Source organism: Moraxella cuniculi DSM 21768 (assembly GCF_900156515.1).
In the GTDB taxonomy this organism is placed as follows: domain Bacteria; phylum Pseudomonadota; class Gammaproteobacteria; order Pseudomonadales; family Moraxellaceae; genus Moraxella; species Moraxella cuniculi.
In genome coordinates, this window is sequence record NZ_FTNU01000002.1 from 1 (window position 1) to 230686 (window position 230686).

210 protein-coding genes, 3 tRNA genes, 1 CRISPR repeat array, 1 riboswitch and 1 other annotated feature (1 of these 216 cut by a window edge) are annotated in these 230686 nt (G+C 45.2%); of the genes, 109 read left to right on the plus strand and 104 right to left on the minus strand.

Annotated elements, in window-relative coordinates:
* A partial coding sequence (locus tag BW928_RS11415; protein WP_144295799.1) for a KilA-N domain-containing protein occupies positions 1–449 on the minus strand: 449 nt, incomplete at its 3' end.
* 413 nt (positions 450–862) lie between these two features.
* Between BW928_RS11415 and BW928_RS01595 the strand changes: the two genes are divergently transcribed.
* Entirely contained in the window at positions 863–1054 is a 192-nt protein-coding gene (locus BW928_RS01595) for a type II toxin-antitoxin system HicA family toxin (protein WP_200800822.1), read from the plus strand.
* Positions 1055–1086: 32 nt separating this feature from the next.
* On the plus strand, positions 1087–1494 hold the full coding sequence (locus tag BW928_RS01600; protein WP_076554503.1) for a type II toxin-antitoxin system HicB family antitoxin: 408 nt from the start codon (positions 1087–1089) through the stop codon (positions 1492–1494).
* Between the two features lie 305 nt (positions 1495–1799).
* On the opposite strand, the gene BW928_RS01605 is transcribed toward BW928_RS01600, so the two are convergent.
* The 8 genes from BW928_RS01605 to BW928_RS01640 form a co-directional block, all read right to left on the minus strand.
* A complete protein-coding gene (locus BW928_RS01605; protein WP_078310184.1) occupies positions 1800–3512 on the minus strand; it encodes a terminase large subunit in 1713 nt (570 codons plus the stop codon).
* A gap of 1 nt (position 3513) precedes the next feature.
* Entirely contained in the window at positions 3514–4005 is a 492-nt protein-coding gene (locus tag BW928_RS01610) for a DUF3310 domain-containing protein (RefSeq protein ID WP_076554505.1), read from the minus strand.
* Positions 3977–4165 carry a hypothetical protein gene (locus BW928_RS01615; protein ID WP_076554506.1) on the minus strand — a complete coding sequence of 63 codons (189 nt, stop codon included), beginning with the start codon at positions 4163–4165 and terminating at the stop codon, positions 3977–3979. Before BW928_RS01615 ends, BW928_RS01610 begins: the two co-directional genes overlap by 29 nt.
* A 25-nt stretch (positions 4166–4190) precedes the next feature.
* Positions 4191–4643, minus strand: a complete 453-nt coding sequence (locus BW928_RS01620; protein WP_076554507.1) for a hypothetical protein — start codon at positions 4641–4643, stop codon at positions 4191–4193.
* 101 nt (positions 4644–4744) lie between these two features.
* Positions 4745–5050 (minus strand): HNH endonuclease, encoded by a 306-nt coding sequence (locus BW928_RS01625; RefSeq protein WP_076554508.1) that lies wholly within the window; start codon positions 5048–5050, stop codon positions 4745–4747.
* Between the two features lie 141 nt (positions 5051–5191).
* Positions 5192–5605: a hypothetical protein gene (locus BW928_RS01630; RefSeq protein ID WP_076554509.1), complete on the minus strand. Its 414-nt coding sequence runs from the start codon at positions 5603–5605 to the stop codon at positions 5192–5194.
* Positions 5606–5930: 325 nt separating this feature from the next.
* Positions 5931–8546: a DUF5906 domain-containing protein gene (locus tag BW928_RS01635; protein WP_076554510.1), complete on the minus strand. Its 2616-nt coding sequence runs from the start codon at positions 8544–8546 to the stop codon at positions 5931–5933.
* Positions 8547–8657: 111 nt separating this feature from the next.
* Positions 8658–8885, minus strand: a complete 228-nt coding sequence (locus tag BW928_RS01640) for a transcriptional regulator (RefSeq protein WP_076554511.1) — start codon at positions 8883–8885, stop codon at positions 8658–8660.
* Between the two features lie 154 nt (positions 8886–9039).
* Here BW928_RS01640 and BW928_RS01645 point away from each other — a divergent pair, with 154 nt between their 5' ends.
* From BW928_RS01645 to BW928_RS01685, 11 genes are all read left to right on the plus strand, one after another.
* Positions 9040–9732 carry an XRE family transcriptional regulator gene (locus tag BW928_RS01645; RefSeq protein WP_076554512.1) on the plus strand — a complete coding sequence of 231 codons (693 nt, stop codon included), beginning with the start codon at positions 9040–9042 and terminating at the stop codon, positions 9730–9732.
* A 262-nt stretch (positions 9733–9994) separates the two neighbouring features.
* Complete coding sequence (locus BW928_RS01650) at positions 9995–10312, plus strand: hypothetical protein (RefSeq protein WP_076554513.1); 318 nt, start codon at positions 9995–9997, stop codon at positions 10310–10312.
* A gap of 9 nt (positions 10313–10321) precedes the next feature.
* Positions 10322–10492, plus strand: a complete 171-nt coding sequence (locus tag BW928_RS11580) for a hypothetical protein (protein WP_158078438.1) — start codon at positions 10322–10324, stop codon at positions 10490–10492.
* 1 nt (position 10493) lies between these two features.
* Positions 10494–10853 (plus strand): hypothetical protein, encoded by a 360-nt coding sequence (locus BW928_RS01655; protein WP_076554514.1) that lies wholly within the window; start codon positions 10494–10496, stop codon positions 10851–10853.
* On the plus strand, positions 10840–11343 hold the full coding sequence (locus tag BW928_RS01660) for a hypothetical protein (RefSeq protein WP_076554515.1): 504 nt from the start codon (positions 10840–10842) through the stop codon (positions 11341–11343). Before BW928_RS01655 ends, BW928_RS01660 begins: the two co-directional genes overlap by 14 nt.
* 8 nt (positions 11344–11351) lie before the next feature.
* Positions 11352–11828 carry a single-stranded DNA-binding protein gene (gene ssb, locus BW928_RS01665; protein ID WP_076554516.1) on the plus strand — a complete coding sequence of 159 codons (477 nt, stop codon included), beginning with the start codon at positions 11352–11354 and terminating at the stop codon, positions 11826–11828.
* Positions 11829–11956: 128 nt separating this feature from the next.
* Positions 11957–12079 carry a hypothetical protein gene (locus BW928_RS12055; protein WP_259741464.1) on the plus strand — a complete coding sequence of 41 codons (123 nt, stop codon included), beginning with the start codon at positions 11957–11959 and terminating at the stop codon, positions 12077–12079.
* Positions 12058–12408: a YfdP family phage-associated protein gene (locus tag BW928_RS01670; protein ID WP_076554517.1), complete on the plus strand. Its 351-nt coding sequence runs from the start codon at positions 12058–12060 to the stop codon at positions 12406–12408. The genes BW928_RS12055 and BW928_RS01670 overlap by 22 nt, the downstream gene beginning before the upstream one ends.
* A 10-nt stretch (positions 12409–12418) precedes the next feature.
* Positions 12419–13255, plus strand: a complete 837-nt coding sequence (locus BW928_RS01675; protein ID WP_076554518.1) for a DUF2303 family protein — start codon at positions 12419–12421, stop codon at positions 13253–13255.
* Between the two features lie 67 nt (positions 13256–13322).
* Complete coding sequence (locus BW928_RS01680; protein WP_076554519.1) at positions 13323–13856, plus strand: hypothetical protein; 534 nt, start codon at positions 13323–13325, stop codon at positions 13854–13856.
* The gene (locus BW928_RS01685) at positions 13837–14025 is read left to right on the plus strand and encodes a helix-turn-helix transcriptional regulator (RefSeq protein WP_076554520.1); all 189 of its coding nucleotides are present in this window, start codon (positions 13837–13839) and stop codon (positions 14023–14025) included. Before BW928_RS01680 ends, BW928_RS01685 begins: the two co-directional genes overlap by 20 nt.
* A gap of 9 nt (positions 14026–14034) precedes the next feature.
* On the opposite strand, the gene BW928_RS01690 is transcribed toward BW928_RS01685, so the two are convergent.
* From BW928_RS01690 to rsmH, 10 genes are all read right to left on the minus strand, one after another.
* Positions 14035–15246: a tyrosine-type recombinase/integrase gene (locus BW928_RS01690; RefSeq protein WP_076554521.1), complete on the minus strand. Its 1212-nt coding sequence runs from the start codon at positions 15244–15246 to the stop codon at positions 14035–14037.
* A gap of 171 nt (positions 15247–15417) precedes the next feature.
* Positions 15418–15502 (minus strand) — tRNA-Leu (locus tag BW928_RS01695).
* 50 nt (positions 15503–15552) lie between these two features.
* Positions 15553–15849 carry a preprotein translocase subunit SecG gene (gene secG, locus BW928_RS01700; protein WP_076554522.1) on the minus strand — a complete coding sequence of 99 codons (297 nt, stop codon included), beginning with the start codon at positions 15847–15849 and terminating at the stop codon, positions 15553–15555.
* A gap of 45 nt (positions 15850–15894) precedes the next feature.
* A complete protein-coding gene (gene tpiA, locus BW928_RS01705) occupies positions 15895–16635 on the minus strand; it encodes a triose-phosphate isomerase (RefSeq protein ID WP_076554523.1) in 741 nt (246 codons plus the stop codon).
* Between the two features lie 197 nt (positions 16636–16832).
* Positions 16833–17930: a phospho-N-acetylmuramoyl-pentapeptide-transferase gene (gene mraY, locus BW928_RS01710; protein WP_076554524.1), complete on the minus strand. Its 1098-nt coding sequence runs from the start codon at positions 17928–17930 to the stop codon at positions 16833–16835.
* 31 nt (positions 17931–17961) lie between these two features.
* Entirely contained in the window at positions 17962–19437 is a 1476-nt protein-coding gene (locus tag BW928_RS01715; RefSeq protein WP_076554525.1) for a UDP-N-acetylmuramoyl-tripeptide--D-alanyl-D-alanine ligase, read from the minus strand.
* 173 nt (positions 19438–19610) lie between these two features.
* The gene (locus BW928_RS01720) at positions 19611–21182 is read right to left on the minus strand and encodes a UDP-N-acetylmuramoyl-L-alanyl-D-glutamate--2,6-diaminopimelate ligase (RefSeq protein ID WP_076554526.1); all 1572 of its coding nucleotides are present in this window, start codon (positions 21180–21182) and stop codon (positions 19611–19613) included.
* 15 nt (positions 21183–21197) lie between these two features.
* Positions 21198–23159: a peptidoglycan D,D-transpeptidase FtsI family protein gene (locus BW928_RS01725; RefSeq protein WP_076554527.1), complete on the minus strand. Its 1962-nt coding sequence runs from the start codon at positions 23157–23159 to the stop codon at positions 21198–21200.
* 2 nt (positions 23160–23161) lie between these two features.
* Positions 23162–23506, minus strand: coding sequence for a cell division protein FtsL (gene ftsL, locus BW928_RS01730; RefSeq protein WP_076554528.1), 345 nt, complete (start codon positions 23504–23506; stop codon positions 23162–23164).
* Positions 23507–23527: 21 nt separating this feature from the next.
* Positions 23528–24529, minus strand: coding sequence for a 16S rRNA (cytosine(1402)-N(4))-methyltransferase RsmH (gene rsmH / locus BW928_RS01735; protein ID WP_076554529.1), 1002 nt, complete (start codon positions 24527–24529; stop codon positions 23528–23530).
* Between the two features lie 308 nt (positions 24530–24837).
* Here rsmH and gltX point away from each other — a divergent pair, with 308 nt between their 5' ends.
* The 4 genes from gltX (at position 24838) to BW928_RS01755 (ending at position 27456) form a co-directional block, all read left to right on the plus strand.
* Positions 24838–26346 (plus strand): glutamate--tRNA ligase, encoded by a 1509-nt coding sequence (gene gltX, locus BW928_RS01740; RefSeq protein WP_076554530.1) that lies wholly within the window; start codon positions 24838–24840, stop codon positions 26344–26346.
* Between the two features lie 123 nt (positions 26347–26469).
* Positions 26470–26545, plus strand: a tRNA-Ala gene (locus BW928_RS01745).
* A gap of 76 nt (positions 26546–26621) precedes the next feature.
* Positions 26622–26697: transfer RNA gene (locus tag BW928_RS01750), tRNA-Glu, on the plus strand.
* A gap of 78 nt (positions 26698–26775) precedes the next feature.
* Positions 26776–27456, plus strand: coding sequence for a metal-dependent hydrolase (locus BW928_RS01755; RefSeq protein WP_076554531.1), 681 nt, complete (start codon positions 26776–26778; stop codon positions 27454–27456).
* A gap of 26 nt (positions 27457–27482) precedes the next feature.
* Here the strand turns inward: BW928_RS01755 and BW928_RS01760 are convergent, their stop codons facing one another.
* The 6 genes from BW928_RS01760 to BW928_RS01785 all read right to left on the minus strand — a co-directional run bounded on the left by BW928_RS01760 (position 27483) and on the right by BW928_RS01785 (position 37663).
* Positions 27483–27929 (minus strand): hypothetical protein, encoded by a 447-nt coding sequence (locus BW928_RS01760; protein WP_076554532.1) that lies wholly within the window; start codon positions 27927–27929, stop codon positions 27483–27485.
* A 3-nt stretch (positions 27930–27932) separates the two neighbouring features.
* A complete protein-coding gene (locus BW928_RS01765; protein ID WP_076554533.1) occupies positions 27933–28799 on the minus strand; it encodes a DUF3025 domain-containing protein in 867 nt (288 codons plus the stop codon).
* 95 nt (positions 28800–28894) lie between these two features.
* Positions 28895–31411, minus strand: coding sequence for a TonB-dependent receptor plug domain-containing protein (locus BW928_RS01770; RefSeq protein ID WP_076554534.1), 2517 nt, complete (start codon positions 31409–31411; stop codon positions 28895–28897).
* 179 nt (positions 31412–31590) lie between these two features.
* Entirely contained in the window at positions 31591–32724 is a 1134-nt protein-coding gene (locus BW928_RS01775) for a cytochrome-c peroxidase (protein ID WP_158078439.1), read from the minus strand.
* A 189-nt stretch (positions 32725–32913) separates the two neighbouring features.
* The gene (locus BW928_RS01780; protein WP_076554535.1) at positions 32914–35148 is read right to left on the minus strand and encodes a FepA family TonB-dependent siderophore receptor; all 2235 of its coding nucleotides are present in this window, start codon (positions 35146–35148) and stop codon (positions 32914–32916) included.
* Between the two features lie 232 nt (positions 35149–35380).
* Positions 35381–37663, minus strand: coding sequence for a FepA family TonB-dependent siderophore receptor (locus BW928_RS01785; protein ID WP_076554536.1), 2283 nt, complete (start codon positions 37661–37663; stop codon positions 35381–35383).
* A gap of 227 nt (positions 37664–37890) precedes the next feature.
* Here BW928_RS01785 and asd point away from each other — a divergent pair, with 227 nt between their 5' ends.
* Positions 37891–38724 (plus strand): archaetidylserine decarboxylase, encoded by an 834-nt coding sequence (gene asd, locus BW928_RS01790; protein WP_076554537.1) that lies wholly within the window; start codon positions 37891–37893, stop codon positions 38722–38724.
* Between the two features lie 121 nt (positions 38725–38845).
* Here asd and BW928_RS01795 read toward each other — a convergent pair whose 3' ends face one another.
* A complete protein-coding gene (locus tag BW928_RS01795) occupies positions 38846–41803 on the minus strand; it encodes a hybrid sensor histidine kinase/response regulator (RefSeq protein ID WP_076554538.1) in 2958 nt (985 codons plus the stop codon).
* Positions 41804–42101: 298 nt separating this feature from the next.
* Here BW928_RS01795 and cysM point away from each other — a divergent pair, with 298 nt between their 5' ends.
* From cysM to rlmD, 3 genes are all read left to right on the plus strand, one after another.
* Complete coding sequence (gene cysM / locus BW928_RS01800; protein ID WP_076554699.1) at positions 42102–43010, plus strand: cysteine synthase CysM; 909 nt, start codon at positions 42102–42104, stop codon at positions 43008–43010.
* Positions 43011–43087: 77 nt separating this feature from the next.
* Positions 43088–43861, plus strand: a complete 774-nt coding sequence (locus BW928_RS01805) for a 3'-5' exonuclease (RefSeq protein WP_076554539.1) — start codon at positions 43088–43090, stop codon at positions 43859–43861.
* A gap of 59 nt (positions 43862–43920) precedes the next feature.
* Positions 43921–45405, plus strand: a complete 1485-nt coding sequence (gene rlmD, locus BW928_RS01810) for a 23S rRNA (uracil(1939)-C(5))-methyltransferase RlmD (protein WP_076554540.1) — start codon at positions 43921–43923, stop codon at positions 45403–45405.
* A 95-nt stretch (positions 45406–45500) separates the two neighbouring features.
* Here rlmD and BW928_RS01815 read toward each other — a convergent pair whose 3' ends face one another.
* Positions 45501–47180 carry a DEAD/DEAH box helicase gene (locus BW928_RS01815; RefSeq protein ID WP_076554700.1) on the minus strand — a complete coding sequence of 560 codons (1680 nt, stop codon included), beginning with the start codon at positions 47178–47180 and terminating at the stop codon, positions 45501–45503.
* Between the two features lie 597 nt (positions 47181–47777).
* Between BW928_RS01815 and BW928_RS01820 the strand changes: the two genes are divergently transcribed.
* Positions 47778–50144: a RelA/SpoT family protein gene (locus BW928_RS01820; protein ID WP_076554701.1), complete on the plus strand. Its 2367-nt coding sequence runs from the start codon at positions 47778–47780 to the stop codon at positions 50142–50144.
* 7 nt (positions 50145–50151) lie between these two features.
* On the plus strand, positions 50152–51069 hold the full coding sequence (mutM, locus tag BW928_RS01825) for a bifunctional DNA-formamidopyrimidine glycosylase/DNA-(apurinic or apyrimidinic site) lyase (RefSeq protein WP_076554541.1): 918 nt from the start codon (positions 50152–50154) through the stop codon (positions 51067–51069).
* On the opposite strand, the gene BW928_RS01830 is transcribed toward mutM, so the two are convergent.
* From BW928_RS01830 to pheS, 5 genes are all read right to left on the minus strand, one after another.
* On the minus strand, positions 51021–51887 hold the full coding sequence (locus BW928_RS01830) for a cell division protein ZipA C-terminal FtsZ-binding domain-containing protein (protein ID WP_076554542.1): 867 nt from the start codon (positions 51885–51887) through the stop codon (positions 51021–51023). The two genes, mutM and BW928_RS01830, sit on opposite strands and share 49 nt — an antisense overlap.
* A gap of 296 nt (positions 51888–52183) precedes the next feature.
* Positions 52184–52444 (minus strand): type B 50S ribosomal protein L31, encoded by a 261-nt coding sequence (locus BW928_RS01835; RefSeq protein WP_076554543.1) that lies wholly within the window; start codon positions 52442–52444, stop codon positions 52184–52186.
* 211 nt (positions 52445–52655) lie between these two features.
* Positions 52656–52958, minus strand: a complete 303-nt coding sequence (locus tag BW928_RS01840; RefSeq protein ID WP_076554544.1) for an integration host factor subunit alpha — start codon at positions 52956–52958, stop codon at positions 52656–52658.
* Positions 52959–53120: 162 nt separating this feature from the next.
* Positions 53121–55514 carry a phenylalanine--tRNA ligase subunit beta gene (pheT, locus tag BW928_RS01845; RefSeq protein ID WP_076554545.1) on the minus strand — a complete coding sequence of 798 codons (2394 nt, stop codon included), beginning with the start codon at positions 55512–55514 and terminating at the stop codon, positions 53121–53123.
* A gap of 71 nt (positions 55515–55585) precedes the next feature.
* Positions 55586–56614 (minus strand): phenylalanine--tRNA ligase subunit alpha, encoded by a 1029-nt coding sequence (gene pheS, locus BW928_RS01850; protein ID WP_126330011.1) that lies wholly within the window; start codon positions 56612–56614, stop codon positions 55586–55588.
* 476 nt (positions 56615–57090) lie between these two features.
* Between pheS and BW928_RS01855 the strand changes: the two genes are divergently transcribed.
* On the plus strand, positions 57091–58116 hold the full coding sequence (locus BW928_RS01855) for a porin (protein ID WP_227516531.1): 1026 nt from the start codon (positions 57091–57093) through the stop codon (positions 58114–58116).
* Between the two features lie 193 nt (positions 58117–58309).
* Here the strand turns inward: BW928_RS01855 and BW928_RS01860 are convergent, their stop codons facing one another.
* The 3 genes from BW928_RS01860 to rpmI all read right to left on the minus strand — a co-directional run bounded on the left by BW928_RS01860 (position 58310) and on the right by rpmI (position 60321).
* Complete coding sequence (locus BW928_RS01860) at positions 58310–59473, minus strand: MFS transporter (protein ID WP_076554547.1); 1164 nt, start codon at positions 59471–59473, stop codon at positions 58310–58312.
* A 266-nt stretch (positions 59474–59739) separates the two neighbouring features.
* The gene (gene rplT, locus BW928_RS01865; RefSeq protein ID WP_049238130.1) at positions 59740–60096 is read right to left on the minus strand and encodes a 50S ribosomal protein L20; all 357 of its coding nucleotides are present in this window, start codon (positions 60094–60096) and stop codon (positions 59740–59742) included.
* A 30-nt stretch (positions 60097–60126) separates the two neighbouring features.
* Complete coding sequence (rpmI, locus tag BW928_RS01870; protein ID WP_036331620.1) at positions 60127–60321, minus strand: 50S ribosomal protein L35; 195 nt, start codon at positions 60319–60321, stop codon at positions 60127–60129.
* 235 nt (positions 60322–60556) lie between these two features.
* Here rpmI and tatA point away from each other — a divergent pair, with 235 nt between their 5' ends.
* The 4 genes from tatA to BW928_RS01890 are packed head-to-tail and all read left to right on the plus strand — an operon-like array spanning position 60557 to position 62362.
* Positions 60557–60781, plus strand: coding sequence for a Sec-independent protein translocase subunit TatA (gene tatA / locus BW928_RS01875; protein ID WP_076554548.1), 225 nt, complete (start codon positions 60557–60559; stop codon positions 60779–60781).
* Positions 60782–60792: 11 nt separating this feature from the next.
* On the plus strand, positions 60793–61263 hold the full coding sequence (gene tatB / locus BW928_RS01880) for a Sec-independent protein translocase protein TatB (RefSeq protein WP_076554549.1): 471 nt from the start codon (positions 60793–60795) through the stop codon (positions 61261–61263).
* The gene (gene tatC / locus BW928_RS01885; RefSeq protein WP_375537522.1) at positions 61260–62024 is read left to right on the plus strand and encodes a twin-arginine translocase subunit TatC; all 765 of its coding nucleotides are present in this window, start codon (positions 61260–61262) and stop codon (positions 62022–62024) included. Before tatB ends, tatC begins: the two co-directional genes overlap by 4 nt.
* Positions 62025–62044: 20 nt before the next feature.
* Positions 62045–62362 carry a DUF4298 domain-containing protein gene (locus BW928_RS01890; RefSeq protein WP_076554551.1) on the plus strand — a complete coding sequence of 106 codons (318 nt, stop codon included), beginning with the start codon at positions 62045–62047 and terminating at the stop codon, positions 62360–62362.
* A 66-nt stretch (positions 62363–62428) separates the two neighbouring features.
* Here BW928_RS01890 and BW928_RS01895 read toward each other — a convergent pair whose 3' ends face one another.
* The 5 genes from BW928_RS01895 to BW928_RS01915 all read right to left on the minus strand — a co-directional run bounded on the left by BW928_RS01895 (position 62429) and on the right by BW928_RS01915 (position 67372).
* Positions 62429–63190 (minus strand): ATP-binding cassette domain-containing protein, encoded by a 762-nt coding sequence (locus BW928_RS01895; RefSeq protein WP_076554552.1) that lies wholly within the window; start codon positions 63188–63190, stop codon positions 62429–62431.
* On the minus strand, positions 63187–64167 hold the full coding sequence (locus BW928_RS01900; RefSeq protein ID WP_076554553.1) for an iron chelate uptake ABC transporter family permease subunit: 981 nt from the start codon (positions 64165–64167) through the stop codon (positions 63187–63189). Before BW928_RS01900 ends, BW928_RS01895 begins: the two co-directional genes overlap by 4 nt.
* 113 nt (positions 64168–64280) lie before the next feature.
* Positions 64281–65294 carry an ABC transporter permease gene (locus tag BW928_RS01905; RefSeq protein ID WP_311195261.1) on the minus strand — a complete coding sequence of 338 codons (1014 nt, stop codon included), beginning with the start codon at positions 65292–65294 and terminating at the stop codon, positions 64281–64283.
* Between the two features lie 218 nt (positions 65295–65512).
* The gene (locus BW928_RS01910) at positions 65513–66520 is read right to left on the minus strand and encodes a siderophore ABC transporter substrate-binding protein (RefSeq protein ID WP_076554554.1); all 1008 of its coding nucleotides are present in this window, start codon (positions 66518–66520) and stop codon (positions 65513–65515) included.
* 297 nt (positions 66521–66817) lie between these two features.
* Positions 66818–67372: a DUF11 domain-containing protein gene (locus BW928_RS01915; RefSeq protein ID WP_227516528.1), complete on the minus strand. Its 555-nt coding sequence runs from the start codon at positions 67370–67372 to the stop codon at positions 66818–66820.
* A gap of 387 nt (positions 67373–67759) precedes the next feature.
* Here BW928_RS01915 and argA point away from each other — a divergent pair, with 387 nt between their 5' ends.
* The gene (argA, locus tag BW928_RS01925) at positions 67760–69082 is read left to right on the plus strand and encodes an amino-acid N-acetyltransferase (protein WP_076554556.1); all 1323 of its coding nucleotides are present in this window, start codon (positions 67760–67762) and stop codon (positions 69080–69082) included.
* A 10-nt stretch (positions 69083–69092) separates the two neighbouring features.
* On the opposite strand, the gene BW928_RS11585 is transcribed toward argA, so the two are convergent.
* The 5 genes from BW928_RS11585 to BW928_RS01950 all read right to left on the minus strand — a co-directional run bounded on the left by BW928_RS11585 (position 69093) and on the right by BW928_RS01950 (position 76930).
* On the minus strand, positions 69093–69260 hold the full coding sequence (locus BW928_RS11585; protein WP_158078440.1) for a hypothetical protein: 168 nt from the start codon (positions 69258–69260) through the stop codon (positions 69093–69095).
* A 183-nt stretch (positions 69261–69443) separates the two neighbouring features.
* Positions 69444–70826, minus strand: coding sequence for a sodium/glutamate symporter (locus tag BW928_RS12200; protein WP_227516529.1), 1383 nt, complete (start codon positions 70824–70826; stop codon positions 69444–69446).
* A gap of 288 nt (positions 70827–71114) precedes the next feature.
* Positions 71115–72308 (minus strand): MFS transporter, encoded by a 1194-nt coding sequence (locus BW928_RS01940; protein ID WP_078310206.1) that lies wholly within the window; start codon positions 72306–72308, stop codon positions 71115–71117.
* 372 nt (positions 72309–72680) lie between these two features.
* Positions 72681–76625 (minus strand): phosphoribosylformylglycinamidine synthase, encoded by a 3945-nt coding sequence (gene purL, locus BW928_RS01945; protein ID WP_076554705.1) that lies wholly within the window; start codon positions 76623–76625, stop codon positions 72681–72683.
* 101 nt (positions 76626–76726) lie between these two features.
* Entirely contained in the window at positions 76727–76930 is a 204-nt protein-coding gene (locus tag BW928_RS01950; protein ID WP_076554558.1) for a hypothetical protein, read from the minus strand.
* Between the two features lie 174 nt (positions 76931–77104).
* Here BW928_RS01950 and BW928_RS01955 point away from each other — a divergent pair, with 174 nt between their 5' ends.
* The gene (locus tag BW928_RS01955; protein ID WP_076554559.1) at positions 77105–78319 is read left to right on the plus strand and encodes a hypothetical protein; all 1215 of its coding nucleotides are present in this window, start codon (positions 77105–77107) and stop codon (positions 78317–78319) included.
* A 227-nt stretch (positions 78320–78546) separates the two neighbouring features.
* Here the strand turns inward: BW928_RS01955 and BW928_RS01960 are convergent, their stop codons facing one another.
* Entirely contained in the window at positions 78547–79773 is a 1227-nt protein-coding gene (locus tag BW928_RS01960; protein WP_076554706.1) for a multidrug effflux MFS transporter, read from the minus strand.
* An 828-nt stretch (positions 79774–80601) separates the two neighbouring features.
* On the opposite strand from BW928_RS01960, the gene BW928_RS01975 reads away from it, so the two are divergent.
* From BW928_RS01975 to BW928_RS01995, 5 genes are all read left to right on the plus strand, one after another.
* Positions 80602–82275 carry a GspE/PulE family protein gene (locus tag BW928_RS01975; protein ID WP_076554562.1) on the plus strand — a complete coding sequence of 558 codons (1674 nt, stop codon included), beginning with the start codon at positions 80602–80604 and terminating at the stop codon, positions 82273–82275.
* Positions 82276–82325: 50 nt separating this feature from the next.
* Entirely contained in the window at positions 82326–83594 is a 1269-nt protein-coding gene (locus BW928_RS01980; RefSeq protein ID WP_143821486.1) for a type II secretion system F family protein, read from the plus strand.
* Between the two features lie 18 nt (positions 83595–83612).
* Positions 83613–84479, plus strand: coding sequence for a prepilin peptidase (locus tag BW928_RS01985; protein WP_076554564.1), 867 nt, complete (start codon positions 83613–83615; stop codon positions 84477–84479).
* Positions 84480–84654: 175 nt separating this feature from the next.
* Positions 84655–85305, plus strand: a complete 651-nt coding sequence (coaE, locus tag BW928_RS01990) for a dephospho-CoA kinase (protein WP_076554565.1) — start codon at positions 84655–84657, stop codon at positions 85303–85305.
* A 241-nt stretch (positions 85306–85546) separates the two neighbouring features.
* A complete protein-coding gene (locus BW928_RS01995) occupies positions 85547–86095 on the plus strand; it encodes a DUF2059 domain-containing protein (protein WP_076554566.1) in 549 nt (182 codons plus the stop codon).
* 58 nt (positions 86096–86153) lie between these two features.
* Here BW928_RS01995 and BW928_RS02000 read toward each other — a convergent pair whose 3' ends face one another.
* Both BW928_RS02000 and BW928_RS02005 read right to left on the minus strand, forming a co-directional pair.
* Positions 86154–86510, minus strand: coding sequence for a hypothetical protein (locus BW928_RS02000; protein WP_076554567.1), 357 nt, complete (start codon positions 86508–86510; stop codon positions 86154–86156).
* 77 nt (positions 86511–86587) lie between these two features.
* Positions 86588–87043, minus strand: coding sequence for a hypothetical protein (locus BW928_RS02005; RefSeq protein ID WP_076554568.1), 456 nt, complete (start codon positions 87041–87043; stop codon positions 86588–86590).
* A 158-nt stretch (positions 87044–87201) separates the two neighbouring features.
* On the opposite strand from BW928_RS02005, the gene BW928_RS02010 reads away from it, so the two are divergent.
* Both BW928_RS02010 and BW928_RS02015 read left to right on the plus strand, forming a co-directional pair.
* Positions 87202–87405: a helix-turn-helix domain-containing protein gene (locus BW928_RS02010; RefSeq protein ID WP_076554569.1), complete on the plus strand. Its 204-nt coding sequence runs from the start codon at positions 87202–87204 to the stop codon at positions 87403–87405.
* On the plus strand, positions 87366–87578 hold the full coding sequence (locus BW928_RS02015) for a hypothetical protein (RefSeq protein ID WP_076554570.1): 213 nt from the start codon (positions 87366–87368) through the stop codon (positions 87576–87578). Before BW928_RS02010 ends, BW928_RS02015 begins: the two co-directional genes overlap by 40 nt.
* Positions 87579–87584: 6 nt before the next feature.
* On the opposite strand, the gene BW928_RS02020 is transcribed toward BW928_RS02015, so the two are convergent.
* The 3 genes from BW928_RS02020 to recG all read right to left on the minus strand — a co-directional run bounded on the left by BW928_RS02020 (position 87585) and on the right by recG (position 94036).
* On the minus strand, positions 87585–90641 hold the full coding sequence (locus BW928_RS02020; RefSeq protein ID WP_076554571.1) for an efflux RND transporter permease subunit: 3057 nt from the start codon (positions 90639–90641) through the stop codon (positions 87585–87587).
* A gap of 12 nt (positions 90642–90653) precedes the next feature.
* The gene (locus tag BW928_RS02025) at positions 90654–91820 is read right to left on the minus strand and encodes an efflux RND transporter periplasmic adaptor subunit (RefSeq protein WP_076554572.1); all 1167 of its coding nucleotides are present in this window, start codon (positions 91818–91820) and stop codon (positions 90654–90656) included.
* A 119-nt stretch (positions 91821–91939) separates the two neighbouring features.
* The gene (gene recG, locus BW928_RS02030) at positions 91940–94036 is read right to left on the minus strand and encodes an ATP-dependent DNA helicase RecG (protein WP_076554573.1); all 2097 of its coding nucleotides are present in this window, start codon (positions 94034–94036) and stop codon (positions 91940–91942) included.
* A 149-nt stretch (positions 94037–94185) separates the two neighbouring features.
* On the opposite strand from recG, the gene BW928_RS02035 reads away from it, so the two are divergent.
* The 6 genes from BW928_RS02035 to BW928_RS02065 all read left to right on the plus strand — a co-directional run bounded on the left by BW928_RS02035 (position 94186) and on the right by BW928_RS02065 (position 98171).
* Positions 94186–94524, plus strand: coding sequence for a hypothetical protein (locus tag BW928_RS02035; RefSeq protein ID WP_076554574.1), 339 nt, complete (start codon positions 94186–94188; stop codon positions 94522–94524).
* Between the two features lie 66 nt (positions 94525–94590).
* A complete protein-coding gene (locus BW928_RS02040) occupies positions 94591–95754 on the plus strand; it encodes an MFS transporter (RefSeq protein ID WP_076554575.1) in 1164 nt (387 codons plus the stop codon).
* Between the two features lie 166 nt (positions 95755–95920).
* Entirely contained in the window at positions 95921–96340 is a 420-nt protein-coding gene (locus tag BW928_RS02050; protein ID WP_143821463.1) for an ATP-grasp domain-containing protein, read from the plus strand.
* A 28-nt stretch (positions 96341–96368) separates the two neighbouring features.
* Entirely contained in the window at positions 96369–96956 is a 588-nt protein-coding gene (locus tag BW928_RS02055; protein ID WP_259741465.1) for an ATP-grasp domain-containing protein, read from the plus strand.
* A gap of 9 nt (positions 96957–96965) precedes the next feature.
* Positions 96966–97502 carry a hypothetical protein gene (locus tag BW928_RS02060; protein ID WP_076554579.1) on the plus strand — a complete coding sequence of 179 codons (537 nt, stop codon included), beginning with the start codon at positions 96966–96968 and terminating at the stop codon, positions 97500–97502.
* Between the two features lie 3 nt (positions 97503–97505).
* A complete protein-coding gene (locus BW928_RS02065) occupies positions 97506–98171 on the plus strand; it encodes an ATP-grasp domain-containing protein (RefSeq protein WP_078309996.1) in 666 nt (221 codons plus the stop codon).
* 212 nt (positions 98172–98383) lie between these two features.
* Here the strand turns inward: BW928_RS02065 and BW928_RS02070 are convergent, their stop codons facing one another.
* From BW928_RS02070 to BW928_RS02080, 3 genes are all read right to left on the minus strand, one after another.
* Positions 98384–99694: a sulfate adenylyltransferase subunit 1 gene (locus BW928_RS02070; protein ID WP_076554581.1), complete on the minus strand. Its 1311-nt coding sequence runs from the start codon at positions 99692–99694 to the stop codon at positions 98384–98386.
* Positions 99695–99907: 213 nt separating this feature from the next.
* Positions 99908–100834 (minus strand): sulfate adenylyltransferase subunit CysD, encoded by a 927-nt coding sequence (gene cysD, locus BW928_RS02075; protein ID WP_076554582.1) that lies wholly within the window; start codon positions 100832–100834, stop codon positions 99908–99910.
* 38 nt (positions 100835–100872) lie between these two features.
* Positions 100873–101637 carry a phosphoadenylyl-sulfate reductase gene (locus BW928_RS02080; protein ID WP_076554583.1) on the minus strand — a complete coding sequence of 255 codons (765 nt, stop codon included), beginning with the start codon at positions 101635–101637 and terminating at the stop codon, positions 100873–100875.
* A gap of 354 nt (positions 101638–101991) precedes the next feature.
* Here BW928_RS02080 and BW928_RS02085 point away from each other — a divergent pair, with 354 nt between their 5' ends.
* Positions 101992–103125: a patatin-like phospholipase family protein gene (locus BW928_RS02085; protein ID WP_076554584.1), complete on the plus strand. Its 1134-nt coding sequence runs from the start codon at positions 101992–101994 to the stop codon at positions 103123–103125.
* 72 nt (positions 103126–103197) lie between these two features.
* Here BW928_RS02085 and BW928_RS02090 read toward each other — a convergent pair whose 3' ends face one another.
* From BW928_RS02090 to fadB, 3 genes are all read right to left on the minus strand, one after another.
* Positions 103198–103656 carry a hypothetical protein gene (locus BW928_RS02090; RefSeq protein ID WP_076554585.1) on the minus strand — a complete coding sequence of 153 codons (459 nt, stop codon included), beginning with the start codon at positions 103654–103656 and terminating at the stop codon, positions 103198–103200.
* Positions 103657–104071: 415 nt separating this feature from the next.
* Positions 104072–105244, minus strand: a complete 1173-nt coding sequence (fadA, locus tag BW928_RS02100; RefSeq protein WP_076554587.1) for an acetyl-CoA C-acyltransferase FadA — start codon at positions 105242–105244, stop codon at positions 104072–104074.
* Positions 105245–105290: 46 nt separating this feature from the next.
* Positions 105291–107444, minus strand: coding sequence for a fatty acid oxidation complex subunit alpha FadB (gene fadB / locus BW928_RS02105; protein WP_076554588.1), 2154 nt, complete (start codon positions 107442–107444; stop codon positions 105291–105293).
* Between the two features lie 261 nt (positions 107445–107705).
* Between fadB and BW928_RS02110 the strand changes: the two genes are divergently transcribed.
* From BW928_RS02110 to BW928_RS02120, 3 genes are all read left to right on the plus strand, one after another.
* Complete coding sequence (locus tag BW928_RS02110; protein ID WP_076554589.1) at positions 107706–108794, plus strand: DnaJ domain-containing protein; 1089 nt, start codon at positions 107706–107708, stop codon at positions 108792–108794.
* A 157-nt stretch (positions 108795–108951) separates the two neighbouring features.
* A complete protein-coding gene (locus BW928_RS02115) occupies positions 108952–109497 on the plus strand; it encodes an acyl-CoA thioesterase (protein ID WP_076554590.1) in 546 nt (181 codons plus the stop codon).
* Positions 109498–109673: 176 nt separating this feature from the next.
* On the plus strand, positions 109674–110093 hold the full coding sequence (locus BW928_RS02120) for a surface-adhesin E family protein (RefSeq protein ID WP_078309995.1): 420 nt from the start codon (positions 109674–109676) through the stop codon (positions 110091–110093).
* A 54-nt stretch (positions 110094–110147) separates the two neighbouring features.
* Here BW928_RS02120 and clpX read toward each other — a convergent pair whose 3' ends face one another.
* The 3 genes from clpX to tig all read right to left on the minus strand — a co-directional run bounded on the left by clpX (position 110148) and on the right by tig (position 113627).
* Entirely contained in the window at positions 110148–111434 is a 1287-nt protein-coding gene (gene clpX / locus BW928_RS02125; protein WP_076554592.1) for an ATP-dependent protease ATP-binding subunit ClpX, read from the minus strand.
* Positions 111435–111453: 19 nt separating this feature from the next.
* Positions 111454–112101 carry an ATP-dependent Clp endopeptidase proteolytic subunit ClpP gene (gene clpP / locus BW928_RS02130; protein WP_076554707.1) on the minus strand — a complete coding sequence of 216 codons (648 nt, stop codon included), beginning with the start codon at positions 112099–112101 and terminating at the stop codon, positions 111454–111456.
* Positions 112102–112292: 191 nt separating this feature from the next.
* Positions 112293–113627 (minus strand): trigger factor, encoded by a 1335-nt coding sequence (gene tig, locus BW928_RS02135; RefSeq protein ID WP_076554593.1) that lies wholly within the window; start codon positions 113625–113627, stop codon positions 112293–112295.
* Positions 113628–113989: 362 nt separating this feature from the next.
* Here tig and BW928_RS02140 point away from each other — a divergent pair, with 362 nt between their 5' ends.
* The 5 genes from BW928_RS02140 to mpl all read left to right on the plus strand — a co-directional run bounded on the left by BW928_RS02140 (position 113990) and on the right by mpl (position 119359).
* The gene (locus BW928_RS02140) at positions 113990–115126 is read left to right on the plus strand and encodes an FAD-dependent oxidoreductase (RefSeq protein ID WP_076554594.1); all 1137 of its coding nucleotides are present in this window, start codon (positions 113990–113992) and stop codon (positions 115124–115126) included.
* A gap of 154 nt (positions 115127–115280) precedes the next feature.
* On the plus strand, positions 115281–115613 hold the full coding sequence (erpA, locus tag BW928_RS02145; protein WP_076554708.1) for an iron-sulfur cluster insertion protein ErpA: 333 nt from the start codon (positions 115281–115283) through the stop codon (positions 115611–115613).
* 222 nt (positions 115614–115835) lie between these two features.
* Positions 115836–117389: a glutamate--cysteine ligase gene (gene gshA, locus BW928_RS02150; protein WP_076554595.1), complete on the plus strand. Its 1554-nt coding sequence runs from the start codon at positions 115836–115838 to the stop codon at positions 117387–117389.
* 41 nt (positions 117390–117430) lie between these two features.
* Positions 117431–117940: a disulfide bond formation protein B gene (locus BW928_RS02155; protein ID WP_076554596.1), complete on the plus strand. Its 510-nt coding sequence runs from the start codon at positions 117431–117433 to the stop codon at positions 117938–117940.
* A 33-nt stretch (positions 117941–117973) separates the two neighbouring features.
* Positions 117974–119359: a UDP-N-acetylmuramate:L-alanyl-gamma-D-glutamyl-meso-diaminopimelate ligase gene (mpl, locus tag BW928_RS02160; RefSeq protein ID WP_076554597.1), complete on the plus strand. Its 1386-nt coding sequence runs from the start codon at positions 117974–117976 to the stop codon at positions 119357–119359.
* A 448-nt stretch (positions 119360–119807) separates the two neighbouring features.
* Here mpl and BW928_RS02170 read toward each other — a convergent pair whose 3' ends face one another.
* Entirely contained in the window at positions 119808–120281 is a 474-nt protein-coding gene (locus BW928_RS02170; protein WP_076554599.1) for an acyl-CoA thioesterase, read from the minus strand.
* Positions 120282–120401: 120 nt separating this feature from the next.
* Between BW928_RS02170 and BW928_RS11590 the strand changes: the two genes are divergently transcribed.
* A complete protein-coding gene (locus tag BW928_RS11590) occupies positions 120402–120608 on the plus strand; it encodes a hypothetical protein (RefSeq protein ID WP_076554600.1) in 207 nt (68 codons plus the stop codon).
* A gap of 15 nt (positions 120609–120623) precedes the next feature.
* On the opposite strand, the gene BW928_RS02180 is transcribed toward BW928_RS11590, so the two are convergent.
* On the minus strand, positions 120624–121721 hold the full coding sequence (locus tag BW928_RS02180; protein ID WP_143821461.1) for a porin: 1098 nt from the start codon (positions 121719–121721) through the stop codon (positions 120624–120626).
* Between the two features lie 541 nt (positions 121722–122262).
* Complete coding sequence (locus BW928_RS02185) at positions 122263–123954, minus strand: FMN-binding glutamate synthase family protein (RefSeq protein ID WP_076554602.1); 1692 nt, start codon at positions 123952–123954, stop codon at positions 122263–122265.
* A gap of 300 nt (positions 123955–124254) precedes the next feature.
* On the opposite strand from BW928_RS02185, the gene hutC reads away from it, so the two are divergent.
* The 3 genes from hutC (at position 124255) to BW928_RS02205 (ending at position 127575) form a co-directional block, all read left to right on the plus strand.
* Positions 124255–124986: a histidine utilization transcriptional repressor HutC gene (hutC, locus tag BW928_RS02195; RefSeq protein ID WP_076554604.1), complete on the plus strand. Its 732-nt coding sequence runs from the start codon at positions 124255–124257 to the stop codon at positions 124984–124986.
* An 80-nt stretch (positions 124987–125066) separates the two neighbouring features.
* On the plus strand, positions 125067–126590 hold the full coding sequence (locus tag BW928_RS02200) for a UvrD-helicase domain-containing protein (RefSeq protein ID WP_078309990.1): 1524 nt from the start codon (positions 125067–125069) through the stop codon (positions 126588–126590).
* Entirely contained in the window at positions 126583–127575 is a 993-nt protein-coding gene (locus BW928_RS02205) for a tRNA dihydrouridine synthase (RefSeq protein WP_076554605.1), read from the plus strand. Before BW928_RS02200 ends, BW928_RS02205 begins: the two co-directional genes overlap by 8 nt.
* 116 nt (positions 127576–127691) lie before the next feature.
* Here BW928_RS02205 and BW928_RS02210 read toward each other — a convergent pair whose 3' ends face one another.
* The 6 genes from BW928_RS02210 to tyrS all read right to left on the minus strand — a co-directional run bounded on the left by BW928_RS02210 (position 127692) and on the right by tyrS (position 135009).
* Complete coding sequence (locus BW928_RS02210) at positions 127692–128693, minus strand: ATP-binding cassette domain-containing protein (RefSeq protein ID WP_143821460.1); 1002 nt, start codon at positions 128691–128693, stop codon at positions 127692–127694.
* A complete protein-coding gene (locus tag BW928_RS11270) occupies positions 128645–129013 on the minus strand; it encodes a hypothetical protein (RefSeq protein ID WP_143821459.1) in 369 nt (122 codons plus the stop codon). Before BW928_RS11270 ends, BW928_RS02210 begins: the two co-directional genes overlap by 49 nt.
* A gap of 506 nt (positions 129014–129519) precedes the next feature.
* Complete coding sequence (locus BW928_RS02215) at positions 129520–131295, minus strand: ABC transporter ATP-binding protein/permease (RefSeq protein ID WP_076554606.1); 1776 nt, start codon at positions 131293–131295, stop codon at positions 129520–129522.
* A gap of 66 nt (positions 131296–131361) precedes the next feature.
* A complete protein-coding gene (locus BW928_RS02220) occupies positions 131362–133218 on the minus strand; it encodes a TonB-dependent receptor (protein ID WP_078309983.1) in 1857 nt (618 codons plus the stop codon).
* Entirely contained in the window at positions 133215–133529 is a 315-nt protein-coding gene (locus BW928_RS11275; protein ID WP_078309980.1) for a hypothetical protein, read from the minus strand. Before BW928_RS11275 ends, BW928_RS02220 begins: the two co-directional genes overlap by 4 nt.
* A 271-nt stretch (positions 133530–133800) precedes the next feature.
* Positions 133801–135009 (minus strand): tyrosine--tRNA ligase, encoded by a 1209-nt coding sequence (tyrS, locus tag BW928_RS02225; protein ID WP_076554710.1) that lies wholly within the window; start codon positions 135007–135009, stop codon positions 133801–133803.
* 238 nt (positions 135010–135247) lie between these two features.
* Positions 135248–135370: a sequence feature (His leader region), on the plus strand.
* Between the two features lie 28 nt (positions 135371–135398).
* On the opposite strand from tyrS, the gene hisG reads away from it, so the two are divergent.
* The 4 genes from hisG to hisC are packed head-to-tail and all read left to right on the plus strand — an operon-like array spanning position 135399 to position 138896.
* Complete coding sequence (gene hisG, locus BW928_RS02230) at positions 135399–136295, plus strand: ATP phosphoribosyltransferase (protein WP_076554607.1); 897 nt, start codon at positions 135399–135401, stop codon at positions 136293–136295.
* 51 nt (positions 136296–136346) lie between these two features.
* Positions 136347–137645, plus strand: a complete 1299-nt coding sequence (gene hisD, locus BW928_RS02235; RefSeq protein ID WP_076554608.1) for a histidinol dehydrogenase — start codon at positions 136347–136349, stop codon at positions 137643–137645.
* A gap of 15 nt (positions 137646–137660) precedes the next feature.
* On the plus strand, positions 137661–137819 hold the full coding sequence (locus BW928_RS11810; RefSeq protein WP_018652615.1) for a hypothetical protein: 159 nt from the start codon (positions 137661–137663) through the stop codon (positions 137817–137819).
* A 21-nt stretch (positions 137820–137840) separates the two neighbouring features.
* Positions 137841–138896, plus strand: a complete 1056-nt coding sequence (gene hisC / locus BW928_RS02240) for a histidinol-phosphate transaminase (RefSeq protein WP_076554609.1) — start codon at positions 137841–137843, stop codon at positions 138894–138896.
* Here the strand turns inward: hisC and BW928_RS02245 are convergent.
* Positions 138880–139212: a DMT family transporter gene (locus BW928_RS02245; protein WP_076554610.1), complete on the minus strand. Its 333-nt coding sequence runs from the start codon at positions 139210–139212 to the stop codon at positions 138880–138882. The genes hisC and BW928_RS02245 overlap by 17 nt on opposite strands.
* Positions 139213–139410: 198 nt before the next feature.
* On the opposite strand from BW928_RS02245, the gene hisB reads away from it, so the two are divergent.
* The 10 genes from hisB (at position 139411) to BW928_RS02295 (ending at position 147892) form a co-directional block, all read left to right on the plus strand.
* Positions 139411–140499 carry a bifunctional histidinol-phosphatase/imidazoleglycerol-phosphate dehydratase HisB gene (hisB, locus tag BW928_RS02250; protein ID WP_076554611.1) on the plus strand — a complete coding sequence of 363 codons (1089 nt, stop codon included), beginning with the start codon at positions 139411–139413 and terminating at the stop codon, positions 140497–140499.
* Between the two features lie 93 nt (positions 140500–140592).
* The gene (locus BW928_RS02255; protein ID WP_076554612.1) at positions 140593–141180 is read left to right on the plus strand and encodes a hypothetical protein; all 588 of its coding nucleotides are present in this window, start codon (positions 140593–140595) and stop codon (positions 141178–141180) included.
* Between the two features lies 1 nt (position 141181).
* Positions 141182–141775, plus strand: a complete 594-nt coding sequence (gene hisH, locus BW928_RS02260) for an imidazole glycerol phosphate synthase subunit HisH (RefSeq protein WP_076554613.1) — start codon at positions 141182–141184, stop codon at positions 141773–141775.
* A 97-nt stretch (positions 141776–141872) separates the two neighbouring features.
* Positions 141873–142721, plus strand: coding sequence for a BRO-N domain-containing protein (locus tag BW928_RS02265; protein ID WP_076554614.1), 849 nt, complete (start codon positions 141873–141875; stop codon positions 142719–142721).
* 37 nt (positions 142722–142758) lie between these two features.
* The gene (hisA, locus tag BW928_RS02270) at positions 142759–143508 is read left to right on the plus strand and encodes a 1-(5-phosphoribosyl)-5-[(5-phosphoribosylamino)methylideneamino]imidazole-4-carboxamide isomerase (protein ID WP_076554615.1); all 750 of its coding nucleotides are present in this window, start codon (positions 142759–142761) and stop codon (positions 143506–143508) included.
* A gap of 14 nt (positions 143509–143522) precedes the next feature.
* On the plus strand, positions 143523–144263 hold the full coding sequence (gene hisF, locus BW928_RS02275; RefSeq protein ID WP_259741466.1) for an imidazole glycerol phosphate synthase subunit HisF: 741 nt from the start codon (positions 143523–143525) through the stop codon (positions 144261–144263).
* Between the two features lie 75 nt (positions 144264–144338).
* The gene (locus tag BW928_RS02280; protein WP_076554711.1) at positions 144339–144722 is read left to right on the plus strand and encodes a VOC family protein; all 384 of its coding nucleotides are present in this window, start codon (positions 144339–144341) and stop codon (positions 144720–144722) included.
* Between the two features lie 18 nt (positions 144723–144740).
* Positions 144741–145343 carry a bifunctional phosphoribosyl-AMP cyclohydrolase/phosphoribosyl-ATP diphosphatase HisIE gene (gene hisIE, locus BW928_RS02285; RefSeq protein ID WP_076554617.1) on the plus strand — a complete coding sequence of 201 codons (603 nt, stop codon included), beginning with the start codon at positions 144741–144743 and terminating at the stop codon, positions 145341–145343.
* 81 nt (positions 145344–145424) lie between these two features.
* Positions 145425–146651: an anhydro-N-acetylmuramic acid kinase gene (locus BW928_RS02290; RefSeq protein ID WP_076554618.1), complete on the plus strand. Its 1227-nt coding sequence runs from the start codon at positions 145425–145427 to the stop codon at positions 146649–146651.
* A 281-nt stretch (positions 146652–146932) separates the two neighbouring features.
* Positions 146933–147892 (plus strand): LysR family transcriptional regulator, encoded by a 960-nt coding sequence (locus BW928_RS02295; protein ID WP_076554619.1) that lies wholly within the window; start codon positions 146933–146935, stop codon positions 147890–147892.
* A 148-nt stretch (positions 147893–148040) separates the two neighbouring features.
* On the opposite strand, the gene efeB is transcribed toward BW928_RS02295, so the two are convergent.
* The 6 genes from efeB to BW928_RS02315 all read right to left on the minus strand — a co-directional run bounded on the left by efeB (position 148041) and on the right by BW928_RS02315 (position 152369).
* Complete coding sequence (gene efeB / locus BW928_RS02300; protein ID WP_228144114.1) at positions 148041–149273, minus strand: iron uptake transporter deferrochelatase/peroxidase subunit; 1233 nt, start codon at positions 149271–149273, stop codon at positions 148041–148043.
* A gap of 53 nt (positions 149274–149326) precedes the next feature.
* Complete coding sequence (gene efeO, locus BW928_RS02305; RefSeq protein WP_076554620.1) at positions 149327–150193, minus strand: iron uptake system protein EfeO; 867 nt, start codon at positions 150191–150193, stop codon at positions 149327–149329.
* A gap of 219 nt (positions 150194–150412) precedes the next feature.
* Entirely contained in the window at positions 150413–150799 is a 387-nt protein-coding gene (locus BW928_RS11280) for a hypothetical protein (protein ID WP_078309975.1), read from the minus strand.
* Positions 150799–151287 carry a hypothetical protein gene (locus tag BW928_RS11285; RefSeq protein ID WP_143821457.1) on the minus strand — a complete coding sequence of 163 codons (489 nt, stop codon included), beginning with the start codon at positions 151285–151287 and terminating at the stop codon, positions 150799–150801. The genes BW928_RS11280 and BW928_RS11285 overlap by 1 nt, the downstream gene beginning before the upstream one ends.
* Positions 151288–151333: 46 nt before the next feature.
* Entirely contained in the window at positions 151334–151666 is a 333-nt protein-coding gene (locus tag BW928_RS11815; RefSeq protein ID WP_197718992.1) for a hypothetical protein, read from the minus strand.
* A 247-nt stretch (positions 151667–151913) separates the two neighbouring features.
* The gene (locus BW928_RS02315) at positions 151914–152369 is read right to left on the minus strand and encodes a type IV secretion protein Rhs (protein ID WP_200800823.1); all 456 of its coding nucleotides are present in this window, start codon (positions 152367–152369) and stop codon (positions 151914–151916) included.
* A 65-nt stretch (positions 152370–152434) separates the two neighbouring features.
* On the opposite strand from BW928_RS02315, the gene BW928_RS02320 reads away from it, so the two are divergent.
* The 4 genes from BW928_RS02320 (at position 152435) to BW928_RS02335 (ending at position 155918) form a co-directional block, all read left to right on the plus strand.
* Positions 152435–153685, plus strand: a complete 1251-nt coding sequence (locus BW928_RS02320; RefSeq protein ID WP_076554621.1) for a replication-associated recombination protein A — start codon at positions 152435–152437, stop codon at positions 153683–153685.
* Between the two features lie 83 nt (positions 153686–153768).
* On the plus strand, positions 153769–154857 hold the full coding sequence (gene ribBA / locus BW928_RS02325) for a bifunctional 3,4-dihydroxy-2-butanone-4-phosphate synthase/GTP cyclohydrolase II (RefSeq protein WP_076554622.1): 1089 nt from the start codon (positions 153769–153771) through the stop codon (positions 154855–154857).
* 145 nt (positions 154858–155002) lie between these two features.
* Positions 155003–155248: a GlsB/YeaQ/YmgE family stress response membrane protein gene (locus tag BW928_RS02330; RefSeq protein ID WP_375537523.1), complete on the plus strand. Its 246-nt coding sequence runs from the start codon at positions 155003–155005 to the stop codon at positions 155246–155248.
* Between the two features lie 178 nt (positions 155249–155426).
* Positions 155427–155918, plus strand: coding sequence for an Rrf2 family transcriptional regulator (locus BW928_RS02335; protein ID WP_076554624.1), 492 nt, complete (start codon positions 155427–155429; stop codon positions 155916–155918).
* 107 nt (positions 155919–156025) lie between these two features.
* On the opposite strand, the gene BW928_RS02340 is transcribed toward BW928_RS02335, so the two are convergent.
* The 13 genes from BW928_RS02340 to rpmH form a co-directional block, all read right to left on the minus strand.
* Positions 156026–156649, minus strand: coding sequence for an L-threonylcarbamoyladenylate synthase (locus BW928_RS02340; RefSeq protein WP_076554625.1), 624 nt, complete (start codon positions 156647–156649; stop codon positions 156026–156028).
* A complete protein-coding gene (dprA, locus tag BW928_RS02345; RefSeq protein ID WP_076554626.1) occupies positions 156636–157835 on the minus strand; it encodes a DNA-processing protein DprA in 1200 nt (399 codons plus the stop codon). The genes BW928_RS02340 and dprA overlap by 14 nt, the downstream gene beginning before the upstream one ends.
* Positions 157836–157844: 9 nt before the next feature.
* Positions 157845–159260, minus strand: coding sequence for a threonine synthase (thrC, locus tag BW928_RS02350; protein WP_076554627.1), 1416 nt, complete (start codon positions 159258–159260; stop codon positions 157845–157847).
* A gap of 75 nt (positions 159261–159335) precedes the next feature.
* Entirely contained in the window at positions 159336–160676 is a 1341-nt protein-coding gene (gene rsmB, locus BW928_RS02355) for a 16S rRNA (cytosine(967)-C(5))-methyltransferase RsmB (RefSeq protein ID WP_076554628.1), read from the minus strand.
* 8 nt (positions 160677–160684) lie between these two features.
* Positions 160685–161701, minus strand: coding sequence for a methionyl-tRNA formyltransferase (gene fmt / locus BW928_RS02360; protein WP_076554629.1), 1017 nt, complete (start codon positions 161699–161701; stop codon positions 160685–160687).
* A 103-nt stretch (positions 161702–161804) separates the two neighbouring features.
* Positions 161805–162470, minus strand: coding sequence for a riboflavin synthase (locus BW928_RS02365; RefSeq protein ID WP_076554630.1), 666 nt, complete (start codon positions 162468–162470; stop codon positions 161805–161807).
* A 291-nt stretch (positions 162471–162761) separates the two neighbouring features.
* A complete protein-coding gene (gene ribD / locus BW928_RS02370; protein WP_076554631.1) occupies positions 162762–163808 on the minus strand; it encodes a bifunctional diaminohydroxyphosphoribosylaminopyrimidine deaminase/5-amino-6-(5-phosphoribosylamino)uracil reductase RibD in 1047 nt (348 codons plus the stop codon).
* A complete protein-coding gene (nrdR, locus tag BW928_RS02375; protein ID WP_076554632.1) occupies positions 163805–164275 on the minus strand; it encodes a transcriptional regulator NrdR in 471 nt (156 codons plus the stop codon). The genes ribD and nrdR overlap by 4 nt, the downstream gene beginning before the upstream one ends.
* A 111-nt stretch (positions 164276–164386) precedes the next feature.
* Positions 164387–165790, minus strand: a complete 1404-nt coding sequence (gene mnmE, locus BW928_RS02380; RefSeq protein ID WP_143821456.1) for a tRNA uridine-5-carboxymethylaminomethyl(34) synthesis GTPase MnmE — start codon at positions 165788–165790, stop codon at positions 164387–164389.
* Positions 165791–165972: 182 nt separating this feature from the next.
* Positions 165973–167622, minus strand: coding sequence for a membrane protein insertase YidC (gene yidC / locus BW928_RS02385; protein ID WP_076554634.1), 1650 nt, complete (start codon positions 167620–167622; stop codon positions 165973–165975).
* A 162-nt stretch (positions 167623–167784) separates the two neighbouring features.
* Positions 167785–168102 carry a membrane protein insertion efficiency factor YidD gene (gene yidD / locus BW928_RS02390; protein ID WP_076554635.1) on the minus strand — a complete coding sequence of 106 codons (318 nt, stop codon included), beginning with the start codon at positions 168100–168102 and terminating at the stop codon, positions 167785–167787.
* A 20-nt stretch (positions 168103–168122) separates the two neighbouring features.
* Positions 168123–168479, minus strand: a complete 357-nt coding sequence (gene rnpA, locus BW928_RS02395; protein WP_076554636.1) for a ribonuclease P protein component — start codon at positions 168477–168479, stop codon at positions 168123–168125.
* Positions 168480–168612: 133 nt separating this feature from the next.
* Positions 168613–168747 (minus strand): 50S ribosomal protein L34, encoded by a 135-nt coding sequence (gene rpmH / locus BW928_RS02400; RefSeq protein WP_003662232.1) that lies wholly within the window; start codon positions 168745–168747, stop codon positions 168613–168615.
* A 609-nt stretch (positions 168748–169356) separates the two neighbouring features.
* Here rpmH and dnaA point away from each other — a divergent pair.
* The 9 genes from dnaA (at position 169357) to BW928_RS02445 (ending at position 180442) form a co-directional block, all read left to right on the plus strand.
* A complete protein-coding gene (gene dnaA / locus BW928_RS02405) occupies positions 169357–170718 on the plus strand; it encodes a chromosomal replication initiator protein DnaA (RefSeq protein WP_076554637.1) in 1362 nt (453 codons plus the stop codon).
* Between the two features lie 46 nt (positions 170719–170764).
* Positions 170765–171925, plus strand: a complete 1161-nt coding sequence (gene dnaN, locus BW928_RS02410; RefSeq protein ID WP_076554638.1) for a DNA polymerase III subunit beta — start codon at positions 170765–170767, stop codon at positions 171923–171925.
* 5 nt (positions 171926–171930) lie between these two features.
* Entirely contained in the window at positions 171931–173175 is a 1245-nt protein-coding gene (recF, locus tag BW928_RS02415; protein WP_076554639.1) for a DNA replication/repair protein RecF, read from the plus strand.
* A gap of 224 nt (positions 173176–173399) precedes the next feature.
* Positions 173400–175856, plus strand: coding sequence for a DNA topoisomerase (ATP-hydrolyzing) subunit B (gene gyrB, locus BW928_RS02420; protein WP_076554640.1), 2457 nt, complete (start codon positions 173400–173402; stop codon positions 175854–175856).
* A gap of 150 nt (positions 175857–176006) precedes the next feature.
* Entirely contained in the window at positions 176007–177566 is a 1560-nt protein-coding gene (gene guaA, locus BW928_RS02425; RefSeq protein ID WP_076554641.1) for a glutamine-hydrolyzing GMP synthase, read from the plus strand.
* 144 nt (positions 177567–177710) lie between these two features.
* Positions 177711–178052, plus strand: a complete 342-nt coding sequence (locus BW928_RS02430) for a hypothetical protein (protein ID WP_076554642.1) — start codon at positions 177711–177713, stop codon at positions 178050–178052.
* Positions 178053–178217: 165 nt separating this feature from the next.
* Positions 178218–178703 carry a septal ring lytic transglycosylase RlpA family protein gene (locus BW928_RS02435; RefSeq protein ID WP_076554643.1) on the plus strand — a complete coding sequence of 162 codons (486 nt, stop codon included), beginning with the start codon at positions 178218–178220 and terminating at the stop codon, positions 178701–178703.
* Between the two features lie 10 nt (positions 178704–178713).
* Positions 178714–179112, plus strand: a complete 399-nt coding sequence (locus BW928_RS02440; RefSeq protein ID WP_228144115.1) for an FKBP-type peptidyl-prolyl cis-trans isomerase — start codon at positions 178714–178716, stop codon at positions 179110–179112.
* A 154-nt stretch (positions 179113–179266) separates the two neighbouring features.
* The gene (locus BW928_RS02445) at positions 179267–180442 is read left to right on the plus strand and encodes a type III PLP-dependent enzyme (RefSeq protein ID WP_076554644.1); all 1176 of its coding nucleotides are present in this window, start codon (positions 179267–179269) and stop codon (positions 180440–180442) included.
* Positions 180443–180618: 176 nt separating this feature from the next.
* On the opposite strand, the gene BW928_RS11595 is transcribed toward BW928_RS02445, so the two are convergent.
* Positions 180619–180801: a hypothetical protein gene (locus BW928_RS11595; RefSeq protein ID WP_159434533.1), complete on the minus strand. Its 183-nt coding sequence runs from the start codon at positions 180799–180801 to the stop codon at positions 180619–180621.
* A 74-nt stretch (positions 180802–180875) separates the two neighbouring features.
* On the opposite strand from BW928_RS11595, the gene BW928_RS02450 reads away from it, so the two are divergent.
* The 4 genes from BW928_RS02450 (at position 180876) to BW928_RS02465 (ending at position 186406) form a co-directional block, all read left to right on the plus strand.
* Positions 180876–181505, plus strand: a complete 630-nt coding sequence (locus BW928_RS02450; RefSeq protein WP_076554645.1) for a DNA methyltransferase family protein — start codon at positions 180876–180878, stop codon at positions 181503–181505.
* Complete coding sequence (locus tag BW928_RS02455; RefSeq protein WP_076554646.1) at positions 181498–183030, plus strand: Eco57I restriction-modification methylase domain-containing protein; 1533 nt, start codon at positions 181498–181500, stop codon at positions 183028–183030. Before BW928_RS02450 ends, BW928_RS02455 begins: the two co-directional genes overlap by 8 nt.
* Entirely contained in the window at positions 183023–183685 is a 663-nt protein-coding gene (locus BW928_RS02460) for a hypothetical protein (RefSeq protein ID WP_076554647.1), read from the plus strand. Before BW928_RS02455 ends, BW928_RS02460 begins: the two co-directional genes overlap by 8 nt.
* A gap of 204 nt (positions 183686–183889) precedes the next feature.
* Positions 183890–186406 carry a DEAD/DEAH box helicase gene (locus BW928_RS02465; protein WP_076554648.1) on the plus strand — a complete coding sequence of 839 codons (2517 nt, stop codon included), beginning with the start codon at positions 183890–183892 and terminating at the stop codon, positions 186404–186406.
* 89 nt (positions 186407–186495) lie between these two features.
* On the opposite strand, the gene BW928_RS02470 is transcribed toward BW928_RS02465, so the two are convergent.
* Together BW928_RS02470 and BW928_RS02475 are read right to left on the minus strand one after the other, a co-directional pair.
* Entirely contained in the window at positions 186496–186846 is a 351-nt protein-coding gene (locus BW928_RS02470) for a RidA family protein (protein ID WP_076554649.1), read from the minus strand.
* A 21-nt stretch (positions 186847–186867) separates the two neighbouring features.
* Positions 186868–188121, minus strand: coding sequence for a D-amino acid dehydrogenase (locus BW928_RS02475; RefSeq protein ID WP_076554650.1), 1254 nt, complete (start codon positions 188119–188121; stop codon positions 186868–186870).
* 299 nt (positions 188122–188420) lie between these two features.
* Positions 188421–188543: riboswitch (TPP riboswitch) on the plus strand.
* 88 nt (positions 188544–188631) lie between these two features.
* On the opposite strand from BW928_RS02475, the gene thiC reads away from it, so the two are divergent.
* The 3 genes from thiC (at position 188632) to BW928_RS02490 (ending at position 192973) form a co-directional block, all read left to right on the plus strand.
* A complete protein-coding gene (thiC, locus tag BW928_RS02480; RefSeq protein WP_078309970.1) occupies positions 188632–190500 on the plus strand; it encodes a phosphomethylpyrimidine synthase ThiC in 1869 nt (622 codons plus the stop codon).
* 121 nt (positions 190501–190621) lie between these two features.
* Entirely contained in the window at positions 190622–192457 is a 1836-nt protein-coding gene (locus BW928_RS02485; protein ID WP_375537524.1) for an ABC transporter ATP-binding protein, read from the plus strand.
* A gap of 159 nt (positions 192458–192616) precedes the next feature.
* Positions 192617–192973 carry a NirD/YgiW/YdeI family stress tolerance protein gene (locus BW928_RS02490; RefSeq protein WP_076554652.1) on the plus strand — a complete coding sequence of 119 codons (357 nt, stop codon included), beginning with the start codon at positions 192617–192619 and terminating at the stop codon, positions 192971–192973.
* A 68-nt stretch (positions 192974–193041) separates the two neighbouring features.
* Here the strand turns inward: BW928_RS02490 and BW928_RS02495 are convergent, their stop codons facing one another.
* Together BW928_RS02495 and argH are read right to left on the minus strand one after the other, a co-directional pair.
* The gene (locus BW928_RS02495) at positions 193042–193767 is read right to left on the minus strand and encodes a cation diffusion facilitator family transporter (RefSeq protein ID WP_076554715.1); all 726 of its coding nucleotides are present in this window, start codon (positions 193765–193767) and stop codon (positions 193042–193044) included.
* 186 nt (positions 193768–193953) lie between these two features.
* Complete coding sequence (gene argH, locus BW928_RS02500) at positions 193954–195339, minus strand: argininosuccinate lyase (RefSeq protein ID WP_076554653.1); 1386 nt, start codon at positions 195337–195339, stop codon at positions 193954–193956.
* A 157-nt stretch (positions 195340–195496) separates the two neighbouring features.
* On the opposite strand from argH, the gene hemC reads away from it, so the two are divergent.
* The 3 genes from hemC to rlmB all read left to right on the plus strand — a co-directional run bounded on the left by hemC (position 195497) and on the right by rlmB (position 198131).
* Positions 195497–196447, plus strand: coding sequence for a hydroxymethylbilane synthase (hemC, locus tag BW928_RS02505; protein WP_076554654.1), 951 nt, complete (start codon positions 195497–195499; stop codon positions 196445–196447).
* A complete protein-coding gene (locus BW928_RS02510; protein WP_076554655.1) occupies positions 196444–197208 on the plus strand; it encodes a uroporphyrinogen-III synthase in 765 nt (254 codons plus the stop codon). Before hemC ends, BW928_RS02510 begins: the two co-directional genes overlap by 4 nt.
* Positions 197209–197279: 71 nt before the next feature.
* A complete protein-coding gene (gene rlmB / locus BW928_RS02515) occupies positions 197280–198131 on the plus strand; it encodes a 23S rRNA (guanosine(2251)-2'-O)-methyltransferase RlmB (protein ID WP_078309968.1) in 852 nt (283 codons plus the stop codon).
* Positions 198132–198184: 53 nt separating this feature from the next.
* Here rlmB and nqrM read toward each other — a convergent pair whose 3' ends face one another.
* The 6 genes from nqrM to BW928_RS02550 all read right to left on the minus strand — a co-directional run bounded on the left by nqrM (position 198185) and on the right by BW928_RS02550 (position 204346).
* Positions 198185–198439, minus strand: coding sequence for a (Na+)-NQR maturation NqrM (gene nqrM, locus BW928_RS02520; RefSeq protein WP_076554656.1), 255 nt, complete (start codon positions 198437–198439; stop codon positions 198185–198187).
* 261 nt (positions 198440–198700) lie between these two features.
* On the minus strand, positions 198701–200605 hold the full coding sequence (gene dnaK / locus BW928_RS02530) for a molecular chaperone DnaK (RefSeq protein ID WP_076554658.1): 1905 nt from the start codon (positions 200603–200605) through the stop codon (positions 198701–198703).
* Positions 200606–200798: 193 nt separating this feature from the next.
* Complete coding sequence (grpE, locus tag BW928_RS02535; RefSeq protein ID WP_076554659.1) at positions 200799–201329, minus strand: nucleotide exchange factor GrpE; 531 nt, start codon at positions 201327–201329, stop codon at positions 200799–200801.
* A gap of 189 nt (positions 201330–201518) precedes the next feature.
* On the minus strand, positions 201519–202865 hold the full coding sequence (locus BW928_RS02540) for a deoxyguanosinetriphosphate triphosphohydrolase (protein WP_200800824.1): 1347 nt from the start codon (positions 202863–202865) through the stop codon (positions 201519–201521).
* 12 nt (positions 202866–202877) lie between these two features.
* Positions 202878–203486: a class I SAM-dependent methyltransferase gene (locus BW928_RS02545; protein ID WP_076554718.1), complete on the minus strand. Its 609-nt coding sequence runs from the start codon at positions 203484–203486 to the stop codon at positions 202878–202880.
* A 41-nt stretch (positions 203487–203527) separates the two neighbouring features.
* Positions 203528–204346, minus strand: coding sequence for a glycosyltransferase family 2 protein (locus tag BW928_RS02550; RefSeq protein WP_076554719.1), 819 nt, complete (start codon positions 204344–204346; stop codon positions 203528–203530).
* Between the two features lie 148 nt (positions 204347–204494).
* Positions 204495–205602: direct repeats of the CRISPR family, unit length 28 nt; unit sequence TTTCTAAGCGACCTATGCGGTCGTGAAG.
* 284 nt (positions 205603–205886) lie between these two features.
* On the opposite strand from BW928_RS02550, the gene cas1f reads away from it, so the two are divergent.
* The 5 genes from cas1f (at position 205887) to cas6f (ending at position 212779) form a co-directional block, all read left to right on the plus strand.
* Complete coding sequence (gene cas1f, locus BW928_RS02555) at positions 205887–206843, plus strand: type I-F CRISPR-associated endonuclease Cas1f (protein ID WP_076554660.1); 957 nt, start codon at positions 205887–205889, stop codon at positions 206841–206843.
* Positions 206844–206878: 35 nt separating this feature from the next.
* Positions 206879–209944: a CRISPR-associated helicase/endonuclease Cas3 gene (locus BW928_RS02560; protein WP_076554661.1), complete on the plus strand. Its 3066-nt coding sequence runs from the start codon at positions 206879–206881 to the stop codon at positions 209942–209944.
* A 113-nt stretch (positions 209945–210057) separates the two neighbouring features.
* Positions 210058–211068 carry a type I-Fv CRISPR-associated protein Cas7fv gene (cas7fv, locus tag BW928_RS02565; protein ID WP_076554662.1) on the plus strand — a complete coding sequence of 337 codons (1011 nt, stop codon included), beginning with the start codon at positions 210058–210060 and terminating at the stop codon, positions 211066–211068.
* A 2-nt stretch (positions 211069–211070) separates the two neighbouring features.
* Positions 211071–212174 carry a type I-Fv CRISPR-associated protein Cas5fv gene (cas5fv, locus tag BW928_RS02570; RefSeq protein ID WP_076554663.1) on the plus strand — a complete coding sequence of 368 codons (1104 nt, stop codon included), beginning with the start codon at positions 211071–211073 and terminating at the stop codon, positions 212172–212174.
* An 8-nt stretch (positions 212175–212182) separates the two neighbouring features.
* Positions 212183–212779, plus strand: coding sequence for a type I-F CRISPR-associated endoribonuclease Cas6/Csy4 (cas6f, locus tag BW928_RS02575; protein WP_076554720.1), 597 nt, complete (start codon positions 212183–212185; stop codon positions 212777–212779).
* A 182-nt stretch (positions 212780–212961) separates the two neighbouring features.
* Here cas6f and ompR read toward each other — a convergent pair whose 3' ends face one another.
* On the minus strand, positions 212962–213696 hold the full coding sequence (gene ompR / locus BW928_RS02585; RefSeq protein WP_076554665.1) for an osmolarity response regulator transcription factor OmpR: 735 nt from the start codon (positions 213694–213696) through the stop codon (positions 212962–212964).
* 250 nt (positions 213697–213946) lie between these two features.
* Here ompR and BW928_RS02590 point away from each other — a divergent pair, with 250 nt between their 5' ends.
* A complete protein-coding gene (locus BW928_RS02590) occupies positions 213947–216301 on the plus strand; it encodes a Tex family protein (RefSeq protein ID WP_076554666.1) in 2355 nt (784 codons plus the stop codon).
* A 191-nt stretch (positions 216302–216492) separates the two neighbouring features.
* Here the strand turns inward: BW928_RS02590 and gltA are convergent, their stop codons facing one another.
* Entirely contained in the window at positions 216493–217776 is a 1284-nt protein-coding gene (gltA, locus tag BW928_RS02595; RefSeq protein WP_076554667.1) for a citrate synthase, read from the minus strand.
* A gap of 602 nt (positions 217777–218378) precedes the next feature.
* Here gltA and BW928_RS02600 point away from each other — a divergent pair.
* The 7 genes from BW928_RS02600 (at position 218379) to BW928_RS02630 (ending at position 224425) form a co-directional block, all read left to right on the plus strand.
* Entirely contained in the window at positions 218379–218627 is a 249-nt protein-coding gene (locus BW928_RS02600) for a hypothetical protein (protein WP_076554668.1), read from the plus strand.
* Between the two features lie 130 nt (positions 218628–218757).
* Complete coding sequence (locus BW928_RS02605) at positions 218758–219021, plus strand: hypothetical protein (RefSeq protein WP_076554669.1); 264 nt, start codon at positions 218758–218760, stop codon at positions 219019–219021.
* 578 nt (positions 219022–219599) lie between these two features.
* Entirely contained in the window at positions 219600–219989 is a 390-nt protein-coding gene (gene sdhC / locus BW928_RS02610) for a succinate dehydrogenase, cytochrome b556 subunit (protein ID WP_076554670.1), read from the plus strand.
* 17 nt (positions 219990–220006) lie between these two features.
* On the plus strand, positions 220007–220342 hold the full coding sequence (gene sdhD / locus BW928_RS02615; protein ID WP_227516533.1) for a succinate dehydrogenase, hydrophobic membrane anchor protein: 336 nt from the start codon (positions 220007–220009) through the stop codon (positions 220340–220342).
* A gap of 43 nt (positions 220343–220385) precedes the next feature.
* Positions 220386–222239, plus strand: coding sequence for a succinate dehydrogenase flavoprotein subunit (gene sdhA, locus BW928_RS02620; RefSeq protein ID WP_197719006.1), 1854 nt, complete (start codon positions 220386–220388; stop codon positions 222237–222239).
* 54 nt (positions 222240–222293) lie between these two features.
* Positions 222294–223004 carry a succinate dehydrogenase iron-sulfur subunit gene (locus tag BW928_RS02625; RefSeq protein WP_076554673.1) on the plus strand — a complete coding sequence of 237 codons (711 nt, stop codon included), beginning with the start codon at positions 222294–222296 and terminating at the stop codon, positions 223002–223004.
* Positions 223005–223303: 299 nt separating this feature from the next.
* A complete protein-coding gene (locus tag BW928_RS02630; protein WP_158078429.1) occupies positions 223304–224425 on the plus strand; it encodes an MFS transporter in 1122 nt (373 codons plus the stop codon).
* Here BW928_RS02630 and BW928_RS02635 read toward each other — a convergent pair.
* Together BW928_RS02635 and BW928_RS02640 are read right to left on the minus strand one after the other, a co-directional pair.
* Entirely contained in the window at positions 224387–225517 is a 1131-nt protein-coding gene (locus BW928_RS02635; protein ID WP_143821455.1) for an ATP-binding cassette domain-containing protein, read from the minus strand. The two genes, BW928_RS02630 and BW928_RS02635, sit on opposite strands and share 39 nt — an antisense overlap.
* Complete coding sequence (locus BW928_RS02640) at positions 225400–225741, minus strand: hypothetical protein (protein WP_076554676.1); 342 nt, start codon at positions 225739–225741, stop codon at positions 225400–225402. Before BW928_RS02640 ends, BW928_RS02635 begins: the two co-directional genes overlap by 118 nt.
* 634 nt (positions 225742–226375) lie before the next feature.
* Between BW928_RS02640 and BW928_RS02645 the strand changes: the two genes are divergently transcribed.
* From BW928_RS02645 to lpdA, 3 genes are all read left to right on the plus strand, one after another.
* Positions 226376–229231 (plus strand): 2-oxoglutarate dehydrogenase E1 component, encoded by a 2856-nt coding sequence (locus BW928_RS02645; RefSeq protein ID WP_076554677.1) that lies wholly within the window; start codon positions 226376–226378, stop codon positions 229229–229231.
* A 94-nt stretch (positions 229232–229325) separates the two neighbouring features.
* Positions 229326–230543 carry a 2-oxoglutarate dehydrogenase complex dihydrolipoyllysine-residue succinyltransferase gene (gene odhB / locus BW928_RS02650; RefSeq protein WP_076554678.1) on the plus strand — a complete coding sequence of 406 codons (1218 nt, stop codon included), beginning with the start codon at positions 229326–229328 and terminating at the stop codon, positions 230541–230543.
* Positions 230544–230631: 88 nt separating this feature from the next.
* Positions 230632–230686, plus strand: partial view of a dihydrolipoyl dehydrogenase gene (lpdA, locus tag BW928_RS02655; RefSeq protein WP_076554679.1) — the 5' end (the start) only. It continues 1394 nt past the right edge of the window; only the first 55 of its 1449 coding nucleotides appear in the window; it begins with the start codon at positions 230632–230634; the stop codon falls past the right edge of the window.

The window sequence follows — 230686 nt, forward strand, 5'->3', positions numbered from 1 at the left end:
TCTGTATTAATGGCATGATACAGATACTGATAGCTGACCGCCCCTGTGCTTGTTACCTGCTTGACCGCCGCTCGGATTTGGGCGATTTGGGTGGCAGATAGGCGGCGGTCGGCTGGGGTGGTTTTGGGTAGGCAAGGGATAGCTCCTGTGTTTAGTGCCTTAAACGCTCTAATCACCATCAGATTGAATTTTGCAGAAATCCACATTGCATAAGCATAAACCAACTCCTCACAGACATAAGTGCCACGATTATGACCACCATTGATAGTGTGGTAGGCAATGGTGTTTTCACTTTCAATTTCGGTGATAAGTTCTTTGGTTTGCTTATTTGCCATAAAGTTTGATGGCTGATGATTTTTCTCATTGCCAGAGGCTTTATGCAAATCATTAAGAGAATATAAGCCATTAAGTTGGCTGATAGCTTGAGCATTAATGGTTAATGCGTTCATGATGAACTCCTTTGTTTATTTTCTGAAATTACCCTGTAAAGGGTGCTAGGGGGTTCAGAAGCCGAACAAAGACGGCTGGGATTATTCGTGTGGCAAGCCACCTTATTTCTCCGCCCCCCTAACATAATCGGCAGTTCTCAAATTTGAGAAGTGGAATTTGAAAGGGCTATTTTGCAGTGTGAGAATTCTCACAGTGGATTTTTGCAGTCCTAGAATTCTAGGAGTGGAATTTTTGGCAAAATAAAACCACAGATTTCGCTTGTGGATAACGCTTTGTTGTTCGGTTCTGACACCTTATACACATCATACCCCAGCATTTTTACTTTGTCAAATGAAAATATTTTAAAAAGTGCTTGATAAATTATAACTCTAGGTATATAATAAACACACCAACAATCAGCAAGGGGATAAAAATGACAAGTAGTAAAGCAGTCATTAAACTCATAAAAGCAGATGGTTGGTACGAGGTAAAATCAAACAGTGGCAGTCATCGACAATTCAGACACCCCACTAAAAAGGGCAAGGTAACAGTACCCCACCCAAGAAAAGATATACCACTACCGACTGTTAAAAGCATTATGAGACAAGCAGGGCTAAGCGATTAGCCCTTCTGCCCTTGCCAAACTAGGAGAGTGTGATGTTATACCCAATCGCTGTTTTAAAATCCAATGACGACAAAGTCGCCCATGCCATTTTATTTCCTGATGTCCAAAATGGAGCAACCTGCTGTGATGAGTTGTCCGATATGCACCAAATGGCACATGAGTTTATTGATTTGCACTTTGAGGGCTTGGCAGAAGATGGTGAACCCATTCCATTGCCACAGGATTTTAATAAGCACCTTGCCAATCCTGAATACGACGGCTGCATGTGGGCATGGATTGATGTGGATTTATCCAAATATGATATGCGTACGCACAAAGTCAATATTACTTTGCCACAGTTTTTAATCACCAAAATTGACGAAAAAGTAAACGCCCATAAGTCGCTGTATAAAAGCCGTTCCAACTACCTAGCACAACTAGCCATGGCAGACTTGGCTTAAACCACACCCCAGCCATGCAAAAAGCGGTCATTTGACCGTTTTTTATTCCCAGCATTTTTACTTTGTCAAATAAAAACCCAATCGCATGATTGGGTGGTTATGAATTGAGTGCTGGGCTTTTGGTGCGAATAGTGCCTAAGGCGTTTAACAAAAAACGCCCCATCAATGAATACAGCGGTTGTCATAATGTTCCTTAAATTAAAAAGCCCTAAGGCTCGGCACTTTGAATATGTACATCAAAGGCTTACTGCTAAGGGCTAGATAGGTATAATTATACAAACCAGCATACCCTTTGTCAATCCGCTTCAAAAATAAACCGCCGCATCTGCCTTTTTTGGCGAGGCAGGATTTTGGCTCATCAGTGCCACAGCATTAAGCATCGCGATGACAGGGTCAATCTTGCCGTTGCCGCTCTCGGACTTGCTCATCGCAACCCCTGAGCCTGACAGCTTGACACGGGCGTTGCCCACGCACCACGCCATTAACGGCTGATTTGCGTGTGTCAAGTCGCCGCTTGCGATTTTACGCTCGCATACCTTTTGGTAACCGCCCAGCTTCCAGCCTTGTGATACGCCTGTAATCTGCTCCCTTGCAATGCCGATACTTTCCAACGCAATCACAATATCGTCCGCCCCAGCAGGGTCAAGCCCAATTCTATCCAGCTTACCACTGTCATGAATCTTTTTGGCAATGTCAGCAAATTCGGCAACATCATCACCGATATTTTTCACGATGACCAAATCACCATCTGCCTCAAAGTCTCGATAGCGTGGCTCGTCTTGCTTTCTACGCTCCAACGCAATCGGGTGGCACCACGCTTTGACCCACACCCACCACTGCTTGACTTCGTGGCGGACATTGTAGTCATCGGTATAAATGTATTTTGGCGTAGGCAGCCTGCCGATTACCGCACAGCCCAGCAAATCATCAAGACCACCGCCATCACCGCCCATGGTGATGACCTCGCTTTTTTCGATGAGTTCATCAAGTGTAAAACTGCCCGCTGCTTTTTCCCAAAATTCTGCCCCTGCCCAGCGGTTGGCTCGTAGGCTGATACCGATTTCGACATTCAGATGCTTGGCAAGTGCCGTTTGTAGCGTGTTTTTGTCGTGCGATTCTTTGGCTCGGCTGATGGTATCGGTCAAATACTCCAAATCCACCGATGCCCCAAGGTTGGGATTGGTGATGTACCAATTTTCAGGATTTGTATAGTCGCCATTTTCGATATAACTTTTGGGAAACTCATACAAGATGGGCAAAAATCGGCGGTCGTCAATCTCGCCATCTCGCACATCACGAGCATAGTCCAATTTTTCCTTAAACACCCCTGCTGGCGGCTCGTCCGACATCGTAGACAGATAAATCACAAAGCCCTCTGGACGGCTTGCCAATCCCCCTTTTGCCTCCTGTAACATTGAGCTTGCCCCAGAGCGTTTGCCAAATACCCACAGCTCATCAACCAGCACATAAGTCGCCTTCACCCCTGCTAGGCTATCCGATTCGGCAGCGATAACCTTTAAGGTCGCCTGTGTGGCACGGTGCGTGATGGTTTTGGTATGCTCTGAGACATTAAAAAGAGCGGACAACTCGCCGTCCACCCTTATCATGTCTTTCATTGGGTTAAATGAATTGTTGGCGACTTCTTTGGTCGGGGCGATAATCACAAGCTCGCACGACTGCCGCTCGTTTAATATGAGTGCAGTAAGCATAATGCCAGCTGCTAGCGTTGATTTTGAGTTTTTCTTGCTGATGAGCAGAAAAAATTCTTTAATCAAGCGTTTTTTGGCAGTTGCATCATACGCCCCAAAGATAACCTCCACAAAGTCAAACACCCATTGTTTGCTGACCTCGCCGATTTTTGGACAACCCAGCACATCGACGAGTCTTAGCTCTTTAAACACTCGCAAAGCAATCTCGCTTGGTGCCTTAAAAAGTGGCGAACAAGGGATAAGACTGTCGCCCTTTATGATTTTTTCCTGCCAATTGGGCAGTGCGGTTGTCCAAATTGGCTGTGTCATGCTAAGTTTCCTGTGGTTTGCTCGAGTCTGTTTTTTGGTCTGGACTGTCGTCATAGACGGGCAAATCATAGCCCAAAAAACCTATGCGATAGCCGATGATTTTTCGCTCCTTTTGTTTTGGATTGTCATCTACCAAGTCAATTTCTTTTGTCAATTCTTTAATAAAGCGGCGGGCAAAATCGCCGTTTTTGTCAGCGTCCCATCGCCCAAGATGCCAAAGCAAAGCGGCGTTGTTGGCATTTTTATGGCTTGCAACATAGCAAAGTCGTGCTTTTGCCACGCTTGGCATGGTTTCACCATTAAACATGGCTCGCTTTGCATAATATCGAGCCTTTTGCAAGTCCTGCTTTTTGTCGCCCTTTAAGCCTGCACGGTGCAGATATTTATAGCAATTGCCAAGACAAAACGGCAACAGCTCCGCTATCTCAATGCACTCAACGCCAGAGGGACAAGCGGTGTAGTGCTTAGGTTTGTTGATGATATCGTGGCTCATTGATTGTCCTTTTTTCACAGGCAATGTGGCAAAATCGTGCGATAAACGCATCATAGCTCATGGCAACTTGCTCATTGTTGATTATCAGATATACCAAGCCTTGCTTGTCGGCAGGACTGCTAAGCTCAGCTATTGTGCCGTCAGCACTTAAGTATTTCATACGCTTTTGTCATTTTTACCGCCAATTATTGTGTAACGACACTTGCAAAGAAGTCGCCCTGATGTGAGGCGGTGGCAAATCTGCCACTGGTTGATAATTGCTGGGCGGTTTGCTGGGCGTCATCTTTTTTGCCCGTCTGTGCCATTTTGTTTTCTGTATACGGCAGCAAAGCAACAGCTGCTTGCATTCGCATTTTTGGGTCTTGGGCTAGGTCGTTATACACGCTTTCTAGATATTCTTTGGGGCTTAGTTTTTTGGGTGGCTTGGCATCAGTTGCTTGGTTGGCTTGTTTTTGCTCCTGTAGCTGTTTTAGCTCAGAGATTCGGTTTTGTAACCCTTTGTTTTTATCAAGATTGCGTTTTTGTCTTTTTGCTGATTCTTGATTGCTTACATCATAGCCAGCGGCTTGCATGGCATCTAGCCAATCAGCCCCTTTTGCCATCATTTTGGCATATTCTTCTTTATCATATCTCGCCATTGTTTAATATTCCTAAAAAATAACTCCATCAGGAAAAGTCGGAAACTTTCCCCAAATCAGAAATTTTTTTATAAAAGGGACAGGGGATGGTGTCCGCAAACTCATGTGAAAATTTGTTTGACTCCCCCCGCCATGCTTTCTGCTTTGGTTTTTTGTTGGTGGCAGTCGTGGCATAAAATCTGTAGATTTTCTTGATTGTCCGAGCCGCCATTTGCCTTGTTGATGACATGATCTAGCTCAAGCCTGCCGCCAACTCTGTGGCAGATTTGGCAGGTGTATCTATCACGCAATAATATCTGCTGACGCAATCGTCGCCAAGGTCGTCCGCCACGACTTTTGCCCCAGCTGGGCTTTTGTTGGTGTGATGCGGCTGGCTTTAGTCGTGGTTTAAGTGTTGTTAATTTCATGACTATCAAACAAAAACCCCAGCGATACTGTCATCACTGGGGTGTAAATTGGTTTATTTGCCGATTATTTATACCAAACGGCTATCATAGCAAAATGATAGCAAATAGTGTGCCATCTTGTCAAGCCTTTTAATCGCCCTGCTAAAAATCTTTGCCCAGCTGTCGTCTGACTTTGGCGGCAACAACCATCGCAATGCCGATGATATTGCTGATGATATTATCAATGGCACCATGCCCACCGATGCGATAATACTGGCGGCGACTGACACCCATACATACGGCACGATCTTTGGCGGTGAATGCTGGACGGTCTGGATTCTTGGTCGGATAGCTAAGCTCAAGCAATGCGGTGGCAATGATGGCTTGGTGGTATTTGGCTGGTATGCTGGCAAGGTACTCGTCAAATTCTGTGGCAATCGCTGATAGCAGTCTTTTGTGGCTTAATTTGCATTCATAAAAATAATAGCGATAACAAGCATCAGCAAATGGGCTGACACCTGCATAGCTTTCGGCAGCGGCAACAAGGTGGGCTTTGGGTGTTCTTTGGTATGCCATGAGACTCTCCTAAATAATCTTGGGCGATTATGTAGGATTGGCAAGAGTTTTGTCAAAAATTTCAAACCTTTGCCACAACCATTGCCATTATTTCATTGTATAAGATATTGATTTTATTATACTTTAGAATAATATGGAAAGGGTGGCAAGGGTGGAAAGGGTTTATTTTATCATATAGAATAAAAAAAATTATAAAATAAAAAATAAATATATAGGCAAAAAAATTTCCAAACCCTTGCCACTATTGACAAAACCCCTGCAATGCTAGTGATTGCAAGGGTTTTGACTTGGCAAAGGTTTGGCTATTTGGCAAAGGTTTTTGGTGTTAATTGCCTCTTGGTATGTATTTTTTTATCATTTTGCGAAAATTATATATTTCATCACTCAATATTTTTTGGCGACTTTTTGCCATCTCGCCTATTTGGGGTTCTGGCAGATTAATTACAAGTACCATTGCTCGCACGACATAAGACTCGGTCTGGTTGTTAATGCCAAAAATATAATCAACAAATCGCACCAGCTCTTTGGACTCACGCCGTCCAAGATAAGTCATCAGCTTGGTTTGGGTGGTGGTTTTTTCGTTGTTATAACCACACCACGCCCGATACACATCAAAAATATCTTGGCTAGTGCAAGTCTGATACGGCACATTGGGTATCATGCCATGTTTCCACTCGTTATAAAACCTCTCCCAGCTCGCTCGAGACAAATTAATCAATTGCTCCTTGTCAGGAGTGGTTATCGCATGGGTATGTTGATTTTGCTCACCTGTGTCTTTATTTAATAAAAACGCATAAAACGCCCTTAATGCTGCAGCATCGGTATCGCCCAATGCTGCCGATACCCTGTTTTTGATATCATCAGGCAAGGGCGACTTGGGGTACATGACAAAAGCACGGCGATCCACCTCATCTGCTGAAAGTGGGTGGTCGTCATTGGACAAAAACACCGAATTAACAAAGTTATCCTGCTTCCAACCGCTAACGAACTTTTTACTAATCCACAAATCTTTGCCTGTGGTTAGCTGTTTTACCATGCCTGCTTGGCTGTAACGCTCTTTGCCTTGGAAAATCTCCTCGAAGACAGCAAACAGCTTACCTTCAACCCAGTCGTTATATTGACTGTCCAGCTGCCCTTGCCCAAGTGTCAGCAGATAATCACCATAAATACGGCTCATTACTCTGTCAAAAAATAGCGACTTGCCAGCACCTTGCACATGACCATGAAATAACAAAAAAGTATCCATCTTTGTGCCGGGGTTTTGTAAAGGAATGGCAAGCCAATTTAGCACCCAGTTGGTATAAATTTCGCTGCCATTGCACAAATGCTTGAGCAAATCAAGAAATGGTTTGGCTTGCTCTGCCAGCTCGTCAAGTGGTGCTTTAGCTGCTGTCAGTGCCATGCCCTTAAATGTGTTGATATAAGGGACGGAAAGTTTGCTTGAACGCCGCTCTGTTGGGTCAAAAAAGATATTTTCCGCCTTGACTTTTAGGCGGTCAGGCGACTTGTTCCACATATCAAAGTCATTTGGATATTCCAGCCTCAAACTCTCTACACTTTGACGAATGTTGTCTTCAATGTTGTATACATCTTTGGTGCCTGCAATATAGACATAATTTTCAAAGATATAACCAAAGGCTCGTTTGGCGTTTTCGTGTCGCTGTTTGTCAATATCTGTTTGGTTGATTTGTCGCTTTTTGGGGTGCTCAAGCCAAATTTTGGCAAGCTCTTTTCCAAAATTGCGAGAAAACGAGGTCAGCGTATAATCTGTCAAAGTTGGCTCATGATAGATTTTGTTCGTCATCGAGCCTTTGCGGTCATTGACGATTTGAGCACAATCTTTTAGCATTATTTCAATGGTGATGGCAGACTTGTCTTGCTGCTTGGCAATCGGCTTGGGGTGGTTGATGGCGTGGAGCAACTGGGCTTTGATAACCTCAATGCCAAAAGCCATGTGCAAATCGTTATAATCGGTAAGCTCACCTGTGGCAGTGCGGTCATCATCGCCAAAATCAGGACTGATGTATTCAGCCTGAGCGATTGTTGATGCCCGCCGACCTGCGTCAATGCCTGCATTTTTGCCCGTTTTTTGGGCGGTTGCCCTGTCATCATCGGCACAAAAAATCAAGCGATGCTGTGGATACAATGCACGGATAATGGACGCACATTTGACCATATTATCCGCATTGAAAGTGGCGATGACAGGGTGGTGTCGCCCTATTGCTTCATAGATGCTTGCTGCTGTGGCATAGCCTTCGCAGACAAAAATCGTATCGCTGGACAGTACATCGCCAAGCGTATAAAACGCCCCACTGACTAAGCCGTCTTTAATAAAAAGTTTCTTGCCATCTTTGTCAATTGACTGGATATTGCACAGGGTGATATTGCCTGTGTTGGTGTTATGATAATAAAGCGGTATGAGCAGATTGCCGAATTTATCCACACGCAAGCCATGGGACTGTATGCCTTTTTTGGCGAGGTAGCCGTGATGCGGATTGGCGGCAACAGCCGTCTGCCAGCGTTGTGATGCGGTATTTGCAGCCACCTTGCGAGATTCGTGCTTGGCTTGTTTGTCGGCTGATTGTCGCTTGGCTCGCTCTTTTGCCCATGCTTGTTTGTCCGCTTCACTGACTGCCTTGTCGCCATCAATACCAAGCACTTCGGCAATCAAGGCATGAGCATTGTAAGCATCATTGCCCGTATACTCACGCACAAGAGAAAAGCCGTTGCCCGCTCCGCACTGATTACAAATCCACGAACCCGTACCATCCTTATCATCACAGCGAAAGCGGTCTTTGCCACCGCAGAGCGGACAAGGCTGGTGCAGGTGTGGTGCTTTGGCAAAGGTGATACCCACCGCAGGAAAAATGCGGTCGATATAATTGCCTGCTGCTTGGGCTCGAATGTGTTCAAAATCAAGTGGTTTTCTCTTATTTGTCATGATTTACCCCTTGATTTTTTGGCGTGTATTGCGTAAAATAACATTGTGCTTTTACCTTCTACTATCAAAAGTACACTGCCCATCGGTTGCCTCCGATGGGTTTTATTTTTATCATTTGTCCAGCTCGGCAAGGCGTGGACATAAATCGACTGCACGAAACTTGCCATTGGTGATTTTTTCGATTTTTAGGGCGGTAAGCTCACTAATCCCATGCTCCAATCTTAACCACCCTGCAATCGTGCTCTGGCTAATGCCGATGGCTTTGCCGAGCTTAATCTGTGTACCAAACTCATTAATGAGTTTTTGGATAATCTCTGCTGAGTGTAACGGTTTTGCCATCAAATGGTACTCCAATAATTTTTATCGGCATTATAATGGTATTCCGATTTTAATGTCAAGTGTTAAAATTGGTCGTCCATTGAAAAAATATCGGCAAGCCGTTATAATAGAAACATACTAGAAACAAACCGTCTTTGTCAGATGGAGGTGTGCCATGGAACTCAAAGACAGACTAAAACAAGCTCGAAAGCAGGCAGGGCTTACCCAAGCAGACACCGCCAAACGCATCGGCATGGCTCAAGGCACTTACAGTGCATTAGAGCGTGGCGAAAGTAAAAGCACGGCTAAAATCGTGCAGATTGCTGAGCTTTTTGGTGTAAACCCCCAATGGCTTGCCACTGGCGAAGGCGAGCAACTAACCGCCCGAGCACGGGTTGATGAAATAATCGCTCGACTGCCGAACGGCATCACCCATGAGGAGATTGAAGAATGGCGTGATCAGGCTTGGGTGTCGTTTTATGATGTGCGATTTTGCTGTGGCGATGGTGCAGGCTATGCCGAATTTGAACCACTAAAAAAAACCTTGCCATTTGATAATACTTTTTTTCACTATCGCCGTATCAATCCAAAAAACTTCAAGATGATATATGCCGTAGGTGATTCTATGGCACCGTATATCAACCATGGCGATGCTGTTGGCATTGATATTACAGACATAGAGCCAAGAGAAGGCGAAGTGTATGCGTTGTTTTTGGACGGTGATACGATGATTAAACGCATATTCAAAGAAGGCGGTGGTGTATTGCGACTAACCAGCGACAACCCCCAGTACAAAGACAAAATCATTGACGAAAGTAACGGCGAAAGCCTTATTATCATCGGTCGTGTGCGTTATCGCAGTGGCTAAACTTTGGCAGAGGCTCGCTGTGGCACGCACTCAAAAACTTGTTTAAACAAGTCTGACTTTTTTGAGCTAATCAAATAATCAAAATCGCCCTTTATCCGATTTTACCGCCTACATGGGCGGTTTTTTCATGCCAAAAATCCTTAAAAATCAATAATTACAAAAAATAATATAATGGTTTGCCAATATTTTTAATGCTAAGGTCTTGACAATTTATAACGGTATTCCTATAATTTATCTCAAGCAAATAAATGGAATATCAATAATGACCAAAAGCCAAAATCAGTCCAACGCCATCATCATACCACGCATTTGCCGTCAATTGAGGCAAATCCGCCCCAGTACTGAGCATGGCAGACGAGCAAAGAGCAATATCATTGTTCACCTGCTTGGCTATCATCACAGTACATCGCTTGGTGATGTTGATTTGGGGTCGTTGGGTGCGGCAGTTATTGGTCTGGGCTGGCTGATTGATCATATTGTGCAGATAGACGATAGGCAAGTTTCGCCCACAGAGCGGGCAATGCTGTGCGAGATATTTGCCATGTGTCAACACCGCTACGATACCGAAAAATCACACTAGGAGTATCTGATGAATACGCAATTAATAGAAAGTCTTATGAAGCTGTCGACGACTGTTGCCATGAGTCTGCTGGTTGTCTATGGCTGTGCTTGGGCAGCTGACAAGCAAGCCGAGCTGGATTATGCCGAATGCCTATCATGGCAAAAAGACGGCTATCAAATCAACTGCACACGAGGCTAACATGACCACAAAAAATAACAAAGATATCATTGATGCCATCTTGTATCGCATGAGCAAGCTGAACAGATACAGTGATGATGACACCATTATCGAGGGCGATGAATTATTGCCGTTTGATGTGATTTATTATCGTGAAAATGAAACAGAATGGTTTGGCGTGGTACAAAGAAAAATCGGTGGTGCTGGTGGAATGACGCTTGCCAACTGCATCAATGCACAAACTGGTCTACGCCGAATGATACACGATTTGGCAATATACCAAGGCGACTGTGCCATGCGGTGCATTGACGAGACACAATCCGCCCAAGCCCATGAGCTACTCATGCAGCTGTATGCAGGAGATGATGATGTCGGACACTAAACCAATTGTCGTGCTGGTTGCTGCTGCAAGCCCAAAAGAAGCCGAAATCGTAGCAAGTCGCATCATGTGGCACTACAAGCACATTGGCATAAAAACAGCAATGATACACACAAAAACACAGGCAGACTATGTATGGCTAAAAAAACTGATGAACCGCAACTATCAGCTGATTATCATCTACAACGATTATCGCATCTGCCGTAATGCTCGGGCTGCCAAAGCCAAGGCGGTCAGCTGGGGTGATGTTGCAGTGCGATTGTCGCTGCATATTGACACAGACCCGATTGTGCACCACCAAAGACAGTATGGCGATGATAATGCTGACGAAATCATCGACAGCCTGATTGACAGCTACCGCAAAATGCAGCGGTATCACTTCGGCAGCATACGACACCGCACCATCGAAACAAACGGCGAATATGGGTTATTAAAGGCGTGTGGCATGGCGGTGGATTTGATTAAACGGCTCAAAAACAATCAATTTATCTAGGAGTTATCATGAGTGTAAATAAAGCGATTCTGGTCGGCAGACTTGGCAGTAATCCTGATGTCAAGCGGTTTGACAACGGCGATTTGATGGCGGTGATTTCTGTGGCAACTGGCGAGAAATGGACAGATAAAAAAACAGGCGACCGCCGTGAAACCACAGAATGGCATAGAGTTGTGCTAAATGGAAAATTGGCTGAGATTGCCGAAAAATGGCTGCGTAAAGGTATGCAGGTCTATCTGGAGGGCAAGATTGCAACACGCAAATGGACGGATAATCAGGGCATTGAACGCTACAGCACAGACATCAGGGCATCACAACTTGTCATGCTTGGCTCTGCCAATGACAACAGCCCCGAACAGAGCAATCAAAGCTATCATCAGCCGATGCAAGCACAGGGCAATCAGCAAGCGGTCTATCAGCCAAATGTCATGCCTAGCCCATCAACATCAATGCAGCGAGCAGTCAGCGATGATATGCCTTTTTAACATGACACCAACAGCTACCCACATTCACCGTCTGTATATCCAAAATCACCACATAGTCATGCAGTACCTAGTGGTAAAGTGGCAACAAAGCTGGGTACTATCGCACGATACAGACTGGATAATAGTCAATGAATAAAAAACTAAAACGAGCCAAAAAGCTGCACAGGCGGCGTATGAACAAAGCGGTGCAGCAAAAATTAAACCCCCTAGCCAACACAGGAGAAAAACCATGGCAAAACCAACCGAACTAAACCGCTTTATCGGCGATCTTGGCGGCGGTAGCATTGAAAATATGCTATCACAAATCATCAGCGATGTTGCCGATGGTGCAATCAGCACAGGCAAAAAAGGCGAGGCGGTATTAAAACTTGTCTTTACACCCATTGGCGATAGTCGTCAGGTGCGTGTCGAGCATAAGCTGACTTACAAAGAGCCGACACGCCGTGGCAGTCGTTCAGAAGAGCACACGACCGAAACGCCAATGTATGTCAATCTAAACGGCACCGTTACCATCAGCCGTGAGGACAATCATGTGCTTGATTTGTCCGAAAACACCAAAACCCAACCAGCTTTTGCCTAAGGAGTAAATCATGATTAAGGCTTTTGAAAATTTATCAGACGCTGGCGTAGCAGCAACACTCACCCAACCTGTAACTTACACAGTGCAGGATAATATCAATGCTGTGGCACACAATATTCATACCAAAATCACAAGCCTTGAGCCATATCAAAACGGGCTTGATAGACAAAGGGGGCATTTTTTCACTTCCCATGTCAAAGATTTTGCCGATTATGTAAAACGAGTCGGCAACTCCGAGAGTACAGAAATTTTTATCAATCCAGAGCAGATCGGTGCCAGAGCGGTGTTAAATTACAACGAGCAGGGCTTTGCGATGGGTCGCTGTGATTTTACCGCCAACATTTCGGCACAAAAAACGCCCGTGTATCAGATGCTAACTGATAACAACGGTCGCACGCATTGTCATCGTAAATTTATTGAGATGGTGGTTGATTATGCTCCAGAATTGACAGCGTACAACGCAAAAGGCGAGGAGGTGGAGATTTCTCATGCGATTAACGCCCTTAGAAATATTGACATCACCGCTTCTGTCAATGCCAATCAGCAAATCCAAGATTTAAGCGAATCACGCTCAAAACTTGAGCAAGTATCTGCCAAAACAAAAGATGAAAATATGCCCGTGCGATTTGGCTTGTTTGATGCTTGCTATGAGAGCCTGCCCCCAACAACTGTCAATCTGCGAATGTCCATCACAACAGATGGCAATAAACCGTATTTTAAAATCAGTATCGAACAGCACGCATTGCTTGAGAGAAATCGGCTAGAAGAGTTCACCAGCATAATCAAAGAAGAGCTGGGTGTGCAATTTAATGTGTCAATCGGCACATTCCAAGCCACAAATCAATAAGGTCTTTCATCAGCCATCGCCCTGCCAAATGGGTGGTGGTTGATGTCAAAAAGTTTAGGAGGATAAGATGAAAAAATTTAAAGCAGGCGATAAAGTTTATTGTCCTAGTCTGGGTAGGGAAGTTTACAAAGTTTTGGAGAACTTAAGTGGAGGGACAGACTTCCCTTTGTGCGTCCATAAGGGTGTTAAAGAGCTTACTCTCACCCTCGAAGGATTTTATTATCCAACCGACCCATTACTAACCATTCTTCACGCCACTGAAGAAAACCACGCCTTGCTTGAAAAGCTATATGGCGTGGAGTTTGAAAAGCCACCTGCTAAGCCTGAGCCTAGGGCGATTATTGCAGCATTGCTTGAGCATAATAAATATGTACCTTGCCTTGTAAGTGATAAGGATTGTGAAAAAGATATTATAAAGCGGTTTAATGCCAATAGCGATGACAAGGTTATAGATTGTATTACCCAGTTACTTGGTGATTATAATTCAGGGTATAAAGGGGTTGATTATCGTTGGAAATACGCCGTACCGTTTGATATAAAAACTGGCGAAGTGATTACACAACTACCAACAGGAGAGAAATATGGAACTGAAACGACTTAGAATTAATGATGTATGCGAAATGACAAAACTTAGCAGGACGACGATTTATGATAGAATGCGAGCTGGTCAATTCCCCCAAAGCCACAAAGATGGTCATTGTTCGCTATGGTGGTATCACGAAGTCCAAGCCTACCTTGCTGACAAACTGACACAGCAACAAAGTGCCTAATCAAAGCCCCTAATCAAGGGGCTTGTTTTTTAGCTCATCGATAAAATCTGCCCATGTTTGCAACATTTGCCGTCGCTCATCAATCCACTTTACTCGGTTATATGCCCTACCATTGCTATCACGCACTTGATGGCCAAGCTGCATCTCAATCATGCGGTAATCATATTTAAATTTCTCTTCAAGCAAGGTGCGAGCGATTGCCCGAAAACCGTGAGCTGTCTGCTCGTGCTTACCAATATCCAATCGCCGAAGTGCCCTATTAACCAGTCCTTCTGAGATTGGTCGCAAGGTTGTATTTGGCGACACAAAGACATAATCACCACGGTGATGGTCTCGAAGCTGCCTGATGATTTCTAGTGCTTGTGTGGATAGTGGTGTACTTAGTTGCACCTGCGTGCTGCTTGCGGTTTTAGATGGTGTATAATGCCAAGTGCCTGTATCAAAATCAATATCATCAAACTTTAGATTGCGAATCTCGCCTTGTCGTGCAAAGGTATACAGGCTAAACATTAAACATTTTTTGGTAACAAATGAACCATGATAGCCGTCCATTGCCTGCACCATTTCACCAAGTCTTGCTTCGTCTAAGATGGCAGGGTTGTGTTTTTTCTTTGGTGATTTAAAAACACCTGTCAAACTAACCGCTGGATTGTGCTGGGCTCGCCCTGTTGCAATGGCATAAGCCATTGTTTGATTAATTAAACTGCGTATCTTTTTTAGTTTTTCAAGATGTCCAGAACGCTCAATTGGTCGCAATACTGCCATGCAATCCATGACAGTAATTTGATCAACTGGCTTGTTGCCAATCACTGCCAGCAACTCCGCAGTATAAGTCTGCAACTTATTGATGGTTGTTGTTGCATAATCACGAGTTTTGAGCCATTCATTAAACACGGAACGAAAATCATTAGCCAAAGCAATGCGTTTGACTTCAGCCTGATGCTTGGCGTGCTGCTTGGGATCTATGTTTTGGGCAAGTAATGCATGACAATCTTGGCAAATCTTGCGTGCATCCGACAATGTGGTTGCTGGATAGTTACCAATCTTGTACATATCAGATTTTTGGGTATATGGATGCTTGTATTGCAAATACCATGTTTTGGTGCCTGATGGCAAAATGTTAAGCACAAGCCCGTTACCATCATACAAGCGGTACAGTTTTTCTCTGGGTTGGGCTTTGGCAACTTCCGTTGCCGAAAGCGGTTTGGTGGTACGAGCCATAACAGTACAGGAAATAAAAAATTAGCAGTAAATCAAATTTACTGCTAATTGTACTGTTATTTTTGGCGGATTGCAACGCATAATATCGTACATTCTCGCACAGTGTTTTTATGCTGAAGCCTTACAACTATTAGCTTCTTGTACATTATTGTATTTGGTCGTACTCGTATTTGGTGCGATCGGAGGGACTTGAACCCTCACGCCGTGAAGCACCACCCCCTCAAGATGGCGTGTCTACCAATTCCACCACGATCGCAAACTTGCTGTATTTTACCCAAAAAATCCAGCAAACGCAAGTTTTTTCGGTTAGTTATCGGCAGGAGCAGGTGTGCTGGTCGCTGCTGGCACATCTAGACGCAACTGATCTTCTGCCTGTTTTTGGGCAAAATGTGCCAATGCCAAACTGGTGATAAAAAATATCGCGGCAAGCACTGCCGTGGTGCGTGTCAGAAAATTCGCCGATCCTGCTGCACCAAATACCGTACCTGCTGCACCAGAACCAAAAGACGCTCCAGCGTCCGCTCCTTTGCCATGCTGAATCAAAATAAACCCAATCATGACAACGGCAACAATAATATGAATGGCTAAAAGTACTGTAAGCATAAATTTCTCAATCACAGTGGCACAACTGTGCCAAATTAATTAATCTTAATTGTTAGCAAATGCCGCAACAATCTGGGAAAAAGCCTCAATTTTTAGGGAAGCACCGCCCACCAACGCTCCATCAACACCAAAAGCTGTAGCAAATTCGGCAGCATTTTTCTCATTGACACTGCCGCCATACAGCACGCTTACGGTCGGCATGGCATAACGAGCCAGCACCTGCTTGATATGTCGATGCACGCCGATGACCTCGTCAATGCTCGGTGTAAGTCCCGTGCCAATCGCCCATACAGGCTCATAGGCAACGATAAGTTTGTCAGCTGGTACGGATTTTAGCACTGACAATTGCTCATCAAGCACTACCAGCGTCTGCTGTGCTTGATACTGCGACTTAGTTTCACCAACACAAAACACCACAGTCAGACCAGCATCCACCGCTTGTTGTATCTTTGCCTCAAAGAGGGCATTGTCCTCACCATAATACGCTCGACGCTCCGAGTGGCCTATGATGACAAACTTCACCCCAATATCAGCCAACTGCCCTGCCGATACATCACCAGTAAAGGCTCCCGTTGTTGCTGTCTTGGCACAGACATCTTGGGCTCCGAGCAGTATCGATGATTCTGCCAACAATTCGCCAACCGCTGACAGATGCACAAAACTTGGCACACAACCAACCTGCACTGATTTATCCATCTGCACCAAAGATGATGCCAGCTGGCACGCTTGGCTAAGCGTGGCAGGGTTTAGTTTCCAGTTGCCGATGACATATTTTTGTGCATTCATGTATTTTTCCAATGATAAATAATTGTCAGTTTGTGCCAATCCATACTGGCATATCAACCCTTAATTTACCTTAATTTGTCAAACTTGCCCAAACTGCGAAATTTGACCAAAAGGCGAGGCAAATGCTCATTATACCGCAAAATCGCCTTTATCGTCAGATTTTTTGCAAACGGTCTTTAAAATCAAAGCCGCCGCCATTAGCGTAGCTTTAAAGTCATCAATCCCAAAATCACCAAAATAATGCACACGATATAAAAGCGGGCAACAACTTTGGTTTCTTTCAATCCCATTTCCTCAAAATGATGGTGCAGTGGTGCCATCAAAAAAATGCGTTTTTTGCGTAAACGATACGAGCCAACCTGCAAGATAACCGATACCGCCTCTGCCACAAAAATACCGCCCATAATCGCAAAAGCAAGCTCCTGCCTTGTCATCACAGCAATCGTGCCAAGCATACCTCCCAGCGATAACGCACCAACATCACCCATAAAAACATCAGCAGGGGCGGCGTTATACCACAAAAACCCCAAGCCAGCACCGATGATTGAGGCACAGACAATGACAACTTCGGTATTGTAGATAATATGCGGCACATGCATATATGCAGCATAATTTGCCGAGCCCGAAATATAAGCAAACACGCCCAAACCTGCCGCGACCAGCACCACAGGCAAAATCACCAAACCGTCCAGACCGTCAGTTAAATTCACCGCATTTGACGATCCTGCCAATACAAAATAAGTAGCAATAATAAAACCCAGCCCAAGCGGTATCGCCGAGAACGGAATTACCACGCCCTTAAACAACGGAATCAGCATGTCTTGCATGGCGGCAAGTGTCGTGGCATCTTGTTGGGTTGCGATATAATACATCGACACCCCTGCAAATAACGAACCAAGCGACAGCCAAAAGTACTTTTTGCGAGCAATCAACCCTTGGGGGTTTTTGTGCTTGATTTTTAGCCAGTCGTCTGCCCAGCCGACCGCCCCAAACACCACCATCACCACCATCAAAATCCACACATAAGGATTGGATAAATCCGCCCATGCCAAAGTCGCAATGCCAATCGCTACCAAAATCAGCACGCCGCCCATCGTTGGTGTGCCTTGCTTGGCAAGGTGCGTTTTTGGCCCATCATCACGCACAGCCTGACCGTATTTGAGCGTGCGTAAATAATTGATGACAGGCTTACCTGCGATGATAACAATGCACAATGCCGTCATCACTGCCAATAACGCCCTTAGCGTAACCGAAGCGATGGCAATATCCGTTTGTTGTAACAACCAATAAAGCATGAGTTTTCCTTATTTTTAATAATTAGTACAATCAGCAAGCGGTCAAATCTGCAATCAAACTTTCCATTGCCATACCACGAGAACCCTTAAATAGCACGGTTGCCTGCCCTGCCTTGAGTAGGTTTTGTAAATCAATCAACAGGTTTGGCTTATCGGCATAGTGCTTGGCAATCATCTTGTGGCGGTTGATTGCTTGGGTGGTATGTGCCATGTGCGTACCGACTGTCAGCACATGGTCAATGGCAAGTGTGGCTATTTTTTCGCCAAGCTTTGTATGCTCATCAACACTGGCATCACCCAATTCAAAAATATCACCCATCACCAAGATTTTTATGCCCTGTTCAGCTTCCAGCACCGAAGCTGCAGTCAGCATCGAGGTTGGATTGGCATTATAGGTATCATCAAGCAAGCTATGATTACCAAACGCCACGCGTGTCAAGCGACCCTTTGGCGGTGTGGCATTCGTCAATCCTTGTACAATCGTTGGCAAATCAATCCCTAGTGCCACCGCTGCTGCCGCTGCTGCCTGTGCATTGGCAACATTATGCTCGCCAATAAATGGCAGCCGTACGGGCAAGCTTTGTAATGTGTCAATGTCAGGATTTAGCACCAAATCAAAACAACTGTGCGTTGTCAATGCCTCCACTTCATCAGCAAAAACATCGCCCATCATCTGCACCGTCTCTACGCCTTGCAAGCTAAGCATTTCATAGTCCGCTTTGGCAAGATTGGCTGTCTTTAGTGGTACCGACCGCTCGCCAAAGCTGATGGTGCGTTGGGTGAATTGCTTAGCGGCAGCTGACAGCTCTTCATAAAACTCATCAGCAAATGGCAACACCGCCACGCCCTGCTCGGTCAATGCCGAATAAATTTCAGCTTTGGCTTTGGCGATATTTTCACGACCACCAAACTCGCCCAAATGTGCCGTGCCAATATTTAGTACCATCGCCACATCAGGACGCACCAGCCCTGCGGTATAGGCAATCTCGCCCACATGATTCGCCCCCAGTTCAACGACCAAAAAGCGATGCTCATCTGTCAGCTCCAAAAGCATCATTGGCACGCCCAAATCGTTATTTAGGTTGCCTCTGGTGATGAGCGTTGGAGCAATTTGACCCAAGATTGAGCCAAGCATTTCTTTGGTGGTGGTTTTGCCGCTTGAGCCTGTCAATGCCACCACTGTCAAATCGGTGTGCTGATCGCGGCGAAATTTACCCAAATGACCCAATGCAAGCCTACTGTCAGCAACAACAAGCTGTGGTATATCGCACTCAACTTCTCGCTCAACAATGGCTGCCACTGCTCCGTTTTGCTTAGCAGTTGCAACAAAATCATGAGCATCAAATCGCTCACCACAAATCGCCAAAAACACATCGCCTGCAATAATCTGGCGTGTATCGGTGATGATACGCGTGGCACGGATATCAACAGGCGGTTGATGCCAACGACCAGCTGTCGCTTGCTGTAGATTATCCTTATGCCACACATAGGCGGTTTGTTTGCTCATTGATATACCTTAACTTTTATATTACAACAAATCTGGCTTGTAGCACAAACCGATTCTAAACATTGCACAAATCTACCAAATCATCAACACGACATTATTGGCAATATTATATCGCATCATCGGTGAATATACGCAAATTGTACCTTTGACACCATGCTCTGTTTGCTGTGCTGTTATTTTTGATATTTTGTCAAAAACTCATTTAGCACCGACAAATCATCAAAATCATGACGCACGCCATTGATTTCTTGATAAGTCTCATGCCCCTTGCCTGCAATCACCACAATATCATGCTCGCCTGCACAACGCACTGCCAGCTCTATTGCCGCCCTGCGGTCAGGCTCAACCATGATTTTATCATAATCATCAGCCTTTAGCCCTTCTTGCATTTGTGCCAAAATATCCAGCGGATCTTCCGAACGGGGATTATCTGCGGTCAAAATCACTTTGTCAGCATGAGTCAATCCTGCCTGTGTCATCGGCATACGCTTGCTGCGATCTCTATCGCCCCCACAGCCAAATACAGCGATTAGCTCACCTGTGCAATGTCGTCTTAGGCTTGATAACACCTGCACCAGAGCGTCTGGCGTATGTGCATAATCAACAATAAACGAACCCAGCTGTGATTTGGCACGCTGCATACGCCCCCTTGCTCCTTGCAAGTTTGCAACCAATGCTGGCAAATCCGTCCAATGCTCGGCAAACAATCTGTCAAATACCGCCACACTTGCCAATAAATTATCCACATTAAACAAGCCAAGCAATGGGCTGTGTAGCGAAAGCTCGCCCTGTGGTGTTATGATTTGTAATGCCACACCGTCAAGACTTGGCTCAACTGACTTGGTGTGATAATCCGTCCTTGTCTGCTGACCGTAGCCATACAGCTCATAGCCACAAGGCTTGGTATAATCAAATAATGCGTACTCGGCATCATGATTTATCACCCCAACTGACAAAGTTGGAAAATATGCCTTGTCAAACAATCTTGCTTTGGCGGCACGATACGCTTGCATATCAGCATGATAGTCCAAATGATCATGCGATAAATTGGTATAAACCGCTGCCACAATCGGCACGCCCTGCAAGCGATACTGATCCAAGCCATGAGAGCTTGCCTCTAGGGCGATAACCTGCACCCCTTGCTGTGCCATTTGATGAATAAATTCATGCACGGACAATACATCACCTGTGGTGTTGGCAGCTTGTACCAATGCACCCAGCCTGCCATTACCTGCCGTACCCATCACCGCTGCTTGTATGCCCGCCGCCTGACACAGCTGGGCGATTAATTGACTAACGGTTGTTTTGCCATTGGTGCCTGTTACCGCAATTACCATCGGCAAAGACACAGGCTGACATAGTTGCAGTCTGGCAGCAATCAAATCGCCCAGCACCGTGCGAATCTCTGGCACGCACAGCACAGGGATTGATACATCGCACAAATCCAATTGCTCGGCTGCTATCTCACTGATGACAAAACTGGCTTTATCCTTTATCGCTTGTAGATAGCGGTTGGCATTGGCAATGCTGGTTTTTTCATCAAGACTGCTGCTGGCAAGCAACACAAAGCCATCGCCTTGATTGACCTGCCGAGAATCTAGGCAAAATCGTCCAAATTGACAAGCCAAAATCGGTGCAAACACCTGCCAAAGCCATGCACTTTTTGTCTGTGCAACTGTGCTTGGGGTATTGACTGCTTGTTCAATGACCTGCTTTATGCTGACAATATTATTCTGAAAACTCATAATCATTCCTTGAAACTATGACAAAGGTGCCTGTGTTGCTTGGCGAAGCGGCTTGTCATACGGCACATTATAAAGACGCAACGCCTCTTTCATAACATTGGCAAATACAGGTGCTGCAACCTGTCCTGCATAGGACTGTCTGCGTGGATCTTCCACCAAAATTGCCACTGCAAACCTTGGGTTGGACGCAGGAGCAACACCAACAAAAATCGCACGATGCTGATCGGTGTAGTATCCGCCTTGTGGATTGGTGCGGCGACTGGTACCTGTCTTACCAGCGACACGATAACCATCGATGGCAGCAGCCTGACCTGTACCGCCTGCACCTGTTACCAGCTCCATCATACGCACAACCGCTTCTGCATGCTGGGCACCGATGACTTGGGTTGGCTCTTTGCTTGGCTGATCCTTTACCAGACGCAGCGGATACATTAGCCCACGATTGCCAAGGGCTGCATAGGCTTGGGCAAGCTGTGCCAAAGTTACCTGCTGTCCATAACCATAACTTAAGGTTGCACGGCGTGATAGCTCACGGTCTTTGGGAACGATAACCTTGCCAGCAGATTCGGCAGGAAAGTCCAATGCGGTCTTGGCACCAAAGCCAAATTTCATCTGCATATTGGCAATGGCATTGGTCGGCAAATTAAGAGCGATTTTGGTTGAGGCAACATTACTGGATTTTTGGATTAATTTATCTAGCGTAATCACGCCATAATTACCGCCATCACGAATGGTATAACCACCAACTGACACACTGCCCGGCGATGTATCAATCACCGAATTGGTATTGTATTTGCCAGATTCTAAGGCTGCTGCCACTGTAAATGGCTTCATTACCGAACCAGGTTCAAACACATCAAGCACGGGGCGGTTGCGTTCATTGGCACCATCTCGTTCGGACAGATTGTTTGAGTTAAATGACGGCCACGAACCCATTGCCAGCACTTCGCCCGTTTTAACATCAACCACCATGCCAGAGCTTGAGCGAGCCGACTGCAATCGCCCAACCTGTTCAAGCTCCTTATACAGGACATATTGCAGTCGTGAATCGATGGTCAGATTGATATCTCGCCCCTCGACAAGCGGTTCAATTTGCTCAATTTCTTGAATGACCTGACTGCCTCTGCTACGCAAAGCCAAAACCTTGCCATCTTTGCCAGCGAGCAACTCGTTGTATTTTGCCTCAATGCCAGCACGCCCAATATAGCCACTGCCATCGCTTGATTGCCCCATAAAGCCCAAAATCTGTGCATTTGGCTCGGCTTGCAAATAATAGCGTTGGAAATACTGCTCTCGCCCAACGGCAAAAAACTCCAGCTGCATGACCGATTCGGCAATTTCGGGCGACACACGATTTAACAAGACCAAACGGCGTGAGCCTGCACCTTTTGGTAGTGCTGCTTGGACTTTTTTGTCATCGCTGGCGTCCAATTTGGGGTCAATTTTTACCGCTGCTTGCAATTTTTCCAAAGGAAAGTTGGCTGCCGCTGCCAATTTGACCAAATCCATGTCTTTTAATTTTGTCAAAGTACGCTGCTTGACGGCATCTTTTTTGGTGCTGTTCATATCAGCAACCAAGCGATAGTATTCTTCGGCATACGCATAAGGATCAAAAAACACCGTATAAAGCGGAGCATTTGCCGCCAAAGGAGCACCAGCTCTGTCGGTAATCACCCCACGATAACTCGGCTCGGTACGCACTGTGGTGATGAGTTCATCGCCTTTGTCAATGTAAAACTGTGCATTAAAAATCTGCAAATAAGCCGCTCGTGCAATAAGCACAAACATCGCCAGTGCCATAATCAACCACACAAGCAAATATCTGCGTGCGTCTTGCTTGCCGCCAACCAAGCTCGCCCCAGTGCGTTTTTTTACACCAAACGACCACCATGATCTTTTTTTATTCTGCGTATCACGCTCTAAAGGTGCCGTAACACTTGCCGAGCCTAGTTTTGGTTTTTTGGTTGATTTGCTCATCTTTACTCACTTGCTTGGCTTGACGGCTTGGCATTTGGGGCAATGACACGGCGATTGTCATTATTAGGAAAAAACATTCCCAGCTCAGTTACCGCTCGCTGGGCAACTTGTGGCGTGGCACTGAAGGTTTGTTGCTCAATCATCAATCGCTGTTCTTCAATTTTTAGCTTGGTTAATTCTCGGTTGAGTTTTTGTAGCTCAATATACGCCTGATGCCTTGCTTGAGTTTGTTTGACAATCAAAATCGCCGTTGCAAAAATCAGCACAATCAAAACAGCAAGCACCAAACGCAACAGCTGACGCATATCAGGTGCAGATTCAGTTTCGTACAGATGATTTTTGTTCATAATATTGCTCATTATCGTTACTTAAAGCACCGCTGGCTCATCGCTACGCACCGCACCACGCAACCATGCACTTCTTGCTCTGGGATTTTGGTGAATCTCTGCCTGCGTTGGTGCTACTCGTTTGGGCTTGGCAAAATACTTTGGGCGAGCAGGCACAATCGGCAAATGCTGCTCTTCGTCATAATAGCCACGACTGTGCCGCTGCAAAAACTGCTTAATGCGACGATCCTCAAGCGAATGAAAACTAATCACCGCAAGCCTACCACCTGTTGCCAGCAGTTCAATGCTCTGCTCAAGCAAGGCATCAACATCGCCAAGCTCATTATTAATAAAAATCCGCATCGCCTGAAAACTTTGGGTTGCTGGGTGCTTGCCTTTTTGCCAGTTTGGGTGAGCTTGCTTGATGACCTCAGCCAGCTGCAAGGTAGAATCATAGCTGTCCATCGCCTTGATTGCCCGGGCTATCTTGCGTGAATGCCGCTCCTCACCGAACTGATACAGCACATCTGCCAGCTCGTCTGCCGACACGCGTGCAAGCCACGCTGAAACAGGCTCACCACGGGTGGTATCCATACGCATATCCACCGCCCCGTCTTTCATAAAGCTAAAGCCACGACTGCCATCGTCAAGCTGCGGACTAGACACGCCCAAATCCGCCATCAACCCATCAATCTTGCCAATGCCCAGTTTGTCCAAATCCTTGGCAACATTGGCAAAACTGTCATGCACCACCTGCACTCGCGAATCCATCGCCGCCAATTTTTGGGCAACTTCGATTGCTTCTGGGTCTTTGTCAAACACCACAAGCCTTGCTGATTCGTCCAAAAATTCAAGCAACCTGCGACTATGACCACCACGCCCAAAAGTTGCATCAACATACACACCTGACACCGATGCCAGCTCCAGTTCTGTCAGCTTTTTGACATTTAACAGCATCGCCACCGTCTCATCAAGCAAAACAGCCGTATGCACAAACTGCTTTGGCATATCGCTTGCTGTAGTGATTGAGCTGACATCGTTCATGGTTGTTCACTGTGATTTTGTGCAAATTGATTAATAAATTTTAGATAATAATTTATCAAAAATTAACTGACTTATCAGTCAAAATAATCATAAACTATTACAAAACTAAAACCTTACTATTTTAGCAGTAAATAATGAATTTGTGGGGAATTTGTCGCAATTTTTTGTGTTAGATTGTTACGAGAGTTCAACAATTGCCAAAATTTTGCCACATTTTGCACAGTTTGCACCAAACTCTACCAAAAATAGTGCCAATTTGCTATCATAGCACCTTATCTATTGTTTCAGTTGAAAGTTAAGAGCATCATATGACACGACCAGTTCGCACTCGCATCGCCCCCAGTCCGACAGGATTTCCTCATGTTGGCACCGCTTATATCGCCTTGTTTAATCTTGCTTTTGCCAAATCAATGGGCGGTGAGTTTATTTTGCGTATTGAGGACACTGACCAGACTCGCTCAACCAGTCAATCTGAACAAATGATTCTAAACGCCCTAAAATGGCTTGGGCTAAGCTGGGCTGAAGGCCCTGACATCGGTGGGCCGCACGCTCCTTATCGCCAAAGTGAACGCAGCGAAATCTACAAAAAATACGCCGAAGAACTGCTGGACAAAGGCCATGCTTTTCGCTGTTTTTGCACCCCAGAAGAGCTTGACCAAATGCGTGAGGCACAATTGGCTGCTGGCTTGCCTGTCAAATATGACGGACGCTATGCCAATCTTAGCCGTGAAGAATCCGATGCATTGGTCGCACAAGGCAAGCCTTATGTGATTCGTATGCGTGTGCCAAGCGAAGGGGTCTGCACCATTCACGATATGCTGCGTGGCGAGGTGGTGATTCCTTGGGAGCAAGTGGATATGCAAGTTCTGCTAAAGACAGATGGTATGCCTACTTATCATCTTGCCAATGTGGTTGATGACCATCTCATGCAAATCACCCATGTGCTGCGTGGCGAAGAATGGCTACCCTCTGCACCCAAGCATCAATTGCTGTACCAATACTTTGGTTGGCAAATGCCCGTCTTGTGCCATATGCCACTGCTTAGAAATCCTGACAAATCCAAACTGTCAAAACGCAAAAACCCCACCTCCATCACCTACTATCGTGATGCTGGCGTATTGCCTGAGGCACTGCTAAATTACTTGGGTCGCATGGGTTACAGCCTGCCTGACGAACAAGAAAAATTCAGCCTAGATGAGATGATTGCCAGTTTTGATATTTCACGTGTCTCGCTTGGCGGCCCTGTATTTGATATCGAAAAACTCTACTGGCTAAATGGCGAATACCTGCGTGCAATGGACACAACAACGCTCAAGCATGCACTGTTATCTTGGGCAAATGATGACGAAAAACTGACCGCCATCACCAAGGCGATTCAGCCACGCATTAATTTATTATCCGATGCAATCAATTGGGCGGGATTTTATTTTCAAAATCTACCCGATATCAGCAGCGAAGATTTTGCCCACAAAACGCTTGATAGCGAACAAATTCTTGAGATTTTGTATTTGGCAACTTGGCAACTAGAAGCCCTGCCAGCATGGACTGAGGATAATATTTATCAAATCATGAAATCCTTGGCGGCACATTTTGACATCAAACTCAAAGACTTCATGCAGCCGTTTTTTGTTGCCATTGCAGGCAGTACTGCCAGCACGCCTGTCATGAACTCAATGGCCATCATCGGTGCTGACATGACTTTGGCTCGCCTAAGACACGCCTGCGAAGTGCTGGGCGGACTTGGCAAGAAAAAACTCAAAAAACTTGAGGAAAAAAACAAAGCCCTGCCAAACTTTTTGGCGGACAGCACAGTGTAGCCTTGCCACAATCTCCAGATATCGCTTGAGCGGGCAAAAATCTTGGCGATAAAAATTGAGAAAATTTACAAAAAATGCTTGACAGCTAAAAATTATGCTGTATAATACGCAGTCATTAAGCATGGGGCTATAGCTCAGTTGGTAGAGCACTTGCATGGCATGCAAGGGGTCAGCGGTTCGACTCCGCTTAGCTCCACCAGATGCTTAGTATGAAATGTAAGCACCTAGGCAATTTCTTGCATTTCATTTGCAGCAATATTTGCAAATTTTCTTGCGTCCCATTCGTCTAGAGGCCTAGGACACCGCCCTTTCACGGCGGTAACAGGGGTTCGAATCCCCTATGGGATGCCACTTATTTTCTTAATAAAGAACAAAACGCCAGTCTGATTTGACTGGCTTTTTTGTTTGTACAAGTTTGCTTGGTGAATCATGGCCAATTTTAATACACACTTAACCGCTGGCGTGATTATTAGCAGTGCTGTTGCTGGCTTGGGGTTTTATTTTCAGCTTTATGGTCTGACAACTGCGGTGCTGTGCGTGATGGTTGGCACATTGGGCAGTCTGCTGCCTGATATCGACCTTGACAGCTCCAAGCCTGCCAAACAAGGTTTTTTTACACTATCGCTCATCAGCTCAACGCTGATTACCATCATCTATGCCAATCGCTACCAATCTGGTCAGTTGCTGCTGCATTCATTGCTCATCTGGGCGATTGGGTTTGTGATTATGCGTGGGGCGACCGAGCTGTTTAGTCGCTTAACGGTTCATCGTGGCATGGTGCATTCTGTACCCTATATGGCAGTCTTTGCACTTGGGGTGGTTTATGGTGCATTTTATGGATTAAAATTAACCGCCTTTGTCAGCTGGATATTTGGCATGATGTTGTTTATTGGAGCGATGGTGCATTTGGCACTCGATGAAATCTACAGCGTCAATGTTTATGGACTAAGGCTCAAAAAATCCGCTGGCACGGCGATGAAATTTATCGAAAAAGACAAGCTGATTTGGTATGCTGGCTTGTACAGCTTGATTGCTGTCCTATGCTACAAAGCACCGCCTTATGGCGATTTTGTGCGTGCCATCACCAAAATAGCAAGGGGTATGGTTTAGGCTGGAAGATTGGCAAAAATCAAGCTCTACCCAAACCGAAACGCCACGCCCGTTACAACAAACGCAATCGCCCACAGACAAATCAGTCCCACATGAACCATCATCAGACGCATGGTCTTGGCATCATGCACGCCCTTTTCAAATCGCACCACCACTCGCAAGCGAGCGTGCAAAGCGGTGATGATGGTCAATAGCAGCCAAAACAGCTTGGCATAAATCAGCCCACCAAGCTGCCCCAACGGTGCCAGCCACTGCGACATTGGCACCATTGCATTGAGCATATACGCCCCTGCTATCACCTGCACGGCGAGTGCCAAAAGCCCAAGCGGCTCATAGCTTTTTTCAAATTGCAAAAAAGCCGCCACATCTTGATTACGCACAAAGCGTGGCATTAATCGCACAAACAAATACAGATGCACGCCCACCCAAATGCTGGCAGCAATAATATGCACAATAAGCAATATCCGATACATAATTCACCTCTGATGTCGCCGACCCTTGCGAAAAACGAATTCGTCTTGATAAAACGCGGCATCTGCATTGTCCCAAAAGTGCGGCACGCCCAAAATCGGCAAAGGGCTAAACTGTCGTGGCGTTACACCTGCAACCAAAAATTTATCAAGGCGATCGCACAGCAGCTCATCAAGCATCAACAATTGCATGGCAAGCGGCTTGGCAAAAAAGACTTGTGGTACACGCACAATCAGCGTATGGGCACATAATGATTTGTAGGGATTGAGCATTTGCTCAAGCAAGGCATGGCCAAAAATAAACGCCCTTGCCCCAGTGTACCGCTTGGCAATATCAGGATTGTGCCAATATTGGCGATTCTTTACCAAGCAAGTCTGCCAATCAAACCCCACCAAAGCATCTGCGATTTCGCTGCCGATTTCATCATCACTGACTGCGATGATTGCCCCATTTTCGTCAAATACGGTGATGGTATCACGCACACGATTGCGGCCATTGCCACTATCCACCGCATCAAAATGGGCTATGTGTTTGGCGTTTAACAAGGCTTTTGTTTTGGGAAATTTTGCCCAGACGCAAGCACCGAACCAATCATGCAGATTGTCTCTGGTGGGAATTTTGGCATATTTGTGAATAAAAGCCTCATACGCTGTGCCATGCGGCAAATCATCTTGACTGACAAATGACAGGGGCGTGGCGGTGGCGTGGAGCTTTGGCGTGATATTATTTGCCAAAAAATAACCGTTAAGCCACTCTGCCAAAAAGGTCGGGCAGCCATCAACAAAGGCATGATGAATATCAGCATAAGGACGCAAATGCACAGGCAGGCAAGCGGTGCATGGCAATAAATAAGCAAAATCAACTGATGGCATGGTCTTATCTTGTACAAATATAAGACATTATACCACCAAGCTGATTGACCATTAAGACTTATTGGCAAAATTTAAAGCCTACAATTCACCGAAGTTTAAAATTTAAAATCCACCTGTGCCAAATACTGCCTACCCACTTCCGAACGCACATCAGCACCACTTAGATATTGGCTTTTGCGATTAAGCAAATTTTTGGCAGTCAAACCAAGTGCCAGCTGATACGCACCACCAAATTCATAGCGAGCGTTTAAATCCCAATTGACCACACCGCCCATGCGTTTTTTACTGTATTCTTGTCGCACCACCGAGCCTGCATGATCAAACTGCTTATCAGCTGGCAAGGTGGATTTGGCAAGCCCTATCTGCCCTGCACGGTAACTAAGCTGATTATTTAGGCTTAGACGGTTAAAGCGGCTGTGGATAGATAAAGTCGCTCGCCACGGCTGATTATAATTCACCGCTGGCAAATCAGTATGCTCAACAACACGCCCCTGATATAGCACATAAGGGTCGTCTCTTAAAGTAGAATCATCAAAATCATTAAAATTACGCAGAGTCTTCGTATAACTACCGCCCAAAGACAGCTCATGCTCACCGCCAAACAGCTTAAACGGCTTGGCACTTGCCAGTGTCAAACTATAAATGTCTGACTGGCTTTTACCCAAATTATCATAAGCCCAAACCAGCGGCGTGGTGCTGACACGATACTGGCGTATCTGATCTTGATAATTGCGGCGAGTGTATTGCAATTGCCAATTTGTGTTGTATGCTTTGGCCGTGATACCTGCAACATATTCATCTGTAGATGGTGATTTTAGGGCATTGCGAGCGATTCTAGCACCTGTCAAATTACCAATGGTTTGCCAATTATCATCTAAATTTGTGCGTCTTTGATCCCAAGCAAAATTCTTAATGCCGTCTTGCAACGATAAATTAAACGCATTTCGCCCATAATAGCGGTTTGCCCCCAGTGTCAGTGCCAAGTCTGAATTAGCAAAAGGCTGATAAGTCAAATGAAAACGCGGTGCAATGGTGGCTTTTTTGGTCATATTGTCATCATCGTATCTTAAGCCCAGATTGACAGTAAGCCGCTGACCAAATGTTAATTTATGCTGCGTGAACGCCGACCAGCCAAGCTGTTTGAGATTAATCGCACCTGCCTGATAATAGGTGCGGCGAGTATGGTACTGACCAACGGTTTTGTTGTTACGCTCATAAGTGCTGTCGCAATATTTATCAATGCTGCCGTCCGCACGCTGGCAGTCCGTGCCGTTCGCTCCCTTAATTTCAGGAATAAAATACCAATAATAATCGCTCGTACGCCGCCAATCTGCCTGCTGCTGATTCAGGCTGGCACCTACAGTCATTTGATGGCTAAACCTACCATTTTCATAAGGATTAAAGGCAGCTTTGAGCTGATATTGCCAGCTGTTGCCATTTTGTTCAAGCGGTGTGCCTGTTGTACCCTCATTGACCGCAGTACCCACGCCCCAATCCTTGGCGGCGGATTTTCGCCATGATATGTATTCATCAGAGCTAACTTTGCGTTGCTGTTTTTCTTGCTTGTACACCAAAGCGTGTTTTAGTTGAAAATTCGGCAAATCATGACTAAACGACAAATCCACAATGTAATTTTGCTGATCAACCGTGTGCTTGCTATCAGCAACATTTGGCTGATATCTTAGCGAGCCATTATTGGTGTATGACAGATTCAGCTTGACGCTGTTGTTGGCATTAATCTGATATTCGGCATCAAGCATGGCATTATCAGCGGTACGCTGCTGGTTATACGCTCTGGCATCGGGCAGGTTGGCTTTTAGATAAATATCTGACAGACGGCGTGATAATGATAAAGACAAACCAAGATTATTGGTTGGCTTGCCATAAACAGTGGCACTTAGCCCTTGTTTTTTAAAATCTTTTTGATAGTTGATATTGTTATTTTTGTCAAAATCCTCAAGCTCGCTGGCATTGACATAGTTGTATTTGGTCCAGTCGCTGCTGGTATAATCGTAGCTGATTTTACCGTATATTTTGCCTGTGGCGGTTTTAGGCACACAAGTTTTTGCCTTTACCACACCGCCGACAAAACCACCATATTCTGCTGATACATTGCTATCTAATACGCTAAGCTCGCATAATAACGCTGTATTGATGGTTGCTGTTTGTGCCGAACCTGGTAATTTATCCGCCGCAAAGCTGTTATCACCGCCAACAGGGTTGATTTCATTGGCAATGCTGGCGTTATTTAACAAAATCTGATTATCATACTGCAATGCACCATTAATACTAAAATCAGTGGCAAAAATCTCCCCTTGAGTGCCAGCCGCCTGATCTGCACGGTCAAACTGCACATTGGGGTGTTGTTTGAGCATCTCGGTGATGGTGCGATTGATTGCTGGGGTATTTTGTAGTTTTTCGGCATCATAATAAGTACGCCCAATATCATTTTGGCGTGGCACTGACGAAACATATACCGCTGGCAGGACAACACTTGGCATTATGCCCGTAGTTTGTGGTGCTGCTTTTTCTGCCGCTACCTCTTGAGCATTCGCCCAATTGGGCATCAAGATCATAATTGATGCACTAAGTAAGCTCAAACTGCTTTTCATTTTATTATCCCAAATTAGCATAAATAATAACAAGAAATTTATGGATAATGATTATTATTTATTTTGTAAAATATGTCAATAATTTTGACAAATATTTTTATTTGTTAATTTTTCTTATTTAAATTGCAGTTTGTATGCGTAATTTATCTACGCAAACTGATAATTTTGATTATTTGATTTTATAAAGTCAGCAAAAATGCCACCACTGCTTTGCGTTCTTGACGCGTTAGCCCAAGCGGTACAATCAAAGCATCTTTATGATTTTGGCGTGCCAAAGGCGGTGCGGATTTTGGCAACCGTTCAGGCATGGCTTGATTGTACATCTCAACCACGCCCTCCAGATTGGTAAATCTCCCATGATGAAACCATGGCTTGCTTTGTGCCAAATTACGCAAAGATGGTGTTTTAAATTTGCCAAAATCGGCACTGTTGCCAGTGATGGCATAAGCACCAAAATCAGCAAAAGCACTGCCTGCCAAAGTTTGGTTCAGATTGTGCAGTTTGCCATCGCTCATTGCTTGCCCAAAATGACAATTCATGCAGCGTGCCTTGGTGCGAAACAAATGCAAGCCAAGTAACTGCTGGTCATCAAAAGCGGACACATCGCCCAAAAGCACTGTATCAAAACTGGTCTGTGCAGGTGTTAGGCTTTGTAAATACGCCACCACTGCTTGGCTGAACTGTTCAATGGTTATCGCTTGCACCTGCTGACCAAAAACTTGACGGAATTTTGGCAAATAGCCCACTTCTTGCAACCGCCAATCAATACTGTCAAGCGATATTGCCATTTCATTGGGGTTTGTTAATGGCAATAACACCTGTTCGGATAATGACTTGGCTCTGCCGTCCCAAAAAAATTGCACCTGATTTGTCATAAGCCCCAAATGCACAAGCGACTGGCTATTGCGTTCACCTTTGCGTCCAAGCACACCAACAGACACAGTGCGAGGATCGGCAAATGCGTATTCTGGGCGATGGCAACTGCCACAGGAAATTTGACCATCTAAAGACAACGCCGTCTCAAAAAACAACCGCTCTCCCAATTTTGCCTTTGCCGACAGACTGCTTGACAAGCGATTTGGCACAGGTGCCAACTCTTGCCACACCACACCCTTATCAATTACAGGCTGTGGCCACTTGCCGACTGGTTTGGCATATTGTTCACGCAAACAAGCCATATCATAGCCTTGTTCATGCTGACAAATGGTATAATCCCACGCCCCAAAAGCACAAAGAGTCATGACGGCAAGCCAACCAAGCAGCAGCCAGCCGATCTGCCGTATCACTTTGCTCCACGCATACTGCATACACATAGATTTTAGCTTGCTATCCATTCATGACAAATCTGGATAATCGGTGATAATGTCCGTCCAATTCTACTGTTTGCCAAGTTACTACTTCGGATTATGAATCAACACCGCATTCCTTGTGGTGCAAACCTGATCACCGCCCAATGTTAATGTCAAAAAACCCAAGCTGTAACTTGGGTTTTGGGACTTGCATCAGAACTGGTATTTGATGCTGGCAAAATATGAGCGACCCGCTTCGTTGTAGGTTCTGGCACCGCTGTTGGTGCGTTTGATTTGCTTGTCCAAGACATTATTTACACCAGCTCGCACAGTGATTGCGTCATTCCATTTGTAACCAGCATTTATCCCGAGTATGCCATAACTTGGCACTTCGGTTGGACGCATTTCCTCACGCTCACGCGGTGTGGTTGGCACGGTGCGTGGTTTTTGGCGACCGTATTGTGTATAAGTCAGATTGGCATCTAGATTGTCTGTTACCAGCCAATTCAAACTAGAATTAACGGTGAATTTTGGAATCACTGACAGCGGGCTGCCAGTTTCCTTGTCCTTAGATTGCATCATATAGGTAAAGTTATTCACCCAACGCAGCTTATCTTGTGCCAATGGCAAGGTCAGATTACCCTCAACACCCTCAACAATCGCCTGCTTGCTATTCTCCCACTGCAAAATCTCAGCACCCAATGCTGTTGTGCCCAGCACTTGTGTGCCTGCAACTATCTTGTTGCGATAGTCGTTATTAAAATACGCAATAGAAGCTCTAAGTCCATCTTTGGCATATTCTAGACCAATTTCCTTGTTCCAGCTGGTTTCAGGCTTTAGATTCTCTGAGCCGAGCAAGTAGCAAGATTGGGTGCCTTGTGGCAAAATGCGACAACTTCTGCCTGCACTGTACAGCATATAATTAGGATTTGCTTGGTAGAGGTTTGGGTTTTTGTAGGTGCGAGCGATGCCGCCTTTGATTTTCAGATTATCAGTGATATTATGGGCAATATTAATACCGCCTGTAACCACCGAACCTGCATCGCTGCTGTAGTTGTACCGTACAGTTGGCACAACAAAAGTGCCTTTGGCAACAGCAATATTATCCTCAGCAAATACCGCCCAGCTGGTGCGTTTAATCTGCCCTGTACGGTCTTGGCGAATGCCGTCATAACTGTCCGCCTGACCTCGACGATTGGTAGACAGATTCTGGCTGGTAGACGCACCATCATTTAGATCGGTACGCACCACTTCAGCACCAACTGTCAGCATCTGCTCAAAGCCAAAATTCAGCGGAATATTCAGCTCAGAGGTCAGACGCGTATTCTTAAGCACGCTGTTTGTAAAGCCTTGATTGCGGCTGTCATAAGAGCCTTCGGTGCGACCTGCCAACGCCTCTTTTAGGCGACTGTTGGTGGTGCGATCATAGCTTAGCACCGTTTTGCCATCAGCCCAGCCATATTGAGCCGTGTGCGTGATTGCATAATTTTGGCGATACAGTCGAGCGGTTTCGGCACCGTTTAATGATTTGGTATAAGCTTCACCATCTGCAGTACCACCAGCATTATTAAACTGCGTATCGCCATTATAGATATTGCCCTGACGGCTAAACCCAGTATCAAAACTTAGCTTATGATTGTCATTAATCTGCCAATCCATACGAGCAGAAATGTCTTTATTGCGTACGCCCTCACGCCCTGCACTCAATGGCGGTATTGGGTCATTGTTGGTTCTTTCGGCTGGATTAATATCCATCGCATCAGCATCTGTTTTGTTCTGGCTGGCATACAGACGCATACCAAGTTTGTCCTTAATCAACGGCCCGCTCAACAACAACCCAACTCGCTGTGTCGCCCCCTCTTTGTCATCTTGGGGCTGGTTGGTATAATAATTAACACTGCCAAAAAATTCATCTGTTGTTGGCTTGGTCTTGATATTCACCACTCCGCCCATCGCACCAGAGCCATAACGAGCTGCCGCAGGGCCTCGCAATACCTCAATGGATTCAATCATTTCTGCTGGCACCCAGTTGCTATCGCCACGCGTATTGCGTTCACCCGAGCGACCATAGCGTTCGGCACCGCGTGAGGTTACAGGTCTGCCATCAACCAAGATTAGCGTATTTTCTGGGCCCATGCCACGAATGTCAATTTGGCGTTTGTTGCCACGAGCTGCACCTGCGGCATTGCCTGTCAAGTTCACCCCCGGCATGGTACGCAAAATCTCCGATACATCATTTTGCACAGGGCGTTTTTCCAGATCCGTCTGATTAATCCTTGATACACCCAAAGATTGCTTAACTTGGGCTTCGGCGGTAACGACTTGGGTTGGCAGTACAACCGTTGGCAGGGTGGTTTTGGCTGTTTCTTCTGTAGCATTTGCAAATGCTGCACCGCTCATGCAGGCAAAAATACACAATGCCAAAGATTTTGGCTGAAAGTTTGACATAAATCCTCCAGTAATCATCAATCCATAAAATTGCAACAATGCTGTAACCAGCTGATACGATATTATTATAAAAGCTGATTGTATGTTTGTAAAGTATAATTATTATCAATATGATAATAATTTTTAATATTATTAATAATCATGGTAAGGCACGCATGAGCTGTGTTGCAAAATTAACCAACCAATCAGCAAAAATAAAACCCAAGCTGTAACTTGGGTTTTAGGACTTGCATCAGAACTGGTATTTGATGCTGGCAAAATATGAGCGACCCGCTTCGTTGTAGGTCTGATTGCCGATACGCAATAGCTGCTTATCAAACAAATTCTCAACACCAACTCTGGCACTGATATTGTCATTGAAGCGATAACCTGCATTGATGCCTGCAATGCCGTACGCCTTCACTTCGGTCAAATCCAGCCCCCTATCAACCTGCATATTGCCCTCGGCGAATTGGCGTGGTTTTTGCTTGCCATAATGCGTATAGCTGGCAACAACATCAACCTTATCCGACACTTGATAATTCAAAATAGAATTCCAAGTATAGCGAGGGATAATGGACAGTGGATTGCCCGTTGTTTTGTTTTTAGAATCCATCATATAAGTTAAATTATTTGTCCAGCTTGCCTTATCAAAGCGATAAGTAACGCTGCCCTCCACGCCCTGCACCAGTGCCTTTGGTACATTTTCCCATTGCAAGAGATTGTAGGTATCTTGACCTCTGGTTACGCGACCAAGCACAGTGTTGCCACTGGCGATTTTGTTTTTATAATCGCTTCTAAACCAAGTTAAGCTGGCATTAACTTTGTTATTCTTAAATTGTACACCAAACTCACTATTGATGGCAGTTTCGGGCTTAAGATCTTCGTTCGCCATCAAATAGCAGTTGTTGATGCGTGTAGCCTGACCACTTGCCGCATAATTATAGGCATTGCCCTGATAGGTGTAGTTTACAGGACAGCCATTGCCACGCGTAAACAGCAGATAACCCGGTGCAGTTTGGTACATATTGGGTGCTTTGTAGGCTTTGGCAATGCCACCTTTGATTGTCCAGCCATCGGTCAATCTGTGCGTGATATTTATCGCTGGGCTGAAATTTGACCCTGATTTGTTGTGATTGTCATATCTAAGTGCCAAAACCAAATCGGTATCATTGCCAAGCGTGATATTATCCTCGGCATACACAGAATAAATGCGTGAGTTCATATCGGCACGATTGCTCGGTAATTGCACCAAGCCTGAACTGTCCGCCATCACGGTTGATACAGGATCATTAAAATCATCACCGACATACTCTGCACCCACCGTCAAGACATTAGGCACAGCAGCATAAAATGGCACAACCACCTCGCCTGATAAGCGTTTGGTTTTTAGTCGTGAAGTGAACTTGTCATCGCTGTTAAATGCCCCTTCACCACCGCCAGCCAAGCCTTCGCCTTGACGATAATTGCGTGTATAATCATATTGGGCGGTCAATTTGCTGCTGATATTGTTGGCATATTCACCTTCGTGAGTGATGGCATGGCTTTGGCGGTACATGGTATTGGTTTCTGCACCAACTAGGTTATTGATTCGCTTAGCCCTCTGATCAACCTCCAGCACGCCCGTGCGTCTGTTGGGAGTCATTGGGTTATTATTGGCGGCATCATAGCCGTTCGACTGGGTATCACCTGCATAAATATTACCTTGGCGACCATAAGAGCTGTCCAAAGTCAAGCTGTGGTTTGGGTTGATTTGGTATGCCAACCGCAGTCCAGCATCTTTGTTAATCACGCCCTCGCGACCAGCAGCACGCCTGCCATTAACCACAGGGTTAATATCCACATCATCAGCGTCAGTCTTGTTATAGCCTGCATAGACACGCATGCCCAGTTTATTGTCAATAATCGGTGCACTCAAAGTGGCATTGACTCGCACACTGTCGCCTTCTTTGCTGTTTTCGGGCTGGCTGGTGTATACGCTGACGCTTCCTGTTGGCGTATCAGTTACTTTTTTGGTTCTGATATTCACCACCCCGCCCATCGCACCAGAGCCATAACGAGCTGCCGCAGGGCCTCGCAATACCTCAATGGATTCAATCGCACCGCTTGGAATCCACTGCGAATCTCCACGCGTATCACGCTCGCCACCCCAGCTATAACGCACCGAATTTCTTGAGCTGACAGGCTTGCCATCGATGAGAATTAGCGTATTTTCTGGACCCATGCCACGAATGTCAATTTGGCGATTGTTGCCCCTAGCACCGCCGACACTGTTGCCTGTTAGATTGACGCCCGGCATTTTGCGGACGATTTCGGCAACATCATTTTTGACAGGCGTGCGGTCAAAATCACTGCCTGTAATGGTTGATACGCCCAAAGATTGCTTAACTTGGGCTTCGGCGGTAACGACTTGGGTTGGCAGTACAACCGTTGGTAGGGTGGTTTTGGCTGTTTCTTCTGTAGTATTTGCAAATGCTGTACCGCTCATGCAGGCAAAAATACACAATGCCAAAGATTTTGGCTGAAAGTTTGACATGATTTTCTCCATAGCAAACAAACTCTAAGCGAGTTTTGCTGATAAATACGCATACAAGTTGCCCAATTATAAAGCTCCTGTGTTATTTTGTAAAGTATAATTATTATCAAATGAGAGCCAATTTAGCAATGGATAATCTTGACAAAGCAACCAACCATTCGCTCTGCATTGGTTTGCGGTGATAATAAATTGTGCTACAATAGCCAAAAAACCAATAGGATACACTTGTGAATTTATTTGCCCTAGCCCAAACCCTGGTCCCACAGCAGGCGTTGAGTGAGCTGGCAGGATACCTTGCCGCCAGCGAAAATCGCCACATCAAACGCACCTTAATCAACAGCTTTGCCAAAGCCTATGGCATTACTTTGGACGAGTATGCACGAGAATCACTGGGTGATTATGCCAGTTTTAATGATTTTTTCACTCGGGAGCTAAAAGACAACGCGCGCCCAATTGATGGCACAAGCGGTGGCATCATCTGCCCTGCCGATGGCACAGTATCGCAAATTGGCACAATCCAGCAAAATGCCATCTTGCAAGCCAAAGGGCGTGATTATGAGGTTGGTCAATTGCTCGCTGATTATGATGACGGCAACTATTTCGCCAATGGCAGCTTTGCAACCATCTATCTTGCCCCAAGCAATTATCACCGTGTGCATATGCCATTTGCTGGCAAACTAATCGCCACTCGCTATGTGCCAGGCACGCTGTTTTCGGTCAATAATACCACTGCCAATGCCGTGCCTGACTTGTTTGCTCGCAATGAACGCTTGGTGTGCTTGTTTGATACAGAGTTTGGGCGTGCTGCGGTGGTGCTGGTCGGTGCGATGATTGTTGCAGGTATTGAGACAGTGGCAACAGGCAAAATCAAACGCACGCCATACATTCAGCACCGCACCCATGAGCTGTCGCTATCAAAAGGCGATGAGCTTGGCAGATTTTACTTGGGTTCAACCGCCATCATAGTTCTGCCCAAAGCAGCAAATACCCAATGGCAAGCCGACATTACACATGGCACAAAAGTCATGATGGGGCAACATTTAGGTCTTGTTAGCAGCTAATTATCAAGCCAAATCACCTGCCACCAGTTGCTTAACTGCGTGGCATTTTTACAGCTTGGCTTCAACAAACCGCTCCAGTTGCCCTGTGTCAATCATAATTATCCTTGTCGCCACAGCCAAATCAGCCCAAGCCTTCGCCCTGATAGTGTCCAATAACAACATCTATCTGCACCGCTTGCAACGCATCTAATGCGTCAATCAACGCACGATAAGCAGGTCGCATGGCGATAAACTGACTGGCACTGACAGCAGCGATATCGGCACGGCATTTTTGTTCAAATAATTCAGTAGCAGCACGCATTCTTGGCACGCCTGCATAGCGTGTCGCCCCAACCATACGATGAGCAATTTGTGCCAAAGTCGCACGATCACGATCTGCCCACGCTCGCTCTAATGCCTGTCTGTCGCCATCGGCACCATCAATCATCATCTCAAGTAGCTTTTTGGCAAGCTCTGGCTTGTTTGCCGAACGCTCCAACGCATCCGCCCAATCGACATCAGGCAACTGCTCGGCAGTCTCAATGCTGGCAGATTTGGTGGATACTTGCACCGCCGAAATTTCAGCAAGCATGGCAGGTTGGCTGGATAACATCGTGGGCAGTTCTGTCTCTCCACCGCTGCGATTGAGCCATTTTTGTAGGGTTTGTGCCAACTGCACCTCACCGATGGGCTTACTGATATAATCATCAAGCCCCGAGCTGACCATACGCAGCTTTTCATCTGCCAGCCCATGAGCTGTCAGGGCAACGATTGGTACAGGTTCGCTTAGATGAGCCTGTTCTATCTTGCGAATCTCAATCGTCGCCTCCAGCCCTGACATTCTTGGCATTTGTATATCCATAAACACCATATCAATCGGTGCAATCGCCCCTGTGATACTTTGGGTCATTTTTTCAATGGCATCAAAGCCACTGCTGGCAGTTACCACCTCAATCCCCAGCTCATCAAGCAGGGCATCAAGCACCAGCAAGTTGGGCAAATGATCATCAACCGCCAAAACTCGCCTGCCGACAAATTTCGCTTGGCGTGTGTTTGTCATTAGAATCTGGCTTTGGTTGGACAATAACGCATACAGCTGCCGTCTGTCCATCGGCTCGTGCAGTGCATGGGTCTGGTATCGCTCAAGCAGCTGCTCATTAATACCCACCTGATAGCCATAGCTTGCCAAGCTGCCACGATATCGCTGGCGAATCTGTCGCAAAATCGCCCCAACATCATCTTTGGCGGCATCTTGACCAAAATTATCCACAATCACCCAATCATAATTGGCATCATTTTTATCCAGTTTTTCTAATAAATCCGCCAAACCGATTGCCACCGTCAATTGAGTTTTGCTGGCAAGCAAACTCGCCTTTAATACCTGTAGTGCAGGTGCATGATTGATCCACACCAAAATCTGCTCAGGCATCTGTGCAGGTATCGGCACGCCACTGCCAGACAGGGCAACATCATGCTCAAGCACGCCACTTGGCATCTCAAACCAAAAAGTCGCCCCTGCATTGGCAATATTTTCGCTGCGATTGTCAAAAAAGCCTATCGAACCGCCCATCATGGTTGTCAGCTGTTTACAAATCACCAAACCCAGACCTGTGCCGCCATAGCGGCGTGTTACCGACAAATCACCCTGCCCAAAACTGACAAACAACTGTGCCTTGTCGCTTTCGCTAACCCCTTTGCCACTGTCCTCAATTTCGATACGCAAAAAATTTGCCTTATCCGCCAAACTGACACGCACCACCACGCCACCTGAGTCGGTGAATTTAATCGCATTGCCGACTAGGTTTGTTAAGATTTGCTTCACTCTTAAACTATCGCCAACAACTTGGGTCGGCACATCATCATAAAACAACACCGCAAGACGCAGGCGTTTTTCTAATGCCGCAGGCGAGAGCATATCCACCACATCATAGACGGTGGCATACAGATCAAAATCATGGCTGTCCAAAACCAGCTTACCTGCCTCCATCTTAGAAAAATCCAGCACATCATTGACCAGTGCCAACAGATGAGCACTGGATTTTTTGATGGTTTGCACATACAGATTTTGTTCGCCAGTCAGTTTTGCTTTGCGTGCCAACAGGTTGATAAAACCATCAATACTGTTTAGCGGCGTTCGCAATTCGTGGCTGATATTTGCCAAAAATGCTGATTTTGCTTGGCTGGTCGAGATGGCAGCATCACGAGCGTTGCGAATGGAGATATTTTGCATTTCCATCTCGTCAAACGCCTGCTGCAGATCTCGCTCAGTTTCTTCGGCGTGGTTTTTTAGTTCAGAAAAACTGCTCTCAAGTCGCTCAATGGCACACAAAAAGTCGTCTTTTAGCAAGGCAAATTCCCCATCTGCCTTTAAGGGCGGCACTTTGGAGAGATTATTCGCATTGAGTTTTTGTAGATACAGACGCATCTCATAAATCGGTGCAATCCAGCGTTTGGAGTAGATATTTAGAATCAACAGCAGCAGCAAAATTGTTGTAAGCCCCGTGATGGTCAATGCCAATGCCACACGGTATGAGCTGATGGTCAAGGGCGTGCTGTCCATGTCCACCACCAGCCAGTAGCGTTTATTCTCAAACACAAAAGATTTGCCATACGCCATGCCAACAGGGGTTGGTACGCGTGCAATTTGTCTGCTTTGTAAATCAAACTTGCCCCACGACAAATCCGCCTGTGCACCTGTGCTAAATAGCACCTGACCGATGCCGTCCATCACCGCCACACGCAGCACATGCTGACTGCCAGATTGTTGCAACTGGGCAAACCAGTTATCCGTCTGCACCTTGCCATTGGTCATCACCTCATGCGGCACGATTGGTTGCAGCAGTGCGTCGGTTGCCATCTGTGCCACCTGATTATCAAGTGCCGATTGTCGCTTGATATCCTCAAGCAATGGTCTGACTATCGCCTCATAACGCACCAATGCCGCCTGTGCCATCGTGTCTTGCTCTGACAATATCGCACGGCGTGTCTCTGTCATCACCAGATACGAGCCAACCATCGCCAGAATCACAATTGGCAAAAACACCAACAAAATCAGCTGCCCATAGGCACTTTTTACGCCAAACAATTTATCATCTTGCACGCTTTGTTCGCCCCGCCCAGTTACCCACACTCTCACACTGCCATCTGGTTTTGATGGCAGCTTGGCACACTATAACAAAAAAGCCACCATCATGCCACATTTTTGCCAGCACCCATCTTGGTGGCAAAGTCAGCCAACAGCACATTTTGCTGCCAATCGTCATTTATCAAGCAAACCTATCGCCTGCCTTGTCTTGATAAATTACCCAACCAAAACACCCAAGCAATGAACAGTGTATGAATATCTTGTGCCAATTATGCTATAATCTGCACCATGATTTTTGATTGAGAATATGGCCATGACGACCAATTTTATCCAGCAAATCACCAGCCTATCTGAATGTGTCGGCAATACGCCACTGGTTGAGCTTAAGCACTTGGGCAAAGACAGCGGTGCAACCCTGCTTGCCAAACTTGAGGGCAACAACCCAGCAGGCTCTGTCAAAGACCGCCCTGCGTTTAATATGATTTATCAAGCCGAACAGCGAGGCAAAATTAAGCCAGGCGATACGCTCATCGAGGCAACCAGTGGCAATACTGGAATCGCCCTAGCCATGGTGGCAGCGATGCGAGGCTATAAGATGACACTGCTCATGCCCGCCAACTCTACCCAAGAACGCAAAGATGCCATGACCGCTTATGGTGCGACCTTAATTGAGGTTGCAGAAGGCATGGAAGCAGCACGAGACATGGCTCTACAAATGCAAGCGGACGGCTTGGGCGTGGTGCTTGATCAGTTCAATAACCCCGATAATAAAAACGCCCACTACCTAACCACAGGCCCTGAATTGTGGCAACAAACCGCTGGCAAAATCACCCATTTTGTCAGTTCAATGGGGACAACAGGCACCATCATGGGTGTCAGCCAATACCTAAAAGAGCAAAATCCTGCCGTGCAAATCATCGGTCTACAACCTGATGAACATTCGTCAATTGCAGGGATTCGCCGCTGGCCAAGTGAATACCTGCCAAAAATTTTTGATGCCAGTTTGGTTGATGCCATCATTGATGTCAATCAGGCAGATGCCGAATACTATATGCGAAAATTGGCACGAGAAGAAGGGATTTTTTGCGGAGTCTCATCAGGCGGTGCCGCTTGGGCAGCCCATCAAATCGCCCAACAAAACCCTGACGCTGTTATTACCTTTATTGTCTGTGATCGTGGCGATCGCTATCTATCCACAGGTCTATTTGGCATCAAAGATTAGCCCAATTACTCAAAAATTAACCCATTTCATAAACCAAATTAGCCAAATTTATCCAAACCACCAAGCAAGGAGATGTCATGTTAAGCAACACGCCGATATTGGTATTTGATATTGAGACCATACCCGATGTTGCCACAGGCAAAAGACTCTACCCTGACATTGCCACGCTAAATGACGCCGATGCCCTAACCGCCCTGACTGCCCTACGCCAAGCCGAAGCAGGCACGGACTTTATGCGTCTGCCTCTGCACAAAATTGCCTGTTTGTCGTTTTTGTGGTTTGATGGTCAAAATTTTCACCTAAAATCACTCTCGCTTGAGAACTTGAGCGAAAAAGAAATCTTAAGCACTTTTTTGCGTGCGTTTGACAAAAAACCCACCTTGGTCAGCTGGAATGGCTCGGGCTTTGATATTCCTGTCATTATGTATCGTGCCATGCACCACAAAATCGCTGCTGCCTCGCTGTTTAACTCCGCCCAAAAACCAGATTATCTGTATCGCTACGGCGATATGCACATTGATCTGATGGACAAAATGTCGCTGTATAACGGCTATCAACGCCAAAGGCTCGATACCGTTGCCAGCTTGTGTGGATTTGCTGGCAAGGGCGATATTGACGGCTCGCAAGTTGTGCCAATGGTGCAGGCAGGCGAGTGGGAAAAACTGTGCAATTATTGCGAAGCTGATGTTATCAATACTTGGCTGATTTATTTGCGTTGGTTGATTTTGACAGGCAAGGCAAGTCTTGATGACTGTGAAGCATTAATGACAGATACTTATCAGTTTATCTCAACATTATACACTCATGATGGCGGCGTTCGGCATCAGCAATTCTTGGACGACAGGCAATAAAATCACAACCATGTTATAATAATCAATTAATTTTTGACCCATCTGACGACAGGCAAACTATGACCCATTCACTGATTGCAAGCCCTAGCAAAAAGGGCAGGCCAACCGCCCGTATGCGAAAACGCTTGGCAGAGGCAGCACCGATTGATTTTCATATCACCAATTTGGCACATGATGGCCGCGGTATCGCCATCTATGAAGCAGACAACCCGCAGCACAATCCCGACAAGGCAGGCAAAAAAGTCTTTATCAGCTTTGCTCTGCCAAACGAAACCGTCTGTGCCAAAGTAACCAGCAGCAAAAAAACCTTTGAGGAAGCTGATACGCTTAGCATCACCAATCCCCACCCAGAACGCCAAGAGCCGCCCTGTCCCCATTTTACCCGCTGTGGCGGCTGTAGTCTACAGCACTGGGATCCTGACGGTCAGATTCGCTTTAAGCAATCGGTACTGGCGGAGCTGCTGCTACATCAAGCAGACACCGCACCAGAGCATTGGCTGCCGCCCTTGGTGGGGGATAGACTGGGGTATCGCACCAAGGCTCGCCTAGGGGTGCGTTATGTCGCCAAAAAACAATCGGCATTGGTCGGCTTTCGTGAGCGTGCCAGTAACTTTTTGGCAGATTTGCAAGAATGTCATATTCTCGATTCGCGACTGGGTCATGAGATAACAAATCTCAAAACACTCATCACCACCTTGCAAGCCAAAGATGCCATCGCACAGCTAGAGGTTGCAATGGGTGAGACCCTAGACCATGTGCCTGACAGCACCAAATCAGTCGCTGTCATCGTCCGCCACATGGCACCGCTGTCTGATGATGATTTGGCAAAATTAAGTGAGTTTTTTGCCCAAAGACAATGGCAGTTGTTTTTGCAACCAAAAGGCTCGGATAGTGTGCATCGCATTGACACAGACCATGCTCGTGCCAGCTCATTGACCACGCCTCCAACAGGCGGACTGTTTTATCATTTGCCAGAGTTTGGGCTGACTTATGAATTCTCTCCTCTGGATTTTACCCAAGTAAATTTATCGGTAAACCGCAAAATGATTGCTTTGGCTTGTGATTTGCTGGATTTGCAAGCAGGTGAGCGAGTGCTGGACTTGTTCTGCGGCTTGGGCAATTTTAGCCTTGCACTGGCAAAAAAAGTTGGCGAAACAGGCTTTGTGGTTGGTGTTGAAGGCAGCAACGAGATGACCGAGCGTGCTGCCATGAATGCCGCTGCCAATGGCATCAGTCATGCCAAGTTTTATGCCCAAGATTTGACCCAAGATTTTAGCCATCAGCCGTGGGCAACTGGCGAAAATCAATTTGACGCACTGCTGATTGACCCACCACGATCGGGTGCATGGGAGGTCATGAGTTATTTACCAAAATTTAACGCCAAACGCATTGTCTATGTTTCGTGCAATCCTGCCACACTTGCACGAGACACTAAGGCACTCATTGATGCTGGCTATCGGCTGACGCACGCAGGTGTGATGGATATGTTCAGCCACACAGGTCATGTTGAGAGCATCGCCCGATTTGAAAAAATCACAGACTAGCCCATGCCAACCTTAAAAAACCTCATTGTTATCCCAATGAGGTTTTTAAATTACGCATTATTAATCATAATTGCTATGAGTATAGATTAGCAATACTAATCAATTTGCCCAAATTTGCGTTTGATATTTTTGGCTTGACGCTTATCAAAAAATACTTCCTCTATCACCGCAGGGCGTGCCTTGGCGGGTTGATTCATGCTGTGCTGTGGTTTTTTGCCACGCTGCCTCGTGGTGCCTGCTGCTTGATTGTCAGCATAACCAAGAGGTTTGGGTTGATAATGGGCGTTTTTTGGCTTGGCGGGGTATTTTTTGGCACCATGCCAATCACGCTGCTTATGCTCGCGATTGTCAGCATGATGGCTGCCTTTATCACGCTTTGTTTGATGATTGCGATGTTTTGATTGCTCGCTGGCAATGCCCCATGCGTCATCGTGGCGATTGTGATGCTGTACACGGCGATGTGCTCGCTCATCACGCTTGCCAACCGATGACTCATCATAGCTATGCTCATGGCGTGCTGCCCGACTGCGTTTTGGGCGAGATTTGTCCTTGTGGCGAGTACGGCGTTGTCTGGATTCTGGTCCAAAATTACGACTTGGCTCCAGCCCCTCTACCGTCGCAACCGTCATTGACCGCTTCAGATATTCATTGATGCGTTGCAGCTGACGATTGTCATCTTGACTGCACAGATTCATCGCCACGCCCGTACGCCCTGCTCGTCCACAGCGTCCGATGCGATGCACATAATCCTCAACTTGTCGTGGCAAATCATAATTAATCACATGACTGATTGCCGAAATATCAATACCTCGTGCCGCCACATCGGTCGCAACAAGCAAATCACATTTGCCCGATCTCATCTCACCAACAATGCGATTGCGTTTTGGCTGTGGCAAATCACCATGCAGATAGCGTGCCTTTAGCCCCGCCTCAACAAGCTCTGATGCCAAGCGTTCTGTTGCTGACTTGGTTGCCGCAAAAATCACCGCCTGCTTGATTTGTGGGTTGTTTAATAGCTCAAGCAAAATTTTGTTTTTGTGGTGAAAATCATCACAAAAATACACACTCTCATCAATGTGAGCTGACTCAACCTTGATGGCGATTTTTTCAGGGTTTTTGGTAAAACTTTCGGCAATTTTGCCCACCGCACCGTCCCAAGTTGCTGACGACATGATGGTTTGTCTATTGCTTGGTGTATTATTAAGAATTTCTTGAATATCATCAGCAAATCCCATATCAAGCATACGATCCGCTTCATCAAGCACCAGCATATCAAGTCCAGACAAATCCACCCGACCCTCACGCATATGGTCAAGCAGCCTGCCCGGTGTGGCAATGATAATCTGCACCCCCTTACGCAAGGCACGCAGCTGCCCACCATACGGTGCTCCGCCCACCAATGGCACGCTGTACAGATGGTGCATACCATTGCCATAGCGGCGGACGCTGTCTTGCACCTGTAGGGCAAGCTCACGAGTCGGTGTCAAAATCAGTGCATAAACCTGCTTATTTAGCTTGGGTAGGCGACTTAGCTTGTCCAAAATCGGCAGTACAAATGCCGCCGTCTTGCCAGAACCTGTCTGTGCAGACAAGAGCAAATCTCGCCCTGCTCGTGCATGGGGAATCGCCTGTGCCTGAATGGGTGTAGGGGTGGTATAGCCGCTTTTTGTCAATGCCTTTAACAGAGGCTTGTTCAGACCCAAATCAGCAAATTGCAGCACAAAATCTTCACACGCACCGTCATCGATGGCTGTGATTGTTGTCATATTTGTCATAAATCTACCCTGATACACCACCATTGATGAGTATTTTATAATTAATAAAATCTTAATAAAAACATTTTGCTGTGGTGGCATGGTTGTCGCTTGCTTGCAGCCTTGGGCAACAAGCCAAAATCATCGCGACAGTGTCAAAGCAACAACTGGCATGACCAAGATACCAGTGCCGATGCTCGTTGAAAAGATTATGCTGGCATTATCAATTGCATGATAATAAAAAGAAATCTGCCGCCCATGGCAAGATACCAAACCATGAACGCTCGGTGGCGATGTCATCAGATAGCGAATATAAATTTAAGCAGAAAATTATAACACAAACAGATGATAAAATCTTGATTTTTCTTTATTATTTATAAAAATTGGTGGCATTTGCGATTTTTTGTCGTACTGGGCAATAATTTTGCGGATAAATCTTGCTTTTGCCTTTAAAAATCACCGATAAAGTGCCATAATAAGCAACAACATAACAATACAGCTTGCCATATCGGCATAAAGCGACCGATTTTGGCAATTGCTTTGGTATGCTGGCACACCGTAGCCGACTGCCAAATGGCTACAAATTGTGCATCAACAAACAAAATACAAGGATTTGCCGTGGTACAAATTCGTGAAAGCCTGCCATTATTGGGAGGCAATAGCAGCAGCATGGACAGTGCGACCTTAGCAGCCAGCCTTGTTGCCAAACAACTGCACCCTGATTTTCAGGCACAACTTGCCAATCCCAAGCTGGTCAGCACCCTTGACCATTCCAACAGCCCAGTCGCCCCATGCAATATCAGCGTCTCAGACATTGATGTTGAGGCATGGATCGCCAATGTTGCTGCACGCATCGGCAAAGAGGATTTGCCCATTTTGCGTAAGGCGTGCCAGTTTGTCCAAATTCAGGTCAATAAGCCACACATCACTCGCTCTGGGGCGTACATCACAGGCATTGGCATGGCGGATATTTTGGCGTATTTGTTCCAAGACGAAAACGCCCTCGCCGCTGCCATGCTATATCGCACCGCACGCCGTGAGCTTGTCAGCATAGAAACCCTTAGCAAAAATTTTGGCGATGACATTGCTCATTTGGTGGCTGACACACTGGCGATGGGTAAATTATCCGAAAGTATTGAGAATAATCAACGACTTGAGGATTATTTTAATAGCAATCAACGCGATCAATTATCAAATATCTACAGCATGCTCATCAGCACCACCAATGATGTGCGTGCCGTGCTAATCAAACTTGCCGAGCGTACCTTTGCCATGCGTGAGCTGTCATTTGCACCGCCCGATCGTCAGCAACGGGTCGCTCGTGAGGTGATGACCATTTATGCACCGCTGGCACATCGGCTGTCTATCGCCCAGCTAAAATGGGAGCTGGAGGATTTGGCATTTCGCTACCTTGCCCCTGATGAATACAAAAAAATCGCTTCACTGCTTGCCGAAAAACGCAGCGAGCGAGAGGCTTATATTGAACTGGTCAAAGACAACCTAAACCAAGCTCTCATACAGGCAGGTATCCAAGGCGAGGTCTCTGGACGAGTCAAGCACATCTACTCCATCTGGCGTAAGATGAAACAAAAAAATCTGTCCTTTGATCAGCTGTATGATATCCGTGCGTTGCGTGTTTTGGTCAATAGCAATGCCGAATGCTACTACACGCTTGGCATTGTCCATGGTCTGTGGCGACACATTCCAGAGCAGTTTGATGACTATATCACCAACCCCAAGCCCAATGGCTACAAGTCATTGCACACCGCTGTCATCGCCGAGGGACGAACGCTGGAAGTACAGATACGCACCTTTGATATGCACTTTGAGGCAGAGCTTGGCAAATGCTCTCATGTTAATTATAAAGAAGGGCTAAAAGCCAAAAAAGACGACTATCTGACCCAAAAAATCAGCTCCTTGCGTCAATTGCTTGGCAATGACAAACCAGACGGCGATGAAGACAGCGACATTGAGATTGATGATGCCGAACGCATCTATGTCTTTAGCCGTGATGGTGATATTACCGAACTGCCCAAAGGAGCAACGGTGCTGGATTTTGCCTATTATGTGCATACCGAAGTTGGCAACCGTGCTCAAGGGGCTCGTGTCAATGGTCGCTATGTGCCACTGACGCACCAGCCAAAAACAGGCGATCAGATTGAAATCATCACCAAATCCAGCCGTGAGCCGAATCGAGATTGGCTCATGGCATCACTTGGCTACATTCATACCAACCGTGCCAAATCCAAACTGCGGCAATGGTTTAATAAACAAGACCGTGATAAAAATATCGACACAGGCAAGGCGTTGTTGTCAAGAGAGCTTGATCGCTTATCAATTCTGCCAAGCCAGATTGATCTGAACGACTGCCTAAGCGAGCTGAACATCAAGTCCGAAGACGACCTGTATGTGGCACTGGTGATGGGTGATGTTGGCGTGAGCCAAATCAGCAACTTACTTGCCCAAAAACTCAATCTATCCGAGCCAGCCATTGACGAAGCCGCCATTGAAATCAAAACACCTGCTCGCAGCAACCGCTACAAAATTGAGCTTGAAGGACTTGATAATGTTGAGTTGCACCTTGCCAAATGCTGCAATCCTGTTCATGGCGAGATGATTGCTGGCTTTATTACATTAACAAACGGCATCAGCATTCATAATCAAGGCTGTACTGAATATCTGCGATTGGTAGAACGGCAACCAGACCGCTCAGTGGTGGCTCGCTGGCAAGAAAGTTTTGGCCGTTATCAGCCTGTGGTGATTCATGTCGAAGCCCAAAACACAAGCGGATTATTAAGAGACTTGGTGCATGTCATTGACCGCGAGAAGGTGAATATCCATCGTGCCGAAACCATCAATAATGATGGCACAATCAGCCAAATGCGGTTTTATGTCGAGGTGGCAGGCATCGCCCATTTATCACGCCTGCTAAATAAAATAGAGCAACAACCAGCCGTGCTGTATGCACGCCGTGTAACAAATTAGGTGCATCATGCCAGAGCTGCCAGAAGTCGAAACCACCAAAACCAGCCTTATGCCACTAATCGGCAAAACCGTCAAGCAACTACAGCTGCGGCACACCAAGCTACGCTACCCGATTGCTGCTGATTTGGACGGTTTGGTGGGCTATACGCTTATCGATATCAAACGGCGTGCCAAATATCTGTTGCTTGATTTTTATCACCAAACTGACAATCTGCACAAGACGCTTTTGATTCATTTGGGAATGTCAGGCAGCTTACAACAATACATTGACGAGCCACCAAGAAAGCACGATCATCTGCTGATATGTTTTGGCAATGCTGACGATGATCAGCACGACATCTGGTTGCATTATCACGATCCCAGACGCTTTGGCATGATACTTTGGCTACAAAATGACAGTCATCTTGACACGCCTGACACCCATGAGCGTTTTTTGGCACATCTGGGCCCAGAGCCTCTTGATGCCGCTTTTGATGGTGATTATTTGACTCGCCATATCCATAATAACCCAACCGCCAAAACTGTCAATAAAGCCATCAAAGCTCTGATTATGGATCAGAGCGTTGTTGTCGGCGTGGGTAATATTTATGCTGCCGAGAGTTTGTTTTTGTCAAATATTCACCCGCTGACCCCTGCTTGCCAGCTCAGTCCTGAGCAATTGGCACGGCTGGTTGGCAACATCAAGCAAGTGCTTAGCAAAGCCATCGAACAAGGTGGCTCAAGCCTGAAAGATTTTCGCACTGGCACGGGAAAAACTGGCTATTTTCAGCAGACCTTATCAGTATATGGGCGAGCAGGTCAGCCATGCTTTGTCTGTGGCACTGTTCTTGAAAATGTCAAAATCGCCTCTCGTGCCAGTGTGTACTGTCCGCATTGTCAGCCGTATTGCTGCTCAACAATCACCGCACGCAATTTATCAAAATAAGCATCATCGATTACATTGCCTTGCTCATCAAGCATATCTGCTGACAATTCTTGGGCAATCATCTTTGCCACCGACACCATGCTATCAAAGCCGCATACAGCCTGTGGGTGCGGCAATGGCAAAAACAGCGTCAGCCCAATGAAATGATCCTCATGTAGGGTATTTAGGTCAAATGCTCGCACACCCTCATAGCCCATGCCCATCATGCTAAACCACAAATCGCCCGTGCCGTCCTCATTTTCGTAGCGATGAAATAGGTTCATCACGCCAAATTTGATGCCATAAGTCTTGGCAATGTCCAAGATGGTCTTGCCTGGCAATCCTGCAAAAGAATGCCGTGGCATGATGGCGATACTGACTGTCTCGGTGGCGTGCAGCAAAGGGTCATTGTTTTGGTCAAACTGACGGCGTTCGTCCAAATGCTTATCTAGCACTGGCGAATTTTGCTCAAAGTTAATCTGCTCAACCGCTGTAGGCTCGCCGTCATCGTCATCTTGTTGTAATGGCAACTCTTCACTGTATGGCAGCGGCTCATCTGCCACCTTGGCAGCTTTGGCATCATCAGTAGTCTGCACAATGACAGGAGCAGCACTCATTGCCGCCGCCATGCTAGACAACGCATCAACCTCTTCACTTTCTGCCGCTGGCAATGATGACAACTCCCTATCTTCTCGTGCGACAATTGGCAAGCCATGCTTGGTTTTTTGTTCCAGCTCTGGCACTGCCACCTGAGTACGGCGTAAACTACGCACCACCATCAGCACACCGATGATTATCACAACCAAGGCCAAAACCAGCCAAAAACCACTCCACTGCATAAGCCACCTCAAGTTTTTATTTTATAATAAACAAAGCAATCATCAGCCAAAATTGAGCAACTGCCCAAATGGCTCTTTTTATAACCATAGTTTATCAGACTTAATATTATTCGTCATCTATTGTCTGGCATATTGGTCAAAATTGTTACAATTTTATGAACAGTCTTATAAATATAGCCTTGCAATTCTCATCGCCTGCTGACAATGCAAAAACCAACACACCAAATCCGACTTATAAAAAATCGCCCCAATGGAGCGATTTGATGACACAATGCGTCTGATAGCCGTGCAATGGCTTATTTTTTGCCACGATTTGCAAATGCACCAAAACGCTTGTTGAAACTTGCCACACGACCTTCGTTGGCAGTTTTGCGTTGCTCACCTGTGTAGAATGGGTGAGAAGCACTAGAAATATCCAATGGGAAATATGGGTACTCTTGACCTTCATATTCACGAGTGGTCTTGGTGCTTGCTGTTGAGCGAGTCAAAAAATACACATCAGCGTTGGTATCGTGGAACAATACTTCGCGGTATTCTGGGTGAATGTCTTTACGCATAATAAACTCTTATCCAAAAAACCTAAGCACTAATAAGCACCATATCTGTCGGTCGCCAAACCAAATCACATACGGTGGAACATAGCCACGCCATCACCAACCAACTTTGGTACGCCGCACCATGCCTGTCTGTGTTATTAGCCAACTTAAGTGGGAAAATAAAACAATATTTTAGCAAAAAACCAAACGGTTTTCAAGTACTCTAAGATGGTTAATCCACCTTATTATACTGACCATCTACCCAGCCACGCAATTTTTGCCCTGCCTTAAAAGTTACCACACGGCGTGCTTGCACAGGGGCGTTTTCTCCAGTTTTGGGATTGCGGCCCGGTCTGGCTTTTTTATCTTTTAGCTCAAAATTACCAAATCCTGATAATTTAACCTCATTGCCCTCAATCAGATTTTGGCTGATTTCATCAAAAAATCCATCAACCAGCTTTCTGGCTTGCTGGCGGGTCAGCCTAAGTCTAATCGTTAATTGATTGACCATATCCGCCTTGGTCAGTGCACTCATGATTTATCCTTATTTATCAAAAGCTACCAAAAAACCTTATCGCCTTTAATGTATTATTTTAACCTTAATTAAATATTCAATGCAATACAATTTTGAAAAATAATACACGATTCTCATTATTCACTTGGCTGCCGTAGACAACATGCCTACAGCAGCACGGAATCAATCACGCAATTGGGCATGGTGCTTGTCGGCAAGCATTGCTATCACCTTATCGGTGGCTGCCTTGACTTGTTCATCTGCCAAAGTTGCCTCATTGTCCTGAAAAACCATCGCAAATGCCAATGACTTTTTGCCCGCTGGCAATCTATCGCCTGTGTAGACATCAAACAGCCACAATTCTTGCAAATATCTGCCAGCCTGCACACGAATGTCCTGCTTGAGCATCTGCCACGGTGTATCTGTATCCACCAATACCGCCAAATCACGGCGAACCGATGGGAATTTGCTCGGTGTTGCTATGCTTGTCTTGTTGCCAAACTGTGCAAGCAATGGCTCAATCTGCAACTGTGCAACCCAAATAGTCGGCAAATCAAGTACCTTGGCGATGCTTGGGTGTAGCTGACCCAGCCAGCCTACCGCCACGCCATCAATCAGCAACTGGGCGGATTGACCGGGGTGCAAAAAGCTCAACTTCGCTCGCTCATAGCTGACGCTTGCTTTGTTCAAGGCTGCTGGCAGCAGACTTTCGACATCTCGTTTTAAATCATAAAAATCCATCGCACGGTTGGCATGGTGCTGCTCATGAGCGACATCACCTGTGGCAACAAGAGCAATGCTTGGCGTTTGTTGTAGATTTTTGACATCAGCACCAACAAAGCTAAGCCCTGTTTCAAACAACCGCACACGAGATTGCTGACGGTTCAGATTATAGCCAACAATCGGCAGTAGGCTTGACAGCAAGGTGCGACGCATTACCGCCAAATCGCTGGAGATGGGATTGGCAATCGGCAATACCGCCCCTAGATTTTCGTCATCGAACAATGCCTCAACCTTCGCATCAGCAAAACTAAAGCTCACCGCCTCATAATAACCTGCATTTACCAAAGATAATTTGAGTGATTGCACAGCATCGGCAGCGATATCATCGTTCATGGATACGGCAAACTTTGGCAAGCTCGCGGGGATATTGGCATAGCCATAAATGCGAGCAATTTCCTCAATGATATCTTCGGCAATATTAATATCAAAACGATGGCTTGGTGCTTGGCACTGCAACACATCGCCCACCTGTTCGGTTGCAATTTCAAGTCTATTTAAGCCATCGACCATCTGCACAGGGTCAATATCAACGCCAAGTAGCTGGGTAACTTTAGCAATCGGTACGCTGATTTTTGGTCGCACAGGCAGATGCTCTAAAGATTCTGTGAGACTGACGGCACTTGGCTTGCCACCTGCCACCGATACAATCAAGCTACTGGCACGCTCAAGAGCCAATCTGGGCAACCAAAAATCAACGCCACGCTCAAAGCGTTGCGAAGCATCGGTATGCAAGCCAAAACGACGGGCTCGCGAAGCGATGGCAAGCTGGGCAAAATGTGCACTCTCTAGCACAATATTGGTCGTCTCATCGCTGACAGCTGATCGCAGCCCTCCCATAATCCCTGCCAAAGCAAGCACGCCAATATCATCAGCGATAACCAGCTCATCACCTGTCAAAGTAATGGTCTGTTCGTTTAATAGCTCAAGTGTCTCGCCAGCGACTGCATGGCGTACCACAATGTCGCCAACTATTTTGTCAGCATCAAAAGCGTGTAATGGCTGACCCAATTCCAACAAGACAAAATTGGTAACATCAACCAAAAAATTATGCACTCGCACGCCAGAGGCAGTCAGAGCATCAACGATAAACTGCGGTGTCTCAACGCTGCGATCAATGCCATCGATACGCTGAGCCAAATAACGAGGACAGGCTGTACTGTCAGCAACACGCACAGTCGGCACGGTGGTATCACCAGCACAGACAGCCTCGACCGATGGACGATTCAGCGGCAGCTGGTTGAGTGCTGCAACTTCTCGTGCCAGCCCTAATACGCTTAGGCAGTCGCCACGGTTTGGTGTGATGGCAATCTCAAAAATCTTGGCATCTAGGTTCAATAGCTGTCTGATATCCATGCCAATGGGTGCATCACAATCCAGCTCCATCAGCCCATCAATCTTATCTGGCAAACCAAGCTCTGAAGCACCACACAGCATGCCTTGCGATTCAACGCCACGCAGCTTGCCTTTTTTTATCTTAAAGCCCTTGCCATCATCGCTTGGTAACACCGCACCAATCGTTGCCACTGCAACTTTTAGACCAACACGCACATTTGGTGCACCACAGACGATTTGCAACAGCTCATCGCCGATATTTACTCGTGTTACTCGCAAACGGTCAGCATCTGGGTGCTGTGTACACTCAATCACCTCACCAACTACAACGCCACTAAACGGCGGTGCAATTGTCTGCATGCCGTCCAGCTCAAGCCCTGCCATTGTTAATTGTTCGCCAAGTGCGGCACTGTCAAGTTGTGGATTGACCCATTGTCTTAGCCATTGTTCACTGATTTTCATCACAATCTCTATATTATCTTAATATTTAGCCCAAAAACAACCACTGTTTCGCCATCAATTTGGCAAATTTATCAGCCAAACTGTCTTAAAAAACGCAAATCATTTTGGAAAAATAATCGCAAATCATCAATGCCATAATACAACATGGCAAATCGCTCAATCCCAAGCCCAAAGGCAAACCCCGTGTACTCATCAGGATTAATGCCACAATTTTTTAGCACTTGTGGGTGTACCATGCCACAGCCTAGCACCTCAAGCCATTTACCACTGTCGGACAAAATATCCACTTCAGCCGATGGCTCAGTAAATGGAAAAAACGAAGGGCGAAAACGCACGGTCATTTTCTTGCCAAAAAAAGCGTCCAAAAATTCATGAATCAAGCCCTTTAGCTCAGCAAAATTGCTTGATTTGCTCACCATTAATCCCTCCATCTGATGAAACATCGGCGAATGGGTCTGGTCAGAATCACAGCGATACACACGACCAGGGCAGATAATGCGAATCGGTGGCGTGCTCTGCTCCATCGTGCGAATCTGCACGCCTGAAGTGTGCGTACGCAACAAATAATGTGCATCAAAATAAAAAGTATCATGCATGGCACGCGCAGGGTGATGCTCTGGGATATTTAGTGCCTCAAAGTTATAATAATCACTCTCAACCTCAGGGCCTGTCGCCACCACAAAGCCCGCCTGCACAAAAAACTGCTTCATGCGTTCGGCAGTCTGCGTGATTGGGTGCAATCCACCCTTGTCAACCCCCCGAGCAGGCAAACTGATATCGATGGTCTCGCTGGCAAGTTTGGCATTGAGTGCCACCAAAGCCAAACTGCTTGCTTTTTGCTCAAATGCCTGCATGATATTACCACGCAGCTCATGCAAATAGCCACCGTATTGCTTTTTGGCATCGGCATCAAGCAGCCCCATCTGCTTAGATAGTGCCGTCAAGGCAGATTTTTTACCCGTTAAATTTACTCGCAACTCTTGCAGTTGCTGCTCATTTTGAGCTTGCTCAATCAGCTGAACCGCCTGCTGTTCAAATGCCACAAATTGCTGCTTATCAAGCTCGGTTAAAGCCTTGTCCAAATTTGGTATCATACTCATAAAAACTTTCATCAATTTTATCAAGTCAAAACCGTTTATTGTAAATAATTCACCCAAAAATGTAAACAACCGATTGGCAAATACCAGCAGGCTATAACAATTCACACCCGAGATGCTCACTTAAATAAATCCAGTCAAGCTATTTGACAAGCCTATCATCAGCTTGCCAAAAAATCACCATCAATCTACCAACAAAGCCTAAAAAACCAGACCATAAACCGAACTTGTAACAAATTGCAAAAAAAATGTTGCCACTTTGTATTTTTTCAATTATATTAAGAGTGTAATTTTGATTTGGCATCAAAATTACTAGATTGGGCATTATATATAGTTGTGATTTGTGCCCAATCTGATGGATTATATATTCGCCAACAGCTAAGAAATTAAGGACATATCATGAAAAAATCACCCGCACTGACCGCCATCATAAAAGCCATTAGTGTCGCCACCCCCCCATTTTACTTTTATCCTTACCGATAAATGCCACAGCTGAGCCAAAAATCTCTGGTCGGTTTTATTTGACTACTCTGCAAGAAAAGACAGACAAAAAAGAGACCAACCTAAGCACAGGTGTGATAACACAGAGTAAAGACAACCGAACCACGCTTAATTCAGCTGGCTCACGCGTTCGCTTAACTGGATCAGAAAAACTAACTGATGATGTTGATTTAGAATATCGCTTAGAATATTCTGTATATTTAGACAATGATGGTAATGGCAATAATTTTGCCTCACGCAACACCTACTTGGGGCTTAAGCATAAAAAATACGGCACAATGTTGGCTGGTCGGCTATACACACCTGATGACGACATTGACTATGTCAATTGGGGCTACCTATATGCCGCAGGCACAAGCTCACCTTTTGGCTATCATGGGCAACGCACCAACAACACCATTCAGTACACCACGCCAAAATTTAATGACGGCAAAACCCAAATCAAGCTACACTACGCCATGGATGAGGTGGTTAAAGACGACACAGACAGCAGTAATGGTGGCAAATTTACCGTCTTTGGTGCTGATGGCAAACCAAACGAAAAAAGACGCGACATGATTGTTGGTCATATGCTGCATGAATCTGAAAAGTTTGACACAGGCATTGCCTATACCAGTGCAGGTGATTTTAAGGCATTGCGTGCCATGGTGTCCGTCAAGCCAACCAAAGAGTTGACTGTCGGTCTCATCGCCCAGCAAACCGACTATAACAGCGGCAATAAAGAGCTTGGGGCATTGGTATCAGGCTATTATAAGCTCAATCCAACAACCGATGTCTATGCCCAAGCAGGTACAGCTCGCAACTATAAAGGCTATAAAGATGGCGAAAAAACCACCGCCAGCACAGGGGTCATCAAATGGCTAAAACGAGACGGAGCTCGTGTGCGAGCTTTTGGATCACTGTCATATAGTGACGAAACCAGCTTTAAATACGATGGCGATGATTTGGTGCGTGTCCAATCAGACGCTCTTGGCTTAGAAGCTGGCTTACGCTATGACTTCTAGGTTTTACTAAATCCGTAGCCACATAAATAAAACCGCAATGATGGCACATTGCGGTTTTTTAAGTGCCAAACACCACCATGTATATTATCCGCCTAAATTTACCATCAGTCTTTAAAAAATGCTGATGTGTATCGCCACAGCTGTTTGCGTTTTTCAAGTTTATATTTTAGCCAATGCTTTTTTGATATTTTCATCAATCAGCCAAGCCAACAGGCGACTTATTTGCCAAAAAATACAACAAAAACACCAGTAAAGCCACACCAGCTGAAAGATAAAACGCATCATTTAGCCTACCTGCGTCAAGTAAATAGCCTGTGATAAGATAAATGGGAATGAGCAGCAATGAATCAAACAGCGAGGTCAATGACTCAGCGGTGTTGCGAATACCATCCTCGACCTGCTCATGAAATAAAGAAAAAATAAAAATACTGCTTAGTACATGAAAAAACACATGCAAAAACATCACCGCCGTCAATATCAGCACATTGCCTGTAACAAGCGGAATGCACAATAAAATCAAGCCATTTGCCAGCATGGCAATGTATTTGTACCTTAAGGCGATGTTTTGTCTTTTTACCACATAAGAAGCTGCCATCACTGCCACTTGCAGGCTGACAAAGCCCAAGACCAACCCAAAAGCAAAGCCATCAAACAGCTTTTGCCACACAAGCATCGGCGTAACCGCCCCAACACTTATCCACACGCACGCCCAAAATATAGGGCGTGTTGCTTGGTTTTTTATCAGTATGGGTAGGTTTTTTGGGCTTAATTTTTGTTCATCTGGTTGTGCAAAATGGTCGGTATTGTGTTGATTTTTATCATTATTTTTTAGCCCAATCACCAAAGGTATGATACTGACACACGCCAAGACAAAACAAACACTGGCAAAAATCCATGGATAATCAATCACCTGCCGAAACAGCACAAAACCAACAAGTCCTCCTATAATTAACGCTACGCTTTTATAAAAACTTAACGATGATAAGGCTGTCTCGGTACTCATATCTCCTTTTAGTCTGATGGCAGCTGCATTGAGCGAACCTGATAAAAAAGCAATGCCCACAGCAGCAAGTATGGTGGCGATGATAAAATTACCATAAAAATCCATAATATAAAAAATAGCCGCTGCTGAGCGTAGCAGCGTGCCAATCAGCAAAGCCTTAAACACACCAAATTTATCACTGATAAACCCAGTCGGTACTTCTGCTACCATCACCACGACATTTAATAAAGTCGCCAAAAAAGCAATCTGCTGAAAACCCAGCCCCTTTTGTAGATAAAATAAAGTGTCAATGATAGAAAAAGCACCAAGTGCCACAGAAGACAAGCACACAAAAAGAATAAATCTATAATTCATGACAGTCCTTTGGTTTTGTTGATAAAGTCGGCGAAATAAGTAAAATGGATAGAATTCAAAACCAGCTCATCTTATAGTTAAATGCCGCAGCCTAGCAGCAAGTACGCAACTAAGATTTATTATAGCCTAAATTTTATCCATTCGGCAATTTGACCCTAGCTACTGTTTTTAGCGTATGCTGATAGATTTTGCGGTCTTTTAAGATATTTTAGACAAAACAAAACCCACCAAAATGGTGGGTTTGCTCTTAAATATACAATTTAAGATTATGCCAAAGCAGCTTTTGCCTTTTCTGCAATTGCAGTGAAAGCGGCAGCATCGTGCATCGCGATATCAGCCAAGATACGGCGGTCGATTTCAATATTTGCCTTTTTTAGGCCATTGATTAGACGGCTGTAGCTTAGACCATTTAGGCGAGCACCAGCATTGATACGAGCAATCCACAGACGGCGGAAAGAACGCTTTTTGTTGCGGCGATCACGATAAGCATATTGACCTGCTTTCATGACAGCTTGTACTGCTACACGATACACACGAGAGCGTGCACCATAGTAGCCTTTTGCACGAGCTAGAACTTTTTTATGACGGCGATTTGCTTGTACACCACGTTTTACACGAGCCATTGTTTTCTCCTAAAATATCCGAAAAATTGATTAGATGTATGGGCACATACGACGGATTGATGCCACATCAGATGCGTGAACCATAACACAACCACGCAATTGACGGATACGCTTTGGAGATTTCTTGGTCAAGATATGACGCTTGAATGCTTGCTTACGCTTGAAGCCGTTTGCGGTTTTTTTGAAACGCTTGGCCGCACCACGCTTGGTTTTTAGTTTCATAATAGCCTCTTAAGATAAGTTGATTGCTCAACGATAAACCTTTTTGCCTAGTCCCAAGAGTATACTTGGACACTGACGGAAGGTGGGAGACTTATTGTAGCAAATCAATCAAGCAAAAACAAGCCTAATTGCAACATTCCTTTCATCTTATCTTTACTTGCTCGCCTGCAAGCGGTACAATAGCATAATAAAAGCAATTTTTGAATTATTATCAACTATCAAGGACACGAGGTGCATTATGGGTTCATTATCTATCACGCATTGGCTGATTTTTTTGGCAATTGTTGTGATTGTTTTTGGCACAAGTAAGCTAAAAAGTGCTGGCAAGGATTTGGGCTCTGCGGTCAAAGGCTTTAAAGATGCCGTCAAAGATGATGACAAGCCACAACTGCCCGCTGGCGAAAAAACCATCACCGCCGAGCAGGTTGAGATTAAAATTGAAAAACCAGACCAGCATAACTAAACTGACACAACATGGCAAATCTTGGTTTTTTTGAGCTGTTGCTGTTCGGTGTGATTGCACTGATTGTACTTGGCCCTGAAAAGTTGCCCGTTGCTGCACGGACACTGGGGCGATGGTATCGCACTTTTCGCCAAGCCAGTGCACGCCTGCAACACGAAATCTCAAGCGAGCTGCAACTGCTTGAAACACAAGAAATGCTCAAAAAAGAGCTGGCACAAATCCGCCAATCTGAGGCCGACATGAAGGCACAGATGGACAAACTTCAGCAGTCAATCAACCAAAGCAACCGCCAAGCAACCAGTGCATGGCGAGAGATTGCCGACATGGCAGACGCACAATCGGCGACACTGCCGATGACCAATCGCTGGTTTTTGCTCGGTGAATACGACCGCAAACACCGCTTGCCACCTGCTCCATTTTTACCCAACCATACTGCCGACCCATTGCTAAACAAGGCTGTGGCACAGGAGCATCAATCATGAGCCACGACCCAAATACCGATGACACCCCCTTAATGTCGCATTTTGCTGAGTTGCGTACTCGCTTTATTCGTATCTTGATTGCCGTCTTGGTGGTTTTTTTGGCTCTGGTGGGGTTTAGTCGTCAGCTGTATGATTTTATCTCAAATCCACTGGTGGCACTGCTACCAAACGAAGCCAGCCTGATTGCAACCGATGTGGCATCGAGCTTTTTGGCACCCATTCGCCTAAGTTTTTTTGTTGCCTTATTTATCACCGTACCATTTATTTTGGCACAGATTTGGGGCTTTGTTTCCCCAGCCCTATATCGCCACGAAAAACGCACCGCCATACCACTTTTGCTGTCATCTATTGTGCTGTTTTATACAGGAGTGGCATTTGCGTATTTTGTTGTGCTTGTCCCTGCACTGAAATTTTTTGTTATGTTCGCTCCTGACAATGTGCTGCCAATGACTGATATTGACAGTTATCTGAACTTCGTGGTGAAATTGTTTTTGGTATTTGGGGTGATGTTTGAAATTCCTGTGCTGACGCTGGTGCTGGTGCTGGTGCGACTGGTCAGTGTACAGAGCCTTGCCAGCAAGCGGCGTTATATTATCGTTGCTTGCTTTGGTATCGCCGCCATCGTAACACCACCTGATGGGGCAAGTATGCTGATGCTGGCAATTCCCATGTGCCTATTATTTGAGCTGGGGTTGGTGCTTGCCAGATTGCTGGTGAAAGACACCCCTCAACAACTTCCCGATAACGACAAATCGGCTTAACCAAATCGACAGGAGAAACCATGAGTAACCCCGATCAACAAGCAACGCTTGATGCCGCCCAAGCACTGTATCGTGAATGGCTGGCCGCCAAATCAGCACTACAAAATACCCGTGAGCAACTTGAGCACGCCTTAGCCGTGATGGAAAAATTGCAACAAACCTACTACAGCCCTGCCTTTAATGAATTGTACGATGCCGATGAACGAGGCGAACTAAACACGACCACACAGGGCGAATACAGCGTCATGAGCCAAGATACCATCTATAATGAGTTTATCGAAAAAGACCAAGAGCTATGGCGGTTGTTAAAATTGTGCGTGCAGCATTTGGAGAACTAACCCCAGCTAAGTATGCTGACAAATCTGCCCAGCAGTGTACATATATGCTGCTGGGTGATTTTTTGCCTAAGATAGCACATCAACAATCACAGGCTTGCCCTGATGGGTCAGCACAGTTACATCAACTTGGTAGAGCGTGCGAATATTCTCGGCGGTCAGAACCTCTGCTGGCGTGCCGACATTCATCACCTGCCCTGATTTCATCATCACCACTGTATCAGCAAATTGGGCAGCTTGATTGATATCATGCAGAACGATGACAATGGTCTTGCCCTGCGTTGCCAATGCTTTGAGCTGTCGCATGAGCCTGCCTGCATGGTACATGTCTAGATTATTCAGTGGCTCATCAAGCAGCAAATAGGGTGTGTCTTGACAAACAACCATCGCAATCAGCACACGCTGCCGCTGTCCGCCAGATAAATCTGACAAAAATCTATCAGCAAACTGTGTCAGCTCAAACTGTGCCATAACTTCTTGCACTTTTTGATAATCTTGCTCACTGGGATTGCCCTGATGATAAGGATAGCGACCAAACATTAACAATTCTGCCACTCGCAATCTGCCCTGTATGTGATTTTCTTGGGTGAGTATGGCAAGCGTTTGAGCCAGTAAGCGATTGTCAGTATCTGCCACCGAACGCCCAAAAAAACGAACGCTGCCCGTCTGCAACGGTATGATGCGTGCCATCAAACCAAACAAGGTGGATTTGCCAGCACCATTTGGTCCAATCAGTGCAATCACCTGCCCTGTTTGCAAAGTCAAATTAATATCTTGCAAAATGGTCAGCGTATCATTCACTTGATAAGATATATCCGCAATCTCTATCATGCCACTCTCTTTTTATATTGATGAAACACAATCCACAAAAACACCACACCGCCAACAAACTCAATCACCACCTCAAGCACGCCTGCCATATTCAACAGCTGCTCAAACACCAACTGCCCCGCCACAAGGCACAGCATTGCCAATAATGACACCATCACCAAACGCTTGGCATGATGCATGGAGGGTGATAAGCGGTTGGTCAAGGCACACACCAACAGTCCAAAAAAGGTAACAGGGCCAACCATTGCTGTCGAAACACAAACAAGCAACGCAATGGTTGATAGCAGCACCAAACCCAAGCGATGGTAATTGATGCCCAGATTAATCGCTGGCAGTCGTCCAAGGAGCAAAATATCCAACTGATGTCTCATACGATACATCAGCACCGCACACAGCATACACAGCAGCATACCTATGACTAAGGCTTGGGTATTGATGGTGTTAAACCCAGCATAACTGACCGACTGAATGGTAACAAATTCCTCAGGGTCAATCATGCGAGCCACCAAATAAGACAGGCTACGAAACAATAGCCCAAATACCACACCGACCAGCACCAGCCGTGTCAAATCCTGTGTCTGTTGCCCAAAAAGTACGCGAAACATCACAAGCGACAGCGACAGCATAATGACAACCTCAAGGGTGAATTTGCCCATGCTGGGTATGGCAGCCAGCCCCACCGAACCCAAAAAAAACACCATCAAACTTTTGATAAGCACATACAAACTATCAAATCCAAGCAATGCAGGGGTCAAAATGGGATTGTGCGTCAAGGTCTGAAACAGCAGTGTCGATGTACCAATCGCAAACCCTACCGTCATCAATGCCAAGAGCTTCTTGCCACGCAATGATAAAACAAAATCCCAATTGCCTGAGACATTAATTGTCAAAAATAACACACACGCAACAGCAAGCAACACAGCAAATATCGTGGACGGATACTGCTTTAGGTTATACAAAAACTTCAGCGATTGCATAAATATACACTCTACAAGCGACTAGGCTACTTTGTGTCAAAAGACTAAGATGGTCAAATTGGGCAGTATCTAACGCATTGGCAAACTGGCACGCCATCAGCCATGGCGACTGGTTATTTTTGCTTATACAACAACCACAAAAATATCACCGCTCCCAGCACGCCAAATATCACCGTAACAGGAATCTCAAACGGATAACGAATCAGGCGACCAATGATATCAGATAACAGCACCGCCGAGGAGCCAAGCAAAGCCACTGCAGGCAGCGACAGCCTCAATCTGTCGCCCACCATACGGCTGACAATATTTGGCACAACAAGCCCCACAAAAGGAATCATGCCCACCGTCGCCACCACCACCGAGCTGGTCAATGCCACCATCACCACCGCAAGCCTTAGCACCATCTCACGATTAATGCCCAGATTGGTGGCAATATGATCGCCAAGCCCAATAATGGTTAGCTTATCGGCAAGCACATAAGTCAGCACCGATACAGCACCGACAAGCCATAATAACTCATAACGACCTGCCAAAATGCTAGAAAAATCACCGAACCGCCATACACCAAGCAGCTGCACCATCTCTGTTTGATACGCAATAAAAGTACTGATTGAGTCAATAATGCCACCAAACACAATGCCCACCAATGGCACCATCAGATAATCAGTCGCTGGCAGACGGCGAATCAGACGCATAAATATCGCCATGCCAACCATTGCACAGACAGTGGCAATGCCAATTTTTATGGCAACGGTTGTCGCTGGCAAAAACAGTGCGGTCAGCAACATACCCAGTGCGGCACTTTGGGTTGCTCCCACCATTGACGGCTCAACGAAACGGTTTTTTAGCACCACCTGCATCATCATGCCACTGATTGCCATGCCTGCCCCTGTCAAGATGATGGCGAGCGTTCTGGGAATGCGACTTTGGATCAGGACTTGGGCATCATCTGTCAGCGGTTCGCCAAAGCCAAACAATCCCTGCCAGCTAAAATCCGCCACACCGACAGACAAACTGACAAGCACCAATACCACCATGATAACCAGACTTGCGATATTGGTAATGATGGCTTTTTGCCAAGAATGCTGAGAAGTGGTGTTAGAGCGACTGGCAAACATACTGGACATATTTTTGTACCAATTGTTAAAATTATTAACAAAATTTATTAATCATACAGCATGAATGCCAAGCACTTTGGTGAATAACACATCACCTGCCCATCTGATGAGCAAAAGCATTTGGCGGCATTTTATCATGCCGAGCCAATCAAGCATGACATTTGGCAGCCGCAGCCACCAAATTCACACATCAAGACAATAAACAGGACGATATGTCCAAGCAAGGATTATTTCTTGGTATTAAAAGCATCACGCACAATCTGTGCATCGGTTAGCCATTGATAATAGCCACCAAATGCCAAATAGCTATCAGCACTTAGATAGACGATTTGTTTGTTTTTCCATGCTTTGGTATTTTGCATCAGTGGGTTGTTTAGCACCTCTTCGGCAGACTGCCCTTCCTCACCAATTGCTGCCCCACGATCAAGCACGAACAACCAGTCTGGATCAACTTTTTGTAGGTATTCAAAGCTGATTGGCTGACCGTGTCTGGCTTCTTCAATGTTGCTATCAGCCATCGGGATACCAAATGTGGTATGCAAAAAGCCATAGCGAGAATTCTCACCATACGCCGATAGTTTATTGCCATTAACCAAGATTGCCAGCCCATTGCCCTTGCCTGCAACCGCTGCTTTGGTTTCTTCGATTGCCTTGTCAATTTCGCTGATGGCGGTAGCAGCTTCGTTTTGTTTGTTAAACAACTTGCCAAAATCTGTCAGCTGCTGCTTGGTGGCTTCATAGACATTTTTGGTGTCGATGGTCAGATTGACCACTGGGGCAACTTTGGCAATCTCTTCGCCCTTTTCTGCCATACGAGAGCCGACAAATACCGCTTTTGGTTGCAATGCGTTCAATGCCTCAAGATTTGGCTCAAACAAAGTACCGATATCGGTAGATTCTGGCGTGTTTGGTGCTTTTAGATTATTGCCACGCAAATTCGCTGGCAAGCCCTCAACTGGCACGCCCAATGCTGCCAAGTTTTGCATTGCTGTCATATCATACACTGCCAGTGGGTGCGGATTGGCAGGCAGAGCCATCTCACCTGTTGCCGTTTTGATGGTAACTTCACCCGCCTGAGGTGCTACAGTGTCAGTGGTAGCAGTTTCGGTGGTTGTGGCGGTTTCGGCAGCTGGCGTCTCGGTGCTGGCGGTATCTTTGTTCTTGTCTGTACAAGCTGCCACGCTCAAAGCTGCCATCAATGCCACGCTCAATGGATAAAGTTTTTTGGTAATCATAAATTGCCTCTCGGTTGAATTGGTATCATTTGTGCCTAAATTGGGTCAGTTGCCCAAATTGTGATATTGTACCGTATTTATCTTATCAATTCAAACCAAATAAGAATTTATTTTATTTGTAAATGATTGGTAATCAGAAAAGTCATCAACCATCGGCATTTTGTTGATGAATAGGCAGCTGTTTTTGAAGTGCAGCAGGTTGTCTGCATATTGGCATTATTCCACCAGCCAAATAACACGCAATAAAAAAGCGGAGACAAGCTCCGCCATCAGCCCAAATGGGTGTTCTTGATAAAATCAGTTGATGGTTGCACGGTATTTGACCACGGCAGTTGCACCGATGCCAAGCTCTTCAACCGTCCAACGCAAGGCTTGATATTGATCAAACGGCACATTGCTTACAACGCCATTGACGCTGGCACGAACTGGCATAAATACAAAACGGCCGCCATCAACGCTTGCCTGCACGCCCACAGATGGCGATACATAACCTGTAAAACTTATCCCCTGTGGCAAGCTAAGTGCAACCTGCATATTACGCACACGGTCTTTGCCATTGTTGGTAAGCAAAAGTTGATATTCAACCAAATCGCCTGCTTTGATATTGCTATTGGCCGTTACAGGTTCAAGGGTTTCTTGACCATTAACCGAGCGTACCACGAACGCATTCATCACTGTATCAACATTGTTGCTGGTAACAACGGTCGGTCTGGTCGCTGGCACATTGGCAGCAGCTACTTTGCCAGTTGTGGCAACAGGGGTAGTGGTCGGTGTGGTGGTTGGTTGAGTTGTTACACATGCCGTCATTGCAAATGTTGCAGCCACAACTGCTGCCAGTGCAGAAATTTTCATAGCGGTTTCCTTATGGTTTGCGTATATTAATAAAGCATAACACAGCTTGGCAAAAGAGTGTATATGCTGACTGTTGAATTATGGTAACTGTATCGGCGATTTTTTGCAAATGCCACTTTGTAACCGCCAAAAGTTTTGGGCAGTGATTATAAAACCTCACCAAGCAGTCGCCCAGCATTTGTCAATTTGGCAACCAAACCAAATCACAAGCCAGCAAAGCATACCAAGCCTGCCAATTTAGCAGCCAAGCCACAAACATCACAAAAAAGCGTGCGACAATTGATTATTCAGCCAAGTTGCTTTATTATGGGCAGTTAATCATAAAAGCAACCTCGGTTGAGTCATCAGCTCAGCGATTTACGCCCACTTGACCACTCGGAGAAAAATATGCAACCAGCCCCCACTCAGACCCAGCTTACGCCCGTGCATTGGTTTCGTAATTCTGCCCCCTATATCAACACTCACCGTGGCAAAACTTTTGTAGTGATGTTTGGCGGTGAGGCGGTTGCACAGGATAATTTTAACAGCTTGATTCATGATTTTGCACTATTGCACAGCTTGGGAATTAAGTTGGTGCTGGTGCATGGTGCTCGCCCACAGGTTGAACAGAGCCTAAAAAATCGCGGTCTTGACTCAACCCTGCACGCCGATGTCCGCATCACGCCACACGAGGCAATGCCTGCCATACTAGAAGCTGTTGGAGCAATCCGCCTACAAATCGAAGCCCAACTGTCAATGGGGCTTGCCAATTCGCCAATGTATGGCTCACGCATTGATGCGATTTCGGGCAATTTTGTCAGTGCCAAGCCCTTTGGGGTGCGTGATGGCATTGACTATCAAATGACTGGTGAGGTGCGGTCAATTGATGTTGATGCCATTCGTCATAATCTTGATAATAATCATATCGTCATCTTGGGGCCGACAGGATTTTCGATCACAGGAGAGATTTTTAACCTGCTTGCCGAAGATGTTGCCCTGACGACTGCCACCGCACTGGGAGCGGATAAGCTGATTTTCTTGGGCGAACAGGACGGTATCATGGGTCGTGATGGACGACTGCTGCACGAGATGATTCCCAACGAAGTTGATAGACTGCTGCGAGATCGCCAAGACCAGAGCGAAATCAGCCATTTTTTACGCTGTGCTGCCAGTGCCTGCCGACAAGGCGTGCATCGTACGCATATCATTTCTTATACCAAAGACGGGGCATTAATCGAAGAGTTGTTCACGCGTGATGGTTCAGGCACGCTGGTGAGCCACGACCCTTATGAAGAGATTCGCCGTGCCACCATTCACGATGTTATTGGCTTGCTTGAGCTGCTAAAACCGCTTGAGGAACAAGGCATCTTAATCCGCCGCAGCCAAGAACGCCTAGAGCAAGAAATCGAATTTTATAGCGTCATCGAAAGAGACGGCACAATCTTGGGCTGTGCTGCCCTGTATCCACTGGATACGCAATCAGCCGAAGTGGCAAGCCTTGCCATTCACCCAGATTATCGCAAAGGCAGCCGTGGTGCAGATTTATTGGCGTTCTTAGAGCAACAGGCACGCAGCCACAGCTTGCACCACTTATACGCACTGACCACGCACACGGCTCATTGGTTTGTTGAGCAGGGCTTTGTAGAAGTGGCGGTTGATGATTTGCCAGCACCTCGCCGAGCAAATTATGACCACACACGCAACTCAAAAGTGCTAAAAAAACACCTCTAATCCCATCACCCTACGAGTGCCAAACTGGCAATCCACCCAAGCGATACTTGACTTGTGTATCAGCTTGGGCGGTGGCGTGATAATCTGCCAGCATTGCCAAAGATGACAAATCAACGCCCCGTAGCGGATAAATCCCCTGTCCTTTGACAAACCTGCCAAAATCCACAACACAAAGCACGATGATGCTGGCAATATCAAATACAAAGCTTGATTTTGTTTTTAATTTGCCAGTTTAATGGCGTGGTGTTGATTGTACTCATCACTAAGCTGTATGTTTTGGGCTTGATTGTGCATTATTTTTGGTAAATTTGGTAAAAATAAAAACGCCCAAACAGCAGTTGGGCGTTTTTGACTGGCAAAATTACTTGATGAAATTGATAAATCCTTGCAAAATCACCAAGTTCATAATATCAACAAAGAACGCACCCACCATCGGCACAATCAAAAATGCCTTGTACGATGGCATATAGCGGTCAGTGATTGCTTGCATATTGGCGATTGCTGTTGGTGTTGCACCCAGCCCAAAGCCACAATGACCCGCTGCCAAAATTGCCGCATCATAATTTTTGCCCATCACGCGGAAAGTAATAAAATACGCATAAGCAATCATCAGCAAGGTCTGAACAGCAAGAATAATCACGATCGGCCCTGCCAAATCAGCCAGCTCCCACAGTTTCAGCGACATCAATGCCATCGCCAAAAACAGCGACAACGCCGCATTGCCAAATACATCAATGGCACGATCAAACATATCAAAATTAAACACCGCGGTCAGAACATTACGAATCACCACACCACCAAACAGTGCCCAGACAAAGGTTGGCAGCTCAAACCAAGTGTCCTTGGCAACCCCAGTCATAAAGTCGGCAAATACCAAACACGCTGCAAATAATGCCAGCGTCTCAATCGCCGAAGTTGCAGTAATCAGACGCACATTGTCCGAACGCTCAAACATCGCTTCTTGCGTTGCAACTTCTGTGGTTTGGGTGGTTTGTGGAGTATTTTTGGCTTCTGCGAAAGCTTGCATCAATTTCGTAACTGTACCAATTGGATCCGAAACTGAATCGCGTGCAGTAATCAGAGGCACATTGTCCGAACGCTCAAACATCGCTTCTTGCGTTGCAACTTCTGTGGCTTGGGCGGTTTGCGGAGTATTTTTGGCTGCGGTTGGCGTAATGCCCATCTTGTTAATCAAACGCTTGGCAACTGGGCCGCCAATCAGACCACCTGCCACCAAACCGTAGGTTGCACAAGCAATTCCTAGCGTGGTTGCACCGACAAGATTATACTTATCTTCAAATGTGCCACCCCAAGCACCTGCCGTGCCATGTCCACCAGTTAAACTGATAGAGCCTGCAACCAAGCCCATCAACGGATCAAGCCCCAGTGCTGATGCCATGCCGACACCAACTAGGTTCTGCAAGAACATAAATGCCGTTACCACAAGCAAGAAAACCACCAGCGACACGCCACCTGCTTTTAGGCGAGCAAAATCTGCCGATAAGCCAATTGAGGCAAAAAACATCAGCATACAGGCAGTTTGTAATTCTTTTTGGATGGTAAAACTATAGCCAAAGAACGCATTGAGTGCAAAGACAACCGCCGCCGCAATCAAACCGCCAGCGACAGGCTCAGGAATATTAAAATCTTCCAAAAATTTAACTCGCTTCACCAAAAAGCGTCCAAGTAGCAACACAAGCGTTGCCAAAATCAGCGTATAGTAACCGTTTAATGTAAATTCCATAAATACACCTAAATAACCAAATCGTGCTACGCAGTGTGTGCGTGCATGAAAAATACTGTAATATTTACTCCTAGCGTTTAATTATAAGATAAATTTATGATATGATGAGAAAGTTTTAGTAAATATATAGCAGTAATTGTTACAAATTATTTCATAAATAATCAAAAGTTTGCTTATTTGATAAAATCATGCCGTTTTTTGACATCATGATCAAAATCATCATCGCCAATTAAGCTGTTTTATGAGCCGATATGACCAAACAAAAGCTAAATTGCAATCAGCACGGCATCACATTTTTGGTTGGGCTTCGGAAGACTGTCGCACAAAAATCATCAATAAAACGCTGGAGATGAGTGCCAAAAAAGCGGCAAAAAAATAGGTAATCATCACGCCATAGCCACCAATCAAGTAGCCACCAAGAAAACTGCCGACAATGCCTGCCATCGCCACCAAGGTCTTTCTGCTTGTTCCGATCACTCGCCATTGTGAAGCCGCAGAATATTTTTGAAAACAATCTTGCCAAAATGGAATCGAAAAAGCGTGAATAAAATTTAGAACAAATACAGAAACCAAAAAATACCAATAATTTGTCGAAAATGCCACAATCAAAAACAACAAAGCGTACAATGTGCGAAGGCGTGGTGCCATATAAACAGGCAGTGCTTGGCTTTTTGACAATCTTGCCATGAATAATGAGCCAAAAATCGCCGCCAGCATCATCATAAAAAAATAAAGAGAAACATAAACATCATCAACATTATAAATATTTTTTAAAATATATATAAAACTGCCATTGTAAATAAATAGGCTGATTGCAGATACACCATGCGCTGTGCTTAGATAAAAGATATTCTTTGCAAACAAAATCTGATAAACCGCCTTTTTGATTGCATTATCCCTTGGTTTGGCGTCATTGATGGAAATGCGGTGTATAAAAATACAAGATAAAATAAATAAACCACCGCTCATCAAAAATACCATTTTATATTCAAACAGGCTAAGCAGGGTGCCGCCAAAAAAGAAGCCCAATGCCGAACCCATGCCTGAAAATATTTTTGTTTTTGCGATGATGTTTTGCCTATTGGTATTTTCTGCTGTCTTTGCGATAAAGGAAATCAAGCTCTCTATATAGCCACTTGAACAAGTATCCAAAAATGTCGCTACAAAACTGATAAGATAAAGCCAATAAATGATATTTAAGCCACTAAAAAAGTATGATAAGCACAGCAACAAAGATAAGCAAACATTTATTGCAACAATATGATTTTTATCGCTTTTAAATAGGTTAAAATTATTGACAAAAAAACAAGAAAGCAAACTTCCGATGGCAGAAACGGTTACTTGAAATGCTGTTGATATGGCACTGTTTGTCAGATGATAAACATATAATGGCAGCACAATCAAATACATAGAAGATGCCAAACTTGAAAGCAGCATTCCGCCGCAAAGGTATCTGATATAATTCTTCAATTTCTTATCCATAAATATTAAAAAATTATAAAATTAGCAAAAAGTGTTCTTGCTTGGTGCTTAATGGCTTATTGGTCAAAATTACCAACCAAGCACACTTGTTCAAATCACCCTCACCCACATCTTATCATAATCAGTTTACAACAGCCAGCTTAAATTTATGCCATTTCATCTTTGATGGCAACGCCAAAGCCATTGAGCCTGTCATCATCTTTGACTGACTTTGTGTTATTTTAGCTGCCTGTTTGGTTTACTGTGGCTGGTGTTGTTTAAGTTTGTTTGCTTAATGATATTTTAATTACAATTTAGATTTTTATGATTTTTTGGCAAAAACAAAAAAAATCCCAAGCTGCAACTTGGGATTTTGTAATGACAGCACAAAACTTAACGCAAAAACGCTCGAGCATTGCGGAACAGACGCATCCACGCACCATCGCCTGTCCATGATTCTGGCTTCCACGAATGATTCACCGCACGCAAGGTACGCTCTGGGTGTGGCATCATCAAGGTTACACGCCCATCGTTGCTACAGATGCCCGTGATGCCCTGTGGTGAGCCGTTGGGATTTAATGGATAATGCTCGGTTGGGTTTGCCTGACTGTCCACATAACGCAGAGCAATCTGACCATGCTTAGCAAGCTGCTCGATGGACTTATTGTCCAAATCAGCATAACCCTCGCCATGAGCAACGGCAATCGGCAGAATGCTGTCTTGCATACCTTTTAAGAGTACAGATTTGGTGCGTTCAACTCGCACATTGACCGTGCGTGCCTCAAAGCGTGCTGACTTGTTGGCACGAAAGCGTGGGAAATGCTCTGCCCCTACCATCAAATCTTTTAGCTGGCTCATCATCTGGCAGCCATTACACACGCCCAAGGCAAAAGTTTCTTGGCGATGGAAAAATTGTGCAAACTGCATTCGCAACTCATCATGGAACAGCACTGAGTTCGCCCAGCCAGAGCCTGCACCCAAGACATCACCGTAACTAAAGCCACCGCACGCCACCAAACCCTCAAAATCTCGCAACTTAATGCGTCCGCTCATCAAATCGCTCATATGCACATCAATCGCCTCAAAGCCTGCATGCACAAAGCCTGCCGCCATTTCCAGATGACCATTAACCCCTTGCTCACGCAAGATGGCAACTTTTGGCTGGCTGGTGCGACTATTGACATAAGGTGCCTCAACTGCCAAATCCAAATCATAATTGGCATCAGCAATCAGACCATGATGATTGACATCGCTAATTAGGGCAAATTCTTGATCGGCACAAGCAGGATTATCACGCAAGCTGGCAATGGCATGGCTGACTTTCGTCCATTCTTGTTGCAAACTGCTGCGATCAAACGACCAAGATTGGCTTGGTGTGCGAATGTTCAGTATATCAATCGCACCGCCGCCTGCTGGGGTTTGTTTGGCTTGACCAATAAGGTTTAATAGCCCATCAACACCATGCTGTGTCGCAAGTGTGGCAAATGCTTGGGCATCTTCGGGCAATACCTGCACCACCGTACCCAGCTCTTCGGCAAACAACTGACCAAGCACATTATCATCATCTAAGGTCAAATCCACCGCCATGCGACTGGCAAACTGCATCTCGGCAACTGTCGCCACAAGTCCACCATCACCAATGTCATGATACGCTTTAATCAGCCCTGCCTGTGCTGCCGCTTGGACAAACCCAAAAAACTTCACCAACAACTCTGGGCTATCCAAATCTGGACAATCATCGCCCAACTGGCTTAAAGTCTGAGCAAGGATTGACCCACCCAAGCGGTATTTGCCCGCTGATAAATCCAAGCGATACAACGCCGAGTCTTGATTGACAAGTGCAGGTGTTAGCGTAGCGGCGACATCTTGTACTGGAGCAAAGGCGGTGATAATCAGACTCATCGGCGAGCTGACCGATTTATCCCCTGTTTCGTCTTGCCAAACTGCCTTCATCGACAAGCTGTCCTTGCCTACAGGAATGGTGATGCCCAGTGCAGGACATAGCTCTTCGCCGACAGCGTGTACCGCATCAAACAAGGCAATATCCTCCACCTGATCGCCACAGGCTGCCATCCAGTTGGCGGATAGAGTAATATCGCTGATTTTGGCAATGCGTGCTGAGGCGATATTTGTTACTGCCTCCCCAACCGCCAAGCGTGCCGATGCCGCTGGGCTGATTAATGCCACAGGCGAACGCTCGCCCATTGCCATTGCCTCACCTGTGGTGGCGTTGATGGCGGTGCTGGTAACGGCACAGTCCGCCACTGGCACTTGATAGCGGCCAACATATTGATCTTGAGTTACCATGCCAGTGATGGAACGATCGCCAATGCTGATTAAGAAAGATTTGCTGGCAACAGTTGGGTGTCTTAGTACTTGTTTGATACTGCTGGCAACATCAACCATGCTGGTGTCCAAAGGTTGTAGCTGCTTGCTTTGACGCACGGCACTGCGTTTCATCTTTGGCGTACCACCAAGCAGCACCTGCATTGGCATATCTACAGGTTGCTCAGGCAACAAACTGTCATCAACTACCAGCTGACGCACTGCGGTTGCAACGCCCAAGATGGCGTATGGACAACGCTCTCTTTGGCAGATTTCGTCAAATAACTTTTCGTTTTCAGGGCGAATTGCCAGCACATAGCGTTCCTGTGCTTCGTTTGACCAGATTGCCATCGGCGACATACCAGCCTCAAGCGATGGGACTTTGCGTAGGTTCAAATGTGCCCCCAACTCATGGTCGTCCACAAGCTCTGGCATGGCATTAGAAAGACCGCCTGCACCGACATCATGGATTGAGATGATTGGGTTGTTGTCCACGCCATCTTTTGCCATTGCCCAGCAGGTATCAATCACCTCTTGGCAACGGCGTTCCATTTCGGCATTGTCTCGCTGCACCGAGGCAAAATCCAGCCCCTCGTCCAGCTCACCACTATCAACCGAACTTGCCGCTCCACCGCCCAAGCCAATCTGCATCGCAGGACCGCCAAGTACGATGAGCAAATCACCTTCGGCAATGCTGTTTTTTTGTACCAAATTGCGTTTAATGTTGCCATAACCCCCTGCAATCATGATTGGCTTGTGATAGCCACGCATTTGGCTGCCGTCTTTATCCGCTGAAGTATCCAGCTGAAAAGTGCGGAAATAACCCCCTAAATTAGGGCGACCAAATTCATTGGCAAATGCCGCCCCGCCCAGCGGGCCATCAATCATGATATCCAATGCCGATGCCATGCGTGCAGGCTTGCCATAATCAGCAGCTGATACTTTGCCTGAGGTTTCCCAGCTTTCGGGCATGGTAGGCAGGTGCAAATGCGATACGCTAAAGCCCGTCAAGCCAGCCTTTGGCTTACCGCCACGACCTGTCGCCCCTTCATCACGAATCTCACCGCCAGCACCCGTTGCCGCCCCTGCAAATGGAGCAATTGCTGTTGGGTGGTTGTGCGTTTCTACTTTCATCAGAATGTCAATTTGTTCATTATGAAAGCCATATTCTGCCTCGCCTTGGGCATTTTTGGTGGGGTAGAAACGCTGTGCAACAAAACCCTCCATCACCGCTGCATTGTCCTTATAGGCGGACAAAATTCCTTCGGCGTGCTTTTCGTGGGTATTGCGAATCATCTTAAACAGTGATTTTGGCTGTACTTTGCCATCGATTGTCCATTCAGCATTAAAAATCTTATGACGGCAATGCTCAGAATTGGCTTGGGCAAACATCATCAGCTCAACATCGGTCGGATTGCGTCCCAAGTTGGTGAAATTTTCCACCAGATAATCAATATCTTCTGTGCTTAATGCAAATCCATACTCAATATTGGCAGCAATTAACGCCTCTTTGCCACGCCCAAGAATATCCACCACATTTAAATGTGCAGGCTCGCCATCAATGAACAGTGCCGCCACTTGTGCCAAATCATAGACCAAGCTTTGGGTCATGCGGTCGTGCAAAATCGCCTCGGCAACAGCTGGCAGACGCTTTGGCAAATTCTGCCCTGTCAGCGTGTACACAATCACTCGCTCAATGCGTCCAATCTGCACGCCACAGTTCTTAAAAATATCAGTCGCCTTGGACGACCATGGGCTAATCGTGCCAAAGCGTGGTGCAACCACCACCTGCACTTGCTCATCGCTGGCTTGGGTTAGCGTTAGCACACGACCTTGATTAAGCAAATCAATCGCTTTTTTGCGGTTGGCTTCTGACAATTCATCATCAAAAACATAAACCTGCTGACTGCTCAAACCGCTGACCTCCAGCCCTGCTTTTGTGCGTAGCTGATTGGCTAATTTTTGTGCTTGAAAGTCGGTCAAAAAACCCAAACCTGCGATGGTATTCATCATGTGTTTTGCCCTTGCTAAAGACGCCAAAAATGGCAATTGCATTAAAATAAATGATTGCCATTATAGCAGATAACGGCGTTGTAAGCCAATTTTTCCTCTGCCTAACCAAGACAGCCGCCAACAGCACGCCCAAAAACAAAAACAGCAACCAAACCCATGCCAAACAAAGATGAGCCAATACCATCAAACAAGGCAGGCAGTGGCATTTGCCAAAGCAAACAAAACCATCTTGGCTTGTTTGGCAAATTTACCAAGGGCTTGATGATGATTTGTCCAGCTGCCTGTTGGTGTTGATAATTTGGCACAAAATCAACCTACCAACCGCTCAAGCCTTGCAATCACCGCTGACGGCTTGATTTTTTTGCCAAGTTAATTAAAATAATAACTTCTCCCACAATCATGACTTAGTGTGCGTATATGGATCATCAGGCACACCATCAGCCAAACTCACAAACCACCAACAAATCATCCGCCAAGCGATGATGATCGGATTATCCAAATTCATCGCTCTGTCGATGCCAATGGTGGATTTGGTGATGCTGTCTTGGTGGGGGTCTGGTGTTGCGTTGGCGGATTATGCGATGACGACACAGCTGGTGCAGGTGTTTGTGGTGCTGTCGCTGGCGTTGTCAATCGGGGTGCCGATTTATTTTAATCAGCACAGTGATGGCGTTCTTGCCACTCGTCAAGCCATTGGCTATGCTTGCTTGATTGGTATCGCTCTGCTGGCTTTGTCATGGCTTTATTTTGTGGGGCTTGATGCCGTTCATGCCTTTAGCCCACAGCAGACGCTGGTTTATGTTTTGCTGATTGGTGGCGTGCTAAGCCTGCCCTGCTATATTGTGCTAAATCACATCTTGGACGCACTTGGCAAATCTCGGCAAGTGATTTATTTGACGGCAATCATGACCGTGCTAAATATCGCCCTAAACTACCAGCTGTTGTTCAACAGTTCATTGTCGGCACAGGCTGCCATCGCGACCGCCACAACAGCGGTGCGAATCATTGGGCTGCTGGTTCTTATGGCGTGGATTGGGCAACAGCTTGGCACACACGCCCTGCGTGCCACATTGCACCCACCAGCAATCAAAAAACTACTCGACTTCGGTCAGAGTGAGCTGCTGACAGGGCTTGTCTTTACGCTTGGCTTTGCCTTATTGTCATTTTATCTAAATGCCCGTTTTGATGCCAAATTGGTCGGTGAGTTTGGCATTTTTTTAAACATGATTAACTTAAGCTTTGTGGTCTATGTCGGCTTTGCTTCGGCATTGGTGATTTATTTATCCAAACTGCCCAATCAGCCAATCAAGCTGCACCGCACCACAAATCGCCAAATCGACTGGCTCATTATCCGATTTGTTGCAGGCAGTCTGCTTGCTGGGGCGGTGCTATCGCCCCTCTTGTGCTGGCTGTATTTTGGGCAATTTGATACCAAGCAGCTGCTCATTGTGCTGGCCGCTTTGCTGGTTGCTGCGATAGATGGCTTGGCGATTGCCACCATCGCCAAACTGCGTGTGGCAGGCGATACCAAAAAACCGCCGCTATTTCGCCTCTTGCTGGTTGTCGTTGGACTGCCGCTGGGCGGTTGGTTATTGAGCATGGCTGGGCTGTTCGGCGTTGGCATTGCCTTTATCATCGCCAATGCTTGCAGCGTCATCGCCCTGAAAGTTTATCAAAAACGACTGCTGCTTTGATATTTAAAAAAATTAAAAACTTTTCTAATTTTTAGAAAATTAACAGGCATTAGGATAAACCCAGCTGGGTGCGTTTGGTATATTTGACAAAAGTGGTAGTAGCTGCCATCTGCCGAAAATAATAATTTAGAAAAATTTAACCTTTGGCTGGCTTAATTTGTGCCATTTGGCTATATTTTGGCAACGCCATCATCAATTAAGCAATCAACAGAGCGTCAAATTTTCTGCTAATCCATCTTTGACAAATCAAGTTTTGGGTCAATGCTATGCACAAGCAGCGTGCCGATTGCCACCAAGATGGTTGTGATAATGCCCAGTTTTAGCACAGGATTGGCATCAAACAGCCCAATCAACAAACCGCCAAAAATCCCCACCGAAAACTGCAACGCACCCTGCAACGCACTCGCCATGCCTGCACGCTGCTTTTGGAATGCCAACGCAATCGCCCCTGCGTTAGGCTGTGTAAAGCCAAGCCCTGCAATGCACACAAAAATACTGCCAAATACCAAATAAAAACTGGCAGTTGCCCCAAAAGTGAGCCCAAGCAACAACAAACAACTTGCCGCCACCAGCTGAATCATCGCCCCAAAGCGAAGCAGCTGCACCAGACGAAATCGCTTGGTCAAAAACTGATTCACCTGCGTTAATGCAATAAAGCCAAAGGCATTTAGCCCAAATGCAATGGCAAACTTCTGCTCGTCTAGGGCATAATTGACCATAAACAGCTCGCTTGAGATGGACAAATAAATAAAAAACGCCCCCTGCAACAACCCTGCTGCCACCGCTGGCAACATAAAACTGCGATCTTTCATTAGGCTAATGTATTGCCCAAGCGTCTGCGTCATCGGTGTGCTGTTGCGGTATTGTGGTTGCAGCGTTTCTTTTAAGAAGCATTTGGTCAAAAGGATATTTAAAGCACCAAACGCCGCCAAAAACCAAAATATCTCATGCCACCCTGCCACACGCAAAATCAACGCCCCCAAACTCGGTGCCAATATCGGTGCAATGCCCATCACCAACACCATCAAGCTAAATGCTCTGGCAGACTGTACAGGCGAGAGCGTATCACGAATCGCTGCCCGTGTTACCACTGCAGTAACGCACGCTCCCAGTGCCTGTGCTGTGCGTGCCACAAACAGCACATACTCACTGCTTGTCGTGGCACAAATCACGGAGGCAATGATAAAAATCACCATGCCAATGTACATCGGCAGCACTCGCCCAATGCGGTCGGACAAAGGCCCATAAAACAGCTGACCTACCACCAAACCAATAAAATACGCTGGCACAGATTTGGCAATGCTTGCCACACTCACCCCAAAATCCTCTGCCATACTCGGAAAAGCTGGCAGGTACATATCAATGGACAAAGGCCCAATGGCAATCATCACACCCAGCATCATCACCCATAACACAGGAAAAGATTGCTGGCGGTTATCTGTAGTCGCTGTCATTATCGTATCATTATCATCAAAATTACAATCGCTTGGCACTGCCATCGACAAGTTGTGTAGGTTATTAATGCCGTTCATTATAGCACATTAATCCGCCCAAACTAAGTGTCTGACTGTCAGGTCAAAATTGCCTGCAAGCCTAGCCACTTGGTAAATTTCCTGTATGTGCAGCCTACCTGCTCCATGCACAGTTGCGATTTATGAAAGGCGATTTTATACCATTGATACGATTTGTGATACGATTTGGCTTGATACCAAACCAAAAAGTCATTACAATGGATTGAGATTCTTTAAATTGTGGCATAAAAATCAGCAAAATCTACCACACAAGGCTTACAAGGTCAGAAAGATACTCTGCTGTTTATTATCAGCCTTGTCAATACAGCTTGCAGGATTTGCCATTGGCAGAAAATCATTTGCACAGACAAAGTAAACAATACTGCAAATATAATTAAGATAAATTTACCAAAAACTTGCCGAAAAATTACAGCCTTAAGATTGATGATGGCGTTATGGTGAAATGATTTTTACTTATAAATAAACCTTATACTTACTCATGATAGATATTTTAAGCTTAAAATAATACAGCATTTGTGATTTTAAGGTGATTTTTGTCTGTATTGCAAACGATGATAAAATTAAGCGTGCAAAATCACAAAATTATGCCATCAACAGCTTAAAGCCAATGCTGGTGACTTTGTGGCAAGGGCAAGCAGATGGGTTTGGACTTTTATCAGCAAAAACAAAATACCTTGCCCACAACCTTATCGCAAATGATGAATTTTGCCACACAAACAAACACAAAACCACAGCCAAGGACGATTGCACATGGACAAGCCAAACCAGCAAGCTGCCACACCTGTAAATTTGCCACCTTTGGCACAGCTCATCGCCCAGTACGGATTGCTCGATGATGCCACTTTGGCACAGGCGGTCAGTGATTCTGTCGCCGCCAACATACCGCTGATTAGCCACTTGGTGTCATCGCAACTGCTCACCGCTCATGAGCTTGCCAAGCTCCAAAGCCAGCACCTAAAGCTGCCCATCTACGAGCTGACCGATGCTCAGCTTGAGCTTGTTGATGGCATTGGTGATGACAAGTTATTTGTACAGCACCACGCCCTGCCCCTGTCTTGTGAGGCAAATACGCTCAGGCTTGCTGTCAGCGATGCCACTGACCAACGCACGCTCCACGCCATTCGCTTCCACACGCGGCTCATGGTGCAACCTGTGCTGGTCGAGGAGGATAAGCTGGCTGCCTTGCTTGGCACGCATTATCTGGGCATGGAAATTGCCCTGCCTGATGATGAGCCAGACGATACGCCCCTACCGACCAACGATACGCCAACGGTGCGATTCGTCCAAAAGCTCCTTACCGATGCCATTCGTCTGCGAGCTTCTGACATTCATTTTGAACCTTATGAATCCAGCTATCGCATTCGCTTTCGTATCGATGGCGTGATGCAGGTGGTGCAAAATCCGCCAAAATCACTCGCCCCAAAAATCGCCTCCTACCTAAAAGTACTGGCACAACTGGACATTGCCGAACGGCGTCGCTCACAGGACGGTCGGCTAAAATTCCCCAGCCCTGATGGTTCGGCGGTGAATTTTCGTATCAGCACACTGCCCACACTCTATGGTGAAAAAATCGTACTGCGACTTTTGGATATGAACCATGCCCTTATTAACCTTGACAAACTGGGCATGAGCGATGTGCAGATGGCACAGTTTCGCCACGCCATCACCAAGCCACAAGGGCTGATTTTAATCACAGGGCCAACAGGCTCTGGCAAGACGGTCTCGCTGTACACCGCTCTTAATCTACTCAACAGCCCCGAGATTAATATTCTAAGCTGCGAAGACCCTGTTGAGATTTATCTGTCAGGCATTAATCAGGTCAATATCAATCCCAAAATTCAGCTTGATTTTGCCGATGTGTTGCGGGCTTTTTTACGCCAAGACCCTGATGTCATCATGGTTGGTGAGATTCGCGATGGCGAAACTGCCAAAATCGCCACAGCCGCCGCCCAGACAGGGCATTTGGTGCTATCAACACTGCACACCAACTCCGCTGCCGCTGCCATCACACGGCTATCGAGCATGGGCGTGCCGTCCTTTCATCTGGCTGGCAGTCTAAGCCTGATTATCGCCCAGCGACTTGCCAGACGCCTATGCGATGCGTGCAAACAAGCGGTGCAAATACCTCAATCGGTGCTGGTACAAGCAGGCTTTCAACCAGAGGAAATCGCCCAAGCCCAAGTGCTATACGAGCCTGCTGGCTGCCACAAATGCAAAGATGGTCATCTGGGTCGTGTGGGGATTTTTGAATTCTTGCCCATCAGCCCTGCCATCGCCTCATTGATTTTGACAAATGCCAGCGAAGAGCGTATAGAGGCTGCCAATTTTTGCCAAAATCACAGTCTAAAGCGTGCAGGCATTGCAAAAGTACTAAATGGTGAAATTAGCTTATCTGAAATGCACCGTGTGCTTGGACAAACTTGACACCAAATATATCAGCAAAAAACCTATTGTGGATAACTGGAAAAAATACTGTGAAAAATTCACATAAAATGTTTATAAATCAACAAGATAAAAACAATCAGCCTAACAAAAATTACCCTGTGGAAAACTCACAATCCACCTTTGTATACACCGCCATCACCCCACAGGGCAACAAAATCCATGGCAAGATTCGTGCCAAAAATAGCCTGCTGGCACACAGTCAGCTAAAAAAACAAGGTCTTGGCAATATCCGTCTGCACGCCCAGTCCACGCCACACTACAGGCGAGCCATCGCAACCAAGCACATACTCATCACGCTAAACACATTGGCAACCTTGTTGGACGCTGGCATTGTCCTATCAACCGCACTTGCCATCAGTGCCGAAACCTGCACAGACGCTCGCCTTGCCGCCAAATTAACCCAAATAAAAACCGATATCGAAGCAGGAGACAGCTTTGCCAAAGCCATCGCACAGCACCCAGAGTTTGGCAAGCTCACCCTAGCCTTGATTGACGCTGGCGAACAATCAGGCTCGCTGGATATTATGCTACACCGTGCCGCCAACTATGCCCAAAAACAGCACCAATTGCGAACGCAGCTGCTCCAAGCCACTCGCTATCCGCTGGCAATCATCATTACTGCCTTATTGGTCGGTGGTATCTTGTTATTAAAAGTCGTGCCGAATTTTGCTGCCAATTTTGCCGCCACAGGCGATACTCTGCCAACACTTACCCTGATGGTGCTTGGTTTGTCCCAGTGGCTTGGTCGCTATTTTTGGTGGTTAATCGGCACTGGGGCGGCCATGATGGCTTTGGGATATTGGCTATACCAGCATAAGCCTAGCTTTCGGCAAAGGATTGCCGCCCTTAGCTTACGCTTGCCCATCATTGGCAAACTTATTATCGCAGCGAATAATGCCAAATTTACCCAGACGCTTGCCACCACCTTAAGCTCTGGCGTGCCATTGACCCAAAGTATCATGCTGGCTGGCAAATCATGCGATAATCCACTTTTTGTGCAAGCAGCCGAACAAATCGCCAAAAGTGTCCAAGCAGGCACACCGCTTAGCACAGCGATGACAACGGGCAAGCTATTTTCACCGATTGGCATACAGATGATTAAGGTTGGCGAAGAGTCAGGACGGCTTGAGATTATGCTTGATACCGTAGCAGAGTTTTACCTAAAACAAATCAGCACCACCACCCAAGCCATCATCAGCATGATAGAGCCTGCCATCATCATCGTGATGGGCGTGGTGATTGGTATCTTGGTACTGGCGATGTATTTGCCGATATTTAGCATGAATATCGGTATCTGATATAGACGAGGAAAATCCATGATTGACACCACGCCTACATGGGTCTGGCTACTGACAGCGTGTGTCGGTGCAGTTGCTGGCAGTTTCATTGGTATGGTTGCCCACAGGCTGCCCATGCTGATGATGCGACAGTGGCGTGCCGATGTGGCAGAATTTTTAAGCCAAATGCCACTTGATGGCACGCTTATCACACCCATCAGCACCGCCCTGACTACAGACAATCCGCCCCCAACTGCCATACATTGTCCCCACTGTCGGGCACCGCTTGCCATTTATGATGCTATCCCCATCATCAGCTACCTATGGCTACAGGGCAAGTGTCGCCAGTGTCGCCATGCCATCTCGCCACAGTATCTGGCAATTGAGAGCATTAGCATTGTCCTGACACTCATGGTGGTTGCCGTGCTGGGTGCTGGTATCCATGCGGTGCTGGCACTGATATTTGTCTGGATAGGCATTGCCTTGTCTGCTATTGACTATCAGACCAAACTGCTGCCTGACCGCCTCGTGCTGCCACTTGGCATGATAGGTCTTGTTGCCAACAGCATGGGTCTGTTTGCCAGTGCAAGCCACGCTATTTTTGGAGCGGTGGCGGGTTTTGTGCTATTATGGCTCATCAACGCCCTGTATCGGCTCATCACCAACCAAGACGGCATGGGGCTTGGCGATGCCAAATTGCTCGCCGCCATCGGTGCATGGTTAGGGGTGTGGCAGCTGCCGATGGTGCTACTGATTGCCAGCACGCTCGGTGTGGTGGTTGGACTGCACAAGCGATGGCGACTGGGGCAGAATGCAGCTTTTGCCTTCGGGCCTTGCCTTGTTGCTGCTGCGATTGTCTCGCTGCTGTTTGGCGAGCGACTTTTGGCATGGTTGTTTTCTTATTAAATAAATGATAATCATTTCCATCGGTGAAAATTGAAAATTGAAAATTGAAAATTGAAAATTGAAAATTGAAAATTGAAAATTGAAAATTGAAAATTGAAAATTGAAAATTGAAAATTGAAAATTGAAAATTGAAAATTGAAAATTGAAAATTGCAATTAATAAAGCGAGCTTAGCGATGTTTGTATTGGGTTTGACAGGTGGTATCGGCAGTGGCAAGACGGCGGCGAGTGATTTTTTGGCGACGCTTGGGGCGGCGGTGATAGATGCCGATGTCATCGCCCATCGCCTAACTGGGGCTGGCAGTCCTCTGCTTGGCGTGCTGCAACAGGTGTTTGGGGCATGGGTGCTGGACGCACAAGGGCGGTATAATCGTGCCGCCATGCGTGCTTATGTCTTTGACAAACCAGCCGAGCTTGACAGGCTAAACGCCATCATGCACCCTGCCATCATGCACGCCATCAGCGATGAGTTGGCGGTGGCGGTGGGCGAATATGCCGTGCTGTCGGTGCCGCTATTGTTCGAGGGACGGCACAAATCCCCAAGCCTGCTTGAGCTGTGCCATCATGTGCTGGTGATTGATGTTGCCGTCAGCACCCAGCTGGCTCGTGCCGCACGCCGTGATGACAATGACACCGCCCAAATCATGAATATCATCAATCGACAAATCAGCCGTCCAGACAGGCTTGCCCTCGCCCATGCCATCGGTGCTGATGTTGTCAATAATGATGGCGATGTGCCAAGCCTTCACCAACAGCTTGCCAAACTGCATGACAAATACCAACAGCTTGCCATCAAGGCACGAACAAGCACCACCAAAACCATCTAGCAAACACAAAATCTCGCCCATGCCAGCTTAAGCGTCTGTAAATGGATTTTATCAGTGGTATGATGGTTTTGGTTAAGTATAATTTATAATTTGCACGGCTGTGGGATACGCCACCAAGTTGTCTTGGGCGTTGTCTGCCAGCACATGGCTGCTTTTTATGCTTGATAATGGCTGGTTTATTTGATAGTTATTGACAAAATCTGTACAATAAATGCCACAATCACACCCTAAGGACGGAAAAATGAAAAAATTAACACTTGCCCTATTAACCAGTACTGCCATCATGCTGACAAACCCAGCACTGGCACAGACCCCCAGCAATGAATCCATCGCTCGCCTGTTGCAAGTTACCAACTTCGCCAAAGAGACTCAAGCCAGTTTTAGAACCAGTATGGTGGAAAGTTTCACAACGACAACAATAGAACAAGCCAAACAACAAAATCCAAATTTAACTGCAGATCAAATCATAAAGATTGACGAAATTGCCCGCCCATTCGCCAATCAAATCGCCGATGAGCTGTGGGCTGACCCTGCATTTCTTAACATCATGCTTGGTGATATAAACGCTCTATATCAACAAGTCTTCAATCAACAAGAAGTTGATGCAATGATTGCGTTTTATGACTCGCCCATCGGTCAGAGTATCAATCGCAAACAAACCCAAGTCGTCCAAGATTTTTATACCAATATCCTGCCAAGAGTGGATAACTATAAAGCGGCATACGCAAAAAATAATCGTAAAAAGTTTCTCCAATTTGAAAAACAGCTACTTGAAATCCTAAGCGAATAAATCGCCAAGCTACCACATATAAACAAAAAACACCGCAATACTAGCGGTGTTGTTGTATTTAGTAAGGATTATAATAACGGCTGATACATGGGGTATTTTTACCAGTCATTGCAGCTTCACAGCCATATTCTTGACGACCATTGGCATCAAGTAGGCGTACACGGTTTTTTTCAAATTTTAGATACCAACTATAACCATCAATGGTATAGCCAATCGTGGGTTTAAACTTGCCTTTGTATAGCGTGCGTTTGGCATTGCAACCAAGCGATGAGCAGCTCCACCATTTTAGCACCGCTTGCCCATTTTTATTGATGGCAAGTGAATAATTTTCATTGTATGCTGGCACACCACCAAAATCAAAATACTTCGTACCCACAAACGGTACGCCATTATTTGCCGATGCCGACAGCGACATCACCCCCCCCCAATAGGGCGGTAAGCAGTTGTTTTTTCATCATAAACTCCTGATGATTTGGTTAAATTATCACAAAATTAGCTACAGTTTTTTTTGGCATAATTGTTGAATGAACTGCCATTCTCAATTATATCGTCAATCTTATATTTGCCATTTTCTAATTTGACGACATAAGCAACCGAATGGGAAGTGCGATACCGTGAACTATAAACAGACGCCACCACCCACCCTCTTGAATTCATGCCCACAGATACTTTGGCAGTATAATCTGGATCTTGGCTGCCATAAAATGGATCGCCACCACTACCCCAATAAAAATAACAAGGCAGATCCTCTTCAGAATTTTCGTCAAGCCCAAGATTATAATTTAAATTTGCCGTGCCGTATCTGCGTAATGTTTTCGGCCAATATTGCACTCTTTTTTCATAGTCATAAGCCTGCTTGACCACAGCGATTTTTTGGGCATTGTTTGCTTGGGCATTGGTGGTGGCAAATGCCAAGATGGCAGACAGGGCAAGGAGTGATTTTTTCATAATTAACCTTGTGTAATGTGGCTTGTACGCCGTATAAAACTTGACTTTTGGCTCATCTTTTGATGAAATGATACCACCAAGTATAGCAACAAGCACCGCCTGATAACAGCAACCATCAGGGGGATTTATTACACTTTTTGTATGGTTTTTAGTTTGTCATGGACGATTATCCAGTCCACAGCCTACATCGGCACATCTATCAGCTAAGAAAAAGCCGCCAGCTCACCCAAGAGCAGATGGCGGACAAACTGGCACTGTCGGTTAATGGCTATGCCAAGATAGAGCATGGCAAAACTCGCCTAAGTGTCGAGCGGCTGGGCAGTTGGCACGGATTTTTGAGGTCAGCATCCATGAGTTATTAAACCCACACCAAGATTACCCCCCTGAAATCTGCCAGCTACAGGCAACCATACGCCATCAAGAGCAGCTGATTGCCAAGCTCAATGAACAAATCCACGACCTGCGACTGCTCAATGAGCTGCTGCACGAGGCACTACAGCACGCCAAGCAATCACACAGCACCAAGCCACAATGACAGGCATCAGCTGGCAGATCGCTTAAGTAGCCTGCCCAAATCATCCATCAGGGCATAAAATACAGGAATCACCACAAGGCTCAATAAAGTAGAGGTAATCAGACCGCCCAGCACCGCCACCGCCATCGGACGGCTAAAGGTAGAATCCACGCCACCCAAGCCAATAATCAGCGGCAGCATACCTGCCCCCATGGCGATGGTGGTCATGATAATCGGCTGAGCCCGCTTGCGACACGCATCAATCAATGCCGCAAAGCGTGGCAGACCCTGCTTGTCTTGGGCAGTGATGGCATAATCAACCAACAAAATCGAGTTCTTGGTAGCGATACCCATCAGCAGAATAAAGCCAATCATCGCAGGCATGGACATACTGCTGCCTGTCAATAGCAAGCCGATAAATGCACCACCGATTGACAATGGCAATGCCACCAAAATGGTCAAAGGCTGCAATACACGATGAAACAACAACATCAGCACCGCAAAAATACAAAACACCCCAACCGACATCGCCAGCACAAAGCCTGTGAACAGCTCTGCCATATTTTCCGCTTGTCCTTCGTCTGTAGCACGGATACCCTGTGGCAGATTGGCAAGTGTTGGTGTTGCCTTGACCGCCTGAACCAACGCCCCCAGCTCGCCTTGTTTGGGCAGGACGGTGATTTTTATCGCACGCTCACGATTGAGACGGCTGATACTGGCATTGGTCATGCCAAAGCGAATCTGTGCGATATCTTTTAGTTGCACAGGCAAGGGCTGAGTGCTGGGCAGATATAGATTTTGCAAGTGATTTAGGCTTTGTTTGTCAGTATCGCCAAGCCGTGTTACGATGGGGATTTGGCGTGTGTCAAGGTTTAGTTTGGGCAGAGCTTGGTCATAATCACCCAAAGTGGCAATGCGTAGCGTATCGGACAGATCTTTGGTAGTTACCCCTTTATCCGCCATCGCCAGCGTATCTGGCAGGATACCAAGCTCAGGCTTGGGCAATGGGCGATCATTCATCACACCTGCCACCATCGGCAGTGTGCGAATCTGTGCCATGATCTGCTGCACCGTCTTATCCAGCAACGCCTTGTCCGTCCCCATCACCGAGAATACATAACCTGCCTCGCCACCACCTGTTGAGATGCCCACAGCAAATCTGGCAGATGGCACCTTGTCAAGTGCTTGGGTGATTTGGCTTTCGATGGCTGCCTTGCTGATACGCTGATTGCGATCAACAAGCCGCACCTGTAGACTGGCGACATTCACCGAGCCACTGCGTCTGCTGCTGGGATCGCCTGAGTTCTGTCCTGCACCGATGGTAATCAGCACGCTCTGCACCCCTGATATAGCTTGGACTTTTTGTTGTGCCATTGTGGCGATTCGTAGCGTGTCATCAATCGTGGCATCAGGGCTAAGCTCAATGCTGACCCGAGTCTGATTCATCTCATCGGCAGGGATAAATGCCGTTGGCAACAGTTTGGCAAGCCCCAATGAAATAACAAACAGCCCTGCCGCTATGCCGATTGTCAAGGCACGATGGTTCAGCGTCCATTTGACGATATTTAGATACATAACCATCAGTCTGCCATCGGCTTGCTTGGTGTGCTTGGCAGGCTTGAGCAAATATGCCGCCATCATCGGTGTCAATAAGCGTGCCACCATCAGCGAAATAAAAATCGCAATCACTGCCGTCCAGCCAAATTGACTAAAAAACTGCCCAACCACACCACTCATGAATGCTGTCGGCAAAAACACCGCAATCAGCGTAAAGGTAGTTGCCATCACCGCAAGCCCAATCTCATCTGCCGCTTGGATTGCTGCTTGCATGGGGGTTTTGCCCATCGCCAAATGCCGTACAATATTCTCAATCTCAACGATGGCATCATCGACCAGCACGCCGATTACCAAAGTCAAGGCAAGCAGCGAAATCATATTCAGACTAAATCCGAACCAATACATCACAAAAAATGTTGGAATGATGGACAAAGGCAAAGCGGTCGCCGCCACCAAAGTCGCTCGCCAATCACGCAAAAACACAAACACCACCAGCACCGCCAAAATGCAGCCCTCGATGAGCATACGCATGGTTGCCTGATAGTTTTCTTTGATGGGAGCGGCATAGTCAACGATTTTTTCGATCTGTAGCCCTGCCGTCTGTGCTTGTAGTTTTTTGATGGCTTCATCAACCGCTGCCACCACCTCCACCTCACCTGCCCCCTTTGAGCGTGTGATACTAAATGCCACCACCTGCTTATCATCTAGCTGTGCCAGCGAGCTGATATCTGCATGGGTATCGCTGATGGTAGCAAGATTGTCTAGGCGTATCGCTGTGCCTTGTGGCGTGGTGATTTGCATGGCTTTTAGCTCATCGATCCGCCCGCCTGCACCGATAATATTGATGGTTTGTTTTTGATTACCGATACTTGCCTCACCACCTGCGGTATCCTGCCATTTGGCAAAAATCTGCTGCGACAACTGCCCGATTGGCATGGTGAGAGCTGATAACATATCCAGCTTTGGCTGCACCAAAATCTGTCTTTCGACACCGCCAATTCGCTCAATCTTGCCCACGCCTGCAATATTTGATAACTGCTTGGTCAGCGTATCATCAACGAACCATGACAGCTGTGCCTGACTCATGCCTGAGGCTGCAACCGAATAAGTCGCCACGGGCATTCCTGCCGTTGAGACTTTGGAGATAATCGGTGTATCAGCCGCCGCTGGCAACTGTGCCTGCACTTCACCAACCGCCGAACGCACATCGTCCAATGCCTCATCGTTGGGCTTTTCTAGTTCAAATTCGCTAAAAATCGTAACCACGCCCGTTTGTAGCGTCGTGCGGATATTTTTGATACCCTCAATATTTGCCAATCTGTTCTCAACCTTGATGGCAATCTCGCTTTCAAGCTGCTCTACAGAAGCCCCAGTTAGCGTGATGGTCGTTACCACGCCCGGCAAATCAATGTCAGGGAATTGCTGAACTTTCATTTGCAAAAAGCCAAACACGCCAAGCAAACTAAACAGCACAAAAAACAATATCGCTGCCAGTGGATTTTTGATTGAATACGCCGAAATGTTCATCGCAGCCTCTTGTTATTTGCCTTCGCTGGTTGGCTGATTGTCAATACTGACCAGAGTTACCAAGTCATTTTCGCCCAAAAAACTCACCCCTTCTGCCACCACCAACGCATCTTGTGGCACATCGGCGATAATCTTGTCCTCTTGATAGCTGATGATGCTAATATTGTGGCGTTTGGTGCGGTATTGACCTGCTGTTTGGGTCGGCTCAAGCAGCCACAGATAATCATAGCCATCAGAACTCATCAAGGCACTTTTTGGCACGGCAGGCAAAGTTTTTTCGGCAAATATCAGCTCACCTGCTTGATACATACCTGCACTGGCACCGCTGTCTTTTGGCAAATCCACCCAAACTGCCACCTCTCGGCTGTCATTTGCCACAGGGCTGATACGCACCACCTTACCTGTGATGGTGCGATCTGCTATCTCAAGCCTTGCCAGCTGCCCAATGCGTACTCTGTTTGCCTCAATTGGCGAAAGTGCCGCCCGCCATTGCAACTGCCCCTTTTCAATGATGCTAAATAAAGACGCACCAGTTGCCAGCATGCCAATTTGGGCATTTTTGGCACTGATAATGCCAGCCACAGGAGCGACAACTTGGCTGCGTGCCTGATTGGTGCGAGCGGTGGCAAGCCGTGCATTGGCAGCACGGACATTGGCATCGCTTTGGCTGACTGCCGCACGATAGGCATCGACCTCTTGGCGACTCACCGCATCAATCGCCAACAGTGGCTCGGTGCGTGCCAAATCCGCCTGTGCCTTTTTTTGGGCAGCGACAGCAGCAGCAAGCTCCGCCTCACCAGCTGCCACCTGCTCGCTTAAGGTGCGTGTATCAAGCACCGCCAGCACCTGCCCCTGACGCACCCAATCACCAACCTCTACCAGTACCTGCTCGATGGCAACCCCTGACAGCTGTCCGCCAACTTCGGCAGTCTTGGCAGCTGCTATCAGTCCATTTGCCGACAGCGTGTCTTGGACACTGACCGTCTGTGGTCGCACGGCACGCACCGCCATGACCGATGGCTGTGTTTCTGCCGCCTGTGGCGATGGCTTGTCATCAGATTGCATGAGTGGCTTTAACAAAAATACGCCAATCACAATACCCAGCACAAACAGCACCAAGCCCTTGGCGTGGTTTCGTATCTGCGTGGCGGTCTTATAGTCTGGTGATGAATCTGTCATAAGCGATACCAAATTTATCCATGATTTTATTTGCCAGTGTAGCAGTCTGTCAGTAAAATTGCACGCACGCTTGGCAACCAAACGCCCTTAGCCCGACTGGTTGCAAAAGTGTCGATGGTCTAGACATTGACATAGTTTTGTGCCTGTGGCAACCAAGTATTCATGATGGCGGTGGCTGTTGTCATCATCTCTGCTGTGCCGATAAGCTGTGCGGCGATTTTGCCCGCTGCCTCAAGCAAGACCTCATCACGCACAATATCCGCCAAATAATAGCCCATATCACCCGTTTGTCGCTTGCCAAGCAGCTCACCTGCACCCCTTAACTGTAGGTCTTTTTGGGCAATGACAAACCCATCACTGCTGTCTCTTAGGACATTGAGCCGCTCAATGCCTGTTGGCGATAGCGGTGCTTGATAAAGCAGCACACAAAAACTTTTTGCCTCGCCTCGCCCCACGCGTCCACGCAACTGATGCAGCTGCGACAAGCCGAGTCTTTCGGCATTTTCTATCACCATCAAAGAGGCATTTGGCACATCAACCCCCACCTCAATCACTGTGGTTGCGACCAGCAAATCAATCTTGCCCGCCTTAAACTCTGCCATCACCGCCTGCTTGTCCACCGCTTTCATCTTGCCATGCACCAGACCGATACGAATATCCAACCGCTCCACCAAATCCTCATAAGTCAGCTGTGCCGACTGTGCGTCCAGTGCGGTTGATTCTTCGACCAATGGACAGACCCAGTACGCCTGCTTGCCCGCCTTGCAATTGTCAAAAATACGAGCAATCACCTCATCACGCCGCTCACGGTTGATGGTAACGGTGGTAATCGGCGTGCGGTTTGGTGGCAACTCATCAATCACGGACACATCCATATCGCCATACATACTCATCGCCAATGTGCGAGGAATCGGAGTAGCGGTCATCGTCAGCTGGTGCGGCGTGCTGCCCATCAACGATTTGTCCGTCAATCGCAATCGCTGCTCAACACCGAAGCGATGCTGCTCGTCAATGATGACCAAGCCCAATTTGGCAAAAACCACATTGTCCGAAAATAGTGCGTGCGTCCCCACCACGATTTGCACCTGATTGTCAGCGATTGCTTGCAGTGCCGTCGTGCGTTCTTTGGCGGTTTGCTTGCCAGCCAGCCAGCCAACATTGATACCAAGCGGAGCAAACCACTTCTGAAAATTCGCCAAATGCTGCTCTGCCAAAATCTCGGTCGGTGCCATCACTGCCACTTGCCAGCCGCTGTCTAGGGCGTGGCACGCCACCATCGCCGCCACCAAAGTCTTGCCAGCACCGACATCACCCTGAATCAACCGAAGCATTGGCTGTGAGCTTGTCATATCAACAACCGCCTGATGAATCACTCGCTGCTGGGCTTGGGTTAGGCTAAAGGGCAGACTGCCCGCCAGTTTTTTTGCCAACGCACTGTTTGCTTGACACTTGGGGGCTTTTTGGCGATAGACATTATTACGGCGAAACAAAAAACTTAGCTGATGTGCCACCAATTCCTCAACAATCAAGCGGCGACACGCAGGGTGTGAGCGGTCTTTTAATTGGCTTAATAACTCAGTCTGGGCAAAAATATCTGCATGGCGGTCAGGCAGGTGCAGCTGCTTTAAGGCGGATAAAAAATCACCCGATAGCCGCAGTCCCGCTGCCGACAACATCGCATCAGGCACGCTATAAATCCTATCATTTGCTACCGCCTGTAGTGCCAACCGCACCAGCTGGCGAAGTTTGTTTTGGTGCAATCCTTTGACCGTTGGATAAATCGGCAATAGTCCCGTTTGTGTCTGTTGTGTGCCTGTCAGATGATACTCTGGGTGCGACATCTGCACGCCATAGCGACTGACCTTAATCTCGCCAAAAGCGGTAATTTTCGCCCCAACCGTCATCACGCCAAGCAAGCTGGCATAAGCCTTAAAAAACCGCAAAACCAACAAGCCTGATTCATCTTCTAGCGTAACCGATAGCCCTGTGCGATTTTTTTCTACCCAAGTTACTGTGCCTGACACCATCACGCTCATGCCATGACTGACCATGCCAATCGGCACGATACGGCTGCGATCTTCATAATCTCTAGGCAGGTGCATTAACAAATCAAAGATCCGCACCACCCCAAGCTGTGCCAAGCGATTTGCCAATGCCTGACCCACACCAGCCAAAGCGGTTACAGGCAGATGAATACTCATAACAGGGTTGGTCATGGCAAGCCGTCCAAAAAAGCGTTTGTGATACTAATAAGAGCTGATAAGAATTGTAAAATAAATCCCCCAAAAAAGCAAAACTGCTTGACACCCCCCCCTGTTTAACTTGTACAATAAATCATGCACTGATAGCACACAAGGAATGTTAGATGATGTACACACCCAACCATCAAGACAGCTACAAGGTTTTGGAATTGCAATTATCCAGTGCTGATAAATCGCACTTGGAGCATCTTGTTGCCACCATTCACCAAGAATGTCCCAGCCAAATACAGAGTCGCTATTTGTCTCGTATTGGCACGCTTTCCATGCAGCTAAAATCCACGCACCTTGCACAAATATTTTATGGCAATCCAACCAAGCCCATTCATATTACCAACCTGCCACATTTTGACAATATTGAGCAAACCAAAATTTTATTATTGCTAATCGGCGAAACCATAGGCAGGTGTATAAGGTTTCAAGGCAGATTTTGCTCACTATCTTAACTCTGTTGGTTCTTGATACGCAGAACAACAACCCAATCATGGAATTAAATTAACGAGATATACATCATGTCCGCCCTAAGCTCTTTATTGGTTTATCGCTTTGCGAATTTATTTTTGGGTGAATTTATCCAAAAAATCATACCGCTGCTGATTTATATCCAAACAGACAGCCTGACATGGCTTGGGATTTCGTTTGCTAGTATTTGGCTGCCACGCGTGATTTGCCAACCTTTTTTTGGGGTGATTATTGATAAATTTGACATCAAATCCATCTTTATCAGCACCGACTTTGTCCGAGCGATGATCATACTGCCACTATTTTGGCTGGACAATCCTTATATGCTGTCTGTCATCGGAGCGGTGTTTGGCTTGCTGGCCGGGTTGTCTTATATGGGCATCGAATACGCCATCACGCACGCTTTGGATATAAATAGAACGCCCAGCACCCAAGCCAAGATCCAAAATGCCGAGCAGTTGGCGATGATCTTAGCTCCCATTGCGGCAGGGTTTGTGGCAGGCGGTGGGCAGTTGTTGGCTTTTTCGCTGGTTATTATCGGCTATATCATCATGCCACTTTGGTTTATCAAATCACTAAAAGCACACGACAAACCCATCGGCAGTTTTTTGCTCGCACGACTAAAAAGCGGCTTTGGTGAAGTGCTGTTTGGCAAGCAGCTGCTTAGCTTGGCACTGGTTACTGCACTCATTAACCTTGCTGAGGGCGTGCTGTTTGCCATCTTGCCTGCCATCATCATGGGACAGTTTAACCAAAGCAGTCAGATGGTAGGTTTTGTCATCGCCCTAGGCAGTGCTATCAGCATTGTGGTTTTGTCGATTTTGTCCTTATCGCCCAAGATTAAACCTACACTTTGTTATTATTTGGGGCTTGGGCTTATTGGCACAGGGGTGCTGCTATTTGGTCAGCCACAGAGCCTGTGGCTGTGCGTGGCAGGCTATGGGCTATTGATTGTTGGGCGGGTGATTTTTGTGGTATATATGCGAATTCACCGTGCTGCATTGATTAAGCCTGAGAATTTTAGCACCACCATGGGCGTGTTTTTGTCATTGATTTTATTGCCCATGCCCTTATCAGGGGGTATTGTGGCGTGGCTTGATGAGCCAAACAGTATCACCGTTATCAGCTATCTGCTTGCTGCGATATTTTTTGGTATTGTCGTTTTATCCGCCATGAAAAAAGGAGCAAATCATGCCGACAGCCATCATCGTTGAGAGCAATACTTCAGGTAATGCCTATCATGTCATCAAAGCCGCCCAAAAGCTCGGCGTATTTTGCCATTTTCTGACCAGGCAACGGACGCTGTAGCAAACCGCCAAATATGACCCTGTCAGCATTGCCGATAAGATAAGTATCGCTGACACCATCAATCCTGCCGATATGCTATCAGCAATCTGTGCCGACAGCGACATTACCGCCGTCATTTGGTTTGATGAGATAAGAATGCTGCCGTGCGTCATGCTGTCCACCACCTTAGGCTTGATAGATGCCGATACTGCAAACAATCTTATCACCGCCCGCTACAAAGACAAGGTCAGAAATATTGTCAATCAAGTCTCACTGCCGATTTGTCATCAGCTGGTTGATGATACCACCGATGTGCCAAAGTTTACTGATGCTGCCAAATTCCTACCTTGCGTGGTTAAGCCTGTTGATGACAGTGGCAGCTTTGGCGTGGTCAAATGCACAAACAGCACGCAAGTTATGCAAGCGATAGATTTCATCAAAAATCGCCCACAACACATCTCAGGCTATCGCCGAATGCCCCAAGCCCTAATAGCAATATATCGCAGGCGATGAATACAGTGCCGAGTTCGGCTGGTGCAGTCTGGCAGGCTGGGTACTCATAGGCTACACCAAAAAGATCAAATCACCAGAGCCTACCTTTGTGGAACTGGCACACATTTTCCCTTATTCGTTTGGTAATGGGCTTGACGACGATATTTGCCAAACTTTAATTGGCTGCCTACAAGCACTTGGGCTAAAAAATTGCGTGGCTCATGTGGAATTTAAGTTGCACCAAAGGCAGGTTTTTGTTGTTGAAATCAATCCAAGATTGGCAGGAGATATGATTGTTGATTTGGTGCGGACAGCTTGCGGCGTGGATATGGGTAAGATTGCCTACTTATCACACACTGGCACGCCCTGGGCAGCTGATTTGGCTATCAACCACACTTGCCATGCTGCCACCGCCTACCTATATAGCGAGCAGACTGGCACTGTAATGACAGTCCGTACCGATGGCAGCGAACAAGACCTGTGGCTGCGTCCACTGCCCAGATACAACACAGGCAACCTGACATCAAGCGATGACAGGCTAGGCTGCGTGATTGCCACCGCAGACACATGGCAGTCCGCCCTACAAAAAACCCAGCACATCGCCGATACCACCGTCATTAGCTTTGGTGAAATTTAAGGAGTATTTATGCACATCGTTTTGTTTGGTGCGTTCAAATCTGTCATCAATGCCGCCAACGAGCTTGGCATTAGGCTTACCATCATTGACAAGGTGCAATTGGTGGATACCAGCCTGCTACAGCCCAATCATCAGTTTGTCTTGCTTGATTATCATCAAAAAAACTTGGCAAAAAACATCATTGCCGCCATCACCCAAAGCCAAAAAGTAGACATGATATTAAGTTTCACCGAGCCTGCCTTGCTGCTTGCCAGCCAGATTGCCGAAGAGCTCGGGCATCGCTACGCCATTTTCATCCGAAGTGGTAAAAAACACCAAAGACAAACAGCGTATGCGACAAAATTGGCTGACAGCCCCCATACCATCGCCCATCAGCTTGCCTGTGATGCCAAGCAGGCAGCTGCATTTGTCAAAGAACAAAACCGAGCCGTCATCATAAAACCTGTCGATGGTGTGGGTAGTGAGTCGGTCGTATGCGTTACACCAGATAATCTAAATGCACTACATCGCCTTGATTTTACCAACCAAGAATATCTGTGCAAATAATTTATCCATGGTCAAGAATTCTCTGTGGAGTGCTTTAGTTTTGCAGGTAGGCACAAGCTACTATCTATTCACCAAAAGTTCAAAACAGGTGCAGAGTATCCCAATCCTTTTGTAGAAATTGGGCATATCGGACCTGCTGATTTGACCCCACAAACATGGCAGCTGATTGAGACTGTCGTATTTGACTGCCTAGATCGTATGGGTATTTGTGATGGTCCATCGCACACCGAAGTCATCTTAACCGACACTGGGGTGAAAATTGTTGAAACGCATACCCGAGTCGGTGGCGACAGGATTTTTCATCTGCTAAAACTAAGCACAGGCATTGATGTGTTTAAGCTGTCTTTGCAGTGGTTTTGCCAAAAGACTGGTTATATAGACTCTGTCAGCAAACAAGGCGTGGCGGCAGTTTACTTTTTTCACGCCCCCAAGGGCATCAGCCAAATCACAGGCATTGATAAACTACAGGCAAGTCGTGGCGTTATTGAAGTTAAACTACACAAAACCATCGGCGATACCGTTAATGAGCTGCTGGGTTCGTCCGACAGGCTTGGTTATTTTATTTACTACCAAGCCGATGATACACCTGTAGATTTTCATACTTTAGCCGACCTTGCCAGTCAGGTAAATATTTGCACCCAACCCTCTGCAAAACAACAGGAGGGCTAAATGAGCGTATTACAATCAGATAATATCGTTGGCAAGAGGCTTTAGGTTTTAACAACTTAGCCGTCATAAACTTGCCAAGAAAAATTTAATCACACCAAAAAGATGTGATTAAACTTTCCACTTTTGCCAAAAATAAGCTTTTAACACTAATAACAAACAAAAGACAAGCACAATAAAAAAGCAATTTTTATCAAACCGTCCAAAAAAACAGCTTAAACAACCACCATGCCTGCTGCCACGGTTTGGTGGGTCGCTTCATCAATTAAAATAAATGAGCCTGTGGCGATATTATCAGCATACGCAGTGGCTAAAATCGGCTTTTGTAGACTGATGGTTACCCTGCCGATGTCATTGACTGAAAAAGTATCCTGCGTACCGATATTAGACAGCGTATGCACATCTAAGATGTGGTGAATATGGCTTACTTTGGCAAGTAGCGTTTGTGTGGTGTGCTTAAGCAGATATTTTCGTGCCAAATTCAGCGGACGCACATCGAACCAGCATAAAGTTGCGGTGATTTGTTTGGTGGGCGTAATGGCTGAATTATCCGCCACAATGACATTGCCACGAGAGATGTCCACATCATCAGCCAAACAAATGGTCAGCTGCTCACCCACGCTGGCAACTGCCACATCGCCGCCTACCCCAATCAGCCGACTGATGGTGCTGGTCTGTTGTGAGGGCATAATACGCACAGCATCGCCTACCGCCACACTGCCTGCTTCCACACGCCCTTGATAGCCACGAAAATCATCTTGCTGGCTGCCATCGGCTCTTAGCACATATTGCACAGGCAGATAAAAGTCATCTTTATTTGTGGTTTTGGTCTGATTATTGGGCAGATCTTGTAAAATTTGTAGCAGTGGCAAGCCTTGATACCATGCCATGTTTGTACTGTGATGCACCACATTATCCCCATGCAGTGCCGAGATGGGGACAAATTGCACCTGTGTTAAACCCAGCTGTGCTGCCAAATCACGATACGCTGCGACAATGGCAATAAATTTATCTTCAGCAAAATCAAGCAAATCCATCTTGTTGATCGCCACAATGATGTGCTGACACCGCAAATGACTTAAAATCGCCGAATGTCTTTTGGTTTGCGGTAAAAGCTGAACCAAGCCTGACGAAAAATCCAGCTGTGCTGCGTCAATCAGCAGCACCGCCGCATCTGCTGTCGATGCCCCTGTTACCATGTTGCGTGTGTATTGCTCATGCCCTGGCGTGTCAGCGATGATAAATTTGCGTTTGGCGGTGGCAAAATAACGATACGCCACATCAATGGTAATGCCCTGCTCACGCTCTGCCTCCAGCCCATCGGTCAATGCCGAAAAATCCATCGCTTCGCTGGCATTTTTTAAAACCAAGCTATCTAACTGATCGCTCAATAGTGCTTTACTGTCATAAAGCAAGCGACCGATTAAGGTGCTTTTACCATCATCAACACTGCCTGCAGTGATAAATCTAAGTGGTGCATCGGTGTTTGATTGCTTTGTATTTGATGAAAGGTGCAAGTTGCTCATTTTTTTATCCTTAGTGATTTTATCAATTGTGGTTTTAGCCGTTTATCTGCATGAACAATCTGCATTAGTAGTCATACTCTAAGCTATGCTATAAACCTCATCGCTTTAACCCAGTCTACCAAATCCAAACCGCCCAACCATTGTATAAACTTAGCCAAATAATTTAAACTGCTTAATTTGCTTAAAGCAATCACAGTTGTGCTGTTTAGCTTATTAAAAATAGCCTTGTTTTTTACGCATCTCCATCGCTGAAGTGCTGGTTTTATCATCAAGACGCGTAGCACTGCGTTCTGAAACCTCTGCCAGTGCCGTCTCAGCGATAATCTGCTGTGGCGTAATCGCAACACTTGGCACAGGGCAGGTGCACGAAATATCACCCACCGTACGAAACCGCACCGAACGCACTTGGCTGGCATAGCCTGTCGGTATTGGAGTCAGTGGTGTAACAGGGATAAGCAGACCATCTTTTTCTACCACTTCTCGCTCATGAGCATAATAAATGCTGGGCAACGCCAAATTTTCACGAGCGATGTACTGCCAAATGTCCAATTCCGTCCAGTTTGAAATAGGGAAAACTCGCATACTCTCGCCCTGATGGTGCTTGGTGTTGTATAAACTCCACAGCTCAGGTCGCTGATTTTTAGGATCCCATTGCCCAAATTCATCACGAAAAGAAAAAATCCGCTCTTTGGCTCTTGCTTTTTCTTCATCACGGCGAGCTCCGCCCAATAAAGCATCAAATTGATGCTCTTCAATGGTCTCAAGTAAAGTAACCGCCTGTGCTGCATTTCTTGAGTCAGTTGGCTTTCTTAATACCACCGTGCCTTTAGCGATGGAATCTTCCACCTTGCCCACCACAAGTCTTGCGTTTAGTTTGGCAACTGTCTCATCACGAAAGGTGATCACCTCTGGATAATTATGTCCTGTGTCAATATGCACAAGTGGCAACGGCAGAGCGATTTGCCGATTGGGGATTGCAAATGCTTTTTTAACCAAAGCCAATAACACCACTGAATCTTTACCTCCTGAAAACAGCAAGGCAGGGTTGTGGCATTCGGCAATGACCTCACGAATGATATAAATAGACTCTGCTTCAAGATGGTCTAAATGCTTGTTTTGCAATACGGTTTTGTCTGTCATTTTACACCTTTATGTGCGTTGATTGATGATAATTTGCCTTAGCTATCTTGCTGTTTTATCTGATGAACTGACGATTGGTGTAATCCGCATTCTTTGCTGTCTTTAGACTCCCACCACCAGCGACCTGTGCGAATGTCATCACCTGCCTTGACAGGCAAAGTACAAGGCTGACAGCCGATGGACGGATACCCTTGTTCATATAAAGCATTATAAGGCAAGCCAAACTTCAGCACATACGCCCAAACTTGTTGCTCGCTCCAGTCGTAGATGGGATTGTATTTTGCCAGTTGGTGTAGCGTATCATGCTCAAAAAATGCCAGTGCATCACGCGTGGCTGATTGCTGTCGTCTTTGACCTGTCAGCCAAGCATCTGCCCCCAATAAAGCACGACCCAAAGGCTCGACCTTACGAATAAAGCAGCACTGCTTTCTAAGATCAACCCCATCATAAAACGCATTTTCGCCATGCGTGCTGATGTAGCTAGCAACCGCTTGGGCTTGTGGCTCATACCGCTCAAATACCAAATTAGGATAACGCTGTTTAATCTCATCAAACAGCGATACTGTCTCAGCATTTAGCCTGCCTGTATCCAGCGTAAATATCTGTGCCGATACGCCAAGTTTTGCCAGCACATCAATCATCAGCACATCTTCTGCCGCCAAGCTATTTGCAACTTTGACACACTGATGTTTATGAAAAATCTGATATAAACGAGCCTGTAGTAGCCTGATTTTTTCATCAAGCTGCTCATCAACTTGCTGATTTGGCGTGGGGATTTGCCACAGTTTTGGCTTAATAATCATAATCAGCTTCCTATACGATGGCTAAATGACGACTGAGCATTGTCAATCTTTGGGTTAAATTTGCTTTATTTTTAAATATTATCAATTGCTTAATAAAATCAAAAAGCAAAAAAATCTGTGAGTAATAAGCTATCATCGCCGCCAAAAAAGCAAAAATACCTTTTTGGATAAAGTAAAGTTCATTTTGGCATTAGATGATACTTGGCGATAAAAATCAGTACAATGAGCAAATTTGGGCTAAAATCCACCAGCCAATAACAAAACACTTACACAACACAGCACATCTGTATAAAATTTTTAGCCAAATTATGCTATAGTTTCGCCAAACGCATAACGCTTATCTTTGGAAATTGTATGAAATTACTCGCCCTTGCCCTGCCTGCTGCCTTGCTATTATCCGCCTGTAGCACCAAACAAACGCCCAGCCCACAGCCTGTACAAACCACCCCCAAACGCCCTGTGGTGGCGTTGGTGCTTGGCGGTGGTGGCACACGCGGTTTTGCTCATGTTGGCGTGATTCAAGCCTTAGAAAAAAATGGCATTCGTCCTGATATGGTCGTTGGCACCAGTGTTGGGGCGATGGTTGGGGCGTTGTACGCCAGCGGCAAAACCGCCGATGAACTAAAGCAGCTCGCCATCACGCTGAACGAAAAAGACATCATTGAACTAAGCCCGTCCAAACAAGGCTTGATTGATGGCACACGCCTACGCCGCTATGTCAATCAGCAGGTCAATCATCGCCCCATTGGCAGCTTTGCGATGCGTTATGCTGCGGTCGCTACCGAACTGCCAAGCAAGACCACTGTTGTGTTTGACACAGGCGAGGCGGGCATTGCTGTACAAGCATCAACCAGCGTACCAGAGCTGTTCATCGCACCACGCATTCCCGAAAATGGGGGCAAAAAATACATTGACGGCTCGCAATCTGCCCTTGTGCCTGCACGCGTTGCACGCAATTTGGGTGCAGATGTCGTCATTGCTGTGGATTTGATGACACCAGCCCAAACCACCACAGATGACCAAACCACCCAAAACAAGGGTGAAATCAACATCACACGCACAGACACCGCCATCAGTGCCAAATGGGGCGACAAAACCCTCGCTCTGCCGATTGATTTGACGCAGCTTGATAAAGCAACTGCCGAGCTGCCATTTGAGTTGCCACTGGGCAGTATTGTTGGCAATATCATCAAGTCCATACCAACCGACACCACCATCGCCTTGCCTGATAATCTGCCAAAAAACCTGCCGACCAGTCCAGCCGATCTTTGGCAACTGTTTGATCAAGCTGGCAAAAACTTAGCCATCAGTGCTGATGATATTGCGGCAAGCGATGTGCTGATTCGCCCTTTGGTAACCGAAGTATCGCCCTTTGATACCAGCAAGCGTCTTGAGCTTATCAATGCAGGCAAAATTGCCACAATCGCACAACTGCCAGCCATCAACACGGCGATTGACACTGCCAATAATCGCCACAGTGGCAAATAATAGCAAATAGAACAATACACAAATACCGCCTGTCTTGGCGGTATTGTTATGCGAACGCTTGCTCGGTACAAACTACTTATTGGGCGGCGTATCATCAAGCGTTTGTGCATATTTTCTAATCATCTCATGCACCTCTTGCTCGCCCTGATTATCGCCCCGTTGGCGATTGTCCTGTATGATTTGCCATGCTTGCTGCTCAGACTTTGGTTCGCCATAGTAATCAGCAGCCAGCAAAACATTATAAACCGAATAAGTATCAATGTATGATTGACAGACCTCGATGAGTCTTTCGCTTTTTTCTTGCTTGCTCATTTCAGGAAACATTGCCCCCAGCCGATACCAGCTGCTATCAAGGCAGTACAAAAGCAGCATGCCTGACCTGTCGGCATTTTTGCTAAGTGCCTCACCTGTCATAATCTGTTGCCCAAAGCGACCATCATTTGTTGCGGTATCCACCGTGCTGTCAGCATATCCCAGCAAACTTAGCGATAACAATGCCAAGCCAGCAAGCCATTTGCCAGATGCTCTCATCTTAATCTCCCTAATGATAAACCTATGGCTGATTATGCCCAATCAATCAAGCCTTGTCAATATCACCCCACTCACCCTGCAGCACAAGCCATCACGACACCGCCTATTTACTGCTGTAGCATGAATTATCAAACAAAAATGGCTTGGATTTTGCCAAAAAGGGGTTTTTATAAAAAGGTTTTTGTAGGTCTGGTGCTATTGTTGATGGGTTGTAATATTAATGGCGTATAATTTGGTACAAAAGCACCGGGGCTACTAAGGGTGTAAATACCAATGGTGCAAACAAAGGGCAGTGCAATTTTTCTATATAGTCATGGATTATATGCCAGCAGGCTGGAGCGTCCTTTATGCCAATAAGAATGAACAAAACCCAAGCTATAACTTGGGTTTTGGGTTTGTTTGACAAAAGGCGGTACTAGACTCGCTCAATGATGGTGCTGATGCCTTGACCCAAGCCAATGCACATGGTCGCCAGCCCCAATTGGGTGTCTTGTTGCTCCATGACATTTAACAAGGTTGTGGTGATTCTTGCCCCCGAACAGCCCAAAGGATGCCCCAGAGCAATCGCACCGCCATTGTGATTGACGATGTCTTGTTTATCAAGCAAATCCAAGCCTTTTAACACGGCAAGACCTTGGGCGGCAAAGGCCTCGTTCAGCTCGATGGTCTCAATATCAGACAACGCCAAGCCTGCTCGTTTGAGTGCTTTTTGAGTGGCGGGTACAGGGCCATAACCCATGATTGCCGCATCACAACCAGCGGTTGCCATCGCACGGATTTTTGCACGCGGTTTTAGCCCCAGCTCACCTGCTTTTTTGGCACTCATGACAAGCATTGCCGCCGCACCATCGGATAATGCCGAAGCGGTGGCTGCTGTTACTGTGCCATTTTTTGGGTCAAACACAGGACGCAATGCCTCAAATGCTGCCAAATTGGCATCAGGGCGAATCACCTCATCAGTGGTGCATAATTGCAAATTGCCCTGCCCATCATGCCCCTTCACGCCGACAATCTCATTGGCAAAGCGTCCTTGCACGGTCGCCTCCCATGCTTTTTTGTGCGAATTTACCCCAAATTCGTCTTGCATTTGGCGTGTGATGCCATGCAGTCTGCCCAGCATTTCGGCGGTCAGCCCCATCATGTTGGAGGCCTTAGCATAGTATTTACTGGCACGGGGATTGGGATCAACCCCATGCGTCATCGCCACATGTCCCATATGCTCAACACCACCGATGATAAACATATCACCTTGATTGGTCATGATTTGGGCAGCGGCGGTATGCAGTGCCTGCATTGATGAGCCGCACAGGCGATTGACCGTTTGAGCAGCAACAGTCTTTGGCACGCCTGCCAACAATGCCGCATAGCGTGCGATATTCCAGCCTTGTTCTAGCGTCTGATTGACACAGCCCCAGATAATATCCTCAAGCTCGCTTGCATCAATGCCATTACGCTGAATTAACGCACGAATCAACTCGGCCGACAGCTCATCAGCACGCACATTGGCAAACATACCATTTTTGCTTTTGCCCATGGCGGTACGCACGCCATCGACAATGACAACATCGGTTGGGTTTAGTGCAGTCATTATATTTTCCTTAAACTCTATTTATATTAACTTTATCCAATAACCATCAATAAAAAGTCTCGCCAGCATCACACATTTGACGCAGCTTATCTGGTGCTTGATATGCCTTGCCCAGATGAGCATAGCGATCGCACAGTGCCACATAATTTGCTACACCCAGCTGGTCAATATAACGGCACGGCCCGCCACGAAATGGTGGAAAACCCACACCCATAATCATCGCCATATCCGCCTCGGCAGCACTGGCAACGATACCGTCCTCTAGGCAGCGTACCGTCTCATTACAAAACGCCAACATCATGCGGTCGATGATTGCTTGTTCATCAAAACTTTGTGCATCTGTCTGCACTGCTTTTAATAATGCATAAGTCTCATCATCGGCAAGTTTTTTTGGCTTGCCTTTTTTGTCCGTCTCGTATTTATAAAAGCCAATGCCGTTTTTTTGCCCCAAGCGACCTTGCTCATACAAATGCTCAATGCTGCCCTTGTAGTCAGGTTTCATGCGGTCAGCAAAACCTTCCGCCATCACCTTGGCACCATGCACGCCCGTATCCAGCCCCACCACATCGATCAGGTAGGCAGGGCCCATTGGCCAACCGAATTTTTCCATCGTTTTGTCAATCTGCACAAAGTCAGCACCTTCTTTGATTAACAAATCAAACGCCCCAAAGTACGGAAACAGCACACGATTTACCAAAAACCCTGGGCAGTCATTCACCACAATCGGTGTTTTGCCCATTTTTTGAGCCAATGCCACTGTGGTAGCAACCGCCTCATCGCTGGTTTTTTCGCCACGAATCACCTCAACCAACGGCATACGATGCACAGGGTTAAAAAAGTGCATGCCCACAAAATTCTCTGGGCGTTTTAGTGATTTGGCAAGCCGTGTGATGGAGATGGTCGAGGTATTTGATGCCAAAATTGTGTCATCTTTTACCAAATCTTCAACCTCAGACAGCACGGCCTCTTTGACGGCTGGATTTTCTACCACGGCTTCGATGACAATATCAGGCGTAGCAAAATCCCCATAGTTGAGCGTTGGGCGGATTAAAGACAGCGTGCGACCCATCTTTTCGGGCGTAGATTTGCCACGCTCTACTTCTTTGGCAAGCAGTTTGCTCGCCTCACTCATGCCAAGCTCCAGCTGACTGTTTTTGATGTCTTTCATCATAATCGGCAAGCCCTTGCTGGCAGCCTGATACGCGATACCACCGCCCATGATGCCTGCACCCAGCACAGCCGCCTCGTTGATATCAAAGGCGTGCTTGCTGTAATCTTTGGCAAGTTTTTTCACCGCTTGATCGTTTAGGAACAGCCCCACCAATGCCGCCGCCTGTGGTGTCGTTGCTGCTTTGGCAAATGCTGCCGCCTCAACTTTTATTGCCTCATCAAGCGGCAGATTGACATGATTTTCGATCGCCTCTACAGCCAATGCAACCGCAGGATATTGCTTGGGATTTGCCTTGGCAAAAATCATCGCTTTGGCGGTCGTAAACGCCATCGTCTGCTCGATTTGGTTTAGCTTGACTGGCTCTAGTTTTTCTTGGCGGCGTGCCTGCCAATCAAACTGCCCATCGATACATTTTTTTAGCAAATCAACCGCCGAATCCATCACAGATTCATCAGCGACCACCGCATCCACCAAGCCGATTTTTAAGGCATCGGCAGGCTTGTACGCCTTACCTGTGGCTATCGCCTCCAGAGCATTGTCAATGCCAATCAAGCGTGGCGTGCGTACCGAGCCACCAAATCCCGGGAAAATACCCAGCTTGGTTTCGGGCAATCCAATCTGTGATGAGACCCCCGCCACACGATATTCACACACCAAAGTCATCTCACAGCCACCGCCCAGTGCCGCACCATTGACAGCGGCAACTTTTGGAAAAGGCAATCTCTCAAAGCGGTTAAACGCATCATTAATCTGCAAAAGCCATGTATACAGCTCATCGGCTGGCTTTTTAAAATATTCTACAAACTCGCCAATGTCCGCCCCTGCGATGAATACTTTTTTGGCAGAGCTCACCACCAAGCCTTTGATATTGCTTGATTTTTCTAAAATTGCCACTGCTTCAACAAACTCGTTATTGGTTTGTTTGTCAAATTTGTTCACGCTGCCTTGTTTGGCATCAAACCGAAATTCAACAATGCCTGCCGCCTGATCCAAATAATCAACTTGAATGCTGTTTCCTTGATAAATCATGGTCGCTCCTAAATTCAAAATAACCGCCAAACAAGCAGCGGATTTGTCCGATTTTGTTTAATATAGCACAGCCACAGACAGATTGCACCTGATTACACCAGACAATCATGACCGATGGGTCATTGCCCAAAAATTAACAATCATCAAGCCCTGCCAACACTTGCCACAAAATCAACAATCATCACCGACCACTCTTTACAAACATTTGGCTAATTGCTATCATTAGCAGATTTACCAAACCAAATCTCCCTGCGAGTTCCCATGACATTGCAAACTTATTATGATATTTTGGGCGTCTCTGCCAACGCCGCTCCTGAAGTTATTCATGCCGCCTATCAGACACTGGCAAGAAAATACACCCACAGCACCAGTCCTGAAGCAGGGCAGATGGCAGCACTGATCAAACAAGCCTATGATGTATTGTCAGACCCTGTTCGCCGCAGCGACTATGACGCATGGCTGCGACTCAACCAAACCAACCAGCCAGTTACCCCTGTAGCACCGATGCCAACCGCTGCATACCACCCACCAAAAAAAGGCTCGTCAGCAGCAGCGTGGATTATTGGGGGTTTGGTTGTGTTATTGGCAGTGGCTGGGCTTGCTTATTATTTGGTATCCTCCACAGGATTTTTTGGCAACAAAGACGAACCAGTTCAGCCAATCGACACATCAGCCCAAACCAACACCCTAAAGCCTGTTAGTCCCATTGACAATGGCATCACCCCCGAGCAACAAAATGCACGCAATCAAGCACACGCCGACTATCTGGCAGCGGTAAATCGCATCAATGCCGTTTGGAATAGCCTGCCCAAGAACACTCGCAACGCCCTGCGTGATGAACAGCGTGCCATCAATGCCGCTCGTGAAGCCAACTGCCAAGCTCAAGCCGTCAGCGAATACAGCTCACCCATCGAAATCGAAACCGCACGCTATCGCTGCGAAGTACCCCTGATGGACGAACGCACCAATGAACTGCGTGTCTATATTCAAAGCGAACGCAACGCACCTGTTTATGACGAGCCATCGGACTATGATGTCAGCTATGATGAACCAAGCGAATCGCATGACGACAGCTATGACGACCCTGTCAGCTATACTAAGCCTGCCGAAGCACGAGCCATGTATGATGAAGCGGTAGCGAACATCAACGCCATTTGGAATAGCCTATCTGACGAAACTCGCAACGCCTTGCGTGATGAACAGCGTGCCATCAATGCCGCTCGTGAAGCAGACTGCAAAGCCTATGCACGCAACAACTATAGCACTAAATACGAGCAAGACACGGCTCGCTATCTGTGCGAAGTCCCAGAGCTAAACGATCGTGCTGCACAGTTGCAAGAATACGAATAAATCACCACAACCGCTTGCACTGCGAGCGGTTTTTTGTTGCAAAACCGCCACACAGCCACCCCTTGCCCAAACTGGCAAATATAGACACAGCGGTCAAACTTAGCCACCGACAACGCTGGATAAATTTGTTATCATGGCAAAAATTTTGGAGAAAATCATGTATCCTTTTATCCGACTGGGCAAAACCATTGCCAAAAGCACCCTGCTACAACTACAGGGCAAAACACTTGCTCCGACCGACACCAGCGAAATCAGCTTTGTCAGTGGCATTCATGATATTGATAATTTTCTTGAGATGAACAATGGGCGGATTTTTACCCTGTTTGACTTGGGGCGGACGGATTTTGCCATTCGTACAGGGCTTGGCAAAAAACTGCTCGCCAACCGCTGGGGCTTGGTCGTGGCTGGCAGCAGCATTCAGTATCGCAAGCGTGTTCGCCTGTTTGACAAAATCACCATCAAAACTCGGCTGTGTGCCATTGACGAACGCTGGTTCTATATCGAGCAAACCATGTACAACCAAGGCACGCCCAGCTCACAGGCACTGCTGCGTACTGGCGTTACCAATCTGATGACAGGCAAGACGATACCGACCCAAACTGTACTGACCGCCATCGGTCATGGGGATTTGCTCATGCCTGCTGATGACTGGGTGGCAGCTTGGATTGCCGCTGATAAATTACGCAACTTTCCCATAGATTAATAATATATTATAGTTAATATAAACAATATCGCTGGACTGGCGTAACAATTGACAAATCCTAGCCACTGTATGATAATATCACTACTCACAATATCAGCTGTGCAGAGACATCGTTTATCATAAGGGATCATCATGAGAATCACCCCCCCCCTCGCTTTTTGGGTAGCTGCCTAGCTGTGCTATTTATCTTCATCAGCCCAACTGCCCATGCTGTTAATTGGCTTGAGATTGGTAAAGCAACAGACAAATCGCTTACTGCCAGCATTGATCTTGACAGCATTCGTTCTCACCAATTTAGCGGCTATAATAGTCGCTCCTACCTAAGCGTCTGGGTGAAGTACGATTTTACCACCGCCCAAAAAGCCAACAATGGTAAACTGTACCGCCAAACCAAAGACCTAATATACATCGACTGCGATAATAAAAAATGGACGATCAAAGAAGTCCATAAATACACCAGCACAGGTAATGTGGTTGATAACTTGAAAAATCCTTATCTTACCACCTCCTCTTCGAACAGTTGGGAATCCATCATTCCAGAAACTTCCAGCGAGCGTATCGTTGAGTTGACCTGCTACTACGCCCAGAATAAATAACCATTTTTTACTGATATAACAAAGCCGACACTCACAGACTGTCGGCTTTTATGGTTATTGAGCGATTGGCTTATCGCCTTTGGTGATGACGGATTCGCTCACGATGATTTTGCTCACCCCTTGCATACTTGGCAGCTCGTACATGGTGTCAAGCAAGGCATTTTCGATGATTGAACGCAAGCCCCTTGCTCCAGTTTTGCGAACCATTGCAGCCTTGGCAATGGCAGTGAGTGCCTGCGGCTCAAACTCCAACGCCACCCCTTCCATCTCAAACAGATATTGGTACTGCTTGACTAGGGCATTTTTTGGCTCGGTGAGAATCTGCACCAGTGCCGCCTCGTCCAGCTCTGCTAGGCTGGCAATCACAGGCAGACGACCGATCAGCTCTGGAATCAGACCGAACTTAATCAAGTCCTCCGCCTCCACCTCGCGGAACAGCTCGGTAATGCTCGATTCGTCCTGTGCCTTGACATCGGCATTAAAGCCAATGCCTGTCTTTTCGGTGCGTTGGCGAATCACTCGCTCAAGCCCTGCAAATGCCCCACCGACAATCATCAGAATATTGCTGGTGTCCACCTGAATCATCTCTTGGCGTGGGTGCTTGCGTCCACCTTGAGGCGGAATATTGGCAACCGTGCCTTCGATAAGTTTTAGCAGGGCTTGCTGCACGCCCTCGCCAGAGACATCTCGTGTGATGGACGGATTTTCGCTTTTGCGAGAGATTTTGTCAATTTCATCAATATAAATAATGCCTTTTTCTGCCTTGCTGACATCATAATCGGCAGCTTGCAGCAGTTTTTGGACGATATTTTCAACATCTTCGCCGACATAGCCTGCTTCGGTCAGGGTTGTCGCATCCGCCATCGCAAATGGCACATCAAGCATTTTTGCCAGCGTTTGTGCCAGCAGCGTCTTGCCAGAGCCAGTCGGCCCGATAAGCAAAATATTACTTTTGCTTAGCTCAACCGTCTCATTGTCGCTGTTGTCTTTGGCGGCGACTTTTAGGCGTTTGTAGTGATTGTATACCGCAACCGACAGGGCTTTTTTGGCGGCATCTTGACCGATGACATAATCGTCCAGATGCTCACGCAGCTGCTTTGGCTTGGGCAACGGCTTATCCAGCCACTCGCTTTGCTCTTGATTATGTGGGTCATAAGAGGTGCGATCGCTGTCTGTTTTGGTATCTTGGCGGTGTTTTTTGCCAGACTCTTTTCGCAATAAATCACCGCAATCCTTGATACATGCATCACAGATATTGGCATCAGCCCCTGCAATCAGCTTATCCACTTCGGTCTTTTTTTTGCCACAAAAGGCACAGCTCGGCACTTGTGTATTGGTCATGCGTTATCCTTATTGGCAATTATAGTGATTTTGGGCGTTTATCAAGCACCACATCAACCAAGCCGTATTCTTTGGCTTGTGCAGCACTCATGAAGTGGTCTCTATCAGTGTCTCGCTCCACTTTTTCAATCGGCTGACCTGTGTGCTTGGCAAGCAATGCGTTTAATTTTGCCTTCAGCTCGATGATTTCTCTTGCATGAATCTCAATATCCGATGCCTGCCCACGAAAACCACCCAGTGGCTGATGAATCATCACGCGTGAGTTCTCCAGTGCGTAGCGTTTGCCTTTTTCGCCTGCGGACAACAAAAACGAACCCATCGAACACGCCTGACCCAAGCAAATGGTTGATACATCAGGCTTAATAAAATTCATGGTATCATAAATCGCCATACCTGCCGTTACCACGCCACCGGGCGAGTTAATGTATAGGTGAATGTCTTTTTCAGGATTGTCCGCCTCCAAAAATAACAGCTGGGCAACGATCAGATTTGCCATGCCGTCCTCGACCTGACCTGTCAAAAAAATCACTCGCTCACGCAACAAACGAGAGAAAATATCAAACGATCGCTCACCACGACCAGATTGCTCAATGACCATCGGCACAAGGGCATTGGTAGGTGCATGATAGGCATCTGCCAACTGGTCATAAAATGGGTTTTTTGTCATGTTATTCATAATTTTCCTTAAATACGACTGGTGTGGCGTAAGTCTGGCTACTTTGTCAAATCCAGCAACCAACCTGCACCCACCAAGTCATCACCACTGTGATAAACTTAAGAATAAAAACCCCAATGCATGACGCTTGGGGCATTTATCTTGATGACTAAGACGCATCAACTCTGATGGCTAAGCCCACATTAGATGGCTTGTTGCTGTGCCGCCGCCAGCAAGTCTTGGTATTTTACCTCTTTTTCGCTGACTTTGGCTTGACCAAGCAGATAATCCACTACCTGATCTTCTAGCACCACAGATTCAACTTGGCTGCGTTGAGCCTTGTCATTGGTGTAGTACTCAATCACTTCTTGTGGATCTTCGTAGTTTTCGGCAGCTTCAGCGATAAATGCTGTTACACGCTCTTGATCCACTTCGATTTTTTGAGTTTCGATGATTTGGCTAACCAATACGCCCAAACGCACTGCACGCAATGCCTGATCTTCAAACAGCTCATTTGGCAACATATTGGCATCAAAAGTTGCTGGATTGGCACCGAACTGCTGTGCAAAACGATTTAGCATCAGCTGGCGTTGGCGGTCAATCTCTTGATCTAACATGACTTTTGGCACTTCAAATTCATTCTTCTCAAGCAGTGCATCAAAGGCAGCTTGCTTAACTTGATTGCGTGCTGCGTGCTTAACTTCACGCTCCATGTTTTTGCGAACATCGGCTTTTAGCTTGTCCAAGCCGCCTTCGGTTACGCCAAACAAGGCAAAAAATTCATCGTCCAATTCAGGCAATTTGGCTTGCTTCACTTCTTTGACGGTGATAACAAACTCAGCTTCTTTGCCCGCCAAATGCTCGGCTTGATAATCCTCTGGGAAGGTAACTTTGATGGTTTTTTCTTCGCCAGCTTTCATGCCTTTCATGCCGTCCTCAAAGCCGGGAATCATGCGACCTGAGCCGATGACTAGGCTGTAATTTTCGGCACTGCCGCCTTCGAATTTTTCGCCATCAATTGAGCCTGCAAAATCAAAAACTGCCTCATCGCCATCAACAAGCTCGCCATCTTTGGTCTCAAAAGTTTGGCGTTGTTTTTGCAAGTTTTCGATCATGGTATCGACATCTGCATCAGAGACGCTGGCAACTTGACGCTCAACCTCAATCTCGCCCAAGCCCTGAACCTCAACTTTTGGGAAAGTCTCAACGGTGGCTTGGTACACCAAAAAGTCATTTTCTAGTTTCACATCGTCAATGCTTGGTACGCCAACGACACGGATTTTCTCGCCTGCCAGTGCCTCAAATACTGTATCACGAATCACATCGTTGATAACTTCTTGTTGAATGCCAGCACCGTACTGGGCACGAATGTGTGATACAGGCACTTTACCCTTGCGAAAACCGTCAATCTTGGCAGTTTTTGCCACGCTGCGAATGCGGCTTTCAACTTTGCTTTGGATATTGCCCACAGGCACTTTTACTGTCAGCTGGGTTTCTTTGTCAGAGATGACATTGACAGATACTTGTAAATCGCTCATAACTCACCTTTTTGTGTAATTAAAATACCTAAAAGACTGGCTCTTGGTTTGCCAATCAAAATCTGTTTATGCAGATATTTTTATATCTATGATTAGATATCATTAACAATCAGCATATAAATATAATAAAAGCAATACAGTATAGCCAATTGATGATAAAATTACAAGCCTTCGCAGACAAACGGGCGAATTTCTCCGCACGCTTGGTGCAACCATCACGCCCATGGCACACGGCAAATTGCACAATATGCAAATTTAGAATAAGCAAAATCACCAGCGATTCGCTATAATAAGCACTGTTTTGTTTTTATGACAAAAACATCAATCGCAGCAAGCCAAAACACCCACCAGACAGGACTCTTATGAATACGCATACCAACCCCTCCCAAATCCCCCAAGCAGGTGTCGTCGTTATCGGTGGTGGCACGGCAGGCTGGACGATTATCGAAACTCTGCGTAAACTTGATGCAACGCTTGACATCACGCTCATCACTGCCGACAGTGGCGATCGCTACATCAAGCCGCAACTTTCTGCCGCCTTTAGTCAGAACAAAACCGCCGCCACGCTCATCAACAAAACTGCCGAGTCGCTCGCTGCCACGCTTAATATCACGCTGCTGGCACACACGGTTGTAACCAGTATTGACAGCCACGCTCAGACCATCACGAGCAATCACGGCATGATTGGGTATCATCGGCTGATTTTGGCGACAGGAGCCGTGCCTGTGCTGCCAGCCAACCTGCCCTGTGAGCATACTTGGCAGATTAATCATATTGATGATTTTGACAAATTACAACGCAAACTTGCCACCAAACCCAATCAGCACATTGCCATCATCGGTGCTGGCATGATTGGCGTTGAGCTTGCCGAAGACCTAAGCCGTGCAGGTCATCGTATCACTCTGATTGGTCGCGATCAGCTGCCATTGCTTGGGGTACTGCCACCCATTGCAGCTACCAGACTGCACACAGCACTGACTGATATTGGCATTTGTTATCTTGGGGATACGCACATTCAGAGCATTCACCCTAATCAAGGGCAATATCAGCTAAGCCATGCCAATGGCGAACTGCTGGTTGATGAAGTCATCACCAGCACAGGCCTTATGCTGGATAAGACGCTGGCAGCAAGTGCAGGGATTGACCACTCTCAACATGGCATCATCGTCAATCCAACAACGCTACAAAGCTCAAACCCTGCCATCTATGCCATCGGCGACTGCATCAGTATCTATGGCAAGCCCTGCCGATTCGTTGCTGTGCTGCGTGAACAAGCCTCTGCCATCGCCCATCATATTTTGGGGCTAGATCATACAGGCTATCAGCACAAACCCCCCATGATTCGCCTAAAAAACAAAGCCATCACCGTCAGCATCACAGGCGAGCCAACGCCACAGGCATGGCACATTGACAACGATGATGAATCGCTACTGCTGCTTAGCCAACGCATTGATGATACCATCACCGCCAAAATTGAGCTAAAAGCCCCCAGCAAATAACCGCTTGATTGCCATGGTAAAGACGCCAAACATTGATACCAAAATTTAGCTGGCAGGAGAATGATAAAAAATAACTTTTTTTGGCAAAAACCTTGTATAATGAACAATTAATCCTATTTAGATGACACATTTGTTTATAGGTTTATCAAAAGGTATGAATACAAATCTTACACTCACCGACAGTGCCGCTGCCAAACTTGCCAAACTAAAAACCGCTGAAGGCAATGACACACTCATGTTGCGTGTATATGTAACAGGGGGTGGCTGCTCTGGTTTTAGCTATGGGTTTGATTTTGCCGAAGAATTGGGCGATGATGATGCCACTTTTGAGCATGGCACAGAGACTTTGGTGGTGGATTCATTAAGCTATCAATATCTGGCTGGCTCAACCATTGACTACATTGAGGGGCTAGAAGGCTCACGGTTTATTGTCAATAATCCAAACGCCACCACCACCTGCGGCTGCGGCTCGTCATTTTCTATCTAAATTCGGTCAAATCGTGTAGCCTTAAGCATGGTGCTACGCCACAAAAATAAGCCAAGCTTGGTCGCTGTGCCAAATCACAAACCAATCTCGCAAGTGGCGTGCTGGCTTTGTTTTATGGCATAAACACAAATACAAATTCCAACAAGTCATACCAAAATCCCTTTGCCAAGCTAGGTTGTGTGTTTTATAATAAAGCAATTTTCCAAATAAAAGAGCAGTACAATGACGCAATCAGTTTTTCGCTTGCCAGTATGGTTTAGCCCCAGTCTTGTGGCAGGTATGCAACGCGGCATCGAAAAAGAAGGCTTGCGTATGCAACCCGATGGCTATGCCGCCAAAACCTTCCACCCTGCCAAGCTCGGCTCAAAGCTCACCCACCCTTATATCACGACAGATTATTCAGAAAACTTATTAGAGCTTATCACCGACCCAATGCCCTCCATCAAACAGGCGTTGGATATGTTGCGAGATTTGCATGTCTTAGTCCATCGCTCACTAGAAAACAACGAATTGATGTGGCCACTGTCCATGCCGTGCATGAGTTCGGATACCGACAGCGACATTCCGCTGGCTGATTATGGCAGCTCCAATATCGGCAAGCTAAAAACTCTCTACCGCTCAGGGCTTGGTGTGCGTTATGGACGCAAAATGCAAACCATCGCAGGGTTACATTATAATCTCTCCATCGGTGATGATTTGTTTGCCGCTTGGCACAAAGCTGCTGGCACAGGCAGTTTTGGCGACTTTAAAAATGACAAATATCTGGCACTGATTCGCAACTTCAAACGCCTAACGCCGCTGGTGCTGTATCTGCTCGGAGCAAGCCCTGCTGTTTGTGGTACTTTTGTCAGCGGTCGCAATCATACGCTCAAGCCCTTGGGCGGCACTTGCAGCTATCACGAACCTGACGGCACAAGCCTACGCATGGGTAAGCTTGGCTACACCAACAGCGTACAAGAAAATCTGGACATTCGCTACAATCAGCTGGACGAATACATCGCAGGTCTACAAGCTGCCATCGGCACGCCGTATGCTGATTTTGAACGCATTGGCGTAGACGATGCAGACGGCAACCCAATTCAAATCAACAGCCACATTTTGCAAATAGAGAACGAATACTACAGCCCAATCAGACCAAAACAAACCACCAAAGCTGGCGAAACACCCACCGCTGCACTGGCGGCTCGTGGCATTGCGTATGTTGAATTTCGTGCAATTGACCTTGACCCTTATTCAGACATCGGTATCGAGACCTCAACTGCGTGCTTTTTGGAAGTGTTGGCATTGTATTGCCTGCTGACTGACTCGCCCTATCTTATGCCTGATGAAGAAAAACGCCTAAGCCAAAACATCGACACAGTTGTCAATTATGGTAGACGACAAGGCATTACCATCACCACTAAGACAGGTGAAGTGTGCCTACACGATTGGATTGTGCATCATCTATCACAAATGCAAGTCATCGCCGATGCCTTTGATGCACATCACGGCAGCAATGATTATCGCAGTGCATTGGCAATGATGCAAGGCAAGGCAACCAACCCAGAATTTACTCTGTCGGCACAAATCATCGCCGACTCATACCGTGTTGGCGGTACTTGGGCATTGGGCAAACTGTTGGCACAAAAGCACCAAGCCGAACTGCTAGGTCATGCCCTAAGCCGTGAGGACGAAGCCAAATTTGATGCCATCGCCCAACAATCGCTTGCCAAGCAAGCCGAACTTGAAGCTGCCGATGATATTGAATTTGCTCAATATCTCCAAGCCTACCGCTAAGCCCAGAGGTTTTTTATGAATACATTTAACTGAGGTTTTTTATGAATACATTTAATTATCGCACAATCAATCTGCTGCTGGTCATTATCATGGTAGCTGCCAGCATTTTTGCCATCGGATTTTTACAAAAATACCTTATGCTAGAACCTTGCTCGCTGTGCATTTTTCAGCGTATTGGGCTGTGGACCATGGGGGCTTTTGCTCTGCTTGCGGTACTGTTTAACCCAAAAAATTTCACCGCCCGCCTGTTGTTGTGGCTAGGTAGTCTTGCTGGCACACTGTGGGGTGGTGGTGTGGCTGCACGCCATACTTGGCTACACTATGTGCCATCAGCCGAGCCACCTGCCTGCGGTCCTGGTCTGGAATATTGGGTGCAGACTCTGCCTTTGTCTGATGTGCTGACCACCGTATTGACCGCCAATGGCGACTGTTCGGTGATTGATTGGACTTTTATGGGTCTGTCAATCCCTGCCCAAACACTGATTTTATTCGTGGTTATTTTTGTCATTCAGTTAATTCTGTTGAAAAAAATTATTAACAAACAGCCATAATCATTCACCATTTATCATCGTACAAGGTTCGTCATGCACATTCATATTTTGGGTATCTGCGGCACATTCATGGGGTCTTTGGCACTCATTGCCCGTGATTTGGGTCATCGTGTTACAGGGTCAGATACCAATATTTATCCGCCCATGAGTACACAACTTGCCAATGCTGGTATCGAAATCTGGGAGGGATACCGTGCCGAACACCTAAACCCTGCTCCTGATTTGGTGGTGGTGGGCAACGCCTGCAAGCGAGGCATGGAGGCGGTTGAATATATGCTAAATCACCGCCTGCCCTATACCTCAGGGCCGCAGTTTTTGTACGAAACGGTGCTAAAAAATCGCCATGTGCTGGCGGTGGCAGGCACACACGGCAAAACCACCACAACCACCATGCTGGCATGGATTTTGCAATATGCAGGGATTGACACGGGATTTTTGATTGGTGGCGTGCCACTGGTAAATAGTACGGACAGTCGCCTGCAATCTGCCTTTGCTCACTCTGGTCATCTGGGTGAGCGGTATTTTGTGATTGAGGCAGACGAGTATGACTCGGCATTTTTTGACAAACGCTCAAAATTTGTACACTATCGCCCAACCACAGCCATTTTGAACAACTTAGAATTCGATCATGCTGATATTTTTGCTGACTTGGCAGCGATTCAGACGCAATTTCATCACATGATTCGCATGATACCGTCCACAGGTCAGATTATCATGCCTGCCGCTACCGACAGCCTAGAACAGACGCTTGACTTGGGCGTATGGACACCTGTATTGCGTACCGCCATCGACCAAGATGCCGACTGGCAAGCGACACTGTCCGAGGCAGATGGCTCGGTCTTTGGCGTGCGTTTTGGGAATGAAATCGGCGAAGTTCGCTGGGGCATGAGCGGTCTACACAATGTCAATAACGGCTTGGCAGCCATCGCAGCCGCTCATCATGTAGGCATAAGCATCAAAACCGCGTGCGAGGCTCTGTCTGCATTTGCTGGCATTAAGCGGCGTATGGAGCTGATTGGTGATGTTCGTGATATTTTGGTTTTTGATGATTTTGCTCACCATCCAACCGCCATCACCACCACACTTGATGGAGCAAAAAAACGCCTAAAAAACCGCCGCATTTGGGCAGTGATTGAACCTCGCTCCAACACAATGAAGCTGGGCAGTCATCGCGATCAACTTGCCAGCTCGGCAGCGATTGCCGATCAGGTGATTTGGTATGAGCCAAAAGACCTCTCATGGGGGCTGGCTGATGCCATTGGTGATACCGCTGGGCAAATGGTGCTGGGTAGCACCGATGCCATCATCGACCACCTAAGTCTGCACGCAAAAGCAGGAGATGCGATTATCATCATGTCAAATGGTGGCTTTGAGAGCATTCATACACGGCTACTGGCAACACTGCAAGCCAAAGCCTAAACACATCACCACAAGTCAGCCAGGCTGGCTTGTTTGGCTTGGCAAAAATGACAAGTCTGTGGCACTTGGCTGACATCATCAGCCATTTTATACCAGATTGCGACCTGATTCTGATTATGCACTGTTAGTGATTTTCTTTATGCCCAAAGGCAGGTCATTATTACAACAGCTCCTGCCGCTAAGCGATAATCAATCATCTAAAATAGCCACAACACCAACCCAAATTACAAATCACCACTGCCTCTTTGACAATCCTGCCCCATTATGCACAAATCAAACCTCTGCCACCAGCCAGAACATCTACTGGCGATGGAAAATTTTGCCAACGATGGCTTGGATAATCCCAATGCAGCCACAGATAAATGGTGCTGGTTTATTAGGCTTTGGATAGCCCGACCCCACCCCAACAACACCGCCTTAACGCCACCTTGATAACGCCCAAAAATCACTAAAATTCCCTGCCTTCAAAGGCTGCAACTTTGGCTCGCTCATCGCCCGACCAAGCAATCTTTGACATCGTGCGATCGGTTCTGACTATCACCGCCTCGCCTGTTGCCACCACTGCCTGTTGAGCTTGGCTAAACATCGCATATTCTTGCACAATGCTGGTTGTGCCAAGATGCTTAATTCGCACACCGATTAGCAGTGTATCTGGATACACCACAGGGCGATGATACTGCATTGAGGCGTGTGCCAAAATCGTCAATAAATCCTCTCGTGCCTGCAAAAAACCAATCGCTCGCATATATGCAATTCGTGCCGATTCGGCATAGCGATAATAAACAACATTATTCACATGATTAAAGCCGTCCATATCCCCCCATGCCACAGGCTGTACGCACACCACAGGATAATCTTGTAGCACTGCTGGGCGAGCATCGCCAGTTAAGATAGGTTCAAATATTGTGTTGATTTTTAGCATCATCTTTCCTTATTTGAATTTTGGCAGATATATTTGGGGAAATTACTTCCGCCAAATTGTAGGCAATTTATCACAAAACCTTCATTTTGCCCTAGGCTTAAATCGTATCCGCCAAGAGTCATGCCGACAAGAACGGTCAAGGTTATTGCTGCATTTGTTGTACAAAACAAAACCTGCCAGCTTAGCCAATGTATTGTCTTATGGTATAATAAGCCCCCATTGATTGCAAGCACAAACACCAACCAGCCATCACGCCCAAAACAAAACACCCTGTTTGTTGCCAAACAGAGTGCCGTCATCAGCAAAATGCTACGACTTAAGACCTAGCGTCCGACTTCCAAATCAAAAATCGTAGCGAAGACCAGTCTCAACGCCGAAGCTCTCGCTTTGGGTTTTTGTCAAATTATCAGCCTTATAACCAAACACGGTCGCATCAGCATAGTTTAATGAAGCAAACGCACGCACACGGGCACCACTTTCTTTTTTGAGCCATTTGACAGCACCGATACTGGCAGTGGTTTTTTCGCCATCTTTAAAGCCGCCATAATTATCAGTGCGACTTACCTGCCCATAAAAATCCAGCTTGTTTTTGTCATATTGATAATAGGCACTGACCGTTGCTCCAAGCTCATTATCGCCACTGCCATAATCCACTTGCTGTGCCAAAGCACCGACCGTCAGCTTGTCATTGACCGCATAGCTTACCATGCCACGCACGGCACTAAAATCGCCACCATAGGTATATGCCGCACCCAGTTTTAGTTTATCACCATTGTGCAAAATATTGGCAACGAACAAATCACGATACTTGTCAGCTGGCTTGCCGTCCTTAAAGGCTCTCACTCTGGCGGCTGATTCTAGCGTATCGCCACCTTCGTCCATTGCATAGTGCAGTCGCACAGAATTTTTCTTATCTTTGCCAAAACCAGGCGACATATAGCGAATTGAGTTATTGGTACGCTGACCATGATAGCCAAAAGAATTGCCCGAGCCATCAGCGTACAAATACCCCTGTGCCACATAATCAATGGCATCATCAGGCGTGTACATACGACCAAAGTGCAACTGACCATATTCTTTATGCTTAACGCCCAAATAAGTATTACGGGCACCAAAGTTGCGGCCTGCACCGTCATTGTCCAAAAACACGCTGTATTCTAAGTGATAAACCAAATCCAACTTATCATTCAGCTGCTCACTGCCCGAAAGCCAAATACGCGAACCACTTGAGCTAAAATTAGTGCGATCGTTATTGGTCTCAATCACAGGCTGGCTTGCATCGCTTAGGTTGGTTTCGGTTTTTTTGGTGTCTTGGTACAACATGGAGGCATACAAGCGACCGTTAATCTTGGGTGCGGCGACAGCCTCGACAGCAAGACCCATGGCAAACAGGCTAGCTAGGGCGAGAAAAGAGGGGGGGGTGTAACGAAAGTATTTCATAGATTATCCTTAATTTATCTATCCAAGACAAATTTATCAAACATTCAGCTGCTTGAATCCCTTGATGTCTTCATTGACATCATGTGTATATCAACACAGCGACCGACCGCCGACATTACCACCTTGTTGATATCCTTACTATAACTGATAAAATTTGTTTTTATTTTTTATTTTTGTATATTTTATGTTAAATTAAATTGCTAAATTGTATACAAAGATATCCGTGCCTGCATTAATCACCTCAGCAAACCACAATGGTCAATCTGCTGGCAAATCCACCGCACAATACACCATGTATCTATCACTAAAAAAGGAGCAGCTGCCACGCTTAATTTGCCAAGCACTTTGCGGTTTTGGGGTAAGAAAATTATCCCTTATAAAAACATTGGCATATTTTTGACGATGCGTTTATCAATACGCCATCATGGCTATACAAATAAAAACCATCATAGCCCCATTTACCAACTGATTATGAAATACTTAGCCAAAAAACCGCCAACAGCAGCTGGCGATTCTGGTTTCATGTGAAACATCAAACACATTATGTGCAATGCTCTTGGTGAGCTCGTGTGCGTTCATTTTGAGCATCGACAATTTCATCGGCAATGGTCATCGCCTGAAAACTGTTCGGATCAGCAAGTTTCCACATATCATCAAGCACACGGCGACCACAATTACCCGTCAGCAGTGAACCTGAATCGATGAACTGATAATGCTCGGACAACAGCTTAATCCAGCCATCTGGCTGACGGCGGACGATATGGTGCGGCATCAGCTCATTGGGGTGATTCAGCCCTGCACAGCCGACAATTTCGGCAAGTGCCTTGAGGGTATTTTGGTGGAAATTTGCCACACGGCGTGATTTGTCAGGCACATCAAGGGCTTTTTGTCGAGCAGGGTCTTGGGTGGCGACCCCTGTTGGGCATTTGTTGGTATGGCAAGAGCGAGACTGGATACAGCCCACTGCAAACATAAAGCCGCGTGCCGAGTTGCACCAATCAGCCCCCAGACCCATCAGCTTGGCGATATCAAAACCAGAAATCACCTTGCCACTGACGCCTACTTTAATCTTATCGCGAATGCCAGCACCGACCAAAGTATTTTGGACAAAAATCAAGGCATCAACCAGCGGCATACCGACCGAATCCATAAACTCCACAGGTGCAGCACCCGTGCCACCTTCGGCACCATCAATCACGATAAAATCAGGATAGTTGTCTTCTTCAATCATCGCCTTGACAATCGCCATAAACTCCCACGGCATACCGATACACAGCTTAAAGCCAACAGGTTTGCCACCTGACAGCTCACGCAATCTCTGCCAAAAATGCACCAGCTCGCGTGGCGTGCTAAACTCTGGGTGAGTTGGTGGCGAGATACAATCAATGCCCATCGGAATATCACGAGTTGCGGCAATTTCTTCGGTGATTTTTGAGGCAGGCAGTACGCCACCCTTGCCGGGTTTTGCTCCTTGTGATAACTTAATCTCAATCATCTTCACCTGTGGCAAGCTGGCACGCTGCACAAAGGTCTCTGGATTGAATTTGCCCTGTTCATCTCGGCAACCAAAATATGCCGTTCCCAGCTGCCAAATCAAATCACCGCCATGCTTTTGGTGATATGGGCTGATGCCCCCTTCGCCCGTGTCATGGGCAAAGCCGCCTTCTTTTGCCCCTTTGTTCAGCGACTCAATCGCTGCTGCTGACAACGCCCCAAAGCTCATCGCCGAGATATTAAACACCGACAAATCATAAGGCTGGTTACAGCGTTCGTTGCCGATACGCACACGGAAATTATGATCGCTGATTTTGTGGCTGCGTCCTGAATGCAAAAACCAGTCTGTGCCAGGCTTGCTTAAGTCATTCAAGCTGCCAAATGCTGTCGTGCTATCAACATCTTTGGCACGCTGATACACAATCGAGCGTTGCAAACGAGAAAATGGCACTTCTTCACGATCGCCCTCAATAAAGTACTGACGCACCTCTGGGCGGAAATTCTCAAACAAAAAACGAATGTGTCCGCTGATTGGATAATTGCGTAAAATGGCGTGGCGTTTTTGGTTGATATTATAAATCCCAAGACAAGTCAGGCACACTGTGATAAACAGCAGCCACCAAATCTTGAAAAAAAATGAAATAGGAATCAATAAGATACAGACCCACAGCAAGGCAAAGCGTGGCAGTACCAAAAACAGATAATTGGCAGAATCCTGCGATGGTTTTGATGGTGTCATGTGATTTACTGTCGTTATTAAAGAGGCTAAAGGCTTGCACACAAAATAAACTTGGTGCTTGCTGGCTTTGACACAGTGCCAAATGTGCAATTTACAGCCAATTATTATAGCACAGCTATTTTTTGATAATATTTGCCAAAAATGATAAAGCTATTATGAAAACAAATAAGTAAGCCAAACACGGCTTTTGATTGCTGCCAAACGCTTGCATCTTGCTGATACTGGTTGCCAATTGCTTTATTTTTTGGTAGATTTTGGTTACAATATTTCAAGTATTTGTTCAACCAAATTAAAATCAGCATGGCAAACAAAACCCCTATTTATCTGCGTATCAAACACGCCATTTTGGAGAATATTCACGCTGGCATTTGGGCATCGGGCGTTGCAATTCCTGCCGAAATAACGCTGGCTCAGAACTTTGGCGTTTCTCGCATGACGGTAAACCGAGCCATCAAAGAACTAGAAGCCGAACGCATCTTGCAGCGAATCCAAGGCTCTGGCACTTATGTTGCCCAGCAAAAATACAACAATGTCCACATTGAGATACAAAACATCGCCAATGACATTCGCTCAAGCCATCAACGCTACCACGCCCAAGTGCTAACGCTTGGCTCATTAAACCATGAACAACTCACCACGCCCGAGAACCGCTGGCTGGCTGAGCTGTTTTTTGGTGGCACACCAAGCGATGACGACCAGCTGTACCGAGTTGATATTGTGCATCATGGCGATGATTTGCCCATTCAGTACGAGCAGCGATGGGTAAATGCCAAGCTGTGTGCCGATTTTATCCATCAGGATTTTGAAAAAACCAACACCAGCGACTATCTTATCAGCCATGTACCACTTGAATACGGCGATTATCAAATTCAAGCAGTCATGCCGCCCCATGAAGTGCGTACAGCCCTGCTGATGACAGAAGGTGAACCAGCCTTGTTGCACACTCGCCACACCAAATCACAAGGCATGGCGGTAACTTTTGTAAATATGTGGCACGCAGGCAGTCGCTTTTCGTTTGGTGGTCAATTGTAGCTTGGCAACTCATCAGCAAGCAGCTTGTACCAACTACGCCAAGCTGTGATATAATAGCTTTTTTGTCAAATGTACGCCCCATGAAGCACAGCGATTATCAAAGCCCTGCGATACACGGGGTCAGCACCACCCACACTCGCCCCACACCCACCCAAGAGCAACTTGCGGCACTGGATATGGCACGCACAGGGCAGTCTTTTAAGATTGTCGCCTATGCTGGTGCGGGCAAAACCACCACCTTAAGCCTTATCAGTGAGAATTTGCGAGGTCGCGGGCTGTATTTGGCATTTAACAAAGCAATTGCCACCGAAGCACAGGGCAAGTTTCCGCCCAATGTTCGCTGTCAGACCTTTCATTCGCTGGCATTTCGTCATGTCAATCGTGATATCACTGCCAAAATCCAGCTGCCACGCCTGACACCTGCACGACTGGCAGACGAGCTGGGATTGACTGCGATTGGTTGCGAACGCACCATTGACGGTGTCAAAAAATCCGTTACGCTCACGCCTGCCAAACTTGCCAATATCATCAGCGAGGCGTTGAGTACTTTTTGCAAAACCTCATCAGCCTACCCTGCACCACGCCACATCACCGCCCCCAGCTGGATGAATGAGACCGATGCCGCAGCCCTGCAACAAACGCTCTATCCTGCCTTTGAGCAACGCTGGCTACAGTCCATTGACCCACGCCATCAAGCAGGCATTAGCCACGATATTTATCTGAAGTTATGGACGCTGTCGAATCCCATTATCCCTGCTGATTTTATTTTATTTGACGAAGCCCAAGATGCTGACCCGCTGATGATGGGGGCGTTGATTCGCCAAGACAAACAAACCATCTATGTTGGCGATGCTCACCAGCAGATTTATGAATGGCGTGGAGCCTTAAACGCCATGAAGCGATTGCCCTATCCGCAGACACTTTTGACGCAGTCGTTTCGCTTTGGGGAGGTGATTGCCGATGTTGCCAATGTGTTTTTGGCCGCCTTACAAGAATCCATTCCCTTGCAGGGCAACCCAAATCAGCATTCAACACTTGCCAAAAGTTTGGTTCATGGTGCCAAAGATGCCATCTTGTGCCGCACCAATGCCACGGCTATGGCTCGACTGCTTGAGGGCTTAAAACTAGGGCATAAGGTTGCTTTGCAAGCCGACAGTCAGCGAATTTTGCGATTTTGCCAAGGTGCAGAAAACCTAAAAAATGGCAAATCCGCCTATGGCATTCCTGAACTTGCTTACTTTGGGCATTGGGCAGAAGTGCAAGAATTTAGCGAAACTGGCGAAGGTGGTGATTTAAAAACTTGGGTCAAGCTCATCGAAGAGCATGGCACTGCCACCATCACCCACGCCATCAACAGCCTAAGCACCCAACGCCACGCCGACTATGTCGTATCCACCGCACACAAGGCAAAGGGGCTAGAATGGCAGCGTGTACAAATCAGCGATGATTTTTTGTACGACATCAATCAATTGGCGGTAAAAATCACCCCCGAAGAATTGCGACTATTGTATGTGGCTTGTACGCGTGCCAAAACCCTGCTTGACATTCATCACATCAGCGATTTGATTCATAGCCTACCGCACAAAAAGCTGATTTATGGCTAATACAGTGAGACTTGCCGTGCCTTTTTCTGAATTATTCGCCCAGCCTGTTCGCCTGCTTGCACCGATGGAGGGCTTGACCGATCCGTTAATGCGGCGGATTTTAACCGACATCGCCCATCGTCTGCACGCCCCTTATGATTGGACAGTCAGTGAATTTATCCGTGTAACGCACTATCCACTTCCCAAGCAGGTGTTTTATAAATATGTGCCAGAGCTGTATCACGGCGGCTACACCCCCAGTGGCACGCCTGTGCATATTCAACTTTTGGGCAATAACCCTGAAATGATGGCACAAAGTGCGATGGTTGCTGCTGGGCTGGGTGCTTTGGCGATTGACCTTAATTTTGGCTGCCCTGCCAAAACAGTCAATAATCACAAAGGCGGCTCGGTGCTACTGCAAGAGCCAGACACGCTTTTTGCTATCATTAAGGCAGTGCGTGATGCTGTGCCACAAAGCATACCTGTCTCTGCCAAGATTCGCTTGGGCTATACCGATGACAGCTTGGCAGGCGACATTGGGCTGGCGGTGCGTGATGCTGGTGCAAACTGGCTGACTGTGCACGCTCGCACCAAGGTTGATGGCTACAAGCCGCCTGCCTATTGGGAAAAGGTTGCCCCCTTTACCACGCTTGGTATACCCATCATTGCCAATGGCGAGATTTGGCACGCCAAACACGCCCGCCGCTGCACCGAACAAGCAAACACGCCACACCTCATGCTGGGTCGTGGGGCAGTTACTCGCCCTGATCTGATTGCTTGCATTGCTGGCAGTGGCACTTTGGATTGGGCAACTCTGTGCGATTATCAATTGCAGTTTTTGTCAGACAATACTGACAACCAAAGTGGACTAATCGGTCGCTACAAACAATGGCTGGGTATGCTGACCAAAGGCTATGCCGAAGCCGAAGCTCTGTGGCAGGCGGTCAAAAAACTCAAAGACACCGAACAAATCAAACAGCTTATCCACCAAAGCCAAGCTGGCTGATTTTACTTGCTGGTTTTGTTTTAGCTGATTGGCTTTGATTTGCCTTAGTTTGTCTTCATCTGCCCTAATGTGCATTGTGATAAACCCACTTTTGTTTTATTTTACCCACCCAGTAATCATTTAAAATGACGAACCTCAAGCACCAGTTTATGCTCTGATAATTTATCAATCAGGGCATCTAAACGCTCGGTATTGATACGGTCTAAATTTGCGTCCCATTCATCTAATAAAAGCACTGCCACATCAAGCTTAGCAATCTCATCTAGCTCGGCGATTAGCTTTTGCCCTGTTGATCCTTGTATCCTACCATTAAAACACAGCTCATGCTTAGCTGGCAGATAAAAAGCTGTACTGCCAAGCTTTCGTTTTAATAACAATAGCTGGCTGCTCTTGCCCACGCCATTTTTGCCAGTTAAGGTCAGCCTGCCGATTTTCGGTAAATTCTGCGGATTAAAAACTTGCTGGCTTTGTTTGATTGTGATGCCATCGGCACAGATACGCTGTGCCAAATCAGGCTCACTCATCGCCAACGCCTGCTCCAGTCCATCAAGCCTTGAACGCACAACGCTAAGATTCACGCTTTGGTTAATCAGCGTATAGCACACCTGCAAAATCTGCACCTGCCTTGGCAAGGTCGCCACCAAAACCGCAAGCAGCGTCAAATCGGTGATACTCTCATAAAACAGCCATGCCGTCATCGCCATCACAGGAACAAGTAGGCACAGCATACCGATATTAGATACAATGTGGCTTACCGACTGACAATGCACATTAGCCCACTTGGCTTGATTAAATTTATCTTGCAAGTGCGTCTGATAAATATGCTGGCTGTATTTATTGTTTAAAACCACATTGTCCCACGCTCTATTTAGCCACGCAATCAGATTAAGCCTGCTGTTTTGGGCATCTTTAGCGATTTTATCAAGTTTGCCAAATTGATTTAAATAGCAAAACGCCAATAGCACGCCAACGACATAACCCAACAAAATGCTACTATCTAGCACCAAAACAAAAACCAAGATATTAAGCACAATGTTTGATAATAAACTTGCAACCTCAAACGCCGTGTTTAGCGTACTGTCGATGGAAGCTTTGCTCTCTTGGCTAAGCATCGCCAAACTTGTCTGCTTGGTTGTGTCATCAGGATAAAACTGACCCTGCCTAAAAATTTATCTTCAAAACGCTTGATATAGCCAAGCCATGCAGTATATTTGGCACGCTCAAGATACACCATGCAAAAGTAGGCAGGTACATACACCACGACCAGTGAGATCACAAACAATACCGCATAGAGCATGGAAATCTCGCCCTGCCCCACCCCTGCTGCCAAGCGAGCGATAAAATAAGTAGAGGACGCAACAATCAGCTGCTGAATACACAGACAAAGGGCGGTGATTTTCAGCTCTTGACTCATTAGATAATTATATTTGCTCAACATATCCATCTGTTTAACCCCAATCCAAACGGCTAATTTGGGCAAATAACCATACCAAAGCCTTAAAACAAACGCCGTGCCGCCGTTTGGATAACAATGTTTAATGCCGTCATCGCCTAAAAATGGCAAAGCGGTATAAATTGATTATCTTTAGCCAAATTGTCTGAATTAATGCTGGCAAGTAAGGCAAGCTAAGCACGCCAAGGCTTGTAAAAAAGATTAAAAGACAGAACCTAAGCAAAAGATTTTTGCCTAAGCAAGTTATCATCAGACAATCGACAAATAAAGACAGGTTTGTCTTTATTTGCGATCAGATTGGAAGAAGAGAGGGCAAGATTGACATAAAACTTCCTGTAATTTATTTTATCGTGAACCTGTCCATCAAACAGCTCATTAAACACTTAAAAACACCAAGCTAAAACAGCCTAAGTGTTTTTATATTATCAAGTTTGATCACATTGTCAATGCCCAAATTTAAAAGCTGCTCTATCCATACCGACCGTTCAGTCTCAGGCAGTGATGTGCAAGGTCTTATTATGATGGACAGCCAAACCGCTGCGATGACCGACACTGACCACGATAGCATGGGGCAGATGCGTACCAATCAGCTCATACGCCAGCTGTTCATTTGCCTCATCTAAAGCAGAAGTCGCCTCGTCCAAAAACACCACATCAGGTCGCACAAGCAGCACACGAATAATACCAATGCGTTGCACTTGCCCTGGTGTGAGCTTAGTTTGCCATGCACTCACTTCGTCCAGCTTATCTGACAATGACCCAAGCCCCAGCACGCCAAGCCAATGGCTAATTATCTTATCATCAGCATTGATATTAGGATAACAAATCACCGTGCGTAAACTGCCCTGTGGCACATAGCCTCGCTGTGGCACAAACCAAGTTTTTATGCCCGTGCTTATTATCATCGCCCCTGTGGTCGGCAGTGGATAGATACCTGCCATTGCTCGCAACAGGCTCGTCTTGCCCACGCCCGAAGCCCCTTGGATTAACAGCCTATCGCCCGCCTGTAGATGTAAATCAATCGGTGCAAACAGCACGCCCCCTGACACTGTGGTTAGCCCAAACTGCTGCAACACCAGCTCGTGCTTTTGTGTTTGTGATGACTTATCAGCAAGAGTGGTGGCTTGATTAACCATGTCAATCTGTGCCAAAGAATTTAAAAATCCATACAAACGATTGACTCGTGCTTGGTACAAGGTAAATTGCTCATAAAACAAGCGAAAAAACGACAACGCACGCATAAGACGGTTAAACGACTGCACCGTCTGATGCACATCACCAAGTTTAATCTGTCCTGCAAAAAATCTCGGTGCCTGAATCATAATCGGCAACAGCATAGCAAATTGTGTTACCCCTGTATTAAACCCTTCTAGACCCAAAGAACGCTTGATAATCGCCCAACGATTGCTAATGATGGCGTTAAAATAGGCGGTCAAATTAATTCTCTCTCGCCCCTCACCACGATAAAATGCGATGCTCTCGGCATGATCTCGCACTCGCACCAGTGCATAACGATAATCGCCATGCCGATGTTCTTTTTCAAAATTCAGCCGAATCAGCGGCTTGCCAATCCACACTGCAATCGCTGTCGCCAAAAGGATAAAGATATACACCAAAAATACCGCAGCTTTGGGAATCTCAATCCCTGCAATCACCAAAACACCCGACAAACCCCACAAAATCAGCGTAAATTCAATGGAGGACAAAATCGAATTTAACACCCCGCGAACCATCTCTAGTGTATCTGTGATAAAAGCGGTGGCATCTTGTTCGATACGCTGGTCAATGTTATCTGGCACATCGTCATTGTGGCTGATGCGATAGTAATTTTGATTATCCAGCCATCTGTCCAAAAGCACCGCATTTAATTTCTCAAGCCAACGAATCTCAAATACCTGACCGACCAAAATATCGATAATCTCTTGGATAATTTTTACGCCCACCAAGGCGGCATTAATCAGGGCAAAAAACCAAAACGCCGATGGCTGCATTTCTTGCAACGAGGTATATAGCCCATTATAAAAAAAGGTATTTAGCACGCTGATACGCACCTCAATCAGCACAAAGGCGATGAGTGCCACCACCATCAATACCACCTTTATGAGCGAAGTATCAGCAAGGCAGGGCTTGCTGATTGCCCAAAACTTGCGTCCCGTATCCGTCCAGCGAACCAGCCCAAAAAACATAAGGGCAAACACCGCACAGACCCAAACAAGCGTCTGCCCAAGCCAAACTGCCGAACCACTTAATTCACTCTGCCAATCCATAACCACCACCAAAAAACATCAAAAAGCCCTTTTTGGCAAATCGCTTGACACAAAAAGGGCAAAAAATTAGAAAGATTGCGTATAGCTGATGGTATAGCTGCGACCACGACCACCAGAGAATCTATCCGAAGTTGGCAGCACCGTACTGGTTAGGTAGTTGAGGTATTCTTCATTGAGTAGATTATTAACACCGATACCAAACTCGCCCTTGCCAAGCGGCTGTCTGTAGGCGACATCAACCAGCGTATAACCCGAAAACGATGACTCTCTGCTGTCCACCGCTGGATAATCTCGTGAGAACAGATGGGTTGCAGTGGCGGTGAATCGCTTATTATTTGGCAATTTATGCACCAAGCCAAGGCTTAGCTTGTTTGGGCTGATATTGCGTGCTGGCATATCCACCATGACGCCGTCGCCAGCAGCATCGTATTTGCCTTGGGCATAAGCATAGCTTGCTGACAGTTGCGTGTTGTCAGTAGCCTGATAGCGTAGGGCAATCTCTGCACCCTTAATGTCGGTTTTTTGGCGAACTGCCTGATACCCTTCGGTGAGCGGATTGTATTGCAATGTTGAGCCTAAGTCTGACTTGGACTGATACACACTGGCATCGGCGGATAATTTTTCGCCATAGAATCTCACACCAAGCTCGGTATTGTCTGTTACAATCGGTTCAAGATTGGTATTGGCGACACTGCGTCCCACATCGGTAATGCCACGCAAAGCATTACCAACATCTGGCATACCAAGCCCTTTGGCATAGTTGGCAAAAAGCTGTGTGTTGTTATTCACATCATAAACCACGCCTGCACTTGGTAACAGCTCGTCAAATTTTAGCTTGCCACCTGCCACCTGCGTGGTTGTCCAGCGTCGATTACCAAATCTGGCTGCACGCGTATATCCTGCCAGCGTCTGAAAGTCATCTACCGTCAATTCACCATTTTCATAACGCACGCCTGCACTGATATTTAGCCTATCAGCCAAACGCACACGAGCCTGCACAAAAGGCGATACGGTGCGATACACCATCTTAGGTGCCCACGAGCGATTATAACGAATGAGTCGCTGCTCGGTGGTGTCTTGCATGGCATCAACCCCTGCGGTCAGTGCCAATTTATCCTGCCACAGATTGTCTTTATTGATGGTGAATTTACTGCCAATTTTTGTTGATTCATTTTGTGATTGGTCAAGCAGCTGACCATTGGGTGCGATACTTATGTCTTGATAATTGGCGGCATAATTTGCCCCATAGCGTGCCGCAAAGTCATTATAAAAAACCTGTGCCGACAAACGCGTACCAAAAAAATCCTCATCGTCATAAGTGGCATTAACCGTCAGCACATCGTTATAAGGATTTTCGCCTTGCTCGCCATCGATGGCTGGATTGTATTTGCGTGCCGTATCCGTGCGTCCTGTGCTGCGATCACCTGCGACATTGACATAATCTTGACTGCCCTCAAGATGATAATAATTCACCGAGGCGGCAATTTTCTTATTGTCATCAAGGCGATAACTGCCCTTTGTCAGCACATCGATACTGTCCGAGCCTTGCACATCGCCTTGGTTGCCATAGATGCCCATCATGAGACCATCTGCTTGATAATACATGCCTTCTTTGGCATATTTGACAGCAAACAAGCCATCAACCTTATCATTGCCATAGCTTGCCTGATAGCGTACATCACCGCCCAGACCTGCCGACTTTAGCTCACTTGATGAGCTAAGCGACACGCCAATTTGTTGACTTAGTCCATCTTCACGATTGGATTTGGTGATGAAGTTGATAATACCCCCTGTTGCACCAAGTCCTTGCTCGGCTGAGGCACCATAGACCACCTCAATGCGATCCACCATCGACAAATCAATGGTGCGACTCTCGCGGCTGCCGTTTCGTAGCGGATTGGACTGCGGCACGCCATCAATCATAAACAGCACATCACCCCACGGAAGCTCTCGCCCACCGTACCCAATTTCTCGCTTGCTGGCGCATAACCTGGAATGAGCTTTGCCAAGGCTTGAGAGGTATCACCACTAATCAGCAGCTGATCGTTGATTTGTTCACGATTAATAATCAGCACCTTTTGGGCGGATTCTTTTAGGGTCTGCTGACCTCGTTTGGCGGTTACATATTCTGTTGCCAATACTGTGGTTGGTTGTTCAGCTGCCTGCACGCTGGTCGATAACGCCGCCAAAACAGATACACAAAGTAGCGATGGGGTAAAAACGGATTTGGTCATGATTATTTCTCAAAAAATGAACGATTGTCTCAACAAAAAAAACCGCTTGTTTTTTAACAAGTGGCTTCCTTTAAATAAAAATCATTCTTATCAATAAAACGAGAGTCATTATATATTTATTTTGGCAAATAATCCATGCATATTTTGGGGAATTTTATGGTTTTTTGTGATGAAATTCAGCAGTTTTATGACCAAATTCCAACAAATCATGCCAAAAAAAGCAGCCTGCCATCGCAAGCTGCACAATTTTTGGTGCAATTTTGCGTAATGCTTAGCCAACCGACACCTTGGCGTAGGATTTTTTGCCCGCCTGAATCACCACCGTCTGTCCTGCTGTCATGGCAAACGAGGCATCAACCACCACGCCATCAACCTTCACCGCTCCACGAGACAGCATATCTTTGGCTTGGGCGGAATTTTTTGCCAAATTCGCTTGGTTTAAAATCTGGGTGATAAACAACCGCTCTGCCCCTGCCGAAGACAACTGAACCTCTGGCAAATCAATTGGTAGCTCACCATCAGCCAAGCGATTGCCTGCTGATTTGTGGGCATTTTCTGCCGCTTGCTTATCATGAAAACGCTCAATCAGCTCCTGTGCCAAAATTTTCTTTAGCTCTTGCGGATTGCGACCATTCGCCATTTGTTCAAGCAGATCATTGACCTCGCTCATCGGCTTGAAGCTCAAAAGCTCAAAATACCGCGAAATCAGCGTATCAGGCATGGAGAGGATTTTTTGGTACATGACCCCAGCAGAATCATTGATGCCGATATAATTGCCGAGCGATTTGCTCATTTTTTGTACGCCGTCCAACCCCTCCAGAATCGGCATGGTCAGGCACACTTGTGGCTGTTTGCCATAGCGTCCTTGTAATGTACGCCCCATCAGGAGGTTAAAAGTCTGATCGGTACCGCCCAGCTCAACATCTGCATCAAGGGCAATCGAATCATAGCCCTGCACCAGCGGATACAAAAATTCATGAATGGCAATTGGTGTTTGGCTGGCGTAGCGTTTGGCAAAATCATCTCGCTCAAGCATACGCGAAACGGTAAGCTGGCTGGCAAGTGCAATCATATCCCCTGCACTCATCTGACCGAACCATTGTGAGTTGAACACGATGGTGGTTTTGTCTTTGTCCAAAATCTTAAACACCTGCTCAGCATAAGTTTCGGCATTTGCCTTGACTTCTGCTTCGGTCAAGGGCGGTCGTGTGGCATTTTTACCAGATGGATCGCCGATGCGTGCGGTATAATCACCAATCAAAAACAGCACCTCATGCCCCAAGTCCTGAAAATGACGCAGCTTATTTAATACCACCGTATGCCCAAAGTGCAAATCTGGTGCGGTCGGATCCATGCCAAGTTTGATACGCAAAGGGCGTTTTTCGTCCAGCTTGGCAATCAAATCTTCTTTGGAATAAATATCTTGCACACCACGCATGATAAGCTGCAATTGCTCTTCGGTAGATAAAAACTTGCTCATGGCACACCCTTGTTCATTGGTCGCCCACTTATCAAATCTGATATCGGCGATGGCTGTCATTATAATAAACCGCCATTATAGCAAAACTTGACAAAAAAACCTACCGATGATGGCAACACACAGACTTAAAAAAAATTTGTAAAAATATACCAAAACAGCTTGCAATTTTAATCACGGTTGTTATAATGAAAAAATCACCCATAATGGATAACAAAATGAAACTCCCCCAAATTCGCCATCATCACCACCATTTTTCCTGATTCTTTCGGGCAGTTGGTGTGTTCGGAAGAAAATTCCGAGCGAGTTTGAATTTCACCCTATTTTGACCCCTCGGAAACCAAAATTCCGAGGGGTTTTCTTTTGCATTTATCGATAACAAGGAACACAAGATGACAACACAACGCTTACGCATTGCCATGCAAAAATCAGGGCGGCTTAGCCAAGAATCGCAAGCCTTACTCAAACAGTGTGGGGTAAAAATTAACTGGAACGAACAGCGGTTGATCGCCTATTCACAAAATCTGCCGATTGATATTTTACGCGTGCGAGATGATGACATTCCGGGGCTTATTTTTGACGGCGTGGTCGATCTCGGCATTATCGGCGAAAATGTGCTGGAAGAAGAGGAACTCGGTCGCCTCTCGGCAGGCGAAACGCCAAGCTACAAAATGCTCACTCGCCTCGATTTTGGCGGTTGCCGTCTGTCCCTTGCCGTACCGCGTGATTTTGCCTACCAATCCGTGCAAGACCTTGCCAATGCTCGTATCGCCACCTCCTACCCCAACCTGTTAAAACGCTATATGGCAGAACAAGGCGTGCCGTTCAAAAACTGCTTGCTCACAGGCTCGGTCGAAGTCGCCCCCACCGCAGGGCTTGCCTTGGGCATCTGCGATTTGGTCTCATCAGGGGCAACCTTAGAGGCGAACGGCTTAAAAGAAGTTGAGGTGATTTACCAATCGAAAGCCTGCTTAATCCAACGCACCGCCCCTTTATCAGATGAAAAACAGGCGTTGGTCGATAAATTGCTCACTCGCATTCAAGGCGTGCAACAAGCCTGTGAGTCCAAATACATTATGCTCCACGCCCCGAAAGACAAGCTCTCCGCCATCACCGCCCTGTTACCGGGGGTAGAAAATCCAACCCTCTTACCGCTTGCCAGCGACCCGAACAAAGTCGCCATGCACGTGGTCAGCCAAGAAAATCTCTTCTGGGAAACGATGGAACAATTAAAAGAGGCTGGGGCAAGTTCGATTTTGGTGCTACCGATTGAGAAAATGCTGGCATAAATATCGCTTGCAAGCGGTCGGATTTTTTAAAATTTATACAAAGGAAACAAGATGCAAACCCTGATTTGGAAAAACTTAAGTTGCGAAGAAAAACGACAAGCCCTTACTCGACCAGCAATCAGCGGTAGCCAGAGCATTGTTGAGGCGGTAAATCAAATCAAAGATGCGGTGCTAAGCCGTGGCGATCAGGCGTTATTTGAACTCACCGAAAAATTCGACAAGGTCAAATTAGATAGCCTAACCGTCTCCGCCGAGCAAATCGAACAAGCCGCCCAGCGTGTGCCTGCCTCGCTTAAGCAAGCGATCCAAAACGCCAAAGCCAATATCGAAAAATTCCACACCGCCCAAATTCCGCCAGCGATCGATCTGGAAACTCAAAACGGCGTGCGTTGCCAAGTGCTAACTCGCCCAATAAACCGTGTTGGCTTGTATATTCCGGGCGGTTCGGCACCGCTATTTTCCACCGTGCTAATGCTCGCCATTCCTGCCAAAATCGCAGGTTGCAAAAGGATAGTTCTCTGCACACCGCCGCCGATTGCGGACGAAATTTTGTACACCGCCCAGCTTTGTGGCGTACAAACCATTTACGCCATCGGCGGTTCGCAAGCGGTGATCGCAATGGCATTCGGCACGCAGACGGTCGCCAAAGTCGATAAAATTTTTGGGCCAGGCAACGCCTTTGTTACCGAGGCGAAACGCCAAGTGTCGCAGTCGGTCAATGGGGCAGCGATTGATATGCAGGCAGGGCCGTCCGAAGTGCTGGTGCTTGCGGACGAATTTGCCGATGCCGATTTTGTGGCAAGCGATTTGCTCTCGCAAGCCGAACACGGGGCGGACAGCCAAGTAATTTTGGTTACGCCAAGCCAAGCCCTCGCCCAAGCGGTCGAACAGGCAATCGAACGCCAATTGGCAAAATTGCCGAGAAAACAGACCGCTTGTAAAGCGTTGGAACATAGCCGAATTTTCATTGCCGAAAGCCTTGAACAAGCGGTCGAAATCAGCAACGAATATGCACCTGAACATTTGGTGGTGCAGGTTAACAACGCTCGCTCACTGCTCGACCAACTCGACAACGCTGGCTCAATTTTCTTGGGGGCGTACAGCCCTGAAAGTATGGGCGACTACGCCAGTGGCACCAATCATGTTCTGCCGACCTACGGCTACACTCGCACCACGTCAAGCCTTGGTTTGGCTGATTTTTGCAAGCGAATGACCGTGCAAGAACTCACTCCGCAAGGCTTTCAAGATCTCGCCCCAACCGTGATCGCCATGGCAGAGGCGGAACAATTAGAGGCTCACAAACAGGCGGTGGCGGTGCGACTTGCAAAAATGCCTCAAAATCAACCATAAATTTAAGGAAACAAAATGCGAAAATTTATCTATATATTGATTGTAATTTTACTCTTAGTGCTATTTATCAAACCTACTATCCAAGAATTTTTTGCCAAAGATGATTGCTTGGATAGAGGTGGCAGTTATAACGCCCAAAGTCAAATTTGCGAAGGGGCGAGATCACCCAATTAACCAGCTCAAATAAGGAAAAATATGCAAATCACCAAACTTTCTCGGAAAAATATCCAAGCCCTTACCCCTTATCAATCGGCACGCCGTTTGGGGGGTCGTGGCGATGTGTGGCTGAACGCCAACGAATACCCGACTTCGCCCGATTTTGACCTTTTAACTTGCCAATTTAACCGCTATCCAGAGGCTCAGCCCACTGCCGTAATCAATGGCTACGCCCAATATGCTGGCGTGGATTCTCAAAATGTGCTGGTCAGCCGTGGCGGTGATGAGAGCATTGAGCTGATTATCCGTGCTTTTTGCGAGGCAGATGATAGCGTGTTGTATTGTCCGCCGACCTACGGAATGTACGGCGTTTCTGCCGAAACCTGTGGCGTGGCGGTGAAAACCGTGCCTTTGACGGCGGATTTTCAGCTTGATTTGCCCGAAATAGCCCGCCATCTTGACGGCGTGAAAGTGGTGTTTGTGTGTAGCCCAAACAACCCGACTGGGGGGCTAATCAAGCGGCCTGATTTGCTTGAGCTTTTGCAAATGACGGCAGGGCGTGCGATTGTGGTGGTGGACGAGGCGTACATTGAATTTTGCCCAACTGCGACAATGGTCAATGAGCTGGGCAATTTTCCGCATTTGGCGATTATCCGCACCCTGTCCAAAGCCTTTGCCCTAGCAGGCCTTCGGTGCGGTTTCACCCTTGCAAGCCCAGAGCTTATCGGCATATTGCAAAAGGTGATCGCCCCTTATCCGCTGCCTGTGCCAGTATCGGACATTGCCGCCCAAGCCCTTGCCCCACAAGGGATCGCCACAATGCAAGAAAGGGTGGCTCAGCTTAACGCCCTGCGTGTCGATTTGCAAAAAAATCTTGCCAAACTACCGCTTGTTGAGCAGATTTTTGCAAGCGAGGCGAACTATCTTTTGGTGAAATTCAAAGACGGGCAAAAAGTGTTTCAAGCCTTGTGGGATCAGGGGATTATCCTGCGTAATCAGCACACGGCGTTATCTCTTGCCAACTGTGTGCGGATTACGGTCGGCACGGCGGACGAAAATCGCCGTGTGGTGCAAGCAATCAGTGAGCTGAGCTAGACGAAAACAGGTTGATCACCAGCACACCACCGATAATCATCGCCATTCCGATAAAGCCTGCCAAATCAGGCTTTTGACCGAATAAAAAGAAGGCGACCAACGCGGTCAGCACGATTCCCACCCCCGACCAAATGGCGTACACAATCCCAAGCGGTAGGGTGCGGGTGATGATAGAAAGTAGGTAGAGTGCGATGACAAAGGCGACAATCGCAATGGCGGTTGGAATGGGCTTGGTAAAACCATCGCTCGCCTTGATTGAATTTGAGCCGATCACCTCAACAATAATGGCAATGCCTAATAAAAACCAAGCGTTCATAAAAAAATCCTCGTAAAAAGAGGGCGTATTTTAACCCAAAATCATTTTTTGCCTAGACTTGTTTTTTAAAAAAGTTTATGCGCAAAATAAGAAAATTTGACAAAATCTCACCGCTTGTAACTGCTTTTTTTGCGTTGAGATGATGGCAAATATAATTTAGTTAATTTAACAAATTTATCGCACAATAAGGAGATAAAAATGCCACAACAATCTATTTTATTTATCGACCGAGACGGCACGCTTATTGACGAGCCAAAAACCGATTTTCAAATTGATAGTTTAGAAAAATTACAATTTGAGCCGAATGTGATTCCTGCATTATTAAAATTAAAACCCTATTACCGTTTTGTGATGGTCAGCAATCAAGACGCCTTAGGTACGCCTAAATTTCCGCAAGAAAATTTTGATAAACCGCATAATGCGATGATGAAATTATTTAATTCACAAGGCATTTTCTTTGATGAAGTGTTAATTTGTCCGCACGCCCCAGAGGATAATTGCGAATGCCGTAAACCCAAAACCAAATTATTAACCAAATATATCGAACAAAATTTATTTGATCCGAAAACGAGTTTTGTGATTGGCGACCGTGAAACCGATTTAAAACTTGCCGAAAATTTAGGCATTCAAGGTTTACAATACCACCCAGAAAAATTAAATTGGGATCTGATTGCCGAAAAATTATTGCCAAACCAAGCCGCTTGCAACCGCCCTGCTCGCTATGCCGAAGTCGTCCGCACCACCAAAGAGACCGACATCAAAGTGCAAGTGTGGCTCGATGAGGCAGGCGTGAGCGAAATCAGCACTGGCGTGGGCTTTTTCGACCATATGCTCGACCAAATCGCCACCCACGGCGGCTTCCGTATGAATGTGCAATGCAAAGGCGACTTGTGGATTGACGAACATCACACGGTCGAAGACACCGCCCTCGCCCTCGGCACGGCTCTCAAACAAGCATTAGGCGACAAAAGAGGCATTGCTCGCTTTGGCTTTGTGCTGCCGATGGACGAATGTAAAGCCGAATGTACGATGGATTTATCGGGGCGACCATACTTCAAATTCAAGGCGAAATTTAACCGCGAAAAAGTGGGCGATTTTTCCACCGAATTGACCGAGCATTTTTTCCAATCCCTCGCCTACACCCTAATGGCAACCCTACATCTCAAAACCCGTGGCGACAACGATCACCACAAAATCGAAAGCCTATTCAAAGTGTTCGGCAGAACGTTGAGACAGTGTATCAAAGTGGAGGGCGATCAGTTGCCGAGTTCGAAAGGGGTGTTGTGATTTTCAGCAAAATGTAAATAATGTGAGTAAGAGAGATACGATGCCCGTATCCCATCAAAAATAAATGTTTTTTTACTTTTATTTGGAGTAATTATGCTAGATCTAGAAAATTTAATCAGAGAATTCTTTTATCACCTAGAAAAAAACAAAAGTGAAATTGAAATTTATAATGAGTTTAGCTTTCAGCACGAGCTAGGAATTTTTTTAAGAGAAAAGTTAAACCACAAAGGTTATCAAATTCGATTTGAAATAAATGTTAGATGTTTTGGTTATGAACCCAAAGAAACATATGAAAAGAAAGAAATTGATATCATAGTACGAAGCAAACATAATAAAAATGAGTTATATGCAATAGAATTAAAATTTGCAAATAAAACTAATGGCCAACATCCTGAAAAAATGTTTAGTTTCATTAAGGATATTTTATTTATGGAAACAGTAAAAGCGCAATGTAAAGAGTTTATTGAAAACTATTGCGTAACTTTTGTGGAAGATGATAAATTTTATACTGGAAGGAAAATTGATGGGGTTTATGCTTACTTTCGTAGTGGAAAAGAAATATCAGGAAAAATTGAAAAACCAACAGGAGATAATAAGTTTACTATCTCTTTAAGAAATTCTTACAAAATTAAATGGGAAGAACTTTCTGATAAGAAAAAATTTTATATAGTTAAGGTTTAATATGGTCAACCTAATAATCATCGACACAGGCTGTGCAAACCTGTCATCTGTAAAATTTGCATTTGATCGCTTGGGGATTTGTGCCGAAATTACCCAAGATTTAGCCAAAATCAAATCTGCCGATAAACTGCTCTTACCTGGGGTGGGAACGGCGGAAGCGGCGATGAAAATATTGGCACAGCGAGATTTAATCGACACAATCCGTAACGCCACTCAGCCCATGCTCGGCATTTGTTTGGGTATGCAGCTGATGACCGAATTTTCGGCTGAGGGCAATGTGGAAACGCTCAATTTAATGCGTGGCAAAACCGAGCCGCTACCAAACAAGGGCTTGCCATTGCCACATATGGGCTGGAATAAGGTGCGTTATCAAGCGGATCACCCATTGTTTCACGGCATTTCGCAAGAGAGCCATTTTTATTTTGTGCATAGCTATGCGGTGTTGCCGAATGAAAATACCATCGCCACCTGCGATTATGGCGTGCCGTTTTCGGCGGCTATTGCCAATAAAAACTTCTACGGCGTGCAGTTCCACCCCGAGCGGTCGGGCAAAAATGGGGCGAAATTGCTGAAAAATTTTGTGGAAAATCTCTAATTTTGTGAGCTTGATCGAAAAATTAACACCTCGCCATTTTGCTGGCTAAAAATTGCGTTATACTTTTATCATTACTGGTATTTTTTACAGAGGATTTATGAGCGAGATCAAACTTTTTGAAAATAGCCAAATTCGTTCTGTTTGGCATAACGAATTAGAGGAATGGTTTTTTAGCATTGTTGATATTATTTTGGTACTCACAGGCAGCTCAAATCCTCGCCGTTATTGGAGTGATTTGAAACGGAAAATCCAAGATGATGAAGGGGGCGTTGAGTTGTACGAAAAAATCGTACAACTGAAATTTCGATCAACAGATGGGAAAATGTATAAAACCGATGCCACTGATATGCAGGGCGTTTTTCGGATTATTCAATCCATTCCCTCTCCCAAAGCTGAACCGCTAAAAATGTGGCTGGCGGAAGTGGGAAAAGAGCGAGTTGATGAAATTATCGACCCTGAATTGACCATTGATCGAGCCTTAGAGACCTACCTCAAAAAAGGCCATTCCAAAGAATGGATAAATCAGCGGCTGCAAGCGATTCAAGTTCGCAAGGAATTAACCGATGCGTGGCTTGAGCACGGCATAGAGCAAGGGCGAGAATTTGCCATTTTAACCAATGAAATTACTCAGGCTTGGAGCGGAATGACGACACGCGAATATAAAGATTTCAAAGGGTTAAAAAAAGAAAATCTGCGAGACAATATATCCACCACCGAATTGGTGCTAAATATGCTTGCCGAAGCTGCGACCAAAGACATTACGCAAATTAGCCACCCACAAGGCTTGGAAGAAAATCGCCAAGTCGCCAAACGAGGAGGAAATGTTGCCAAAACCGCTCGAGAAAGCCTTGAAAAAGAAACCGGAAAACCGGTGATTACCAAACAAAATGCGATTGATTTTGCAAAACTGATTGAACAACTTGTTCAACAAAACCACAAGCGGTAACTTTCCGCGAAATTTTTATTAAAAGGACACAACATCAATGAAAAAATCCATCATTATCCCTGCCCTTGATTTGATTGAGGGGCAGGTGGTGCGGCTGCATCAGGGCGACTATGCCAAGCAGACGACCTATTGCGACAATCCGATTGCTCAATTTGCTCGCTATGTTGAGCAAGGGGCGAAGCAGTTGCATTTGGTTGATTTAACAGGGGCGAAAGATCCTGCCAAACAGCAAACCGCGTTAATTGCCCAAATCATCGAAAACACCCACTGCCCTATTCAAGTGGGGGGCGGTATCCGCTCTGAGCAAGATGTGGCGGATTTGCTCAACGCAGGGGCGAACCGTGTGGTGGTAGGCTCTACCGCCGTGAAAGATTCAGCAATGGTCAAGGGCTGGTTTGAGAAATATGGGGCAGAAAAATTCGTGCTGGCGTTGGATGTAAACATTGACGCAAGCGGTCAAAAAATCATTGCAATTAGCGGTTGGCAACAGGCAAGCGGAGTGTCGCTCGAAACCTTGCTCGAAGATTTCCAAGCGGTCGGATTACAGCACGTTTTATGCACCGACATTTCCCGAGATGGCACGCTGGCAGGCTCAAATGTGGAGCTTTACCGTGAAATTTGTGCCAAATATCCAAATGTGAATTTCCAATCCTCAGGCGGTATCGGCTCGCTGGCGGACATTGAGGCGTTAAAAGGCACAGGTGTGGCGGGCGTGATTGTCGGGCGTGCCTTGCTCGAAGGTAAATTTAATGTGGCGGAGGCAATCGAATGTTGGCAAAACGGATAATCCCTTGTTTGGACGTGCGTGATGGGCAGGTGGTCAAGGGCGTGCAGTTCCGCAATCACGAAATTATCGGCGATATCGTACCGCTTGCACAACGCTATGCGGACGAGGGGGCGGACGAATTGGTGTTTTATGACATCACCGCCTCATCGGACGGCCGCACGGTCGATAAAAGCTGGGTGGCACGGGTGGCGGAAGTGATCGACATTCCGTTTTGCGTGGCTGGCGGGATCAAAACCCTTGAAGATGCTGAAAAATTGTTCGCTTTTGGGGCGGATAAAATCTCGATCAACTCCCCTGCCCTTGCTGATCCTGTCTTGATTACCAAGCTGTCGCAACGCTTTGGCGTGCAAGCGATTGTGGTCGGCATTGATAGCTGGTTTGAGCAAGAAACTGGCAAATATTGGGTCAATCAATACACGGGCGATGAAAAACGCACCCGCCAAACCAACTGGCAACTGCTCGACTGGGTGCAAGAGGTGCAACGCCGTGGGGCAGGCGAAATCGTGCTAAATATGATGAACCAAGACGGCGTACGCAACGGCTATGATTTGGTGCAACTCAAAAAAGTGCGTGAAGTGTGCCAAGTGCCACTCATCGCCTCAGGCGGTGCTGGCGAAATGGTGCATTTTCGGGACGCATTCATCGAGGCGAATGTCGATGGGGCATTGGCGGCAAGTGTGTTTCATAAGCAGATTATCAATATCGGCGAGTTAAAAGCGTATTTGGCAAAAGCGAATGTGGAGGTTCGGCGATAGCCCAACACAAACTTGTTAGACCAACCATTTCATCGCCCAAAAAAAGGAATAAAAATGCAAAACCAAGCGAACACCATCAAAATCAACGCCCTAGACCATCTGGTTTTAACGGTTGCCGACATTGAGCAAACCATTGATTTTTATACAACCATTTTGGGTATGCAAGAAATCACTTTTGGCGAAAATCGTAAAGCACTTTTGTTTGGCACACAAAAAATCAACCTGCACCAACAAGGTTCAGAAATCCTACCCAATGCCCAAAATGCCAATTGTGGCACGGCAGATTTATGCTTATTAACCGACACGCCGCTTGATGAAGTATTGCGGATTTTGCAATCGCACGGTGTCGCCATTTTAGAAGGTGGTATCGTGCATCGCACAGGGGCAGTGGGAAAAATTGAGTCAGTTTATTGCCGCGACCCTGATGGCAATTTACTAGAAATCAGTCGCTATTTGTAAGTCAAAAAGGAAGAAAAAATGCAAAACAAAATCAACTGGCAAAAAGTGGGCGGATTACTGCCCGTCATCGTGCAAAATTATCAAACCTGCGAAGTGTTAATGCTGGGCTATATGAACGAAGAGGCACTGGCAAAAACCATTGCAGAACAACGCGTTACCTTTTATTCTCGCACCAAAGGCAGGCTTTGGACGAAAGGCGAAACCTCGGGCAATTTTTTGAATGTGGTGGAAATGAGCCTTGATTGTGATAATGACAGCCTGTTAATTCTGGCAAATCCAATCGGCGAAACCTGTCATACAGGGGCGGAAAGCTGTTTTCATCAATTTGACAAAACGCCCGATTGGATCTTTTTTGCTAAATTAGAACGCTTAATTGCTGAGCGTAAAGGGGCAGATCCTAGCACCTCCTACACCGCAGAATTATACGCCAAAGGCACAAAACGAATCGCCCAAAAGGTCGGCGAAGAAGGCGTGGAAACCGCCCTCGCCGCCACCGTCAAAGATCGAGCCGAGACCATCTGCGAGGCGGCGGATCTTGCCTATCATTTAACCGTCCTATTGCAAGATGCCGACTTAAGCTGGGCGGAGGTGATCGGCAAGCTTAAAGAGCGGCATGAATAAGACACCCTCTCAAATCATGGATAATTTGGCAAAAATTTGCTATGCTAGCAAGCTGATAAGAAACTTAAGAAAGGCAATGACATGGCGACAGATTTTGTGGCACAGATGAGCCAGCTGTTTGATGATGCACAGGATTTAATGGCAGATACGCCCTATTTTATTGGCATGATGAGTGGCACAAGTCTAGATGCGATGGACGCTGTCTTGTGCCAATTTTTTGACGATGAACGCACAGTGGAGATTGTTGCAAGCCACAGTTTGCCTTTTGCCGATGATTTGCGTGCCGTGTTGCTGGCATTGACTGTGCCAAATGGGACGGCTTCGGTCATCTCGGATTATAATCTTGGCTTTGACAGCGAGCTTGATGTATTCGGTTGGGCAAGCGTCTATTATGCTTCATTTGCCGCACAGGTTGTCATTGAACTGCTTGAAAAAGCCAACATCAATAGCGACAAAGTCTGTGCCATCGGCTGCCACGGTCAGACGGTCAGACACCGACCACAGTGGGCATTTAGCCTGCAACTCATTGATCCCAATTTGCTCGCTGAATACACAGGCATTAGCGTTGTTAGCGATTTTCGTCGCCGTGATATGGCGGTCGGCGGTCAAGGAGCTCCTTTGGTACCTGCATTTCATCAGGCAATGTTTGGCAATCATGCAGCAATAAAAGCCGTGCTCAATCTGGGCGGCATTGCCAATATTACTTTGCTAAATCAGCCATTAGACAGCACCCAAGTGGGCTTTGATACAGGTGTGGCAAACCTACTTATGGACGCATGGATTGCCAAACACACAGGCAAACCGTATGACAAAGACGGTGCATGGGCGGCATCAGGACAAGTGATTGAGCCATTATTACAACTTTTGCTTAGCCACCCATTTTTTGCCAAAAAACCACCAAAAAGCACAGGTCGTGAGGAATTTCATTTAGCATGGCTTAACAATAATCTTGAAAAACTGCACCAAAATCACCCTTCACTTAGCTATCAAGCTGCCGATGTACAAGCCACGCTTGCCGAGCTGACCGCCATCAGTGCCGCCAGCGAAATCTCTCGCTTTGTTGATGATGGCGTGCTGGTTGTTTGTGGCGGTGGTGCCAAAAATCAGCACCTCATGCGTCGCTTGCAAGCCCATCTGCCAACCATGTCAGTCAGACCAAGCGATGAGTTTGGCATCGATGTAAGCCTGGTTGAGAGCGTAGCATTTGCTTGGTTGGCACGCCAAACCATCTTGGGACGCACAGGCAATCTACCTGCCGCCACGGGAGCATCTCGAGCTGTTGTGCTGGGGCAAGTGTGCTTTGCTTAAATTAAAACGCACACCACGCCAAGCCTGACAACTTCCCAATGTGTCAGCGGTGGCGTGTTTGCTTTTGTCAATCAGCAAGGTGCATTTGACAATTAACCCAAGCATCAACCCATTGCCAGTGATTGATTAATCATGCTACATTTTAACAAACCAGCGATGCCAAACCATCAACCAATCGCTGCCATTTGACCAAATTTATCAATGCAATCTTGGCAAATGCCCACAAATAGTGCTATGATTTATAATAATGTAACAAACTAACAATAACCTTTGGGGTAGGCATGGAATTTCGACAACTGAGTTATTTTTTGCATCTGGCAAATACTGGCAGCGTCAGCCAGTCAGCAAAAGCCCTAGGTCTATCCCAACCATCTCTGAGTCGCCAAATTCAGCAGCTTGAGGACAATTTGCAGGCTCAGCTGTTCAAACGACATCACCGCCCCATGACGCTGACAGACGCTGGCGAATTTTTATACCGCCACATCAAAGAACCACTGCATGAACTTGAGCAAGCAATGGCACTGACGCGTCGATTTGGCGAAAGTTGCCAAAACCGCCTTATCATCGGTTCGGTTGGTTCGGTCATACATGGATTGTTGCCAGAAGTTGTTTCGAAATTTCGCCAAATGGTCAGTGATGATCATTCAGAGTTTGATATTAAAGTTGTTGAGATGAGCTTTGAGCAGCAAATCACGGCACTAAAGGCTGGTGAGATTGATGTTGGATTTGCTCGCAGTGTCAGTCACGACAGTTTGATTCATCAAGCATTTTTGCGTCATGAGCCACAAGTTTTGGCGGTACCAAAATGGCATTCGCTGGCAAATCATACAAGCCCCATCAAGCTATCACAGCTTGCCACCGATACGCTGATTTTGTATCATCATACCACCGACACACCAACAATGGCACAAAGCGACCCACTGCTACAACTGTTCGAGCAAGCACAAACGCAACCAAAAAACAGTGTGCGAGTGCGTGATATTCAGATCGCCTTGGCAATGGTTGCTGCCAGCGAGGGCGTAACCATCGTTCCTGACAGCTTAACTGGCGTTCGTCATGAGCAGATATGCTATCTGCCACTGGCTCATGATTTTAGCTCCGCCATCTACATCAATACATTGGCACACAACCCCGTGCCACATTTGGCGAGCTTATATCAAGCCATTATCAGCGTTTATGAACATCACCAAATTCACATCACAACCAAACTATCCGACATGAACTGTTGCAATGACAAATAACTATCTTTTGTCAGCCTAGGTCACAGTCATGCGGTTTTGGAATTTTGTTAAGTACTGCTAAAAAATAACAAGTACCAGCTTAATGGAGCATACCCATCAATATTTGGCACTTGTTATCACTGGGTGGATTTGGTTGCTTGTGCATAAATTATGAGTCAAACAATTTTTGCCCCAAATATTCACCAGATGACACGCCACCAAAAACCGCAAACAAGCCACTGCCAATATGCGTGGTGTATTCATTCATCTTGTCAATGCGTCCCAAGGCATTCTGAATTGCGATAAATTGCTCGGGCGATTTTTGGAATGAAATAAACAACAAACCTGCATCAAACTGCCCCGTGCGTGCATCTATGCCACTGCTGTACGAATACGAACGCCGAAGCATCTGTAGCTTGGTGCGATTGGCAAGCGTTGTATGCCCAATATCAGGCATGATTGCCTCGCCATTATCATCGGTAGCATCGGGGTTAAATTCATCAAATTCCTGTGCTGATCCCAGCGGTGCTCCTGTGTTGCGATGCCGAGCAAAAGTTTGTTCTTGTGCCTTTAAAGCAGTGCGATCCCAAGTCTCAAGGTGCATCTGGATAATCCGCGTAACCAAATAACTGCCACCAGTCAGCCAACTGCCATCATTCACCCAAATTTGCTCATCGGCATTTTGTAGCACCGAGCGATTGGCCGTACCATCTTTAAAACCAAACAAATTTCTTGGCGTATCACTGCCTTTATCAAAAGAATTAAACCCCGCCTGCGACCAACGCATGGTAATTTTGTCGCGTGCCTGCCGAACAAGCTGACGCACCGCATGAAACGCCACTTGTGGATCTTCGGCACAGGCCTGAATGCAAATATCACCGCCTGATAACTCGGGGAGAATCTGCTCTCGTGCAAAACTTGGTAACTCACGAAATGCCAAAGGAGCCTTGTGAACCAAACCCAATTTTTGCAAAAAACTGGGACTAATACCAAAGGTAAGCGTCAGCCCATACGCCCCCAACCCATCTGCCTCGCCTGTGTCGGTCGGTGGCGTTTGTTGGCTTGTGCCATAGTCGGCGATATTTTTACCCTGCATCAAGCGAGCTGCCGCCTGCGTCCATGCTTGTAGCATTTGCCGTATCTTATCAACATCTTGACTGTGCAAATCTGCCACCAAAAAATAAATATGCCGCTGAACGGGCGTGATAATCCCCGACTGATGTTCCCCAAAAAACTCATACTGCAAATTCGCCATACAGTGCGTGGCATCTGCCTGATTCTTGCCAAAGCCTGTTGCGACTTTATTACAAGCGGTTAATAGCGGCGAGCTTGCCACCAGCCCAACCGCTCCCATGCCCTTTAAAAAATGACGGCGATTTTGCAAAAAATTCATATCCGACATAAAACAACACCAAAAAAAACGACAAACAAGCCAAGCTTATTTGCCGATTTTATTTATTCAAGGATAATGCCCATCTGTGCCAACGGCTCACCCAGTTTATTGACCGCTTCGGCAAGCGATTTGGTCTGTTCGCTGGTTAATGTGTCGTAAGGTTTATAAACGCCACCCTCTCGATATTTTGCCAATTCTTTGTACACATCGGCAAATCGCTCTTCGATGGTTGCGACCAATTTCTCATCTTTTGCCTTAAGTTTTGGGGTCAAAATTTCAAAAATCTTTTCTGCACCTTCGATATTTGCCTGAAAATCATACAAATCTGTTTTTGAGAAAATCTCTTCTTCGCCCGTGATTTTGCCTGTAGAAACCTCATTGAGCAAATCCACCGAGCCTTGTACCATCAGCTCGCCTGTGATTGGCATTTGTGAGACCTGCTCACGCAACTGCTTGGCATCAGCCAGTAGCTGTTCGGCGAGCTTTTCTGTGCCTGCTGTGGTGTTTTGTGTCCATAGGATTTTTTCGATGGCATGAAAGCCCGTCCAGACCTCGCCTGCTTCCAAATCCGCTTCACGGTTGTCAATGCGTGGATCGAGATCGCCAAAACTGCCAGCAATCGGCTCACTGCGTTCAAAATACACACGCACCTCTGGATACAGTGCCTTAGCCTCTGCGACATTGCCTGATTTTAGCACGGTGGCAAATTTTTCTACGCCCACCACCAGCTCATCAATCTCTGACTCAAGCCATGTGCGATAAGTATTAATCTCTTCGGACAAATCAACCGCTTGCGATGGCTGATTGTTTTGCGTTTCGGTTTTGGTGGTCTCACTTGCCACTTTGGCAGCTTGTTCGGTTTTTTTCTCTTGACAGCCAGCAAGCATCACCGCACAAGCAATCATCGACAAAACAAAAATTTTTTTCATAATGCACCCTTAAATTATCAATACACATAGCAATTATTATATGAAAAATGAAAATCATTATCAATGTTAATTTTATCAATTTTGCTTAGAATTTGGCACAAAACGCATCAAATTGATTGATAACCGCTCCATGCTTGATAACGGCACCAAATCCATTGATACGCAAATTTAGCCTTATAAAAGATAATCCATCAGACGAAAGAACGCTCTTTATTTGGCTTAAGGCTGGGCGGTATCCATACCCAAATACAGCCTAGGATATTGTCTTTGATAAAAATTGGGCAATTTATCAGCAGTAAGCCGATACACCTGCTTGATTTGTTGATGAAAATAAATCACCCCAGACAACAGCAGCACAATCACCGCAGTTGCCATATACAACCACAGCAAATAACCACCGCTTAACGCCCAAGTGGTCGCCATCACACCCAAGGGTATCGGAATGATGCACGCCGCCAAAAACACAAATTCAAAACTCTGGGTTAATGCCTTGGGCGTAGCAGTACAGCGGATTGCTGTGCTATTGATATTAAACATCACCACCGCCAAACCCAGCACAAACATCGATACCGCCAGCACAGCGACATTTTGGCTAAGAGCTGTCATCACAATCCCCAAAGCAAATAACGCTGTGCTAACAGCCACCGTATGATACTTACCAAGATGGCGTTAAACACCGCCAATAGCCACGCACTGCCCATAATCATGCCTAAGCCAAAAAATCCCTCGCTGATACCGACATACAGCACAGGCAATGAAAATTCTTGGCTGATTTTATAAGGAATCACATAAGCCAAAATCGGCGTAACGGAAAAATTTGCCACCGCAGAGACGGTTGCCATAATCCGCTCAATGGGATTAAAAAGTAGCACCTTTAACACATTAACAGCATGGGTGTCGGCGGTGTTTGTAGAGGCTTTGGGCAGTTTTATCGTAGAAAAAGCATACAAACTAAGCAAGGCAACACTCAAACACAAAAACAAAATCTGCTGATGGCTTAGATAATAAATCACAAAACCAGACAGCACAGGTGCTAAGATGGTATTAACAGAACCAACAAAACCCCACACCTTAAATGCGTGATTCTTATCCACCCCACCCCAGCATACAGATCTGCCGCCAGTGCATTACCCAGTGGAGTTAATAAAATAGCAAATACAGAAGTGATGATAAAATCGTGGCAAACAGCCAAATCGCTTGGCTATAAAATAAAGCAAGCAGCCCCACAACGGTCAGAAAACAAAACAGCAGCAAAAGGTGCTTGTTATCAAACTGTAATCTGCTAGAGATTTTACCAAAAATCAATAAAGACAACACCTGACACAGCCAAGAGAGGGCGATAAATTCACCCAAATCCTGCACCAAACCAAGCCCATCAATCATCACCCATGCAAATAAAATACCAATGGTTCTGATGCTGGTGGTTAATAATAGCTCGGCGGCTTGATAGCGGTAAAAAAAATCAAGCCTCATTGCCTTTTTCCTCTAAAAATTTTTTATATGCTTCATCATGCTTGTATTTTTGTTACTTTTGATTGATTTTTAAAGTAACCAACTTGCTTAAGCCTAACCGCTTTAACATAACTCATCTCCTTATAAAGTTAAGAAACCGTCGCATAAAAATGCCTAGAGTGTTTCCTTATGACGGTTTTGGGCTACCGCATAAAAACACCCTGTCAATACCTTTTGTATATTTTTTGATGCAAAATAAAAATATTTTTTAATATTTTAAAAACGGCACACACTGATACCAAGCGGTACAATCTGCACCCAATTCACGGCGAATATAAAAATCCTCAACCATGCGTGCCTGCTGCTCGATGCCATAGCTTAAAAACGGTTTATTTTTGTGCCACTGATAGCGATAACGGCGATTAAACACAGCACGCCAAAACACCCTTATGCCTTGTTGCACCTGCCAAATATGCACCAGCTCATGAACAAGCCACGCACGCCGCTCAAGTGGCTGGCTGGCAAAATCCTCACACCAGTCATCAGGGTGAAAATAAATATTGCCATCAGGTGAGACGGCATAACCCCTAATCACCCACCACACCGTCTTTAGATGAATTTCATCAAGGCACAATGCCTCACCAAAAACACTGCGGGCAATTTGTCGCTCGCCATCGGTTAGCTTTCGCACCTGTTGTTGATGCCAAAATGGGTTTGTTATCATAACTGTGCCAGAATTTACCAAATTTTATGCTAAAATAACACAAACAATCACAAAAACCAATTGCCATGAAACCTCTTGCCGAAAGAATGCGACCCGCCACGCTTGACGATGTCATCGGACAGACACACTTGCTTGGTGAACAAGCACCGATTACCACCATTGTCAAACAAGGTTTTTTGCCCTCAATGATACTGCACGGCTCGGCTGGTATCGGCAAAACCACCCTTGCCATGTTGCTGGCTTATGCAGTCGGTCGCCCTTTTCGCCCCTTATCTGCCATCAATAGTGGTGTCAAGGAATTAAGAGAAGTGCTGGGCAGCGATGATGGGTTATTTCATCAGCCGCCTGTGGTTTTTGTTGATGAAATTCATCGATTTAACAAAGCACAACAAGATGCCCTGTTACACGCTGTCGAAACAGGCGAAATCACCTTTATCGGTGCAACCACCGAAAACCCCTCCTTTAGCGTCAATAATGCTTTGTTATCACGCTGCCAAGTATACAAACTAAACCCCCTAAGCCCTGACGAAATCAGCACACTGATTCATCGTGCCATCAGAAAAGATGCCCATCTTAGCAAAAAAAATATCCAAGTTTGTGATTTAACCGCCTTGATTGATTTATCACAAGGTGATGGCAGACGAGCGTTAAACTTGCTTGAACTGGTTTGTAGTGGCGATACCGACCCCATTGTTATTGACAATGCCAGTGTTACCGCTGTGGCAGGGCAATCCTTGGTGCGTTATGACAAATCAGGCGACAATCATTATGACCTTATCTCGGCAATGATAAAATCGGTGCGTGGTTCGGATGCTGACGCTGCGATATATTGGCTGGCACGAATGCTCTCGGCAGGCGAAGATCCTGCCTTTATCGCACGCAGGCTTGTGATTTTGGCAAGTGAAGATATTGGACTTGCCAATCCCAATGCTTTGTTGCTTGCCGATACTGCCTTGCGTTCAGTTCAGTCAATCGGTATGCCAGAGGCACGCATTATTTTGGGTCAAGTGGCAATCTATCTTGCCAACAGCCCAAAGTCCAACTCAAGCTACAATGCCATCAATCGTGCCTTAAAACTTGCCGAAACTGACCAATCTAGCGTGCCACTGCACCTTAGAAATGGCGTAACCAAACTGATGCAAAACGAAGGTTATGGCATAGGCTATATTTATCCGCACGATTATCCAAACCATTATCACCCACAGCAATATCTGCCAGATGCCCTGCAAGGCGTTAGGTTTTATGAATTTGCTGACAATCAAAAAGAACAAGCCAGCTTTGCTTTTATCAATTGGCTAAAAAATTCAGCACAGTAGCATGGTGGAACTTTACCAAAGCACCCCTTTACAAAACACAAACCGCCCCCATTATTTACCAAAAATTCATCAGAGACACAATTATGGCACTAAACAGCATTCCTGAAATCATCGAAGACATTAAACTTGGCAAAATGGTCATCTTGATGGATGACGAAGATCGAGAAAACGAAGGCGACCTGATCATGGCAGCCAGCCACATCACCCCAGAGGCGATTAATTTTATGATAACTCACGCACGCGGTTTGGTATGCCTAACCTTAACCGAGGCTCGTTGTCAGCAACTGGATTTGCCACTGATGAGCGATAAAAACGGTGCAAAATTTAGCACCAATTTCACCTTATCCATCGAAGCTGCCGAAGGGGTCAGTACTGGCATTTCGGCCTCCGACAGAGCCACCACCATTCGTGCAGCAGTAGCAGCCAACGCCAAGCCCAGCGACATCGTGCAACCAGGACACATTTTCCCCATCATGGCTCGCAAGGGCGGTGTATTGCACCGTGCTGGACATACCGAGGCAGGTTGTGATTTGGCAAGACTGGCAGGGCTTGAACCCTCAGCGGTGATTGTTGAAATCATTAAGGCAGATGGCGAAATGGCACGCCGTGATGATTTGGAAATTTTTGCCAAAGAACATGGGCTAAAAATCGGCACAATCGCCGACTTGATTCAGTATCGCATGGCAACCGAACAAACCGTCAGCGAAGTTGAGAGTTTCAGCATTCAGACAGAATATGGCGAATTTCAAGCCTATCGCTTTGCCGAGTTTGGCTCCGATGACACGCATTTGGCATTTGTCAAAGGCTCGCCAACAGGTGGTGTTAGCACCGTGCGTGTTCATAGTTTTTCTCCGATGAAAGACTTATTTGGCATTCGCACAACAGGCAGCCGCTGGAGTGTACAAAACGCCTTGCAAGAGATTGCCACAGCTGAGCATGGCGTATTGGTATGGATAGGTCATGGTGATGAAATGGGTCTGTCAGATGCATTTGACGCACTCAAAAATCAACAATCCAGCAACCAAAACCGCCGTGCCCCTTACCAAACCATCGGTGTCGGTGCCCAAATCCTAAAACACTTAGGAGTTAAGGATATGCGTCTATTATCCAGCCCTATTAAGTTTAATGCTTTATCAGGATTTGACCTAAACATCATCGAAACAGTGGAATGAACCAAGACAAGAAAACAACAATTAATAACAGGCTTACTACCTAAGTTACAAAATATTATAAGTAATTTTCTGCTTAAGATTTTATAATAAATCATCTTAACCCCTTGGTTTTAGTAATAATACAAACCCAAAAAAGGAGACGATGATGATTTGGACTTTGATTGTTGGCTTTGTTGTTGGTCTACTGGCTCGCATGATTAAGCCGGGTGCGGACAGCATGGGCTGGATTTTGACCATTATTTTGGGCATTGCGGGTGCTTATGTTGGAACATTTATCGCCAATTTCTTGGGCATGAATGCCGCCTCTGGCATGAGCTATCTGATTTTCTCAGTCATCGGTGCGATGATTTTGCTGTTCGTTTATGAGATTTTAACTGGCAAACGCCGTTAAACAAACCAGCACTTATACCAAAAGACACGCTTGTTCGTGTCTTTTTTATTTGGCAAATTAGTGCATTTTTTGCCAGATTGCTGTTTAATGAATCAAAATCAGCACTTTTAACAAACTTTGATTTACAAAATAAAAATTACAATTTATAATAAAATCAATCATCTAAATCAAAACACGCATGAGACTTACCAATTACAGTGATTTTGCCCTTAGGTCTTTGATATATTTGGCGGTCAAGCCCAAGCCAGATGAATTTGTCAATATTGTCGATATTGCAAACAGCTATCGCATTTCAAAAAGCCACCTAACCAAAATTATTCATCAGCTGGGCAGGCTTGGCTATGTAGAAACTGTGCGTGGCAAAAATGGTGGCATTCGTCTTGCCATGCACCCAACAAAAATCAATATCGGACAGCTGATTCGCCATACCGAAAACGACTTTGCTTTGGTGCAGTGCTTTGAACAATTGCAACAAACCCAGCACAACAGTGCCATCATTCCTACTGTGAATTTCAGCACAAAAAGCACCGAATATTGTGCCATCGCCCCTGCTTGTATGCTAAAACCTGCACTTGCCGAAGCTGCCCAAGCCTTTATCTCGGTGCTGGACAAATATACTTTGGCGGATTTTTTATTAAACAAAGATGATTTGCTTGAACTCTTTAATTAAGCAAATAATTAACGCCACGCGTACCCAGCCTTACTTTATAATGCCTTAAAATTTTTAAGGATTTGCTTTGGCAAAATAACCACATCTGATTCAATTTTAACACACAGCTATCTAAGCATCTTGCCAGTTGCCAGCTCAATAATACAGCTTGGTTGCACAAAACCCAGATTATCCGTATCCAAATAAGCAACGCTGTCAGCAAAATATCCATACGCATCAAGCAATGTCTGTGCTGGTGGCTGGCTTGCCAAATTGCAACTGGTCGATACCAAAAAACCATAAGGATTATGCTTGGATACCAAATTTTGACACAAAGATTGTAGTACAGGGTGGGGTGTAATACGCACCGCCAAAGTGGCAAATCCACCCAATAGCTCCTTTGGCAATTGTGTCAAATCAGCCTCAATCAGCCAAGTTACAGCTCGCTGATGTGTCGCCACAAAATGCTCTGTTTGCTGCTGGATTTGCTCAATATACCGCTTAGCTGTTTCATGTGAAACATTGGCAAATAATGGTAACAATCGCTCAGCATTGTCCGTCAAAACAATCAGCCCTTTGTCAAGCTGTCTGTTTTTTAAGGCAATGACTCGTTTTAGTGCAGTGGTATTAAACGCATCACAGCCCAGACCCCAGACGCTTTCGCTTGGATATGCCAACACAGCACCTGACCGCAGATAATCAGCTACCGCTGGCAGATTATGGACTGATAATATCACATCAGGATTTGACATAATGACCTCCTGATTGAATAATCAAACCCAAAATCTCAAGCTCCATCAACCCAGCCAATAACGAACCAACTTCTTGATTGGTTGCCACAACCAAAGTATCCAAATCACACGGCTTATCCAGCACATGATACAGCTTCGTTAAATGCTCAGGAACCGCCACAGAATCAGGTGTGTCATGATTCACATCAGACTTACTGCTGTGATTTTTGGCTAGCTTATCATCGCCATCATACACCGACACCCCTTGGCTAAAAGTCTTTGGCAACATAGGCAAAAAGTCATCATCTTGCCTTCCCACATCCTCCAAAATCTGATCGGGGTGATATATCAAAGTTGCACCCTCGCGAATCAGATGATGACAACCTTCAGCATTGCTATTATAAATATTGCTCGGTATTGCAAAAACCTGTTTGCCTTGCTCTGCACACAATCGTGCCGTGATAAGAGAGCCGCTTTGTAATGCCGCTTCGGTAACAACCACCGCCTTGGACAATCCAGCAACCAAGCGATTGCGTCTGGGAAAAGTATGCTTGCTGGCAGGCGTTGCTGGTAATAATTCACTGACAAGACAACCGCCATCTTGGACAATTTGGGCAAATAACGCATTGTGATTGCGAGGATAACAAACATCAATACCTGTGCCTAGCACGCCCACCGTGCGACCTGACAAGGCAGGCAGTTGAGCCATCGCCCCCAAATGTGCCTGCTTATCTATCCCCCAAGCCAAGCCACTGGTGATGGTATATCCCGCCTGAACCAAATACTGTGCCAAATCAAAAGTGATTTTTTCGGCTTCGGTACTGGGCTTGCGACTGCCAACAATGGCAATTTGGCGATCGGTGAGCCGCTTAATATTACCACGATAAAACAGCACAGGTGGCGGATCGTAAATTTCTTTTAATAACGGCGGATAATCATCATCGCTCAAAAAACACACTTGATAACTGCCAAGTGAAACCTCTTGCTTGATTTTCTCAACAAAAGCAAGCACATCAGCACTATCATGCCAGCGTTTGATATGCAGCTTATGAATGGCGAGATTTTGCCAAACAGAAGTATCAGCCAGCAAAGCATCTTTAGCATTATTACAATAAGTAATAAGTTTATAATAAGAAATTAGCGAAGTATTGACAATGTACCACAGTGCCAATACCGCTTGTTTATCTGTTAATGATGAATACGCCATCTTTAGCCGTCAGTATGCAGTTATGTGCTGCTTGATAATCTGTGCAACCGCTTCGGCATCATTTGGCACAACCGTTACATATTGCGGCTTATCCTCAAGCCCAATAGTGTGTTCAGGTCGTGGCAAATCAATCTTACCAAGTGCCTCAACAATAGTATCCTCAAACTTAGCAGGCAATGCCGTCTCAGCAACCAAAATATGCTCATCTTCTCGTTGAAGTTGCAAGGCAACCTTGACGCCATCTGCAGTGTGTGGGTCAATTAAACGCTGGGTTTTTGTGTAGATTTTCTTAATAGTATCCAAGCGATCTTGGTGCGTGGACTTGCCCGAAACGAAACCAAACTTTTGTGATACTTCCGAAAGTTTATCTGACAAATCAAAGCCCTTGCCGAGCTTGACATCATTGAACAGCTGAGCAAGATAAGCACTGTCTTTATCAAGCAGTAAATACACAAAACGCTCAAAGTTTGATGCCTTAGAAATATCCATTGAAGGGCTGGAAGTTACATAAGTTTCGCTTGATTGGCGAGGCGTGTATTTACCTGTGCTAAAAAATTCATGCAAAACATCATTTTCATTGGTGGCAACAATCAAACGATCAATTGGCAAGCCCATTTGTTTTGCAAACAACCCTGCACAGACATTGCCAAAATTCCCCGAAGGCACACAAAAACTCAACTTTTGCTCATTATTTGTCGTTGCTGCAAAATACCCCTTAAAATAATAAACAATCTGTGCCAAAATACGCCCCCAGTTGATAGAATTTACCGTCCCAAGGCTGTATTTTTTCTTAAATTCTGCATCTTCTTGCAGCGATTTGACGATATCTTGACAATCGTCAAACATCCCCTCTACAGCAATATTGTGTATATTGGCATCATCAAGGCTGTACATCTGTGCCCGCTGAAATTCACTCATCTTACCATGCGGCGACATCATGAAAACACTGATATTTTTCTTGCCACGCAGGGCATATTCAGCAGCACTGCCTGTATCCCCCGAAGTTGCTCCGATGATGGTTAGTCGCTCATTTTTTTTGTCCAATACATATTCAAACGCATTGCCCAAAAACTGCATTGCCACATCTTTAAAAGCAAGCGTTGGACCATTAGACAACTCAAGCAAACTTAAATTGTCGCACAAAGGGCTAACAGGGGTAATTTCATCACTGCCAAAGGCTTGCTTTGTGTAGGTTTTGTTAATAATCAATCTTAAGTCGTCAGCAGGTATATCCGTTGCAAATAATGACATAATCTCAAAAGCAAGATCGGCATAATCCAGCTTACGCCATTTATTCAGCGTCTCATTATCAATCTGCGGATAATACTCTGGCAGCATCAATCCGCCATCTGGTGCAAGCCCCATCAAAAGCACATCACTAAACTGCATTGGTGCGGTATTACCACGAGTACTGATGTATTTCATGTTGTCTCCAAATTTAAACAAGTTAATCAATTTTAGCACAAATTATAAACAAATGGCGAAGTTTTGCCCCAATTCTCATGTTGCACATTTGGTCAGCATCGCATAATAAAAACCATCACCACCAAATCTATCCAGTGGCAAACACTGATAGCCTACTGTTTGCTTGATTTGATTTGGCAAATCCAACACAAAAGGGGTGGCTTGAGCGTCTGTATTTTTTTTAATAAAATCAATAATTTGCAATTCATTTTCTGCTTTTAAGATAGAGCAGGTAACATACAATAATACACCACCTGTTTTTAACTGTCGCCATGCGTTTTGTAAAATTTTGGCTTGCAATTCACAGGTTGCCAAGATATCTGCTTCTTGGCGTAATAACGCAATATCTGGGTGCCTGCGAATCACCCCAGTTGCTGTACAAGGTGCATCAAGCAATATCACATCAAACAATGACTTATCTTGCCAAGAAGTGCCATCTGCCGCCATGATTGTTATATTTTGCTGATTAAGGTTTAGGCGGTTTAGATTCTCATGAACGCGATTTAGACGACTTTCATCACAATCAATCGCAACAATATGTTTCATGTGAAACTTCTCAAGCAAATGTGCCGTCTTGCCACCAGGGGCACAACACATATCCAATACTCGCTTGCCTTGTGTGGATAATAACGGTTTCAATAAAAAAGCCGACAACTGTGCGTGCATATCCTGCACCGAAACCCAGCCTTGCTCAAAATAAGGCAGAGTCGCAATTTGTACAGGGCTATCCAAGCGTATCGTCTGATGATGCTCGTAGCCAAGTGAAATAATATTATGACTGACACCGTTATTATTAAGAATTTCTGAATATTTATCTATGCTGACTTTTTGCTCATTGACTCGCAAAAAAATAGCTGCCGAATGTCTCAATGCCAGACTTAATTCATCATACACCAAAGGCCAATCTTGCTTTAGCTGCTTTGCCAGCCAGTTAGGCAAGCTGTGATTTTTTTGAACCTTCTTTTGATATTTTGCCAAAGATTGTTGTACCTTTCGCAAAATTGCATTCACAAAACCCACAGCATAAGATTTATTCAGCTGCTTGAGTGCCTCAACCGTGTTATGTATCGCGGCATAATCTGCCGTATTCATATACAAAAGTTGATACAAGCCAATATTTAATACTGCCAACACGGCATGATCATCAATGCTCTTTTTTGCCAAGCTTTCTGCAATGCGAGTCAATGCCCACCATTGACGCAATGTTCCCATCAATAACTCATGGGCAAAAGGCTTATCAGAAAAACTCACCGACGCTAGTAATGTGTCAAGTAATAAAGACAACGATTTACCATTTAGAATTTCTTCAATAATGGTAACTACTTTTGCCCGAGTTGATAAACTATCATTAGAAAGTTTTTTTAAATTATCAGTCATTTATTATCTCAATCAACCATCTCAAAATAATCACCATCATTAATCTTATTTGAATTTGCAATTTGCTCAGTATTTAATGGCTTAGCTCCAGCCCATTGCAAAACTGTTAAATTTATCAAACGCTTCATGCCATCATTAGATGTTCCACATGAAACCAAAATCGCTTTTTTGCCCACGCTCACAATCTTTGCTGCAGGCTCTGTTGTAACTTGATCTTGTTTAATGGATTGAGCAGCAAGCACCTTAATTCTCTCGTCATGCAAATAACTATAAGCGTTCAAAGCTCGAATTTGCCGATGGATATTCTCAGCACTGTCTTGCCAATTAATTTGACCTTCCGTGTTATGAATCTTTTCTGCATAGGTTGCTTCATTATCTATCTGCTTTTCTGCTTTTTTTTGATAATTCGGCAAATCCTGTAAGACGGTAACAATCGCATCAGCACCAAGCAGGGCAAGTTTGTCATGCAAAGTCTGGGCAGTGTCCATATCGGTTATCGGACAAATATTCTTATATAACATATCTCCCGTATCAAGCCCTTGGTTCATCCGCATAATAGTAATGCCAGTTAGCGTATCACCAGCCAAAATAGCACGCTGAATCGGTGCAGCTCCACGCCATCTTGGCAATAAAGATGCATGAATATTTAAACAGCCAAACTTTGGTATACCCAAAACACCCAATGGCAGTATCAAGCCATACGCTGCTACAACCATCACATCAGGACGATATTTTTCCAAAGTTTCACGTGAAACTTTTCCACTTACACCTTGTTCTGGGTTGTATTTAAGGCTAAAACTAACTGGCTGTTCAACAGGGATATTGTTAGCAATTGCTACTTTTTTGACAGCAGAAGCAGTAATTTTTTGTCCTCTGCCTGACTTACGGTCAGGCTGGGTATACACAGCGACAATCTCAATATTTAATATTGACTGTTGTTCAATCAGCCGTTGCAAACTTGTCGCTGCAAACTCTGGCGTACCCGCAAACACGACTCTTAACCGCTTATCACCTTGTATCATCATACACTCTTTATTTATTAATGGTTTAATTGATTAGTTTTTATAAAAAATAAAAATTAATACGATAAAAATAACAGACTGTTTATTGTTAAAAATAACTTAATAATTATAAATAAAATCCAGCCTTATTCAACATTTCTTCTGTGATATTACCAGCTGTATTTTTACCTGATTTTTTATGCAAAAGTCGTTCCAAATATCTAGCAAGCAAATCAACCTCAATATTCACCAATGCACCCACCGTCCAATGATATGCGATATTTGTACGCTCAGCAGTATGAGGAATAATATTTAAGCACACTAGATTTTGTTCAGGCTTAATCATATTGGTTGTCAGGCTAATCCCATCCACTGTAATTGAGCCTTTGTCTGCAGTGTAATGCATGAGCTCGGCAGGGATTTCTATCTCAATATAGACAGAACGGGCATCTTTGGCAATATGTTTTATTACTCCCACGCCGTCTACATGTCCTGCAACAATATGCCCCCCAAAGCGAGTGGTAGGCAACATTGCTTTTTCAAGATTAATAACATCCCCCACACGCCAATTTTTTAAGGCGGATTTGCTTAATGTTTCCCGTGAAACATCAACACTATACATATCTTTAGCAACCGATACGACCGTCAGGCAGATGCCATTTGATGCTATAGAATCACCCAATTTTACATCAGAAAAATCCAAATCAGGTGCATGGATAATCAATTCAATATCACCGCCAAGCTGATTAATTGCTTTAATTTTGCCAGTGGTTTCTATGATACCTGTAAACATATTTACCTCGATTTTCTTGTGGATAATTATCTTGGTTATAGCAACCATTATGGGTTTTTATTTTTACAATAAAATTATCCACAGTTTATTTTTCTGACAACAATCAGAGAAATTTTTTATAAAAAATATATAAAAATCAAATAATTGTATAAATAACAAAATAAAATTTTATCTTATTTTTGATAGTTATACACAGCCAAAATAATAGAAAATTTCACCCGATTTGATAAATTATCACTTATATCAACTGTGTATAAGTTTTTTACAATATTTTAAAACTTCCAATATAAACTATCTGCGATAGATCAAATGCAAATCACGCCCTATGTGGTTGACTGATTGCAACCAAAATTGTTGGCGTTCGGATAAATTATCAATATTAAAATCAAACATCGCTCGTGCTGAACTGCCCAAAATACAAGGAGATTGATAAACAATTAATTCATCAACCAAATTTTGCTGAATGAATGCCGCCGACAGTCTCGCCCCTGCCTCCACCAGTACATCATAGCATTGATATTTTTGTACCAAGGTCTTCAGTAGCGTCAATATATCCTGCCGCCACAATAAGGTGTTATCATCACGCAATACCTGAAAATCATCACCTATGCTTAGTTTTTGACTGCGATCTATCACAACAATCTTTGGGGTGGGTATCTGTGCAACATCCACACCAAGCAGCTGGCTGCGTACAGACAAAGCAGGGTTGTCAGCAATTACAGTACCAGAACCTGTAATAATCGCAGCACTTCTAGCACGCAGCTTTTGTACATCTTCTCGAGCCTGCTCTCCTGTAATCCACTTGGATTCACCAGATGCCATTGCTGTTCGACCATCAAGACTGGCTGCAACCTTCAGACGCACATAAGGCATTTGCCACTGCATTGCCTTAAAAAACCCTCGATTAAGCTCGGCAGCTTCATCAGAGCATACACCCACATCAACAGTTATACCAGCAGCCTGAAGCTTAGCTATGCCAGAACCAGCAACTTGCGGATTGGGATCAACATTGGCAATTGCCACACGCCCAATTTTTGCCTCAATCAAAGCATCAGCACAAGGAGGTGTACGACCTGTGTGGCTACAAGGCTCAAGTGTTACATACGCCGTTGCTCCTACAACATCACAACCTTTATTATAAGCATCTTGCAAGGCAAAAACCTCCGCATGGGGCTGACCTGCCTTCGGATGAAATCCCTGACCGACAACCATGCCATCTTTGACAATCACACACCCTACAGCAGGGTTCGGTCGTGTGGTATAAATACCTTGCCATGCCTGCTTGATTGCCAGCGTCATATAATGTGCATCATCTGCCTGCATGATTGCTGTATTCATGATTCTTCAACATCTTTTGGTAAATTTATTTTGTCAAGCTCTGCACGAAACTGCCCAATATCTTGAAAATCTCTATAGACACTCGCAAAGCGTACATAAGCAACATCATCCAAATCTTGAAGTTGCTTCATGACAATCTCGCCCAATACTTTGCTGGCAACCTCTCTTTCTCCCAGCGTACGCAGCGAATGCTCAATACGACTAATGCTTGCCTCCAGCTCATCGCTGCTGACAGGTCTTTTTTGCAATGGCAACGAAATTGAACGACGCAATTTATTTTGATCATAGGGTTCAATACGACCACTTGACTTGATAATGCGAGGCATCACAATCTCACAAATCTCAAAAGTTGTAAACCTCTCACCACACGCCACGCATTGACGACGACGGCGTACTTGGGCACCAGCTGCCGCTAACCTAGAGTCGGTTACTTTTGTATCATCTGTATTGCAAAAAGGGCAATGCATAACCATCCTTTTAATTTTATTTGTTTAGAAAAACAATATAATAATAAAAAATTAGCATAATTTTATCATTTTAATTTTTTAGAAAAATAAAATAAAACCGCTCATTTTTTATCATTTGCCAATACAAAAACTTGAGAAAATTTTTCCCAACAATTCATCGGCACTCATCTGACCTGTAATTTCACCCAAAGATTGTTGTGCTTGTCTTAAGCTATCAGCCACCAATTCACCTGCATGATAATAAACCAATTGCTCATGTGCTTGCAATATATGCTGTTTGGCACGCTTTAGTGCATCAAGATGACGAGTGCGTGCAATCAGGCTATTTTCTGGTGGATGAAAACCGACTTTTTCTTTCAACAAATCAATTAATTGCGTAATACCTTCGGAAGTTTCACATGAAACATATACAGTTTTTGGTAAATTTTCTGTTTCACATGAAACATAACTGCTGGGTTTTGTTGTCAATAAATCACATTTATTAGCAACAAGAACAAGTTTTTTTGCAAAAATTTCCTCTATATTTGCCTCTGGCAAACCTTCACTGAACAATGATTTTGCCAGTGCAAGTGGGTCATTTTCTACACTGACATCATAGACCATTAGCAAAATATCTGCTTTATTTATGGCATCAAAAGCACGCTCAATACCGATTTTTTCGACCTGATCTGTGGTATCACGCAAGCCAGCCGTATCTGTCAAATGCACAGTCAAGCCGTCCAGAACCAGTGTTTCTTCAAGTGTATCGCGAGTAGTGCCTGCAATATCGGTAACAATGGCTCTTTGTGTACCAGACAGGCGATTAAGCAGGCTGGATTTGCCAGCATTAGGCCTACCTGCCAACACCACATGAACCCCGTCTCGCAATAACTGCCCCTGCTTGGCGGTCGCCAAAATATCATCAACGCCTGATAATATTAGATTTATCTTCTTCTCAATAACACCATCGGACAAAAAATCAACATCTTCCTCATCAGGAAAGTCTATTGCCGCCTCAACATATAATCTTAGCTGTGTTAATTTTTCAGATAAATCATTGATTTTATTTGAAAATTCCCCAGAAAGTGAGCGGATAGCACTGCTGGCTTGAGCCACCGAAGTTGCCGAAATGGCATCGCTGATCGCTTCAGCTTGCACCAAATCAATCTTATCATTTTCAAAAGCACGGTAAGAAAATTCACCCGCTGTAGCCTGACGAGCACCCAGCTCAAACAGCCTTGCCAGCAGCATATTTTGTAATATCATGCCGCCATGCCCTTGCAGCTCCACAACATCTTCACCTGTGAATGAATGAGGAGCCTTAAAATAAATAATCACCCCTTCATCAATCACACCATCAGAACCAAAAAAACTACCAAAATGTGCCACTCTAGGGCTAAGGCTTTGTCTTTTTGTGATGGCACAGCCTATTTGATAGGCATCTTTGCCAGACAAACGGATAATCCCCACCCCTCCTTGTCCGATGGGCGTGGCGATGGCGGCGATGGTTGGCTGTTGAATAATGCTCATAAATATCGATTTGTTATTATTTAACCTTTTATTGTATCACTTTTATAGGAGCAATTAAAATATTCCATCAAATAAATTGGTGCTGAATTAGTTTTAATACACCGTCTAAATTTTTGGTGATTTGCAATTAATTTGATTTTAATAATTTATGGTAATAAAAAACCCCATGAAATCATGGGGTTTTTGGTTTATGCACGCTGCTGCATTTGTTTTTCGATTCGCTTATTAACAATATGCTGATGAGTCATGCTAAACAAGTTATTAACCGTCCAGTACAACACCAAACCTGCTGGGAACCACAGCATAAATACCGCAAAAACCACAGGTAAAATTTTCATCATTTTGGCCTGCATCGGGTCGGTTGGTTGTGGGTTTAATAACTGTTGCACAAACATAGTTACGCCCATAAAAATCGGCAAAATAAACCATGGATCCATTGCAGACAAATCCTTAATCCACAAAATCCAAGGTGCATGACGCAATTCAACAGACTCAACCAACACCCAGTACAGTGCAAGGAAAATCGGCATTTGCAAGAAAATCGGCAAGCAGCCCGCCATTGGGTTTACTTTTTCATCACGATAAATCTGCATCATTTCTTGGCTCATCGCCATGCGATCATCGCCATGCTTATCTTTTAGAGCTTGTAATTTTGGTGCAATGGCACGCATTTTTGCCATAGAAACATAGCTTTTATTTGACAGCCAAAATAAAGCAATTTTGACAATCAAAGTCAGTACAATAATCGACCAACCCCAGTTGCCAAGCACTTTGTGGATGTTATCCAAAATAGCAAATAACACCTTTGAGATTGGCCATAGCAATCCATAATCAACCGTTTGATTTAACCCTTCGGCCACTGGTGCCAACTGCGACTGCACTTTAGGCCCTGCGTACAAGGTGCTATTTAGAGTGATTTGCTTATTGGCGGCAACATTGATAATTGGGCTATTATAACCAATAAAATAATCATTACCTGTTGTGCGTGCAAAAAATTTCGCATCAAAACTATTAGACGGCGTCCATGCAGACACAAAATAATGCTGAACGATTGCCACCCAACCATCTTTACTGCCAACATTTAAACCATCGCCAAAATCGCCAAATTTTAGCTTATTATAAGGATCTGCTGGTACACCCCAAGCACCACCCAAGTATGTTGCCAAGCCAAGCATGCCCTTGTCGTCCAAACCTGGATCTGAACTGCCATCACGCTTTAATTGTGCGTACATTTGCCCTTGCCAAGGCTTGGTTGAATTATTGTTAATATTGTAGCTTAAATTAATAGGATATTGACCTGCATTAAATGTATAAGTTTTGGTAATTGTTACCCCATCTTTTTGCAGAACCAATGGCACTTGCAACGAGCCTGCTGCAGGATTTAGCTCGTAACTGCTGCGAGAACTGCTATAAACCGCACGACCTTCGGCAGTATCCACACCATCTTTGCCAGTCAGACCAGACTGTGCCACATAAGTACGCGTGGCGTTCTGTTCAAGCAGTACAAAAGACTCACTACTGTCCTTGGTTGCATTGTATTGCTTGAGTGCAGCATAAACAATATCCCCGCCAACAGGGTTGATTTTTATGTCATACAAATCTGTGCTAACGCTGATAAGATTGCCTTGCTGATTGGTTGAATCTGCCACAGTGCCAGCAGTCAGCGTTGGTACATCGCCAGCAGCTTGACTGCTTGGTATATCCGTATTGCTGCTTTGTGTTGCCACAGGCTGAGTTGTTGCAGGCTTGCCTGCATAATCATCACGCCAAGCCAAAATCAGCAAATACGCCGTAATCAGCATCGCCACAATGATTAAAATCCTAAGAATTTTTTGCATAAAATTAATCCACGAGCTATAAAATAAAAGCCAATTTATCTCAAAACTTTCTATTGTACTAAAAATAATTTAAAAATCCTAGAAAAACCAGCTCTTAGCAGGGTAAATATAAAAAATCCGCCCATTTGGTATGATATTTTATTAAAATTATTTAATCAAAATTTATTTATTCATTAAGAAATTTAATCTAGCAACATAACTGGTGTTATCACAGGCGACCTTACACACAGTTAATGATGAAATCTGATAATGGTAACGATACAGCGGCAGAGGAACAAAATCAACACCCGAACCACCCCAAGGGTGGCAGCTTGCAACACGGCGTATCACCAACCACAAGCCTTTGGTTGTATCATGCCATAACATCGCTTGCTTGCCATACAACGAACAGCTGGGATAATAACGACATCTGGCAGGGATTATGATACTGATATATCGCCGATAACTATTGATAATCCACAAAATTAGATTTTTTATCATATCTTATCAATTATAAAATTTCACAATTTTTCAATTCTGTACATCTTTTTAATTTTTCTAAATAATTCGGTGATTTCTTGGGCGATATCAAACTCTCTTTGATAGCCAGATTTAACAATCACCACCATATCAATTGGCAAAATATCATCTCTAACATGGCGAAAATTCTCACGCACCAGCCGTTTCAGACGATTGCGATCAACGGCATTTTTGAGCTTTTTTTTGGTGATGGCAAGCCCAAGTCGTGCTTGTGGGCATATTGATTCACCAACAAAAATCAACAAATGTGTGCTGTGAATTTTTTTTATTGGCTTATCAAACACCGCCTTAAATTCGGCAGGTTTTAATAATCGATGCTGTTTTTGAAAATTGGTCATTTTTTTCTGATGATTGTTATTTATCGTGATATACTTGTCAGGCTTGATTTTATGTTGCCACAAACCACTTTGGTTATTTTAGAAAATTTTAGGCACAAAAAAGCACCGCAAATTCGGTGCTTTTGATTTTCGCTTATACGGTCAAGCGATGACGACCTTTTGCACGACGGCGAGCCAAGACTTGACGGCCTTTTTTGGTTGCCATGCGAGCACGAAAACCATGAGTGCGTTTGCGTTTTAAAACGCTTGGTTGAAATGTACGCTTCATAATTCACCTTAAGATGTTGATGCTTGAAAAGCAAGCGGTGTTGTTCGTAGTACGACAAACAACAATGATAATTAACTAGTTAATGTTTTCACTCTAAAAGATAGAAAACCTTTTAATTATAACAAAATAAAATTATTAGGTCAATATTTAAAAAATTAACAGCTGATTTTAAGATTACTGCCTTAAAATTTTATCTTTATTTTCGGCTAGAAAATTTATATTGTTTTTGTTAGTTGCTAATTTTTCAAAAAAAGTTATCCACAGATTTGTAATCGAGCTATTATTAAAACATATAGATAAATATAATAATAATAAAGCTAAAAAATTTTGTGGAAAACTTAATTTTTTTAATAAAAATCATATATTTATATTGTGGAAATTAATGTTAATAATTTGTTTTATTTTTGGGGAAAATTGGCAATTTTAAGTTATCCACAGAGTTATTCATAAAGTTATCCACAAAAATAATGCTTGCTATTTGGGTAAAATATGGTACTATTTGCTCACGCTTGTAATGAGTTTAAACAGGCGATGGTTATATTGATTAAAATACAGCCAAGCAGATAAGCGGTAGGCTGATTGATAAAAGATAAAATTGTAGGGCAGGTTATGAATCAGGTTGAAAATGAGGTATTATGGCGGCAGTGTCAGACCGAACTGCGATTTGTCTTGGAAGAAAAAGAATATTATCAGTGGATTGAGCAGTTAAAAGCAGAAATTGATGGCAATGAGTTGGTATTGCTTGCTGTCAATCCAATGTGGGCAAAACACTTAAGAAATAATTATTTAGAAAAAATTACCGAGGTTGTTCAAAAAATCAGTCAAGGAATAATACAGTCAGTTCGTGTCGATGTTATGGTAAATACCACGCCGACCAAATCTGACAATCAGGCGGCAAGCAACAAAACCGCAAAGAAAAAAAATTCCGTTGAAGGGCTGCCAATTGATCCTGCTTTTACCTTTGATACCTTTGTTAAAGGAAAGTCAAATTCTATGGCGTATAATGCCTGTAATGAGTTGTCCAAAAGAGACAGTAATCACAATTATGGTCCAATTTTTATTTATGGTTCATCAGGGCTTGGTAAGACGCACTTGATGCAGGCGGTTGCCCATCGCTATCATAGATACGAGAAGTCTTTTTGTTATTTTACAAAAGATCATTTTTATAGTCAGATAGTCAAGGCGTTTAATGCAAAAAAAATCGATCAATTGATAAAAAATATATGTCAGCATGATTTACTGATTATTGATGATGTGCATATGTTTGGTGTCAAAACAGGGCCAAAAGTCTACGATGTTTTGATGAATTTGGTTGATGATTTTTCTACCCATGGCAAGCAAAAACAGCTGATTCTTGCCTCGGATAAACCGCCTTCACAGCTTGATAGCTTTGGCGATCGTGGTATTTCCAGATTATCTGCCTTTTTGCAATTGGCGATTGAACCGCCAGATATGGATATGCGGGTGCAAATTTTGGAAAAAAAGGCAGCTGTGCTGGATCTTGATTTGCCAAAAGATTGTGCGTTTTATATGGCTCAAAACCTACCACCTGATGTGCGAGGGCTTGAGGGTGCATTAAAAAATGTGCAATTGGCAGCGGCAAGTTTAATGGGTAATGAACCCATTAGCATTGAGCTTGTAAAGCGTGCGATCAAAGGTCAAATACAGGTGCGTATCCAAGCACTAAATGCTGAAAATATCCGAGATTTGGTGGCAAAATATTATGATGTATCGCCAAAGGATTTGATTGGTAAAAAGCGATCTCGCCAAATTGCCCGCCCAAGACAGATGGCAATGGCATTGATTCGCGAACTTACCAGAGACAGCTTTCCTGAGATTGGACAAGTATTTGGTGGGCGAGATCATACCACTGTCATGCATGCCTGTGAAAAGATTCATGAACTAAGAGAGATTGATGCTAGTATTGAAAAAGACTATCATTCGCTAAAAATGATGCTTGAATATGTCTAAGGGCAGGTTTGTTTACTAATTTTGATTAACATGGTGTATAAGTTTTATGAAATTATCTATCAATCGAGAGTTATTAATTAAAGCCATTAACATGGTGGTAAAAGCAGCTGACAAACGCCATCGCTATGTAATTTTGGGTAATATCAAACTGGTGCTGGAGGAGAAATTTTTAACCTTAACAGCATCGGATTTGGAGCTTGAATTAACCACACGCTTTGCCATTGCTGAAGGCGTGTGCATTCAGCCAGGGGCGACAACTCTGCCTGCCGAAATGTTTTTTAGCATTTGTAAATCATTATCTGAAGAAACGGTGGTGATTGACGCACCAGAAAATACCACGCGTTGTGTGATTACCAGTGGCAAGGGTCGCTATGTGCTTAGTTCTTTACCAGCGGCTGATTTTCCAAGCATTGGTACGGCAACGGCGAGCAATGTTGTAACCATCAGTCAGGATGATTTAACCAGCTTGATTCATCATACTCGTTTTGCCATGGCAACCCAAGATGTTCGTCATTACCTAACGGGTATGTTGTTTGATATTGATGGTGATAAATTGACGGCGGTGGCAACAGATGGACATCGTTTGGCGGTGGCACATCGCTTATTGACCAATCAGTATGAAGCCAGTCAGGTGATTATTCCGGGTAAGGCTGTGTTGGAGCTTGAGCGGTTATTATTAGAGCTTGCCAAAACCCAAGATGAGGACGGTGTTGTTGAGCTTGGTTTTGACGGTGAATTTTTGCAAGTTGGGCTGACTTTGATTGATGATGAAACCGCCATAGAGCTTGAAGTTAGTTTATCTGCACGCTTGATTGAGGGTAAATTCCCAGATTATCGCCGTGTTTTGCCAACCAATAATGACAAAAAAGCAATCATTAATAAAGAACAGGCTGTTGATGTTTTGCGTCGTATTTCGGTATTAAACAGTAAAGAAAATCCTGGTGTGGTGTTAAACTTTGCTGATGCTGATTCTTGTAAAGTGGGGGTGAATAACAAAGCACATGGCGAGGCAGAGGAAGTATTGGCTGTTGGCTATGAGGGCAATCCGATTGAGCTGACATTTAATGAAGGTTATCTGCGAGCTGTGCTTAATGTGCTTGAGGGAGATATTTGTCTACAGATGAACCAACCAAGCTCACCTGCACTAATTTATCAAATTGGTGATGATTTGCATCAGTATGTTGTCATGCCAATGCGTAGCACCTGATTGTTGTGATAAATAAATTACAAATTCATCAATTACGAAATCTTAGCCAAGCTGTACTGGATTTGGCTGAGTGTAATTTGTTGATTGGAGAAAATGGCAGTGGCAAAACATCGCTATTGGAAGCGGTGTTTTTGCTGTCTCGTGGCAGAAGTTTTCGCCATCATGAATCCAAGCGTTATATCAGTTATCATCAATCATCTTGCACAATCTGGGCAACCACCAGTGAGCAACAACAAAGTGCATCTCTGGCAATTCAAAAAAAGATAGATACGGCTGGTAAATCGGATACATTATTAAGATTTAATGAACAACCTGTCGCAAGCCAAAGTGTATTAAGCCTGCATTTGCCAGTCTTATTAATTGACCCTGTTGGTATGAATTTACTTGATGAAGGCAGTGCCTCGAGACGACAATTATTGGATTGGTTGGCGTTTCACATGAAACCTGAATTTTACCAGCACTGGCTTCATTATCAGCGATTATTAAAACAAAGAAATTCTTTACTAAAAAATCCTGCGATAAATCAAAACATTAGCCAGCTTGCTGCTTGGGATAAGCAGCTGTCAATCTATGCAAAAACATTGCATGAATGCAGAGAGGAGGTGTTTTATCAATGGATTGAATGCTTTGATGAAATGATAGCAAGACTGTTGCCAGCATATCATAATAAACTTTATTTGCAGTATTTGGCAGGGTTTGATACTGAGCATAATTTATTAGATATACTAAATAAAAGAATAAAACAAGATATAGAGCTGGGCTATACTCGCATAGGGGCTCATCGTGCTGATGTTGCGGTTATGCTAAAAATACAGCATCAAAATGGTCAAAAGATTCGTGAGCAGGCAACCCATGTTCTTTCACGAGGTGAAAAAAAACTGCTCATTACTGCTTTAAGATTGTCGCAATTGCAGTTAATTTGTCATGCTGTTGCACAAGGCAGAGTGATGTTGGATAATCCACCGATTGTATTGATTGATGATATTGATGCCGAGCTGGATGCTGCGGCTGTGTCGATATTGTTAGATACGGTACTATCTTTGCCCTGTCAGGTTATTATCAGTAGCTTAAATAATGCCATTCATGATGAAATATTATTAAAAATCAATCAATTAAATAACACTGGTGATAATAATACCAATAAACAATACAACCAATCAAATGGGCAAAATGTGTCTGAAAATCAACAAAAATCTTATCATATGTTTCATGTGAAACAGGGTGAATTTGCTCTTATGTACGCAGATTAACCAGTCAATCTTTATTAGTATTTTAATTTTAATAATAATTATTCATCTGATAGGTTTGGATTTATAAAAACTGGATAACTGTTTAAAAATCAAGAACAAGGTGTGTTTGGGCTTAGAAAACCGATACAATCTATGGCTGATTTATGCTATAATAAGCGTTATTTTGTTTAAATATTTTGGGAAAAACCCTGAAATTATTTCAAGTTTATGTTTAAGGATTTGCTATGACCGAAACCACAAGCAGCAGCCAGCAGGTCGATGGACAAAATGCGGAATACACCGCCAAAAATGTGCGGGTTTTGCGTGGACTTGAGGCGGTGCGTGTCCGCCCTGGTATGTACATTGGCGATACTGACGATGGTACAGGTCTGCATCATATGGTGTTTGAGGTGGTGGATAATGCCATTGATGAGGCACTGGCAGGTCATTGTGATGAGATTAATATTGTTGTCCATGATGATGAATCGGTGTCTGTGATGGACAATGGCCGCGGTATTCCTGTGGATATTCACCCTGAAGAAGGGGTGTCGGCGGCAGAGGTCATCATGACTGTGCTGCATGCTGGTGGTAAGTTTGATGATAATTCTTATAAGGTTTCAGGTGGTTTGCACGGCGTTGGTGTGTCGGTGGTAAATGCCCTGTCCAAAAAACTAGTATTAAATATTTGGCGTGATGGCTTTGCACATACACAAAGCTATACCGATGGGGTTGCTGATGCACCGCTTGCTAGATTACAAGCTTCATCACAGACAGGCACGCAGGTCAGATTTTATCCAAGTTTTGAGATTTTTAAGGGTGTAACGACCTTTGATTATGATATTCTTGCCAAGCGTTTGCGAGAATTGTCTTTTTTGAACTCTGGCGTGCGTATTGTGCTAACCGATGAGCGTACAGGCACCAAAGAGGTGTTTGAGCATAAAGGCGGTTTGTCAGAATTTGTTAATTATATCAATGGTGGCAAACAAACCTTAAACGAAATTTTTCACTTTACCGCTGATGGGCAAGAAGGCATCGGAGTTGAGGTGGCGTTGCAATGGTCGGACAGTTATAACGAAAAAGTGCTGTGCTTTACCAACAATATCCCACAAAAAGACGGCGGTACGCATTTGTCAGGATTTCGTTCGGCATTGACTCGCTGTCTAAATACCTATATGGACAGCGAAAATATCGGCAAAAAAGAAAAAGTGCAAGTAACAGGTGATGATGCACGCGAGGGTCTGACAGCGATTATCTCGGTCAAGGTGCCTGACCCGAAGTTTAGTAGCCAAACCAAAGATAAGCTGGTATCAAGCGAGGTAAAATCAGCCGTTGAGACAACCATGCACGAAAGGTTGTCTGAATACTTGCTTGAAAATCCAGCGGCAGCCAAAGCCATCGCCAGCAAGATTATCGAGGCGGCACGGGCACGCGATGCAGCACGCAAGGCACGAGAGATGACTCGCCGCAAAAGTACGCTTGATATTGCAGGTTTGCCCGGCAAGTTGGCAGATTGTCAAGAAAAAGACCCTGCACTGTCTGAATTATTCATTGTCGAGGGTGATTCGGCAGGTGGTAGTGCTAAGCAAGGTCGTAATCGCAAAATGCAGGCAATTTTGCCATTAAAGGGCAAAATCCTAAATGTTGAGCGAGCAAGATTTGACAAAATGCTCTCCAGTGCCGAGGTTGGTACGCTGATTACCGCACTGGGTACAGGCATTGGTCCAGATGAGTATAATCCTGATAAAATCCGCTATCACAAAATTGTCATCATGACCGATGCCGATGTCGATGGTAGCCATATTCGCACCTTGCTTTTGACTTTCTTTTTCCGTCAAATGCCTGAATTGATTGAGCGAGGTTATATTTATATCGCCCAGCCACCACTGTACAAGGTTAAGCGTGGCAAGCAGGAAGTATACCTAAAAGACACTGAGGCTTTGGATGCTTATTTATTGTCCTCAACAATTGATGACCATCAGCTGTTTGTCAGCCAAGATACGCCGCCTGTCACAGGATTGGCTCTTGAGCAGTTGCTAAAAGACTACAGCCAAAGCCAAGCTGTCAAAAACAAACTGCAAGCAAAATATCCAGCGGCTGTGCTTGATGCTTTGACCTTTGTGCCAAAATTTGACACCGCAGATATTGGCGATTATCAAAAAATGACCACATGGGCAAAATTATTGCAAGATAAAATAAACCAACTGGCACCAAAACTTGAGGCAACGGTGGAGCTGGAGCAGGTTATCTCTGGCGATGAAAATGCCCAGTGGCTGCCCAAGGTGGTGGTATATGTTCATCGTTTGCCACAACAATACCTGCTGGATTTGGGATTTTTGGCATCGTCGGATTATGCTCGTTTATTAAGGCTTAGCACTCAATGGAACACTGTGTTAAGCGAAGATGCTTTTTTACGCCGCAATGACAAAGATTTGGCGATTAAGGATTTTGACCATCTTTGGCAGCAACTAATGCTGGCGGCTCGCCGTGGCGTTGATGTGCAGCGTTATAAGGGTCTAGGCGAGATGAACAAAGAGCAGTTATGGGAGACAACAATGGATCCTGAAAATCGCCGTATGCTCAAAATCACCATCGAAGATGCGATAAAAGCCGACCATTTATTTAGTTGCTTGATGGGTGATGATGTTGAGCCACGCCGTATTTTTATCGAAGAAAATGCTCTAAATGCAGATATTGATGCTTGATTGGCAATGAAGCAATCGGTATTTTGTTTTATAAATTTGTTTGGAATTTTGCCATGAATAATATGCGATTTGTGGCAGTTTTCCTTAGTTTTATCACCAAAAAATGCTAAAATAACCACTCATTACACACCAAGACGGAAATTATTTGCCATGACCAATATCACCGCTGATCGTATTTTAATTCTTGATTTTGGCTCACAATACAGCCAGTTGATTGCTCGCCGTGTGCGTGAAGCTGGCGTATATAGTGAAATGTACGCTTATGACATTTCAGAAGAAGATATCCGCAATTTTAATCCAAAAGGCATAATCTTATCAGGCGGCCCAGAAAGTGTGCATATTGAGGGCAGTCCACGAGCACCACAGGTGGTTTTTGAGCTGGGCGTGCCTGTTTTGGGTATTTGTTATGGATTTCAGACCATGTCAGAGCAGCTGGGCGGTAAGGTAGAGGCAGGTGTGGTGCATGAATTTGGCTATGCCAAAATTGATATCACGCATCAAGATAAACTCCTACACGGCATCGCTGATGAAAATAATCAGTCCCAAGTATGGATGAGCCATGGAGATAAGGTTGCCCGCCTTCCTGAAGGGTTTGTAAGCACTTCTAGTACGCCAAGTTGCCCATTTGCCTCTGCCAGTGATGAGAATCGCAAGCTGTATGGTGTGCAGTTTCACCCTGAGGTTACTCATACCGCCAAAGGTGTGGAGTTGATTGCAAACTTTGTTCATAAAATCTGTGGTTGTGGCAGCGAGTGGAATTCTGACAATATCATTGAGATGCGTATTGCTCAATTAAAACAGCAGATTGGCGATAATAAGGTTTTGCTGGGTCTGTCGGGCGGTGTTGATAGTTCGGTGGTGGCAGCGTTGTTGCATCGTGCCATTGGCGATCAGCTGACTTGTGTATTTGTTGATAATGGCTTGCTACGCCTTAATGAAGGCGATCAAGTGATGCAGATGTTTGGCGAAAATATGGGCATTCGTGTCATTCGTGCCGATGCCGAAGAGAGATTTTTGGGGGCTTTGGCAGGCGTTACCGACCCTGAGGCAAAAAGAAAAATCATCGGCCGTGAGTTTATTGAGGTATTTAGCGAAGAGGCACGCAAGTTAGATGGCGTGAAATTTTTGGCACAAGGCACGATTTATCCTGATGTTATCGAGTCAGCTGCAAGCAAGCAGGGCAAGGCTCATGTGATTAAATCGCATCATAATGTGGGCGGGTTGCCTGACGATTTGGCATTTGAGTTGGTTGAGCCGCTTCGTGATTTGTTTAAGGACGAAGTGCGTAAACTTGGTGTGGCATTGGGCATTCCTGCTCATATGATTTATCGTCATCCGTTCCCAGGTCCGGGATTGGGCGTGCGTATCTTGGGCGAGGTCAAAAAAGAATATGCTGACATTTTGCGTGTGGCGGACGATATTTTTATGCAGGAGTTGCGAGCGTCTGGCTGGTATGACAAAACTGCTCAAGCCTTTGCGGTATTTCAACCTGTCAAATCGGTTGGTGTGGTTGGTGACGGCAGACGCTATGCGTGGGTGATTGCCTTGCGTGCAGTGGAGACGGTAGATTTTATGACTGCTCGCTTTGCCCATCTGCCGTATGAGCTTGTTGATAAAATTTCAACACGCATCATGAACGAAATCCGCGATGTCTCACGCGTGGTGTATGATGTATCAAGCAAGCCACCTGCCACCATCGAATGGGAATAATTTGATATAAATTTTTATAATAAAACCGCCAATGACAGCAATTGGCGGTTTTTTTTGTGATTTTTAAAAAATAAAGATTGTTTTTTTTTGATTATGATAGCCTTTTCCTTAACAATGTATTTATTAACCAATTGGGAGAAAATGATGAAAAAATATCTGGCAGCTGTTGCACTGGCATTGATAAGCTCAAGCAGCTTTGCTTATTATTGCAGCTACACAACTTATATTAGCAATGATGATAAATTTAACACCAGTGGTAAATTTTTGGGTAATTCTGTAACCAAAAAAGCAGCCGCTGCTATTTTACGCCAAGAAAGGACGTATGCAGGCTCATGGGAGTGCGGTCTGGGCGATGCTGATAGTCGAGCCAGATTTGAAGAAAAAGTAAAAAGAAGCAACCTATCGCCAGTAGTAATCAAAAGAATCGTGCGTGGCAACCCGACAGTTAGGGTAGAAATTTATGATTCTTATGTAAAAGTATATTGATTTGTCTGATTAAAAACTCTTTTTTTGGGGATTTTGTAGTAAATCAGCAATAATTGAGTAATATTAAATAATCATTGTTAAAAAATGTCAATGACCGCCAAAAAAGATATATTTTTTGGCGGTTTTTGGTTATTATTGGCGGTTTGAATCTATAAGGAGAAATCCATGAAAAAGTTTCTGGCGGTGGCGATTGCAATAAGTGCCACAACTGTACATGCCCAGCAGGTTGCAACTTATTACGGCGGAAAATTCCACGGTCGCAAGACGGCAAGTGGCGAGATTTTTAACCAAAATGCCATGACTTGTGCCAGCAATAAGCACAAATTTGGCACACGCCTAAAAGTTACCAATGTCGCCAATGGCAAATCGGTGGTTTGTCGTGTCAATGACCGTGGCGGATTTGGTAAATATGGCATTGCACTGGATTTGTCCAAAGGGGCATTTGCCAAAATCGCTCCCTTGTCGCAAGGTCGTGCCAGAGTTACCATCGAGCTTGCAAATGACGCTGATGTCGCTGATAACAAAGATACAAATCTGGTAGCAGATGCCGCTCCAGTTGCCAGTCAGGTTGATGAAGCATTATCAAAAATCGCAGCAGTAACAACCACACGCACAGTAAAAGTGGTGCTGGCAAACCCAACAAATGACTAACAGTGTGGTGATTATGTCGCAGTTTGTGGTAGAGGATGTGGTGATTGGCACAGGCAAGGCTGCTGAGCGTGGGGCGTTAATCACGGCTCAGTATACAGGTCGCTTGGCTGATGGCACGATATTTGATGCGTCTCATGAACACGGATTTGAGTGTGTCATTGGTACAGGCCGAGTGATAAAAGGCTGGGATTTGGGCGTATTGGGCGATAAAATCGGTCAAAAATTATGCGAAAAATGGGGCATTGAGTTGGATTTGCCAACATTTGAACCGATGAGAGTTGGCGGCACAAGAAGACTTGTTGTGCCTGCTCATTTGGGCTACGGCGAGCGCCATGTGGGCAAAATTCCACCGCATTCTGATTTGTACTTTGAGATTGCTTTGTTGCAGGTAAAAACCCGTGATGACTGACAATGGTCTGATACCCAAAAGCCTGCTATAATAACTATGGCAGGTTTTTGATTTTAAAACCAAAAAACTGTGTGATAATCCATGATAAGTACAATTGATAATTGCAATACAGATGGGTTGTTGCACAGATAACTTTAATAACAGGGAGCTAAGCATGATTAAAATCGATCAATATTTTGACAAACAACAATGGCAAAAATTCACCGATGCTGCCAAGGGCGAAGAAACGCCGCTTTTGGTGGTGGATTTGAGCCGTATTAAGACCAAGTATGAAGAGATGGTGAATTTGTTCCCAAAGGCAAAAATTCACTACGCCATGAAGGCAAGCCCTGCTGTTGAGGTGGTGAATTATTTGGCGGATTTGGGGTCAAATTTTGATTGTGCGTCCATTTATGAATTGGATCGTGTGCTGGGCTGTGGCGTTTCGCCTGATCGTATTTCTTATGGCAACACCATCAAAAAAGCTGACCATGTCAAATATGCTTATGAAAAGGGCATCAGATTGTATGCCACAGATTCTAAGGCTGATTTGATTAATATTGCCAATAACGCCCCTGGTTCAAAGGTGTTTGTGCGTATCTTGGTACATGGTGCAGATACTGCCGAATGGCCGCTGTCTCGTAAGTTTGGTTGCCACCCTGATATGGCGATTGATTTATTGGTACAGGCCAAAAATCTAGGTCTTGTGCCTTATGGCATTTCGTTTCATGTTGGCAGTCAGCAAAAAGATGTGGCAGCGTGGGACGATGCTTTGGCGAAGGTCAAATATATGTTTGACTGGATGAAATACGAAGAAGGCATTAAACTGCAAATGATTAATTTGGGTGGCGGTTTTCCAACCAATTATATCAGTGAGGTAAACCCAATTAGTGTCTACGCCGAAGAGATTCACCGCTATTTGTCTGAGGATTTTGATGAAGATGAAATGCCAGAGATTATCCTAGAGCCGGGCCGTTCTATGGTTGGTGATAGTGGCGTGCTGGTGTCTGAAGTGGTGCTGATTAGCCGCAAATCACGCACAGAATTAACCCGCTGGGTCTATACTGATGTTGGGCTGTTCCAAGGGTTAATTGAGACGCTTGGCGAGGCGATTAAATACCCTGTTTATACACCAAAAATGGAAACTGCCACCGAAAAAGGCACGGTAATCTTGGCAGGGCCGACCTGTGATAGTACTGACATTATGTACGAAAATGCTGCCTACAAACTACCACAGAACCTTGAGATTGGTGATAAGCTGTATTGGCTGACCACAGGGGCTTATACCAATTCTTATTCATCGGTGGAGTTTAATGGTTTTCCGCCATTGAAGGTAAAATATATCAAGTGATGTTTCATGTGGAACATTGAGCTGGTTAAAATTATTTAAAGTTATATTAGACCACCATTAAGCTATTTTGTTAGCTTGATGGTGGTTGAGTATTTATGATAATATTATTGCACAATCTGTGAAAATTGGCTTTGTATTCACAATGCTTTAAATTTGCAAAAATTAAAGCCCTATAATCAAGGATAAATGTATGTATTATCTTGACAAATTATTTGCACAAGACATAATACACCTGCGTACCTGCGTACCTGCGTACCTGCGTACCTGCGTACCTGCGTACCTGCGTACCTGCGTACCTGCGTACCTGCGTACCTGCGTACCTGCGTACCTAGCTTAAAATCTACCCAAAATCTTTCCATTTGTCTGACCTGTAACAAGTTGCTTGTTGCAGGATTTTTTGTCAAAAATTTTTTAGCTTGCAAGGCGGTTCGCTATGCAAGTTAAATCCAAACAACGTGTCGCCGATTTTGGCGAGGTCTATACCAACGAGCGAGAAGTCAATGCAATGCTCGATTTGGTTGCCGATCAAGCCGCCAATCCCGAAAAAACCTTTTTAGAACCTGCCTGCGGAACGGGCAATTTTCTCTCCGCGATTTTGGCACGCAAGCTAGATGCGGTCGCTCAAAAGCACAAAAAAATCCAGCTCAACTACGAACGCAATGCGGTGCTTGCGGTAACGAGCCTATACGGGATCGAACTCTTGCCCGACAACGTGGCGGAGTGTCGCCAACGCCTCTTAACCCAATTTTGTGAACATTACCAACGGCACTATCCGAACAGTTTTAAGGTGGAATACTGCCGAGCGGTCGAGCTTATTTTGAGCAAAAATATCCTTTGTGGTGACGCCCTCACCCTCAAAACCGCCGACGGTCAAGACATCATTTTTACCGAATGGAAAGTCGTGCGTTGGCAAGTACAACGGCGAGATTTTGTCTATCGTGATCTGGTGGACAACCTCAGCGATCTCCCTCTCTTTTCCGATGAAGGCAACCCAGCCTTTATCCCCCAACCCACAAACACCGAATACCCCCTCACCACTTTTTTGGAGCTAGGCAATGCGTGATTTATCTTCCATCAACTACAACCCTGACGTATTAAGCTGTTTGGCGAATTTATCGAATGACGAAGTCTTCACCCCGCCGAATATCGTAAACCAAATGCTTGACAGCCTACCCGAACGATTATGGCGCGACCGCAACGCCAAATTTCTCGATCCCGTGTGCAAATCGGGCGTATTTTTGCGAGAAATTGCCAAGCGGTTAATTATCGGGTTAGAAACGCAAATCCCCGACTTACAAGAACGGCTCAACCACATTTTCAGTCAACAACTTTACGGGATCGCCATCACCGAACTCACCGCCTTGCTCTCTCGCCGTAGCCTCTACTGTTCCAAAAAAGCGAATGGCGAAAATTCCGTTTGCACCGTGTTTGAACAAGACGAGGGCAACATTTTCAAGCCAAAAAGTGAGCATATTTGGGAGGGCGGAAAATGCGTGGAATGTGGTGCGAGCGAGGCGGTTTACGACCGCACTTTTTCCCTTGAAAACCACGCCTATGCGTTTATCCATAGCCAAGCAAGAAAAACATTAGGATTAGAAAAAATGAAATTTGATGTCATCATCGGCAATCCGCCGTATCAGTTGAGTGATGGAGGTGCTCAGGCAAGTGCTGCCCCGATTTATCACAAATTTATCCAGCAAGCAAAAAAATTAAATCCTGATTATTTAATAATGATTACTCCAAGCCGTTGGTTTGCTGGTGGAAAAGGATTAGATGAATTTCGAGATGAAATGTTGAATGATAAAAGAATTAAAGAAATTCACGATTTTCCAAATGCCATAGATTGTTTCCCCGGGGTAGATATTAAAGGCGGTGTGAATTATTTTATTTGGGAGAAAAATTATCAAGGCGATTGTTTAATTACGACTTATGAGAATGGCGAGAAAATATCTCAAATGACAAGACCTTTAAAAGAAAAAGGATTAGATATTTTTATTCGTTACAATGAAGGGATTTCGATTTTAAGAAAAATTCTAGCTTTTAAAGAAGATAGTTTTAGTGAATTGGTTAGTTCAAGAAAACCTTTTGGATTAGCAACAAATGTTAAGGGAAATCCCAATTCTTATACAGATACGAAAGATAATATCATTTTGTATCAAAATGGCGGTAAAGGATATGTAAAAAGAAGTTCTATATTACTTAATCATCAATGGATTGATAAACATAAGGTTTATATCGGTAGAGCTTATGGAGCAGGAGAGGGATTTCCACACCAAATTTTAAATAAACCGATTTACGGTGCACCAAAAACCTGTTGTACAGAAACTTATTTACTTATTGGCGATTTTGAAAGTAAAGAAATTTGCTTAAATGTAATGAGTTATATTTCAACAAAATTTTTCCGTTTTATGGTTTTATTAAAGAAAAATACACAAGATGCCCCTAAAAGGGTTTATGAATTAGTGCCAATCCAAGATTTTTCTAAACCGTGGACAGATAAAGAACTTTATCAAAAATACGGATTAAGCCAAGATGAAATTGACTTTATTGAAAAAATGGTAAGACCGATAGAGTTAAGCAATGGCTAAAGCACAACCACATTATTTAAAAACAAGACAAGTTACTTTTCCTACAAAAGGAAAATTTAAAGAGCATTTACAGGCTATTTTGCATAAAACAACATCATTGCCGAATAATGAAGTAGAGGATCAAGATGATATTTTCGATCTAATTGATTTTCTAGAAGATTATCATAATGAAAGTATAACTATTCAAGAGCAATTTGATCTTGAAAATTGTATTTTCTATGTGGATAAGCCTCAGGATTATAATGGATATTGTTTTTGGCTAATGGACAAAAATAATCAAAATAAGAGACAGTTTAGTATTACCAGCTTTGGTAATCCTAGAACACCAATGCAAAATTTAGTTTCTTGCTTTGGCTATATTATTAGAGAAATGAAAGCGAGATTTAGAAAAGAAATTGCAATGCAAGAAGGGAAAGATTTTAAAGAATACGACCTTTGGAATGAAGAACCAAAACCAAAAGAATTGGTTTTAGAGTTTATAAAAATTCATAATTTGAAGGATAAGTTGCATTTAGTTGTTTCACCGAATGGATTAAATAACAATGCACCATATTTGATGCCTGATTATGAATACCTTGCAAAAGAATATCAAGATTTTTATTTCAATAAAAAAGCAAATGATTTATTGAAATTAGAGTTAAGACCAAGAATGTAATGGTAAACAAGCGGTAAGATTTTTAAAAATTTTTGCAAATTGCCCCCCTCCTACCTCCCCCCGTAAACGGGGGGAGATCAAATTGATCTGCCCCCGCTTGCGGGGGAAGTACCGCCGTTAGGCGGGGTAGGGGGCAACGAAAGAGGTGAACAAGCGGGCTGATTTTAGCGGATTTTTGCGATAGCCATTCAATAAGGAAGACAAATGAACGATCAACAACTTTCAACACAACATAAAGTCAATTTTGAGGAATTTATTCCGCCGAAAATTTATGCGTATTCGGATAGCCGTTTTGCGGGCTGTTTGAAAATTGGTTACACCACGCGCCAAAAGGCGGTGGATCGGGTGCGGGAGCAATATCCAGTCAAAACGCCAGTGCAGACGTGGAAAATCGAGCTGGAAGAATTAGCGGTGCGTGATAATGGGGATTTATTCACCGATCACGATTTGCATAAGGTGCTGAAAAAGCAAGGCGTGGAGCGACTTGATGGCGAGTGGTTTAAATGCGATTTAAAGGCGGTGCAAGCAGCGTTAATTGAGGTGAAATCAGGCAAGCCGAACCGTCAAAAACGGACGCTTTCATTCGGAATGAGACCAGAACAGCAGGAGGCGGTCGAAAAGACGGTGGCGTATTTTGCCAGCTTTAAGCAGGATAACGAAAACAAAGCCCCGCGTTTTTTGTGGAACGCTAAAATGCGGTTTGGTAAGACGTTCGCCACCTATCAATTAGCCAAGCGAATGGGCTGGAAAAAGGTGCTGATTTTAACCTTTAAACCAGCGGTGCAAGATGCGTGGCAGGAGGATTTGGCGAACCATACCGATTTTGAGGGCTGGCAATTTGTGGCGAAAAACGGGCTGGATTATGAGGAGGTGGATTTTAATTCGCCCGTGGTCTGTTTTGGGTCGTTCCAAGATTATTTAGGGCGAACCAAGTCGGGCGGTATCAAAGCAAAAAATGAGTGGGTGCATAGCACTAACTGGGATTGCGTGGTGTTTGATGAATATCACTACGGGGCGTGGCGTGAGAATGCCAAGGATCTTTTTGACGGCGAGGACGATAAAAAAGAGCGGAATTTTGCCGAGAGTGAGGAGATGAAAGCCTTTGATGAGGGGTTATTGCCGATTACCACTCATCATTATTTATATCTTTCTGGCACGCCGTTCCGTGCGATTGCCTCGGGCGAATTTATTGAGGAGCAGATTTTTAACTGGACTTACTCCGATGAGCAAAAAGCCAAAGCCCAGTGGGACGCAAGGCAGGGTAAAAATCCCTATCTTTCCTTGCCGAAAATGGTGATGATGACTTATCAGTTGCCAGAGAGTATCCGTGATGTGGCACGCCGTGGCGAATTTAATGAATTTGATTTGAACCTCTTTTTTGAGGCGAAGGGCAGTGGCGAAAATGCTCGCTTTACCTATCAAGAAGAAGTGCAAAAATGGCTGAATTTTATTCAAAATAAACTGCCTGAAATGACGGTCGATACCCTGAAACTACGCACCGAAAAACCACCGATGCCGTTTTCAGATGTGAATTTATTGGGGCATTTGTTGCATACCTTTTGGTTTTTGCCGAATGTGGCGAGTTGCTATGCGATGGCGAATTTATTGGCGGAAAAGCAAAATCAGTTCTTCCATCAATATCAAATTATCGTGGCAGCAGGCACGCAGGCTGGCGTAGGCTTGGAGGCGTTACCACCGGTGCAAAAAGCGATGACAAACAATCCGCTTGCAACCAAGACCATTACCCTTTCGTGCGGTAAATTAACCACGGGGGTCTCTGTGCCGCCGTGGACGGGCATTTTGATGCTACGCAATGCGTCTAGCCCTGAAACCTATTTCCAAGCGGCGTTCCGTGTGCAAACCCCTTGGGTATTGCGTGGCTATGATGAAACGAACCTGAATAATGAGGAGATCCTCAAACAGCAATGCTATGTGTTCGATTTTGCCCCCGACCGTGCGTTACGCCAAATTGCTGAATATAGTTGCCGTTTAGACACTGCCAGCACCAGCCCAGAGCAAAAAGTGGCGGAGTTTATCCATTTCTTGCCAGTGCTTGCCTATGATGGTAGCTCAATGAAACAAATTGATGCGGCAGGCGTGCTAGATATTGCGATGAGTGGCACGACGGCGACTTTACTGGCTCGCCGTTGGGAAAGTGCGTTGTTGGTGAATGTGGATAACGCCACGCTGGATAAAATTCGTAACAATGAACAGGCGATGAAAGCCCTGATGAACATTGAGGGATTCCGTTCGCTCAATCAAGATATTGAGACGATTATCAACAAATCGGAGGCGGTCAAAAAAACCAAGAAAGAAAAAGGCGATGAGCTGACCTCGAAAGAGAAGAAAGAGCTAAGTGAGGAGGAGAAAGAGTACAAATCGCTCCGTAAGCAAATTCAAGAAAAGCTGATCAAATTCGCCACACGGATTCCCGTGTTTATGTATTTGACCGACTACCGTGAACATTGCTTGGAAGATGTGATCACCCAGCTTGAACCAAGATTGTTCCAAAAAGTAACGGGCTTAACCCAGCGAGATTTTGAATTGTTGGTGAATTTGAATGTGTTTAACGGGGCATTGATGAATGACGCGGTGTACAAATTCAAACGCTATGAAGATTCTAGCCTAGAATACACGGGAATCGACAAGCGAAGTGCAGTGATGGGCTTATATAACACCACTATTTCAAGGGAAGATAGTGAGAAAATAAATCGAATGTAAAAATGGGGGCATTACCCCCGTTTTTATTTTTAGTATAAATTTTTATCATCTAACCACCCCAAAATCGGGGTGGTAAGACTCGGCTTGGCTTAGACTGCGGCAATAACCATAATCTCAACCAGCCAGTTTGGATTGACCAGCTTGGCCTCGATGGTGGCACGAGCAGGCGGAGTTGTACCTTTGACCCAGTTATTCCACTCTTCATTAAAATCAGCAAAATTTGCCAAATCGGTGATAAAAACTTGAGCCGAGAGAATTTTTGATTTGTCCGTACCTGCTTTGGCAAGGGCGGCATCAATATTGGCAAAAACCTCACGAGATTGACCTTTTATGTCCAAGCTGTCATCATTAGGCACTTGCCCTGCCAAATAGACCACGCCGTTATGAATGGCGATTTCGCTTAGGGTATCGTTGCTGTCAATTTTGATGATGTTACTCATGAATATTCCTTAAATGATAAATTAATTATAACGAGCGGCAGACAGCCCCTCAAGGCTAATTTGTGTCGGTGTATGCGTGATGATGTCGGCAATCAGCTGACCTGAGCCACAGGCCATCGTCCAGCCAAGTGTACCATGCCCTGTATTGATATATAAATTGGCAAATCGACTCTCGCCAATAATAGGTGTGCCGTCTGGTGTCATTGGACGCAAACCTGTCCAAAAGCGAGCATTGGCAAAATCACCACCGCCAAACAACTCTTGGCTGACCATCTGTAGAGTTTCGCGGCGTGCAACGGGCAAATCGGTATTAAATCCGCTTAGTTCTGCCATGCCACCAACACGAATGCGATTATCAAAGCGAGTGATGGCAATCTTAAAGGTTTCGTCCAGTACGGTAGAGACAGGGGCGAGCGATTCATCAATAATCGGCACGGTCAGCGAGTAGCCTTTGACAGGATAAACGGGGAGCTTTAGCTGGAGTTTTTCGGCAAAAGGGCGAGAATAGCTACCAAATGCCAACACATAATTATCCGCCACCAAACGCTCCCCATCTGCGGTGATAATGCCCGTGATGGCATTGTTTTGATGTTCGATATCTGCAATGGTCGTATTGAATAAAAATTTCACGCCCAAGCCTTCGGCGATTTTTGCCAAGGATTTGGTAAAAATATTACAATCACCCGTTTCGTCATTGGGCAGTCTTAAGCCGCCAACCAGCTTATCTTTGGCATGAATTAATGCAGGTTCGATGGTGGGCAGCTCATCGCGGTTGAGCAGTTGATAATCAACGCCGCATTCTTTTAAAACCTCAATATCGCGACCAACAACATCCATCTGTGCTTGCTTGCGAAATAATTGTAGCGTGCCACGCTCACGATGCTCATAGCTGATATTGGTGTCTTTGCGTAACTGTTGCAGGCAGTCTCGGCTGTATTCGGCGACTCGCATCATGCGTTCTTTGTTGATGCTATAACGATCGGCATTGCAGTTGGCAAACATTTGCATCGCCCATTGTAGTTGCCACAGTGAACCATCAGGACGCACAGCAAAAGGAGCGTGCTTTTCAAGCAGCCATTTGGCAGCTTTTAGCGGAATGCCGGGTGCTGCCCAAGGTGTTGAATAGCCGGGGGATATTTGCCCTGCATTGCCAAAACTTGTCTCTTCGGCAACATTGTGCTGCCGCTCAACAACTGTAACCTCTACGCCTTGTTTGGCGAGATAATACGCTGTGGTTGTGCCGATGACACCGCCACCCAAAACCAAAACTTTCATGAACTATTCCACAATTAACCGATTTAAAACCACACCAAATTTGGGCAATCATGCACAATTTGTAAGCTGTTTTGTGGTTTTTTGTTCCATATTTCCTTGCCACAGACGAACTGGCAAAGGTTAATTAAATATATAATAACAGGCAATGACAATGCTTGACAAGCTAAAATTTAATCAATTATTCAAGGTAAAATCCGCTGGCTGCTTGCACTGGTATTATTGACAAGTTGTGCAGAATTGACACAATTTGCCAAAAGAATAAAAATTAATCAATCTAAAAATTTGTGCTATACTGTTGTTATAACTTGACGGAGTACAGCCAATAAGCTGTTGAGACTGTCTTATAACCCAAGCGTTGTTGCAGACAGATACCGTTGAACCTGAAGGTTAAGACCTGCGTAGGAATCAAGTTAATGAAAGTAAACCCATCTGTTTGTACCCAAAATTGGCTTTTCTTTGTTGGCTTGGTTTGTGCGTTTTTACAATCAATCACCCATAAAGGAATATGCCATGACTCAGTCTAGCAGTACCAGCACGCCATATTGTGTTGAAAGCGTTGATGATTTTGCCAAATTTGATACGCACAAATCCACCCAGCATGAACAAGATGCCAAAGATTTAACCCGTATTTTGCCTGCGTCCAAAAAGGTCTATGTGCAAGGCTTGCAGGCGGATATTCGTGTGCCATTTCGCCAGATTACGCTGTCTGATACCCCAGAGGGCTTGGCTGATGGCAATTCACCAAAAAATGAACCGATTTTGGTATATGACACTTCAGGCGTTTATACCGACCCTGATGCTCAGATTGATTTAAATCAAGGATTGCCAAAGCTGCGAGAGCCATGGATAGACAGCAGGGCTGATACGATAATTTTGGATGAACCCAGTTCGGATTTTGGCAAGGCACGGCTAAAAGACATCACCACTGCTAATATTCGCTTTGCTCACATCACCAAGCCTCGCCGAGCCAAAAAGGGGCGTATCGTTACCCAAATGCACTATGCCAAAGCGGGCATTATCACGCCTGAGATGGAATATGTCGCCATTCGCGAAAATCAACGCCAAGCACAGGGCGTGGATACCAGACAGCATCAGGGAGAGAATTTTGGTGCAAATAATCAGCAGGAAATCACCGCCGAATTTGTTCGTCAAGAGGTTGCCGCAGGTCGTGCGATTATCCCTGCCAACATCAATCACACAGAGCTTGAGCCGATGATTATTGGGCGGAATTTTTTGGTAAAAATCAATGCCAATATTGGCAACTCGGCACTGGGTTCAAGCATTGATGAAGAAGTTGCCAAGATGACTTGGGCGACTCGTTGGGGTGCTGACACCATCATGGATTTGTCCACAGGCAAAAATATCCACGAAACGCGTGAATGGATTATCCGCAACAGTCCCGTGCCAATTGGCACCGTGCCGATTTATCAGGCATTGGAGAAGGTTTTTGGTGTTGCCGAAGATTTGTCGTGGGAGATTTTTAGGGATACGCTGATTGAGCAAGCCGAGCAGGGCGTGGATTATTTTACCATTCATGCAGGGGTGCTGCTTGACCACATACCGCTTACTGCCAATCGCTTGACAGGCATTGTTAGCCGTGGCGGATCGATCATGGCACAGTGGTGCTTGGCACATAAGCAAGAGAATTTTTTGTACACGCATTTTGATGAGATTTGTCAAATCATGCAAGCGTATGATGTCAGCTTTAGTTTGGGCGATGGGCTGCGTCCTGGCTGTATCCAAGATGCCAATGACAAAGCACAGTTTGCCGAGCTTGCTACTTTGGGCAAGCTAACCTGTCGTGCGTGGCAACATGATGTACAGGTAATGATAGAAGGGCCGGGTCATGTGCCGATGCAGTTGATTCGGCAAAATATGCAGCAACAGTTGCAACTGTGTCATGAAGCACCGTTTTATACACTTGGGCCGCTCACCACAGACATTGCCCCCGGCTATGATCATATTACCAGTGCCATCGGGGCGGCGATGATTGGTTGGTATGGTACGGCGATGCTGTGCTATGTAACCCCAAAGGAGCATTTGGGATTGCCAAATAAAAAAGATGTCAAAGACGGCATTATCGCCTACAAAATCGCCGCCCATGCTGCAGATCTTGCCAAAGGACACCCTGCTGCCCAAGTGCGTGATAATGCTCTGTCAAAAGCACGCTTTGAATTTCGCTGGGAAGATCAGTTTAATCTGTCATTAGACCCTGATACTGCACGCAGTATGCATGATGAAACCATGCCCAAGCAAGCACACAAATCGGCACATTTTTGCTCGATGTGTGGGCCGAAGTTTTGTTCGATGAAAATTACCCAAAATGTGCGTGATTATGCCAAAGACCACCAAATGCCAGCTGGTTGTGTTGATGACTGATTGACTGCCGTGTTGGCTGTGTGGATTGATGTAGGCTCGATGTTGCGGTGTGTCTGGCTTGCCATGCCTATAATATGCGGTATAATGGCGGTATTTTTATAACCAAGAGAGCGATATGTCTTTGTTTTCTTATTTTGAAAAACGCCTAAACCCTTACCCAGACACACCGATGCCAACCAGCCAAGATGGCTTGTTTGCTTTTTTGTGGGCGTGTACCAAAGGAGCAAGGGGCTGGATTATTATTCGCATGATACTGGCGGTATTGCTGGGGGTGTTTGGCTCGTTGCTGTTTGCATGGGTTGGAGATGTGATTGACTGGCTGACTGTCTACACACCGCAGACGCTGTGGCAACAAAAAGGCAGCACCGTCATGGTGATTTTGGCATTGTGCGTTTTGTCAATTTTTGCTGAATTTTTGGGCAATTTGATTCATTATCAGACCCTACAAGGGGTGTTTCCGATGCGACTGCGGTGGTGGTTTCATAAGCACATGCTTGGGCAATCATTGCAATTTTATCAAGATGAATTTTCTGGGCGTGTCTCTGCCAAGGTTATGCAAACAGCACTGTCGGTGCGTGATGCGATTATGACCATGGTGGAGATGATGGCATTTGTTACAGCTTATCTTATCACCAGTGGCGTGATTTTGTTTCAGTTGGATTTTTGGCTGTTTTTGCCATTTTTGTTATGGTTTGGTTTTGCGGTACTGATTATTAAGTTTTTCTTACCACACCTAAGACGCACCGCCGAAAAACAAGCAGACGCACGAGCGTTAATGACAGGGCGAGTAACCGATGCCTATGCCAACATTGGTGCGGTGAAGCTATTTAGCCATTCGCAACGAGAGCTGGGCTATGCCAAGACAGCGATGGACGAGTTCATGACAACGGTTCATGCCCAGATGCGTTGGGTGAGCTTATTGGCAACCACAATCGAGGTGCTGTCGCTGGTGATGATTGTTGGCAGCATGGTTGTTGGTGTGTATCTGTGGAGTGTTGGGCAGGTAACGGTGGGGGCGATTGCGGTGGCAAGCGGTATCGCACTGCGACTAAAGGGCATGATTCACTGGATTACTTGGGAGACAGCAGGATTGCTTGAGCATATTGGCACGGTTCAAGATGGCATGACCGCCTTAACCACACCGCACGCCATCGTAGACAAGCCAGATGCGACACAGCTACAAGTGGTTGCAGGTGATATTATTTTTGACGATGTTACATTTAATTATGCACGCCGTGATGTCAATATGCAACTATTTAGCAAGTTTACATTATCAATAAAAGCAGGAGAAAAAGTTGGGTTGGTTGGGCGAAGTGGTGCGGGCAAATCCAGCTTGGTTAATCTACTGTTAAGATTTTATGAATTGGACGGTGGCAGAATATATATTGATAATCAAGACATTAGCCATGTCAGCCAAAATTCATTGCGATCACAGATTGGCATGGTAACACAAGATACTTCGCTATTGCATCGCAGTGTGCGAGAAAATATCGCCTATGGTCGTCCTGATGCCACCGATGATGAGATTATTGCTGCCGCCAAAGCAGCCCATGCGTGGGAGTTTATTGAAAATCTACAAGATAAATATGGCAACACGGGGCTAGATACCCAAGTGGGTGAGCGAGGAGTTAAGCTCTCTGGAGGTCAGCGGCAGCGTATTGCCATCGCCCGAGTGATGCTAAAAAACGCACCGATTTTGTTGCTTGATGAGGCGACCAGTGCCTTAGACAGCGAGGTGGAGCAAGCCATCACGGACAGTCTTGATGACATGATGGCAGGCAAAACTGTCATTGCCATCGCCCATCGCTTATCAACGATTGCCTCAATGGATAGGTTGGTGGTGATGGATAAGGGGCAAATTGTCGAAATGGGCAGTCATGATGAGCTGCTTGCTTATGGCGGTGTTTATGCGTCGCTGTGGGCAAGGCAGACAGGCGATGGTTTTTTGCAAGAATAAAAATTATTAAAAATCAAATGGTTGCATAAATTTTGCTTGGTGTTTTGATAAATTTTTATCCCTTAAGGTTTGGTTAAGGTTGATGTGGTTTAATATGCACCATCAACTGATGGCAATAACCATCAGCCAAAACAAACAGTTTATTATTTGGAGTTTATTATGACTTTTATGAAGCAAATTTTGGCAGCGGCATTGACAGTTTCTGTGGTAGCAGCACCGATGGCTTATGCCAAAAACAATCAACAACAAGGTATCCAAACCGTTACCGCAGCCACTGTTCAGTCAGTTGGTGATGACAGACAAGTAACCATCACGGGCAAGATTGTGCGTTTTTTGGGCAATGAAAAGTTTGAATTGCAAGACCAAACAGGCACTGTGATTGTTGAGATTGATGATGATTATTATCAAAATCCACAAGAGTTGATTGGCAAGACAGTTACCATCAATGGCGAAACTGACATTAGCTTACGCAAAAAACGCGTAGAAATTGACGCTGATTATGTTCAATTTCGCTAAGACTGCCGTTAAGTAATCAGTTTTGTTTATAAAAAATCCCCAAGCTGTAAGTTTGGGGATTTTTGTAATCAGTGTTTGTGGTCGCTATGGTCGTGATTGTGATTATCATGATTATCATCATCACTATTGGCGTTTTTGATTCTTAAAAAAGAAGCCTTAGTTACCATGATGCCACTTCTTAGGATAAAAATACTCAAAATCACACTGGCGACAATATCTACCCATAGCCAGTTCAGCAACCATGCCGCCAAACCTGCGATGATGGCAACCACCGAGCCGAGCAAGTCCGCCAACACATGCAGATAAGCAGAGCGGATGTTTAGGTTTTCTTGATCGCTTTTTAGGATAAGCCAAGCAACACCGATATTAACAAGCAATCCAATGATAGCAACACCAAGCATTGGCAGAGCCAGCATTTCTGGTGGATTGCCCCAGCGGTTGATTGCCTCAATCAGTACATATACAGCGATGACAATGAGTGATAGTCCATTGAGCAGTGCTGCCCACATTTGTACTTTGGTGCTAAAATATAAAGCGACAAATGCCAAGAATAATGCTAGGCTGTCATTTGCCATGTGTCCTGCATCTGCAAGTAGGGCAAGGCTTTTGAAGTACCAACCACCAGCAAATTCGATGAACATATAGCCAGTGATGATAACAAAGCTGATAAGCAAGATGCGTTTGTCATTGGGTACATGACTATGACCATGTCCGCCGTGATCGTGGCTGTGGTCATGGTCGTGATTATCGCCGTGAGGGTGGCTGTGTTTGTGGGTGTTGCTGCAAGAGGACATGATTTCACCGTATGTGTGATTATTCATTTAAAGCATATATTATATACGCAGGCGGAATGATTTGCAAATACCCCGTAGGCATTTTTGCAAAATTTGTCAAAAATGCCATTAAGGATTGTAGCTTTGTGGGTGGTTGCTGGTTTATTTGTCGCATTAAAAACACCCCAATTTGGGGTGTGTTGTTGCTTAGCTGATACGCTGTCTGCCTCTGATGATGGCTTGTTTGACTTGATTGGGGGCTGTGCCACCAAGATGGTCTCGAGCCTGTAGCGAGCCTTCGAGGGTTAGGCAATCAAATACATCATCTGCAATCAGCGGACTAAAGCTCTGTAATTGTGCCAATGATAATTCTGACAAATCAACGCCTGTCTGCACCGCCAAAGCCACTGCCTTGCCAACAACTTCATGGGCATCACGAAACGGCAAGCCTTTTTTGACCAAATAATCTGCCAAGTCGGTTGCGGTGGCATAGCCTTTCATGGTTGCTGCACGCATATTTTCGCTATTTGGCACAAGGTTTGGCAGCATATCGGCAAAGGCAAGCAAGCTGCCCGTAATAGTATCCACGCAATCAAACAATGGTTCTTTGTCTTCTTGATTGTCTTTGTTGTATGCCAGCGGCTGATTTTTCATGAGTGTCAATAAAGTGGTCAATTGTCCAAAGACCCTCGCCGCCTTGCCACGCACAAGCTCTGGCACATCGGGGTTTTTCTTTTGGGGCATGATTGATGAGCCTGTGCAGAAGCGGTCAGGCACCACCACAAAACCAAATTGTGCCGACATCCACAGAATAATCTCTTCGCTCATGCGTGATAGGTGCATCATCAGTAGCGAGGCATTGGCGGTAAATTCGATGGCAAAATCACGATCTGATACCGCATCAAGTGAGTTTTGGCAAATGCCCTCAAAACCCAGAAGTTCGGCGGTAATCGTGCGATCGATTGGATATGTTGTTCCTGCTAGGGCGGCACTGCCCAGTGGCATTTGATTGATGCGGTGGCGAGTGTCGGCAAATCGCTCACTATCACGCACAAGCATCTCAAACCACGCCATCACATGATGGGCAAAGCTGACAGGTTGTGCGGTTTGTAGATGGGTGAAGCCGGGCATGATGGTGGTGGTGTGCTTGTCCGCCAAATCAAGTAAGCCCGATTGTAGGCGTTTTAGCAGTGCCAAGATATTATCCGTTTCATCTCTTAGCCATAGGCGAATGTCGGTTGCCACCTGATCATTGCGACTTCTGCCTGTGTGCAACTTTTTGCCGACATCACCGATTAGGGCAGTCAGGCGAGATTCGACATTCATATGTACATCTTCTAGGGCGACCGACCATTGGAATTGACCAGCGTCAATTTCGGCTTGTACTTGCTTTAGACCACTGATAATCAAATCACTTTCTTCGCTAGTAATGATACCGCAGCGACCCAGCATGGTGGCATGGGCGATGGAACCTTGAATGTCTTGTTTTGCCATGCGTTTGTCAAAATTGACCGATGCGGTAAATTCAGCCACAAAACCATCGGTTGCCTCACTAAAACGACCACCCCACATGCTTGAAGTTTGTTCTGTCATAATCTGCCTTCTTGATAATAAAAATATCAAAAAGTATACCATATTTGCTGACAAGAATAACGCTTAATCAGAAAAATTGCCAAAACAGCGAACAAACTTTGCCATTTGCGTGCCAAAACTCTTATAATAGGCATAAGTAACATAATTTGGATTTTGTATGAATGCACGCACTCTAACCATCGCCACTCGTCAAAGCCCCTTGGCACTGTGGCAGGCGAATTTTATTAAACAAGCACTTGAAGCACTGTATCCGCAGCTGGTTGTTGAGCTTTTGACCATGGTTACTCGTGGCGATAAAATTTTGGACACGCCACTTGCCAAAATCGGTGGCAAGGGGCTGTTTGTCAAAGAGCTTGAGCAGGCACTGTATGATGGCAGGGCTGATATTGCTGTGCATTCTTTAAAAGATGTGCCAATGGTGCTGCCTGATGGCTTGGTGCTTGGGGCATATTGCCAACGACACGCCCCAACCGATGCATTTGTATCCAATCAATATGACAGTCTGCAAGCACTGCCAGCTGGTGCTGTGCTGGGAACTTCGAGCTTACGCCGTGAGTGTCAGTTGCGACAGGCACGCCCTGATTTATCAATCAAAAGTTTGCGTGGTAATGTTGGCACACGCTTAGCTAAGCTGGACGCAGGCGAGTACGATGCGATTATCCTTGCCACCAGTGGGTTACAGCGATTGGGGCTTGATGACAGGATTCGTCATGAGCTTGATGATGAGCTTTGTTTGCCTGCGGTTGGACAGGGGGCGTTGGCGATTGAATGCCGTGCCGATGATGCTGCTGTTTTGTCGTTGCTTGCACCGCTAAATCATGCAAGCACTCGCCTGTGTGTCATGGCAGAGCGAGCGATGAATCGCACTTTGCAGGGCGGTTGCCAAGTGCCGATTGCAGGGTTTGCAACCATCGCTGGGGATAAACTTAGCTTGCGTGGACGCGTTGGTTCGCTTGATGGCACAGTTCTGTTAAAAAGCCAAAACAGCATTGTGCTGACAGGCGATGATGAATCCGCTGCCGAAAATTTAGGCACAGCAGTTGCCGAAGATTTGCTGGCACAGGGGGCGGATAAGATTTTGCAAGCGATATATCAAGACAACGCATGACTCCGCTACTTATCAATACCAGACCCAGCCACCGAAGTGCGGCAATTGACCAAATCACGGCAGTGCCTGTGGTGAGCTTGCCACTGCTTGAAATTGTTTCGCTGTCCTTGAGTATCAGCGAGCAGGCAATGATGACAAAGTGGCTGACTGGCGATTATCATGCATTGGTTATCACCAGTGTTGAGGCGGCAAAGCGAGCATTGGCATATCTTGGGCAGCTTGGCGTGGATTTGACAACTGTCGCTACCACGATGACCGCACCGATAATTGCCGTTGGTGAGGCGACCGCCAAAGTGTTATCAGCTCGTGGATTTTCGGTGATTTTGCCAGCTGTTGCCAGCAATGAGGGTATGCTGGCATTGCCAGAGATTGCCACTTTGCAGGCGAGCGAGAGGGTGCTAATTTGGTGCGGTGTTGGCGGTCGCAGGCTATTAAAAGACACTTTGTTGGCAAAAGGTGTGCAGGTTGATGATGTTTATTGGTATCAGCGGCGTGTGCCAGATAATCTAGAGTTGCAATTTAATCATTTGCAGCCTTTGCTGGATAAGCACAATACCTGTGTGCTAATTAGCAGCCAAATGGCATATCAAGCATGGCGGACACTACAGCATACTTGTCGTTATTATTATTTGACGCTGGGCGAGCGATTATCACAGCTTGTCCGTAGCCAAGAGCCAGCCGCTCAAGTTGCCAAGATAGACACCCTGCACCCTGATGAGATTTGCTTGGCAATTGATGGGTTAATGCAACACACTGCCTAAGTGTTTGTCAAATTATTATATGAACCGCCAATAAGATGGTGGCTGTGATTAAATTATCAGGATAAAACCCAATGAACACAACCAACAAAAAACGCCCAAACCGAGGCGATTATCGTAACCTGCCAAAGTCATCTGCACACCAAAAAGGCGAGGCTAGGTCAGCCAAGGCAAAAATGCCACATTTTTATGGCATTCATGCAGTAACCATGTTATTAAAACGCCGTCCAGAAGAGGTGCTGGCGGTGTTTGTACAATTGCGTGAAGATGGTCAGCCAAGCCACGAACACCAACGCATCATTGAGATAGCCCAAGCGTTTGGTATCAGTGTTCAGTATGCACACAAGGATAAATTATCGCAGCTTTGCGACAGTCATCAGCACCAAGGCGTTGTTGCTTCAGCCAGAGCCAAGGCGGTTGCTGATGAGGCTTTGCTTGATGTATTGATGGATAAGCCCGATGTGTTATTTTTGGTGCTTGATCAGATTACCGATGCTCATAATCTGGGGGCTTGCTTGCGTTCAGCGTGTGCGATGGGCGTTGATGCTGTCATCATACCCAAGCACCAATCAGCACCGATTACGCCGACAGTTGCCAAAGTTTCGGTTGGGGCATCGGAGGTGATTGATGTTGTCTTGGTAACCAATTTGGCACGCACTTTGGACAAACTGAAAAAAGCAGGCGTGTTTGTTTTTGGCACAGCACTTGATGAGACTGCCAAGCCAGTGCAGGCGTGTGATTTTGCTGGCAAGGTTGCAATCATCATGGGTTCAGAAGGCGAAGGCATGCGACGATTGACCCAGCAGATGTGCGATACGCTGGTTTATATTCCGATGGCAGATAGGACTGACCGCCCGCAGAGTCTCAATGTCAGCGTCGCCACAGGCATGATGTTATATGAAGTGGCAAGACAGCGACAAAAATAAATCAGCTCGCCCACAAGCGTAACTATTCATGTTACGCTTTTTGCTTTTAGTATTTAGGCAGGCTTGGATAAATTTTTGGCTTTGGCTTGGGTGGCTTTATCAAAATCGTTGTTGTTTTCGCATTTATTTGGGTCATTGCCACAGAATTGACAATATTCATCACCCATCAAATTTGCCACACCACCACACGAGCCTTTGAGTGGTTGTTTTTTTACCAAATAACCAATACCCATAAACAAAAAGAATAAAACAAAAACGCCAAGAGTAACAAAAAAAATCGGCAAAAATTGGCTGATGATATCATTCATTGGCTGATTCCTTTGATTGGTTGTGCCAGCCATTTGGTTGGCGGGCTGGTAGTTGTGCTTATTATAGCATTTTTATTGTTCGGTGGCGACCTTGTCAGGGTTATAAATCGCATACATGATCGGGCGTTATTATCTTGATGGACAAGTGGCTTTGGCTTGGGCAGCTTTGTTGTGCTGGATTGTCCATCCATTGTTTGGCTGATGTAATAAAAAACAGCCCATGCAACATGGGCTGTTTTTTTGTTTGGTAATGCTGGCTGATTATTTGTCTTTGACTTCGGTAAATTCAGCGTCAACGACACCATCGTCAGCTTGAGCTTGTTCTGGCTGTGCTTCACCAGCTTCGCCACCTGCTTGGGCATAGATTTTTTGACCCACTGGCAAGAAGGCGTTGTCCAATGCCTCAAGTTTGGCCTTGATGTCATCAACATCGTCTTCTTTGGCGGCAGTCTCTAGGGCAGTGATGGCTGCCTCAACTGCTGCTTTTTCGTCATCACTGACCTTGTCAGCAGCGTCTTTTAGGGCTTTTTGTACGCCATGAATGCGACCATCAGCTTCGTTACGCACATTGGCAAGGGCGGCAAATTTCTCATCTTCGGCGGCATTTGCCTCGGCTGCACGAATCATTTCCTCGATTTCTGCCTCTGATAGACCAGAGTCTGCTTTAATCTGGATTGATTGTGATTTGCCTGTGCCTTTGTCTTTGGCAGAAATGTTCATAATGCCATCAGCATTGATGTCAAAAGTAACCTCAATTTGCGGCACGCCACGCGGTGCTGGCGGAATGTCTGTCAAATCAAAATTGCCAAGCAGTTTGTTTTGGTTGGCGATTTTGCGTTCGCCTTGATATACCTGAATGGATACCGCAGGCTGGTTGTCGGCTGCCGTTGAGAACACTTGTGATTTTTTGGTTGGAATCATGGTGTTTTTCTCAATGATTGCCGTCATCACGCCACCCATGGTCTCAATGCCCAAGGTTAGCGGTGTTACATCAAGCAGCAGCACATCTTTTTTGTCGCCAGCAAGCACAGCCCCTTGGATAGCAGCACCCATTGCAACCGCTTCATCAGGGTTTACATCTTTTCTTGGCTCTTTGCCAAAGAATTCCTGCACTTTTTGTTGTACCAGCGGCATACGCGTTTGACCACCAACCAAGATAACATCGTCAATGTCGCTTGCTGATAGACCAGCATCTTCTAGTGCGGTTTTGCAAGGAATAATGGTGCGAGCAACCATCTCTTCGGTCAAAGACTCAAGTTTGGCACGGCTGATGGTAACCACCAAGTGCTTTGGACCTGAGGCATCGGCAGTAATATAAGGCAGATTCACCTCAGTTGATTGGCTGCTTGACAGTTCAATCTTGGCTTTTTCGGCAGCTTCTTTTAGGCGTTGCATGGCAAGCGGATCGCCTTTTAGATTGACATTTTGTTCTTTTTTGAACTCTTCAACCAAATAATCAATCAATGCAAGGTCAAAATCCTCACCGCCCAAATGGGTGTCGCCATTGGTCGCCAGAACTTCAAATTGTTGCTCGCCATCAACATCAGCGATCTCGATGATTGACACATCAAATGTACCACCACCCAAGTCATACACAGCCACGGTTTTGTCGCCGCCTTTTTTGTCCATGCCATAGGCAAGTGCAGCAGCAGTTGGTTCGTTGATGATACGCTTAACATCCAGACCTGCGATTTTGCCCGCATCTTTGGTGGCTTGACGCTGAGCATCATTAAAGTAAGCAGGCACAGTTACAACAGCTTCGGTTACGCTTTCGCCCAAATAATCTTCGGCGGTTTTTTTCATTTTGCGTAGTACTTCGGCACTGATTTGTGGAGGTGCTTGTTTTTTGTCGTTTACCTCAACCCAAGCATCGCCATTGTCGGCTTTGACGATTTTAAAAGGCACAAGTCCAATGTCTTTTTGAACTTCTTTGTCCTCAAAACGGCGACCGATTAGACGCTTGATGGCAAACAGTGTGTTCTTTGGATTGGTAACCGCTTGGCGTTTGGCAGCTTGACCGACCAAGGTCTCGCCGTCTTTAAATGCCACGATAGATGGCGTGGTGCGCGCACCTTCGGCGTTTTCAATCACTTTTACTTTGTCGCCTTCAAGCACTGCCACACATGAGTTGGTGGTGCCTAGGTCAATACCAATTACTTTAGCCATAGTTTACTCCAATTTAAAATTATTTTAATGATTAAGGTTGTTTGCTTTAGCCAGACTTGAAAGTTTAATTCAAAATCCTGCCAGAGTAAGTGCTATATTTGTATGATTTTTGGCTTTTCAAGGGAAAATTTTGAAATTTTTTCAAAAAATTTTGATTTTTAAGCCATTGAAATTATTCAATAAATCCTTAGGATTATGCTCCAACCAGTACCATCGCAGGTCGCAGTGTTCGCTCATTGAGCGTGTAGCCTTTTTGTAGTACTTGACCGATGGTGTCTTTTTCGGCATCGGCAAAAATACCCACCGCTTCGTGCAAATCTGGGTTGAATGCCTCGCCAACTTCACCAACAGCAACTACGCCATTTTTTTCAAGTACGCCAAGCAGCGATTTGTGCGTCAGGCGAATACCCTCCAGTGCCGCCTCGTCTGTGCCTGTTTTTTCGCCATTGTCAATGGCACGCTCCAGATTGTCCACGACATCAAGCAGCTCTTTGGCAAATTTTTGCAAGGCAAATTTTTTGGCTTTTTCGGCTTCTTGCTCCATGCGGCGTTGGGCATTGTAGCTTTCGGCATTGGCACGAGCTGCCGTTTCGGTTGCTTCTTTGACTTGTGCTGTCAGTGTTTCGATGGTTGCTTGTAGCGTGGCTAGCTCATCGGCTTTGGCATTGTCGGTGCTGGTCTGTAGCACTTCATCGGTGCTGTGTTCGGTATTTTGTTCAGTCATAATCGCCCCAAAGGTTAAAATTCCCCATCTTGATAGTGGTAAAATACAGATTTTTCAAGGGCGATTGCTAAATTTATCATCAATCATGCTGTTTTGGGCGTGGTTGATGGTATTTTGGTTGTACCAAAAAAAGTAAAATGTGTTTGGCTGATTTTACGCATTTTTAGGCGACCAATGAGTCAAGGACGCCTAAACCATGCTTACGCCCGAAATGTCGCGTGCCAAGCGAGCAGCAGTGTTGTCGGTCAATCCGCCAATAAAATCCAGCACGCTCATATAATCTTGGTACAGGCTATTTTTGGCTGATTTGTCAAAACCTATCAAATCCAGTGCTAGGGCGTGTTTGGTGCTGATTTGTTGATTCTGATGATGAGCAAAGACCGCAGGAATCAACAAATCCAGTATCGAACCTAGACAACCAAAAGCGGCAATTTCGGTAGCCAGTTTGCTGTCATGGCGAAAAATTTTGTTGGCAGCGAGGTTTTTGGCTTCTTTTAGGGTGTTTTTGATGGATTCATCGCAGACGGCGAGCAGGTCTTTGTGGGTAAATTTGCCCATCAATAACTCATCATGATGCAGCATAAAAGCATGGCTAATGCCCTGTATGGCTTGTCCGATGGCAGTGCCACGCATCGCTCCACAACGCTGTTCAATATTGCTGATGTTGGTCAATTTGGCAACGCCATCAATGTTGCCCAAAATATCTTGAAAATCAGCAATGTCAATCAGTCCAAGCTCTACAGCATCCTCCAAATCAAGCAGGGCATAGCAAATATCATCAGCAGCTTCCATCAGGTATGACAAGGGGTGTCTTGCCCAATGGTCGGTGGCAAGTTCGGGCAGTTGCAATTCGGTAGCGATGTGGCGAATGAGTGGCATTTCGCTTTGATAGATATTAAACTTTTTGCCCTTGGCATGGGGGTTGTTACTTGCCCATGGGTATTTTAACAAGGCACCAATGCTGGCACAGCTTAGCCGCATACCGCCTTGATTTTGGTACATTTCTAGCCGTAACACGGTACGCAGACTGTGGGCATTGCCTTCGTAAGTGCAGATATCTTGTCGCTGTATTTCGTTAAGATTTTCTAAATAAATCTCATGCTTTGGGTTGGCAAACCATTCTCGCAGTGCTGCCTCGCCTGTATGACCAAAAGCTGGGTTGCCCAAGTCGTGAGCAAGACAAGCCACTTGCACAATGGTGCCGATATTGCTCGGGCTGTAGCCATCTGGCAACAGGTGGGCATCTTGTAGCTTGGCACCGACAGCATTGCCCAGACTGCGACCAACGCTCGCCACTTCTACGCTGTGTGTCAGGCGGTTGTGGGTATGGTCGCTGCGTGCAAATGGGTGAACTTGTGTTTTGCGTCCCAATCGGCGAAATGCTCGACTAAAAACCACACGATCGTAGTCCACATGAAAATTGGTGCGAATGGCGTCTGTATCGATGGATTTTGGTTGGATTTGTTCATCAATCACGCCAAACCGCTTGGTGGACAATCGTGCTTGCCAGTGGTTTTTCATTTGCACAAAATTCATAAGTTATCCTTATCAATTTTCTTTGACCGCCATGGTGATGGTGTAGGTTTTGCCTTGTTTGACCTTGGTTGCATTGCCAAAAACTTCGCCAAAAGATCGTTTCATAAAATCACGCAGTCCGTTAATTGTTACTACATAAAACCTTGCCCCGATTTCCATGGCTTGATAGGCATCAATCAGATACAAATAATGTTGTTCTTTGCTGGCTTTGGCGGGCAGGTTGCTCATGACGAGGCTGAATTTGCAAGTTTTATCAACATGATAAAAGCCGTTTGAGAGCATGACTGTGGCGTTGTGCAGCTGATTGTTTTGGCAGTTTAATTTGGCGTATTCCACCGCCACAAAGTCTTTGTCAATCAGCAAGTGCTGTCCTTGTGGACATTCTCGTGCGGCGGTCATGCCAAGCACACCGTAGCCGCAGCCTAAATCAATGCTGTTGTCATCTGACCGAAAGTCAATATGGTCAAGCAGCATCAGACTGCCGTCATCGAGTTTTTCGGGCGAAAAAATCCCCCAAGTACTGGTGAATTTAAAAGGCTTACCCAAAACTTCTTGGTGAAAAACGATGTTGTTACGCCATTGTTTGGCTTTGTGAAGCAATTCAGGGTTAATTTGGTGCATGATTTTCTCAAAATATGATGAACTTTGGGCAGATTTTAGCATTAAGAATATGTCAAAACAAGCGGTGTGCGACCGATACTTTCGTTATTTATGATAGGATAAATGGCGGTAAGCTGACGCTTAATCCGCTCGCTGATAGCATGAGCAGCCGCCATGTCTGTATCGCAAATTTTTGGGTCTGATATGCCAAACAGTGCAGCATCAAGCAGCCGTGTGGCGTGTATATTTTTATGGTAATAATGTAAAACGCCTGCATGTACATCATCAAACAGCGTACCAACCATGCTACTTTCAGCCAATGCAATGCCTAAAGCAGCATCTTCACCTCCCAATCTGCAAAATAGCTCATCTTGTGGAAAACCACCACAAGCCAAAAATAGACTGCGGCGAAAGATGGTATTACCACCAACAGTCATTTGTAAGTTATCCCAAGATTGGGCAAAGTCAGGGTGTTTGGTGTATTTTTGAGGAAAACTGACTGGAGTCAGCCTAAGCCTGACCAAGCTAAGCATTGGCATCATGTTAAATAAGCTGGGCATGATGTCCAAAGCGTGTGCTTCATAAGCATCATCAGCATCTAAAAAAGCAAGCAAATCGGCGGTACTTGTCATCGCTGCAAAGTTGCGAGCCGCTGCCGCACCTTGATTGTCAGCAAATGCCAAGGCAGAGATTTTATTGGGATAATCTTGGGAAAATTTGCGTATTAAGGCAGGTGTGTTATCGTGCGAGCCATCATCAATTAAAATCAGCCGCCGACAAGCAGACTGGCCTAGCGTGCTGTGTACGGCACGCTCAAGGGTAGCTGTGGCATTGTAACAAGGAATGATGACATCGAGAGTTAATGGCTGAGTGTTAGACATGGTTGACTTATTTGTTGTTTTTATCATACTACCATTAAAACAGCAAATTGCAAACTTTTGATGCAAAATGATAAATGTTCCATGTGGAACCAGTAACAATATGTATTATTATAAACCTTATAATGGAAATTGCTGACAAGTTGATTTATTTCTAAGCGACCTATGCGGTCGTGAAGATTAATAAAGTTCATGAATGGGGCTCCTAGATTTTCTAAGCGACCTATGCGGTCGTGAAGTCACCGATGATGTGCCGCAATATGGGGTATATTTTCTAAGCGACCTATGCGGTCGTGAAGTATTAGCGGCACAAGGTACTACGGGTAATAAATTTCTAAGCGACCTATGCGGTCGTGAAGTAGCTAAGTTATCAGATGTTCTTGCTCAAAAATTTCTAAGCGACCTATGCGGTCGTGAAGTCATCATAGCATGGGTTAGGGTTAATGACGTTTTTCTAAGCGACCTATGCGGTCGTGAAGAAGCTGGTTGAAACTTTATTAAAAGAAGGTAATTTCTAAGCGACCTATGCGGTCGTGAAGCGTTCTCCGTGTAAGTGATAGCCCTTGCTACATTTCTAAGCGACCTATGCGGTCGTGAAGAGGGGTGCGTAACTCATTTTCTCTGTCTCTGTTTTCTAAGCGACCTATGCGGTCGTGAAGGCGTAGCAGTCTGCATTTTTGAACATTTTCATTTTCTAAGCGACCTATGCGGTCGTGAAGTATTGCAGAACTTATTTGCCCTTATTTTATAGTTTCTAAGCGACCTATGCGGTCGTGAAGCGTTAATAATGCTGTCATTTGCACTCATGACATTTCTAAGCGACCTATGCGGTCGTGAAGAGTGAGTACCTAGCTGATGGTAAGACGTTACATTTCTAAGCGACCTATGCGGTCGTGAAGGCTAGTAAAGCTAAACTTAAAGCGGACATTCATTTCTAAGCGACCTATGCGGTCGTGAAGCTACAAGCGTATTCCATAAGGCAGGTTCTTTTTTTCTAAGCGACCTATGCGGTCGTGAAGTTAAAAGAAGGTAAGGTTAAACTAACAGTTAATTTCTAAGCGACCTATGCGGTCGTGAAGAACGGCGGTAATTTAGCCGTTGAGCGTGGCATTTTCTAAGCGACCTATGCGGTCGTGAAGGTCTGCAAAAAAACTAACCTCGAGGGCTCTTGTTTCTAAGCGACCTATGCGGTCGTGAAGTGCAATCAATAACGCTGCCAAAAAAGTCAGCATTTCTAAGCGACCTATGCGGTCGTGAAGAGTAATTATACGCCAAAAAATTAAGAAATAACAGCCATTTATGATGAATTGACCCTTTTTACCCAATCAAAATTTGACCAGTTATAACTTATTGATTTTATTAAGTTTTTAAATAGTTAAAAAAATAAAGGTTTTTTACTTCCATCATCATCTGACGGCAAATTTAGTATAGCATAACCAATGTGGCAGATGGAAAATATAAGCTTATAATTTGGTCGTATCATCGCTTGACAGGCTACAATGAGTGTGATTAAATTAAATTCATCATCAAGGAAATTGACGCCATGGACACGCTTAAGCCTAAGGATCTCAAAGCGATTTTGCATTCAAAGCGGGCAAATATTTTTTATCTTGAGCATTGCCGAGTGATGCAAAAAGATGGCCGCGTTTTGTATCTGACCGAAGCCAAATACGAAAATCATTATTATAATATCCCCATCGCCAACACCACCTGTATTTTGCTTGGTACGGGAACATCGATTACTCAAGCTGCCATGCGTATGCTTGCCAGTGCAGGTGTTTTGGTTGGTTTTTGTGGGGGTGGTGCTACGCCATTATTTTCGGGTGCTGAAATTGAATGGCTCAATCCGCAAAATGAATATCGCCCGACCGAATATGTGCAAGGTTGGTTGTCATTTTGGTTTGATGAGCAAAAACGATTGGTTGTTGCCAAAGAATTTCAAAAGCAACGAATTGAATTTATTAAGCAAATCTGGTCAAAAGACAAACAATTACATGAGTTTGGATTTTATGCCGATGAGGTTGATATTTCGCAGGCTTATACTTCATTTCAAAATAAAATTTCCAAAATCAACACGGTAAATGAGTTGTTGCTGGCTGAAGCCATGATGACCAAACAACTTTACAAAGCAGCAGCCACAAGATGTCAGTTATCTTTTGAACGCAATCATGAAGCAGGTGATCTTGCCAATAATTTTTTAAATCATGGCAATTATTTGGCGTATGGACTGGGTGCGACAACGCTATGGGTGTTGGGCATTCCGCATGGTTTCGCGGTAATGCATGGCAAAACACGGCGTGGTGCTTTGGTGTTTGATGTGGCGGATTTAATCAAAGACGCAATTGTGCTCCCTTGGGCATTTATCTGTGCCAAAGAAGAATTTACCGAACAAGAATTTCGTCAGAAAATTCTGCAAAAATTTACTCAATATCAAGCTTTAGATTTTATGTTTGAGCAAGTCAAAAATGCTTCACAACATTTTCAAGTTCGGACAGCCTGAAAATTTCAATAATTCTTTTTTATTCAAAATTGACTATGATTGTTACCTTTATTTCTCAATGTGAAAAGAAGGCTTTGCCACGCACAAGGCAGGTTTTGGACGCTTTTGCTAATCGTATTGGCGATAATACATGGCAAACAGTGATTACCGAAGATGGTTTGGCAATGGTCAAAAAATTGCTATCGCGTACGGCAAGCAAAAGTACCGCAGTCAGCTGCTATCGTTTTCATACGCGTAAACACAGTGAACTGTTGTGGATTGTGGGCAATCGCAATAAATTCAATGAATGGGGCTTTGTGCCCGTGAATTGGACAAAGAAGGAATTAATTATGGATATTGAAATCAATGTAAAAGATATTTATGCCAATAGCCAAGGGCAAATATTAAGCGAACACTTATTTGCGGTGGGTTATTTGGCATATCATTTGATGAAGAGCTTAAATTTAAATAAACCCAAATTGGCACAATCTGCCCTCATTGCAGGGATGCTGCATGATGTCGGTAAATTAGATCCGCAGTTTCAAGAGTGGCTAACCAAAAAACTGAACAAAGAACAAGAAATTGTCGTACTGCCAGAAGATGGTGTACATATCAATCAAAGCGATCGGGGGTTTGGCAAGTTTGGTTTTGAAAACCACCCAAGGCATAATGAACTCTCATGGCTGCTTGCGGCGTCATTATTAAAAGAAAATAAAGAAAATGGCGAGTTAAATTCGGCACAATATGGGCAAATCACCCATAGCATTTATTGGCATCATACTCGCCCTTATCGCAAAGATGACAAATTTTTTGATCAAGCAAAAGGCATTGATAAGCTGTTTATCAAATCGCTTGGGACGAGTAGCATAGCTAAGCTGATGGATAAGTTAGAAGCGATTTTTAAGGATATTTATAAAATCGCTGAGCGGTTTTGCCAAGATGATTTTGATTTGACCAAGTTATTGCCTACTTTGTCCTACCACTATGAGCTGACACGAGATGATTTACCACCTTATAAAGCATATGAAAACATCGCTACAGAGATTGATGAGATTGTCGCTGATATTGCACCCAATGCTTATCATAATTTGGTGAGAATGGCGGTCATTACAGCCGATCGCATCGTCTCAAAGATGTCGTCAGAAGATTTGCAAGATTATCTAAAAGAAGGTACGCTGGCGTATGCTTTGGATGATGTGCTAGCGACAGACAGTCAGCTTGGCAAGCATATCCAAGCGTGCTTGGATGGCTTTGAGCGTCAATATCCTAACAGCGAACGCAATCAGGCACAAAGCACAGTCGCCAAAGAGTTGTCTGAACTTACCATGATTGCAGAGTTTGAAGATAGTGATAATGTGGCAGTGCTACAGGGACCGGCAGGCTGCGGCAAAACCAAAATTGCCCTAGAATGGGCAATGAAAACCCATGCCCAAAAAATCATTTGGGTCTGTCCACGAGTGCAGGTGTGTTTGGGTTTATTTCATGATTTGACCCAAAAAGAATATCTGTCCAATAGCCGTATTGAAATTTTTACAGGCGAATTTAAGAAAATCTCTCAAGGCGATACGCCGCTGATAGCATTGCCTGATACCAAGGTGGAAGATTATTTTTCTGGTGATGTCATCATTACGACCATTGACCAGATTTTAAATGGCATTATTTCGCACCAAAAAATTACCAGCATGATGGATTTTATGCAATATCATGTGGTGTTTGATGAATTTCATGAGCTGATTGTCATTCCGGCGATGAATTTGTTGTTTGCCGAATTGATTGAAGCTAAAAAATTGCAAGGTGCCAAAGCCAATACTTTACTTGTGTCAGCAACGCCGCATGATTTTTTTGTGAAAAATGTGCTAAAGATTGATGACAGTCGCGTGGTTCGTATGGATAGCTTTAATCCAGCAAAATATCAATTCGTATTTGATGTATATGATGAGACCGAGCAGATCAGTCCATTGATAGTGAATGCTGTAAGTAGCGACAAAGCCACCTTTGTAATCAGTAATACCGCTCAAGATGCTCAGCTTGGTTATCTACTTCACCAAGATGAGGAAAATGCCATTTTGCTGCATTCAAAATTCATCAAACAAGACAAGGCTGATCTATTTGCCAGCGTGCTAGACAGTTTTGGCAAACATGGCAATGGTCAATATCAAGTCTTACGCAGTGGCCCGATTGTACAAGCCTCACTCAATATCAGCTGTGATGAGATGATTACTGACCTAACGAGCCCAGAAAACTGGCTGCAACGGCTAGGGCGACTCAACCGTTTTGGTGAAGCCAAGCAATGCGTGTACACAACGGCGGTACCACAGTCATTGATGACCAAAAAACAAAGCAGTAGTAAAGCCAAATTTTTGGCAAATATGTGCGTGTTTCACAGTAGTGTCGCATGGCTTGACTATTTACAAAGCCATCTGTCAGATCATGGCAATGTGATGGGGTTAAATGAACTGTATCGGCTGTATCAAGCGTTTTATCAAGATAAATCAGCAGTAGAAAAAATTGCCGAAGATATTGCAAAATCACTCAATCAAAGTGTGCAGATGATTCATCGTAAGCTGGTTGATCCCATCAGCATCAGCAGTAAAAAATCCATCAAAACAGATCAAATTGCCAAAATCGCCAGAGTGTCTTTGCGTGGGGATAATCGCTTTGTGCAGATGGCGGTCTGTATGGTAGATAATCAGCTCAATCCAAGCTTTATCAATGAATATGCCTATGATGAAGACACCGATCACAGTCAGGTGCATATCGGTCTGACCGAAAGCACAGATCGACTGCAAGGCGGTAGATTTGAGATGAGAGATAGCGAAAAAGATTTGCTGGCTTTTATGCACAAAAAACATCATCAGATCCTAAATGGACGCAGCGGCGAGAATACGCACAAAAAGTCATTTGCTGATTATGAGCTGCTGAAACTGGCTCGCTCGCCAGAATATCCGATTTATACCAGCTATACGCCAGAAGATTTGACATACATCGGGGGTGAACGAGAGCGACATAAGTTTGCCATGTATTATGTACGCACACCCAAGCAGGCGGTTGGTATGATGCCGATTAATGTATTGGCAAGCCCAAAATCTATGGATAATGAGCTTGTTGATGAAGTCGGTTAGATGTAGTATTAACATTTTGCAAGCTTATAAAAGTAAATCCGCATACTCATGTATGCGATAATATCATTCACAAACAGTTAATCACTTAAATGAGTTTAATCAAGGAGTAAATCATGCAAAAAGTAACAGGTATCAAAAGTGTTGATTTTAAAATCAAGGCTTGCGGTCATGGCGTGGTGAATTGGAATGGATCGACAGAGCTCAAAACTTTAATTGATGGCTCATGGAAAACCGTAACCAATCATAATATGCCAAAACTAAGAGGTTACACAAACAAGAAACTGGCTTCAAATGATAAAGGTGAAAAATTCGAAACCTTAAAAGAGGCTACAGAAGTTGATTTTGATGAGACTCCCCTTTATATCAGCCAAAACTGCATCCGATATCATTTGTTTAAAGATGATGTGATTAATTGGCAGCATCCAAAAATTCATGAGAATGTTGATAAGATTTTATGTTCAATGACGGGATTGTTAAGGGGTTATGTTATCCCGAGAAATGAGAATAAGCGTACAAGTCCGTTGCTATTAACAGACTTCTTAGAATTGGGTAAAAAAGGCAATTTTGAACAATTAGGAAGAGCGGGCAGCAAAGAAAAGCAGGAAACCAAATCTGGTAAAGATAAAAGCAACTCATTATTTTCTAAGACAACTTTTGGCGATACGGAATATATCGCTTACGGTTCAATCAATATTGAACAACTGCAATTTATTGCCTTATCCAATGACTTTGGCCAAGAAGCTATACAGATTACTACTGACAAAGAGGGTATCGCATTGGCTGAAAAAATTGAAAACTATATTAAAACCTTAGATTTTGCTCATGGGGATATTAAGGCAACCTATCATAATAACTTTGTTCGCAAAGGAACAATTTTTGCAGAAGGACAGAAAGGTATTTTGCTAAATGAAGATGCCATCAATACTTTGGTAAAACAAATGCTTAATATGATAGAAAACTTGGGTTTTTCTCAAGCCAAAGGCTATGTGTATGTAGAAAGTGTTGAGGTTGATTACAATAACTTTGAGCAGCCTAAAGATATGTTCCGTATCAGAAAGGATATTAGCAAAATTAGCCCGCAGAAAAGTGGAGAATATGCTATTTATTATCAACAAGGAGAATAATAATGAAAATTATCATTGATTATGAATCCTCTTGGCAAAACTCATTTTTAACAGGTTCAAATGATGAGCCTGTTAAAAAAAGAGAATTTAAGGCATCATCTAAGTCAAAAGAAGCAGAGGATGTAAAAGAAATTTCTCATAATACGATTTTGGGTATTTTGTCTAGGTTGATTGGAGATCAAAGAAAGTTGTATCAGGTAAAAAATAATGATGATTTTTATTTCAAAGATATGGAGATCTCTTTTCAACATACCAAACATTCGAAAACATGGATTGAAAAAGCTTTTTTAATTAATAAATCTGAAAATAGACCGCCGCAAAGTAGCTTTATTGGTGTGTTAAAAGAAGACGAGCCTTTATTTTTCTCTGATTATTCTGCCACTTTATGGTCTGTTTTAGATTTTACTTTTGAAGAGTTGCTTGATTTTATTATCAATCCCAAGATAAGAAAAATTGAAAAGGAGGTGTCTGTATCGCATATTTTAAACAAGGTTCAATTTGATATTCAACCAATGGAGGCTGTTCAATTTTTCCAAGATAAAATTAATCTTGTTAAAGACAAATTAACTCAAGAATACAAAAAGGAAAAACCAAGTGATAAGCGAATCGAAAGTTTACATGAGCAAATTTCAAGATTTGAGAATTTAGCAAACAAGGAAAATGTTGTAAAATTTGAGAAAAAATTGAAGGATTGTTTGGAAGTTCTTGAACATTTGTTTCCTGAAGAATCATATGTTGAAAAAAATAATACCATTGATCCAATAAGGTTGTACTCCGCAGGTCTTTATGTGATGGTAAACGAACTTGAGCAAGGAGGTGTTGATATCTCAAAATATATTTCAACGAGAGGTACAATTAAGGGGTTTTCAAAAAGAAACTTCAATGGTGTTCGAGATTTTCTAAATCCTTTAATGGGTAACAAGAAAAAAACAACCCATACTCCCTATAATCTCACCAAAGCCAGTGGACAGCTTGAAATCATTTTGGATATTGACCTGCCAAAAGCGATGGAGCTAAAGCAGATGATAGATAATGCAGGCGTATCATCATTTTATCTGGGTAAAAAAGGCTTGGCGTATGTGTCTGATATTCGTCTAAAACAATGAGAATGTTTATGAATTATTACATTGAACTGACCGTCATAGATAGTCCTGAATTAACAGCTTATCAAATTTGGAGCAAACTCTACACCCAGCTCCATCTCGCCTTCGTTGAGCAACAAGACGATGATGGTGAAATCTCATACGGTGTGGGTTTTCCGCAGTATCGTATAAATGCCGATAAACAAATTGGTTTTTTGGGTTTTAGAGTGCGTATTTTTGCCCCAACCGAACAAGCATTGCAAGACCTAAACTTGGCAAAATGGCTAGAGCGACTTACCGACTATGTGCATATGACCAGCATTCGCCCCGTGCCACAAGATAGGGTTACTGGTCATGCCTGCTATTATCGCACCGCACCCAAGATACCTTTGCGGCACCGCATTTTGCATCAAGCAAAACGGCGTGGCATTTCGGTGGACGAGGCAAGAGCGTATTTTCAGGATTATCAAGAGACAAAAACAGCCGAGCCATTTGTGCAGTTAAACAGCTTGACCAATGGGCATTCGTTTCGCTTGTATATTGGCAAAACAGTCAAGATGCAGCCGCAGTCAGGATCGTTTAGTGTATATGGTTTAAGTCGTGAAACGACGGTTCCTGAATTTGCCTAAATGATTTTATCTACATAACTTTGTAGCCAATCACCACAGCATAAATTGACCATGCCATCAGCTTTATCAGATATTGCCAGTGTGCATTGCTGTTTATACAGTCATCAAGCTGATGGAAAAATACCAAAAAGCGGTCTACATCAGAGTGATGACCGCTTGATTTTGTCAAATCATTATGAGATTTAGCCTTCGGCACCATCTGGGACAAACACATAACCCACACCCCAAACGGTCTGGATATAGCGTGCTTGCGAAGGATTGTCCTCAATGAGTCGGCGTAGGCGAGATACTTGCACATCAATGGAGCGTTCCATTGCACCCCATTCACGACCGCGTGCCAAATTCATCAGCTTGTCTCGTGTCAGAGGCTCTCTGGGGTGCTGTACCAAAGCCTTTAATACGCTAAATTCCCCTGTGGTTAGCGTAACCACATTGCCGTCTCGTTTGAGTGTGCGTGTGGACAAATCAAGTGTCCAAGGGCCAAAATCCACCACTTCCACTTGCTGACTGGGGGCACCAGGCAATTCACGATTTTGGCGGCGTAGCACAGCCTTAATGCGTGCCAGCAGCTCTTTTGGATTAAATGGCTTTGGCAAATAGTCATCAGCACCAGCCTCAAGCCCTGCAATGCGGTCAGCGTCCGAACCTTTGGCGGTGAGCATAATGATGGGAATGTCAGCATTGTCGGCACGCAATCTTTTGCAGATGGCGATACCATCTTCGTCAGGCAGCATCAAGTCCAGCACAATCAGCGAAAACATTTCACGAGCGATGAACTTGTCCATTTGTTTGCCATCATGTGCCACACGCACCACATAGCCGTCATCTTCCAAAAAACGCTGTAACAATGCACGCAGACGAGCATCATCATCAACCACCAAAATGCGATGAGTCAAATTATCAAGAGTATCAGTCATTTTTCCTGTCCTTTTGCCATGATTTGTCAAAAAGTATAATTATAGCTAGTGTACAATATTGCACAAAAAAATGTAACTATTTTTTGTTAATTTCTCGGTTTGGCGATCACTTTTGGGTCAAAATTGGCAAATCAAGGCAATTTTGGTGTTTTTGCCGAAACTTGCTATAATACGACACAGTGTCCATCATGTGCTTTGGTGGCTTAATTTTCGTATGTTTAATAATGGTGTTTAATAACAAAGAGTTGCTATGACACAATCTGCCCAAGATACCGATTTTCAGATTGATAATCAGTCTATTTATCAAAAACTTGCCATACAGCACAATATTAAGGTGCAACAAGTCGCTTCATTTGCCGGTTTGTTTGATGAAGGTGCTAGTGTGCCATTTATTGCACGCTATCGCAAAGATCAGACAGGTGGGCTTGATGATGAAATGCTACGCCAGCTTGAAAAATCCCTGACCGCCGAGCGAGACCTTGCTGCTCGCCGCCAAAAAATATTGGGGCTATTGACCGCCCAAAATGCCTTGACCGATGAGCTTGCCGAGCGAGTTGCGGCAACCACAAGCAAGATTGAGCTGGAAGAAATTTATCAGCCCTATCGTCCTCGCCGCCGCTCAGTGGCTGCCAAGGCAAAATTGGCAGGGCTTGAGCCAATCGCTCATAATATCTTGGCGGGTGTTGCTCCGCTAGAGGCGTTGGCTGGTTTTAATCCACCGCAGACATTGACCGATGAGTCTGGCGAGACTTTTGAGGCGGATTTTGAGGACATTGCCAAACAGTTGGCAGGCGTGCAAGCGATTATTTTGGACGAATGGGCAACTAGGCTGGATTTGTTAGATGAGGTACGCATAGCTTTTAATAAAACTGCCAATATCCGTTCGGCATTGGTTGGTGAAGAAAAGCGTGAAGCAGGCGAGAAATTTAAAGATTATTTTGAGCATAGCGAGCCATTTGCCAAGCTGTCCAACCATCGCCTGTTGGCAATGTTGCGTGGTCGCCAGCAAAATGTGCTGGTGTTGTCGGTGGAGGGAGAGGATACGCCATTTGTCGAAAAAATCATCAGCTATTTTGATATTAACCAAGCATCGCCAAGTGGCGAGTTTCTTGCCGATACCGCCCAAAAACTATGGTCGGTCAAATGGCGACCGCAGATTGAGCATCGTCTATTGACCGAACGCCGATTGACAGCCGAGAGTGATGCCATTGCTGTTTTTGCCGAGAATTTGAAGCATTTGCTGATGATGGCACCTGCAGGTCGCAAGGTGATTTTGGGTGTTGATCCCGGCATTCGCCATGGTGTAAAAATGGCAGTGATTGATGGCACAGGCGAGGTGTTGGCTACCGATACGGTGTATCCGTTTAACCCGCACAATCAGCTTGCCAAAGCCAAAAGCAGCATCGCAAATCTCATCACGACCCATCAGGTGCAATTGGTGGCGATTGGTAATGGTACCGCCAGCCGCGAAACCGAAGAATTGGTAAAATCGGTAATCCGTGAGTCAGCATTGTCTGCAACTGCATTGGTTGTCTCTGAAGCAGGTGCATCGGTGTATTCAGCCAGCGAGATTGCCTCTGCTGAGCTGCCTGATTTGGATGTTTCGGTGCGTGGTGCGGTGTCGATTGCACGGCGATTGCAAGATCCTTTGTCTGAGTTGGTAAAAGTTGAGCCAAAAGCCATTGGCGTTGGGCAGTATCAGCATGATGTCAATCAGACCGAGCTTGAGAGTAGCTTGGATAAAGTTACCGAGGATTGTGTGAATGCGGTTGGCGTTGATGTTAATACCGCAAGTCCTGCAATCTTGGCACATATTTCTGGGCTGAACAAAAATGTCGCCCAGCAAATTGTCGATTATCGCCGTGCCAATGGTGCTTTTGGTAATCGCGAGCAGCTAAAAAATGTCCCAAGATTGGGCGTGAAAACCTTTGAGCAGGCGGCAGGATTTTTGCGTATCAAAGATGGCGATGAGCCACTTGATGCCACAGGCGTTCACCCCGAAAGTTACGGCTTGGTGTATGAGATTTTGGCAAAGCATGGCAAATCGCTTGATGAGGTGCTGGGCAACGAATCACTTGCCAAGTCGCTCGGTGATGGTGATGCGTTCAGCCAGCTGACGGGCGTTCTAAGTGAGCTTGCCAAACCTGCACACGACCCTCGTGGAGAGTTTCGTACCGCATCATTTCGTGATGATGTTAATGACATCAAAGATCTAAAAATTGATATGGTGCTAGAGGGCGTAGTAACCAATGTTACCGCTTTTGGTTGCTTTGTTGATGTTGGTGTGCATCAAGATGGGCTGGTGCATATTTCTGAGCTTTCTGATGATTATGTGCAAAATCCTGCCGATGTTGTCAAGCCACAAGACATTGTCAAGGTGCGAGTCATCTCGGTTGATGAAGCAAGAGGCCGCATTGGCTTTAGCATGAAGCTACAAAAATCTGACAAAAAACAGGCAGACAAGACAAATAAACGCAGGGAGCAACTTGCTGACAAACCTGCCAAGCAGACTGCACGCAACTCGGTTAAGACTGGCAAAAAAGTGGAAAAAACGCTGGGCAGCTTTGGGGCGTTATTGCAGCAAGCAGGTCTGGGTAAGTCATGATCCATACCAAAAACCTGCCGATGCTGGCAGGTTTTTTATAACTGCATCAGTTAAGGCATTGTCCATTAATTCTACAAGATTAGGCAAATCGCCATTAGATTGGAGCATGGTTGATGCAATAAGTTTGAATAATTGACAAATAAAAATCCCCAAGAAAACTCTCGGGGATTGTACGCCTACCAAGCGATCGCTTATTTGCGTTCATTAAGTGGTACAAATTTGCGGTGTGTTTCACCTGTGTAGCGTTGGCGTGGACGACCGATTTTGAATGCTTCAGAGTGCATTTCTGTCCAGTGGCTGATCCAACCTACTGTACGAGCTAGGGCAAAAATTACCGTAAACATTGAGGTAGGAATGCCGATGGCTTTTAGGATAATGCCTGAATAAAAATCAACATTTGGGTATAGCTTGCGTTCAACGAAGTATGGATCGTTCAGAGCGATTTGCTCAAGTTTCATGGCAAGCTCAAGTTTTGGATCGTTGATACCCAACGCACCCAATACCTCATCGCAGGTTTCTTTCATCACTTTGGCACGAGGGTCAAAGTTGCGATAAACACGATGACCAAAGCCCATCAGTTTGACTTCTTTGCGTTTGACTTTTTCCATGAACTCTTCAACTTTGTCCACAGAGCCAATCTCATCTAGCATCTCTAGAACAGCCTCGTTGGCACCACCGTGTGATGGTCCCCATAGGGCAACGATACCAGCAGCGATACAGGCATAAGGGTTAGCACCTGTTGAGCCAGCCAAGCGTACAGTTGAGGTTGAGGCATTTTGCTCATGGTCAGCGTGCAGGGTGAAGATTTTGTCCATTGCTTTTACCAGCACAGGATCGACCTTATAATCAGGCTCGCCTGGTGTGGCAAACATCATGTACAAGAAATTCTCAGCATAGCTGAAATCTTTGCGTGGATACATGAACGGTTCGCCGATTGAGTACTTATAGCTCATTGCTGCAAGTGTTGGTACTTTGGCAATCAGATCCACTGCTGTGTTATCACGATGCTTAGGATCTGAGATGTCAAGATGATTGTGATAAAATGCAGACAATGCACCAACCACGCCTACCATGATTGCCATTGGGTGAGCATCGCGGCGGAAACCTTCGAAGAATTTACGCAGTTGGTCGTGTACTGCCATGTGGTTTGATACACGCTCATAAAATGCTTGTTTTTGCTCAGCATTTGGCAAATCACCATACAGCAGTGCATAGCATACTTCTAGATATTCAGCATTTGAGGCAAGCTCATCAATGGCATAGCCACGATGCAACAATTCGCCTTTTTCGCCATCAATGTAGGTGATTTTTGACTCAACTGGAGCAGTTGCCATAAAGCCAGGATCGTATGTCCATAGACCTGCTTTGGCGATGGCACTGACATCTAGTACAGGGCGACCCAGTGTACTCTCCAGTACAGGCATTTCGTATTCTGTGCCGTCCACGACTAATTTTACATCTTTTATATCTGACATAATCACCTCGTTCTTAAAATGATAGGATAAGATAGAACTTCCGTTCTTTTGGCAAATTCTTTGCCAGCCTTTTTGTCTTGTAACTTCGCTAAGTTCCTAATAGTTGTCTGTTACAGTGATGATAATAGCAAATATTTGGTGTTTTGCAAATATTTTTTTAGCAAATGACGGTTTTATCGCAAGCAATTCAATGAAATATTTAGTTACAAATTGAGCCATAGAACGCTTGACATGATGATTTTTTATACATAATATAAAATTGCACTTAGCTTTATTATTATGTAAATTTTATAGTGCATGTCATTTTCAATACAAGGAGTTTTTATGAAAAATGCTGGATTTCGCAGGTTATTATTAAGAAAAATATGACAAGCGGGGTAGTGGACGCACAAGAATAAAATTGCAGGGTGTGGACAGTATCATCGCAGAGGTCAAGAGTGCCAAATACCACCAGATGGTGCTGATTGTGGGCAATATTAATTTACCACATCTGTAAGCACACCTGCATAATTTTAAAAATGCTAAAACTTTGAAGTTGTGGTAGGCGTGCTTACCCATCATTGTTCAAGCTAAGATGATAGCTCAATCAAGGAGAGAGATTTATGACAACCGCTACCACCGCCCCAAAAAAGAAAATCCCTTGGTCTAAAATCGCCTTGGGTGTGATTTTGGTCGTGCTGATAGGTTTGCAGGTATTTCAGTTCAAAATTAGTGCAATGTTACTTGAGAAAATACAAATATCACAATTGCAACACGAAAAATTGGAAATAAAGCAAAAGATAGCAGACGATCGGCTTGAAGTAATGATATTGGGGGATCGTTTGGAAAATCAGTTACAAAAAGATCAGTAAAATATCAACCTAAACTGCATTAAGCAAATAAGTATATCTGTGCAAGCACCTGTAAGTCATCAAAAACCAGCTTGACATGGGCGTGCTTTGGCGTATTACAAAATTATTGGTTCAATCAAGGAGAGAATTTATGACAACCGCTACTACCGTCCCAAAAAAGAAAATCTCTTGGTCTAAAATTGCACTGGGCATTGTTTTGGCTGTCATGCTGGTATTTCAGGTTTTTCAGTTTATGGTGAGTAAGGTTTTGTTTGATGATATTAAATTATTGGAATGGAAACATAAGGTAGGAGATAAAGAGCTTGCAATAGAAAATCAGCACACGCGTTCAAGGGTTCTGGAAAATGAGGAAAAGATTCACCACCTAGAAGCACAAGTAAAAAAAGTGCAGTAGCATAAAATACAAAGCCACACCGAGAGCATCAGGTGTGGTTTTTTGTTGATTATAAAGAGCTACAGAACATATGACCGATGTGCCATCAAGTTGTTATTGGGTTAATGAGAAGCATTTTGGTTAATGCTGATAAGATTGAGAAAAGTTACAAAAAATAAGGGGTTTTTGGCAATTTTTGGCTGCAAAGAATTGTAATTCACCGCAAAGCGATTTATAATCTAACAGTTTACCCATTCATTTTTATAAATGATAATCATTTGTGTTGTCAATAGGCAAAGATAACAAAAAGCATGAGTGGTTGTGCATTTTTGTGGCCTATGTGTTTGATGATTGATAAGTATTTATAAAAATAAATGTCAGTGGTAAAAAAGTATGCCAGCATAAGCCTACCTTTGTGATGGGCGATGGCTTGGTTGCTCATAGGCGGTTTTGGGCAAAACAAAACCAATGCATATACTTTTTACCATTACTAATAAATAGAAATAATGCAATGATTTGATGTTTTTGGATATCAATCATAAAAGCCAGCTCTCCTTGCCGTGCTGATGACGGCATAAATTAGATCTAATCAAATAAGGATGCCCGCTGTGAAAAGCAACCGACCGATTAACTTACCATTAAGCCAAGTGATTGCGGTAAACTCCAAATCACCGATTGCTATGGCCTCTATTTTGCATCGCGTCTCTGGAATCGTGCTATTTTTGCTTGTGCCTGTGATGTTGTGCTTGCTTCAGACTTCGCTGTCATCAGCCGAAGGGTTTGAGAATGTTTTTAATAACATTGCTGTGCGTTTTGTTGCATGGATCTTTGTGGCAGCGACAGCGTATCATTTTGTGATGGGGATTAAGCATTTGCTTGCCGACCTTGGCATGAATGAAGAGTTTAATTCTGGCCGTACTGCCGCAATCGTCAGTTTTGTGATTGCAGCGGTATTAATTGTCGCATCATTTGTATGGGTAATGTTCTGATGAGAAATAATTCTGGTATTAAAAGTGCGACTGGCTTGACAGGGTCAGGTTCACGCGATTGGATTTTGCAGCGTATCAGTGCCGTTGTTTTGGCGATTTATAGCGTTGTTGTGGTTGGGTTTTTCCTATGCACTGAGGTGAACTTTGAGGCATGGCAGGGCTTTATGCTGAGCTTGCCGATGAAGTTGTTTAGCTTGGTGGCGATTTTGTCATTGGTATTTCACGCATGGGTGGGTATGTGGACGGTATTGACCGACTATGTCAAATCCTCAGGATTGCGTTTGGTGATCCAATCTTTGGTAATTATCGCTGTTTTGGTATATCTGTTTTGGGGCGTGATGATTTTTTGGTAATGCCAAAATCATAACGCTTTGACAGCAATGAGAATAATTAGGAATAGACATGGCAACAAACCAAGATAAAATTAATAATATCCCAACGCTTAACTTTGATGCAGTGATTGTTGGCGGTGGCGGTTCAGGTATGCGTGCATCGCTACAATTGGTCAATGGCGGCATGAAAGTGGCGGTCATTACCAAAGTTTTCCCAACCCGTTCGCACACTGTAGCAGCCCAAGGCGGTATCGGTGCCTCGCTTGGTAATATGAGCGAGGACAATTGGCATTTTCATTTTTATGACACAGTCAAAGGCTCTGACTGGCTGGGCGACCAAGATGCCATCGAATATATGTGCCGTGAAGCACCAAAGGTGGTCTATGAGCTTGAGCATATGGGTATGCCTTTTGACCGTAATGCTGATGGCACGATTTATCAACGCCCATTTGGCGGTCATAGCTCGAACTATGGCGAAAAGCCAGTGCCGCGTGCTTGTGCTGCAGCCGACCGTACAGGTCATGCTCTGCTGCATACGCTGTACCAAAAAAACCTTGAAAAAGGCACACAGTTTTTTGTTGAGTGGATTGCCCTTGATTTGATCAAAGATGACGAAGGCAACATCAATGGGGTGATTGCACTTGAGCAAGAAACAGGCAATATTTCGGTATTTCAGGCACATACCACAGTGCTGGCAACGGGTGGTGCAGGTCGTATCTTTAAGGCATCAACCAACGCCTATATTAACACAGGTGATGGCTTGGGTATGGCGGTGCGTGCAGGCATTCCGCTGCAGGATATGGAGTTTTGGCAATTCCACCCAACAGGCGTAGCAGGTGCAGGTGTACTATTGACCGAAGGTTGTCGCGGTGAAGGGGCGATTTTGCGTAACAAGCATGGCGAGGCCTTTATGGAGCGTTATGCACCAACCCTAAAAGACTTGGCACCACGCGATTTCGTTTCTCGTTCAATGGACCAAGAAATCAAAGAAGGTCGTGGATGTGGTCCAAATGGCGACTATATCGTGATGGACATGACGCATTTGGGTCATGATTCAATCATGAAACGCCTGCCATCGGTATTTGAAATCAGCCGTAATTTTGGTAATGTGGACATCACCAAAGAACCAGTACCTGTTGTGCCTACCATTCACTACATGATGGGCGGCATTCCGACCAATATTCACGGTCAGGTAACTGTACCAAATCTTGAAGGTCCACAAGATGAGCAAGGTCTATACACCGAAGGTCGCATCATCAAAGGGCTATATGCCATCGGCGAGTGTGCTTGTGTGTCAGTACACGGAGCGAATCGCTTGGGCACGAACTCTTTGCTTGACTTGGTAGTGTTTGGTCGTGCAGCAGGTCAGCATATCATTGACAGCTTCAATCAGTCTGATCGCAGCTACAAGCCGCTAAGCCCACGAGTTTTGGACTTTACCTTGTCGCGTCTAAACAAGCTACAAGACTCAACTGACGGCTACAACGCTCAAGAGATTGGTGATGAAATTCGCCAAATCATGCAAGACCATGCAGGTGTTTTCCGCACCCAAGAATTGATGGACAAGGGCGTTGAGCGTATTTTGGCATTAGAGCCAAAAATCAACCAAATCCATTTGGCGGACAAGTCGCAAGTGTTTAACACAGCTCGTATCGAGGCATTGGAAGTGGCGAATCTGTATGAGGTTGCCAAGGCGACCATGATTTCGGCATCGCTACGCCACGAATGCCGTGGGGCACATATGGTTGTTGATTATGAGCACCCAGCCGACTATGAACCAGCTCCACTTGGGCGTAACGACAAAGACTGGATGAAGCACACCTTGTGGTACTCACAAGGCAATAAAGTTGTTTATAAGCCAGTTCGCAGAACACCATTGACGGTTGATTATTGCGAGCCAAAAGTCCGTACTTTCTAAGCATTTGCCAAATATGAAGGGCTGTCTACGCCCTTCCAACTTCGGAGAAAAATAATGAGTCGAGGCACCCGTATCATCGAGATTTATCGTTACGACCCAGACAAAGACAAAGCACCATATATGCAATCATACACCGTTGAGCTTTTGGATTCGGATCGTATGTTGCTTGATGTATTATTGCGTCTTAAGCGTGAAGATGAGACCTTAACTTTCCGCCGTTCTTGCCGTGAGGGGATTTGTGGCTCTGATGGCATGAACATTAACGGTAAAAATGGCTTGGCGTGTTTGATTAATATGAACACACTACCAAACAAAATCACCGTTCGCCCATTGCCAGGGCTGCCTGTGATTAAAGATTTGGTGGTGGACATGAACCAGTTCTATGAGCAATACGAAAAGGTTCACCCTTATCTAATCAATAACCAGCCAGCACCGCCAAAAGAACGCCTGCAATCACCAGAAGATCGTGAGAAATTGAACGGTCTGTATGAGTGTATCTTGTGTGCGTGTTGCTCAACTTCTTGCCCATCATTTTGGTGGAATCCTGACAAATTCTTGGGCCCATCAGCACTGCTAAATGGCTACCGTTTCATCATTGATAGCCGTGATGGCGACACTCAGGCACGCCTAGCACGCCTAGATGACCCATTTAGCTTGTTCCGTTGTCGTGGCATCATGAACTGTGTGTCAGTGTGTCCAAAGGGTCTAAACCCAACACGAGCCATTGGTCATATCAGAAATATGTTGCTTGACCAAGCAGGTTAATACCAAAAGTAAGCAAAAACCGCACAAACTAAGTGCGGTTTTTTTGACCGCCCCATTTTTATTTATCAGATAAGAGGTATAATAGCAAGTAAATACACTCAGAAGGCAGCAAAGGTTTTGTCGCATGACTGGGTTGTGTCGGCGTATAATTATCAATTAAAATTGTTTTTTATTTATTATTAATCAATAAAGGATTTTTACAATAAAACGGAGGCGTGATTGTGCGGTTTGTACAAAATATTATCAATGATATCAACACGCTTTGTTACCCTCTCAAGATGCGTTTATTGGCAAGTTTTTTGCAAAAGCTTGTTACAGAAGGCATGATACCTTTTGTGATGATGTTTTTGGTGCTGCAAGAAGGGGAATTTTTGGCAGGTGCGATTGCTTTTGCAATTTTGGCATTGGGGACATTTTTTAATGGTTATGGAGGCAAAGCGGTTGCCAGCCAAAATATCAAAAATGCCTTAATCTGGGGTGAATTTGTGCAGTTCATTGCGGTGCTTTTGATGGCTATTTTTGTAAATAGCATCGTTTTTATACTGCTTTATTTGTTAAAAAATGTGATATTTAGCTACCTAGTTCCCTTTGGCGAGGTATTTGTTTTTGAGCTGACAACAAACGAAAACCGAGCCGTTTTGTACCAGCTTAGTGGGCTAATGAACGGTCTGGCTGCTCCTTTGGGGGCGTTGCTGGGAGGATTTTTTTATAGTTATGGTTTAAATATACTGATTTATGTGTTGTCTGCGTTTTCTTTTTTGATATTTTTGCTTTATTTTTTTGGTTTTGCTCAATTATCGCACAATCGGCTGGCAGGGCAATCGACTGATTCTCAAGCCAAAACGCCCACAAAAAACAACCAATTTTCCAGAATCTTGGACGACAAATCAGCGACATATTTGCTGTTATCATCAGTTTTTATTCACAGTTTATTTTTTTCTTTAAGCCAATTTTTGCCAGCATATCTGAGCGGGCTTAATAATGGCTCACAGCTTTTGTCTTTTTCAAGAACGATAAGCGGTGTGGTTGTTTTGGTTGCTGGACTGGCATTATTGGGATTTATCAAAAAAATCGCCCGCTACACCACCATGTTATGGACAACATTTTTATACGGATTACTGTTTGTGTTGCTATTTTTGGTGATTGATAATGAGTACTTATTTTATATGGTATCTGCTTTGGTGATTGTTTTTTATTTTGTATCAGTGGTGGGCATCAAGACTATTTATGCCAATGGCATTGGCGATAAAAATGCTGGCATCTATTTAAGTGCCTTTTCGCTAACAGGCAGGGCTGGCAATATCATCGCTGCCTTAATTTTGATGATAAGCGGTTTTGTGGGATATGGTGGGACGGTGGGAATTTTGGCGTTATTTGCTACCTTAGCGACAGGTTGGCTGTTGTTGGCAAAAACCGCCTAACTGGCCACCCTGATGGTGGCGAACCTCGATAATCAGCTTGTCTTTGGCAAGTGCTGCAAGCTGCTGATTAAGCACGGTGAGATGATAATCGTCCAAATTGGCGTCCCATTCATCAAGCAGCAGTATGGTATTTTGTGGGTCATGGATAAGCTCGGTCAATCTAAGCAGTTGCTCTTGTCCTGTGGATAGTGCGGCTGTCGTATACTGAAAATCACTGTCTGGGGTGATGAGCGCGGCAGCTGGATTGTGTTGCTTTAATAATTTAAGCAGGGAGGATTTGCCAGCACCATTCGCCCCTGTCAGGCGTATGCGGTCTGGGTGCGTGCCAGCTGGACGGCTAATTGTGTCAAATAATGCCTCGAGCGTGAGTGTGGTTTGTTGTCGATTTGAGTAAATTTGGAGCTTATCAGGCTGAATGTGAGTAGCCAAATCACGATAAGCGGGCAGAAAATTAACCACGCCTTGATATTTATTTTTAATAAAATTAAACTGGGTATTGATGGTGGCAACAGTATGTACACTGCCGAGTAGTTGTAATGCTCGAGGCAGTACCGCCACCATCATCGCCAGTTGTACAAGTGGCACATCAGCGATGGGTAAATAACCAACCATTGCCAGTACGCACACGGCAACAGGGGCGATGACTTGCTCAAGGCGGACATACCGCCGCAAGCTGCCAAAATAACCATTAAGGGCAGCATCAAGCAAGCGATGATGGCGGCTCGCATTACCAAATAGGACATAATCCCACTGCACAGGCAGTGCTTCGTTGAGCTTGATATTATCGGCTTGGTTGGTGTGGCTTAGCGTTTGTATGCGTTGCCGACTTGTCAGTACCAATAGGGCAGACAGAGCAAAACAGGCAAGAATAATAAGGCTAATCACAGCTCCCACTGTCTGATAAAACACCAAAAAAGTGATGAGAATATGTAAATACAGCGACCATGCTTGATTGATAAAATCAATGACGGCGGTTAAGGTTTGGCGTACCTCGCCCGATAGCCAAGCGATTGTTTGTATTTTGCCGTGTTTGCTGTTATAGCCTTGATTGTTATGTATTTTATTAAAAATCGAATGAAATATTCTGTACAAATATGCTGCTTGGCACGCACAACAACCAGCTTATCCACACCGCTGACCAAATACGCTGTCAATGCCAGCATAAAAAAGTAGCACATCGCCTGCACCGCAGCTTGGGTATCTTGGGCAGCAAGATAAGCCCCTGCATTGGCAATCAAATAAGTAGATGCACCCAATAGCAGCTGCTGGATAAGCACCAGTGATATGCTGACAAGCAAAGCACGGTTATTGAGCATTTGATACTTCCTGCAGATAGTCGTTTAATAGTTGTTTTGCTTGTAATGTCTCTTCTTGATTTGTTGAGATTTCATCAGGGGTTTTGGATATATCCCATAAATCAAATTTTTCCTATCAATATCCTTTTGAGTGCTTTGCAAAGATGATTGAGCAATCCAATCGTCTATTGAGCCAGCAATTTAGTCTAATTTTTCAACTGCAACCATCAATCATGAGTGGTGCAGGAATTGAACCATTTTTGACACATAATACTGGAACAAATTACCAGTAGTTTTCTTGTCAAAATATAGACTTGATGATGGATTTGAAATTTCCATATGAAACCAAAATCAATTAAATTGCCAAGCGTTCTAAATGAATAGAACTCAATGAAATCATGCCCTAATCCATTAAGAACAGTTTTATCCTAGCAAAAAATATCTTGATTCAAGTGTTTTTATCAATTTTTGATTTCTTTACCCAAATTTTAGCTGGCGTGATGTAGAGAGAAGTTTGTTTGAATGAAAAATCACGCTTACCCTTGTTATCTTTGCCCAAATGGCGTAAACTATATCAAATGTGCGTATTGTAAATAGCCAGAGGGAAATTTGCTCAATTATTGGGCAAATGACAACAACCAAAGAGTGGTAGGTCATGACAAAAAATAGCAAAGATACGGTTGCTTATCAAAGCACCGAACTGACAGCCGATGGTGCGGCTTATATCGAAGCCCTTTATGAGGAGTATTTGGCGGACAGCCAAAGCGTAAGTGAGGATTGGCAGCGATATTTTGCTGATTATCGCCAAGATAATGATGCACCGCATAACGCCATCAAAGAGCAATTTTTGTTGCTTGCTCGCAACCAAACCAACCAAACGGCGGCACCAGCAGCACAAGCAGGTGAGTATAGCCCTAAGCAGATGGCAGTACAGCAACTGATTTCTGCTTATCGCCGTCGTGGCCATCGCAAGGCAAATCTAGACCCATTGGGATTGCAGCCTACCCCAGTAATTGCCGAGCTGACTTTGGCATATCATGGGCTTGATGAGTCTGATTTGGCGGCAACCTTCCCGACCAATGATTTGCTCATCGGCAAATCTGAAGCGACCTTGCGTGAGATTATTGAGGTTTTGGAGCGTGTGTATTGCCAAAGCATTGGCTATGAATATATGCATGTCTTTACCACAGAAGAAAAACGCTGGTTTGAAAATTATATTGAATCATCACGCGGTCATATCCAGTTTGATAAAGCCAAAAAGCTAGAAATCCTAGAACGCCTAACGGCCGCCGAAGGGCTTGAGAAATATTTGGCACGCAAATACACGGGCGTAAAGCGTTTTGGTCTGGAAGGTGGTGAGAGCTTTATCCCTGCGGTGCATGAAATGGTGCAGCGTGCAGGTGGTTATGGCTCAAAAGAAGTTGTCATCGGCATGGCACACCGTGGTCGTTTGAACCTGTTGGTCAATATCTTGGGCAAAAACCCCAGCGATTTGTTTGATGAGTTTGATGGCAAAGTACAGCCAACACAAGGCTCGGGCGATGTCAAATACCATAATGGCTTTAGTTCAAATGTCATGACACCAGGCGGTGAGATGCACTTGGCATTGGCATTTAACCCATCGCATTTGGAGATTGTCTCACCTGTATTACAAGGTTCGGTGCGTGCCAGACAGGCTCGTCGCTCAGAGCAATACGGCTTTGAGATTGACAGCAGTACCGTGATGCCGCTGGTGGTGCATGGCGATGCTGCTTTTGCAGGTCAGGGCGTCAATCAAGAAACTTTTCAAATGTCGCAAACCCGTGCCTACAAAACAGGCGGCACGGTGCATATTGTCATCAACAACCAAGTTGGTTTTACGACTTCACGCATTGAGGACGCTCGTTCAACCGAGTATTGTACCGATGTTGCCAAGATGGTGAATGCACCGATTATCCATGTCAATGGTGATGACCCCGAAGCGGTGGTGTTTGCATCACAATTGGCGGTGGATTATCGCCGTGAATTTGGCAAAGATGTGGTGATTGATATTGTTTGCTATCGCCGCAATGGACATAATGAGTCTGATGAGCCATCAGCAACACAGCCACTGATGTATAGCGTCATCAAAAAATTACCAACCACTCGTACCCAATATGCTGACAAGCTAATCAAAGAAGGCGTTATCACAGCAGCCGAAGGGGCGAAGTCCGAGGACGATTATCGCGAATCACTTGACCGTGGCGACTTTGTGGCTGGCGGTTTGGTCAGCGAGCCAGATACGCAGTTGTTTGTAGATTGGCAGCCATATCTGGGTCATCAGCTGGTTGATGATTGGCAAACAGGTGTTGATATTGATAAGCTAAAAGCATATGGGCAAGCGATGGCAAAAGTGCCAGAGGGCTTTGTATTGCAGCGTCAAGTTGCCAAAGTGCTGGAGCAACGCCTTGCCATGCAAACAGGCGAAGAGCCGCTGAACTGGGGGGCTGCTGAGACTTTGGCATATGCCAGCCTTGCTGACGAAGGGGCATTGGTGCGTATCACGGGCGAAGATGTGGGTCGTGGTACTTTCTCGCATCGCCATACTGAATTGTACAACATGACCGATGGCAGTATGTACATTCCGTTGCAGCATATTTCACCAAACCAAGCTCGCTTTGCTACCTATAACTCACTGTTGTCCGAAGAGGCGGTATTGGCATTTGAATATGGCTATGCGACCACAGTGCCAAATGCCTTGATTGTCTGGGAGGCACAGTTCGGCGACTTTGTTAATGGTGCACAGGTGGTGATTGACCAGTTCATCTCAAGCGGTGAGACCAAGTGGCAGCGTGTGTGTGGCTTGGTTATGTTGTTGCCACATGGCTTTGAGGGTCAAGGTCCTGAGCATTCATCAGCACGACTTGAGCGGTTCTTGCAGTTGTGTGCCGAAGACAATATGCAGGTGATTACCCCAACCACGCCAGCACAGATATTCCATGCGTTGCGTCGTCAGGTGGTGCGTCCAATTCGCAAGCCATTGGTGGTGATGTCGCCTAAGAGCTTATTGCGTCATCCGCTTGCTACTTCGACACTTGATGAGTTGGCAGTCGGCAAGTTCGAAACCGTCTTGCCAGAGATTGATGCCATCAACCCTGAACAGGTAACACGCCTTGTGTTGTGTGGTGGCAAAGTGTATTATGATTTGCTTGAACAACGCCGCAAACTAAGCCAAGAGCATATTGCCATCGTGCGTATTGAGCAATTATATCCTCTGCCAGAACAACGCATTTTGGACGAAATTGCCAAATATCCAAACTTGCAAGAGATTATTTGGGCACAAGAAGAGCCACTGAATCAAGGTGCGTGGTATTATCTTGCTCCTGAATTGTTCCGCATTGTGGTGCCAGCACCAACCAAAGCGAAGATTGTGCCACCATCGGCACGCCCTGCTGCTGCCGCACCTGCAACTGGCTCGCCAAAATTGCACGCAGAGCAACAAAAAGCCCTAATTGCAGCTGCATTGGGTGTAACTGTTGATGAGTTGAAATAACACAACTTCAGCCGAAGCGGTGGTCGCTTTGGCTGATATTGTTAAATGAATTAAACTAATTTTTAATGATTTATAAACTTTCAAGGAGTTTATTATGGCTGAAATTAAAGCCCCTGTATTTCCAGAGTCAGTGCCAGATGGTACGATTGTTGAATGGCATGTCGCAGAAGGCGAAGCGGTGAGCCGAGATCAGCTGTTGGCTGAAGTTGAGACTGATAAAGTTGTGCTAGAAATCGTTGCACCTGATGACGGCGTGATTACCAGCATTGTCAAAAATGTTGATGACACTGTGTTGTCTGCCGAAGTTGTTGCAACTTTTGAGGCGGGTGCTGTGGCTGCTGGTGAGGCTAAGGTTGCCAGCGAAGATCAGGCTGATGGTAATACTACCGTAGATCCAGCATCGGTTGCTGCTCCTGTACAGCCAAAGAGCGATGCCAAAGAAGAAGAGTACAAAGACCAAAGCCCAGCGGTGCGTAAGGCTGCCAAAGAAACAGGCATCAATCCTGCCGATGTACAGGGCAGTGGTCGTGGCGGTCGTGTAACCAAGTCTGATATGGTTAATCCAACCTTAAAATCTGACAATGGTCAAGTGATTGCCACAGCGGTTGGTCAGCGTATCGAAAAGCGTGAGCCAATGACTCGCTTGCGTAAGCGTATCGCAGAGCGTCTGCTATCAGCAACCCAAGAAACTGCCATGCTAACCACCTTTAATGAGGTGAACATGAAGCCGTTGATGGATTTGCGTGCAAAATATAAAGACCGTTTCGAAAAACGCCATGGTGTTAAACTTGGCTTTATGTCGCTGTTTGTGAAAGCGGCAACAGAGGCCCTAAAACGCTTCCCAGCGGTAAACGCCTCTATTGATGGCGATGATATTATTTATCATGGTTTTTATGATGTTGGCGTAGCGGTATCAAGCGATCGTGGCTTGGTTGTGCCTGTACTGCGTGATACTGACCGCATGAGCATGGCAGATGTCGAGGCAGGCATTCGTGATTATGCCATCAAGGCTCGCGAAGGCAGACTGTCTATTGATGAGATGACAGGCGGTACATTTACCATCACCAATGGAGGTGTGTTTGGTTCGTTGTTATCTACACCAATCATCAACCCACCACAGACTGCGATTTTGGGTATGCACGCCATCAATGAACGCCCAATGGCGGTAAATGGCGAAGTGGTGATTTTGCCAATGATGTATCTTGCCTTGTCTTATGACCATCGTCTCATTGATGGTAAAGAAGCGGTGCAATTCTTGGTAACAATCAAAGAGCTGATTGAAGATCCATCAATGCTATTGTTAGATCTATAAGATCTAATTGCTTGAGCGTGTTACAAAGAATTGCTGGATTGTACTGGCAATTCTTTGCGTGTTTTAAATTAACAAAAAAGAGAAAATTATGAAAAATTCATACGACTTGGTTGTTATTGGTGGTGGTCCTGGTGGCTACGAAG

What these genes read in the sequence shown, in the direction of transcription:
- BW928_RS02115 (WP_076554590.1), top strand. Translation starts at nt 108,952, where the DNA reads ATGTATCCTTTTATCCGACTGGGCAAAACCATTGCCAAAAGCACCCTG.
- cas5fv (WP_076554663.1), top strand. Translation starts at nt 211,071, where the DNA reads ATGAAAATTATCATTGATTATGAATCCTCTTGGCAAAACTCATTTTTA.
- mraY (WP_076554524.1), bottom strand. Translation starts at nt 17,930, where the DNA reads ATGCTTTATTGGTTGTTACAACAAACGGATATTGCCATCGCTTCGGTT.
- clpP (WP_076554707.1), bottom strand. Translation starts at nt 112,101, where the DNA reads ATGACAAAAAACCCATTTTATGACCAGTTGGCAGATGCCTATCATGCA.
- BW928_RS01815 (WP_076554700.1), bottom strand. Translation starts at nt 47,180, where the DNA reads ATGACAAATATGACAACAATCACAGCCATCGATGACGGTGCGTGTGAA.
- rplT (WP_049238130.1), bottom strand. Translation starts at nt 60,096, where the DNA reads ATGGCTCGTGTAAAACGTGGTGTACAAGCAAATCGCCGTCATAAAAAA.
- BW928_RS02245 (WP_076554610.1), bottom strand. Translation starts at nt 139,212, where the DNA reads ATGAACGCTTGGTTTTTATTAGGCATTGCCATTATTGTTGAGGTGATC.
- BW928_RS02550 (WP_076554719.1), bottom strand. Translation starts at nt 204,346, where the DNA reads ATGTCTAACACTCAGCCATTAACTCTCGATGTCATCATTCCTTGTTAC.
- BW928_RS01805 (WP_076554539.1), top strand. Translation starts at nt 43,088, where the DNA reads ATGTTAAGCAACACGCCGATATTGGTATTTGATATTGAGACCATACCC.
- BW928_RS11275 (WP_078309980.1), bottom strand. Translation starts at nt 133,529, where the DNA reads ATGACCAAATCCGTTTTTACCCCATCGCTACTTTGTGTATCTGTTTTG.
- BW928_RS02140 (WP_076554594.1), top strand. Translation starts at nt 113,990, where the DNA reads ATGAATACGCATACCAACCCCTCCCAAATCCCCCAAGCAGGTGTCGTC.
- BW928_RS01895 (WP_076554552.1), bottom strand. Translation starts at nt 63,190, where the DNA reads ATGATAGAGATTGCGGATATATCTTATCAAGTGAATGATACGCTGACC.
- BW928_RS02050 (WP_143821463.1), top strand. Translation starts at nt 95,921, where the DNA reads ATGCTATCAGCAATCTGTGCCGACAGCGACATTACCGCCGTCATTTGG.
- coaE (WP_076554565.1), top strand. Translation starts at nt 84,655, where the DNA reads ATGTTTGTATTGGGTTTGACAGGTGGTATCGGCAGTGGCAAGACGGCG.
- recG (WP_076554573.1), bottom strand. Translation starts at nt 94,036, where the DNA reads ATGACCAACCCTGTTATGAGTATTCATCTGCCTGTAACCGCTTTGGCT.
- BW928_RS01655 (WP_076554514.1), top strand. Translation starts at nt 10,494, where the DNA reads ATGACCACAAAAAATAACAAAGATATCATTGATGCCATCTTGTATCGC.
- fadB (WP_076554588.1), bottom strand. Translation starts at nt 107,444, where the DNA reads ATGATTTATCAAGGAAACAGCATTCAAGTTGATTATTTGGATCAGGCG.
- hemC (WP_076554654.1), top strand. Translation starts at nt 195,497, where the DNA reads ATGAATGCACGCACTCTAACCATCGCCACTCGTCAAAGCCCCTTGGCA.
- BW928_RS02445 (WP_076554644.1), top strand. Translation starts at nt 179,267, where the DNA reads ATGATTAAAATCGATCAATATTTTGACAAACAACAATGGCAAAAATTC.
- mpl (WP_076554597.1), top strand. Translation starts at nt 117,974, where the DNA reads ATGCACATTCATATTTTGGGTATCTGCGGCACATTCATGGGGTCTTTG.
- BW928_RS11815 (WP_197718992.1), bottom strand. Translation starts at nt 151,666, where the DNA reads ATGAGGCTTGATTTTTTTTACCGCTATCAAGCCGCCGAGCTATTATTA.
- gyrB (WP_076554640.1), top strand. Translation starts at nt 173,400, where the DNA reads ATGACCGAAACCACAAGCAGCAGCCAGCAGGTCGATGGACAAAATGCG.
- BW928_RS02080 (WP_076554583.1), bottom strand. Translation starts at nt 101,637, where the DNA reads ATGATTATTAAGCCAAAACTGTGGCAAATCCCCACGCCAAATCAGCAA.
- BW928_RS01755 (WP_076554531.1), top strand. Translation starts at nt 26,776, where the DNA reads ATGGCCAATTTTAATACACACTTAACCGCTGGCGTGATTATTAGCAGT.
- BW928_RS02005 (WP_076554568.1), bottom strand. Translation starts at nt 87,043, where the DNA reads ATGAAAAAATCACTCCTTGCCCTGTCTGCCATCTTGGCATTTGCCACC.
- tatC (WP_375537522.1), top strand. Translation starts at nt 61,260, where the DNA reads ATGAGCCACGACCCAAATACCGATGACACCCCCTTAATGTCGCATTTT.
- odhB (WP_076554678.1), top strand. Translation starts at nt 229,326, where the DNA reads ATGGCTGAAATTAAAGCCCCTGTATTTCCAGAGTCAGTGCCAGATGGT.
- BW928_RS11270 (WP_143821459.1), bottom strand. Translation starts at nt 129,013, where the DNA reads ATGTTGAGCAAATATAATTATCTAATGAGTCAAGAGCTGAAAATCACC.
- pheS (WP_126330011.1), bottom strand. Translation starts at nt 56,614, where the DNA reads ATGAGTATGATACCAAATTTGGACAAGGCTTTAACCGAGCTTGATAAG.
- BW928_RS01635 (WP_076554510.1), bottom strand. Translation starts at nt 8,546, where the DNA reads ATGACAAATAAGAGAAAACCACTTGATTTTGAACACATTCGAGCCCAA.
- BW928_RS02510 (WP_076554655.1), top strand. Translation starts at nt 196,444, where the DNA reads ATGACTCCGCTACTTATCAATACCAGACCCAGCCACCGAAGTGCGGCA.
- BW928_RS02430 (WP_076554642.1), top strand. Translation starts at nt 177,711, where the DNA reads ATGAAAAAATATCTGGCAGCTGTTGCACTGGCATTGATAAGCTCAAGC.
- tig (WP_076554593.1), bottom strand. Translation starts at nt 113,627, where the DNA reads ATGAGCGATTTACAAGTATCTGTCAATGTCATCTCTGACAAAGAAACC.
- rsmB (WP_076554628.1), bottom strand. Translation starts at nt 160,676, where the DNA reads ATGACTGATAATTTAAAAAAACTTTCTAATGATAGTTTATCAACTCGG.
- ftsL (WP_076554528.1), bottom strand. Translation starts at nt 23,506, where the DNA reads ATGAACAAAAATCATCTGTACGAAACTGAATCTGCACCTGATATGCGT.
- gltA (WP_076554667.1), bottom strand. Translation starts at nt 217,776, where the DNA reads ATGTCAGATATAAAAGATGTAAAATTAGTCGTGGACGGCACAGAATAC.
- yidD (WP_076554635.1), bottom strand. Translation starts at nt 168,102, where the DNA reads ATGATAAAAAATCTAATTTTGTGGATTATCAATAGTTATCGGCGATAT.
- hisG (WP_076554607.1), top strand. Translation starts at nt 135,399, where the DNA reads ATGACAACACAACGCTTACGCATTGCCATGCAAAAATCAGGGCGGCTT.
- hisD (WP_076554608.1), top strand. Translation starts at nt 136,347, where the DNA reads ATGCAAACCCTGATTTGGAAAAACTTAAGTTGCGAAGAAAAACGACAA.
- BW928_RS01610 (WP_076554505.1), bottom strand. Translation starts at nt 4,005, where the DNA reads ATGAGCCACGATATCATCAACAAACCTAAGCACTACACCGCTTGTCCC.
- nrdR (WP_076554632.1), bottom strand. Translation starts at nt 164,275, where the DNA reads ATGCATTGCCCTTTTTGCAATACAGATGATACAAAAGTAACCGACTCT.
- hisC (WP_076554609.1), top strand. Translation starts at nt 137,841, where the DNA reads ATGCAAATCACCAAACTTTCTCGGAAAAATATCCAAGCCCTTACCCCT.
- BW928_RS02060 (WP_076554579.1), top strand. Translation starts at nt 96,966, where the DNA reads ATGCACATCGTTTTGTTTGGTGCGTTCAAATCTGTCATCAATGCCGCC.
- argH (WP_076554653.1), bottom strand. Translation starts at nt 195,339, where the DNA reads ATGACAGAACAAACTTCAAGCATGTGGGGTGGTCGTTTTAGTGAGGCA.
- BW928_RS02605 (WP_076554669.1), top strand. Translation starts at nt 218,758, where the DNA reads ATGACAACCGCTACTACCGTCCCAAAAAAGAAAATCTCTTGGTCTAAA.
- BW928_RS02475 (WP_076554650.1), bottom strand. Translation starts at nt 188,121, where the DNA reads ATGAAAGTTTTGGTTTTGGGTGGCGGTGTCATCGGCACAACCACAGCG.
- BW928_RS02490 (WP_076554652.1), top strand. Translation starts at nt 192,617, where the DNA reads ATGACTTTTATGAAGCAAATTTTGGCAGCGGCATTGACAGTTTCTGTG.
- hisH (WP_076554613.1), top strand. Translation starts at nt 141,182, where the DNA reads ATGGTCAACCTAATAATCATCGACACAGGCTGTGCAAACCTGTCATCT.
- BW928_RS02000 (WP_076554567.1), bottom strand. Translation starts at nt 86,510, where the DNA reads ATGTCGCTGTCGGCATCGGCAAATAATGGCGTACCGTTTGTGGGTACG.
- BW928_RS01940 (WP_078310206.1), bottom strand. Translation starts at nt 72,308, where the DNA reads ATGGATAAGAAATTGAAGAATTATATCAGATACCTTTGCGGCGGAATG.
- hisIE (WP_076554617.1), top strand. Translation starts at nt 144,741, where the DNA reads ATGCAAAACAAAATCAACTGGCAAAAAGTGGGCGGATTACTGCCCGTC.
- BW928_RS02085 (WP_076554584.1), top strand. Translation starts at nt 101,992, where the DNA reads ATGAAATTACTCGCCCTTGCCCTGCCTGCTGCCTTGCTATTATCCGCC.
- BW928_RS02070 (WP_076554581.1), bottom strand. Translation starts at nt 99,694, where the DNA reads ATGAGCAACTTGCACCTTTCATCAAATACAAAGCAATCAAACACCGAT.
- BW928_RS01780 (WP_076554535.1), bottom strand. Translation starts at nt 35,148, where the DNA reads ATGTCAAACTTTCAGCCAAAATCTTTGGCATTGTGTATTTTTGCCTGC.
- clpX (WP_076554592.1), bottom strand. Translation starts at nt 111,434, where the DNA reads ATGACCAATACACAAGTGCCGAGCTGTGCCTTTTGTGGCAAAAAAAAG.
- cas6f (WP_076554720.1), top strand. Translation starts at nt 212,183, where the DNA reads ATGAATTATTACATTGAACTGACCGTCATAGATAGTCCTGAATTAACA.
- BW928_RS01960 (WP_076554706.1), bottom strand. Translation starts at nt 79,773, where the DNA reads ATGACAGCGACTACAGATAACCGCCAGCAATCTTTTCCTGTGTTATGG.
- ribD (WP_076554631.1), bottom strand. Translation starts at nt 163,808, where the DNA reads ATGAATACAGCAATCATGCAGGCAGATGATGCACATTATATGACGCTG.
- BW928_RS02540 (WP_200800824.1), bottom strand. Translation starts at nt 202,865, where the DNA reads ATGAATTTTGTGCAAATGAAAAACCACTGGCAAGCACGATTGTCCACC.
- BW928_RS01670 (WP_076554517.1), top strand. Translation starts at nt 12,058, where the DNA reads ATGGCAAAACCAACCGAACTAAACCGCTTTATCGGCGATCTTGGCGGC.
- grpE (WP_076554659.1), bottom strand. Translation starts at nt 201,329, where the DNA reads ATGACTGAACAAAATACCGAACACAGCACCGATGAAGTGCTACAGACC.
- dnaK (WP_076554658.1), bottom strand. Translation starts at nt 200,605, where the DNA reads ATGGCTAAAGTAATTGGTATTGACCTAGGCACCACCAACTCATGTGTG.
- BW928_RS02600 (WP_076554668.1), top strand. Translation starts at nt 218,379, where the DNA reads ATGACAACCGCTACCACCGCCCCAAAAAAGAAAATCCCTTGGTCTAAA.
- tyrS (WP_076554710.1), bottom strand. Translation starts at nt 135,009, where the DNA reads ATGAGCAAGTTTTTATCTACCGAAGAGCAATTGCAGCTTATCATGCGT.
- BW928_RS01605 (WP_078310184.1), bottom strand. Translation starts at nt 3,512, where the DNA reads ATGACACAGCCAATTTGGACAACCGCACTGCCCAATTGGCAGGAAAAA.
- BW928_RS02465 (WP_076554648.1), top strand. Translation starts at nt 183,890, where the DNA reads ATGAACGATCAACAACTTTCAACACAACATAAAGTCAATTTTGAGGAA.
- BW928_RS01910 (WP_076554554.1), bottom strand. Translation starts at nt 66,520, where the DNA reads ATGATTACCAAAAAACTTTATCCATTGAGCGTGGCATTGATGGCAGCT.
- BW928_RS01955 (WP_076554559.1), top strand. Translation starts at nt 77,105, where the DNA reads ATGATGATCGGATTATCCAAATTCATCGCTCTGTCGATGCCAATGGTG.
- gltX (WP_076554530.1), top strand. Translation starts at nt 24,838, where the DNA reads ATGACACGACCAGTTCGCACTCGCATCGCCCCCAGTCCGACAGGATTT.
- hisA (WP_076554615.1), top strand. Translation starts at nt 142,759, where the DNA reads ATGAAAAAATCCATCATTATCCCTGCCCTTGATTTGATTGAGGGGCAG.
- fadA (WP_076554587.1), bottom strand. Translation starts at nt 105,244, where the DNA reads ATGACTGCACTAAACCCAACCGATGTTGTCATTGTCGATGGCGTGCGT.
- BW928_RS01985 (WP_076554564.1), top strand. Translation starts at nt 83,613, where the DNA reads ATGATTGACACCACGCCTACATGGGTCTGGCTACTGACAGCGTGTGTC.
- BW928_RS02035 (WP_076554574.1), top strand. Translation starts at nt 94,186, where the DNA reads ATGATGTACACACCCAACCATCAAGACAGCTACAAGGTTTTGGAATTG.
- ompR (WP_076554665.1), bottom strand. Translation starts at nt 213,696, where the DNA reads ATGACTGATACTCTTGATAATTTGACTCATCGCATTTTGGTGGTTGAT.
- BW928_RS02020 (WP_076554571.1), bottom strand. Translation starts at nt 90,641, where the DNA reads ATGAACATTTCGGCGTATTCAATCAAAAATCCACTGGCAGCGATATTG.
- tatA (WP_076554548.1), top strand. Translation starts at nt 60,557, where the DNA reads ATGGGTTCATTATCTATCACGCATTGGCTGATTTTTTTGGCAATTGTT.
- ribBA (WP_076554622.1), top strand. Translation starts at nt 153,769, where the DNA reads ATGGCACTAAACAGCATTCCTGAAATCATCGAAGACATTAAACTTGGC.
- BW928_RS02545 (WP_076554718.1), bottom strand. Translation starts at nt 203,486, where the DNA reads ATGCACCAAATTAACCCTGAATTGCTTCACAAAGCCAAACAATGGCGT.
- rsmH (WP_076554529.1), bottom strand. Translation starts at nt 24,529, where the DNA reads ATGAACGATGTCAGCTCAATCACTACAGCAAGCGATATGCCAAAGCAG.
- efeO (WP_076554620.1), bottom strand. Translation starts at nt 150,193, where the DNA reads ATGAAAAAAATTTTTGTTTTGTCGATGATTGCTTGTGCGGTGATGCTT.
- yidC (WP_076554634.1), bottom strand. Translation starts at nt 167,622, where the DNA reads ATGCAAAAAATTCTTAGGATTTTAATCATTGTGGCGATGCTGATTACG.
- BW928_RS01640 (WP_076554511.1), bottom strand. Translation starts at nt 8,885, where the DNA reads ATGGCAAAACCGTTACACTCAGCAGAGATTATCCAAAAACTCATTAAT.
- BW928_RS11280 (WP_078309975.1), bottom strand. Translation starts at nt 150,799, where the DNA reads ATGACAGCTCTTAGCCAAAATGTCGCTGTGCTGGCGGTATCGATGTTT.
- pheT (WP_076554545.1), bottom strand. Translation starts at nt 55,514, where the DNA reads ATGAAAATCAGTGAACAATGGCTAAGACAATGGGTCAATCCACAACTT.
- BW928_RS01680 (WP_076554519.1), top strand. Translation starts at nt 13,323, where the DNA reads ATGAAAAAATTTAAAGCAGGCGATAAAGTTTATTGTCCTAGTCTGGGT.
- BW928_RS01890 (WP_076554551.1), top strand. Translation starts at nt 62,045, where the DNA reads ATGAGTAACCCCGATCAACAAGCAACGCTTGATGCCGCCCAAGCACTG.
- BW928_RS02040 (WP_076554575.1), top strand. Translation starts at nt 94,591, where the DNA reads ATGTCCGCCCTAAGCTCTTTATTGGTTTATCGCTTTGCGAATTTATTT.
- BW928_RS01645 (WP_076554512.1), top strand. Translation starts at nt 9,040, where the DNA reads ATGGAACTCAAAGACAGACTAAAACAAGCTCGAAAGCAGGCAGGGCTT.
- BW928_RS01975 (WP_076554562.1), top strand. Translation starts at nt 80,602, where the DNA reads ATGGACAAGCCAAACCAGCAAGCTGCCACACCTGTAAATTTGCCACCT.
- BW928_RS01675 (WP_076554518.1), top strand. Translation starts at nt 12,419, where the DNA reads ATGATTAAGGCTTTTGAAAATTTATCAGACGCTGGCGTAGCAGCAACA.
- hutC (WP_076554604.1), top strand. Translation starts at nt 124,255, where the DNA reads ATGGCAAACAAAACCCCTATTTATCTGCGTATCAAACACGCCATTTTG.
- nqrM (WP_076554656.1), bottom strand. Translation starts at nt 198,439, where the DNA reads ATGAATGATATCATCAGCCAATTTTTGCCGATTTTTTTTGTTACTCTT.
- BW928_RS02435 (WP_076554643.1), top strand. Translation starts at nt 178,218, where the DNA reads ATGAAAAAGTTTCTGGCGGTGGCGATTGCAATAAGTGCCACAACTGTA.
- BW928_RS02340 (WP_076554625.1), bottom strand. Translation starts at nt 156,649, where the DNA reads ATGTCAAATCCTGATGTGATATTATCAGTCCATAATCTGCCAGCGGTA.
- BW928_RS01720 (WP_076554526.1), bottom strand. Translation starts at nt 21,182, where the DNA reads ATGAGTTTTCAGAATAATATTGTCAGCATAAAGCAGGTCATTGAACAA.
- BW928_RS02335 (WP_076554624.1), top strand. Translation starts at nt 155,427, where the DNA reads ATGAGACTTACCAATTACAGTGATTTTGCCCTTAGGTCTTTGATATAT.
- hisB (WP_076554611.1), top strand. Translation starts at nt 139,411, where the DNA reads ATGCCACAACAATCTATTTTATTTATCGACCGAGACGGCACGCTTATT.
- BW928_RS02180 (WP_143821461.1), bottom strand. Translation starts at nt 121,721, where the DNA reads ATGAAATACTTTCGTTACACCCCCCCCTCTTTTCTCGCCCTAGCTAGC.
- BW928_RS02220 (WP_078309983.1), bottom strand. Translation starts at nt 133,218, where the DNA reads ATGATTGATGGCGTGCCGCAGTCCAATCCGCTACGAAACGGCAGCCGC.
- BW928_RS02090 (WP_076554585.1), bottom strand. Translation starts at nt 103,656, where the DNA reads ATGAGAGCATCTGGCAAATGGCTTGCTGGCTTGGCATTGTTATCGCTA.
- BW928_RS02025 (WP_076554572.1), bottom strand. Translation starts at nt 91,820, where the DNA reads ATGACAGATTCATCACCAGACTATAAGACCGCCACGCAGATACGAAAC.
- cysM (WP_076554699.1), top strand. Translation starts at nt 42,102, where the DNA reads ATGACGACCAATTTTATCCAGCAAATCACCAGCCTATCTGAATGTGTC.
- BW928_RS01770 (WP_076554534.1), bottom strand. Translation starts at nt 31,411, where the DNA reads ATGAAAAGCAGTTTGAGCTTACTTAGTGCATCAATTATGATCTTGATG.
- BW928_RS02495 (WP_076554715.1), bottom strand. Translation starts at nt 193,767, where the DNA reads ATGTCCTCTTGCAGCAACACCCACAAACACAGCCACCCTCACGGCGAT.
- dnaN (WP_076554638.1), top strand. Translation starts at nt 170,765, where the DNA reads ATGAAATTATCTATCAATCGAGAGTTATTAATTAAAGCCATTAACATG.
- rlmD (WP_076554540.1), top strand. Translation starts at nt 43,921, where the DNA reads ATGACCCATTCACTGATTGCAAGCCCTAGCAAAAAGGGCAGGCCAACC.
- BW928_RS01685 (WP_076554520.1), top strand. Translation starts at nt 13,837, where the DNA reads ATGGAACTGAAACGACTTAGAATTAATGATGTATGCGAAATGACAAAA.
- rpmH (WP_003662232.1), bottom strand. Translation starts at nt 168,747, where the DNA reads ATGAAGCGTACATTTCAACCAAGCGTTTTAAAACGCAAACGCACTCAT.
- rnpA (WP_076554636.1), bottom strand. Translation starts at nt 168,479, where the DNA reads ATGACCAATTTTCAAAAACAGCATCGATTATTAAAACCTGCCGAATTT.
- mutM (WP_076554541.1), top strand. Translation starts at nt 50,152, where the DNA reads ATGCCAGAGCTGCCAGAAGTCGAAACCACCAAAACCAGCCTTATGCCA.
- BW928_RS02560 (WP_076554661.1), top strand. Translation starts at nt 206,879, where the DNA reads ATGATTGTTACCTTTATTTCTCAATGTGAAAAGAAGGCTTTGCCACGC.
- cas1f (WP_076554660.1), top strand. Translation starts at nt 205,887, where the DNA reads ATGGACACGCTTAAGCCTAAGGATCTCAAAGCGATTTTGCATTCAAAG.
- BW928_RS01690 (WP_076554521.1), bottom strand. Translation starts at nt 15,246, where the DNA reads ATGGCTCGTACCACCAAACCGCTTTCGGCAACGGAAGTTGCCAAAGCC.
- fmt (WP_076554629.1), bottom strand. Translation starts at nt 161,701, where the DNA reads ATGATGATACAAGGTGATAAGCGGTTAAGAGTCGTGTTTGCGGGTACG.
- erpA (WP_076554708.1), top strand. Translation starts at nt 115,281, where the DNA reads ATGAATACAAATCTTACACTCACCGACAGTGCCGCTGCCAAACTTGCC.
- cas7fv (WP_076554662.1), top strand. Translation starts at nt 210,058, where the DNA reads ATGCAAAAAGTAACAGGTATCAAAAGTGTTGATTTTAAAATCAAGGCT.
- BW928_RS12200 (WP_227516529.1), bottom strand. Translation starts at nt 70,826, where the DNA reads ATGGAATTTACATTAAACGGTTACTATACGCTGATTTTGGCAACGCTT.
- BW928_RS02640 (WP_076554676.1), bottom strand. Translation starts at nt 225,741, where the DNA reads ATGCTCAATAACCGTGCTTTGCTTGTCAGCATATCACTGGTGCTTATC.
- BW928_RS02460 (WP_076554647.1), top strand. Translation starts at nt 183,023, where the DNA reads ATGGCTAAAGCACAACCACATTATTTAAAAACAAGACAAGTTACTTTT.
- BW928_RS02470 (WP_076554649.1), bottom strand. Translation starts at nt 186,846, where the DNA reads ATGAGTAACATCATCAAAATTGACAGCAACGATACCCTAAGCGAAATC.
- BW928_RS01860 (WP_076554547.1), bottom strand. Translation starts at nt 59,473, where the DNA reads ATGAATTATAGATTTATTCTTTTTGTGTGCTTGTCTTCTGTGGCACTT.
- BW928_RS01995 (WP_076554566.1), top strand. Translation starts at nt 85,547, where the DNA reads ATGAAAAAATTAACACTTGCCCTATTAACCAGTACTGCCATCATGCTG.
- thrC (WP_076554627.1), bottom strand. Translation starts at nt 159,260, where the DNA reads ATGAAATACATCAGTACTCGTGGTAATACCGCACCAATGCAGTTTAGT.
- BW928_RS02215 (WP_076554606.1), bottom strand. Translation starts at nt 131,295, where the DNA reads ATGGATTGGCAGAGTGAATTAAGTGGTTCGGCAGTTTGGCTTGGGCAG.
- BW928_RS02200 (WP_078309990.1), top strand. Translation starts at nt 125,067, where the DNA reads ATGAAGCACAGCGATTATCAAAGCCCTGCGATACACGGGGTCAGCACC.
- BW928_RS01775 (WP_158078439.1), bottom strand. Translation starts at nt 32,724, where the DNA reads ATGTGTATGCAGTATGCGTGGAGCAAAGTGATACGGCAGATCGGCTGG.
- BW928_RS02290 (WP_076554618.1), top strand. Translation starts at nt 145,425, where the DNA reads ATGGCGACAGATTTTGTGGCACAGATGAGCCAGCTGTTTGATGATGCA.
- BW928_RS11595 (WP_159434533.1), bottom strand. Translation starts at nt 180,801, where the DNA reads ATGGAAAGATTTTGGGTAGATTTTAAGCTAGGTACGCAGGTACGCAGG.
- BW928_RS01785 (WP_076554536.1), bottom strand. Translation starts at nt 37,663, where the DNA reads ATGTCAAACTTTCAGCCAAAATCTTTGGCATTGTGTATTTTTGCCTGC.
- BW928_RS02185 (WP_076554602.1), bottom strand. Translation starts at nt 123,954, where the DNA reads ATGACACCATCAAAACCATCGCAGGATTCTGCCAATTATCTGTTTTTG.
- BW928_RS02320 (WP_076554621.1), top strand. Translation starts at nt 152,435, where the DNA reads ATGAAACCTCTTGCCGAAAGAATGCGACCCGCCACGCTTGACGATGTC.
- BW928_RS01650 (WP_076554513.1), top strand. Translation starts at nt 9,995, where the DNA reads ATGACCAAAAGCCAAAATCAGTCCAACGCCATCATCATACCACGCATT.
- BW928_RS02330 (WP_375537523.1), top strand. Translation starts at nt 155,003, where the DNA reads ATGATTTGGACTTTGATTGTTGGCTTTGTTGTTGGTCTACTGGCTCGC.
- BW928_RS01915 (WP_227516528.1), bottom strand. Translation starts at nt 67,372, where the DNA reads ATGAAAATTTCTGCACTGGCAGCAGTTGTGGCTGCAACATTTGCAATG.
- ssb (WP_076554516.1), top strand. Translation starts at nt 11,352, where the DNA reads ATGAGTGTAAATAAAGCGATTCTGGTCGGCAGACTTGGCAGTAATCCT.
- BW928_RS02450 (WP_076554645.1), top strand. Translation starts at nt 180,876, where the DNA reads ATGCAAGTTAAATCCAAACAACGTGTCGCCGATTTTGGCGAGGTCTAT.
- efeB (WP_228144114.1), bottom strand. Translation starts at nt 149,273, where the DNA reads ATGTCGGATATGAATTTTTTGCAAAATCGCCGTCATTTTTTAAAGGGC.
- purL (WP_076554705.1), bottom strand. Translation starts at nt 76,625, where the DNA reads ATGATGAATACCATCGCAGGTTTGGGTTTTTTGACCGACTTTCAAGCA.
- tpiA (WP_076554523.1), bottom strand. Translation starts at nt 16,635, where the DNA reads ATGAATGCACAAAAATATGTCATCGGCAACTGGAAACTAAACCCTGCC.
- BW928_RS11580 (WP_158078438.1), top strand. Translation starts at nt 10,322, where the DNA reads ATGAATACGCAATTAATAGAAAGTCTTATGAAGCTGTCGACGACTGTT.
- BW928_RS01615 (WP_076554506.1), bottom strand. Translation starts at nt 4,165, where the DNA reads ATGAAATACTTAAGTGCTGACGGCACAATAGCTGAGCTTAGCAGTCCT.
- BW928_RS01765 (WP_076554533.1), bottom strand. Translation starts at nt 28,799, where the DNA reads ATGCCATCAGTTGATTTTGCTTATTTATTGCCATGCACCGCTTGCCTG.
- BW928_RS02170 (WP_076554599.1), bottom strand. Translation starts at nt 120,281, where the DNA reads ATGCTAAAAATCAACACAATATTTGAACCTATCTTAACTGGCGATGCT.
- sdhC (WP_076554670.1), top strand. Translation starts at nt 219,600, where the DNA reads ATGCCCGCTGTGAAAAGCAACCGACCGATTAACTTACCATTAAGCCAA.
- BW928_RS01715 (WP_076554525.1), bottom strand. Translation starts at nt 19,437, where the DNA reads ATGAGCAAACAAACCGCCTATGTGTGGCATAAGGATAATCTACAGCAA.
- BW928_RS01660 (WP_076554515.1), top strand. Translation starts at nt 10,840, where the DNA reads ATGTCGGACACTAAACCAATTGTCGTGCTGGTTGCTGCTGCAAGCCCA.
- argA (WP_076554556.1), top strand. Translation starts at nt 67,760, where the DNA reads ATGCAACCAGCCCCCACTCAGACCCAGCTTACGCCCGTGCATTGGTTT.
- BW928_RS02295 (WP_076554619.1), top strand. Translation starts at nt 146,933, where the DNA reads ATGGAATTTCGACAACTGAGTTATTTTTTGCATCTGGCAAATACTGGC.
- guaA (WP_076554641.1), top strand. Translation starts at nt 176,007, where the DNA reads ATGACCAATATCACCGCTGATCGTATTTTAATTCTTGATTTTGGCTCA.
- BW928_RS02155 (WP_076554596.1), top strand. Translation starts at nt 117,431, where the DNA reads ATGAATACATTTAATTATCGCACAATCAATCTGCTGCTGGTCATTATC.
- BW928_RS02255 (WP_076554612.1), top strand. Translation starts at nt 140,593, where the DNA reads ATGCTAGATCTAGAAAATTTAATCAGAGAATTCTTTTATCACCTAGAA.
- BW928_RS01600 (WP_076554503.1), top strand. Translation starts at nt 1,087, where the DNA reads ATGTTATACCCAATCGCTGTTTTAAAATCCAATGACGACAAAGTCGCC.
- BW928_RS01760 (WP_076554532.1), bottom strand. Translation starts at nt 27,929, where the DNA reads ATGTATCGGATATTGCTTATTGTGCATATTATTGCTGCCAGCATTTGG.
- BW928_RS01830 (WP_076554542.1), bottom strand. Translation starts at nt 51,887, where the DNA reads ATGCAGTGGAGTGGTTTTTGGCTGGTTTTGGCCTTGGTTGTGATAATC.
- BW928_RS02010 (WP_076554569.1), top strand. Translation starts at nt 87,202, where the DNA reads ATGGACGATTATCCAGTCCACAGCCTACATCGGCACATCTATCAGCTA.
- cysD (WP_076554582.1), bottom strand. Translation starts at nt 100,834, where the DNA reads ATGACAGACAAAACCGTATTGCAAAACAAGCATTTAGACCATCTTGAA.
- BW928_RS02365 (WP_076554630.1), bottom strand. Translation starts at nt 162,470, where the DNA reads ATGTTTACAGGTATCATAGAAACCACTGGCAAAATTAAAGCAATTAAT.
- dprA (WP_076554626.1), bottom strand. Translation starts at nt 157,835, where the DNA reads ATGGCGTATTCATCATTAACAGATAAACAAGCGGTATTGGCACTGTGG.
- BW928_RS01625 (WP_076554508.1), bottom strand. Translation starts at nt 5,050, where the DNA reads ATGAAATTAACAACACTTAAACCACGACTAAAGCCAGCCGCATCACAC.
- BW928_RS02315 (WP_200800823.1), bottom strand. Translation starts at nt 152,369, where the DNA reads ATGATAACAAACCCATTTTGGCATCAACAACAGGTGCGAAAGCTAACC.
- BW928_RS02590 (WP_076554666.1), top strand. Translation starts at nt 213,947, where the DNA reads ATGACACAATCTGCCCAAGATACCGATTTTCAGATTGATAATCAGTCT.
- BW928_RS02265 (WP_076554614.1), top strand. Translation starts at nt 141,873, where the DNA reads ATGAGCGAGATCAAACTTTTTGAAAATAGCCAAATTCGTTCTGTTTGG.
- BW928_RS02205 (WP_076554605.1), top strand. Translation starts at nt 126,583, where the DNA reads ATGGCTAATACAGTGAGACTTGCCGTGCCTTTTTCTGAATTATTCGCC.
- dnaA (WP_076554637.1), top strand. Translation starts at nt 169,357, where the DNA reads ATGAATCAGGTTGAAAATGAGGTATTATGGCGGCAGTGTCAGACCGAA.
- BW928_RS12055 (WP_259741464.1), top strand. Translation starts at nt 11,957, where the DNA reads ATGAATAAAAAACTAAAACGAGCCAAAAAGCTGCACAGGCGGCGTATG.
- BW928_RS01835 (WP_076554543.1), bottom strand. Translation starts at nt 52,444, where the DNA reads ATGCGTAAAGACATTCACCCAGAATACCGCGAAGTATTGTTCCACGAT.
- BW928_RS01840 (WP_076554544.1), bottom strand. Translation starts at nt 52,958, where the DNA reads ATGAGTGCACTGACCAAGGCGGATATGGTCAATCAATTAACGATTAGA.
- BW928_RS02110 (WP_076554589.1), top strand. Translation starts at nt 107,706, where the DNA reads ATGACATTGCAAACTTATTATGATATTTTGGGCGTCTCTGCCAACGCC.
- BW928_RS11590 (WP_076554600.1), top strand. Translation starts at nt 120,402, where the DNA reads ATGCCGACAAGAACGGTCAAGGTTATTGCTGCATTTGTTGTACAAAAC.
- tatB (WP_076554549.1), top strand. Translation starts at nt 60,793, where the DNA reads ATGGCAAATCTTGGTTTTTTTGAGCTGTTGCTGTTCGGTGTGATTGCA.
- BW928_RS01595 (WP_200800822.1), top strand. Translation starts at nt 863, where the DNA reads ATGACAAGTAGTAAAGCAGTCATTAAACTCATAAAAGCAGATGGTTGG.
- BW928_RS01620 (WP_076554507.1), bottom strand. Translation starts at nt 4,643, where the DNA reads ATGGCGAGATATGATAAAGAAGAATATGCCAAAATGATGGCAAAAGGG.
- BW928_RS01900 (WP_076554553.1), bottom strand. Translation starts at nt 64,167, where the DNA reads ATGCAATCGCTGAAGTTTTTGTATAACCTAAAGCAGTATCCGTCCACG.
- BW928_RS11810 (WP_018652615.1), top strand. Translation starts at nt 137,661, where the DNA reads ATGCGAAAATTTATCTATATATTGATTGTAATTTTACTCTTAGTGCTA.
- BW928_RS01630 (WP_076554509.1), bottom strand. Translation starts at nt 5,605, where the DNA reads ATGGCATACCAAAGAACACCCAAAGCCCACCTTGTTGCCGCTGCCGAA.
- rlmB (WP_078309968.1), top strand. Translation starts at nt 197,280, where the DNA reads ATGAACACAACCAACAAAAAACGCCCAAACCGAGGCGATTATCGTAAC.
- BW928_RS01725 (WP_076554527.1), bottom strand. Translation starts at nt 23,159, where the DNA reads ATGAGCAAATCAACCAAAAAACCAAAACTAGGCTCGGCAAGTGTTACG.
- BW928_RS02645 (WP_076554677.1), top strand. Translation starts at nt 226,376, where the DNA reads ATGACAAAAAATAGCAAAGATACGGTTGCTTATCAAAGCACCGAACTG.
- BW928_RS02625 (WP_076554673.1), top strand. Translation starts at nt 222,294, where the DNA reads ATGAGTCGAGGCACCCGTATCATCGAGATTTATCGTTACGACCCAGAC.
- BW928_RS01905 (WP_311195261.1), bottom strand. Translation starts at nt 65,294, where the DNA reads ATGTCCAGTATGTTTGCCAGTCGCTCTAACACCACTTCTCAGCATTCT.
- BW928_RS02455 (WP_076554646.1), top strand. Translation starts at nt 181,498, where the DNA reads ATGCGTGATTTATCTTCCATCAACTACAACCCTGACGTATTAAGCTGT.
- secG (WP_076554522.1), bottom strand. Translation starts at nt 15,849, where the DNA reads ATGCTTACAGTACTTTTAGCCATTCATATTATTGTTGCCGTTGTCATG.
- thiC (WP_078309970.1), top strand. Translation starts at nt 188,632, where the DNA reads ATGACTCAGTCTAGCAGTACCAGCACGCCATATTGTGTTGAAAGCGTT.
- gshA (WP_076554595.1), top strand. Translation starts at nt 115,836, where the DNA reads ATGACGCAATCAGTTTTTCGCTTGCCAGTATGGTTTAGCCCCAGTCTT.